Annotated in this window: 171 protein-coding genes and 5 tRNA genes; 117 read left to right on the top strand and 59 right to left on the bottom strand. The window is 71.7% G+C overall.

All coding sequences use genetic code 11. The features are described from left to right. Nucleotides 1-188 precede the first annotated feature (188 nt). The 5 genes from ACZ6K0_RS07740 to ACZ6K0_RS07760 all read left to right on the top strand — a co-directional run bounded on the left by ACZ6K0_RS07740 (nucleotide 189) and on the right by ACZ6K0_RS07760 (nucleotide 9135). Nucleotides 189-698: a hypothetical protein gene (locus ACZ6K0_RS07740; protein ID WP_376399565.1), complete on the top strand. Its 510-nt coding sequence runs from the start codon at nucleotides 189-191 to the stop codon at nucleotides 696-698. Between the two features lie 130 nt (nucleotides 699-828). Next, complete coding sequence (locus ACZ6K0_RS07745; protein ID WP_469227554.1) at nucleotides 829-4707, top strand: endo-alpha-N-acetylgalactosaminidase family protein; 3879 nt, start codon at nucleotides 829-831, stop codon at nucleotides 4705-4707. 131 nt (nucleotides 4708-4838) lie between these two features. Beyond that, nucleotides 4839-7178 carry a polysaccharide lyase 8 family protein gene (locus ACZ6K0_RS07750; RefSeq protein WP_376399560.1) on the top strand — a complete coding sequence of 780 codons (2340 nt, stop codon included), beginning with the start codon at nucleotides 4839-4841 and terminating at the stop codon, nucleotides 7176-7178. 164 nt (nucleotides 7179-7342) lie between these two features. After that, nucleotides 7343-8926 carry an acyl-CoA carboxylase subunit beta gene (locus ACZ6K0_RS07755; protein ID WP_376399557.1) on the top strand — a complete coding sequence of 528 codons (1584 nt, stop codon included), beginning with the start codon at nucleotides 7343-7345 and terminating at the stop codon, nucleotides 8924-8926. A 14-nt stretch (nucleotides 8927-8940) separates the two neighbouring features. Next, on the top strand, nucleotides 8941-9135 hold the full coding sequence (locus ACZ6K0_RS07760) for an acyl-CoA carboxylase subunit epsilon (protein WP_376399554.1): 195 nt from the start codon (nucleotides 8941-8943) through the stop codon (nucleotides 9133-9135). Nucleotides 9136-9286: 151 nt separating this feature from the next. Here ACZ6K0_RS07760 and ACZ6K0_RS07765 read toward each other — a convergent pair whose 3' ends face one another. From ACZ6K0_RS07765 to ACZ6K0_RS07800, 8 genes are all read right to left on the bottom strand, one after another. Then, nucleotides 9287-9868 (bottom strand): GTP-binding protein, encoded by a 582-nt coding sequence (locus ACZ6K0_RS07765; RefSeq protein ID WP_024756258.1) that lies wholly within the window; start codon nucleotides 9866-9868, stop codon nucleotides 9287-9289. Further along, nucleotides 9849-10397 carry a DUF742 domain-containing protein gene (locus ACZ6K0_RS07770; RefSeq protein WP_376409427.1) on the bottom strand — a complete coding sequence of 183 codons (549 nt, stop codon included), beginning with the start codon at nucleotides 10395-10397 and terminating at the stop codon, nucleotides 9849-9851. The genes ACZ6K0_RS07765 and ACZ6K0_RS07770 overlap by 20 nt, the downstream gene beginning before the upstream one ends. Nucleotides 10398-10489: 92 nt before the next feature. Beyond that, on the bottom strand, nucleotides 10490-10903 hold the full coding sequence (locus ACZ6K0_RS07775) for a roadblock/LC7 domain-containing protein (RefSeq protein ID WP_053725133.1): 414 nt from the start codon (nucleotides 10901-10903) through the stop codon (nucleotides 10490-10492). Nucleotides 10904-10910: 7 nt separating this feature from the next. Beyond that, nucleotides 10911-14219 carry a sensor histidine kinase gene (locus ACZ6K0_RS07780; RefSeq protein ID WP_469227553.1) on the bottom strand — a complete coding sequence of 1103 codons (3309 nt, stop codon included), beginning with the start codon at nucleotides 14217-14219 and terminating at the stop codon, nucleotides 10911-10913. Between the two features lie 371 nt (nucleotides 14220-14590). Next, nucleotides 14591-15181 (bottom strand): GTP-binding protein, encoded by a 591-nt coding sequence (locus ACZ6K0_RS07785; protein ID WP_024756255.1) that lies wholly within the window; start codon nucleotides 15179-15181, stop codon nucleotides 14591-14593. Beyond that, the gene (locus ACZ6K0_RS07790) at nucleotides 15162-15566 is read right to left on the bottom strand and encodes a DUF742 domain-containing protein (protein WP_024756254.1); all 405 of its coding nucleotides are present in this window, start codon (nucleotides 15564-15566) and stop codon (nucleotides 15162-15164) included. Before ACZ6K0_RS07790 ends, ACZ6K0_RS07785 begins: the two co-directional genes overlap by 20 nt. 132 nt (nucleotides 15567-15698) lie before the next feature. Beyond that, complete coding sequence (locus tag ACZ6K0_RS07795; protein WP_015036421.1) at nucleotides 15699-16112, bottom strand: roadblock/LC7 domain-containing protein; 414 nt, start codon at nucleotides 16110-16112, stop codon at nucleotides 15699-15701. 9 nt (nucleotides 16113-16121) lie between these two features. Further along, nucleotides 16122-20000 carry a sensor histidine kinase gene (locus ACZ6K0_RS07800; protein ID WP_469227552.1) on the bottom strand — a complete coding sequence of 1293 codons (3879 nt, stop codon included), beginning with the start codon at nucleotides 19998-20000 and terminating at the stop codon, nucleotides 16122-16124. A gap of 573 nt (nucleotides 20001-20573) precedes the next feature. On the opposite strand from ACZ6K0_RS07800, the gene ACZ6K0_RS07805 reads away from it, so the two are divergent. The 9 genes from ACZ6K0_RS07805 to ACZ6K0_RS07845 all read left to right on the top strand — a co-directional run bounded on the left by ACZ6K0_RS07805 (nucleotide 20574) and on the right by ACZ6K0_RS07845 (nucleotide 24609). Beyond that, complete coding sequence (locus tag ACZ6K0_RS07805; RefSeq protein ID WP_376409438.1) at nucleotides 20574-20786, top strand: hypothetical protein; 213 nt, start codon at nucleotides 20574-20576, stop codon at nucleotides 20784-20786. Nucleotides 20787-20877: 91 nt separating this feature from the next. Beyond that, nucleotides 20878-21663, top strand: a complete 786-nt coding sequence (locus ACZ6K0_RS07810; RefSeq protein ID WP_376409440.1) for a fumarylacetoacetate hydrolase family protein — start codon at nucleotides 20878-20880, stop codon at nucleotides 21661-21663. Next, nucleotides 21656-23131, top strand: coding sequence for a glutamate--tRNA ligase (gene gltX / locus ACZ6K0_RS07815; RefSeq protein ID WP_376409443.1), 1476 nt, complete (start codon nucleotides 21656-21658; stop codon nucleotides 23129-23131). The genes ACZ6K0_RS07810 and gltX overlap by 8 nt, the downstream gene beginning before the upstream one ends. A gap of 117 nt (nucleotides 23132-23248) precedes the next feature. Further along, nucleotides 23249-23971, top strand: a complete 723-nt coding sequence (locus tag ACZ6K0_RS07820) for an HAD family hydrolase (RefSeq protein WP_469227551.1) — start codon at nucleotides 23249-23251, stop codon at nucleotides 23969-23971. 93 nt (nucleotides 23972-24064) lie between these two features. After that, nucleotides 24065-24136 (top strand) — tRNA-Gln (locus tag ACZ6K0_RS07825). 42 nt (nucleotides 24137-24178) lie between these two features. Continuing rightward, a tRNA-Glu gene (locus tag ACZ6K0_RS07830) sits at nucleotides 24179-24251 on the top strand. A gap of 84 nt (nucleotides 24252-24335) precedes the next feature. Continuing rightward, nucleotides 24336-24408 (top strand) — tRNA-Glu (locus tag ACZ6K0_RS07835). A gap of 14 nt (nucleotides 24409-24422) precedes the next feature. After that, nucleotides 24423-24494 (top strand) — tRNA-Gln (locus ACZ6K0_RS07840). Between the two features lie 42 nt (nucleotides 24495-24536). Continuing rightward, nucleotides 24537-24609: transfer RNA gene (locus ACZ6K0_RS07845), tRNA-Glu, on the top strand. Nucleotides 24610-24745: 136 nt separating this feature from the next. Here the strand turns inward: ACZ6K0_RS07845 and ndgR are convergent. Further along, a complete protein-coding gene (gene ndgR / locus ACZ6K0_RS07850) occupies nucleotides 24746-25462 on the bottom strand; it encodes an IclR family transcriptional regulator NdgR (protein WP_017235973.1) in 717 nt (238 codons plus the stop codon). A gap of 140 nt (nucleotides 25463-25602) precedes the next feature. Between ndgR and leuC the strand changes: the two genes are divergently transcribed. From leuC to ACZ6K0_RS07870, 4 genes are all read left to right on the top strand, one after another. Further along, nucleotides 25603-27027, top strand: a complete 1425-nt coding sequence (gene leuC / locus ACZ6K0_RS07855; protein WP_376409448.1) for a 3-isopropylmalate dehydratase large subunit — start codon at nucleotides 25603-25605, stop codon at nucleotides 27025-27027. 6 nt (nucleotides 27028-27033) lie between these two features. Continuing rightward, nucleotides 27034-27627 (top strand): 3-isopropylmalate dehydratase small subunit, encoded by a 594-nt coding sequence (leuD, locus tag ACZ6K0_RS07860; protein ID WP_376409451.1) that lies wholly within the window; start codon nucleotides 27034-27036, stop codon nucleotides 27625-27627. A gap of 104 nt (nucleotides 27628-27731) precedes the next feature. Beyond that, nucleotides 27732-27959, top strand: coding sequence for an SCO5555 family protein (locus tag ACZ6K0_RS07865; protein WP_024755921.1), 228 nt, complete (start codon nucleotides 27732-27734; stop codon nucleotides 27957-27959). 143 nt (nucleotides 27960-28102) lie between these two features. Beyond that, nucleotides 28103-28807: an HU family DNA-binding protein gene (locus ACZ6K0_RS07870; RefSeq protein WP_376409455.1), complete on the top strand. Its 705-nt coding sequence runs from the start codon at nucleotides 28103-28105 to the stop codon at nucleotides 28805-28807. A gap of 204 nt (nucleotides 28808-29011) precedes the next feature. Here ACZ6K0_RS07870 and ACZ6K0_RS07875 read toward each other — a convergent pair whose 3' ends face one another. After that, nucleotides 29012-29221 (bottom strand): hypothetical protein, encoded by a 210-nt coding sequence (locus ACZ6K0_RS07875; RefSeq protein WP_024755919.1) that lies wholly within the window; start codon nucleotides 29219-29221, stop codon nucleotides 29012-29014. Nucleotides 29222-29231: 10 nt separating this feature from the next. Next, complete coding sequence (gene cofC / locus ACZ6K0_RS07880) at nucleotides 29232-29888, bottom strand: 2-phospho-L-lactate guanylyltransferase (RefSeq protein WP_376409460.1); 657 nt, start codon at nucleotides 29886-29888, stop codon at nucleotides 29232-29234. Between the two features lie 116 nt (nucleotides 29889-30004). On the opposite strand from cofC, the gene ACZ6K0_RS07885 reads away from it, so the two are divergent. The 3 genes from ACZ6K0_RS07885 (at nucleotide 30005) to ACZ6K0_RS07895 (ending at nucleotide 33059) form a co-directional block, all read left to right on the top strand. After that, nucleotides 30005-30766 carry a lysophospholipid acyltransferase family protein gene (locus ACZ6K0_RS07885; RefSeq protein WP_469227550.1) on the top strand — a complete coding sequence of 254 codons (762 nt, stop codon included), beginning with the start codon at nucleotides 30005-30007 and terminating at the stop codon, nucleotides 30764-30766. Continuing rightward, the gene (locus ACZ6K0_RS07890; RefSeq protein ID WP_376409466.1) at nucleotides 30763-31764 is read left to right on the top strand and encodes an NAD(P)H-dependent glycerol-3-phosphate dehydrogenase; all 1002 of its coding nucleotides are present in this window, start codon (nucleotides 30763-30765) and stop codon (nucleotides 31762-31764) included. The genes ACZ6K0_RS07885 and ACZ6K0_RS07890 overlap by 4 nt, the downstream gene beginning before the upstream one ends. A 155-nt stretch (nucleotides 31765-31919) precedes the next feature. Beyond that, nucleotides 31920-33059: a D-alanine--D-alanine ligase family protein gene (locus tag ACZ6K0_RS07895; RefSeq protein WP_376409468.1), complete on the top strand. Its 1140-nt coding sequence runs from the start codon at nucleotides 31920-31922 to the stop codon at nucleotides 33057-33059. 30 nt (nucleotides 33060-33089) lie between these two features. Here ACZ6K0_RS07895 and ACZ6K0_RS07900 read toward each other — a convergent pair whose 3' ends face one another. Both ACZ6K0_RS07900 and ACZ6K0_RS07905 read right to left on the bottom strand, forming a co-directional pair. After that, nucleotides 33090-33584, bottom strand: a complete 495-nt coding sequence (locus ACZ6K0_RS07900) for a DUF3515 domain-containing protein (RefSeq protein ID WP_376409805.1) — start codon at nucleotides 33582-33584, stop codon at nucleotides 33090-33092. A 23-nt stretch (nucleotides 33585-33607) separates the two neighbouring features. Beyond that, entirely contained in the window at nucleotides 33608-33841 is a 234-nt protein-coding gene (locus ACZ6K0_RS07905) for an Lrp/AsnC family transcriptional regulator (RefSeq protein WP_015036438.1), read from the bottom strand. A gap of 233 nt (nucleotides 33842-34074) precedes the next feature. Between ACZ6K0_RS07905 and ACZ6K0_RS07910 the strand changes: the two genes are divergently transcribed. Both ACZ6K0_RS07910 and thiD read left to right on the top strand, forming a co-directional pair. Next, on the top strand, nucleotides 34075-35037 hold the full coding sequence (locus tag ACZ6K0_RS07910; RefSeq protein ID WP_056644467.1) for a thiamine-phosphate kinase: 963 nt from the start codon (nucleotides 34075-34077) through the stop codon (nucleotides 35035-35037). After that, on the top strand, nucleotides 35034-35834 hold the full coding sequence (thiD, locus tag ACZ6K0_RS07915; RefSeq protein WP_376409471.1) for a bifunctional hydroxymethylpyrimidine kinase/phosphomethylpyrimidine kinase: 801 nt from the start codon (nucleotides 35034-35036) through the stop codon (nucleotides 35832-35834). The genes ACZ6K0_RS07910 and thiD overlap by 4 nt, the downstream gene beginning before the upstream one ends. 112 nt (nucleotides 35835-35946) lie before the next feature. Here the strand turns inward: thiD and rpmB are convergent, their stop codons facing one another. Further along, nucleotides 35947-36132, bottom strand: a complete 186-nt coding sequence (gene rpmB / locus ACZ6K0_RS07920; protein WP_376409474.1) for a 50S ribosomal protein L28 — start codon at nucleotides 36130-36132, stop codon at nucleotides 35947-35949. A 235-nt stretch (nucleotides 36133-36367) separates the two neighbouring features. Between rpmB and ACZ6K0_RS07925 the strand changes: the two genes are divergently transcribed. The 9 genes from ACZ6K0_RS07925 to mutM all read left to right on the top strand — a co-directional run bounded on the left by ACZ6K0_RS07925 (nucleotide 36368) and on the right by mutM (nucleotide 45372). Continuing rightward, on the top strand, nucleotides 36368-37996 hold the full coding sequence (locus tag ACZ6K0_RS07925) for a DAK2 domain-containing protein (protein WP_469227549.1): 1629 nt from the start codon (nucleotides 36368-36370) through the stop codon (nucleotides 37994-37996). Between the two features lie 40 nt (nucleotides 37997-38036). After that, nucleotides 38037-40256 carry an ATP-dependent DNA helicase RecG gene (recG, locus tag ACZ6K0_RS07930; protein WP_469227548.1) on the top strand — a complete coding sequence of 740 codons (2220 nt, stop codon included), beginning with the start codon at nucleotides 38037-38039 and terminating at the stop codon, nucleotides 40254-40256. Between the two features lie 67 nt (nucleotides 40257-40323). Continuing rightward, the gene (gene rsmD, locus ACZ6K0_RS07935) at nucleotides 40324-40908 is read left to right on the top strand and encodes a 16S rRNA (guanine(966)-N(2))-methyltransferase RsmD (RefSeq protein ID WP_376409483.1); all 585 of its coding nucleotides are present in this window, start codon (nucleotides 40324-40326) and stop codon (nucleotides 40906-40908) included. A 26-nt stretch (nucleotides 40909-40934) separates the two neighbouring features. Beyond that, a complete protein-coding gene (gene coaD / locus ACZ6K0_RS07940; protein WP_185909416.1) occupies nucleotides 40935-41414 on the top strand; it encodes a pantetheine-phosphate adenylyltransferase in 480 nt (159 codons plus the stop codon). A gap of 110 nt (nucleotides 41415-41524) precedes the next feature. Then, the gene (locus ACZ6K0_RS07945) at nucleotides 41525-42574 is read left to right on the top strand and encodes an ATP synthase F0 subunit B (protein WP_376409486.1); all 1050 of its coding nucleotides are present in this window, start codon (nucleotides 41525-41527) and stop codon (nucleotides 42572-42574) included. A gap of 127 nt (nucleotides 42575-42701) precedes the next feature. Further along, the gene (locus ACZ6K0_RS07950; protein WP_037642041.1) at nucleotides 42702-43355 is read left to right on the top strand and encodes a YceD family protein; all 654 of its coding nucleotides are present in this window, start codon (nucleotides 42702-42704) and stop codon (nucleotides 43353-43355) included. A gap of 2 nt (nucleotides 43356-43357) precedes the next feature. Then, nucleotides 43358-43531 carry a 50S ribosomal protein L32 gene (gene rpmF, locus ACZ6K0_RS07955; RefSeq protein ID WP_015036448.1) on the top strand — a complete coding sequence of 58 codons (174 nt, stop codon included), beginning with the start codon at nucleotides 43358-43360 and terminating at the stop codon, nucleotides 43529-43531. 20 nt (nucleotides 43532-43551) lie between these two features. After that, complete coding sequence (rnc, locus tag ACZ6K0_RS07960) at nucleotides 43552-44364, top strand: ribonuclease III (RefSeq protein ID WP_376409489.1); 813 nt, start codon at nucleotides 43552-43554, stop codon at nucleotides 44362-44364. Nucleotides 44365-44517: 153 nt separating this feature from the next. Next, on the top strand, nucleotides 44518-45372 hold the full coding sequence (gene mutM / locus ACZ6K0_RS07965) for a bifunctional DNA-formamidopyrimidine glycosylase/DNA-(apurinic or apyrimidinic site) lyase (RefSeq protein ID WP_376409492.1): 855 nt from the start codon (nucleotides 44518-44520) through the stop codon (nucleotides 45370-45372). Nucleotides 45373-45396: 24 nt separating this feature from the next. Here mutM and ACZ6K0_RS07970 read toward each other — a convergent pair whose 3' ends face one another. Continuing rightward, nucleotides 45397-45783, bottom strand: a complete 387-nt coding sequence (locus ACZ6K0_RS07970; RefSeq protein WP_376409495.1) for a winged helix-turn-helix transcriptional regulator — start codon at nucleotides 45781-45783, stop codon at nucleotides 45397-45399. Nucleotides 45784-45908: 125 nt separating this feature from the next. Between ACZ6K0_RS07970 and ACZ6K0_RS07975 the strand changes: the two genes are divergently transcribed. Further along, nucleotides 45909-46493, top strand: coding sequence for a flavodoxin family protein (locus tag ACZ6K0_RS07975; RefSeq protein WP_376409498.1), 585 nt, complete (start codon nucleotides 45909-45911; stop codon nucleotides 46491-46493). Nucleotides 46494-46590: 97 nt separating this feature from the next. On the opposite strand, the gene ACZ6K0_RS07980 is transcribed toward ACZ6K0_RS07975, so the two are convergent. Further along, entirely contained in the window at nucleotides 46591-47556 is a 966-nt protein-coding gene (locus ACZ6K0_RS07980) for a CAP domain-containing protein (RefSeq protein ID WP_469227547.1), read from the bottom strand. A gap of 204 nt (nucleotides 47557-47760) precedes the next feature. Between ACZ6K0_RS07980 and ACZ6K0_RS07985 the strand changes: the two genes are divergently transcribed. From ACZ6K0_RS07985 to ACZ6K0_RS08000, 4 genes are all read left to right on the top strand, one after another. Further along, nucleotides 47761-48042 carry an acylphosphatase gene (locus ACZ6K0_RS07985; protein WP_376409504.1) on the top strand — a complete coding sequence of 94 codons (282 nt, stop codon included), beginning with the start codon at nucleotides 47761-47763 and terminating at the stop codon, nucleotides 48040-48042. A 387-nt stretch (nucleotides 48043-48429) separates the two neighbouring features. Beyond that, nucleotides 48430-48648, top strand: a complete 219-nt coding sequence (locus tag ACZ6K0_RS07990) for a hypothetical protein (RefSeq protein WP_055641131.1) — start codon at nucleotides 48430-48432, stop codon at nucleotides 48646-48648. Nucleotides 48649-48894: 246 nt separating this feature from the next. Beyond that, nucleotides 48895-52479, top strand: coding sequence for a chromosome segregation protein SMC (smc, locus tag ACZ6K0_RS07995; protein WP_469227546.1), 3585 nt, complete (start codon nucleotides 48895-48897; stop codon nucleotides 52477-52479). A gap of 181 nt (nucleotides 52480-52660) precedes the next feature. Further along, complete coding sequence (locus ACZ6K0_RS08000; protein WP_376409511.1) at nucleotides 52661-54094, top strand: sugar porter family MFS transporter; 1434 nt, start codon at nucleotides 52661-52663, stop codon at nucleotides 54092-54094. 87 nt (nucleotides 54095-54181) lie between these two features. Here the strand turns inward: ACZ6K0_RS08000 and ACZ6K0_RS08005 are convergent, their stop codons facing one another. After that, nucleotides 54182-55153: an LLM class flavin-dependent oxidoreductase gene (locus ACZ6K0_RS08005; RefSeq protein ID WP_469227545.1), complete on the bottom strand. Its 972-nt coding sequence runs from the start codon at nucleotides 55151-55153 to the stop codon at nucleotides 54182-54184. 57 nt (nucleotides 55154-55210) lie between these two features. Continuing rightward, the gene (locus ACZ6K0_RS08010; RefSeq protein WP_376409516.1) at nucleotides 55211-56674 is read right to left on the bottom strand and encodes a cytosine permease; all 1464 of its coding nucleotides are present in this window, start codon (nucleotides 56672-56674) and stop codon (nucleotides 55211-55213) included. A 274-nt stretch (nucleotides 56675-56948) separates the two neighbouring features. On the opposite strand from ACZ6K0_RS08010, the gene ftsY reads away from it, so the two are divergent. Then, nucleotides 56949-58157 carry a signal recognition particle-docking protein FtsY gene (gene ftsY / locus ACZ6K0_RS08015; protein WP_469227544.1) on the top strand — a complete coding sequence of 403 codons (1209 nt, stop codon included), beginning with the start codon at nucleotides 56949-56951 and terminating at the stop codon, nucleotides 58155-58157. An 83-nt stretch (nucleotides 58158-58240) separates the two neighbouring features. Here the strand turns inward: ftsY and ACZ6K0_RS08020 are convergent, their stop codons facing one another. Next, nucleotides 58241-58894, bottom strand: coding sequence for a bifunctional DNA primase/polymerase (locus ACZ6K0_RS08020; RefSeq protein ID WP_376409522.1), 654 nt, complete (start codon nucleotides 58892-58894; stop codon nucleotides 58241-58243). 427 nt (nucleotides 58895-59321) lie between these two features. On the opposite strand from ACZ6K0_RS08020, the gene nsdA reads away from it, so the two are divergent. The 6 genes from nsdA to ftsH all read left to right on the top strand — a co-directional run bounded on the left by nsdA (nucleotide 59322) and on the right by ftsH (nucleotide 69304). After that, nucleotides 59322-60797, top strand: coding sequence for a transcriptional repressor NsdA (nsdA, locus tag ACZ6K0_RS08025; protein WP_376409809.1), 1476 nt, complete (start codon nucleotides 59322-59324; stop codon nucleotides 60795-60797). Between the two features lie 390 nt (nucleotides 60798-61187). Next, nucleotides 61188-62531 carry an ammonium transporter gene (locus ACZ6K0_RS08030; protein WP_376409525.1) on the top strand — a complete coding sequence of 448 codons (1344 nt, stop codon included), beginning with the start codon at nucleotides 61188-61190 and terminating at the stop codon, nucleotides 62529-62531. After that, nucleotides 62528-62866 carry a P-II family nitrogen regulator gene (locus ACZ6K0_RS08035; protein WP_015036464.1) on the top strand — a complete coding sequence of 113 codons (339 nt, stop codon included), beginning with the start codon at nucleotides 62528-62530 and terminating at the stop codon, nucleotides 62864-62866. The genes ACZ6K0_RS08030 and ACZ6K0_RS08035 overlap by 4 nt, the downstream gene beginning before the upstream one ends. Nucleotides 62867-62886: 20 nt before the next feature. Next, the gene (locus ACZ6K0_RS08040; protein ID WP_469227543.1) at nucleotides 62887-65487 is read left to right on the top strand and encodes a [protein-PII] uridylyltransferase; all 2601 of its coding nucleotides are present in this window, start codon (nucleotides 62887-62889) and stop codon (nucleotides 65485-65487) included. Nucleotides 65488-65630: 143 nt separating this feature from the next. Then, nucleotides 65631-67184 carry a signal recognition particle protein gene (ffh, locus tag ACZ6K0_RS08045; protein WP_376409531.1) on the top strand — a complete coding sequence of 518 codons (1554 nt, stop codon included), beginning with the start codon at nucleotides 65631-65633 and terminating at the stop codon, nucleotides 67182-67184. Nucleotides 67185-67378: 194 nt separating this feature from the next. Continuing rightward, nucleotides 67379-69304, top strand: a complete 1926-nt coding sequence (gene ftsH, locus ACZ6K0_RS08050) for an ATP-dependent zinc metalloprotease FtsH (RefSeq protein WP_469227542.1) — start codon at nucleotides 67379-67381, stop codon at nucleotides 69302-69304. Between the two features lie 65 nt (nucleotides 69305-69369). Here the strand turns inward: ftsH and ACZ6K0_RS08055 are convergent, their stop codons facing one another. After that, on the bottom strand, nucleotides 69370-70107 hold the full coding sequence (locus ACZ6K0_RS08055) for a class I SAM-dependent methyltransferase (RefSeq protein WP_469227541.1): 738 nt from the start codon (nucleotides 70105-70107) through the stop codon (nucleotides 69370-69372). Nucleotides 70108-70498: 391 nt separating this feature from the next. Here ACZ6K0_RS08055 and ACZ6K0_RS08060 point away from each other — a divergent pair, with 391 nt between their 5' ends. From ACZ6K0_RS08060 to ACZ6K0_RS08140, 17 genes are all read left to right on the top strand, one after another. Beyond that, a complete protein-coding gene (locus tag ACZ6K0_RS08060) occupies nucleotides 70499-71092 on the top strand; it encodes a hypothetical protein (protein ID WP_073912906.1) in 594 nt (197 codons plus the stop codon). Nucleotides 71093-71293: 201 nt separating this feature from the next. Then, a complete protein-coding gene (rpsP, locus tag ACZ6K0_RS08065) occupies nucleotides 71294-71737 on the top strand; it encodes a 30S ribosomal protein S16 (RefSeq protein ID WP_376409539.1) in 444 nt (147 codons plus the stop codon). Nucleotides 71738-71739: 2 nt separating this feature from the next. Further along, the gene (locus tag ACZ6K0_RS08070; RefSeq protein ID WP_005311361.1) at nucleotides 71740-71979 is read left to right on the top strand and encodes an RNA-binding protein; all 240 of its coding nucleotides are present in this window, start codon (nucleotides 71740-71742) and stop codon (nucleotides 71977-71979) included. A 118-nt stretch (nucleotides 71980-72097) separates the two neighbouring features. Next, on the top strand, nucleotides 72098-72673 hold the full coding sequence (rimM, locus tag ACZ6K0_RS08075; RefSeq protein ID WP_469227540.1) for a ribosome maturation factor RimM: 576 nt from the start codon (nucleotides 72098-72100) through the stop codon (nucleotides 72671-72673). Further along, complete coding sequence (gene trmD, locus ACZ6K0_RS08080) at nucleotides 72670-73491, top strand: tRNA (guanosine(37)-N1)-methyltransferase TrmD (RefSeq protein ID WP_024755883.1); 822 nt, start codon at nucleotides 72670-72672, stop codon at nucleotides 73489-73491. Before rimM ends, trmD begins: the two co-directional genes overlap by 4 nt. 127 nt (nucleotides 73492-73618) lie before the next feature. Next, nucleotides 73619-73969, top strand: coding sequence for a 50S ribosomal protein L19 (rplS, locus tag ACZ6K0_RS08085; RefSeq protein ID WP_189510914.1), 351 nt, complete (start codon nucleotides 73619-73621; stop codon nucleotides 73967-73969). 68 nt (nucleotides 73970-74037) lie between these two features. Beyond that, a complete protein-coding gene (lepB, locus tag ACZ6K0_RS08090) occupies nucleotides 74038-74796 on the top strand; it encodes a signal peptidase I (RefSeq protein WP_376409546.1) in 759 nt (252 codons plus the stop codon). Then, nucleotides 74789-75727 carry a signal peptidase I gene (lepB, locus tag ACZ6K0_RS08095; protein ID WP_469227539.1) on the top strand — a complete coding sequence of 313 codons (939 nt, stop codon included), beginning with the start codon at nucleotides 74789-74791 and terminating at the stop codon, nucleotides 75725-75727. The genes lepB (ACZ6K0_RS08090) and lepB (ACZ6K0_RS08095) overlap by 8 nt, the downstream gene beginning before the upstream one ends. A gap of 10 nt (nucleotides 75728-75737) precedes the next feature. Next, nucleotides 75738-76661 (top strand): signal peptidase I, encoded by a 924-nt coding sequence (gene lepB, locus ACZ6K0_RS08100; RefSeq protein WP_376409812.1) that lies wholly within the window; start codon nucleotides 75738-75740, stop codon nucleotides 76659-76661. 53 nt (nucleotides 76662-76714) lie between these two features. Beyond that, nucleotides 76715-77545 carry a signal peptidase I gene (lepB, locus tag ACZ6K0_RS08105; protein WP_469227538.1) on the top strand — a complete coding sequence of 277 codons (831 nt, stop codon included), beginning with the start codon at nucleotides 76715-76717 and terminating at the stop codon, nucleotides 77543-77545. Then, nucleotides 77542-78063, top strand: coding sequence for an NUDIX hydrolase (locus tag ACZ6K0_RS08110; RefSeq protein ID WP_376409554.1), 522 nt, complete (start codon nucleotides 77542-77544; stop codon nucleotides 78061-78063). Before lepB (ACZ6K0_RS08105) ends, ACZ6K0_RS08110 begins: the two co-directional genes overlap by 4 nt. Before the next feature lie 55 nt (nucleotides 78064-78118). Next, complete coding sequence (locus tag ACZ6K0_RS08115) at nucleotides 78119-78427, top strand: DUF2469 domain-containing protein (RefSeq protein WP_005311352.1); 309 nt, start codon at nucleotides 78119-78121, stop codon at nucleotides 78425-78427. 141 nt (nucleotides 78428-78568) lie between these two features. After that, entirely contained in the window at nucleotides 78569-78934 is a 366-nt protein-coding gene (locus ACZ6K0_RS08120) for a YraN family protein (protein ID WP_469227537.1), read from the top strand. Further along, on the top strand, nucleotides 78934-80547 hold the full coding sequence (locus ACZ6K0_RS08125; protein WP_469227536.1) for a YifB family Mg chelatase-like AAA ATPase: 1614 nt from the start codon (nucleotides 78934-78936) through the stop codon (nucleotides 80545-80547). The genes ACZ6K0_RS08120 and ACZ6K0_RS08125 overlap by 1 nt, the downstream gene beginning before the upstream one ends. Then, nucleotides 80544-81755 carry a DNA-processing protein DprA gene (dprA, locus tag ACZ6K0_RS08130; protein ID WP_469227535.1) on the top strand — a complete coding sequence of 404 codons (1212 nt, stop codon included), beginning with the start codon at nucleotides 80544-80546 and terminating at the stop codon, nucleotides 81753-81755. The genes ACZ6K0_RS08125 and dprA overlap by 4 nt, the downstream gene beginning before the upstream one ends. A gap of 239 nt (nucleotides 81756-81994) precedes the next feature. Continuing rightward, nucleotides 81995-82831 (top strand): RNA polymerase sigma factor WhiG, encoded by an 837-nt coding sequence (gene whiG, locus ACZ6K0_RS08135; RefSeq protein ID WP_376409563.1) that lies wholly within the window; start codon nucleotides 81995-81997, stop codon nucleotides 82829-82831. A 54-nt stretch (nucleotides 82832-82885) separates the two neighbouring features. Further along, nucleotides 82886-83452 carry a TetR/AcrR family transcriptional regulator gene (locus ACZ6K0_RS08140; RefSeq protein WP_376409814.1) on the top strand — a complete coding sequence of 189 codons (567 nt, stop codon included), beginning with the start codon at nucleotides 82886-82888 and terminating at the stop codon, nucleotides 83450-83452. 64 nt (nucleotides 83453-83516) lie between these two features. On the opposite strand, the gene ACZ6K0_RS08145 is transcribed toward ACZ6K0_RS08140, so the two are convergent. Further along, the gene (locus ACZ6K0_RS08145; RefSeq protein ID WP_469227534.1) at nucleotides 83517-83966 is read right to left on the bottom strand and encodes a murein hydrolase activator EnvC family protein; all 450 of its coding nucleotides are present in this window, start codon (nucleotides 83964-83966) and stop codon (nucleotides 83517-83519) included. Nucleotides 83967-84221: 255 nt separating this feature from the next. Here ACZ6K0_RS08145 and rpsB point away from each other — a divergent pair, with 255 nt between their 5' ends. The 9 genes from rpsB (at nucleotide 84222) to ACZ6K0_RS08190 (ending at nucleotide 94136) form a co-directional block, all read left to right on the top strand. After that, nucleotides 84222-85160, top strand: coding sequence for a 30S ribosomal protein S2 (gene rpsB, locus ACZ6K0_RS08150; protein ID WP_376409569.1), 939 nt, complete (start codon nucleotides 84222-84224; stop codon nucleotides 85158-85160). 102 nt (nucleotides 85161-85262) lie between these two features. Beyond that, nucleotides 85263-86099: a translation elongation factor Ts gene (tsf, locus tag ACZ6K0_RS08155; RefSeq protein WP_376409572.1), complete on the top strand. Its 837-nt coding sequence runs from the start codon at nucleotides 85263-85265 to the stop codon at nucleotides 86097-86099. A 163-nt stretch (nucleotides 86100-86262) separates the two neighbouring features. Continuing rightward, a complete protein-coding gene (pyrH, locus tag ACZ6K0_RS08160) occupies nucleotides 86263-87027 on the top strand; it encodes a UMP kinase (RefSeq protein WP_356677385.1) in 765 nt (254 codons plus the stop codon). Nucleotides 87028-87125: 98 nt separating this feature from the next. Continuing rightward, the gene (gene frr / locus ACZ6K0_RS08165; RefSeq protein WP_024755672.1) at nucleotides 87126-87683 is read left to right on the top strand and encodes a ribosome recycling factor; all 558 of its coding nucleotides are present in this window, start codon (nucleotides 87126-87128) and stop codon (nucleotides 87681-87683) included. Beyond that, nucleotides 87683-88786, top strand: a complete 1104-nt coding sequence (locus tag ACZ6K0_RS08170; RefSeq protein ID WP_376409576.1) for a phosphatidate cytidylyltransferase — start codon at nucleotides 87683-87685, stop codon at nucleotides 88784-88786. Before frr ends, ACZ6K0_RS08170 begins: the two co-directional genes overlap by 1 nt. A gap of 208 nt (nucleotides 88787-88994) precedes the next feature. Then, nucleotides 88995-90107 (top strand): dual-specificity RNA methyltransferase RlmN, encoded by a 1113-nt coding sequence (rlmN, locus tag ACZ6K0_RS08175; protein ID WP_376409578.1) that lies wholly within the window; start codon nucleotides 88995-88997, stop codon nucleotides 90105-90107. Nucleotides 90108-90361: 254 nt separating this feature from the next. Beyond that, the gene (locus ACZ6K0_RS08180) at nucleotides 90362-91441 is read left to right on the top strand and encodes a thiamine ABC transporter substrate-binding protein (protein ID WP_469227982.1); all 1080 of its coding nucleotides are present in this window, start codon (nucleotides 90362-90364) and stop codon (nucleotides 91439-91441) included. Nucleotides 91442-91488: 47 nt separating this feature from the next. Then, nucleotides 91489-93102, top strand: coding sequence for an ABC transporter permease (locus ACZ6K0_RS08185; protein WP_469227980.1), 1614 nt, complete (start codon nucleotides 91489-91491; stop codon nucleotides 93100-93102). Next, on the top strand, nucleotides 93102-94136 hold the full coding sequence (locus ACZ6K0_RS08190) for an ABC transporter ATP-binding protein (protein ID WP_469227533.1): 1035 nt from the start codon (nucleotides 93102-93104) through the stop codon (nucleotides 94134-94136). Before ACZ6K0_RS08185 ends, ACZ6K0_RS08190 begins: the two co-directional genes overlap by 1 nt. Nucleotides 94137-94142: 6 nt before the next feature. On the opposite strand, the gene ACZ6K0_RS08195 is transcribed toward ACZ6K0_RS08190, so the two are convergent. From ACZ6K0_RS08195 to ACZ6K0_RS08220, 6 genes are all read right to left on the bottom strand, one after another. Continuing rightward, on the bottom strand, nucleotides 94143-95195 hold the full coding sequence (locus ACZ6K0_RS08195; RefSeq protein WP_376409582.1) for a hypothetical protein: 1053 nt from the start codon (nucleotides 95193-95195) through the stop codon (nucleotides 94143-94145). Nucleotides 95196-95313: 118 nt separating this feature from the next. Continuing rightward, complete coding sequence (locus tag ACZ6K0_RS08200; RefSeq protein WP_469227532.1) at nucleotides 95314-96453, bottom strand: LOG family protein; 1140 nt, start codon at nucleotides 96451-96453, stop codon at nucleotides 95314-95316. Nucleotides 96454-96561: 108 nt separating this feature from the next. Next, on the bottom strand, nucleotides 96562-97713 hold the full coding sequence (locus ACZ6K0_RS08205) for a hypothetical protein (protein ID WP_376409587.1): 1152 nt from the start codon (nucleotides 97711-97713) through the stop codon (nucleotides 96562-96564). After that, nucleotides 97695-98423 carry an ABC transporter ATP-binding protein gene (locus tag ACZ6K0_RS08210; protein ID WP_376409590.1) on the bottom strand — a complete coding sequence of 243 codons (729 nt, stop codon included), beginning with the start codon at nucleotides 98421-98423 and terminating at the stop codon, nucleotides 97695-97697. The genes ACZ6K0_RS08205 and ACZ6K0_RS08210 overlap by 19 nt, the downstream gene beginning before the upstream one ends. A gap of 272 nt (nucleotides 98424-98695) precedes the next feature. After that, nucleotides 98696-100075, bottom strand: a complete 1380-nt coding sequence (locus ACZ6K0_RS08215; RefSeq protein ID WP_376409593.1) for an aspartate aminotransferase family protein — start codon at nucleotides 100073-100075, stop codon at nucleotides 98696-98698. Further along, nucleotides 100060-100566, bottom strand: a complete 507-nt coding sequence (locus ACZ6K0_RS08220; protein ID WP_037641878.1) for an Lrp/AsnC family transcriptional regulator — start codon at nucleotides 100564-100566, stop codon at nucleotides 100060-100062. Before ACZ6K0_RS08220 ends, ACZ6K0_RS08215 begins: the two co-directional genes overlap by 16 nt. Nucleotides 100567-100756: 190 nt before the next feature. Here ACZ6K0_RS08220 and ACZ6K0_RS08225 point away from each other — a divergent pair, with 190 nt between their 5' ends. The 3 genes from ACZ6K0_RS08225 (at nucleotide 100757) to ACZ6K0_RS08235 (ending at nucleotide 104151) form a co-directional block, all read left to right on the top strand. Then, nucleotides 100757-102193 (top strand): gamma-aminobutyraldehyde dehydrogenase, encoded by a 1437-nt coding sequence (locus ACZ6K0_RS08225; RefSeq protein WP_376409598.1) that lies wholly within the window; start codon nucleotides 100757-100759, stop codon nucleotides 102191-102193. A gap of 145 nt (nucleotides 102194-102338) precedes the next feature. Then, nucleotides 102339-103502 (top strand): polyamine ABC transporter substrate-binding protein, encoded by a 1164-nt coding sequence (locus ACZ6K0_RS08230; protein WP_469227531.1) that lies wholly within the window; start codon nucleotides 102339-102341, stop codon nucleotides 103500-103502. A 109-nt stretch (nucleotides 103503-103611) separates the two neighbouring features. Then, nucleotides 103612-104151, top strand: coding sequence for a hypothetical protein (locus tag ACZ6K0_RS08235; protein WP_469227530.1), 540 nt, complete (start codon nucleotides 103612-103614; stop codon nucleotides 104149-104151). On the opposite strand, the gene ACZ6K0_RS08240 is transcribed toward ACZ6K0_RS08235, so the two are convergent. Further along, nucleotides 104096-104809: an IclR family transcriptional regulator gene (locus tag ACZ6K0_RS08240; protein WP_469227529.1), complete on the bottom strand. Its 714-nt coding sequence runs from the start codon at nucleotides 104807-104809 to the stop codon at nucleotides 104096-104098. The two genes, ACZ6K0_RS08235 and ACZ6K0_RS08240, sit on opposite strands and share 56 nt — an antisense overlap. Before the next feature lie 73 nt (nucleotides 104810-104882). Here ACZ6K0_RS08240 and ACZ6K0_RS08245 point away from each other — a divergent pair, with 73 nt between their 5' ends. Next, entirely contained in the window at nucleotides 104883-105533 is a 651-nt protein-coding gene (locus ACZ6K0_RS08245) for a nitroreductase family protein (protein ID WP_469227528.1), read from the top strand. Here the strand turns inward: ACZ6K0_RS08245 and ACZ6K0_RS08250 are convergent, their stop codons facing one another. The 6 genes from ACZ6K0_RS08250 to ACZ6K0_RS08275 all read right to left on the bottom strand — a co-directional run bounded on the left by ACZ6K0_RS08250 (nucleotide 105534) and on the right by ACZ6K0_RS08275 (nucleotide 111225). Beyond that, nucleotides 105534-106724, bottom strand: a complete 1191-nt coding sequence (locus ACZ6K0_RS08250) for a serine hydrolase domain-containing protein (RefSeq protein WP_469227527.1) — start codon at nucleotides 106722-106724, stop codon at nucleotides 105534-105536. A gap of 96 nt (nucleotides 106725-106820) precedes the next feature. Beyond that, nucleotides 106821-107531 carry a response regulator transcription factor gene (locus ACZ6K0_RS08255; protein WP_469227526.1) on the bottom strand — a complete coding sequence of 237 codons (711 nt, stop codon included), beginning with the start codon at nucleotides 107529-107531 and terminating at the stop codon, nucleotides 106821-106823. Next, nucleotides 107528-108709 (bottom strand): sensor histidine kinase, encoded by a 1182-nt coding sequence (locus ACZ6K0_RS08260; RefSeq protein ID WP_376409619.1) that lies wholly within the window; start codon nucleotides 108707-108709, stop codon nucleotides 107528-107530. The genes ACZ6K0_RS08255 and ACZ6K0_RS08260 overlap by 4 nt, the downstream gene beginning before the upstream one ends. Continuing rightward, entirely contained in the window at nucleotides 108709-109488 is a 780-nt protein-coding gene (locus tag ACZ6K0_RS08265) for an SAM-dependent methyltransferase (RefSeq protein ID WP_376409621.1), read from the bottom strand. The genes ACZ6K0_RS08260 and ACZ6K0_RS08265 overlap by 1 nt, the downstream gene beginning before the upstream one ends. Further along, nucleotides 109485-110174, bottom strand: a complete 690-nt coding sequence (locus ACZ6K0_RS08270; protein WP_469227525.1) for a glycerophosphodiester phosphodiesterase — start codon at nucleotides 110172-110174, stop codon at nucleotides 109485-109487. Before ACZ6K0_RS08270 ends, ACZ6K0_RS08265 begins: the two co-directional genes overlap by 4 nt. Before the next feature lie 19 nt (nucleotides 110175-110193). Beyond that, the gene (locus ACZ6K0_RS08275) at nucleotides 110194-111225 is read right to left on the bottom strand and encodes an adenosine deaminase (RefSeq protein WP_469227524.1); all 1032 of its coding nucleotides are present in this window, start codon (nucleotides 111223-111225) and stop codon (nucleotides 110194-110196) included. A gap of 75 nt (nucleotides 111226-111300) precedes the next feature. Here ACZ6K0_RS08275 and ACZ6K0_RS08280 point away from each other — a divergent pair, with 75 nt between their 5' ends. Further along, the gene (locus tag ACZ6K0_RS08280; protein ID WP_469227523.1) at nucleotides 111301-111978 is read left to right on the top strand and encodes a DUF4190 domain-containing protein; all 678 of its coding nucleotides are present in this window, start codon (nucleotides 111301-111303) and stop codon (nucleotides 111976-111978) included. 58 nt (nucleotides 111979-112036) lie between these two features. Here ACZ6K0_RS08280 and ACZ6K0_RS08285 read toward each other — a convergent pair whose 3' ends face one another. Beyond that, nucleotides 112037-112585 (bottom strand): NADAR family protein, encoded by a 549-nt coding sequence (locus ACZ6K0_RS08285; RefSeq protein WP_376409632.1) that lies wholly within the window; start codon nucleotides 112583-112585, stop codon nucleotides 112037-112039. A gap of 175 nt (nucleotides 112586-112760) precedes the next feature. Here ACZ6K0_RS08285 and ACZ6K0_RS08290 point away from each other — a divergent pair, with 175 nt between their 5' ends. From ACZ6K0_RS08290 to ACZ6K0_RS08315, 6 genes are read left to right on the top strand one after another with little or no spacing between them, the layout of a single operon-like run. Beyond that, nucleotides 112761-114290: a gamma-aminobutyraldehyde dehydrogenase gene (locus ACZ6K0_RS08290; RefSeq protein ID WP_469227522.1), complete on the top strand. Its 1530-nt coding sequence runs from the start codon at nucleotides 112761-112763 to the stop codon at nucleotides 114288-114290. A gap of 49 nt (nucleotides 114291-114339) precedes the next feature. Further along, the gene (locus ACZ6K0_RS08295) at nucleotides 114340-115587 is read left to right on the top strand and encodes an ABC transporter substrate-binding protein (protein ID WP_376409639.1); all 1248 of its coding nucleotides are present in this window, start codon (nucleotides 114340-114342) and stop codon (nucleotides 115585-115587) included. 44 nt (nucleotides 115588-115631) lie between these two features. Continuing rightward, nucleotides 115632-116810, top strand: a complete 1179-nt coding sequence (locus tag ACZ6K0_RS08300) for an ABC transporter ATP-binding protein (protein WP_376409642.1) — start codon at nucleotides 115632-115634, stop codon at nucleotides 116808-116810. Next, a complete protein-coding gene (locus ACZ6K0_RS08305; RefSeq protein WP_376409645.1) occupies nucleotides 116807-117742 on the top strand; it encodes an ABC transporter permease in 936 nt (311 codons plus the stop codon). The genes ACZ6K0_RS08300 and ACZ6K0_RS08305 overlap by 4 nt, the downstream gene beginning before the upstream one ends. Next, on the top strand, nucleotides 117742-118536 hold the full coding sequence (locus tag ACZ6K0_RS08310; protein ID WP_024755644.1) for an ABC transporter permease: 795 nt from the start codon (nucleotides 117742-117744) through the stop codon (nucleotides 118534-118536). Before ACZ6K0_RS08305 ends, ACZ6K0_RS08310 begins: the two co-directional genes overlap by 1 nt. Before the next feature lie 37 nt (nucleotides 118537-118573). Continuing rightward, nucleotides 118574-119992, top strand: coding sequence for an NAD(P)/FAD-dependent oxidoreductase (locus tag ACZ6K0_RS08315; protein ID WP_469227521.1), 1419 nt, complete (start codon nucleotides 118574-118576; stop codon nucleotides 119990-119992). Between the two features lie 22 nt (nucleotides 119993-120014). Here the strand turns inward: ACZ6K0_RS08315 and ACZ6K0_RS08320 are convergent, their stop codons facing one another. Then, nucleotides 120015-122393: an MMPL family transporter gene (locus ACZ6K0_RS08320; RefSeq protein WP_469227520.1), complete on the bottom strand. Its 2379-nt coding sequence runs from the start codon at nucleotides 122391-122393 to the stop codon at nucleotides 120015-120017. A gap of 240 nt (nucleotides 122394-122633) precedes the next feature. Between ACZ6K0_RS08320 and ACZ6K0_RS08325 the strand changes: the two genes are divergently transcribed. Continuing rightward, a complete protein-coding gene (locus tag ACZ6K0_RS08325; RefSeq protein WP_469227519.1) occupies nucleotides 122634-123107 on the top strand; it encodes a bifunctional DNA primase/polymerase in 474 nt (157 codons plus the stop codon). Nucleotides 123108-123275: 168 nt separating this feature from the next. Beyond that, nucleotides 123276-125021 carry a chitinase gene (locus ACZ6K0_RS08330; protein ID WP_469227978.1) on the top strand — a complete coding sequence of 582 codons (1746 nt, stop codon included), beginning with the start codon at nucleotides 123276-123278 and terminating at the stop codon, nucleotides 125019-125021. 12 nt (nucleotides 125022-125033) lie between these two features. Here the strand turns inward: ACZ6K0_RS08330 and ACZ6K0_RS08335 are convergent, their stop codons facing one another. The 4 genes from ACZ6K0_RS08335 to gabT all read right to left on the bottom strand — a co-directional run bounded on the left by ACZ6K0_RS08335 (nucleotide 125034) and on the right by gabT (nucleotide 131052). Further along, nucleotides 125034-126344, bottom strand: a complete 1311-nt coding sequence (locus ACZ6K0_RS08335; protein ID WP_469227518.1) for an McrC family protein — start codon at nucleotides 126342-126344, stop codon at nucleotides 125034-125036. 13 nt (nucleotides 126345-126357) lie between these two features. After that, nucleotides 126358-128835: an McrB family protein gene (locus ACZ6K0_RS08340; RefSeq protein WP_469227517.1), complete on the bottom strand. Its 2478-nt coding sequence runs from the start codon at nucleotides 128833-128835 to the stop codon at nucleotides 126358-126360. Further along, complete coding sequence (locus ACZ6K0_RS08345; RefSeq protein WP_469227516.1) at nucleotides 128778-129599, bottom strand: phosphatase PAP2 family protein; 822 nt, start codon at nucleotides 129597-129599, stop codon at nucleotides 128778-128780. Before ACZ6K0_RS08345 ends, ACZ6K0_RS08340 begins: the two co-directional genes overlap by 58 nt. Before the next feature lie 118 nt (nucleotides 129600-129717). Further along, on the bottom strand, nucleotides 129718-131052 hold the full coding sequence (gabT, locus tag ACZ6K0_RS08350; RefSeq protein WP_376409667.1) for a 4-aminobutyrate--2-oxoglutarate transaminase: 1335 nt from the start codon (nucleotides 131050-131052) through the stop codon (nucleotides 129718-129720). A 518-nt stretch (nucleotides 131053-131570) separates the two neighbouring features. Between gabT and ACZ6K0_RS08355 the strand changes: the two genes are divergently transcribed. After that, a complete protein-coding gene (locus ACZ6K0_RS08355) occupies nucleotides 131571-133844 on the top strand; it encodes a type IV secretory system conjugative DNA transfer family protein (RefSeq protein ID WP_469227515.1) in 2274 nt (757 codons plus the stop codon). An 83-nt stretch (nucleotides 133845-133927) separates the two neighbouring features. Then, entirely contained in the window at nucleotides 133928-135481 is a 1554-nt protein-coding gene (locus tag ACZ6K0_RS08360) for a PucR family transcriptional regulator (RefSeq protein ID WP_376409673.1), read from the top strand. A gap of 22 nt (nucleotides 135482-135503) precedes the next feature. Here the strand turns inward: ACZ6K0_RS08360 and ACZ6K0_RS08365 are convergent, their stop codons facing one another. Continuing rightward, on the bottom strand, nucleotides 135504-135704 hold the full coding sequence (locus ACZ6K0_RS08365) for a hypothetical protein (protein WP_469227514.1): 201 nt from the start codon (nucleotides 135702-135704) through the stop codon (nucleotides 135504-135506). A gap of 155 nt (nucleotides 135705-135859) precedes the next feature. Here ACZ6K0_RS08365 and ACZ6K0_RS08370 point away from each other — a divergent pair, with 155 nt between their 5' ends. Both ACZ6K0_RS08370 and ACZ6K0_RS08375 read left to right on the top strand, forming a co-directional pair. Further along, nucleotides 135860-136837, top strand: a complete 978-nt coding sequence (locus ACZ6K0_RS08370) for an EamA family transporter (RefSeq protein ID WP_376409679.1) — start codon at nucleotides 135860-135862, stop codon at nucleotides 136835-136837. Between the two features lie 196 nt (nucleotides 136838-137033). After that, nucleotides 137034-138479: an aldehyde dehydrogenase family protein gene (locus ACZ6K0_RS08375; protein ID WP_469227513.1), complete on the top strand. Its 1446-nt coding sequence runs from the start codon at nucleotides 137034-137036 to the stop codon at nucleotides 138477-138479. A gap of 122 nt (nucleotides 138480-138601) precedes the next feature. Here the strand turns inward: ACZ6K0_RS08375 and ACZ6K0_RS08380 are convergent, their stop codons facing one another. Then, nucleotides 138602-138904, bottom strand: coding sequence for a putative quinol monooxygenase (locus tag ACZ6K0_RS08380; protein ID WP_469227512.1), 303 nt, complete (start codon nucleotides 138902-138904; stop codon nucleotides 138602-138604). Between the two features lie 141 nt (nucleotides 138905-139045). On the opposite strand from ACZ6K0_RS08380, the gene ACZ6K0_RS08385 reads away from it, so the two are divergent. The 8 genes from ACZ6K0_RS08385 to ACZ6K0_RS08420 all read left to right on the top strand — a co-directional run bounded on the left by ACZ6K0_RS08385 (nucleotide 139046) and on the right by ACZ6K0_RS08420 (nucleotide 149728). Further along, nucleotides 139046-140974, top strand: a complete 1929-nt coding sequence (locus ACZ6K0_RS08385; protein ID WP_469227511.1) for an acyl-CoA dehydrogenase family protein — start codon at nucleotides 139046-139048, stop codon at nucleotides 140972-140974. A gap of 173 nt (nucleotides 140975-141147) precedes the next feature. Further along, nucleotides 141148-142383 carry a 3-phosphoshikimate 1-carboxyvinyltransferase gene (aroA, locus tag ACZ6K0_RS08390; RefSeq protein ID WP_469227510.1) on the top strand — a complete coding sequence of 412 codons (1236 nt, stop codon included), beginning with the start codon at nucleotides 141148-141150 and terminating at the stop codon, nucleotides 142381-142383. A gap of 34 nt (nucleotides 142384-142417) precedes the next feature. After that, complete coding sequence (gene dxr, locus ACZ6K0_RS08395) at nucleotides 142418-143668, top strand: 1-deoxy-D-xylulose-5-phosphate reductoisomerase (protein ID WP_469227509.1); 1251 nt, start codon at nucleotides 142418-142420, stop codon at nucleotides 143666-143668. Beyond that, a complete protein-coding gene (locus tag ACZ6K0_RS08400) occupies nucleotides 143665-144972 on the top strand; it encodes a M50 family metallopeptidase (protein WP_469227508.1) in 1308 nt (435 codons plus the stop codon). The genes dxr and ACZ6K0_RS08400 overlap by 4 nt, the downstream gene beginning before the upstream one ends. A gap of 141 nt (nucleotides 144973-145113) precedes the next feature. Next, on the top strand, nucleotides 145114-146271 hold the full coding sequence (ispG, locus tag ACZ6K0_RS08405; RefSeq protein ID WP_024755628.1) for a flavodoxin-dependent (E)-4-hydroxy-3-methylbut-2-enyl-diphosphate synthase: 1158 nt from the start codon (nucleotides 145114-145116) through the stop codon (nucleotides 146269-146271). 267 nt (nucleotides 146272-146538) lie between these two features. Then, entirely contained in the window at nucleotides 146539-147384 is an 846-nt protein-coding gene (locus tag ACZ6K0_RS08410; protein WP_376409698.1) for a GNAT family N-acetyltransferase, read from the top strand. A 28-nt stretch (nucleotides 147385-147412) separates the two neighbouring features. Continuing rightward, complete coding sequence (locus ACZ6K0_RS08415) at nucleotides 147413-147958, top strand: GNAT family N-acetyltransferase (protein WP_469227507.1); 546 nt, start codon at nucleotides 147413-147415, stop codon at nucleotides 147956-147958. A gap of 69 nt (nucleotides 147959-148027) precedes the next feature. Next, nucleotides 148028-149728, top strand: a complete 1701-nt coding sequence (locus ACZ6K0_RS08420) for a proline--tRNA ligase (RefSeq protein WP_376409704.1) — start codon at nucleotides 148028-148030, stop codon at nucleotides 149726-149728. 64 nt (nucleotides 149729-149792) lie between these two features. On the opposite strand, the gene ACZ6K0_RS08425 is transcribed toward ACZ6K0_RS08420, so the two are convergent. From ACZ6K0_RS08425 to ACZ6K0_RS08440, 4 genes are read right to left on the bottom strand one after another with little or no spacing between them, the layout of a single operon-like run. Continuing rightward, nucleotides 149793-150812: a slipin family protein gene (locus tag ACZ6K0_RS08425; RefSeq protein WP_469227506.1), complete on the bottom strand. Its 1020-nt coding sequence runs from the start codon at nucleotides 150810-150812 to the stop codon at nucleotides 149793-149795. Between the two features lie 46 nt (nucleotides 150813-150858). Next, a complete protein-coding gene (locus ACZ6K0_RS08430; protein WP_376409710.1) occupies nucleotides 150859-151758 on the bottom strand; it encodes an aminoglycoside phosphotransferase family protein in 900 nt (299 codons plus the stop codon). A 49-nt stretch (nucleotides 151759-151807) separates the two neighbouring features. Continuing rightward, the gene (locus tag ACZ6K0_RS08435) at nucleotides 151808-152224 is read right to left on the bottom strand and encodes a ferritin-like domain-containing protein (protein WP_376409713.1); all 417 of its coding nucleotides are present in this window, start codon (nucleotides 152222-152224) and stop codon (nucleotides 151808-151810) included. After that, nucleotides 152221-152841, bottom strand: a complete 621-nt coding sequence (locus ACZ6K0_RS08440) for a hypothetical protein (RefSeq protein ID WP_469227505.1) — start codon at nucleotides 152839-152841, stop codon at nucleotides 152221-152223. Before ACZ6K0_RS08440 ends, ACZ6K0_RS08435 begins: the two co-directional genes overlap by 4 nt. 178 nt (nucleotides 152842-153019) lie before the next feature. On the opposite strand from ACZ6K0_RS08440, the gene rimP reads away from it, so the two are divergent. From rimP to ACZ6K0_RS08485, 9 genes are all read left to right on the top strand, one after another. After that, the gene (gene rimP / locus ACZ6K0_RS08445; protein WP_376409718.1) at nucleotides 153020-153517 is read left to right on the top strand and encodes a ribosome maturation factor RimP; all 498 of its coding nucleotides are present in this window, start codon (nucleotides 153020-153022) and stop codon (nucleotides 153515-153517) included. Nucleotides 153518-153519: 2 nt separating this feature from the next. Then, the gene (gene nusA / locus ACZ6K0_RS08450) at nucleotides 153520-154515 is read left to right on the top strand and encodes a transcription termination factor NusA (RefSeq protein WP_376409721.1); all 996 of its coding nucleotides are present in this window, start codon (nucleotides 153520-153522) and stop codon (nucleotides 154513-154515) included. A 74-nt stretch (nucleotides 154516-154589) separates the two neighbouring features. Beyond that, nucleotides 154590-154871: a YlxR family protein gene (locus ACZ6K0_RS08455; protein WP_376409724.1), complete on the top strand. Its 282-nt coding sequence runs from the start codon at nucleotides 154590-154592 to the stop codon at nucleotides 154869-154871. Nucleotides 154872-155016: 145 nt separating this feature from the next. Continuing rightward, nucleotides 155017-158115: a translation initiation factor IF-2 gene (gene infB, locus ACZ6K0_RS08460; protein ID WP_469227504.1), complete on the top strand. Its 3099-nt coding sequence runs from the start codon at nucleotides 155017-155019 to the stop codon at nucleotides 158113-158115. 150 nt (nucleotides 158116-158265) lie between these two features. Further along, nucleotides 158266-158559: a DUF503 domain-containing protein gene (locus tag ACZ6K0_RS08465; protein WP_125746257.1), complete on the top strand. Its 294-nt coding sequence runs from the start codon at nucleotides 158266-158268 to the stop codon at nucleotides 158557-158559. A gap of 29 nt (nucleotides 158560-158588) precedes the next feature. Then, nucleotides 158589-159029 carry a 30S ribosome-binding factor RbfA gene (gene rbfA, locus ACZ6K0_RS08470; RefSeq protein WP_267046149.1) on the top strand — a complete coding sequence of 147 codons (441 nt, stop codon included), beginning with the start codon at nucleotides 158589-158591 and terminating at the stop codon, nucleotides 159027-159029. After that, the gene (gene truB / locus ACZ6K0_RS08475) at nucleotides 159026-159925 is read left to right on the top strand and encodes a tRNA pseudouridine(55) synthase TruB (protein WP_376409730.1); all 900 of its coding nucleotides are present in this window, start codon (nucleotides 159026-159028) and stop codon (nucleotides 159923-159925) included. Before rbfA ends, truB begins: the two co-directional genes overlap by 4 nt. Before the next feature lie 182 nt (nucleotides 159926-160107). Continuing rightward, complete coding sequence (locus ACZ6K0_RS08480; protein WP_469227503.1) at nucleotides 160108-164079, top strand: trypsin-like peptidase domain-containing protein; 3972 nt, start codon at nucleotides 160108-160110, stop codon at nucleotides 164077-164079. A gap of 31 nt (nucleotides 164080-164110) precedes the next feature. Continuing rightward, on the top strand, nucleotides 164111-165076 hold the full coding sequence (locus ACZ6K0_RS08485; RefSeq protein ID WP_376409735.1) for a bifunctional riboflavin kinase/FAD synthetase: 966 nt from the start codon (nucleotides 164111-164113) through the stop codon (nucleotides 165074-165076). A 129-nt stretch (nucleotides 165077-165205) separates the two neighbouring features. Here ACZ6K0_RS08485 and ACZ6K0_RS08490 read toward each other — a convergent pair whose 3' ends face one another. The 8 genes from ACZ6K0_RS08490 to eccE form a co-directional block, all read right to left on the bottom strand. Continuing rightward, nucleotides 165206-166186, bottom strand: coding sequence for an ABC transporter ATP-binding protein (locus ACZ6K0_RS08490; RefSeq protein WP_376409737.1), 981 nt, complete (start codon nucleotides 166184-166186; stop codon nucleotides 165206-165208). After that, nucleotides 166183-167148 carry an ABC transporter ATP-binding protein gene (locus ACZ6K0_RS08495; protein ID WP_376409739.1) on the bottom strand — a complete coding sequence of 322 codons (966 nt, stop codon included), beginning with the start codon at nucleotides 167146-167148 and terminating at the stop codon, nucleotides 166183-166185. The genes ACZ6K0_RS08490 and ACZ6K0_RS08495 overlap by 4 nt, the downstream gene beginning before the upstream one ends. After that, entirely contained in the window at nucleotides 167145-168182 is a 1038-nt protein-coding gene (locus ACZ6K0_RS08500; protein WP_469227502.1) for an ABC transporter permease, read from the bottom strand. Before ACZ6K0_RS08500 ends, ACZ6K0_RS08495 begins: the two co-directional genes overlap by 4 nt. Further along, nucleotides 168179-169240: an ABC transporter permease gene (locus ACZ6K0_RS08505; RefSeq protein WP_469227501.1), complete on the bottom strand. Its 1062-nt coding sequence runs from the start codon at nucleotides 169238-169240 to the stop codon at nucleotides 168179-168181. The genes ACZ6K0_RS08500 and ACZ6K0_RS08505 overlap by 4 nt, the downstream gene beginning before the upstream one ends. A 3-nt stretch (nucleotides 169241-169243) precedes the next feature. Continuing rightward, complete coding sequence (locus ACZ6K0_RS08510) at nucleotides 169244-171100, bottom strand: ABC transporter substrate-binding protein (protein WP_469227500.1); 1857 nt, start codon at nucleotides 171098-171100, stop codon at nucleotides 169244-169246. 180 nt (nucleotides 171101-171280) lie between these two features. Next, the gene (locus tag ACZ6K0_RS08515) at nucleotides 171281-174544 is read right to left on the bottom strand and encodes an SCO5717 family growth-regulating ATPase (RefSeq protein WP_469227499.1); all 3264 of its coding nucleotides are present in this window, start codon (nucleotides 174542-174544) and stop codon (nucleotides 171281-171283) included. A gap of 216 nt (nucleotides 174545-174760) precedes the next feature. Next, nucleotides 174761-175576: a hypothetical protein gene (locus tag ACZ6K0_RS08520; protein ID WP_469227498.1), complete on the bottom strand. Its 816-nt coding sequence runs from the start codon at nucleotides 175574-175576 to the stop codon at nucleotides 174761-174763. Beyond that, nucleotides 175576-176880 carry a type VII secretion protein EccE gene (gene eccE, locus ACZ6K0_RS08525; RefSeq protein WP_469227497.1) on the bottom strand — a complete coding sequence of 435 codons (1305 nt, stop codon included), beginning with the start codon at nucleotides 176878-176880 and terminating at the stop codon, nucleotides 175576-175578. The genes ACZ6K0_RS08520 and eccE overlap by 1 nt, the downstream gene beginning before the upstream one ends. Nucleotides 176881-177070: 190 nt before the next feature. Here eccE and eccB point away from each other — a divergent pair, with 190 nt between their 5' ends. The 4 genes from eccB to ACZ6K0_RS08545 all read left to right on the top strand — a co-directional run bounded on the left by eccB (nucleotide 177071) and on the right by ACZ6K0_RS08545 (nucleotide 180816). Beyond that, entirely contained in the window at nucleotides 177071-178630 is a 1560-nt protein-coding gene (gene eccB, locus ACZ6K0_RS08530; RefSeq protein ID WP_469227496.1) for a type VII secretion protein EccB, read from the top strand. Between the two features lie 12 nt (nucleotides 178631-178642). Then, entirely contained in the window at nucleotides 178643-179932 is a 1290-nt protein-coding gene (gene mycP, locus ACZ6K0_RS08535; RefSeq protein WP_376409759.1) for a type VII secretion-associated serine protease mycosin, read from the top strand. A gap of 190 nt (nucleotides 179933-180122) precedes the next feature. Then, nucleotides 180123-180473: a WXG100 family type VII secretion target gene (locus ACZ6K0_RS08540; RefSeq protein WP_376409761.1), complete on the top strand. Its 351-nt coding sequence runs from the start codon at nucleotides 180123-180125 to the stop codon at nucleotides 180471-180473. Nucleotides 180474-180528: 55 nt separating this feature from the next. Then, nucleotides 180529-180816: a WXG100 family type VII secretion target gene (locus tag ACZ6K0_RS08545; RefSeq protein ID WP_376409764.1), complete on the top strand. Its 288-nt coding sequence runs from the start codon at nucleotides 180529-180531 to the stop codon at nucleotides 180814-180816. Between the two features lie 66 nt (nucleotides 180817-180882). On the opposite strand, the gene ACZ6K0_RS08550 is transcribed toward ACZ6K0_RS08545, so the two are convergent. Beyond that, nucleotides 180883-181158, bottom strand: a complete 276-nt coding sequence (locus ACZ6K0_RS08550) for a DUF397 domain-containing protein (protein WP_376409767.1) — start codon at nucleotides 181156-181158, stop codon at nucleotides 180883-180885. Between the two features lie 100 nt (nucleotides 181159-181258). Then, complete coding sequence (gene eccCa, locus ACZ6K0_RS08555) at nucleotides 181259-185212, bottom strand: type VII secretion protein EccCa (RefSeq protein WP_376409770.1); 3954 nt, start codon at nucleotides 185210-185212, stop codon at nucleotides 181259-181261. A gap of 184 nt (nucleotides 185213-185396) precedes the next feature. On the opposite strand from eccCa, the gene eccD reads away from it, so the two are divergent. From eccD to ACZ6K0_RS08585, 6 genes are all read left to right on the top strand, one after another. Then, nucleotides 185397-186878, top strand: coding sequence for a type VII secretion integral membrane protein EccD (gene eccD / locus ACZ6K0_RS08560; RefSeq protein WP_376409773.1), 1482 nt, complete (start codon nucleotides 185397-185399; stop codon nucleotides 186876-186878). 211 nt (nucleotides 186879-187089) lie between these two features. Further along, on the top strand, nucleotides 187090-187380 hold the full coding sequence (rpsO, locus tag ACZ6K0_RS08565) for a 30S ribosomal protein S15 (RefSeq protein WP_024758243.1): 291 nt from the start codon (nucleotides 187090-187092) through the stop codon (nucleotides 187378-187380). 281 nt (nucleotides 187381-187661) lie between these two features. Then, nucleotides 187662-189878 (top strand): polyribonucleotide nucleotidyltransferase, encoded by a 2217-nt coding sequence (locus tag ACZ6K0_RS08570; RefSeq protein ID WP_376409777.1) that lies wholly within the window; start codon nucleotides 187662-187664, stop codon nucleotides 189876-189878. Beyond that, entirely contained in the window at nucleotides 189875-191254 is a 1380-nt protein-coding gene (locus tag ACZ6K0_RS08575) for a M16 family metallopeptidase (RefSeq protein WP_376409780.1), read from the top strand. Before ACZ6K0_RS08570 ends, ACZ6K0_RS08575 begins: the two co-directional genes overlap by 4 nt. Before the next feature lie 25 nt (nucleotides 191255-191279). Further along, complete coding sequence (gene dapB / locus ACZ6K0_RS08580; protein WP_469227495.1) at nucleotides 191280-192032, top strand: 4-hydroxy-tetrahydrodipicolinate reductase; 753 nt, start codon at nucleotides 191280-191282, stop codon at nucleotides 192030-192032. Nucleotides 192033-192037: 5 nt separating this feature from the next. Then, nucleotides 192038-192490 (top strand): hypothetical protein, encoded by a 453-nt coding sequence (locus ACZ6K0_RS08585; RefSeq protein WP_376409786.1) that lies wholly within the window; start codon nucleotides 192038-192040, stop codon nucleotides 192488-192490. On the opposite strand, the gene ACZ6K0_RS08590 is transcribed toward ACZ6K0_RS08585, so the two are convergent. Beyond that, a complete protein-coding gene (locus tag ACZ6K0_RS08590; RefSeq protein ID WP_376409789.1) occupies nucleotides 192480-193040 on the bottom strand; it encodes a hypothetical protein in 561 nt (186 codons plus the stop codon). The two genes, ACZ6K0_RS08585 and ACZ6K0_RS08590, sit on opposite strands and share 11 nt — an antisense overlap. 54 nt (nucleotides 193041-193094) lie before the next feature. Next, the gene (locus ACZ6K0_RS08595) at nucleotides 193095-193334 is read right to left on the bottom strand and encodes a hypothetical protein (RefSeq protein ID WP_150265503.1); all 240 of its coding nucleotides are present in this window, start codon (nucleotides 193332-193334) and stop codon (nucleotides 193095-193097) included. A 187-nt stretch (nucleotides 193335-193521) separates the two neighbouring features. Here ACZ6K0_RS08595 and thyX point away from each other — a divergent pair, with 187 nt between their 5' ends. From thyX to ACZ6K0_RS08610, 3 genes are all read left to right on the top strand, one after another. Next, nucleotides 193522-194262: an FAD-dependent thymidylate synthase gene (gene thyX, locus ACZ6K0_RS08600; RefSeq protein WP_376409792.1), complete on the top strand. Its 741-nt coding sequence runs from the start codon at nucleotides 193522-193524 to the stop codon at nucleotides 194260-194262. A 179-nt stretch (nucleotides 194263-194441) separates the two neighbouring features. Further along, nucleotides 194442-195341 (top strand): 4-hydroxy-tetrahydrodipicolinate synthase, encoded by a 900-nt coding sequence (gene dapA, locus ACZ6K0_RS08605; RefSeq protein WP_376409795.1) that lies wholly within the window; start codon nucleotides 194442-194444, stop codon nucleotides 195339-195341. 100 nt (nucleotides 195342-195441) lie between these two features. Further along, nucleotides 195442-197127 (top strand): ribonuclease J, encoded by a 1686-nt coding sequence (locus ACZ6K0_RS08610; RefSeq protein ID WP_376409798.1) that lies wholly within the window; start codon nucleotides 195442-195444, stop codon nucleotides 197125-197127. Between the two features lie 142 nt (nucleotides 197128-197269). On the opposite strand, the gene ACZ6K0_RS08615 is transcribed toward ACZ6K0_RS08610, so the two are convergent. After that, a partial coding sequence (locus ACZ6K0_RS08615) for a hypothetical protein (RefSeq protein WP_469227494.1) occupies nucleotides 197270-197482 on the bottom strand: 213 nt, incomplete at its 5' end.

Raw genomic sequence — 197482 nt, forward strand, 5'->3', positions numbered from 1 at the left:
AAGTTTCAACATCTGCGCGAGATGTTCACCCGTACGGCGCCGAAAGACGTCCGACGCCCTCTTTCGGACGCGCGTAGAACTGCGGCACCATCTCCCTGCGCCACCGGATCCACCGGCTCCCTCGCGCCACCGGCACCACCTGCACCGCCGTCCCCAACCGTCACGGTCACCAGCAGGAGGCACTCCCGATGAAGCTCCGCTCCGTCCTCACCGCCCTCGCGCTCGTCCTGGGGGCGCTCTTCGCCCCCGGCGTCGGCGTCCTCACCGCCGCAGGCGAGGCCCACGCGGTCACCAAGATCAGCCACGCCACCGCGACCTCGATGTTCCGGTCCTCCGGCATCACCTGGTCGTCGTCCGGCAACTGTTCCGACCGGAACGTCTCCACCTGCACGTCGTTCGACCAGCTCAACCTGGCCACCGCCCAGGGCGCCCAGACCCTCAGGAGCGCCAGCGGCTGCGCCCTCAACATCACCGGCGGCACCGAGACGGGCCACGCGAGCGGCACGTACTCCCACTGGAACGGCTACAAGCTCGACTTCGGCAAGGCCACCTGCGTCACCAACTACGTGAAGAACACCTTCACGTACATCGGGTTGCGCGGTGACGGAGCCCCGCAGTGGAAGTCCGGCGCGGGCAACGTCTACGCCGACGAGGGCAACCACTGGGACGTGACCTTCTACAACTGCGGCGGCTGCTGACCCGTCCTCGGTACCCGAGAAGCCCCCTTCGGCGGTCACTTGGACTAACCGGAGGGGGTTCTTGGACTTGAGGGGTCCGCGGGGCGCGATCTCGTTGACGGTGCCGCGGGGGCGGGGCCAACTAGTGCGCATGTCCCTCCCCCCTTCGCGAAGAATCCGTGCGGCCTGCGCGCTCGCCGCCGCTTCATCCGCCGTGTTCGCCCTCGCAGGGCCCGCCGTGGCCGAGCCCCGGGCGCGACTCGCCGAGGACGCCGCCACGGCCACGGCCGACACCGCCTCGGCCGTCATCTCCTCCGCCCAGCTCTCCGTCGCCGTCGCCGAGGACTTCCCCCGTGTCCTCTCGTACACCGACCGGGCCGGCGGCGCCCGCCTCCTCGGCAGTACGGCCCCGGTCACGCAGGTCGTCCTCAACGGCACCCGCTACGCCGTCCAGGCCAAGGGCGCCCCCGTCCTGACGGCCGCCTCCGCCGCGTACACCCTCGCCTTCCCGGCCCTGCCCGGTGTCGAGATCGACGCGCGCCTGAGCGTCGAGGGCCGGACCACGACCTTCCGGGTCACCGCCGTCCGCGACACCGACACCTTCCGCGTCGGCACCCTCGACATCCCCGGCCACGACCTCGTCTCCGTGGGCTCGTCGGACGGCGGCGCCGCCACCGCCTTCACCCGCCTCGACCCGGACTCCACCCGCACCGCCGACGTCTTCTCCCAGGTCACCGCGGCCACCCCGGCGGAGAGCGCGGCGGTCGGCGCGAGCTACGCGATCGTCAACACCGGACAGCTGGCCGCCGCCGTCGAGTCCAACTCCAGCTACGACAAGCCCACCGGCGCCTCCGCCCGCGACGGCGCCCGCTTCTGGCACCAGGCCAGGACGACCGCGACCGAGACCCGCGTCGGCGTCTGGTCCGGCCAGTGGACCTACCGGGGCGCCGGCGCCCCGCGGCCCGAGAGCGGCGACGACCTGCCCTGGGCCAAGGTCGTCGTCACCCCCGACGCCAACGCCGACGGCGCCACCGACTGGCAGGACGGCGCCCTCGCCTTCCGTACGATCGGGATCAAGGCCCCCGGCAGCGAGCAGACCCCCGACCGGGTCGTCGCCCACATCCCGTTCAACTTCGCCTCACAGGCCACCCACCCCTTCCTGCGCACCCTCGACGACGTCAAGCGGATCTCGCTCGCCACCGACGGACTCGGCCAGTTCGCCCTGCTCAAGGGCTACGGCTCCGAGGGCCACGACTCCGCCCACCCCGACTACGGCGGCAACTACAACAAGCGCGCCGGCGGCCTCGCCGACCTCAACACCCTCCTCAAGGAGGGCGGGAAGTGGGGCGCGGACTTCGGCGTCCACGTCAACGCCACCGAGTCGTACCCCGAGGCGAAGAACTTCAGCGAGACCCTCGTCGACAAGACCAAGCCCGGCTGGAACTGGCTCAACCAGAGCTACTACATCGACCAGCGCAGGGACATCAACAGCGGCGACCTCGCCCGCCGCTTCCAGCAGCTCCGCGACGAGACCGACCCCCGCCTCTCCACCCTCTACATCGACGTCTACTACACGCACGGCTGGATCGCCGACAAGACGATGCAGGCCGTCCAGGCGCAGGGCTGGAACGTCGCCACCGAGTGGTCCGAGAAGTTCGAGCGCTCCTCGCTCTGGTCCCACTGGGCCAACGACCTCGACTACGGCGGCGCCACCAACAAGGGCCTCAACTCGCAGATCATCCGGTTCATCCGCAACGGCGAGAAGGACGTCTGGAACAACCACCCCGTCCTCGGCCAGACCGCGCTCGTCGACTTCGAGGGCTGGACCGGCGAGACCGACTGGAACGACTTCACCGCCAACATCTGGCAGCGGAACCTCCCCGCCAAGTACCTCCAGCAGCAGACGATCACCCGCTGGAACGGCAACGACATCACCTTCACCGGCGGCGTCCGCGGCACCGTCGAGAACGGCCGGCGCACCTTCTACCAGGACGGCCGCAAGGTCCTCGACGGCGAGACCTACCTCCTCCCCTGGGACACCGACGGCGGAGCCGGGAAGCTCTACCACTACAACAAGGCCGGGGGCACCACGAGTTGGGCCGTCCCCGCCGGGACCCGCTCGTACACCGTGTACCGGCTCACCGACAACGGCCGCGTGAAGACCGCGACCGTGCGGCCCGTCGACGGGAAGATCACCCTCGACGCCGTCGCCGGGCAGCCGTACGTCCTCCACCCCGACCGCGCACCCGCGCAACCCGCCCCGCAGTGGGGCCAGGGCACCCCGGTGAAGGACCCCGGCTTCAACGACACCAAGCTCCGCGGCTGGTCCAAGGCGGGCACCGTCGCCCGTGACACCGACGCCCAGGGCCGCAACAGCGCGAAGCTCAGCGGCTCGGCCACCGCGTCCGTACAGCAGCGGATCACCGGGCTCACCCCCGGCGCGCGGTACACCGCCTCCGCCCTCGTCGAGGTCGAACCCGGCGCGACGCGCCCCACCACCCTCTCCATCGGCGGGCGGACCGTCACCGTCGAGCGCTCGACCCTCGACGACCGGGTCGCCGCCTCCGACTGGAACGGCACCCGCTTCCAGCGCGCCAAGGTCACCTTCACCGCACCGGCGCGCGGCGCCACCACACTGAGGATCCAGGCCGCCGGCGGCAGCCCGGCAGCCGTCCGCATCGACGACGTCCGGATCGTGGCCAACGACCCCGCCGTCAAGGCCGGATCGGCAGCGTACGAGGACTTCGAGGCCGTCGACCAGGGCTGGGGCCCCTTCCTCAAGGGCGACTCCGGCGGGACGACCGACCCGCGCACCCACATCGCCCAGCTGCACGCCCCGTACACCCAGGCCGGCTGGAACGGAAAACTGATCGACGACGTCATCGGCGGCGCCGAGTCCCTCAAGTCGCACGACGAGAACAGCGGCCTGGTCTACCGGACCGCGCCCTGGACCGTCCCGATGAAGGACGGCCACACCTACCGCGTGGAGTACGACTACCAGTCCAGCCACGCGGGCGCCTACGAGTGGGTCACCGGCTACGACCGCACGACCGGCACCGGACCGGCCGTCGAGACCCGCCGCACCCCGATCGGGCAGCAGCGGACCACCGGGCACTTCTCCGAGACCGTGACGGCCGGCTGCGGCGACACCTGGACCGGGCTCCGCAAGCGCGGCGACGCCCCCGACGGCGCCGACTTCGTCCTCGACTCCTTCACCGCCACCGACCTCGGCCCGGCCGCCGAGCGGGCCGCCTGCGGCACCCTCGCCGTCACCGCCCCGGAGACCCTGGAGCCCGGCCACGCCAACGAGGTCACGGCGACCCTCACCAACGACGAGGCCGCCGCGATCACCGGCGCCCGGGCCGCGCTCACCCTCCCCGAGGGCTGGACCGCCGAACCGGCCGCGCCCGTCGCCCTCGACCCGGTCGCGGCGGGCGGCAGCGCCACCGTCACCTGGCGGGTCACCCCGCCCGTGGACGCCCCCTACCGGCCGTACACGCTCGGCGCCGAGGTCGCGTACACCCTCGGGGACGGCGCGCGGAAGCTCACCGCCGCCACCACCGTCCGCACCCTGCCGCCGCCGCCCACCGCCGACAGCTGGGCGAGCGACCTCGACTGGACCTCGTCCACCAACGGCTGGGGACCCGTCGAGCGCGACCTCTCCAACGGCGAGACCGGCACCGGCGACGGCTCCCCGCTGCGGATCGGGGGAGTGACGTACGCCAAGGGGCTCGGCAGCCACGCCCCCGCCACGGTCCGCTACTACCTGGGCGGTCGCTGCACCTCCCTCACCGCCGACGTCGGCGTCGACGACGTCCAGACCAGCCGCGGCACCGTCCGGTTCAGCGTGCTCGCGGACGGCACGGAGAAGGTGACGTCCCCGGTCCTCAAGGCCACGGACGCCGCCTGGTCGCTGACCGCCGACGTCACCGGCGCCTCCTATGTCGACCTGGTGGTCGGCGACGGCGGCGACGGCAACGGCAACGACCACGCGGACTGGGGGAACGCCCGCTTCCACTGCGGAGGCTGAGCAGCCGTCACAAGGCGGTAAGCGCTTTCGGCGAACCGGTGCCCACCCGTGCCGTGCTCATTGATTGCGTCGGAAAACCGGTGTTACACCAGGCGCCGAACGGTCTCCACCACTTCCCCCGGGAGGCTCCTGTGCCCGTCCCCGCCTGGTCCCGCCGCACGTTCCTGATCACCGCCTCCGCCGCGGCCGCGGCCCTCGGACTCCCGTCGTCCCCCGCCCACGCGGCGGACGGCGAGTTCGAGGCGCTGCGGCTCCGCTGGCTCGACCTCGCGCTCGGCTCCGGCTTCGACGCCGGGGCCGAGCCGTACGCCTCCAAGCTCGCCGAGACGGGCACGCTCGCCCGGGCGTTCCGCGCCTCCATGGCCCCGGCGCCCGCCTCCCTCTGGCCCGGGGTCGCCTTCGACCCGCCGGCCGGCATCACCCAGAGCTACAGCCGCCTGTGGACCATGACGCAGGCGTACGCGCAGCCCGGCACCGGCCTCACCGGCGACCCGACGCTGCTCGCCGACGTCCTGACCGGCCTCGACCACCTCTCCGCCACGGTCTACCGCGCGGGCGCCCCGCGCTACGGCAACTGGTGGGAGTGGCAGATCGGCAGCCCCCGCCTCCTCATGGACATCGTCGCCGCGCTCCACCCGCACCTCGGCGCCGAGCGGATCGCCGCCGCCTGCGCCGCCGTCGACCACTTCGTCCCCGACGCGGTGCTCGCGGACTACAGCGGCACCTCCACCGGCGCCAACCGCGTCGACCTGTGCCGCTCGGTCGCGCTGCGCGGGGTCCTCGGCGCGAACCCCGCCAAGATCGCCCTCGCCCGCGACGCCCTCTCGCCCGTCTTCCCGTACGTGACCCAGGGCGACGGCCTCTACGCCGACGGCTCCTTCGTCCAGCACACCTGGGTGGCCTACTCCGGCACCTACGGCCAGGTCATGCTCGACGGACTCGGCCGTCTCTTCTCTCTCCTCGCCGGATCCACCTGGGCCGTCACCGACCCGAACCGGCAGATCGTCCTCGACAGCGTCGAGAAGGCCTACGCGCCCCTCATCCTCGACGGCCTGATGATGGACAGCGTCAACGGCCGCGCGATCAGCCGCGGGTACCTCAAGAACGACGACCGGCAGATCATGCGCTCCGACCACTTCCACGGCCAGGGCGTCATCGCGGCCATCGCCCTCCTCGCCGGCGGGGCCTCCGCCGCCGAGCGCGACCGCTGGCACGCGCGCGTGAAGGGATGGATCCAGCGCGACACCGTCTCCCCGATCCTCGCCGCCCGCCAGTTCGGCGTCGCCGACCTCGCCCGGCTGCACGCCGTGGCCGCCGCCCCCGTCCCCGCCGCCCCCGAACCCACCGGACACCGGCTCTTCGCCGCCATGGACCGGGCCGTGCACCGCCGCCCCGGCTGGGCCGCCAACATCGCCATGGCCTCGCAGCGGATCTCGTACTACGAGTGCGGCAACGGCGAGAACCCGCGCGGCTGGCACACCGGCGCCGGCATGCTGTCCTGGTGGACCCCGGACCTCGGCGACCAGTACACCGACTGGTTCTGGCCCACCGTCGACCCGTACCGCCTCCCCGGCACCACCGTCTCCACCAAGCGCCTCGCCGACCGCGCCGGCGGCGAGTGGGGCGCGCCCAAGCCGGCCGTACGGTGGGTCGGCGGGGCCACCGACGGCGCGTACGCGGCCGTCGGCCAGCACCTGAAGGGCCTCGGCTCCACCCTGGAGGCCCGCAAGTCCTGGTTCTGCGCGGCGGACGCCGTCATCTGCCTCGGCGCGGGGATCACCGCGACCGACGGAGTGCCCGTCGAGACGGTCGTCGACAACCGCCTCCTCGGCGAGGCCGGCACCCAGGCCTTCACCACCGGCGACCGCTGGGCGCACCTGGAGGGGCACGGCGGCTGGGTCTTCCCCGAGGGGGCCGCACCGCAGGGCACGGGGAACCTCCACACCCTCCTCGACGACCGCACCGGGGCCTGGAGCGACATCAACACCACCAGTTCGACCGAGCGCCGCACCCGCCGGTACCGGACGCTCTGGCTCGACCACGGCACCGACCCGGTCGCCGCCTCGTACGCGTACGTCCTGATGCCCGGCGCCTCGCGGGGCCGGATCGCCGCCCGCGCCGCCGACCCGGACTGGCTGCACGTTCTCGACAACGGTGCCGAGCGGCAGGCGGTCGCCGTCCCGTCCCTCGGACTGACCGCGGCGAACTTCTGGCAGGCCGGTACGGTGGGCCCGCTCACGGTCACCGCCCCGGCGAGCGTCCTCGTCCGCAGGCGCCGCTCGGTGCTCGATCTCCGGGTCGCCGAACCGCCCCGCACGGGGCAGCCGCTGGAGCTGGTCTGGGACCACCCGGTGCGCCGGGTCCTCGCCCACGACCCCTCCGTGGAGGTGCTCGGCACCGGCCGCTCGCTCCGGCTGCGGATCACCCCCGGTACGGCGGGCGCCACCCACCGTTGCGAGGTCCTCGTCTGAGCCCCGCCCATGGCTATGTGAGAACCCCACAAACACGAGGGGTGTCTGGCTGTTGACTCGGGCTGGACAGGCCACGGTTCTGTCCAGCCCCACCAGGAATCGACACGGGAGACTGTACGGAGTCGACGGCAGGGTTTTCTTGTCCGACTTCGTAGGGTCGGTACATGACCGTTGTGGACCAGATCCCGAGCGAGCCCGCTGACGCCCGTGGCCGAGTGGCCGAGCTGCACGTCCTGCGCGAGCAGGCGCTCCGCGGCCCGAGTGACCGCGCCACCGAGGCCCAGCACGCGAAGGGCAAGCTGACCGCTCGCGAGCGCATCGAGCTGCTCCTCGACGCCGGTTCCTTCAGCGAGGTCGAGCAGCTGCGCCGCCACCGGGCGACGGGCTTCGGCCTGGAGGCGAAGAAGCCGTACACCGACGGTGTGATCACCGGCTGGGGCACGGTCGAGGGCCGCACGGTCTTCGTCTACGCGCACGACTTCCGGATCTTCGGCGGCGCGCTGGGCGAGGCCCACGCGACGAAGATCCACAAGATCATGGACATGGCCATCGCGGCCGGTGCTCCGCTGGTCTCCCTGAACGACGGCGCCGGCGCCCGTATCCAGGAGGGCGTCTCGGCGCTCGCCGGCTACGGCGGCATCTTCCAGCGCAACACCAAGGCCTCGGGCGTCATCCCGCAGATCTCGGTGATGCTCGGCCCGTGCGCCGGCGGCGCGGCCTACAGCCCCGCCCTGACCGACTTCGTGTTCATGGTCCGCGAGACCTCGCAGATGTTCATCACCGGCCCGGACGTCGTCAAGGCGGTCACCGGCGAGGAGATCACCCAGAACGGCCTCGGCGGCGCCGACGTGCACGCCGAGACCTCGGGCGTCGCGCACTTCGCGTACGACGACGAGGAGACCTGCATCGCGGAGGTCCGCTACCTCCTGTCGATGCTCCCGCAGAACAACCGCGAGAACCCGCCCACCGTCGCCTCCGAGGACCCGGCCGACCGCCGCTCCGACGTGCTGCTCGACCTGGTGCCCGCCGACGGCAACCGTCCGTACGACATGCACAAGGTCATCGAGGAGCTCGTCGACGAGGGCGACTACCTGGAGATCCACGAGCGCTGGGCGCGCAACATCATCTGCGCCCTGGCCCGGCTCGACGGCCAGGTCGTCGGCATCGTCGCCAACCAGCCCCAGTCGCTGGCCGGTGTCCTCGACATCGAGGCCTCCGAGAAGGCCGCCCGCTTCGTGCAGATGTGCGACGCCTTCAACATCCCGATCATCACCCTTCTGGACGTACCCGGCTTCCTGCCGGGCGTCGATCAGGAGCACGGTGGAATCATCCGCCACGGCGCGAAGCTGCTCTACGCGTACTGCAACGCGACCGTGCCCCGGATCAGCCTGATCCTGCGCAAGGCGTACGGCGGCGCATACATCGTCATGGACTCGCAGTCCATCGGCGCCGACCTGACGTACGCCTGGCCCACCAACGAAATCGCGGTCATGGGCGCCGAAGGCGCCGCCAACGTGATCTTCCGCAAGCAGATCGCCGAGGCCGAGGACTCCGACGCCATGCGCGCCCGCATGGTCAAGGAGTACAAGGCCGAGCTGATGCACCCGTACTACGCGGCGGAGCGCGGCCTGGTCGACGACGTCATCGACCCCGCCGAGACCCGCCAGGTGCTCGCCCGGTCCCTCGCGATGCTCCGCACCAAGCACGCCGACCTGCCGTCCCGCAAGCACGGCAACCCGCCTCAGTAAGAGGAGCCACACCAGTGACCACCCCTGCCAATCTTCTCCGTGTAGAGAAGGGCCACGCCGACCCCGAGGAGCTCGCCGCCATCACGGCGGTCCTGCTCGCCCGCGCGTCCGCCCAGCCCACCCAGACGCACGACGGCCGCTCCACGGCCGGCTGGCGCCGCCTGGAGCGCCAGTCGGGCTTCCGCCCCTCCCACTCCTGGCAGGGCTGACCCCCCGCCGCACCCGAAGGCCCCCGCTCCCACCCGGAGCGGGGGCCTTCGGCGTACCCCTCGCGCCCCGACCGGGAAACGACGGAGGCCCCGCGCACCGGTCCGGTGCGCGGGGCCTCCGCGGGAAGATCCGTACGGACGTCCGCAGGGACTACCGCAGGCGGGCCATGAGGGCGTGCTCGACGAGGGTGATGAGCGCGCTCTTGGCGTCCGCGCGGTGGCGGGCGTCGGTGATGATGATCGGGGTGTCGGGGCCGATCTGGAGGGCTTCGCGGACTTCTTCGGGCTGGTAGGGCTGGTGTCCGTCGAAGCCGTTGAGGGCGATGACGAACGGCAGGCCGCTGTTCTCGAAGTAGTCGACGGCGGGGAAGCAGTCGGCGAGGCGGCGGGTGTCGACGAGGACGACGGCGCCGATGGCGCCGCGGACCAGGTCGTCCCACATGAACCAGAAGCGGTCCTGGCCCGGGGTACCGAAGAGGTACAGGATCAGGTCCTGGTCCAGGGTGATGCGGCCGAAGTCCATGGCGACAGTCGTCGTCGTCTTGTCGCCGGTGTGCGTGAGGTCGTCGATGCCCGCGGACGCAGACGTCATGACGGCCTCGGTACGCAGCGGGTTGATCTCCGAGACGGCGCCGACGAACGTGGTCTTGCCCACGCCGAAGCCGCCCGCCACCACGATCTTCGCGCTGGTGGTTGAGCGGGCTGCACCGCCGCTAGAGCTTGCGAAGTCCACTGAGCACCCTTTCGAGCAGTGTCACGGCTGGCTGGCCGCCGGCGGCCTCGTCGCCGCCTGGCTGGTGAATGGCGACAAGTCCGGCCTCTGCCAGGTCGGCGACGAGGATCCGGGCAACGCCGAGAGGAATGGAGAGCAGGGCCGAGATCTCGGCGATCGACTTGATCTCGATGCACAGCCGGCAGATCCGCTGGTGCTCGGGCAACTGCCCCTGGAGCCTTGACGGATCGGCCGTGGTGCTGACCAGCGCCTCGATGGCGAGCTGGTAGCGCGGCCGGGTCCGGCCGCCGGTCATGGCGTACGGACGCACGAGCGGGTTGTGCCCGCCCGAACCGCCCGAGGACGAAGAGTGCGGGGCGCTCGGCGAACCCGCGGGGGTGTGCTGGGCCTGAGGCTGCCGGTAGGACTGCGACGCGCCCTGTCTGCTGGGGGCGGAGGGAAAGTTGAACCGGTTCTGCGCGGTGTCGCCCAGCGGCGCCTGGTGCGCGTCGTATCCGTTGTAATGGCTTGCGCCCGGGGGTGTTCCCACGTCTCCTCCTCCGACTGCCTCGCGGTCCATGTCCCTTGGAACCGCGCCACCGCACCTTACGGTGCGGTGGCGAGATACGCACTGTCTGTCTGTTAGTTGAGAAGACTTCCCTGAAGCTCCGCCCGGAGGTCAGGAGTCAGGACGCTGCCCGCCCGGTCGACCAGCAGGGCCATCTCGTAACCCACGAGACCGATGTCGGCCTCGGGGTGCGCGAGTACGGCCAGCGAGGAGCCGTCCGAGACGGACATGATGAAGAGGAAGCCGCGCTCCATCTCCACGACGGTCTGGTTGACGGCACCGCCCTCGAAGATGCGGGACGCGCCCGCGGTCAGCGAGGTCAGTCCGGAGGCGACGGCCGCCAGCTGGTCGGCTCGGTCACGAGGGAAGCCCTCGGACATCGCCAGCAGGAGTCCGTCGGCGGAGACCACCACGGTGTGGGACACCCCAGGGGTGTTGTCCACGAAGTTGGTGATCAACCAGTTCAGATTCTGCGCCGCCTGGCTCATGCTCACACTAACGCTCCTGGTTGTAGGTACTGCCCGGGCCGAGGCCCGATCCGTTCGTGTCCGTTCCCGCGTTGCGTCCCTGCTGGACGCCGCGGCGCAGGTTGCTCAACCTGCCCCGCACGTCCTCGGGTGCGCGGGAGACCTGGGGGCCGCCCTGCGGCGTCTGCTCCGCGGTGCCCTCGACCAGGTTGGCCTTCGGGACCCGTCGGGGAAGACCGGACGAGGTGACCCCGCCCGCCTTCGGGTCCTTCAGCTTCCCGGCCCGCTGCCAGCGCTCGTCGTTGGCCGAGCGCCAGGCCTCGGGGCCTTCGGCGGCGTCCTGCTGCTCTACCGACCCCGCCGGCTGCTCGGCCTGAGCCGGCTGCTGCGCCGGCGCGGGCTGCTGGGCCTGCGCGGGCGGTGCCTGTCGCTGCGCCTGCTGCGTCTGCGGGGCGACGCTGCCGCGGCGCGGCAGACCTGCGTCGGTCAGCGCGTGGCCGGCGTCCGGGGCGGGGTTCGGAGTGGGACCCGGACGGTCGAAGCCTACGCGGTCGCGGGCCTGTTCGGGAGCGGCCGGAGCAGATTCCGCTTCTGCTCCGTACTGCTGCCCGTAGCCGCCCTGGTAGGCGCTCTGCGCCGGCCACTCACCCTGCTGGGCCTGGGGATCGAACGCATTGCCGTACTGCTGGTGTTCGACTGCCGGGGCCTCGTACGAGGCTTCCGCATAGCCGGCCTGAGGGTACGCCTCGTAACCCTGCTGCGGGTACTCGCCGGCGTACTCCTGACCCTGGCCGTACTGCTGCTGCGGGTACTCCTGGTGCTGCGCGTACTCCTGCGCCTGCTCCTGGGGCTGCGCGTACTCCTGGCCCTGGCCGTACTCCTGGCCGTACGCCTCGGTCTGCGCGTACTCCTGGCCCTGGCCGAAGTCCTGCTGCCCCTGGCCGTACTCCTGCGCCGCGGGCTCCGACTCGTCGCGGAAGAGCGGACGGTCGCCGCCCTGCGCCTGGGCTTCGAGGTTCGCACGCCGGCCCTCGCGCATCAGGGAGCGGTTGACCGGGTCGAGCTCGCGCTCGCCGTCGCCCTGCTCCTCGTAGCGCGAGTCGTCGAAGCCCAGATCGGCGGCGGTCAGCATCGCCTGCGGTGCCGGAGCCTCGAAGGCGGTCTGCTGCTGCTGGGGAATGATCTGCGAGACGGTGAAGTCGTCGTGGACCGGCTGCTCGCCGCCACCACCGTGCGTGATCGCGTCCGGCAGCATGACGAGCGAGGTCGTCCCGGCCTGCTCGCCCGAGGGGCGCAGCTGGACCCGGATGCCGTGCCGGTCGGCGAGGCGGCCGACCACGAAGAGGCCCATGCGCTGCGAGACGGCGGCGTCCACGGTCGGCGGGTCGGCCAGCTTGTGGTTGATGTCCGCGAAGTCCTCGGCGGTGAGGCCGATGCCCTTGTCGTGGATCTCGACCATCACGCGGCCGTCGGGGAGACGGGTCGCGGTGACGCGGACCTTGGTCTGCGGGGAGGAGAACGTGGTGGCGTTCTCCAGGAGCTCGGCGAGCAGGTGGACGAGGTCGGTCACGGCCTGGCCGTGGATCTCGGCCTCGGGCACGCCGGCCAGTTCGATGCGCTCGTACTGCTCCACCTCGGAGGAGGCGGCGCGCATGACGTCGACCAGCGGCACCGGCTGGTCCCAGCGGCGGCCCGGCTCCTCGCCGGCGAGGACGAGGAGGTTCTCGCCGTTGCGGCGCATACGGGTCGCCAGGTGGTCCAGCTTGAAGAGGTTCTCCAGCTGGTCCGGGTCGGCCTCGTTGTTCTCCAGCTCGGTGATGAGGGTCAGCTGGCCCTCGATCAGCGACTGGTTGCGGCGCGAGAGGTTGGTGAAGATCGCGTTGACGTTGCCCCGGAGCATGGCCTGCTCGGCGGCGAGCCGGACGGCCTCGCGGTGGACCTGGTCGAAGGCGCGGGCGACCTCGCCGATCTCGTCCTGCGAGTCGATCGGGATCGGCTGGACGCGGGTGTCGACCCGGCCGGGCTCGGTACGGGACAGCTGGTCGACCAGCATCGGCAGGCGCTGCTCGGCGATGCCGAAGGCCGCGGTGCGCAGCTCGCGCATCGAGCGGCTCATCTGGCGGGCCATCATCCCGGCGAGGATGAAGGCGGCGAGCAGGGCGATGACGACGGTGGCGCCGATGACCCAGGCGTCCGTCTTGGCCTCGTCGGAGATCTTGGCGGCCTCGGCCACGGCCTTGTCGACGAGTGCCTTCTCGACCTCGGTGTAGCCCTCGAACTTGGCGGTGGCGACGGCCATCCAGCTCTCGGCCGTGATGCCCTTCGACTTCAGGGCCGCCAGGGCCTCGGGGCTCTTGGCGGTGCCGATCGCGGAGGCGACGCCGGAGTAGACGGAGCCGTCCTTGCCCTTGGGCAGCTCGACGTCGGCGGCCTGCATCTGCTTCGCGCCCTCGGCGGCCTTGCCGGCCATGACCTTCTTGAGGAGCTCGACGTCCTCGGGCATGCCGCCGGAGCTGTACTCGCCGAGGGCGATCTGCTCCAGGTAGTTGTACGAGTTGAAGGCCACCGACTGCTGCGCGAAGACCTCCTCCGTCCGGCTGGGCCGGACCAGGAGCTGGGTGCCGATGGAGCGCTGGAGCGACTCGGCGCCCTTCGCGAGCTGGACGGCGTAGACGCTGCGGCCGTAGGTGGTGACGTTGCCGGTGCCGAGACCGAGCTCGTTGGAGAACTCGGTGAGGTAGTGCTGGACGCCGGTGTACCCGAGCTGGGTGTTCACCGGGTCGAGGGAGCGGCTGTACGCGACCTTGCGGAGCGCGTCGAGCTTCGGCTCCTCGTCCTTGAAGAGCCGCAGACGGCGCTCCAGGCCCTGGCCCGAGGGGAGGTTCTTGGCCGCCTCGTCGAACTTCAGACGGGCGGCGTCGGTCGCGGCGTACGCCTGCTCGACCTCGTCGGCCTTGCGGTCCTCGGGGGTCTTCGCGGCGAGCAGGGGACCGGCGGTGAGGTCGCGCTCGTTGAGGAGCGCGGTGCTGTACTCCGAGGCGGCCCGCACGATGAGGGCCGTCTTCTCGGCGTCCTGCGCCTCCTGCCAGGTGTCGATCGCTCCCTTGACCTGGAAGCCGCCCATGACGAGGCCGACGAGCACGGGTATGAGCAGGATCGCGTTCAGACGGGTGGGCACCCGCCAGTTGCGCGGCGACAGCTTGCTGGAACTGCCCGGGGCGGCCGCCGTCGGCGGCGGTGTCACGGGCACGTCCGCGGGCGACACCGCTGTGCGCGACGGCGGGGTGAAGTTGCCCCGCGTCTCCTGCTCCGCGGAGCTTTCCTTGCTGCGCCTCACTCGACCAACAACCTCTCGGCGTCGGCACCTACGTTGTGCCGGTGTTTCGTTCAGGGCCGTACTACTCGGGAGTTCATGAATTGCAGCACGTGAAGGGGGTCCGTTCCAAACAGTGGGAAGCGACCGCTTTCAGTGGTCCAGGCCTGACATAAAACGGGCATAAAGAGCGAGCCCCGCCAAATGGCGGGGCTCATGTGAGCGCAGTGACACCGATCGGATGCGTCGGGTGTCCGAGGCGCCCCAATTCTCTGTCGAAACGTTATGAACGCGGGGGCGGCCGTGTCGAAGGACACAGGTCCCCCCTCGCGGAGGCATATGACAAACGTACGGGCCCGTCCATCGTCCGACGGGCCGTCCGGTCCTGCGGCCCGCTACTTCAGGCGGGCCATGAGGGCGTGCTCGACGAGGGTGATGAGCGCGCTCTTGGCGTCCGCGCGGTGGCGGGCGTCGGTGATGATGATCGGGGTGTCGGGGCCGATCTGGAGGGCTTCGCGGACTTCTTCGGGCTGGTAGGGCTGGTGTCCGTCGAAGCCGTTGAGGGCGATGACGAAGGGGAGGCCGCTGTTCTCGAAGTAGTCGACGGCGGGGAAGCAGTCGGCGAGGCGGCGGGTGTCGACGAGGACGACGGCGCCGATGGCGCCGCGGACCAGGTCGTCCCACATGAACCAGAAGCGGTCCTGGCCCGGGGTACCGAAGAGGTACAGGATCAGGTCCTGGTCCAGGGTGATGCGGCCGAAGTCCATGGCCACCGTGGTGGTGGTCTTGCCCCCGGTGTGGGTCAGGTCGTCGATCCCCGCCGAGGCGGAGGTCATGACGGCCTCGGTACGCAGCGGGTTGATCTCCGAGACGGCGCCCACGAACGTGGTCTTGCCCACGCCGAAGCCGCCCGCCACGACGATCTTCGCGCTGGTGGTCGACCGGCCGGCAGAGCCGGCGCCGCCGCTAGAGCTTGCGAAGTCCACTGAGCACCCTTTCGAGCAGTGTCACGTCCGGCGTGCCGCCGGTCTCTCCGTTGCCCGGCTGGTGGATCGCCACCATGCCGGCCTCTGCCAGGTCGGCGACGAGGATCCTGGCGACACCGAGCGGCATCGAAAGCAGCGCCGACACCTCGGCCACCGACTTGACCTCACGGCACAGGTGGCAGATGCGCTGGTGCTCCGGCAGCAGTGTGGCGAGGTGCGCCGGGTCGGCCGTGGTGCTGACCAGCGCCTCGATGGCGAGCTGGTAGCGCGGCCGGGTCCGGCCGCCGGTCATCGCGTAAGGACGCACCAGCGGCTGGTCGCCCTCGTATCCGTACTCGTCGACTGAGGCGCCGTACGGATCGTGAGAGGCGGGGGGCGGGGTCATGAATCCTCCGGGCGTGACAGCGAACTTCCGCCGTCTGATGGGGCCGGTGGGGGGCCGGATGGGGCGGCCGGACGATGAACATGTCGAGGGCGGTACGGAGGGGCGTACCGCCCTTTCGGTGTGACGGGTCTGCTAGTGGAGCAGGCTGCCCTGGAGCTCCGCGCGGAGATCCGGGGTGAGGACGCTGCCGGCCCGGTCGACCAGCAGCGCCATCTCGTAGCCCACGAGGCCGATGTCGCACTCGGGGTGGGCGAGCACGGCCAGCGAGGAGCCGTCGGAGACCTGCATGAGGAAGAGGAAGCCGCGCTCCATCTCCACCACGGTCTGTGCGACGGGGCCCCCCTCGAAGATCCGGGACGCACCCGCGGTCAGCGAGGTCAGTCCGGATGCGACCGCCGCGAGCTGGTCGGCGCGGTCGCGGGGGAATCCTTCGGACATGGCCAGCAGGAGTCCGTCGGCGGAGACCACCACTGTGTGGGACACCCCGGGGGTGTTGTCCACGAAGTTGGTGATCAACCAGTTCAGATTCTGCGCCGCCTGGCTCATCGCGTTCAACTAACGCTCCTGCTGATGGTTCGGACCGAGGTGGTGGTTACCCGTGGTCGAGTTACCGGCCTGTCGGCCCTGCTGGATGCCGCGGCGCAGATTGGTGAGCCTGCCGCGGACGTCGTCGGGTGCACGCGAGACCTGGGGGCCGGCCGTGTGCGCCTGCTCCTGTGCGGTCCCGGGTACGAGGTTGGCCTTCGGCACGCGCCGGGGAAGACCGGAGGTGGTGACGCCGCCGGCCGCGGGCTTGCGCACCCGCTCGGCCTGACGCACCAACTCGTCGTTGGGCGAGGTCCGCCAGGCGGCCCCGCCGTTCTGCCGGCCGTCACCGGCACCGGCGCCGGCCGGGCCTCCGGCCGGACGCTGTGCGGCCGGAGCCTGACCCTGCGGGGCGGCCGGGGCCTGACCCTGCTGCGCGGCCTGCTGCTGACCCTGCTCCTGGTGGAACCAGTTGGTCTCCAGCGTGTCGTACAGCGGGGTACGACCGTCGCCCGCACCGGCCGGCGGCAGCGCCTCCGGACGGCGGGGCTGCTGGAGCTGCGGCTGACGCGGCTGCTCGGCCTGCTCGTTCGCCGGACGCGGGGCACCGAAGTCGGCGCCGCCGGTCCGCTGCCGCGGGGCCGGAGCCTGCTGGGCCTGCTGGACGTACGGCTGCTGGCCGAACTGCTGCTGCTGGCCGCCCTGGTAGCCCTGCTGCTGCTGTGCGTGCTGGGGCTGCTGGGGCGCCTGCTGCGGTGCGCCGAAGTCCGGGCGCGGGAACTGACCGGTGGAGCCGGGACCCTGCGCCGCACCGAAGTCGGGACGCGGGAACTGGCCCGTGGAGCCGGGACCCTGCGCCGCACCGAAGTCGGGGCGCGGGAACTGCGCCGTCGACGCCGGGTCCTGCACACCGCCCTGGTACGCCTGGATCTGCGGGGCCTGAGGCGCCTGCTGACCCTGCGGGGCCTGCTGCGGCGCGCCGAAGTCGGGACGCGGGAACTGGCCCGTGGAACCGGGACCCTGGGGGGCCGCCGGAGCCGCGTACCGGCCCGTCGTCTCCGGGTCCTCGTGACCGCGCGGGGCGTCCAGCGGGCTCATCTCCTGCTGCGGGCGCCGGACCGGCTGCTGCGCCGGGTCGTTGCCCCAGCTCGCGGCCTGCGGGCGCTGCGGCTGCGGGTTGCCGCCCGGCAGCTCGGCGCGCGGGGCGCCGTAGGCGGCGGCCTGCTCGCCCTGCGGAGCCTGCTGCTGAGCACCCGGTCCGGCCTGCCGGCCGCCCTGGTTGCCCCACACGTCCGTACGGGACGGGATGGCGCTCGCGGCACCGCCGATGAGACCGCCCGCGCCGGGGGCCGGACGCAGCGGGTCCTGCTGCGGGGCCTGCGGAGCCTGGGGGACCTGCGGCAGCTGCCCGGTCTGGTCCAGCTGCGCGTGCTGCGGCTGCTGGGTACGGGACGGCTGGGGGCCACCCGTGAGCGGCGCGCCGTCACGGCCGGGCAGCGCGGCGCGCGGAGCGCCCGTACCGACCTGACCGCGGGCGGCACCGGCACCGAGCCGGCCGGCCGCCGACGAGGGCGCACCGCCGGGAGCACCGGGACCGCCGGGGCGTCCGCCGCCGGGGCCGCCGGCCGGGCCGGGGCCGCCGGGGAGCCTGCCGCCGGGAGCCGAGGCGCCCGGGGGCATCGCGCCCTGGCCGCCGCCGCCCGGCTTGGGCATGGGCTTCCTGCCACCCTGGGCGACGTCGACGGGAAGCATGACGAGCGCGGTGGTGCCGCCCGAGTCGGAGGGCCGCAGCTGGATCCGGATGCCGTGTCGCAGGGACAGGCGGCCGACCACGAAGAGACCCATGCGGCGGGAGACCGAGACGTCCACGGTGGGCGGCGACGCGAGCCGCTCGTTGATCGCGGCGAGGTCCTCGGGGGAGAGGCCGATGCCGGTGTCGTGGATCTCGACGAGCACGCGGCCGTCGGGCAGCGCGTGACCGGTGACGCGGACCTTGGTCTGCGGGGAGGAGAACGAGGTGGCGTTCTCCAGCAGCTCGGCGAGGAGGTGCACGAGGTCGTTGACGACCCGGCCGGCGACCTCGGTCGCCGGGACCGCGGCCAGCTCGATGCGCTCGTACTGCTCCACCTCGGAGGCGGCGGCGCGGAGCACGTCGACCAGCGGGACGGGGCGGGTCCAGCGTCGGCCCGGCTCCTCGCCGGCGAGGACGAGGAGGTTCTCGCCGTTCCGGCGCATACGGGTCGCGAGGTGGTCCAGCTTGAACAGCGAGGACAGCTGGTCCGGGTCGGCCTCGCGGGACTCCAGCTCGGAGATGAGCGAGAGCTGACGCTGGATGAGGCCCTGGGAGCGGCGCGAGAGGTTGGTGAACATCGCGTTGACGTTGCCCCGGAGGAGGGCCTGCTCGGCGGCGAGACGGACGGCCTCGCGGTGCACGTCGTCGAAGGCCGCGGCCACCTGGCCGATCTCGTCCCGGGAGTGCACACCGACGGACTCGACGGAGGTGTCGACGTCCTGCGGGTCCGACTCGGAGAGCTGCTTGACGAGCTCGGGCAGTCGGTCCTGGGCGACCTTGGTCGCGGTGTCCTGGAGCCGGCGCAGCGAGCGGATCATGGACCGGGCCACGATGAAGGCGCCGATGAGCGAGACACCGAGGACGAGGAGGATCAGGGCACCGTTGATGACGGCGTCGCGCTGGGCTTCCTGCCGCAGCTGACGCGCCATGGTCTCCATCTCACCGAGCAGGATGAGCTCGATGCGGTTCATGGCGGTGATCTTGGTGCCGTACTCGTCGGTGAAGTTCAGGTGACCGCGCGGAGTGCCGCCGGGCATCGCCTCGTCCGACTTCAGCACGCGCTCGGCGTACTTCTCGGCGGCGGTGATCGACGGGTCGCCGGTGTTGAGGACGGCGGTCAGCTCCTCGGCGTCGCCGCCGGTGTTCTCGTAGATCGCCCGGAAGGACTTGAGCTCGACGCCCTCGGAGTTGAAGGCGGCCTCGCCGTAGAGGCGGTCACCCTGCTGGATCTTGCCGCGGGTTTTGTCGCTCGGGGGGAGCGCGCCGGCGATGATCGCCTGCTGGATGGAGGCGTACTCCTTGGCGGACGAGAAGGCGGCGAGCGCCCGGGTCCGCTTGATCATCTCGGGGTTGCTGGTCGCCTGCGCCATGTCCTGGGACAGGCTGAGCAGCGAACGGATGAGACGGCTGTACGCCTCGACCGTCACCGAGTGGGAGACGCCCTTCTCGTAGGCGTTGCCGCGGATCGTGTGGAGCCCGATGACCTGAGAGGCGATCTGGTTGACGTTCTGGCGGATGCTCCGCAGCGCGTCGTCGTTCTCGGCGTTCGGGATCTCGTTGGTGGCGTCGAGGAAGTCCTTGTACTCGCGGTCCGTCCGCTTGCGCGGGGTCGCGATCTGGTAGTCGCTGGTGGGCCTGCCGTTGGCCAGCGGGCCGGCGGAGAGGTCGCGCTCGGCCTGGAGGGCCTGGGCGAGACCGGTCGCCTCACGGGTCAGCTTGGTCAGCAGCTGCATGTGGTCGAGCTGCTCGATGTCCTTGAGCGACTCGCTGATGCGGATACCGCCCAGGGAGGTGGCCGCGACCACGGGCAGGGTCAGCAGGGCGACGAGACGCGTCGAGATGCGCCAGTTGCGCAGGGCTATTCGCGGCCCGACCTCGTTCTCGGACCTGGTCTTGGGCGTGGCGGGAGCCGCGGCGGACTCGGTCGGTGCGGCCTTGGCGCTCGTGCGCCTGCCCTCACCGCCGTCGCCGGTCGGTCCCTGACCCTGGTTGGGGGTGTGCGAGGCCGAGGGACCGCGGTCGGTCCCGGCACGCGGTTCCTGCTCCGCCGGAGCTTCGGCTCGGCCCTGACGGGCCTGGGGAGACCCCGAGCCATCCCTCTTGAAACGTCCCTGCACTAGCGTCGCAACCTCTGGACCAGGCGTCCTTCCGGGTGAACGGAGAGGACGGTGTCGGCGTCGTGGGGACGCAGGATGCGCCCCATGGTGGTCGTCGGTGACCGGCGCAGTTCCCCCTTCCCCGCCACTCGGAACCGGCGCTGCGTTGCGCCCCCTGCGCGCCGGCTTGAAACCCGCGACGGTGCGTGGAATTCCAGCACAGTGCCGGATCTCCAACAAGGGCCCCGTGTCGTGCGCGTAGGGGGATGACAACCCGTACTCGACGTGTCACCCCATGTAGAAGATGATCACGGAGGTTTCGGACTTTTCCCCTCCAATGTCTCCGCGTACCCGTGTGTCCCAGTCGCCATGATCAGGAGCGGAATAGAGCATTCAGTGCCGTAATGCCCGTTTCCGTGACGGCTCATGGCAGTCCGTAATGCCCGAAATGTGGAGTGATTGGTGAGCAAACTCACACGATGATCGATGTCTTAGCCATGCATTCGAAGGGAATCGCATGTTTAGCCTGACGCTTTACACGATGCTCGCGCGCCCGCAAGGGCGCCCCTCCCGGGACAGGGTCTGAACACCGCCATGAACGACACGAAGACCGCGACGCTCCACAAGACGGCCAACCCGCGCCGCTCCACCCTCGCCCACCTCGAGGACGCCGCGCAGCTCGGCCGGGCCTTCCTGCCGGAGTACGCCGCCGAACTCCCCGGGCAGACGGCCAACCCGCGCCGCACCGTCCTCATGACGGCCCCCGCCCCCTACGAGCCGGCCCCGTACGCCTCCGCCTCCCGCTGACACCGCCGACACCGCCGGTCGGCCGCCCCCTCGCCGCGTTAGCCTGGAGCGTCAGACTCCAGCCAGTACCAAGTGAGGGGCGACAGCACTCGTGCGCATCGCCAGATTCTCCATCGACGGCAATGTGGCCTTCGGCGCCGTCGAGGGCGAGGGAACCGTCGAGTCCGGCGGCCTCGTCCTCGACATCATCAAGGGCATCCCGTACACCGACTTCGAGCTCAGCGGCACCAAGGTCCCGCTCAGCAAGGTACGGCTCCTGCCGCCCGTGCTCCCCAACAAGGTCGTGGGCATCGGCCGCAACTACGCGGAGCACGCCGCCGAACTCGGCAACGAGGTCCCCGACGTACCCGTCGCCTTCTTCAAGCCCACCACCTCGGTGATCGGCTCCGGCGACGCCATCGAGTACCCCTCCTTCTCCAACGAGCTGCACCACGAGGCCGAGCTGGCCGTGGTCATCGGCCGCATGTGCCGTGAGGTGCCCCGCGAGCGCGTGAAGGACGTCATCTTCGGCTACACCTGCGCCAATGACGTCACCGCCCGCGACGCCCAGCAGCGCGAGAAGCAGTGGGCCCGCGCCAAGGGCTTCGACACCTCCTGCCCCCTGGGCCCCTGGGTGGAGACGGACCTCGACCCGAGCGACCTGACCATCCAGGCCACGGTCAACGGCGAACAGCGCCAGCTGGGTCGGACGAGCGACATGATCCGCTCCATCGAGGACCTGGTCGTCCACATCAGCGAGGCCATGACGCTGCTCCCGGGCGACGTCATCCTCACCGGTACCCCCGCCGGGGTCGGCCCCCTCAACGTCGGCGACGAGGTCGCCGTCACCATCGAAGGCATCGGCACTCTCACCAATAAGGTGATCAAGCGTGGCTAACGCGAACATCCGCGTCCGTTTCTGTCCCTCGCCGACCGGCAACCCCCACGTGGGCCTGGTCCGCACCGCTCTCTTCAACTGGGCCTTCGCCCGGCACAACGAGGGCACCATGGTCTTCCGCATCGAGGACACCGACGCGGCCCGCGACTCCGAGGAGTCGTACGACCAGCTGCTCGACTCGCTGCGCTGGCTCGGGCTCGACTGGGACGAGGGCCCGGAGATCGGCGGCCCGCACGCGCCGTACCGCCAGTCGCAGCGGATGGACATCTACAAGGACGTCGCCGAGAAGCTGCTCGCCGGTGGCTACGCGTACCCCTGCTACTGCACCACCGAGGAGCTCGACGAGCGCCGCGCCGCCGCCCGCGCCGCCGGCCGCCCCTCCGGCTACGACGGCCACTGCCGCGACCTCACCGCCGAGCAGAAGGCCGCGTACGAGGCCGAGGGCCGCGTGTCGATCGTCCGCTTCCGGATGCCCGACGAGCCGATCACCTTCACCGACCTGGTCCGCGGCGAGCTCACCTTCACCCCGGACAACGTCCCGGACTACGGCATCGTGCGCGCCAACGGCGCCCCGCTGTACACCCTGGTCAACCCGGTCGACGACGCCCTGATGGCGATCACCCACGTCCTGCGCGGCGAGGACCTGCTCTCCTCCACCCCGCGCCAGATCGCGCTCTACAAGGCGCTGATCGAGCTGGGCGTCGCCCAGGAGATCCCCGCCTTCGGCCACCTGCCGTACGTCATGGGCGAGGGCAACAAGAAGCTCTCCAAGCGCGACCCGGAGGCCTCCCTCAACCTCTACCGGGAGCGCGGCTTCCTCCCCGAGGGCCTCCTGAACTACCTCTCCCTGCTCGGCTGGTCCTTCTCCGCCGACCAGGACATCTTCACCATCCCCGAGATGGTGGCGAAGTTCGACATCGCCGACGTCAACGCCAACCCGGCGCGCTTCGACCTCAAGAAGGCCGAGTCGATCAACGCGGACCACATCCGCATGCTCGACGTGAAGGCCTTCGCCGAGGCCTGCGAGCCCTGGCTCAAGGCCCCGCACGCCAACTGGGCGCCCGAGGACTTCGACCGCGCCGCCTGGGAGGCCATCGCGCCGCACGCCCAGACCCGGATGACGGTCCTCTCGGAGATCACGGCCAACGTCGACTTCCTCTTCCTCCCCGAGCCGGTCTTCGACCAGCCCTCGTGGGACAAGGCGATGAAGGGCGAGCCGGCCGCGCTGCTCACGACCGCCCGCGAGAAGCTCGTGGACGCCGACTGGAGCGACCCCGAGTCCCTCAAGAACGCGGTCCTGGCCGCCGGCGAGGCCCACGGCCTCAAGCTCGGCAAGGCCCAGGCCCCCGTCCGCGTCGCCGTCACCGGCCGCACGGTCGGCCTGCCCCTCTTCGAGTCCCTGGAGATCCTGGGCAAGGAGAAGTCCCTGGCGCGCATCGACGCCGCGCTGGCGAAGCTCGCCGGCTGAGCCTCGTACGCCCGTCCCCGGGGGCGACGACCGGAACCTCCGGTCGTCGCCCCCGAGGCGTTCCCGGGCCGGGCGAAACCCCCGCGCGGGGCGGGGGAGCGGCGGTACGGTCGTGGCATGAGCATCCGCGCCGTCCTGTGGGACGTGGACGACACGATCTTCGACTACGAGGGCGCCGACCGCGCCGGCATGCGCGGGCACCTGACGGCCGAAGGCCTCCTCGACGGGTACGACTCCGTCGACCAGGCCCTGGAACGCTGGAAGGAGCTCACGGAGCTGCACTGGCGCCGCTTCGAGATCGAGGGCGGCGACTTCCAGGACCAGCGGCGGGCCCGCGTCCGGGACTTCCTCGGGGCGCCGGAGCTCACCGCCGCCGGGGCCGACGACTGGTTCGACCGGTACGTCGTCCACTACCAGGCCGCCTGGGAGCTCTTCCCCGACGCGCTGCCCGTCCTCGACCTGCTCGCGGACGACTACCGCCACGCGGTCCTCTCGAACTCCAGCATCCACGCCCAGGAGCCCAAGCTCCGCGCCCTGGGCGTGCGCGACCGCTTCGAGGCCGTTCTCTGCGCCGCCGAGCTCGGGGTCGCCAAGCCGGCGCCCGAGGCCTTCCACGCCGCCTGCACGGCCCTCGGCCTGGCCCCGGAGGAGATCGCGTACGTCGGGGACCAGCCCGACATCGACGCGCGGGGCGCGGTCGAGGCGGGGCTCCTGGGCATCTGGCTGGACCGCGCGGACACCGGCGGCAGGCCCGAGCTGCGACGGATCACGGACCTCGGCCAGCTCCCCGCCCTGCTCCGCGGGGATACCCGTTTTGGAGCACCGTCCACCTTCAGGTAATGTTCTTTCTGCGCCGAGGGGAACAAGCCGAAAGGCAAGAGCCCGGAAAGCGCAAGCCGAGCAAGGTTCTCCCTGGTGGGGACGTTGCCACGGTGGCCTATGGTGTAATTGGCAGCACGACGGTTTCTGGTTCCGTTAGTCTTGGTTCGAGTCCAGGTAGGCCAGCTCGCAGAGCTTAATCTGCAACTCGTGGATGGCATCCACAAAGCCCCCGTTGTGTAGCGGCCTAGCACGCCGCCCTCTCAAGGCGGTAGCGCCGGTTCGAATCCGGTCGGGGGTACAGATCCATCCCGTGGATCACTTGGGTAGCTCCCGGTGAATCCGCGGTGACATCACCCGGCGCATGCCGGGTGGGATCGCTAGGGCCCCCGTTGTGTAGCGGCCTAGCACGCCGCCCTCTCAAGGCGGTAGCGCCGGTTCGAATCCGGTCGGGGGTACGGTGTAACCACCATGGCCTATGGTGTAATTGGCAACACTACGGTTTCTGGTACCGTCATTCTTGGTTCGAGTCCAGGTAGGCCAGCTCGCAGAGCTTCATCTGCACCTGCGGATCTGATCCGCAAAGGCCCCCGTTGTGTAGCGGCCTAGCACGCCGCCCTCTCAAGGCGGTAGCGCCGGTTCGAATCCGGTCGGGGGTACAGAACGAAGAAGCCCTTCCCTTCGGGGGAGGGCTTCTTCGCTGTTCGGCATCGGCTGTCGCGCAGGAGGAGCACGTACAACTCCGGCCCACCGCTGCGGCGTTGAAGCGGTGGGCCGGGACGAACGGGAGGGGCGTCAGCCGTTGCGCCGGAGCGCCTCGGAGAGACGGGCGGCGGCGTCGATGACCGCCTGGGCGTGCATGCGGCCCGGGTGGCGCGTCAGACGCTCGATCGGACCCGAGACCGAGACGGCGGCCACGACGCGGTTCGAAGGGCCGCGTACGGGCGCGGAGACGGACGCGACGCCCGGCTCCCGCTCACCGATGGACTGGGCCCAGCCACGGCGCCGTACGCCCGACAGGGCCGTCGCCGTGAAGCGGGCGCCCTGGAGGCCGCGGTGCAGCCGCTCGGGCTCCTCCCAGGCCATCAGGATCTGAGCGGAGGAGCCGGCCTTCATGGTCAGCGTCGAGCCGACCGGGACGGTGTCCCGCAGGCCCGACAGCCGCTCGGCCGCCGCCACGCAGATGCGCATGTCGCCCTGCCGGCGGTAGAGCTGCGCGCTCTCGCCGGTGACGTCGCGCAGATGCGTCAGCACGGGGCCGGCGGTCGCGAGCAGACGGTCCTCGCCGGCCGCGGCCGCGAGCTCCGAGAGGCGCGGTCCGAGAATGAACCGGCCCTGCATGTCACGCGCCACCATCCGGTGGTGTTCCAGTGCCACGGCGAGACGATGTGCCGTGGGTCGTGCGAGTCCCGTCGCCGCGACCAGTCCTGCGAGGGTGGCCGGACCGGACTCCAGGGCGCTCAGGACAAGGGCTGCCTTGTCGAGAACGCCTACGCCGCTAGAGTTGTCCATGCAACGATATTCGCGTCTCACTCTGTGAAACGCAAGTTCAATTTTCCGAGGACCTTGGCACTCTGGTGATGCGGCCGCACAACGGCCCGCGAAACGGGTCTCTAGTTGTGCCGACGCAGACGTCGGCCGGAGGGAAAGCGATGGGTAGGACACTCGCGGAGAAGGTCTGGGACGACCACGTCGTCCGGCGCGCCGAGGGCGAGCCCGACCTCCTCTTCATCGATCTGCACCTGCTGCACGAGGTGACCAGCCCCCAGGCCTTCGACGGCCTGCGCCAGAACGGCCGGCAGGTGCGGCGCCTCGACCTCACCATCGCCACCGAGGATCACAACACCCCGACCCTCGACATCGACAAGCCCATCGCGGACCCCGTCTCCCGCGCGCAGCTGGAGACCCTGCGGAAGAACTGCGCCGAGTTCGGCGTCCGGCTGCACCCGCTGGGCGACGTCGAGCAGGGCGTCGTCCACGTCGTCGGACCGCAGCTGGGCCTGACCCAGCCCGGCACCACCGTGGTCTGCGGCGACTCGCACACCTCCACGCACGGCGCCTTCGGCGCGCTGGCGTTCGGCATCGGCACCAGCCAGGTCGAGCACGTGCTCGCCACCCAGACGCTGCCCCTGGCCCGCCCGAAGACCATGGCCATCACGGTCGACGGCGACCTGCCCGAGGACGTCACCGCCAAGGACCTGATCCTCGCGATCATCGCGAAGATCGGCACCGGCGGCGGCCAGGGCTACATCCTGGAGTACCGCGGCTCCGCCATCGAGAAGCTCTCGATGGAGGCCCGGATGACCATCTGCAACATGTCGATCGAGGCCGGCGCCCGCGCGGGCATGATCGCCCCCGACGAGACCACCTTCGCCTACCTGGAGGGCCGCGCCCACGCCCCCGAGGGCGAGGACTGGGACGCCGCCGTCGCGTACTGGAAGACGCTGAAGTCCGACGAGGACGCCGTCTTCGACGCCGAGGTCGTCATCGACGCCGCCTCCCTGGCGCCGTTCGTCACCTGGGGCACCAACCCCGGCCAGGGCGCGCCGCTTTCGGCGAACGTCCCCGACCCGGCTTCGTACGAAGACGCTTCGGAGCGCCTCGCCGCCGAAAAGGCCCTGGAGTACATGGGGTTGACCGCCGGCCAGCCGCTGCGCGACATCAAGGTCGACACCGTCTTCGTAGGCTCCTGCACCAACGGCCGCATCGAGGACCTGCGCAACGCCGCCTCCCTCCTGGAGGGCCGCCAGGTCGCCGACGGCGTCCGCATGCTGGTCGTCCCCGGCTCCGTCCGGGTCGCCCTGCAGGCCGTCGAAGAGGGCCTGGACAAGGTCTTCAAGGAGGCCGGCGCCGAATGGCGGCACGCGGGCTGTTCGATGTGTCTGGGCATGAACCCCGACCAACTGGCTCCCGGTGAGCGCTCCGCGTCCACCTCCAACCGCAACTTCGAGGGCCGGCAGGGCAAGGGCGGCCGGACCCACCTGGTCTCGCCCCAGGTCGCCGCCGCCACCGCCGTCCTGGGCCATCTGGCCTCCCCGGCCGATCTGTCCGACGTCGCCACCACCGCGGGGGTCTGAGGAACCATGGAAGCTTTCACCACGCACACCGGCCGGGCCGTCCCGCTGCGCCGCAGCAACGTCGACACCGACCAGATCATTCCGGCGCACTGGCTCAAGAAGGTCACCCGCGACGGCTTCGAGGACGGGCTCTTCGAGGCCTGGCGCAAGGACCCCGAGTTCATCCTCAACCGCCCGGAGCGGCAGGGTGCCTCGGTCCTGGTCGCCGGCCCCGACTTCGGCACCGGCTCCTCCCGTGAGCACGCCGTCTGGGCGCTCCAGAACTACGGCTTCCAGACGGTCATCTCCGCCCGGTTCGCCGACATCTTCCGCGGCAACTCGCTGAAGAACGGCCTGCTGACCGTCGTCCTGCCGCAGGAGACGGTGGACGCGCTCTGGGAGCTGATCGAGGCCGACCCGACCGCCGAGATCACCGTCGACCTGGAGCAGCGCAAGGTCCTGGCCGCCGGGATCGACGCGGACTTCGAGCTCGACGAGAACGCCCGCTGGCGTCTCCTGAACGGACTCGACGACATCAGCCTCACCCTTCAGAACGAAGCCGACATCGCGACCTACGAGGCGGCACGACCGGCCTTCAAGCCCCGTACAATTACGGTCTGAGCAGCGCTTTTCCAAGACTGCGCCCCCCACCGCCAGGTGGGGGGCGCAGTCGCTTGTTGGGACCCTGTCGGGCGACAACTCGCCCTAGATGGCACAATCGGTGCATGGAACGCGACAGCCAACTCGAGCTCTACGAGTCAGTCGCCGCCCGATTGAAGGAAGCGCACACAAGAGTGCGCTCACTGCAAGTCCCGGAGGGCGTAAGGATGGCGCTGTCCCGGAAGCTGCTGGTCGTGACGGCCGCGGCGAAGCACGATCTCAAGGACGCGGCAGCGCGTCTGGACCGGTTGATGAAGGACCTCGACGAGGGCCGATTCCCAGAGGACGACTGACACCAGGAACTCCGCAGCGGGTCTTTTGCGTTGCGGCACTAGGGTGATTAGCCCGTTTCGTGTTTGATTTGCGGTATATACATGCCTAACGTGCGAAAAAGCTTGAACACTTTCGTTCTGGCAATGTCTCCGAAGGGGAAGACGTGAACAAGGCGCAGCTCGTAGAAGCGATTGCCGACAAGATGGGCGGTCGCCAGCAGGCCGCCGAAGCCGTCGACCACGTGCTCGACGCCATCGTGCGTGCCGTGGTCGGGGGCGACCGGGTCTCGGTGACGGGCTTCGGCTCGTTCGAGAAGGTCGACCGTCCGGCCCGCTACGCCCGCAACCCCCAGACGGGCGAGCGCGTGCGGGTCAAGAAGACCTCGGTCCCGCGCTTCCGTGCGGGTCAGGGCTTCAAGGACCTGGTCAGCGGCTCGAAGAAGCTCCCCAAGGGCGGCGAGGTCTCCGTCAAGAAGGCCCCCAAGGGCAGCCTCACCGGTGGCGCCTCCGCGACCGTGAAGAAGGCCGCGGCCAAGAAGGCCACCACCGCCAAGAAGGCCGCCGCGAAGAAGGCGACCCCGGCGAAGAAGGCCACGACGGCCGCCGCGAAGAAGGCGACCCCGGCCAAGAAGACCACCACCGCGGCGGCGAAGAAGACCACCGTCGCGGCGAAGAAGGCCTCGACGGCGGCGAAGAAGACCACGACCGCCGCCGCGAAGAAGACCACCACGACGGCGGCGAAGAAGGCCGTCAAGGCCACGGCCAAGAAGACCGCGCCGGCCGCGAAGAAGGCCACGGCGACGAAGGCGCCCGCGAAGAAGACCACGGCGCGCAAGACGACCGCCAAGAAGGCCGCCGCCAAGAAGTAGGACGAGCGGTACCACCCGCCGGGCCGGGCTCCCCACCCAGGAGCCCGGCCCGCGGCGCGTTCGCGTCGCGGAGGGCTCGAAGGGCGCGGAGTGCTCGAAGCGCTCGACGTGCTCGAACCGCTCGACGTGCTCGAACCGCTCGACGTGCTCGAACGGCTCGACGTGCTCGACGTGCTCGACGTGCTCGAAAGGATCAGGCGGGGATCAGAAGGTCTGGAGCGTCACCAGGGTGATCCGCAGGCCGGCCCCGGACGTCCCCGGCTCCGCCTCGATCCGCACCCGCTGGCCCGGCCGCAGCAGCCGCAGCCCGCCCGCGTCGAAGGCCTCCGCCCCGAAGTCCACCGGGGTGCCGTCGTCGAGCAGCACACTTCCGCTGCGGGTCTCGGAGTCGTACGTGAACGCGGTCGCCTGCATGGACCGCAGCCTATCCGGCCGCCGGCACCCACCGGGCGGCCGTCCGCGGGCCGAGCCCCAGAGCCATGGCCTCCGCCAGATCCTCGCCGGTGTCCACGTCCCGGCGTACGGAATCCACCCCGGTCAGCCGGATTTCCACCGCGCCCGACGACAAATGGCGCAGCCTCGACGGCCCCCCGAATGCCGGTTCCAATTCCACCCCCGGACCCGCCGAGAGGAATGTCGTACCTATTTCGGCGGCATCCGCGAGAAATGCCCTCGGAAATTTCCGGGCGGTGTCCAGGACCCGGGCCAGCTCCGTGGTCCGCAGCGCGGGCAGATCGGCGTTGAGCGCCGCCACGCGCGCGTGCGGCAGCCGCTCCCGTATCGAAGCGACCCCGTGCGCCAGCGCCGCGTTGAGTCCCGCCGCCGGGAGGTCCGGCACGATCCGCGCCCCCAGGGCCGCGAGCGCGGTCCCGGCCGTCGGGTCGTCCGTGACGACCACCACATCCCGTACGCGCGGACAGTTCAGCACGGCACCGACGGTGTCCTCGGCGAACGCGAGGGCGAGCCGGGGGCGCAGCAGGGCTCCCGTGGCCGCGGCCAGTCTGCTCTTCGCCAGGGCAAGGGGTTTCAGGGGTACGACCAGGTACCAGCCGTCTTCCGCGTCGCTGTTCACCGGGCCCATTCTGTCCCGCCCGCGCGGTCCGGTGGGGGCCTCGGGGCGTACCGTGTCCTCGACAGACCCGGAGCATGGGGCGACACTTGACCCCCTGCCAGCCAGTCCCGGAGAAAGGTGTCCGAGTGCCCCGCCGCAGAATCGGCTTCTGGTACCGCCTCGCGGCGGTCATCGCCAAACCCCCCCTGGTGGTTCTGTTCAAGCGGGACTGGCGCGGTATGGAGCACATTCCGGCCGACGGCGGATTCATCACCGTGGTCAACCACAACTCGTACCTGGACCCGCTGTCCTACGCGCACTACCAGTACAACACCGGTCGTGTGCCGCGCCTCCTCGCCAAGGCGGGCCTCTTCAAGAGCCCCTTCGTCGGCATGATGCTGCGCAACACCGGACAGATCCCCGTCTACCGCGAGACCACCAACGCGCTGGACGCCTTCCGGGCCGCCGTCGACGCCATCGAGCGCGGCGAGTGCGTCGCCTTCTACCCCGAGGGCACCCTGACCCGGGACCCCGACATGTGGCCCATGGCGGGCAAGACCGGCGCCGCCCGCGTCGCGCTCCTCACCAAGGTCCCGGTCATCCCGGTGGCCCAGTGGGGCGCCAACCTCGCGATGCCGCCGTACGCCAAGGACAGGAAGCTCAGCCTCTTCCCCCGCAAGACGCTGACCGTGCAGGCCGGCCCGCCGGTCGACCTGTCCCGCTTCGACGGCCTGGAGCCGACGCCCGAGGTGCTCCGCGAGGTCACCGAGGTCATCATGGCCGCGGTCACCGCCCTCCTGGAGGAGATCCGCGGCGAGAAGGCGCCCGCCGAACCGTACGACCACCGCAAGGCCCGTCTGGAACAGCGTCGCAAGGCCGCCGAGGCCGCCGAGGAGAGCACCAAGTGACCAAGGCAGCCGTCTTCGGCAACGGATCCTGGGGCACCGCCTTCGCCATGGTGCTCGCCGACGCGGGCTGCGAGGTGAGCCTCTGGGGCCGCCGCGCGGAGCTCGCGAAGGAGATCAACGCCACCCGGGTCAACCCCGACTACCTCCCGGGCATCGAACTCCCGCGGGCGATCACGGCCACCGCGGACCCGGCCGAGGCCGCCCACGACGCCGACTTCACCGTCCTCGTCGTCCCCTCGCAGACCCTCCGCGGCAACCTCGCCGCCTGGAAGCCGCTGCTCGCCCCCGGCACCGTCCTCGTCTCCCTCATGAAGGGCGTCGAACTCGGCACCGCCGAGCGGATGAGCGAGGTCGTCATGGAGGTCGCGGACGTGCCCGCCGAGCGCGTGGCCGTCCTCACCGGACCCAACCTGGCCCTGGAGATCGCCGCCCGGCAGCCCGCCGCCGCCGTCGTCGCCTGCGTCGACGAGTCGGTCGCGCAGCGGTTCCAGTCGGCCTGCATGACCCCGTACTTCCGCCCGTACACGCACACCGACGTCGTCGGCTGCGAGCTCGGCGGCGCGGTGAAGAACGTCATCGGGCTCGCCGTCGGCATCGCCAACGGCATGGGACTCGGCGACAACTCGAAGGCCACGCTCATCACCCGCGGCCTCGCCGAGACCACCCGCCTCGGCCTCGCCATGGGAGCCGACCCGCTCACCTTCTCCGGCCTCGCGGGCCTCGGCGACCTGGTCGCCACCTGCTCGTCGCCGCTCTCCCGGAACAACACCTTCGGCACCAACCTGGGCCGCGGGATGACCCTCCAGGAGACCATCGCGGCCACCAAGCAGACCGCCGAGGGCGTCAAGTCCTGCGAGTCCGTGCTCGATCTGGCCCGCCGCCACGGTGTCGACATGCCGATCACCGAGACGGTCGTCTCGATCGTCCACGAGGGCAAGCCGCCGGTCGTCGCCCTCAAGGAGCTGATGTCCCGCAGCGCGAAGTCCGAGCGCCGCTGACGTTCGCGACACGGACACGCGCCGTACGCGCGACGGACGCCTGACGGACGCATGACGCACGCGTCGGGCGCGGCGGCACGGCCGCTGCTCCGGACGCGCGCGGGGGGAGCGGGGCGCTCAGCTGTTCGGGAGCCGCAAGGTACGCTCATCGCGATATGAGCGAGAACACCCAGAGCCCCCGCAAGCCGCGCGTGGCCGTCGTCTTCGGCGGTCGCAGCTCCGAGCACGCCATCTCCGTCGTCACGGCGGGCGCCGTCCTGAGCGCCATCGACCGGGACAAGTACGACGTGCTGCCCATCGGCATCACGACGGACGGGCGCTGGGCGCTCACCGCCGACGCCCCCGAGCGCATGGCCATCGCCGACCGCGCCCTGCCGAACGTCACCGACCTGGCCGAGTCCCAGGAAGGCGGTGTCGTCCTCTCCGTCGACCCCGCCAACCGCGAGGTCGTCCTCACCGAGCCCGGCGCCGTGCCGAAGGCCCTCGGCGAGGTCGACGTGGTCTTCCCCATGCTGCACGGCCCGTACGGCGAGGACGGCACCCTCCAGGGCCTCCTGGAGCTCTCCGGCGTCCCCTACGTCGGCGCGGGCGTCCTCGCCTCCGCCGTCGGCCAGGACAAGGAGTACATGAAGCGCGTCTTCGTCTCCTTCGGCCTCCCGGTCGGCCCGTACGAGGTCATCCGGCCGCGCGAGTGGGACCAGAACCCGGCCGCCGCCCGCAAGAAGATCGTCGAGTTCGCCGCCGACCACGGCTGGCCGCTCTTCGTGAAGCCGGCCCGCGGCGGCTCGTCCATGGGCATCACCAAGGTCGACGACCTCTCCGGCCTGGACGAGGCCATCGAGGAGGCCCGCCGCCACGACCCCAAGATCCTCGTCGAGTCGCTCCTGCGCGGCCGCGAGATCGAGTGCGGCGTCCTGGAGTTCGAGGACGGCCCGCGCGCCAGCGTGCCGGCCGAGATCCCGCCCGTCACCGACCACGACTTCTACGACTTCGAGGCCAAGTACATCGACTCGGCCTCCGGCATCGTGCCCGCGCCGATCGGCGACGAGGCCACCGCCGAGATCCAGCGCCTGGCCGTCGCCGCGTACGAGGCGGTCTCCTGCGAGGGCCTGGTCCGTGCCGACTTCTTCCTCACGGAGGACGGCGACTTCGTCATCAACGAGATCAACACGATGCCCGGCTTCACGCCCATCTCCATGTACCCGCGCATGTGGCAGGAGAGCGGCGTCGGCTACCCCGAGCTCGTCGACCGGCTGATCCAGGCCGCGCTGACCCGCTCCACGGGCCTGCGCTAGCCGGACCTGACGGTGCGATCCGGAGTGCGCCTAGACGCACTCCGGATCGATGCCGCAGGGGATCGTCCTCGCCACGGAGGCCGCGAGGTCCGCGAGGGGCGTCGCGTCGTGCGCGTACCGCTCGTCGAGCGTCACCTCGACGTACGTCTTCCGGTACACCGAGGTGAAACGGGGCCCGCTGCCCTCCGGGCGCTCCAGCATCCAGTTCACGCCGTTCGCCTCGACGGCCTGAGAGTTCGGATCGCTCATCTTTTCGGGCCGGGGGACCCCGCAGCGCAGTACGATCGCACCGTCACCCCACCCGGCGGTCAGCTCGGAGTCCGGCTCCGGATCACTCCGCTCGAGATCCGCCACGGTGTCCGGCAGCTCCTTCTCCAGAGCCTGGCAGAGGGCCGCCTCCGCCGCCGTCGGGCGGGGAACCGCCACGGACGCCCCGGCGTCCGTCCAGGAGCAGCCGGTGGCGGCCAGCAGGAGGACGGCTGCCGTGACGGCGGCGGGCAGGCCGAAGGGCCGGTGGGATGACATCACCGGCCAAGCGTAGACGGGGGCTACAGATGAACGACCGGGCAGGTGAGGGTACGCGTGATGCCGTCCACTTGCTGGACCTTGGCGACCACCATGCGACCCAACTCGTCGACGGTGTCCGCCTGTGCGCGCACGATCACGTCGTAGGGACCGGTCACGTCTTCGGCCTGGAGCACCCCCGGGATCTTGGAGATGGTGTCGGCGACGGTCGACGCCTTGCCCACCTCGGTCTGGATGAGGATGTACGCCTGAACCACGGAACCTCCAGGGCGACCACGAGGATCTTGTGGGAGAAAGGGACGCCACGGTACCGCGTCACCGCGGGCCACGGGGAGACCCGCGCGCCCGGGGGCACTCGCGTGGTGGCCTACGCACGACAGAAGTTGACGGTCTACTTGACGGTACCCAGCACGGTGACGGCCCGCGACCCGCGGCGCGCCCAGACGCGCCCCCGCCCGTCGGCCGGCACGAAGACACGAGGTGAGGCGCGGTGAAGGGCACAGTCGGAGAGCTGGGCGAGTTCGGGCTCATCAGAGAGCTCACGTCCCGGCTCACCTCCACCCCGGCGGTACGGATCGGGCCCGGCGACGACGCCGCGGTCGTCTCCGCACCCGACCGGCGCGTGGTGGCCAGCACGGACATCCTCCTCGAAGGACGTCACTTCCGCCGCGACTGGTCGACGGCGTACGACGTCGGCCGCAAGGCCGCCGCGCAGAACCTCGCCGACATCGCCGCCATGGGCGCGGTCCCCACCGCGCTCCTCCTCGGCCTCGTCGTCCCCGCCGAGCTGCCCGTCACCTGGCCCACCGAACTGATGGACGGGCTCCGCGACGAATGTCAGGTCGCGGGCGCCGCCGTCGTCGGCGGCGACGTCGTCCGCGGCGACACCATCACCATCGCCATCACCGCCCTCGGCGACCTCCGCAACCACGACCCGGTGACCCGGGGCGGGGCCCAGCCCGGCGACGTCGTCGCCTACACCGGCTGGCTCGGCTGGTCCGCCGCCGGGTACGCGGTCCTCTCCCGCGGCTTCCGCTCGCCCCGCGCCTTCGTCGAGGCCCACCGCAGGCCCGAGCCGCCGTACCACGCGGGCCCCGCCGCCGCCGGACTCGGCGCCACCGCCATGTGCGACGTCAGCGACGGCCTCATCGCCGACCTCGGCCACATCGCCGAGGCCAGCAAGGTCCGCATCGACCTGCGCTCCGGGCTCATCGACATCCCCACGCAGATGAACGACATCGGCCAGGCCGTCGGCGTCGACCCCATGCAGTGGGTGCTCACCGGGGGAGAGGACCACGCCATCGTGGCCACCTTCCCGCCGGACGTGAAGCTCCCCGCCCGCTGGAAGGTCATCGGCGAGGTCCTGAACCCCTCGGCGCTGCCGCAGGTCACCGTGGACGGCGCCCCCTGGCACAGCGCGGGCGGCTGGGACCACTTCGGGGAGACGGAGTGACCGCTCGGCCCCCGCTGGTGCTCACCGTCGCCGGATCCGACTCCGGCGGCGGCGCCGGCATCCAGGCCGACCTGAAGACCATGCTCGCGCTCGGCGTCCACGGCATGAGCGTGCTCACCGCCGTCACCGCCCAGAACTCGCGGGGAGTCCAGGGCGCGTGGGAGCTGCCCGAGGAGGCCGTACGGGCCCAGTACCGGGCCGTCGTCGACGACATCGGCGTCCAGGCCGTGAAGACGGGCATGCTGGCCTCCGCCCGGCTCGTCGAGACGGTCGCCGAACTGCTCGCCGGGACCGAGGCCCCGGTGGTCGTGGACCCCGTCGGCGTCTCCAAGCACGGGGACTCGCTGCTCGCGGCCTCGGCCCTCGCCTCCGTACGGACGAAGCTGCTGCCGGTCGCGACCGTCGCCACGCCCAACCTGGACGAGGTGGCGCAGCTCACAGGCGTCCACGTCGTGTACGAGAGCGACATGCGGGTGGCGGCCGAGGCGATCCTGTCGTACGGGGCGGACTGGGCCCTGATCAAGGGCGGGCACCTGCCCACCGGCCAGGAGGCCGTGGACCTGCTCACGGACGGCACAGAGGAGCACTGGCTGCGCGCGCCCCGGCACGACAACCGGCACACGCACGGCACGGGCTGCACGCTCGCCTCGGCGGTGGCCTCGGGGCTCGCCAAGGGCCTGGCGGTGCCGGAGGCGGTACACCGGGCCAAGGAGTACGTGACCGGGGCCATCGCCGCCGGATTCGCCCTGGGCTCGGGCATCGGCCCGGTCGACCACGGCTGGCGGTTCAGGGCCTGAGACGCCCGGGGGCCCGGCCGTTTCCGGGCATGGCAAAAGGCCGGTTCACCTAGGTGAACCGGCCTTTCAAGGCAACCGCAGGGGCTGCGCTACGACAGAACTCGCGTCGCAATTAGCGCGAGACCTTGCCGGCCTTGATGCACGAGGTGCAGGCGTTGAGCCGCTTCGGCGTCCGACCGACCACGGCACGCACGCGCTGGATGTTCGGGTTCCAGCGACGGGACGTACGGCGGTGCGAGTGCGAAATGCTGTTGCCGAAGCCCGGCCCCTTGCCGCAGACGTCGCAGTTGGCAGCCACGGGTCACTCCAAAGACTTCAGAATTACAGTGAAATCCGGCGCACCGGAATCAGGAGTCTGAAGTGGCTTGCCGGAGGATGGCCCGGAGGAACCGGGCAACCGAAGCAGCATACAACGCCTGCTTCGGTGGAACGAAACTACCATGGTCTCCGCCGACCTCGCCCCCGGCCCAGGTCACGAGCAGGACACCCCGGGTCTACCCTGCGGTGAGCTCACCGCCGAAGGAGGCCCCCTGTTGTCGCGAGCCCTTCAGCCTTCAGAGGAGCTCGTCGAGCTCGACGCCGAAGCGCTCCGGACCTGGTCCGGGCGGGTGCTCGACGCCCTCGGGCGGGAGCGCCGGGAGATCGACGCGATCAACGTCTACCCGGTCGCGGACGGGGACACCGGCACCAACCTGTACCTGACGGCGGAAGCCGCCCACCAGGCCGTCGAAGCCGTCTTCGCCGCCGCCGAACCCGACGCCGCCGAGACCGTACGGGCCATGGCCCACGGGGCCCTGCTCGGGGCCCGAGGGAACTCCGGGACCATCCTCGCCCAGCTGCTGCGCGGCATGGCGGCCGTCCTCGCCGAGGGACGTGACGGTGATCACCTCGCCCGCGCCCTCGCGGAGGCCGCCGACGCCGCCCGCCGGGCCGTCGCCCACCCCGTCGAGGGCACGATCCTCACGGTCGCCTCCGCCGCCGCGGAGGCCTGCGCCGGGGGCGGCCGACTCGTGGACGTGGCGGGAAACGCCTACGACGGGGCCAGGACCGCCCTGGCGACCACCACGGCCCAGCTGGACGTCCTCACCCGCGCCGGGGTCGTGGACGCCGGCGGACAGGGCCTGGTGACCGTCCTCGGGGCACTCGTCGAGACCGTGACCGGCCGGGCACCGCTCCGCCCGGAGACACCGGCCCACGGCGTCGTCGCGCCCGCCGCGCCCCTCGCACCCGAGGACTGCGGCACCGAGGACGGCCCCGCGTACGAGGTGATCTACCTCCTGGAGGCCGAGGACGCGGCCGTGGACCTGCTGAGGTCCCGCCTCGACGCGCTGGGGGAGTCCCTGGTCGTCGTCGGCGGCGACGGGCTCTGGAACGTCCACGTGCACGTCGACGACGCCGGAGCCGCCGTCGAGGCCGGCATCGAGGCCGGACGGCCCCACCGGATCCGCGTCACCCACTTCGCGAGCAGCCCGGCAGGACCGGACGCCCGCGGAGCGCGGGCCCAGCGCGCGGTGGTCGCCGTCGTCCCCGGCGAGGGCCTGGCCGGCCTCTGCGCCGAGGCGGGCGCCACCACCGTCCGGACCCGGCCCGGCGAACAGCCCGCGGGGGACGAACTCCTCGACGCGATCCGGCGGGCGCACGCCCGCGAGGTCGTCCTGCTGCCCAACGACACCGACCTGCGCCAGACGGCCGCGGCCGCCGCCGAACGCGCCAGGGCCGAGGGCATCCGCGTCGCCCTCATCCCGACCCGGGCCGCCGTCCAGGGCATCGCCGCCCTCGCCGTCCACGAACCGGACCGCCGCTTCGACGAGGACGTCGTCGCCATGACGGCCGCCGCCGGCGCCACCCGCTACGCCGAACTCGCCGTCGCCGAGCGCCAGTCCTTCACCTCGGCCGGCGTCTGCCAGGCCGGCGACGTCCTCGGCCTCATCGAGGGCGACGTCGCCGTCATCGGCGAGGACCTCACCGAGACGGCCCGCACGGTCCTCGACCGCATGCTCTCCGCGGGCGGCGAACTCGTCACCCTGATCGTCGCCGACGACACCCCGCCCGACCTGGCCGCCGCCCTCGAACGCCACGTCCGCCGCGGTTATCTGGCCGTCGACACGACCACTTACCACGCGGGCGCGGGAGCCCCTCCGCTGCTCATCGGAGTGGAATGACCCGAGGGGAACACCCCGACTGTCGGTCCCGTGGTGTGCAATGGAACGCGTGCCCGCGCTCGACGAACCACTCAAGAAGTCCCTCGGCCCCGCCACCGCCAAGGTCATGGCCGAGGCACTCGACCTGCACACGGTCGGTGACCTGCTCCACCACTACCCCCGGCGGTACGCCGAGCGGGGCGAGCTGACGACGCTCGCCGACCTCCCGCTCGACGAGCACGTCACGGTCGTCGCGCAGGTCGCGGACGCCCGCGTGCTGACCTTCAACGGCTCCAAGGGACGCGGCCAGCGCCTCGAAGTGACCATCACGGACGGCAGCGGCCGCCTCCAACTGGTCTTCTTCGGCAAGGGCGTGCACAAGCCGCACAAGGACCTGCTGCCCGGCACCCGCGCGATGTTCTCCGGCAAGGTCTCGCTCTTCAACCGCCGCCTCCAGCTCGCCCACCCCGCGTACGAGCTCCTCCGCGACGGCGGCGACGAGACCGACGGGACCGCCGCGAGCGCCGACAACGTGGCCGGCTGGGCCGGGGCCCTCATCCCGATCTACCCGGCCACCACCAAACTGGAGTCCTGGAAGATCGCCAAGGCCGTCGACGCCGTCCTGCCGCACGCCGAGGACGCCGTCGACCCCCTGCCGCCCGCCCTGCGCGAGGGCCGCGGCCTCCCCGAGCTGCCCGACGCCCTGCGGAAGATCCACCGCCCCCGTACCAAGGCGGACATCGCCGACGCCCGCGACCGGCTCAAGTGGGACGAGGCCTTCGTCCTCCAGGTCGCCCTCGCCCGCCGCCGGCACGCCGACACCCAACTCCCCGCCGTCGCCCGGCGCCCCGTCCCCGGCGCCATCCTCGACGCCTTCGACGCCAAGCTCCCCTTCACCCTCACCGAAGGCCAGCAGAAGGTCTCCCGCGAGATCTTCGACGACCTCGCCACCGAACACCCCATGCACCGCCTCCTCCAGGGCGAGGTCGGATCCGGGAAGACCATGGTCGCCCTGCGCGCCATGCTCGCCGTCGTCGACGCCGGGGGACAGGCCGCGATGCTCGCGCCCACCGAGGTCCTCGCCCAGCAGCACCACCGCTCCGTCACCGAGATGATGGGCGAGCTCGCCCAGGGCGGGATGCTCGGCGGCGCCGAGCGCGCCACCAAGGTCGTCCTGCTCACCGGCTCCATGGGCACCGCGGCCCGCCGGCAGGCCCTGCTCGACCTCGTCACCGGCGAGGCCGGGATCGTCATCGGCACGCACGCGCTGATCGAGGACAAGGTCCGGTTCCACGACCTCGGCCTGGTCGTCGTCGACGAACAGCACCGCTTCGGCGTCGAGCAGCGCGACGCCCTGCGCGGCAAGGGCAAGCAACCGCCCCACCTGCTCGTCATGACCGCCACCCCCATCCCGCGCACCGTCGCCATGACCGTCTTCGGCGACCTGGAGACCTCCGTCCTCGACCAGCTGCCCGCCGGCCGCTCCCCGATCGCCACCCATGTCGTCCCCGCCGCCGACAAGCCGCACTTCCTCGCGCGCGCCTGGGAGCGGGTGCGCGAGGAGGTGGAGAACGGCCACCAGGCGTACGTCGTCTGCCCCCGCATCGGCGACGAGGAGGACCAGAAGAAGAAGTCCAAGGCGTCCCCCGAGGACGAGGCCGAGAAGCGCCCGCCGCTCGCCGTCGTCGAGGTCGCGGAGAAGCTCCGTACGGGCCCCCTCACGGGCCTGCGGATCGCCGTCCTGCACGGGCGCATGCACCCCGACGACAAGGACGACGTCATGCGCCGCTTCGCCGCCGGCGAGCTCGACGTCCTCGTCGCCACCACCGTCATCGAGGTCGGCGTCAACGTCCCCAACGCCACCGCCATGGTGATCATGGACGGCGACCGCTTCGGCGTCTCCCAGCTCCACCAGCTCCGCGGCCGCGTCGGACGAGGATCCGCCCCCGGCCTCTGCCTCCTCGTCACCGAGATGCCCGAGGCCAGCCCCGCCCGGCAGCGCCTCGGCGCCGTCGCCGCCACCCTCGACGGCTTCGAGCTCTCCCGCATCGACCTCGAACAGCGCCGCGAGGGCGACGTCCTCGGCCAGGCCCAGTCCGGCGTCCGCTCCTCCCTGAAGGTGCTCACCGTCATCGACGACGAGGAGGTCATCGCCGCCGCCCGCGAGGAGGCCACCACCCTCGTCCTCGCCGACCCGGACCTCACCGCCCACCCGGGACTGCGCACCGCCCTCGAAGCCCTGCTCGACAAGGACCGGGAGGAGTACCTGGAGAAGGGCTGACCGCAGCCACGCGCCGACCGCCATAAGCTGATGCGTACGCACTGGCTCATGGAGAACGAGGACACCGATGACCCGCGTGATCGCCGGCACCGCCGGCGGACGCCGACTGGCCGTGCCCCCCGGCACCGGCACCCGCCCCACCTCCGACCGGGCGCGCGAAGGCCTCTTCTCCACCTGGGAGGCGTTCCTCGGCACCCTCGACGGGACCCGGGTCGCCGACCTGTACGCGGGCTCCGGCGCCGTCGGACTCGAAGCGCTCTCCCGGGGAGCGGTCCACGCGCTCCTCGTCGAGGCGGAACCCCGCGCCGCGAAGACGATCCGCGACAACATCCGGACGCTCGGCCTGCCCGGCGCCGAGCTCCGGACCGGCAAGGCGGAGCAGATCGTGACGGGACCGGCCCCCGCCGAGCCGTTCGACCTGGTCTTCCTCGACCCGCCGTACGCCGTCGCGGACGACGATCTTCGGGAGATCCTCCTCACACTCCGCTCGGAGGGCTGGCTCACGGACGATGCCCTCGTCACCGTGGAGCGCAGCACCCGAGGCGGGGAGTTCGGCTGGCCGGCCGGATTCGAGCCACTACGGGCCCGTCGTTACGGCGAGGGAACGTTTTGGTACGGTCGCGCCGCCTCTACGTGCGAAGACGCACCATGACCGGACCGGAGAGCGAGGGACTCACGTTGCGCCGCGCCGTCTGTCCGGGGTCATTCGACCCCATCACCAACGGACATCTCGACATCATCGCCCGCGCCTCCAAGCTGTACGACGTCGTACACGTCGCGGTGATGATCAACCAGTCCAAGCAGGGACTGTTCACCGTCGACGAGCGGATCGAGCTGATCCGCGAGGTCACCGCCGACTTCGGCAACGTCGAGGTGGAGTCCTTCCACGGACTCCTCGTCGACTTCTGCAAGCAGCGGGACATCCCCGCCATCGTCAAGGGCCTGCGCGCGGTCAGCGACTTCGACTACGAGTTGCAGATGGCGCAGATGAACATCGGCCTCTCGGGCGTGGAGACCCTCTTCGTCCCCACCAACCCGACGTACAGCTTCCTCTCCTCCTCGCTGGTCAAGGAGGTTGCGGCTTGGGGCGGCGACGTCTCCCACCTCGTCCCGCCGCAGGTCCTCGGCAGGCTGACCGAGCGCCTCGCGCAGAAGTGACGCCCGGCCACCGCCGCTGACGCTCCGTCACCTGGTGTCGGACGGGAGCCGACTGCCCTTACAGTCGTCCCGTCCGTCTCCATCCAGCTGTAGAGAGTGGCGAGCACCCGGTGGACGTGCAGAAGAAGCTCGACGAGATCGTCGCGACCGTTCAGGGCGCCCGTTCCATGCCCATGTCGGCATCCTGCGTGGTCAACCGCGCCGAGCTGCTCTCCCTGCTCGAAGAGGTACGGGACGCCCTGCCCGGCTCCCTCGCCCAGGCCCAGGAGCTGATCGGCGGCCGCGAGCAGCTGGTCGAGCACGCCCGCCAGGAGGCCGAGCGGATCATCGAGGCCGCCCACGCCGAGCGCGGCTCGATCGTCTCCGACACCCAGGTCGCCCGGGAGTCGCAGGGCGAGGCCGACCGGATCCTCGCCGAGGCCCGCCGCGAGGCCGAGGAGGTCCGCGCCGAGGCCGACGACTACGTCGACTCCAAGCTCGCCAACTTCGAGGTCGTCCTCAACAAGACCATCGGCTCCGTCGACCGGGGCCGCGAGAAGCTCCTCGGCCGCGGCCCGGGCCTCGACCGGGACGGTTACGCGGACGAGGACGCCCCCGAGTACAGCGCGGACCCGCAGACCCTGATCAGCCGGGCCGACGAGTACGTGGACGCCAAGCTGGGCGCCTTCGAGGCCGTCCTCAGCAAGACCCTGGAGGCCGTCGGGCGCGGCCGGCAGAAGCTGCACGGCCGGATCGCCACCGACGACCTCGGCGAGCACATGGCCGCGCAGGACGGCCTCGCCGGCACGGTGCACACGAGCGACGCCGACTACCTCGCCGGGCTCGCGGAGCTCGCCGACCCCCAGCCGGCCCCGGTCGCCGCGCAGGCCCCCGCGCAGATCCCGGCCCAGCAGCCCGACCCGTACGGGTACCCGCAGCAGCCGCAGCAGGACCCCGGGTACGGCTACCAGCAGCAGCCGGACCCGTACGGGTACCAGCAGCAGCCCGACCCGTACGCGTACCAGGGTCAGTACGGCTACGAGCAGCAGCCCCAGTACCAGCCCCAGGCCCCGCAGCAGCCGCACCAGCAGCAGCCGGCCGCCGCGCTCGACGAGACCAGTTTCTTCGACACGAGCATGATCGACCTGGAGCAGTTGCGCCGGTACGAACAGGGGCAGTAAAGGGCCCGGGGCCCGGATTGGGCCCTGAGCGAAGCGTCCAGTATCCTGGCTCTTCGGTCGCGCGTATTCCGCGACGCTTGCTGCCCATTTCTGGCAGCCCCCTCACGATTCGAAAGCAGGAAGAGCCCTGAGCACGCGCCTCGACCACCGCAATCCCCTCGTGTTCGACACACACGAGCTGGGGCGGCGTCCTGGTGCCCTCCAGCGGCTCTCGCGCTCCGTCGAGGCCCCCACGGTCCTCGGCGTCGAAGGGGTCATCGGAGTGCCCGAGGGCGCTCCCGTGGAAATCGATCTCCGTCTTGAGTCGGTCATGGAAGGGGTGCTTGTCACAGGCACCGCCCGTGCATCGGCCGAGGGGGAGTGCGTAAGGTGTCTGGAGCCCGTCGAGCTGGAGCTCGACGTGGACTTCCAGGAGATGTTCTCGTACCCCGACTCCGACGACCGGGGCCGCTCCAAGGCGGCCGCGGACGACGAAGCCGAGGAAGACGAGAGCATGACCCCCCTCGAGGACGGCATGTTCGACCTCGAACCCATGCTGCGTGATGCGGTGGTGCTCGCACTGCCGATGCAGCCGGTGTGCCGGGAGGACTGTGCGGGTCTGTGCTCCGAATGTGGAGCCGACCTGAACGAGAACCCGGGCCACCACCATGATGCCGTCGACGCCCGTTGGGCGGCATTGCAGGGACTCGCCGGTTCGCTGGGAACCGATGAGAAGGACAACATGAGCGGCAAAGCCTCTGACGGGGACGTCCGAAGCGCCGCCGAGAAGCAGGAGAAGTAGCCGTGGCTGTTCCGAAGCGGAAGATGTCGCGCAGCAACACGCGCCACCGCCGGTCGCAGTGGAAGGCTGCGGTCCCCACCCTGGTTTCGTGTGAGCGTTGCCAGGAGCCGAAGCTGCAGCACATCGCGTGCCCGAGCTGCGGCACCTACAACAAGCGCCAGGTCCTCTCGGTCTGATTGGGCTGGTGAGAGGCGCAATGTCTGAGTCCCGCAAGACGGACGACAAGACGGACCATGCCTCGTCCCACACGCTTCTGGAAGGGCGGCTCGGCTATCGGCTCGAGTCCGCCCTTCTGGTGCGTGCACTGACCCACCGTTCGTTCGCGTACGAGAACGGCGGCCTGCCCACCAACGAGCGTCTCGAGTTCCTCGGGGACTCCGTGCTCGGCCTGGTGGTCACGGACACGCTGTACCGCACCCACCCCGACCTGCCCGAAGGCCAGCTGGCCAAACTGCGGGCCGCGGTGGTCAACTCACGTGCACTTGCGGAGGTCGGTCGCGGCCTCGAACTCGGCTCCTTCATCCGGCTCGGCCGGGGCGAAGAGGGCACGGGTGGCCGGGACAAGGCGTCCATCCTCGCCGACACCCTTGAAGCGGTGATCGGCGCGGTCTATCTCGACCAGGGCCTCGAAGTGGCGTCCGAGCTGGTTCACCGGCTCTTCGACCCGCTGATCGAGAAGTCCTCGAACCTCGGTGCGGGCCTGGACTGGAAGACCAGTCTCCAGGAGCTCACCGCGGCTGAGGGCCTGGGTGTGCCGGAATACCTCGTCACCGAAGAGGGCCCGGACCACGAGAAGGTCTTCACTGCTGCCGCCCGCGTCGGTGGTGTCTCGTACGGCACCGGCACCGGCCGCAGCAAGAAGGAAGCGGAACAGCAGGCCGCGGAGGCCGCGTGGGGCGAGATTCGCGCCGCCGCGGACGAGCGCGTGGCGGCGGCCAAGGTCGCTGCCGAAGCCGGCACGGGAGAGGTCGCCGACCCCTCTCCGTCCACCAACGGGGCGACGGCCTGAGGGCCATCACCCGCCGCTTCCCCGAGAACCCCGCCCCAGGGCGGGGTTCTCGTCTTTTCCCCGCCCTCTCCTTCGCTTCCCTCCCCACTCCTCCGCCCTCCTTGGGCCGGTAGGGTGGAAGCGCTGTCGATCGACGTCGTCCGGAGGAGTCCCGTGCCCGAGCTGCCCGAGGTCGAGGTCGTACGGCGCGGACTGGAGCGCTGGGTCGCCGGGCGGACCGTGACCGAGGTCGAGGTGCTGCACCCGAGGGCCGTACGGCGCCATCCGGCGGGCGGCGCGGACTTCGCGGCGCGGCTGAAGGGGCAGCGGTTCGCGGTGGCGCGGCGGCGCGGCAAGTACCTCTGGCTGCCGCTGGACGGCACCGGCACCTCCGTGCTCGGCCACCTCGGCATGAGCGGCCAGCTGCTCGTCCAGCCGGAGGACGCCGCCGACGAGAAGCACCTCCGCATCCGGATCCGCTTCGACGATGCCGCCGGCACCGAGCTCCGCTTCGTCGACCAGCGCACCTTCGGCGGGCTCTCGCTCCACGACCAGACCGCCGACGGGCTGCCGGACGTCATCGCGCACATCGCCCGGGACCCGCTGGACCCCGACTTCGACGAGGACGCGTTCCACCGCGCGCTGCGACAGCGCCGTACGACCGTCAAGCGGGCCCTGCTCGACCAGTCGCTGATCAGCGGCGTCGGCAACATCTACGCGGACGAGGCGCTCTGGCGGTCCCGGCTGCACTACGAGCGGCCCACCGCCACGCTCACCCGGCCCCGCTCGGCGGAGCTCCTCGGGCACGCCCGGGACGTGATGAACGAGGCCCTCGCGGTCGGCGGCACCAGCTTCGACAGCCTGTACGTGAACGTCAACGGCGAGTCCGGCTACTTCGACCGCTCGCTCGACGCCTACGGGCGCGAGGACGAGCCGTGCCACCGTTGCGGCACGCCGATGCGCAGGCGCCCCTGGATGAACCGCTCCAGCTACTTCTGCCCGCGCTGCCAGCGCCCGCCGCGCCCCTAGGGGGCGTCCCCTCGGGCCGGGCGGTCAGCTCGTGACGGGGGCCGGGCGCTCCGCGTCGTAACTCTCGCGGGCCGCCTCGACCTGCGGCATGCGGCCCTCCACCAGCGCGATCAGGCCGATGAGCCGCTCCGCGATCTCGCGGCCGAGCGGGGTGAGCCGGTAGTCGACCCGCGGCGGGTTCGTGGGCTGCGCGTCGCGGTGGACGAGGCCGTCGCGCTCCAGGGCGTGGAGCGTCTGCGACAGCATCTTCTCGCTCACGCCGTCGACCCGGCGCCGCAGCTCGTTGAAGCGGAACGTGCCGTCGTACAGGGCGCCGAGGGTCAGGCTGCCCCAGCGGCCCGTCACGTGCTCCAGCGTGCCGCGCGAGGGACAGGCCCGCGCGAAGACGTCGTAGGCGAGGTCGTCAGTCATGCCCTCCACCGTACTCGCGCACAGCGCTTACCGTCACGGCTGCGCTATCGAGCTGCTTGCGCTTTCGAAAAGTTAGTGCTCTACTTCTGGTCATCCCCTCCGCAGACCTTTTCGAGGAGCTCCTTGTGACCACCCCCGTCGTCTCCATCGCCTACCACTCCGGCTACGGCCACACCGCCGTCCTCGCCGAAGCCGTCCGTGCCGGGGCCGCCGACGCGGGTGCCACCGTCCACCTGATCAAGGTCGACGGGATCACCGACGCCGAGTGGGAGCTGCTCGACTCCTCCGACGCGATCGTCTTCGGCTCCCCGACCTACATGGGCACCGCCTCCGGCGCCTTCCACCAGTTCGCCGAGGCCACTTCGAAGCGCTGGTTCTCCGACGCCTGGCTGGACAAGCTCGCCGCCGGATTCACCAACTCCGGCTCCAAGAGCGGCGACAAGCTGCACACCCTGCAGTTCTTCCAGACCCTCGCCGGCCAGCACGGCATGACCTGGGTCAACCTCGGCCTGAAGCCCGGCTGGAACAGCAGCGAGGCCTCCGAGAACGACCTCAACCGCCTCGGCTTCTTCTCCGGCGCCGGGGCCCAGACCCACACCGACCTGGGCCCCGACGGCGTCCACAAGGCGGATGTCGCCACCGCCGAGCACCTCGGCCGCCGCGTCGCCGTGACCGCCCGCACCTTCGCGGCCGGCAAGGCCGCCGCCTGATCCCACGTACGAGAAAGGGCCCCGTCACCGGAGTGGTGACGGGGCCCTTCTCTTGCGTACGGGACCGGCTCGGCGGAATCGGCTCAGCGGAATCGGCTCAGCGGCCGAAGTCCTGGGTCCACCAGGGGCCGCTGTCGCCGAACTGCACGCCGACGCCCAGCGTCGTGAAGTCGCAATTCAATATGTTGGCGCGATGGCCGTCGCTGTTCATCCAGGAGTCCATCACGGCCGCCGCGTCCGCCTGGCCGCGCGCGATGTTCTCGCCGCCCAGGCCCGTGACGCCGGCCTGCTCCGCACGCGCCCACGGCGTGGCCCCGTCCGGGTCCGTGTGGTCGAAGAAGCCGCGCTCCGCCATGTCCGCGCTGAACGCCCCGGCCAGTGCCGCGAGCTGCGCGTCCGCCCTCACCGGGGTGCAGCCCACCTTGCCGCGCTCGACGTTGACCAGCCGGAGGACCTCCGCCTCGGCCGCCTCGCCCCGGTCGGCCGTCGACGGAGCGGCCGGCGTCTCGACCGGTGCCTCGGTCGTCGGGGCCGGCTTCGGCGCGGCCGGCCGCGCCGTGGGCGGGGTCCGGACCTTCTTCGGGGCGACGGGCTTGGTGCTGGTCGCCGCCTTCGACGGGGTCGGCTTCGGGCTCGGCTTCGCGGATGTGGACGGAGCGGCCGAGGGGGAGGCCGTCCTGCTCGGGGTCGCACTCGCGCTGGCGCGCGGACTCGGGCTCTTGCCCGATCCCGCCCGGGTCGCCGTGCCGCTGCCCGAGCCGCCCGACTCGCCGCCGGCCGGGGTCTGGGTCGACCCGCCCTGCGTGTTCAGCTCCGGGGCATGCCGGGACTGGACCTGGCGCTCGCCCGTACCGGCGCTGCCGACGGTGAAGGTGTCCCCGCCGGGCAGCAGACCCGAGGCGACGGCCACGGCTCCCACCGCGACCGCCGCGGAGGCGCCGAGGAGTCCGGTGCGCACGGGAGTGCTCCGCCGCTTGCGGCGGTCACCCCGGTGCCGGCGGTCCGTACCGGCCGCGTAGTCTTCTGCGGCGGGTGCGGCGCCGGAGCGACGGTGGCGTCCCATCTGCTGCCCTGCCTTCCTCTGCGGAGCTCCGCCGGTGGCTGCGGATCTTTGCTGGTCTTTGCTGATCTTTGCTGTCGGCACGGTTTCGGACCGACCGCCGAACGGCGCGCGCCCGAACGGGTGAGGCGCATTCCGACGGGACTGTACGCGATGGGAAGCGGGGGTGACGTGCTCATCCGGCAATCCGTTGGTTAGCGTGCAGCCATGAGCGACGACGTACGGATGACCGCCTGGGTGCGCGGCCGGGTACAGGGAGTGGGCTTCCGCTGGTTCACCAGGGCAAACGCACTGGAGATCGGCGGCCTCGCGGGCTTCGCCCTGAACCTCGACGACGGCCGGGTCCAAGTGGTGGCCGAGGGGCCGAGTGAGAATTGCCACCGTCTTCTCGACTGGCTCCGCACGGGCGACACGCCCGGCCGCGTGGACGGCGTCACGGAGATATGGGGCGCTCCGCGCGGAGGCTACGACGGCTTCGCGATCCGCTGACGTTCGCGACGGCGCCCCCTCTCCGGTGACCTGGAGGGGTCCCGGAGGGACACGCGGTGACGGGGGTGTGGCGGGAGAACTCCCTGGTGGTTGCCAAGAAGTGCGCGCCGTGGAAGGCTGCCCGTAAAGGATGATCGCCACGCCCCGAGGCACCGGGTCGAGAGGCGCCGCCGCGCGTCGAGCGGCCGCCCACTCCCCTGTCGCCCCTTCAAACGGGGCGTGATCGTGTTGACCGTCAAACTTTTTGGTGAGACGCTGGAATCCCCGCGCACCTTAGCTGTTTGGCAGTAAAGAACCGGCACGACGCACTGCCGAGCACCGCGGGTGCGAATCCCTCACGACCCACACCGCAATCGGTCGGTCACTCAGTGTGGAGGACCATCCATCATGGCAAAGGCGCTTCTCGGTTACGTCGGCGGCTCCGACCCGCGACTCCTCGCCGAGATGCGACGGCTTCAGCAGCGTGTCCAGGACCTGGAATCCGAGCTGGTTCGGATCCAGTCCGAGAACGACACGCTCGCGGCTGCCGCCGCTCAGCACCAGGGAGAGTCGCTGCTCGACAGCATCGACCTCGACGTACCCCAGGCGGAGCCTGCGCTCACCTGACAACCCAGCCCTCAGGGGCCAGGTGGGAAACACTCCGTCGGCACCGCCGACTCACGATCCACGTCGACGTAGCCGGGCACACAGCACAGCTGGATATGCAAGGGGCGCTTCGGCGTCCCTTCTTTCTTTCACCCGCCGTTTCCCCCACGGCCCGCCCCCGGCCCCTACCTGGCCACCCCTCCTCACCCGATGATCTGCCCTACACCTTCGCGGGTGAAACGCGCCTGCCCCGGTAGAGTCCCCGGGGTGCACCTCAAGGCCCTGACCCTCCGCGGATTCAAGTCGTTCGCCTCGGCCACGACCCTGCGGTTCGAACCCGGGATCACCTGTGTCGTGGGGCCCAACGGATCGGGCAAGTCCAATGTCGTGGACGCCCTGTCCTGGGTCATGGGCGAACAGGGTGCCAAGTCGCTGCGCGGCGGCAAGATGGAGGACGTCATCTTCGCCGGCACGACCGGGCGCCCGCCGCTCGGCCGCGCCGAGGTCTCGCTGACCATCGACAACTCCGACGGCGCGCTGCCCATCGACTACGCCGAGGTCACCATCACCCGGATCATGTTCCGGGGCGGCAGCAGCGAGTACCAGATCAACGGCGACACCTGCCGCCTGCTCGACATCCAGGACCTGCTCTCCGACTCCGGCATCGGACGCGAGATGCACGTCATCGTCGGCCAGGGACAGCTCGACTCCGTCCTGCACGCCGACCCGATGGGCCGCCGCGCCTTCATCGAGGAGGCCTCCGGAGTCCTCAAGCACCGCAAGCGGAAAGAGAAGGCGCTGCGGAAGCTGGACGCGATGCAGGCCAACCTCGCGCGCGTCCAGGACCTCACCGACGAACTGCGCCGCCAGCTCAAGCCCCTCGGCCGCCAGGCCGCCGTCGCCCGCCGCGCCGTCGTCATCCAGGCCGACCTCCGCGACGCCCGCCTCCGCCTCCTCGCCGACGACCTGGCCCGGCTCCAGCGTGCGCTCACCGCCGAGGTCGCCGACGAGGCGGCGCTCCTCGCCCGCAAGGAGGCCACCGAGACCGCGCTGCGCACCGCGCTCGCCCGCGAGACGGAACTCGAAGCCGAGGTCGGCGCCCTCGCGCCCCGGCTCGAACGAGCCCAGCAGAGCTGGTACGCCCTCTCGCAGCTCGCCGAACGGGTCCGGAGCACGATCTCCCTCGCCGACGCGCGCGTGAAGAGCGCCGACGACGCCCCCGCCGAGGAGCGGCGCGGCCGCGACCCCGAGGACCTGGAGCGGGAGGCCGCCCGCGTCCGCGAGCAGGAGGCCGAGCTCGAAGCCGCTCTGGACGCGGCCGAGCGCGCCCTGGAGGACACCGTCGCCCACCGGGCGGAGCTCGAACGCGCCCTGACGGCGGAGGAACGCCGCCTCAAGGACGCGGCCCGGTCCATCGCCGACCGGCGCGAGGGCCTCGCCCGGCTCCACGGCCAGGTGAACGCGGCCCGCTCTCGCGCCGCCGCCGCCCAGGCCGAGATCGACCGGCTGGCCGCCGCCCGCGACGAGGCGGCGGAGCGGGCGGTCGCCGCCCAGGAGGAGTACGAGCAGCTCACGGCCGAGGTCGAGGGCCTCGACGCCGCGGACGGCGAGCACGGCGAGCGGTATGAGGCGGCCCGCCGCGAACGGGCCGACGCCGAGGCCGAACTGGGCGCCGCCCGCGACGCGCTCGGCACCGCCGAACGGACCCGGGCCGCGACCCGCGCCCGGCACGACACCCTCGCCCTCGGCCTGCGCCGCAAGGACGGCACGGGCGCCCTGCTCTCCGCGGGCGTCACCGGACTCCTCGGCCCCGCCGCCGAACTCCTCACCGTCACCCCGGGATACGAGATCCCCGTGGCCGCCGCGCTCGGCGCCGCCGCCGACGCGGTCGCCGCCACCGGACCGGCCGCCGCGGCCGAGGCCCTCCGCCTCCTCCGCAAGCAGGACGCGGGCCGCGCCTCCCTCCTCCTGACCGGCGCCCCGGAACCGTCCCCCGCCGCCGGCGCCGAGGGCTGCCGGAGCGCCGCCGACCTGGTGCGCGGCCCCGCCGAACTCCTGCCCGCCGTCCGCCGCCTGCTGGCCGGAGTGGTCGTCGTCGACGGCCTCGACGAGGCCGAGGAGCTGGTCAGGTCCCGGCCCGGCCTGACCGCCGTCACCGCCGAAGGGGACCTGCTCGGCGGGCACTTCGCCCACGGCGGCTCCGCCGGCGCGCCCAGCCTGCTGGAAGTCCGGGCCTCGGTGGCCGAAGCCGCCGCCGAGCTCGACGAACTGACCGTACGGTGCGAGGCGTTGACCACCGCACATCGCGAGGCCGACGAGCGGCGCCGTACCGCGGGGGCGCTCGTCGAGGAGCTGGACGCGAGCCGCCGGGCCGCCGAGCGGGAGAAGTCGGCCGTCGCCAAGGAGCTGGGACGGCTCGCCGGGCAGGCCAGGGGAGCGGCGGGGGAGGCCGAGCGGACCGCGGCGGCCGTCGCCCGCGCCCAGGAGGCCCTGGAGAAGGCCGTCGGCGAGGCGGAGGAACTGGCCGAACGGCTCCTCGTCGCCCAGGAGGCCACCGCCTACGGGGACGGGGAGGACGAGCCCGACACCTCCGTCCGCGACCGGCTCTCCGTCGACGGCTCCAACGCGCGCCAGACCGAGATGGAGGCGCGGCTCCAGGCCCGTACCCACGAGGAGCGGGTCAAGGCACTCGCCGGCCGGGCCGACTCCCTCGACCGGGCCGCCCGCGCCGAACGCGAGGCACGCGCGCGTGCCGAGCAGCGCCGGGCCCGCCTCCGGCACGAGCGACGGGTCGCGGGCGCGGTCGCCGCCGGAGCCCGCGGGCTCCTGGCCCACGTCGAGGTCTCGCTCGTCCGCGCCGAGCGGGAACGGGTGGCGGCCCAAGCGGCGAGGGGGGATCGTGAGCAGGGGCTCACGGTGGCCCGCGCCCGCGCCCGGGACCTCAAGGCCGAGCTCGACAAGCTGACCGACTCGGTCCACCGGGGCGAGGTGCTCGGTGCGGAGAAGCGGCTGCGGATCGAACAGCTGGAGGCGAAGGCCCTGGAGGAGTTCGGGGTGGAGGCGACCGCGCTGGTCGCCGAGTACGGCCCCGACCAGCCCGTACCCCCGTCACCGTCCGTGGACGCCGAGGCCGGCTCCGGCTCCGGCGCCGAGGGCGGCTCCGACGATGGCTCCGACGACCCGCAGGCCCGGCCGCGCCCGTTCGTCCGTTCGGAGCAGGAGAAGCGGCTCAAAGCCGCCGAACGGGCGTACCACCAGCTCGGCAAGGTCAATCCGCTGGCCCTGGAGGAGTTCGCGGCCCTGGAGGAGCGGCACCGGTTCCTCTCCGAGCAGCTGGAGGACCTGAAGAAGACCCGGACCGACCTCCTTCAGGTCGTGAAGGAGGTCGACGTACGGGTCGAGCAGGTCTTCACGGAGGCGTACCGGGACACGGCCAGGGAGTTCGAGGGCGTCTTCTCGCGACTCTTCCCGGGCGGCGAGGGCCGTCTCGTCCTCACCGACCCGGGCAACATGCTCACCACCGGCGTCGACGTGGAGGCCCGTCCGCCGGGCAAGAAGGTCAAGCGGCTCTCGCTGCTCTCCGGCGGCGAGCGGTCGCTCACGGCCGTGGCGCTGCTCGTCTCGATCTTCAAGGCCAGGCCCAGCCCGTTCTACGTGATGGACGAGGTCGAGGCGGCGCTCGACGACACCAACCTCCAGCGGCTGATCCGGATCATGGAGGAGCTCCAGGAGTCCTCGCAGCTGATCGTGATCACGCACCAGAAGCGGACGATGGAGGTCGCGGACGCGCTGTACGGCGTGTCCATGCAGGGCGACGGCGTCTCGAAGGTGATCAGCCAGCGACTCCGCTGACGTTCGTCACTTCAAGTCTTGAACCTAAGTAACCTCGTCGCGTCTATAAAGTCATACGACATCGACTATTGACTTCGAAACTTGAAGGCATAGTCTCTGCAACGTTGCTTTTACCTTCACGTGGTGAGCGGCGTGAAGTTGTGCGCCACTGGAAGGGCTTGCCCCCCACCCAGGAGTCCATGTGACCAGTACCGCGCAGGCGCCCACGCCGCCGCCGTCCGAAGGCCGAGCGGCCCATCCTGACCACCTCGGCCACGTCATCTTCATCACGGCCTCCGCCGCGATGGGCGGCTTCCTCTTCGGCTACGACAGCTCCGTCATCAACGGCGCCGTCGAGGCGATCCGCGACCGCTACGACATCGGCTCCGGCACGCTCGCCCAGGTCATCGCCATCGCGCTGATCGGCTGCGCCATCGGCGCCGCGACCGCCGGCCGGATCGCCGACCGCATCGGCCGCATCCGCTGCATGCAGATCTCCGCGGTCCTCTTCGCCGTCAGCGCCGTCGGCTCCGCCCTGCCCTTCGCCCTCTGGGACCTGGCCTTCTGGCGCGTCATCGGCGGCTTCGCCATCGGCATGGCCTCGGTCATCGGCCCCGCGTACATCGCCGAGGTCGCCCCCGCCGCCTACCGCGGCCGCCTCGGCTCCTTCCAGCAGGCCGCGATCGTCATCGGCATCGCCATCTCCCAGCTGGTCAACTACGGCATCCTCCAGCTCGCCGACGGGGACCAACGCGGCGAGATCGGCGGGCTCGAGGCCTGGCAGTGGATGCTCGGCGTGATGGTCGTCCCCGCGCTCCTCTACGGCATGCTGTCCTTCGCCATCCCCGAGTCCCCGCGCTTCCTCATCTCCGTCGGCAAGACCGACCGGGCCAAGGAGGTCCTCGCCGAGGTCGAGGGGCACGGCGTCGACCTCGACGCGCGCGTCGAGGAGATCGACCGGGCCATGCGCAGCGAGCACAAGTCCACCTTCAAGGACCTGATGGTCGCCGGCCGCCGCTTCAAGCTGCTGCCCATCGTCTGGGTCGGCATCGGACTCTCCGTCTTCCAGCAGCTCGTCGGCATCAACGTCGCCTTCTACTACTCCTCGACGCTGTGGCAGTCCGTCGGCATCGACCCGTCCAGCTCGTTCTTCTACTCGTTCACCACGTCGATCATCAACATCATCGGCACCGTGATCGCGATGGTCCTGGTCGACCGCGTCGGCCGCAAGCCGCTCGCCCTCGTCGGCTCCGTCGGCATGGCGATCGCCCTCGCCTTCGAGGCCTGGGCCTTCTCCGCCGACCTCGTCGACGGCAAGCTCCCCGAGACCCAGGGCGTCGTGGCGCTCGTCGCCGCCCACGTCTTCGTCCTCTTCTTCGCCCTCTCCTGGGGCGTCGTGGTCTGGGTCTTCCTCGGCGAGATGTTCCCCAACCGGATCCGCGCCGCCGCCCTGGGCGTCGCCGCCTCCGCCCAGTGGATCGCCAACTGGGCCATCACCGCGAGCTTCCCGTCGCTCGCGGACTGGAACCTCTCCGCTACCTACATGATCTACACGTTCTTCGCCGTGCTCTCGATCCCCTTCGTGCTCCGGTACGTCAAGGAGACCAAGGGCAAGGCGTTGGAGGAGATGGGCTAACCCCCCGCTGCCCCTCTCCTCACCCACGGAACTGCCCCGGCCCGAGGCCTCACGCCTTGAGCCGGGGCAGTACGCCGTGAGGCGTCGTCACGCCTTGAGCCCGGGCAGTACGCCGTCGCAGAACAGCCGCAGGCTCCGCCACCCCTCCTCGACCGGCATCCCGCCGCACAGCGGATGCAGCACCAGGCTCTCCAGGCCGAGCGCCACGCACTCCTCCGGGGTCACCACCCGGTACACCCCCTCCGCGCGCAGCTCCTCCACCGTCGTCGCCGCCGACCGCACCGCCGACCGGATGTCCTTCGACTGCCAGGAGGCGTACGTCCGCGCCTCGTGCAGGAAGTGCTCCCCGTACTCCGCCCAGGTCCGGTCCGGATCCTCCGACAGGTGCAGCAGCGGCGTCTCCTCGGCCGGCATCATCGTCCAGCCCTCCGTGCCGTACTCGGCGCACCGCTCCCGGTAGTACGCGTCGAGCTCCGGCAGGTGCGCGCTCGGGAAGAACGGCAGCCCGATCCGGGCCGCCCGCCGTGCCGCCGCCCGCGACGAGCCCCCGACCAGGAGCATCGGATGCGGCTGGGTGAGCGGCCGCGGGGTGACCCGTACCGTACGGCCCTGATACGTGAAGGGCTCGCCCTTCCAGGCCGTCAGCAGGGTCTCCAGGAGCAGGTCCTGGAGCTTCCCGCGCCGGCCCCAGTCGACCCCGCGCTCCTCGTACTCCTCCGGCCGGTAGCCGATCCCCGCCACCGTCACCAGCCGGCCCCCGCTGAGCAGGTCCAGGACCGCGATGTCCTCGGCCAGCCGCAGCGGGTCGTGCAGCGGCCCGATGATCGCCGAGACGGTGACCGCGATCCTCTTCGTCGCCCCGAAGACCGCGCCCGCGAAGGCGAAGGGCGAGGGCAGCCAGTTGTTCGCGACGCCGTGGTGCTCCTCGGTCTGGACGGTGTCGACCCCGTGCGCGTCGGCGTGGGCGGCCATCTCGACGGCGGCCCGGTAGCGGGCCGCGAGGGAGACGGGGGTCGCGTGCGGGTCGACGAGGTTGAACCGTACGACTGTGAAGGGCATGGGAAGTCCCCCTCCGCTCGTGGGATCCGGCGAAGGGGGACGTTATCTGACGTAGCGTCAGATGGATACGGTCTCGCGCGCCTCGGCGGGCTCCGCCGAAGCCTTCCCAGGAGCGGGAGTCCGCGGCAGCACGGCGTACAGCGCGCCCGCCACCACGATCGTCGCCGCCCAGCCGAGGCCGTTCTCACCGATCCACGACGAGGCCAGCGGACCCGAGAACCAGTCGACCTTCGTGAACAGCAGGCCCACGAGCAGCGCCACGGCCCACGCCGTCATCGCCTGCCACGCGAAGCCGCCCCGGTACCAGTAGGCACTGGTCCTGGTGGTGTCCATCAGCGCCACCGCGTCGTACGACGTCCGGCGCAGCATGTCCACGCCGAAGACCCCGATCCAGGCCGAGAACGCCACCGCGAGCAGGGTGAGGAAGGAGATGAACGAACCGATGAAGCTGGTCGCCACCACCATCAGCAGGAAGCCGAAGACCAGGCTGATCACGGCGTTCACGCTGACCGCCGCGGCGCGCGACACCTTGATGCCCAGCGTCTGCGCCGTGAACCCGGCCGAGTACATCGACATCGAGTTGATCAGCAGCATCCCGAGCAGGGCGACCACCAGGTACGGCACGGAGATCCACATCGGGAGCAGCTCGCCGATGAAGGAGACCGGGTCCTGCGCCGAGGCCAGGTCCGGCGTGGACACCGCCATCACCGCGCCCATCAGCACCATCGGCAGGACCACGATCCCGGCGCCGCCGATCGTCGAGCCGACCATGGCCTTCGAGGAGGCCGTACGGGGCAGGTAGCGGGTGAAGTCGGGGCCCGAGGGGACCCAGCTGATGCCGCCGGCCGCGATCGTGCCGATGCCCGCGACCATCATCGCGGTCGAACCGGCCGGCTTGTCGAAGACCGCGGACCAGTCGGTGTTCGCCACCAGATAGACCAGGACGAGGACGGAGAACGCGCCGAAGACGTACGTGGACCACTTGCTGCACACCCGCAGCGCGTTGATCCCGAGACCCGAGACCAGGAAGGTGCAGGTGACGAAGAGCAGCAGCGTCACCACGATGAGGAGCGTGTTCGACTTCACGCCGAAGAGCAGGTCGAGCACGGTCAGCACCGCGTAGGCGCCGGTCACCGCGTTGATGGTCTCCCAGCCCCAGCGGGCGACCCAGATCAGCGCACCAGGAAAAAGGTTTCCGCGCTGACCGAACACGGCCCGCGACAGCGCCATGCCGGGCGCGCCGCCGCGCTTCCCCGCGATCGAGATCAGCCCGACGATCCCGTACGAGAGCACGGGCGCGGCGATCGCCACGGTCAGGACCTGCCAGAAGTTCAGGCCGTTGAAGACGATCAGACCGGCACCCATCGTGAGCAGCAGCACACTGATGTTGGCCGCGACCCAGGTCGGGAACAGCTCGCGGACCCGACCGGTCCGCTCGGCGTCGGGGACGGGCTCGAGACCGCGGGTCTCCATCGCGCCGTCGTGCGTCGCGCCTGCGCCTTCGGAGGCGTCGTGGGACATGGGGGTACTCCGTACGAATGTGTGGGGGGTTCGAACATCGTACATTCGCGGCCTAACAAGCAAAGGGTGCGTCAGCCCACAGAATGGGCTGACGCACCCCTTGGGTGCGCCTCGCGCACCTGGACGGGATCCGATACTGGTCCCGTTGTGACTCCGCCCCTAGGGGCTTCTCGTCGGCGCTCGGCCGAACGGCGGACCAGCCCGGCCCGGAGGGGCAGGCCCTCGCCGGGAGAACGAGGGGGCACGGGCGAGGTCACGCCATACTGGTTGAGTTATGGAACTCATCCTTGCTGTAGTCATCGCTCTGGTCGTCGCGGTCGCCGTGACGAGCGGGCTCGTGATCAGCGGCCGCAAGAAGAAGCAGCTGCCGCCGGCCGAGCCGCCGTCCACCACGCCGACCATCACCGCTCCGCCCGCCGAACCGCACGTCGGCGAGGAGGCGGAGACGCCGCGGGAGGAACCACGCCGCACGGTCGAGGAGGTCGAGCTCCCCGAGGAGGCCCCGGTCGCCGAGGCCCCGGTCGTCGAGGAGCCCGAGGCTCCCGCGATCGAGGTGCCCGAGCCGACCGCCGGCCGTCTCGTACGGCTCCGTGCCCGGCTCGCCCGCTCCCAGAACTCGCTCGGCAAGGGGCTCCTGACGCTCCTGTCCCGCGAGCACCTCGACGAGGACACCTGGGAGGAGATCGAGGAGACCCTTCTCACCGCCGACGTCGGCGTCGCCCCCACGCAGGAGCTCGTCGAGCGGCTGCGCGAGCGGGTCAGGGTGCTCGGCACCCGCACCCCGGACGAACTGCGCGGCCTGCTCCGCGAGGAGCTGATCGCCCTCCTCGGCCCCGACCTCGACCGCACGGTGCACACCGAGAGCCCGTCGGACGTCCCGGGCGTGGTCATGGTCGTCGGCGTCAACGGCACCGGCAAGACCACCACCACCGGCAAGCTGGCCCGCGTCCTGGTCGCCGACGGCAAGTCGGTCGTGCTCGGCGCCGCCGACACCTTCCGGGCCGCCGCGGCCGACCAGCTCCAGACCTGGGGCGAGCGCGTCGGCGCCCGCACCGTGCGCGGACCCGAGGGCGGCGACCCGGCGTCGATCGCCTTCGACGCGGTCAAGGAGGGCATCGCCGAGGGCGCGGACGTCGTCCTCATCGACACCGCCGGCCGCCTCCACACCAAGACCGGCCTCATGGACGAGCTCGGCAAGGTCAAGCGCGTCGTCGAGAAGCACGGCCCGCTCGACGAGATCCTCCTCGTCCTCGACGCCACCACCGGCCAGAACGGCCTCATCCAGGCCCGCGTCTTCGCCGAGGTCGTCGACATCACCGGCATCGTCCTGACCAAGCTCGACGGCACCGCCAAGGGCGGCATCGTCGTCGCCGTCCAGCGCGAGCTGGGCGTCCCGGTCAAGCTGATCGGCCTGGGCGAGGGCCCGGACGACCTGGCCCCGTTCGAGCCGGGTGCCTTCGTCGACGCCCTGATCGGCGACTGACCGCCGTACGGGAACACACGTGAGGGCCCCCGCCACGAACCGGCGGGGGCCCTCACGCGTGTCCGAGGGTCAGAAGTGCGTCCTCAGAAGTGCGTCCGGTGACAGATGTACGCCAGCGTCCCGAGCAGCAGCCGCGCCTCCGGCGGGGCGCCCGCCGTGTCCAGGGTCGGCGGCCGCAGCCAGCGCACCGGCCCGAGCCCGCCCAGATCCGACGGGGGAGCGGTGATGTGGGCGCCGGGCCCCAGACAGTGCAGGTCCAGATCGGCGTCGTCCCAGCCCATCCGGTAGAGGAGCCGCGGCAGCTCGGCCGCCGCGCCCGGCGCCACGAAGAACCGCGCCCGGCCCGTCGGCGTCGCGCACACCGGACCCAGCGGCAGCCCCATGCGCTCCAGCCGGACGAGCGCCCGGCGGCCCGCCGCCTCCGCGACCTCGATCACGTCGAAGGCCCGGCCCACCGGAAGCATCAGCGCCGCCCCCGGGTACTCCGCCCAGGCCTTCGTCGCGTCGTCGAGGCCGGCGCCCGCCGGGACCGGCGCGGCGAAGGAGAGTGGATGCGCCCCCGGAGCCGTACACGCCGGATCCCCGCAGGAGCACCGGCCGGACGCCGCCCGTGCCCCGGGGACCACGTCCCAGCCCCACAGTCCCGTGTACTCGGCCACCGCTGTGCACTCCGTGGTGCGTACGCGGCGGCGCGCGCCGGACCGCATCTCACGAATGCCGCCGATCGTGAAGCCCATGCCCCCTCCAACGGGTCGAACGCGCCGGTGGTTACGACCCGGAGCGTCGTCGTCACCTTTGGTCACGATCCGTCGCCGTATGTGGCGTGCGGTCGCGGGCGGGGTGGTGCGGGCCGTCGCGCACGCCTCTCCGCGCATCCGTCCGCCGACTCCGGTTCGTCGCATGTCAAGTGAATCGCGTCCGACGCGTGGCGAGTTCATTCGAAGGGGTGGCGAATGGTGGCGTTTCTTGAATCGCCCTCACGGGAGAGGTGATCGTAGGGTTACTTTCGGTACTCGAACCCCGGGGCCGCTTGCGCGCACGGGTATGCCGGAGGCAACCCGGTTTCCAGTTCGAAGGAGTCAGAACCCCGGACGAGCGGCCGTGCGAGGCGGCATTCTGATAGGGGTTCGCATGACAGGCAATCAGGTGGATGGGGGCGTTCCAGTGGGCGGCAACGGCGCAGACGGTACGACTGCCGGCAAGCGCCCGAACGAGCAGCTGGGCTCGTGGTTCGTGCGCAGCGGCTGGTCCAAGGGCGAACTGGCACGTCAGGTGAACCGCAGGGCGCGCCAGATGGGCGCGCACCACATCTCCACCGACACCTCGCGCGTCCGCCGCTGGCTCGACGGCGAGCAGCCCCGCGAGCCCATCCCGCGGATCCTCGCCGAGCTGTTCTCCGAGCGCTTCGGCTCCGTCGTCGCCGTCGAGGACCTCGGCCTGCGCACCGCCCACCAGTCCCCGTCGGTCTCCGGCGTGGACCTGCCCTGGGCCGGGCCGCAGACCGTCGCCCTGCTCAGCGAGTTCTCCCGCAGCGACCTCATGCTCGCCCGGCGCGGCTTCCTCGGCTCCTCGCTCTCCCTCGCCGCCGGACCCGCTCTCATCGAGCCCATGCAGCGCTGGCTCGTCCCCACCCCGGTCACCGACATCGAGCGCCCCGAGTCCCTCGCCGACAGCCGCCGCCCCAACCGGCTCTCCGACATCGAGCTCGACCTCCTCGAATCCACCACCGCCATGTTCCGCAAGTGGGACGCCCAGTGCGGCGGGGGACTGCGCCGCAAGGCCGTCGTCGGACAGCTCCACGAGGTCACCGACCTCCTTCAGGAGCCCCAGCCCGCCGCCACCGCCAAGCGCCTCTTCACCTGCGCAGCCGAACTCGCCGAACTCGCCGGCTGGATGAGCTACGACGTGGGCCTCCAGCCCACCGCCCAGAAGTACTTCGTGCTCGCGCTGCACGCCGCCAAGGAGGCCGGCGACAAGCCCCTCGGCTCGTACATCCTGTCCTCCATGAGCCGCCAGATGATCCACCTCGGCCGGCCCGACGACGCCCTCGAACTCATCCACCTCGCCCAGTACGGCAGTCGCGACTGCGCCACCTCCCGCACCCAGGCGATGCTGTATGCGATGGAGGCCCGCGCCTACGCCAACATGGGCCAGCCCTCCAAGTGCAAGCGGGCCGTGCGGATGGCCGAGGACACCTTCTCCGACGTCGGCCTCGACGGCGAGCCCGAGCCCGACTGGATCGGCTTCTTCTCCGAGGCCGAGCTCAACGGCGAGAACTCCCACTCCTACCGCGACCTCGCCTACGTCGCCGGTCGCTCACCGACCTACGCCTCCCTCGCCGAACCCGTCATGGAGCGGGCCGTCGAGCTCTTCGAGAAGGACCCCGACCACCAGCGGTCGTACGCGCTCAACCTGATCGGCATGGCCACGGTCCACCTGCTCAAGCGCGAGCCCGAGCAGTCCGTCGTCCTCGCGGAGAAGGCCCTCGGCGTCGCCCGCAGCATCCGCTCCGAGCGCGTCAACACCCGGCTCCGCAAGACCGTCGACCACGCCGCCCGCAACTACAGCGACGTCGCCGAGGTCGTCCAGCTCACCGACCGGCTCACCCAGCTCCTGCCCGAGGCCGCCGAAGCGGTCTGACCCCCTCCCGCGCCCCGCCCGAGGTGCTTCCCGCGCCCCTCCCGGAGCCCCTCGCACGGCCCCGCCCCGCACCGGGCGGCCCCTCCAGACCCCGGCCGCGCCGGACGTCCCGTACTGCCCGACTCGGCTCCCCCGCCGCAAGGTCACACGGACGCCGGCGCGGCCGGTTTGATTTCCGCGGGGAGAGAACGAGGCCGTTACATCCCCGTGACCCGGCCGTTCACGGTCGCGTAACACGCCCCACCCCTTCGTCACTGCGCCGAAACATCGAGCGGCATCGGCGGAAACCGCGCTGCGCGAATCTCTGGCCCATAACCGGCCACGCCCCTCACGGCCGACCGCTCCCCGGCCCCGCCCCGCACAGGCCGCATTGACGACGAGGAGACGCCGATGGCACCAGCCATCACGACCCTGGCAGCAGACGCCCCCGAGCTGTCTGCCGCCAACACCGGGTTCATGCTCATCTGCTCAGCCCTGGTCATGCTGATGACCCCGGCTCTCGCCTTCTTCTACGGAGGCATGGTCCGCGTCAAGTCCACCCTGAACATGCTGATGATGAGCTTCATCAGCCTCGGGATCGTCACGATCCTCTGGGTGCTCTTCGGCTTCAGCCTCGCCTTCGGCACCGACATCGGATCGATCATCGGCTGGTCCTCCGAGTACGTCGGCCTCAGCGGCATCGGCGTCACCGAGCTCTGGGACGGCTACACCATCCCGGTCTACGTCTTCGCCGTCTTCCAGCTGATGTTCGCGATCCTCACGCCCGCCCTGATCAGCGGCGCCCTCGCCGACCGCGTCAAGTTCACCGCCTGGGCCCTCTTCATCACCCTCTGGGTCACCGTCGTCTACTTCCCCGTCGCCCACTGGGTCTGGGGCGCCGGCGGCTGGCTCTTCGAGCTGGGCGTCATCGACTTCGCCGGCGGTACGGCGGTCCACATCAACGCCGGTGCCGCGGCCCTCGGCGTGATCCTCGTCATCGGCAAGCGCGTCGGCTTCAAGAAGGACCCGATGCGCCCGCACAGCCTCCCGCTGGTCATGCTGGGCGCCGGTCTTCTCTGGTTCGGCTGGTTCGGCTTCAACGCCGGCTCGTGGCTCGGCAACGACGACGGCGTCGGCGCCGTGATGTTCGTCAACACCCAGGTCGCCACCGCCGCCGCCATGCTCGCCTGGCTCGCGTACGAGAAGGTCCGCCACGGCTCCTTCACCACCCTCGGTGCCGCCTCCGGCGCCGTCGCCGGCCTCGTCGCCATCACCCCGTCCGGCGGCGCCGTCAGCCCGCTCGGCGCGATCGCCGTCGGCGCCATCGCCGGCCTGCTCTGCGCCATGGCCGTCGGCCTCAAGTACAAGTTCGGCTACGACGACTCCCTCGACGTCATCGGCGTCCACCTCGTCGGCGGTGTCATCGGCTCCCTCCTCGTCGGCCTCTTCGCCACCGGCGGCGTCCAGTCCGAGGCCAAGGGCCTCTTCTACGGCGGCGGCCTCGACCAGCTCGGCAAGCAGGCCGTCGGAGTCCTCGCCGTCCTCGCCTACTCTCTGATCGCCTCCGCGGTCCTCGCCCTGATCATCGACAAGACGATGGGGATGCGGGTCAGCGAGGACGACGAGGTCTCCGGCATCGACCAGGTCGAGCACGCCGAGACCGCGTACGACTTCAGCGGAGCCGGTGGCGGCGCGTCCTCGCGCTCCACCGCCCCCGCCCCGGCCGTCACGGCGAACAAGAAGGTGGACGCATGAAGCTCATCACCGCGGTCGTCAAGCCGCACCGGCTCGACGAGATCAAGGAGGCCCTCCAGGCCTTCGGCGTCCACGGCCTCACCGTCACCGAGGCCAGCGGATACGGACGCCAGCGCGGCCACACCGAGGTCTACCGGGGCGCCGAGTACACCGTCGACCTCGTCCCCAAGATCCGCATCGAGGTCCTCGTCGAGGACGAGGACGCCGAACAGCTCATCGACGTCGTCGTGAAAGCCGCCCGAACCGGCAAGATCGGAGACGGCAAGGTGTGGAGCGTGCCGGTCGAGACCGCCGTACGGGTCCGCACCGGCGAACGCGGTCCGGACGCACTGTAAGCACACGAAGGAGCCGCCGGGTGACGAGCCTCGAAGCGCGTACGCAGAACGACGATGCGGGACCCGGCGGTTACGCGGCGGCCCGGCTGCTCCTTCTCCACGAGAAGGAGCGGTCCGGGCCGCCGCGCCGTGCCGCCCTCGCCCGCCTCACCGACGACTGGCTGGCCGCCCTCTTCGCCGCCGCCGCACCGCCCCGCGGGACCGCCCTCGTCGCCGTCGGCGGCTACGGCCGCGCCGAACTCTCCCCCCGCAGCGACCTCGACCTCCTCCTGCTCCACGACGGCAGCGCCGACAAGGCCGCCGTCGCCGCCCTCGCCGACCGGATCTGGTACCCCGTCTGGGACCTGGGCATGGCCCTCGACCACTCCGTCCGCACCCCAGCCGAGGCCCGCACCACCGCCGGCGAGGACCTCAAGGTCCACCTCGGCCTCCTCGACGCCCGGCACGTCGCCGGCGACGTCGGCCTCGTCGCCGCCCTGCGCACCACCGTCCTCGCCGACTGGCGCAACCAGGCACCCCGGCGCCTCCCCGAACTCGACGAACTCTGCCGCGAGCGCGCCGACCGCATGGGGGAGCTCCAGTTCCTCCTCGAACCCGACCTCAAAGAGGCCAGAGGCGGCCTGCGCGACGCCCAGGTACTCCGCGCGGTCGCCGCCTCCTGGCTCGCCGACGCCCCCCGCGAAGGGCTCGACGGCGCCCGCCGCCGCCTCCTCGACGCCCGCGACGCCCTGCACCTCGCGACCGGCCGGGCCACCGACCGGCTCGCCCTCCAGGAACAGGACGCGGTCGCACGGGAACTCGGCATCCTCGACGCCGACACCCTGCTCCGCGAGGTGTACGAGGCCGCCCGGACCATCTCGTACGCCACCGACGTCACCTGGCGCGAGGTCAACCGCGTCCTCAAGGCCCGCTCGGCCAGACCCCGGCTGCGCACCCTCCTCGGCGGCCGCTCGGGCGGCGCCAAGGCCGGCGGCCGGGTGGGTGGCGCTCGGGTCGGTGGCGCGAAGGCGCCCGTCGAACGCACCCCCCTCGCCGAAGGCGTCGTCGAGATGGACGGCGAAGTCGTCCTCGCCCTCGCCGCCAAACCCGAACGCGACCCCGTCCTGCCCCTGCGGGCCGCCGCGGCAGCCGCCCAGTCCGGCCTGCCGATCTCCCTGCACGCCGTACGCCGCCTCGCGGCCGCCGCCCGCCCCCTGCCCGTACCGTGGCCCGCCGAGGCCCGCGAGGAACTCGTCACCCTCCTCGGCGCGGGCGAGGCGACCGTGCCCGTCTGGGAGGCCCTGGAGGCGGAGGGGCTCGTCACCCGGCTGCTCCCCGACTGGGAGCGCGTGCGCTGCCGCCCCCAGCGCAACCCCGTCCACACCTGGACCGTCGACCGCCACCTCGTCGAGACCGCCGTACGCGCCGCCTCCCTCACCCGCCGCGTCGGCCGCCCCGACCTCCTCCTCGTCGCCGCCCTCCTCCACGACATCGGCAAGGGCTGGCCCGGCGACCACTCCGTCGCCGGCGAGACCATCGCCCGCGACCTCGCCACCCGCATCGGCTTCGACCGCACCGACACCGGCATCATCGCCACCGCCGTCCGCCACCACCTGCTCCTCGTCGAGACCGCCACCCGCCGCGACCTCGACGACCCCGCCACCGTCCAGTCCGTCGCCGACGCCGTCGGCACCCTCGGCACCCTCGAACTGCTGCACGCCCTCACCGAGGCCGACGCACTCGCCACCGGCCCCGCCGCCTGGTCCTCCTGGCGTGCCTCCCTCGTCGCCGACCTGGTCAAGCGGGTCGCAGGCGTCCTCGCGGGCGAACCCCTCCCCGACCCCGAGGCCGCCGCCCCCAGCGCCGAACAGGAACGCCTCGCGATCGAGGCCCTGCGCACCGGCGAACCCGTCCTCACCCTCCACACCCGCACCGAGCAGCCCGTCACCCCCGACGCTCCCGATGCCTCGGACGCCTCCGGCGCCTCCGGCGCCGACACCCCCGAACCCGTCGGCGTCGAACTCCTCATCGCCCTGCCCGACCAGCCCGGGGTCCTCCCCGCCGTCGCCGGAGTCCTCGCCCTCCACCGGCTCACCGTCCGCGCCGCCGACCTCCGCGCCGTCGACCTCCCCGCCGGAATCGGCGACGGCCCTGGAACCGGATCCGGCGACGGCCCTGGATCCGGATCCGGCGACGGCTCCGGCGACGGCTCCGGCGCCGTCCTCGTACTCGACTGGCGCGTCGCCGCCGAGTACGGCTCCCTGCCCGAGGCCGCCCGCCTCCGCGCCGACCTCGTCCGCGCCCTCGACGGCTCCCTCGACATCCCCGCCCGCCTCGCCGAACGCGAGGCCGCCTACCCGCGCCGGCGCGGCCTCACCGCCCCGCCGCCCCGCGTCACCGTCGCCGCCGCCCACTCCCGCCTCGCCACCGTCATCGAAGTCCGCGCCCAGGACGCCCCCGGCCTCCTCCACCGCATCGGCCGCGCCCTGGAAGGAGCCGACGTCCGCGTCCGCAGCGCCCACGTCTCCACCCTGGGCGCGAACGCCGTCGACACCCTGTACGTGACCCGTCCGGACGGCTCCCTCCTCCCCGACGAGGAGGCCGTGGACCTGGCCCGCGCACTGGAATCGGCGCTGCGCTGACCCCCTGGTCCGCCGCCCGCCCGACCCGCCCGCCGACCCGCCCCCGCCCACCGGATCCGGTGGGCGGGGGCACATCCTCCGAGCGGCCCGATACCCTGGAGGGCAATCCGACCGCCCCCGACACCTGAGGATCCGCGACCGCCGTGTTCGATACCCTCTCCGACCGCCTTGCAGCGACCTTCAAGAACCTCCGCGGCAAGGGCCGTCTGTCCGAGGCGGACATCGACGCCACCGCGCGCGAGATCCGTATCGCGCTGCTCGAAGCGGATGTCGCCCTGCCGGTCGTCCGGTCCTTCATCAAGCAGGTCAAGGAGCGCGCCCTCGGGATCGAGGTCTCGCAGGCCCTGAACCCGGCCCAGCAGGTCATCAAGATCGTCAACGAGGAGCTCGTCGCCATCCTCGGCGGCGAGACCCGGCGCCTGCGGTTCGCGAAGACCGCCCCGACCGTGATCATGCTCGCCGGTCTCCAGGGTGCCGGTAAGACGACCCTCGCCGGAAAGCTCGGCGTCTGGCTCAAGAGCCAGGGCCACTCCCCGCTGCTCGTCGCCTGCGACCTCCAGCGCCCCAACGCCGTCACCCAGCTCGGCGTCGTCGCCGAGCGCGCGGGCGTGGCGTTCTACGGCCCGCAGCCGGGCAACGGCGTCGGCGACCCGGTCCAGGTCGCCAAGGACTCCATCGAGTTCGCGCGCACCAAGATGTACGACGTCGTCATCGTCGACACCGCCGGCCGCCTCGGCATCGACCAGGAGCTGATGCAGCAGGCCGCGGACATCCGCGACGCCGTCAGCCCCGACGAGGTCCTCTTCGTCGTCGACGCCATGATCGGCCAGGACGCGGTCAACACCGCCGAGGCCTTCCGCGACGGCGTCGGCTTCGACGGCGTCGTGCTCTCCAAGCTCGACGGCGACGCCCGCGGTGGTGCCGCGCTCTCCATCGCGCACGTCACCGGCAAGCAGATCATGTTCGCCTCCAACGGCGAGAAGCTCGACGACTTCGACGCGTTCCACCCGGACCGCATGGCGTCGCGCATCCTCGGCATGGGCGACATGCTCTCCCTCATCGAGAAGGCCCAGCAGACCTTCGACGAGGACGAGGCCGCCAAGATGGCCTCGAAGCTCGCGTCGAAGAAGGGCCAGGACTTCACGCTCGACGACTTCCTGGCGCAGATGGAGCAGGTCCGCAAGATGGGCTCCATCTCCAAGCTGCTCGGCATGCTGCCCGGCATGGGCCAGATGAAGGAGCAGATCGCCAACATCGACGAGCGGGAAGTCGACCGTGTCGGCGCCATCATCAAGTCGATGACCCCGGCCGAGCGCCACGACCCGACCATCATCAACGGCTCCCGCCGCGCCCGTATCGCCAAGGGCTCCGGCGTCGAGGTCAGCGCGGTGAAGGGCCTCGTCGAGCGGTTCTTCGACGCCCGCAAGATGATGTCCCGCATGGCCCAGGGCGGCGGCATGCCGGGGATGCCCGGCATGCCCGGCATGGGTGGCGGCCCCGGCCGGCAGAAGAAGCAGATCAAGCAGGCCAAGGGCAAGCGCAAGAGCGGCAACCCGATGAAGCGGAAGGCCGAGGAGCAGGCCGAGGCCGAGCGCCGCGAGCAGGCGCAGCAGGGCGGCGCCTTCGGTCTCCCGGCCGCGGGCCAGAGCCCGAAGGACTTCGAGCTCCCCGACGAGTTCAAGAAGTTCATGAACTGATCCAGGAACGTCCCGGGCCGACGGGCCCGGTGAGGTTCGGGCTGAGCGAGGCCTCATGAGGGGCCCGGAGCGGTGTGAAACCGCTCCGGGCCCCTTTTCACTCTCCCTTTCACCCCTCCGGCCCGCCCGCGATGCCGGGTTCCTCCCGCTCTTCGATACTGGGGCCACTGCCGCCGCGCCCCGAGGAGAGTCACGTGGCCAACCCCGTACCCCCGCGCGACCGGACGGACCAGCCGTGGCGCTCGGAAGGGGCCCCGCCGCCCCCGCCGCCGCAGAGGAAGAAGATGCCGGGCGGCTGGGGCGGGCTCATCCTCACCGCACTCGTCGTCTACCTGCTCGCCAACATCGTCCTGTCGTTCTTCAACGAGGGCGACGGGCCGACGATCTCGTACACCGAGTTCGACAAGCAGGTCGCCGCCGGGAACGTCACGAAGATCTACTCCAAGGGCGACGCGATCCAGGGGCAGCTGAAGGACAAGCAGCCCGTCCCCGACGGCAAGGGCGACTACACCAAGTTCACCACCCAGCGCCCCGCCTTCGCCGACGACGACCTGTGGGCGCAGCTGACCAAGCAGAACGTCGTCGTCACCGCCGAGCCGGTCGTCAAGGAACGCAGCTTCCTCGCCAACCTCCTCATCTCGCTCGCCCCGATGCTGCTGCTCATCGTGCTGTGGGTGTTCATCGCCCGCCGCATGAGCTCGGGCATGGGCGGCGCGGGCGGCGGCATGCTCGGCCGCAAGACCCCGCCCAAACCCGTCGAGCTGGAGGGCGGCAAGCGCACCACCTTCGCCGACGTCGCCGGCATCGACGAGGTCGAGGGCGAGCTCAACGACGTCGTCGACTTCCTCAAGAACCCGCAGGCCTACCGCGAGATGGGCGCCAAGATGCCCCGGGGCGTGCTCCTCGCTGGCCCTCCCGGCACCGGCAAGACCCTCCTCGCCCGCGCCGTCGCCGGCGAGGCCGGAGTGCCCTTCTTCTCCGCCTCCGCCTCCGAGTTCATCGAGATGATCGTGGGCGTCGGCGCCTCCCGGGTCCGCGAGCTCTTCGCCGAGGCCCGCAAGGTCGCCCCGGCGATCATCTTCATCGACGAGATCGACACCATCGGCCGCGCCCGGGGCGGCGGTTCGGGCATGGGCGGTCACGACGAACGCGAACAGACCCTCAACCAGATCCTCACCGAGATGGACGGCTTCACCGGCTCCGAGGGCGTCATCGTCCTCGCCGCCACCAACCGCGCCGACGTCCTCGACCCCGCCCTCACCCGGCCGGGCCGCTTCGACCGGATCGTCCACGTCAACCCGCCCGACCGGGGCGGACGCGAGGCCATCCTGAGGATCCACACCCGGGAGATCCCGCTCGCCAAGGGCGTCGACCTGGAGCACGTCGCCCGTACGACCCCGGGCATGACCGGCGCCGAACTCGCCAACCTCGCCAACGAGGCCGCCCTCCTCGCGGTCAAGCGCGACCAGAAGGCCGTCACCCAGTCCGACCTCTCCGACGCCCTGGAGAAGGTCCAGCTCGGCGCCGAACGTCCCCTGGTGATGCCGGAGGAGGAGCGGCGCCGCACCGCGTACCACGAGAGCGGGCACGCCCTGCTCGGCATGCTCCAGCCGGGCGCGGACCCGGTCCGCAAGATCACCATCGTGCCGCGCGGCCGGGCCCTCGGCGTCACCCTCTCGACGCCCGACGTCGACAAGTACGCCTACACGGAGGAGTACCTGCGCGGCCGGATCATCGGCGCCCTCGGCGGCATGGCGGCCGAGCAGGTCGTCTTCGGCGTCGTCACGACCGGCGCCGAGAGCGACCTGGAACAGGTCACCAGCATCGCCCGGGGCATGGCGGGACGCTGGGGCATGAGCGAGCGCGTCGGCCGCCTCACCGCCATCCCGAGCGACGCCCAGCAGGCGTACGGCCTGTCGGCGGCCCCCGCGACGCTCGACGCCGTCGACGCCGAGATGCGCCGCATCGTCGACGAGTGCTACGAGGGCGCCGTACGCCAGCTCCGCGACCACCGCTCCCAGCTGGACGCCCTGGCCGCCGCCCTCCTCGCGAACGAGACCCTGGAGGAGGACGCGGCCTACCGCGCGGCCGGCGTCGTCCGGCCCGGCAAGGACGACTGACCCCGGCGGGGGCCGCGGCAGGGGCCTCGCCGCCGGGCCTCGCCCCCGGGTCTCAGCGCCGGGTCTCAGCGCACCCGGGCGAGCACGTACCGGAAGACGTTCGGCATCCACACCGTCCCGTCCGCCCGGACGTACGGCGCGAGCGCCTCCTCGATCTCCTTCTCCACCTGCGAGAGCTCCGTCGCCCGGACGGCCTCGTCGAACGCGCCCGTCGACAGCAGGCCGCGCACCGCGCTCGTCCCGTCCGCGTACCCGAAGGGGCACGCGACCCGCCCCGAACCCGCGGGCCGGAGCCCCGCCCCGGCCACCAGGCCGTCCAGATCGGCCCGCACCGAAGGCGGCCGGTCCGCGAGCCGGTCCGCGACCCGCAGCACCGGCTCCGTGGCACACCGCTCCGGCGGCCCCCACCCCGCGAGGACGACCACCGCGTCCGATTGCGCCGAACGGGTGAGCGCCGCGAGCGCGGGGAGCAGCCCGTCCGTCGCGTGGAACGCCGTGATCACGTCGTACGGACCGTCGCCCCGCGGTACGCCCTCCACGTCCTCCGCGACCACCACGTCCTGCGGGAGACGCTCCCGGGCCAGCTCCACGCGCGCGTGGTCCCGGTCCACGCCGGCCACCCGCGCGCCCCGCGCCGCCGCCATCAGCAGGGCCAGACCGGTGCCCGAGCCGAGGCCGAGCACCCGGGACCGCGCACCCACGCCGACGCGGTCGTACACCGCCTCGTACAGCGGGACGAGCATGCGTTCCTGGATCTCGGCCCAGTCACGCGCGGGGTGGTGCGGGACGAGCGTAGGTGTCATGGAAAGAGCCCCAATCCGTGCCTGGACGACAGCCCCCCCGTAGTCAGGGAACTGCGCAACCCCGGCCGCGTCCAGTGCTCGCGCCGCACCGATTCACCCCGGGGGAGGGGTGGTGCGCGCTCCCACGCGCCGACCCGGTAATGTCCCTGCAACGCTTCCCGCGTCCGTCCCGGAACGCAACGGGAGCCCCTCCAGGGGGCGTGAGCACCACGGCTGTGCGCCGGGGCGTATGCGTCACTACGCACCGGCTTGACGCCCACTGCGCGGCTTCTCCGCAGATCGGCGCACTGGCCCTCGTCAGGACGCATCAACGGCAACTGACGGGTAAGTGCAAAATATTTGGGATGCCCCGGAATGGAACCCGGGGGCACATCGGCTCGTTGTACACGACGTGAGCACGACACCACCTGTTCTCGCCGCAGAGCTGGCACAGGCGTGGGCCGACATTCAGCGGCACCACCCCGAGCTGCCCGATCTTGCCGCGCCCGAGTCCCTGATCGGAGAGTCCTCGTCCGCCTGCGGCGCCGAGCTCTCCTTCGAGCGACTGCTCCACGAGGCAGTCCACGGCATCGCCGCCGCCCGAGGTGTCCGTGACACCTCCCGCGCCGGCCGGTACCACAACCGCAGATTCCTCGCGATCGCCGAGGAGATGGGGCTCGACCACCCCGAGGAGCCACACGCCAGCAGTGGCTTCTCCCTGGTCACGCTCAACCCGGAGGCGCGGCGGCGGTACCGCCCCACCATGGAGCGGCTCCAGCGGGCCCTCAAGGCCCACACGGTCGCGACCGCGGCCGACACGAAGCGCTCCTTCCGGGGACCGGCCGCCCGGCACGGCTCCTCCGGCGGCGGCGTCCGCGTCAAGGCCGTCTGCGACTGCGGGCGGAACGTCCGCGTGGTGCCGTCCGTCCTGGCTCAGGCCCCGATCGTCTGCGGCGGCTGCGGCAAGCCCTTCCGCATCCCGGAGACGGTGGGCGCCGCCAGCTGACCCGGCGCCCTTCCCTGTCCCGCGGACAGTGGGCGCCGCCAGCCGACCCGGCGGCGTGTGGCACAATGGACAGCTGTACTCGACAGTCGCACAGGACCCCTCTCTCCTCCGGCTGACGCGTCCATCGGGCATCCGAGTACCGCAACCCCACGTGGCATCTCAAAGTGCCCAACCACGTCAAGACCAGGAGACACCACTCCAGTGGCAGTCAAGATTAAGCTCAAGCGCCTCGGCAAGATCCGCCAGCCGCACTACCGCATCGTCGTCGCCGACTCCCGCACCCGCCGGGACGGTCGCGCGATCGAGGAGATCGGCCTCTACCACCCGACGTACAACCCGTCGCGTATCGAGGTCGACTCGGAGCGTGCGCAGTACTGGCTTTCCGTCGGCGCCCAGCCGACCGAGCCCGTCCTCGCCATCCTGAAGCTCACGGGCGACTGGCAGAAGGCCAAGGGCCTCCCGGCCCCCGAGAAGGCGCTGCTCGTCCCCGCCACCAAGGAGGCGAAGCGCGCCACGTTCGACGAGTTCGCGAAGGCCCTCGAGGGCGGCGACGACAAGGGTGAGGCCATCACCCCGAAGGCCAAGAAGGCCGACAAGAAGGCTGACGAGGCCGAGGCCGCGTCGACCGAGTCGACCGAGGCCTGAGCATGCTCGAGGAGGCTCTCGAGCACCTCGTGAAGGGCATCGTCGACAACCCCGACGATGTGCAGGTCGCCTCGCGCAACCTGCGCCGTGGCCGCGTGCTGGAGGTCCGGGTGCACCCCGACGACCTCGGCAAGGTGATCGGCCGTAACGGCCGCACCGCGCGTGCGCTGCGTACCGTCGTGGGCGCCATCGGCGGCCGTGGGATCCGAGTCGACCTCGTCGACGTGGACCAGGTCCGCTGAACAAGTCGGCCGCATCGGTTGAATGATGTGCCGGCACGGGCCGGGGAGGGCTTACGAGCCCACCCCGGCCCGTTGTCGTTTGTGTCGTACGAGCTGTGTGACAGGAGAGTGTGGAGCAGTGCAGTTGGTAGTCGCGCGGATCGGCCGCGCCCACGGCATCAAGGGCGAGGTCACCGTCGAGGTGCGCACCGACGAGCCCGAGCTCAGGCTCGGCCCCGGCGCCGTCCTGCTCACCGACCCGGCCTCCGCCGGGCCGCTGACCATCGAGTCCGGCAAGGTCCACAGCGGCAAGCTGCTGCTGCGCTTCGAGGGCGTCCGCGACCGCAACGCCGCCGAGGCCCTGCGCAACACCCTCCTCATCGCCGAGGTCGACCCCGAGGAGATGCCGGAGGAGGAGGACGAGTACTACGACCACCAGCTCATGGACCTCGACGTCGTCCTCGCCGACGGCACCGAGATCGGCCGGATCACCGAGATCTCCCACCTGCCGTCCCAGGACCTCTTCATCGTCGAGCGGCCCGACGGCACCGAGCTGATGATCCCGTTCGTCGAGTCGATCGTCATCGAGATCGACCTGGAGGAGCAGCGGGCCGTCATCGACCCGCCGCCCGGCCTGATCGACGACCGCGCCGAGATCGCCTCCTCTCGCGAGGAGATCGAGGAGTCCGAGGAGTCCGAGGAGGCAGGGGAATGAGGCTCGACGTCGTCACGATCTTCCCCGAGTACCTCGAACCGCTGAACGTCTCCCTCGTGGGCAAGGCGCGCGCCCGGGGCCAGCTCGACGTCCACGTCCACCACCTGCGCGACTGGACGTACGACCGGCACAACACGGTCGACGACACCCCGTACGGCGGCGGACCCGGCATGGTCATGAAGACCGAGCCCTGGGGCGACGCCCTCGACCAGACGCTCGCCGACGGCTACGAGGCCGGCGCCCACGGTCCGGTCCTCGTCGTCCCGACCCCCAGCGGCCGGCCCTTCACCCAGGAACTCGCCGTCGAGCTCTCCGAGCGGCCCTGGCTGATCTTCACCCCGGCCCGCTACGAGGGCATCGACCGTCGCGTCATGGACGAGTACGCGACCCGCATGCCCGTCTACGAGGTCTCCATCGGCGACTACGTCCTCGCCGGCGGAGAGGCCGCCGTCCTCGTCGTCACCGAGGCAGTCGCCCGCCTCCTCCCCGGTGTCCTCGGCAACGCCGAGTCCCACCGCGACGACTCCTTCGCCCCCGGCGCCATGGCCAACCTCCTGGAGGGGCCCGTCTACACGAAGCCCCCCGAGTGGCGCGGCCGGGGCATCCCCGACGTCCTCCTCAGCGGGCACCACGGCAAGATCGCGCGCTGGCGGCGGGACGAGGCCTTCCGGCGTACCGTCGCCAACCGGCCCGACCTCATCGAGCGCTGCGATCCGGCCGCCTTCGACAAGAAGGACCGCGAGATCCTCTCGATGATGGGATGGGCGCCCGAGCCAGGTGGCCGATTTTGGCGCAGGCTCCCCGACGTGGAAGAATAGGCCGCTGTCGTCCGTCCGGCGCGCGCCCCTGCCACAGGGGGAACGACGCCCGCCAGGCACGAACGGCACCCCAGACATCCGAACGTACCGCTGATGACCTGTGGCATCAGCGAGGAAAGAGACCTCCATGGCCTCCCTGCTCGACCAGGTCAACGCGGCTTCCATCCGCTCCGACCTCCCCGCCTTCCGCGCCGGCGACACCGTGAACGTCCACGTGCGTGTCATCGAAGGCAACCGCTCCCGTATCCAGCAGTTCAAGGGCGTCGTCATCCGTCGCCAGGGCGCGGGCGTCAGCGAGTCCTTCACGGTCCGCAAGGTCTCGTTCTCCGTCGGCGTCGAGCGCACCTTCCCGGTGAACAGCCCGATCTTCGAGAAGATCGAGCTCGTCACCCGCGGTGACGTCCGTCGCGCCAAGCTCTACTACCTGCGCGAGCTGCGCGGCAAGGCTGCCAAGATCAAGGAGAAGCGCGACCGCTGAGCCCCGGCTCACCGCTCACGCGACGCTTGAGGTCCTCGCACAGACGGGCCGGATAGGCTCTGTCCCCGATGGACACCGAAGCACAGCACACGGAGCGCGACCCCTCCACCGACACGGAGGACGGGTCGCGCTCCGCGCGCGTTTCCTGGCGGCGTACGGGCTTCCTCGGCGCCGCCTGTGTGGTCTTCCTGCTGCTCCTGAGCCACTTCGTGATCCAGCCGTTCCTGATCCCCAGCAGCTCGATGGAGCCGACGCTCCGGGTCGGCGACCGGATCCTCGTGAACAAGCTGGCGTACCGTTTCGGCAGCGAGCCGCAGCGGGGTGACGTCGTCGTCTTCGACGGCACCGGCTCCTTCGTACGGGAGGACCTCGGCGGCAATCCGCTCACCGGGCTCCTGCACGACGCCGCGGCCGCCCTCGGCTTCGCCGAACCCGACGAGACCGACTTCGTGAAGCGGGTCGTCGGCGTCGGCGGCGACCGGGTCGTCTGCTGCGACAAGGACGGGCGGCTCACCGTCAACGGCGTCCCCGTCGAGGAGCGGTACGTGATGCTCGGCGACCGGCCGTCCAGCGTCCCCTTCGACATCGTCGTCCCCGACGGCAGGCTCTGGGTGATGGGCGACCACCGGAGCCAGTCCAGCGACTCCCGCGACCACCTCGGCAGCCCCGGCGGCGGCATGGTCCCCGTCGACAAGGTCATCGGACGCGCCGACTGGATCGCCTGGCCCTTCGGCCGCTGGTCCACCGTGCCCGGGACGGAAGCCTTCGACGCCGTACCGGCCCCGGCCGCAGCCGCCGGCGGGCACGGCACGGGCCCCCATGGGTAGCCGCGGCCGCCCGCCGGGCGGACCCGTCCACGGCCCCGGCGTCGCACCGCTGCCCGGACGGGCCGAGCGGCGCAGACTCGCCCGCAAGGTCAAGCGGCGCCGACAGCGCTCCGCGATCCGCGAGATCCCCATCCTCGTCACCGTCGCCGTGCTCATCGCGCTCGTCCTCAAGACCTTCCTGGTCCAGGCGTTCGTCATCCCCTCCGGCTCCATGGAGCAGACGATCCGCATCGACGACCGGGTCCTCGTCGACAAGCTCACCCCCTGGTTCGGCTCCCGCCCGCAGCGCGGCGACGTCGTCGTCTTCAAGGACCCCGGCAACTGGCTCCAGCACGAGGCCGCGCCGGCCTCCGAGGACCCGATCGGGGTCAAGCAGGTCAAGCAGGCCCTGACCTTCATCGGACTGCTGCCCTCCGCCGACGACCGCGACCTCATCAAGCGCGTCGTTGCCGTCGGAGGGGACACCGTCCGCTGCTGCGACAAGGACGGCCGGCTCACCGTCAACGGCGTACCCCTGGACGAGCCGTACCTGCACCCCGGGAACAAGCCGTCCACGATCCCCTTCGAGGTGAAGGTCCCGGAAGGCCGCATCTTCGTCCTCGGCGACCACCGCTCCAACTCGGCCGACTCCCGCTTCCACCTCGACGAGAAGGACCACGGCACCGTCTCCGAGGAGCAGATCGTGGGGCGCGCCGTCGTGATCGCCTGGCCCGTCGGGAACTGGCGGAGCCTGGAGGAGCGGGAGACTTTCGCCGCCGTACCGGACGCGCGTACGAGTGCCGACCCCGCGCTCGGTCTGTCGCATAGTGTGTCCCCGCGCAATCTGAACGGATTGCCCGGGCTCCCGACCCCTGCGGAACTTCTGCTCGTTATGGGAGTGGTGGGCCTGTCCCTGTTCCGGGGCAGGCGATCGCACGGAGTGAGGAGTTGATGTGGGGGATTTGGCCGTCGGCGCACGATCCGGACACGATGAGCCCGAGAAGAGGGCCGACGAGGCCATCGGCGACGACGTGACGGGTGACGATGTGACGGATGACGAGCGGGCGCACGACGAGGGGGCGCACGACGACGAGGCGGCGGCGGGCAGGTCGGGCACGAGTCCGAAGAAGCCGCGCTCCTTCTGGAAGGAGCTGCCCCTTCTCATCGGCATCGCCCTGGTGCTCGCGCTCCTGATCAAGACCTTCCTGGTGCAGGCGTTCTCGATTCCCTCGGAATCCATGATGAACACGCTCCAGCGCGGTGACCGGGTCCTCGTCGACAAGCTCACCCCGTGGTTCGGCTCCGAGCCGGAGCGCGGCGAGGTCGTTGTCTTCCACGACCCGGGCGGCTGGCTGGAAGGCCAGGAGACCCCCGAGCCGAACGTCGTCCAGAAGTTCCTCAGCTTCATCGGCCTCATGCCGTCCGCCGAGGAGAAGGACCTCATCAAGCGTGTCATCGCCGTCGGCGGCGACACGGTCTCCTGCAAGGAGGGCGGCAAGGTCGTCCTCAACGGCGTGGCCCTGGACGAGACCTCGTACCTCTACCCCGGCTCCGTGCCCTGCCAGGACTCCTTCGGCCCGATCAAGGTCCCCAAGGACCGCATCTGGGTCATGGGCGACAACCGGCAGAACTCGCTGGACTCCCGCTTCCACCAGCAGCTCCCCGGCGGTGGCACCGTCGCCAACGACCAGGTCGTCGGCCGGGCCGTCGTGATCGCCTGGCCCGTCACCCGCTGGGCCACCCTCCCCGTGCCCGACATCTTCGACCAGCCCGGCCTCAACCAGGCCGTGGCCGCCGCCCCGCTGGGCGCGGCCGGTCTGGCCGGAGCGCTCCCGCTGGTGCTGTGGCGCCGGAAGAAGCGCACGGCAGGGCATACCGCCGAGTAGTGACCCGCGGGTAGATTGCCGTCCCGGACCGTCGACAGACCTCTGGGGTGCGCATGAGCGGAAACAAAAGAGCAGACAGCGGCCACGGCCGCCTCGGCAGCTTGCTGTCGGGGCTGACCGTGGCCGTCGGCTGTGTGCTCTTCCTCGGCGGCTTCGTCTGGGGCGCGCTCGTCTACCAGCCGTACACCGTCCCCTCCGACTCCATGACCCCCACCATCGCCGTCGGCTCCCGCGTCCTCGCCGAGCGCATCGACGGCGACGAGGTGCGGCGCGGCGACATCGTCGTCTTCACCGACGCCCTGTGGGGCTCCTCGCCCATGGTCAAGCGGGTCGTCGCGGTCGGCGGCGACACCGTCGCCTGCTGCGACCGGGACGGCCGGCTCACCGTCAACGGCCAGGCCGTCCACGAGCCCTACCTGCGCCCGGGACCCGGCGGCACCGTCGTCGCCTCCGGCCAGGAATTCTCCGTGACCGTTCCCGAAGGGAACCTCTTCCTCCTCGGCGACGACCGCCACACCTCGCTCGACTCCCGCTCGCACCTGGAGGACGTCGGGCAGGGGACCGTACCCCGCTCCGCGGTCGTCGGCAGGGTCGACGCCGTCGCCTGGCCCGCCGATGGCCTCCTGGAGCCCGCGACGGGCTTCGCCGCCCTCCCCGGCGGGATCTCGACGCCAGGGCCCTTCACGGCCCTCTTCACGGCGATCGTGGCCGGGTGCGTCCTGGTCATGGCGGGGGCCGCTTACGGGCCCGTGGCGCGCCTTCTGACGCGACGTCCGGGCGGGACGGGCCCGGGGGCGGGCTCGGGGGCGCGGTCGGGGGCCGGCGCCGGGGCTGGGTCCGGGTCAGGGTCCGGGTCCGGGTCCGGGGAGAAGGTGGGGACATGACGGAAAGCCGTTCCTCCGAGGCGCCTCCGCCCGCCGCGCGCCAGGTGGCCCGGGTCGTCCTCCTCGACCCCGACGACCGCATCCTGCTCATGCACGGGTACGAACCGGACGACCCCGCCGACACCTGGTGGTTCACCCCCGGCGGAGGCCTGGAGGGCGACGAGACCCGGGCCGAGGCAGCGCTGCGCGAACTCGCCGAGGAGACCGGCATCACCGACGCCGAGCTCGGACCGGTCCTGTGGAAGCGGTACTGCTCCTTCCCCTTCGACGGACGCCGCTGGGACCAGGACGAGTGGTACTACCTGGCCCGCATCCGCCGCACCGGCACCGAGCCCCGCCCCCAGGCCCTCACGGAGCTGGAGACCCGCAGCCTCGCGGGCCTCAGATGGTGGACCTCCGCCGAACTGTCGGCGGCCCGTGAGACGGTGTACCCGACCAGACTCGCCGAGCTGCTGCGCACGCTGCTCGACGAGGGACCTCCGAGTGCACCGGTGGTTCTCGCCCCGGAAATCGTTTAGGGGTGCGGCCCGCTGGCGCACAATGGGTGGACGCACGGCTGAAGGGGAACATGCCATGAGCGCCGAGGACCTCGAGAAGTACGAGACCGAGATGGAGCTGAAGCTCTACCGGGAGTACCGCGACGTCGTCGGGCTGTTCAAATACGTGATCGAGACCGAGCGACGGTTCTATCTCACCAATGACTACGAGATGCAGGTGCACTCGGTTCAGGGTGAGGTCTTCTTCGAAGTCAGCATGGCTGACGCCTGGGTCTGGGACATGTACAGGCCGGCCAGGTTCGTCAAGCAGGTCCGCGTCCTCACGTTCAAGGACGTGAATATCGAGGAGCTCAACAAGAGCGACCTCGAACTCCCCGGCAGCTGACCCACCCCCTGACGCACCGCCCCGCCCGCCCCCCTGAATCACCCTCAGGGGTGAGGGAGTTCTCCACAGCGCCCCGGCCCTCCACAGGGCCGCACACGGTCCCGCCCGCTCCGTCACAGTCGGTGACGGAGGTGGTACCGCATGAACAAGACCCAAGCCCTCGGACGGTACGGAGAACAGCTGGCGACCCGCCGGCTCACCGCGACCGGCATGCACATCCTCGCCCGCAACTGGCGCTGCGGCCGGGCCGGAGAGATCGACATCGTCGCCCGCGACGGCGACACCCTCGTCATCTGCGAGGTCAAAACCCGACGCCACGGCGGCTACGAACACCCGATGGCCGCCGTCACCCCGACCAAGGCCGAGCGCCTCCGCCGCCTCGCCGCCTGCTGGCTCGACCGCAGCGGCACCCCCGCCCCGGCGGGCGGCGTCCGCATCGACCTCGTCGGCATCGTCCTCCCTCGCAAGGGCGCCCCCGTCCTCACCCACGCACAAGGGGTGGCCTGATGGGATTCGCCCGCACCTGCTCCGTCGCCCTCGTCGGCGTCGAAGGCGTCGTCGTCGAAGTCCAGGCCGACCTCGAACCCGGCGTCGCCGCCTTCACCCTCGTCGGCCTCCCCGACAAGAGCCTCAGCGAAAGCCGCGACCGCGTCCGCGCCGCCGTCGTCAACTCCGGCGCCGAATGGCCCCAGAAGAAACTCACCGTCGGACTCAGCCCCGCATCCGTCCCCAAGAGCGGGAGCGGCTTCGACCTGGCGGTCGCGGCCGCCGTACTCGGCGCCGCCGAGCGCATCGACCCCCGCGCCATCGCCGACCTCGTCCTCATCGGCGAACTCGGACTCGACGGGCGCGTCCGCCCCGTCCGAGGCGTCCTGCCCGCCGTCCTCGCCGCCGCCGACGCGGGATACCGCCAGGTCGTCGTCCCCGAACAGACCGCCGGCGAAGCCGCGCTCGTCCCCGGCGTCTCCGTCCTCGGCGTCCGCACCCTCCGCCAGCTCATCGCCGTCCTCACCGACGAACCCGTCCCCGACGAGGAACCCACCGAGGAAGGGCGACCCGACGCCATGCTCGCCGGCCTCCTCGTCCCCGGCGCCGGCATCGGCACCGGACTCGCCGCCGACCCCACCGAAGGACCCGACCTCGCCGACGTCGCCGGCCAGCGCCGGGCCCGCCACGCCCTGGAGATCGCCGCCGCCGGCAGCCACCACCTCCTGCTCTCCGGCCCACCCGGCGCCGGAAAGACCATGCTCGCCGAACGACTCCCCGGCATCCTCCCGCCCCTCACCCGACAGGAATCCCTCGAAGTCACCGCCGTCCACTCCGTCGCCGGCATCCTCCCGCCGGGCGAACCCCTCGTCCGCCGCGCCCCCTACTGCGCACCCCACCACTCCGCGACCATGCAGTCCCTCGTCGGCGGCGGCAACGGCCTCCCCAGGCCCGGCGCCGTCTCCCTCGCACACCGCGGCATCCTCTTCCTCGACGAAGCCCCCGAGTTCTCCGGCAAGGTCCTCGACGCACTCCGCCAGCCCCTCGAATCCGGACACGTCGTCATCGCCCGCGCCGCCGGCGTCGTCCGCCTCCCCGCCCGCTTCCTCCTCGCGCTCGCCGCCAACCCCTGCCCCTGCGGACGGCACACCCTCCACGGCGCCGGCTGCGAATGCCCCGCCTCCCTCATCCGCCGCTACCAGGCCCGCCTCTCCGGCCCCCTCCTCGACCGCGTCGACCTCCGCGTCGAGGCCGAACCCGTCACCCGCGCCGACCTCCTGGGACGCGGCGGGCGGGGCGAGACCACCGCCACCGTCGCCGCCCGCGTCCACGAGGCCAGAGCCCGCGCCACCGCCCGCCTCGCCGACACCCCCTGGAGCGTCAACAGCGAGATCCCCGGACACGAACTCCGTACGCGCTACCTCGCCGCACCCGGCGCCCTCGCCGCCGCCGAACGCGACATCGACCGCGGACTCCTCACCGCCCGCGGCCTCGACCGCGTCCTCCGCGTCGCCTGGACCGTCGCCGACCTCGCCGGACACGACCGGCCCGACAGCGAGGACATCGCCCTCGCCCTCGAAATGCGCACCGGCATCGCCCGCGGCGTGCCCGTCGGAGCGGGGGAGCGCCCATGACCGGCGGCCGCAACACACCGGACAACAACCCCGACACCCCGTGGACCGCACACACCACCGACACCACGGACGAGCGAATCGCCCGCGCCGCCCTCACCCGAGCCGTCGAACCCGGCGACGAGCACGCCGGCCGCTGGCTCCGCCACTTCGGAGCCATCGGCTTCCTCGACCGCCTCCTCCACCCCGGCGACGACCCCTTCCCCGGCACCGGAGCGCGACGCGTCGACGGCTGGCGACGACGCGCCACCACCGCCGACCCCGCCCGCGACCTCGACACCGTCCACCGGCTCGGCGGACGCTTCCTCGTCCCCGGCGACACCGAATGGCCCCGTCAACTCGACGACCTCGGCCACGCCCGCCCCCTCGGCCTCTGGATCAGAGGCCCCGCCGACCTGCGCACCTGGGCCCTGCGCTCCGTCGCCCTCGTCGGAGCCCGCGCCTGCACCCCCTACGGCGCCCACATCGCCGCCGACCTCGCCACCGGCCTCGCCCGACAGGGCTGGGTCGTCGTCTCCGGAGCCGCCTACGGCATCGACGGCGCCGCCCACCGCGGCGCCCTCGCCGCCGGCGGAGCCACCGTCGCCGTCCTCGCCTGCGGCGTCGACACCCCGTACCCCCGAGGCCACGCCGGGCTCATCGGCCGCATCGCCGAACAAGGACTCGTCGTCGGAGAACTCCCACCCGACAGCCACCCCACACCCAGCCGGTTCATCCTCCGCAACCGCGTGATCGCCGCCCTCACCCGCGGCACCGTCGTCGTCGAGGCCCAGCACCGCAGCGGCTCCCTCGTCACCGCCCGGGCCGCCACCCGCCTCGGCCGCCACACCATGGGCGTCCCCGGGCCCGCCACCAGCGCACTCTCCGCCGGCGTCCACGAACTCCTCCGCGGCGACGCCACCCTCGTCACCGACGCCCAGGAGATCATCGAACTCGTCGGCGACATGGGCGAACTCGCCCCCGCCCGCCGCGGCCCCGTCCTCCCGCGCGACCTCCTCGCACCCGCCACCGCGCACATCCTCGAAGCCGTCCCCGCCCGCGGCCCCACCCCCACCACCGTCATCGCCCGCCGAGCCGGAACCACCCCCGACGACACCCTCGCGAAGCTGTACGAACTGCACTCCCTCGGCTTCGTCGAACGACACGGAGAAGGCTGGCAGTTGACGAACACGGCCACACAGGGTTCGAACGCGCGGCGAGGCGATACTTGACCTGGAGCATTCGGGTGACAGGGTGAAGCCGATGAGCAACCGAGTTCTCTCGGCCGGATCCGAGGGGTCGACACGCGCCACGGCCCGGGTTCGAAGATGTGGCCGAGGGTGTCCACCCCGACCGGCGCGATCCACCGATGTTCGCGCACCGCGACAGCGCACTCACGCTACGCTCACCAGGATTCCCCACAGGACACCCCCGACGACACCCCCGACAGCAGAACGGCTCAAGGCAACGCATGCCCCAGCACACCTCCGGGTCTGACCGCGCTGCGGTGCCCCCAGCAGCCCGGGGCGCCGTGCGACCACCCGCACCGACCTCCCTCGACGAGCTGTGGCGGTCGTACAAGGACACGGGCGACGAGCGGCTGCGGGAGCAGCTGATCCTGCACTACTCGCCCCTCGTCAAGTACGTGGCCGGACGGGTCAGCGTGGGGCTGCCGTCCAACGTGGAACAGGCCGACTTCGTCTCCTCCGGGGTCTTCGGCCTCATCGACGCCATCGAGAAGTTCGACGTCGAGCGCGCCATCAAGTTCGAGACCTACGCGATCACCCGCATCCGCGGCGCCATGATCGACGAACTCCGCGCCCTGGACTGGATCCCGCGCTCCGTCCGCCAGAAGGCCCGCAACGTCGAACGCGCCTACGCGACCCTCGAAGCCCAGCTCAGGCGCACCCCCTCCGAGAGCGAAGTCGCCGCGGAGATGGACGTCACGCTGGAGGAACTGCACGCGGTTTTCAGCCAGTTGTCCCTGGCGAACGTAGTCGCCCTGGAAGAGCTGCTGCACGTCGGCGGCGAGGGCGGCGACCGCCTCTCCCTGATGGACACCCTGGAGGACACGGCGGCGGACAACCCCGTCGAGGTCGCCGAGGGCCGCGAGCTGCGCCGACTGCTCGCCCGGGCGATCAACACCCTCCCCGAGCGGGAGAAGACCGTCGTCACGCTCTACTACTACGAGGGCCTCACGCTCGCCGAGATCGGCAACGTCCTCGGCGTCACCGAGAGCCGCGTCAGCCAGATCCACACCAAGTCGGTCCTCCAGCTCCGCGCCAAGCTGGCCGACGTCGGACGCTGAGCCACTCGGGGCCGGTCGTACAGTGGAGCCGTGCCCAGGATTCGAGCGGCCTCCGTGGCCGAGCACCGGACGATGCAGCGAGGCGCCCTGCTGGACGCCGCGCGTTCCCTGCTGTCCGAGGGCGGTACGGAGGCGTTGACCTTCCCCGCACTCGCCGAGCGCACGGGCCTGGCCCGGTCCTCGGTGTACGAGTACTTCCGATCGCGCGCGGCCGTCGTCGAAGAGCTGTGCGCCGTCGACTTCCCCGTCTGGGCCGCCGAGGTCGAGACCGCCATGGCCGGCGCCGATACGCCCGAGGGCAAGGTCGAGGCGTACGTCCGCACCCAGCTGACCCTGGTCGGGGACCGGCGCCACCGGGCGGTCGTCGCCATCTCGGCGAGCGAACTGGACGACGGCGCCCGCGAGAAGATCCGCGCGGCCCACGGCGGCCTCGTCGCCATGATCGTCGAAGCCCTCGCCGCCCTGGGCCAGCCCGAGCCCCGCCTGGGCGCCATGCTGCTCCAGGGCGTCGTCGACGCGGCCGTCCGCCGCATCGAACTCGGCGCCGCGGAGGAACCCACGGCCATCGCGGAAGCCGCGGTCACCATGGCCCTCCACGGAGTGGCCGGCCCCCGCACCTGACCTTTAGGGCCCCCTCCCCCCTCCCCCCCCGCCCTCCCGCCCCCGTGCCCTTGTGCCGCGTGTGTCAGCCGCCTGGGGGCAGCAGGCGGGACGGGGGCCTTCTCGTCAGGGTGAGCGGGTTCAGGTAGGTGGTGCCGCGGAGCAGGCCCCAGTGGAGGCAGGTCCGTGGGCAGTGGGTGTTCGGGGCGACCCGGGCCACGGGGGTTCCGGGGGTGACCCGGGTGCCCGCCTTCACCAGGGGGGTCACGGGGGAGAAGGTCGTGCGCAGTGGGGGAGTGCCCGTGCCCGGGAGGGTGAGGGTGAGGACTCCTCGGCCGCCGACCGGGCCCGCGAAGGTGACCGTGCCCGCGGCCGGGGCGAGGACGGGGGTGTCGGGTGGCGCCGCCAGGTCGATGCCGCGGTGGCCGGGGCCGTACGGGCCTGCCGGGGGTTGCCAGCCGCGGAGGATGTCCGGCGGGGGCGGGCCCACCGGCCACAGCAGGCCGAGGGCCAGGAACAGGGTCATGAGGTGCATGGGGGAAGACTCCCCCGGGTGACCGGTTCGCGGGGGTCGGAGACGGTATCTGTGGAGTACCCGCCGGTTGTGGACAGTGCCGTCACCCGTGGCTCTCCGGGTCCCGTACACTTCCTATGGCGACTCGGGTCACCGGGTCGACTTCGCACGCCCCGCCATAACCCTCACGGGTCATGGCAGCGCCTTTCGGTCCCTTGTGGGCATGGCGCGTCGGGGCGTCAGGAATACAACCGAGAAACCCAAGGAGATACGGCCATGGCCGTCGTCACGATGCGGGAGCTGCTGGAAAGCGGCGTCCACTTCGGTCACCAGACCCGTCGTTGGAACCCGAAGATGCGTCGCTTCATCTTCACGGAGCGCAACGGCATCTACATCATCGACCTGCTCCAGTCGCTGTCGTACATCGACCGCGCCTACGAGTTCGTCAAGGAGACCGTCGCGCACGGCGGCTCCATCATGTTCGTCGGTACGAAGAAGCAGGCCCAGGAGGCCATCGCCGAGCAGGCGACGCGTGTCGGCATGCCGTACGTCAACCAGCGTTGGCTCGGTGGCATGCTCACCAACTTCTCCACCGTCTACAAGCGTCTGCAGCGCCTCAAGGAGCTTGAGCAGATCGACTTCGAGGATGTGGCCGCGTCCGGCCTCACCAAGAAGGAGCTCCTGGTCCTCTCCCGCGAGAAGGGCAAGCTGGAGAAGACCCTTGGCGGTATCCGCGAGATGTCCAAGGTGCCCAGCGCCGTCTGGATCGTGGACACCAAGAAGGAGCACATCGCCGTCGGCGAGGCTCGCAAGCTCAAGATCCCGGTCGTCGCGATCCTCGACACCAACTGCGACCCCGACGAGGTCGACTACAAGATCCCGGGCAACGACGACGCGATCCGCTCCGTCACCCTGCTCACCCGCGTGATCGCCGACGCTGTCGCCGAGGGCCTCATCGCCCGCTCCGGCGCCGCGACCGGCGACTCGAAGCCGGGCGAGAAGGCCGCCGGCGAGCCCCTCGCCGAGTGGGAGCGCGACCTGCTCGAGGGTGAGAAGAAGGCCGACGACGCCGCCGAGGTCCAGACCTCCGCCGAGACCGAGAAGGTCGCGGACGCCGAGGCTGCCGACACCGCCGAGGTCGTCGCCGAGGCCGAGGCCGAGGTCGTCGCCGAGGTCGTCGCCGAGGCTCCGGCCGCGGACGCCGAGCAGGCCTGACCCTTCAGGACCTTCGGGTGACGACGGCGGGGGCCCACGAAGCCCCCGCCGTCCACCCGTGGACCCGCCCGATCTTTCAGACTTCGAGAGAGAAACAGACTCATGGCGAACTACACCGCCGCTGACGTCAAGAAGCTCCGCGAGCTCACCGGCGCCGGCATGATGGACTGCAAGAAGGCCCTGGACGAGGCCGACGGCGATGTCGACAAGGCCGTAGAGGCCCTGCGCATCAAGGGCCAGAAGGGTGTCGCCAAGCGCGAGGGCCGCTCCGCCGAGAACGGCGCCGTGGTCTCCCTCATCGCCGACGACAACACCTCCGGTGTCCTCGTCGAGCTGAAGTGCGAGACGGACTTCGTCGCCAAGAGCGAGAAGTTCCAGGTCGTCGCCGACCAGCTCGCCGCCCACGTCGCCGCCACCTCCCCGGCCGACCTCGCCGCGCTGCTCGCGTCCGAGATCGAGGCCGGCAAGACCGTGCAGGCGTTCGTCGACGAGGCCAACGCCAACCTCGGCGAGAAGATCGTCCTGGACCGCTTCGCGCAGTACACCGACGGCTTCGTCTTCTCGTACATGCACCGCACGATGCCGGACCTCCCGCCGCAGATCGGTGTCCTCGTCGAGTTCGACAAGGCCGACGCCGCCGTCGCCAAGGGTGTCGCCCAGCACATCGCCGCCTTCGCGCCGAAGTACCTCACCCGTGAGGACGTTCCGGCCGAGGTCGTCGAGACCGAGCGTCGCGTCGCCGAGGAGACCACCCGCGCCGAGGGCAAGCCCGAGGCCGCGCTCCCGAAGATCGTCGAGGGTCGCGTCAACGGCTTCTTCAAGGACGCGACGCTGCTCGGTCAGCCGTACGCCCTTGACAACAAGAAGTCCGTCCAGCAGGTCCTGGACGAGGCCGGTGTCACCCTGAAGCGCTTCACGCGCATCAAGGTCGGCATCTGAGTCCGTCCGCGAACGCGACGGACACCGGACCCCGGTAGGGTCTGAGGCAGTCGTCCGCCCCCGCGCAGGACGACCGCAGATCTGACGAGGAGGCCATTGCCGTACGGGATACCGCGAGGACCCAAGGCAATGGCCTCCTTCGTATGTGCACGAGGAGATCTCCATGAACCAGGGCGCCGTACAGGGCGACGACAACAACGGCAAAAAGGCCGGCCGCTACATGCTGAAGCTGTCCGGAGAAGCCTTCTCCGGCGGTACCGGCCTGGGCGTCGACCCCAACGTCGTGCACGCCATCGCGCGTGAGATCGCGGCGGTCGTACGCGACGGCGCGGAGATCGCGGTGGTGATCGGCGGCGGCAACTTCTTCCGTGGCGCCGAGCTCCAGCAGCGCGGCATGGACCGGGCCCGCTCCGACTACATGGGCATGCTCGGCACCGTGATGAACTGCCTCGCCCTCCAGGACTTCCTGGAGAAGGAAGGCATCGACTCGCGCGTCCAGACCGCCATCACCATGGGCCAGGTCGCCGAGCCGTACATTCCGCTGCGCGCCGTGCGCCACCTGGAGAAGGGCCGCGTGGTCATCTTCGGCGCGGGCATGGGCATGCCCTACTTCTCCACCGACACCACCGCGGCCCAGCGGGCCCTGGAGATCGACGCCGAGGCCCTGCTCATGGGCAAGAACGGCGTCGACGGGGTCTACGACTCCGACCCGAAGGCCAACCCCCACGCGGTCAAGTTCGACGCGCTGGAGTACGGCGAGGTGCTCTCCCGCGACCTCAAGGTCGCCGACGCCACCGCCATCACCCTGTGCCGGGACAACAAGCTCCCGATCCTCGTCTTCGAACTGCTCACCGAGGGCAATATCGCTCGCGCGGTGAAGGGTGAGAAGATCGGCACGCTCGTGAGCGACCAGGGCACCCGGGCCTGACACCCGAACCGGGAACCGCCCCGCAAGGGGATGGGACAGAGCCCTGCCGGTCGTACCCACCGTGCAGGACACAACGCGACGACACGCAGGAGCATGTGGTGATCGAAGAGACCCTCCTCGAGGCCGAGGAGAAGATGGAGAAGGCCGTCGTGGTCGCCAAGGAGGACTTCGCCGCGATCCGCACCGGCCGTGCGCACCCGGCGATGTTCAACAAGATCGTGGCGGACTACTACGGCGCCATCACCCCCATCAACCAGCTTGCGTCGTTCTCCGTTCCGGAGCCGCGCATGGCCGTGGTGACCCCGTTCGACAAGAGCGCGCTGCGCAACATCGAGCAGGCGATCCGTGACTCGGACCTCGGCGTCAACCCGAGCAACGACGGCAACATCATCCGGGTGGTGTTCCCCGAGCTGACCGAGGAGCGCCGCCGGGAGTACATCAAGGTGGCCAAGGGCAAGGCCGAGGACTCGAAGATCTCGATCCGCGCCGTGCGCCGCAAGGCCAAGGAGTCCATCGACAAGCTCGTCAAGGACGGCGAGGTCGGCGAGGACGACGGCCGTCGCGCGGAGAAGGAGCTCGACGACACCACCGCGAAGTACGTCGCGCAGGTGGACGAGCTGCTCAAGCACAAGGAAGCCGAGCTGCTCGAGGTCTGATGAACGACTCTTCCTGGGGGGCCCCGGGCGGCATCGGCCGCCGGGGACCCGACCAGGGGCCTGCCCCGGCGGGTCCCGCAGACGATCGGCATCAGGCGGCGCAGACTCGGCCCATGCCCATCGTGCCCGACGTTCCCGCCGGCGGATTCCAGGACGGTCACAGCCGGGGGGCCGCTCACCAGAGCGGTCCCCTGTTCCGTGACGAGACGCCGCACGAGCACCCGCAGGAGCCCATGTCCAGCCCCACCCCGCCTCCGCCGCCCGCGCCGACGGCGCCACGGCAGAAGAAGAGCGCGGGGCGTGACCTGGGCGCGGCCATAGGGGTCGGAGTCGGTCTCGGCGCCGTCATCGCCGCCTCGCTGTTCATCTGGAAGCCGGCGTTCGTCGGGGTGATCGCGGTCGCCGTGGTCGTCGGGCTGTGGGAGCTCACGTCCCGCCTCCAGGAGCGCAAGGCCATCAAGGCTCCGCTGGTGCCGCTCGCGGTCGGCGGTGCGGCGATGGTCGTCGCCGGCTACGTCCGGGGCCCGGAGGGCGCCTGGGTGGCGATGGCGCTGACGGCGCTCGCGGTACTCGTCTGGCGGATGACGGAGCCCCCCGAGGGCTACCTGAAGGACGTCACGGCGGGTGTCTTCGCCGCGTTCTACGTGCCGTTCCTGGCGACGTTCGTGGCGATGCTGCTGACCGCGGACGACGGTCCGCAGCGGGTGCTGACCTTCCTGATCCTGACGGTGGTCAGCGACACCGGGGCGTACGCGGTCGGCTGGCGCTTCGGCAAGCACAAGCTGGCGCCGAGGATCAGCCCCGGCAAGACCCGTGAGGGTCTCGGCGGGGCGGTGGCGTTCGCGATGGCGGCGGGCGCGCTGTGCATGGAGTTCATGATCGACGACGGGACCTGGTGGCAGGGTCTGCTCCTGGGTCTGGCGGTGGCGGCGAGCGCGACGCTCGGTGACCTCGGCGAGTCGATGATCAAGCGCGATCTCGGCATCAAGGACATGGGCACGCTGCTCCCGGGCCACGGCGGGATCATGGACCGGCTGGACTCGTTGCTGCCGACGGCGCCGGTGGTGTGGTTGCTGCTCGCGCTGTTCGTGGGGACGGGCTGACCGGCCGGTCGGTTTCCTCCGTCGACAGGTGTTGACGGACAGCGGGTACTCTGGAAGGGCTCGTGGCGCGTGCGCTGCGGGCCCTTCCGCCGTCCTCGCCGCCGTGAGGACGCTCCAGTGAGGTCTCCTGGCTTCGGCATCGTCATGCCGCGCTTCCCGCCGACGCGGGGCTGTCCGGACCTCGTGCCGTCTGAGGAGACACCCGATCGTGGCCCGTCCTGTGCCCGGAGAACTCACTTTCATCGCCCCCAAGGGAGCCAAGAAGCCGCCGCGGCACCTGGCGGACCTCACGCCCGCCGAGCGGAAGGAAGCCGTCGCCGCGACCGGCGAGAAGCCCTTCCGCGCCAAGCAGCTGTCGCAGCACTACTTCGCTCGGTACGCGCACGACCCCGCGCAGTGGACCGACATCCCGGCGGCCTCGCGGGAGAAGCTTGCCGAGGCGCTGCTGCCCGACCTGATGTCCGTGGTGCGGCACATCTCGTGCGACGACGACACCACCCGTAAGACCCTGTGGCGGCTGCACGACGGCACGCTCGTCGAGTCGGTGCTCATGCGCTACCCGGAGCGGGTGACCATGTGCATCTCCTCGCAGGCCGGCTGCGGCATGAACTGCCCGTTCTGCGCGACCGGGCAGGCGGGGCTCGACCGGAACCTGTCGACCGCCGAGATCGTGCACCAGATCGTGGACGGCATGCGGTCCCTGCGGGACGGGGAGGTGCCCGGGGGACCGGCGCGCCTTTCGAACATCGTGTTCATGGGCATGGGCGAGCCGCTCGCCAACTACAAGCGGGTCGTCGGCGCGATCCGCCGGCTCACCGACCCCGAGCCGGACGGCCTGGGGCTCTCGCAGCGCGGGATCACCGTGTCCACGGTCGGTCTCGTGCCGGCGATGCAGCGCTTCGCCGACGAGGGCTTCAAGTGCCGTCTCGCGGTCTCGCTGCACGCCCCGGACGACGAGCTGCGCGACACCCTGGTGCCGGTGAACACGCGCTGGAAGGTGCGCGAGGTCCTCGACGCCGCCTGGGAGTACGCGGAGAAGTCGGGGCGCCGGATCTCCATCGAGTACGCGCTCATCCGCGACATCAACGACCAGGCGTGGCGCGGCGACCTCCTCGGCAGGCTGCTGAAGAACAAGCGGGTCCACGTCAACCTGATCCCGCTGAACCCGACGCCCGGTTCGAAGTGGACGGCGTCCCGTCCGGAGGACGAGCGGGCGTTCGTCGACGCCATCGCCCGCCACGGCGTTCCGGTGACCGTCCGGGACACCCGCGGTCAGGAGATCGACGGTGCCTGTGGACAGCTGGCGGCCTCCGAACGCTGACCTTGTACTCTGAGCTCGAACACATCTTCATATTCCGACAGGGGAGCGCCACAGCGCTGAGAGTGCGGTGACCGTAGACCGCAGACCCTCTGAACCTTGCCCAGGTCATTCTGGGTAGGAAGTTCGGTCGTTAACTCAAGCTGTTGCGCCCTGCCCGCGTCCGGTTCCGCCGGACGTGGGCAGGGCCGCGTCTCTTCCTGGTCAACCCAGGAGGAATCTCAGTGAGCACCACCATTTCGGCGAGCACGAAGAGAATGGCCGCTGCCGCGCTCGTCGCGGCGCTGGGCGTCACCACGCTCGCCGCCTGCGGCGCGGAGGACGTCCGCGACGCCGCGGGCAAGACCGGCGCGCCCGCACCGAAGACCGTGACCCTCGTGAGCCACGACTCCTTCAACGCCTCCAAGGAGGTCCTGAAGGAGTTCACGGCGCAGACCGGTTTCACGGTCAAGGTCCTCAAGGCCGGCGACGCGGGCGAGGCCGTCAACAAGGAGATCCTGACCAAGGGCTCCCCGCAGGGTGACGTCTTCTTCGGCGTCGACAACACCCTGCTGTCCCGCGCCCTCGACAACGGGATCTTCGTCCCGTACGAGGCGAAGGGCGTGGACCGGATCCCGGCCGCGTACCGCCTCGACAAGGAGCAGCGGGTCACGCCCGTCGACTCCGGCGACATCTGCGTCAACTACGACAAGAAGTACTTCGCCGACAAGAAGCTGGCGCCGCCGCAGACCTTCGACGACCTGGCGAAGCCGGCGTACAAGGACCTGCTCGTCGTCGAGAACCCCGAGCGGTCCTCCCCGGGTCTTGGCTTCCTCCTCGGTACGGCCGCGAAGTTCGGCGACGAGGGCTGGCAGGACTACTGGAAGAAGCTGAAGGCCAACGGCGTGAAGACCGTCGACAGCTGGGAGCTCGCCTACAACCAGGAGTTCTCCGGTTCGGCAGGCGGCAAGCAGGCCAAGGGCGACCGGCCGCTCGTCGTGTCGTACGCCTCCAGCCCGCCGGTCGAGGTGCTGTACGGCGAGCCGCAGCCGAAGGTGGCGCCGACCGGCGTCTCCACCGGTACCTGCTTCCGGCAGATCGAGTTCGCGGGCCTGCTGAACGGGGCGAAGAACCCCGAGGGCGGCAAGGCGCTGATCGACTTCCTGATCTCGAAGAAGTTCCAGGACGACATGCCGCTCCAGATGTTCGTCAACCCGGTCGCCAAGGACGCGACGCTGCCGGAGCTCTTCACGAAGCACGGTGTGGTCGTCGACGAGCCGGAGACCATGGCGCCCGAGAAGATCGCCGAGAAGCGTGACCCGTGGATCCAGCAGTGGTCGTCGCTCGTCCTGAAGTAGTGCGGGGCCGGGGCGACCTCCGGAGGAGCGCGGCGCGGCTGGGGCTGATGGCCCTGCCCGTCGCGTTCTTCGGGATCTTCTTCGCCTGGCCCGTCGTGTCGATCGTCGACCGGGGGCTGCGGCCCGACGGCGCCTGGCGGTTCGGTCGCATCGGCGAGACGCTGAGCCGGCCGGAGATCCTCGACGTGCTCGGCTTCACCGTGTGGCAGGCGGCGGCCTCCACCGGTCTGACCTTGCTCGTGGCGCTGCCGGGGGCGTACGTCTTCGCGCGTTTCGCGTTCCCGGGCAAGGGTGTGCTGCGGGCCGTGGTCACGGTGCCGTTCGTGCTGCCGACGGTCCTCGTCGGCACGGCCTTCCTGGCGGTCGTCGGCCGGGGCGGTCTGACGGACGAGCTGTGGGGGCTGCGGCTCGACACCAGCGTGTGGGCGATCCTCCTCGCGCACGTGTTCTTCAACTACGCGGTCGTCGTGCGGACCGTCGGCGGCCTCTGGTCGCAGCTCGACCCGCGCCAGGAGGAGGCCGCGCGGGTCCTCGGCGCCTCGCGCTGGACGGCCTGGCGGACGGTGACCCTGCCCGCGCTCGTGCCGGCGGTGTCGGCGGCCGCCCTGATGGTCTTCCTCTTCACCTTCACCTCCTTCGGTGTCGTACAGATCCTCGGCGGGGACGCGTACTCGACGCTTGAGGCCGAGATCTACCGGCAGACCGCCCGGCTGCTCGACCTGCCGACGGCCGCCGTCCTCACCCTCGTGCAGTTCGCCGCGGTCGGGGCGATCCTGGCCGTGCACGCCCGGACGGTACGGCGGCGGGAGACGGCGCTGCGGCTCGTACCGCCGGAGACGACCGCGCGCCGGCCGCGCGGCATCGGGCAGTGGGCGCTGCTCGCGGGCGTCCTCGTCTCGGTGGCGGTGCTGATCCTGCTGCCGCTCGGCGTGCTCGTGGAGCGCTCCTTCGCGGGGCCGCACGGCTACGGGCTCGGCTACTACCGGGCGCTCGGCTCGCTCGACGAGTCCGGCACCTTCCTCGTGCCGCCGCTGGAGGCGATCGGGAACTCGCTGCGGTACGCGGTGGCCGCCACGGCCATCGCGGTGCTGATCGGCGGGCTCGCGGCGGCGGCCCTCACCCGGCGGGCCGGCCGGCTCGTGCGGGGCTTCGACGCGCTGCTGATGCTGCCGCTCGGGGTGTCGGCGGTCACCGTCGGCTTCGGGTTCCTCATCACGCTCGACGAGCCGCCGTTCGACCTGCGGGCCAGCTGGATCCTCGTGCCGCTCGCGCAGGCCCTGGTCGGCGTCCCCTTCGTCGTACGGACGATGCTGCCGGTGCTGCGGGCGGTCGACGAGCGGCTGCGGGAGGCGGCGGCCGTGCTCGGCGCGTCGCCGTGGCGGGCCTGGCGGGAGGTGGACCTGCCGCTGGTGCGGCGGGCGCTGCTCATCGCCGCCGGGTTCGCCTTCGCCGTCTCGCTCGGCGAGTTCGGCGCGACCGTCTTCATCGCCCGGCCCGACAGTCCGACGCTGCCGGTGGCGGTGGCCCGGCTGCTCGGGCGGCCCGGTGAGCTCAACTACGGCCAGGCGATGGCCCTCTCGACGATTCTGATGGTGGTGTGCGCGGTGTCCCTGCTCCTGCTGGAACGGCTGCGCACCGAGCGGACCTCCGGGGAGTTCTGATGCTTTCGATCCAGGACGCGACCGTACGGTTCGGGGAGCGGGCCGCGCTCGATGCCGTGGACCTGGAGGTCGCGGAGCACGAGATCGTGTGCGTCCTCGGCCCCAGCGGCAGCGGCAAGTCGACGCTGCTCCGGGCCGTCGCGGGGCTCCAGCCGCTCGACGGCGGCCGGGTGCTGCTCGGCGGCGCCGACCAGACGGGGGTGCCGGTGCACCGGCGGGGCGTCGGGCTGATGTTCCAGGACCACCAGCTGTTCCCGCAGCGGGACGTCGGCGGCAACATCGCCTTCGGGCCCCGGATGCGCGGGGCGGCCAAGGCCGAACAGACGGAGCGCGTACGGGAGCTGCTCGACCTCGTCGGGCTGCCGGGGGCCGAGCGGCGCTCGGTGGCCGCGCTCTCCGGCGGCGAGCAGCAGCGGGTGGCGCTGGCCAGGGCGCTGGCGCCGCGGCCCCGGCTCCTCATGCTGGACGAGCCTCTCGGGCAGCTCGACCGGGGACTGCGGGAGCGGCTCGTCGTCGAGCTGCGGCAGCTGTTCGGGCGGCTCGGGACGACGGTCCTGGCCGTCACCCACGACCAGGGCGAGGCCTTCGCGCTCGCCGACCGGGTCGTGGTGATGCGGGACGGGCGGATCGCCCAGTCGGGTGGGCCCGTCGAGGTGTGGTCGCGGCCGGCCTCGGAGTTCGTGGCCCGCTTCCTCGGCTTCGACAACGTGGTGGCGGCGCGGGTCGTCGGCACGGTCGCGGAGACCGTGTGGGGGAAGGTCCCGGTGCCGGAGGGCTCGCCGCAGGGGGAGCGGCGGCTCCTCGTCCGGCCGGGCGGGGTGCGTCTCGTCCCGCGGGAGTCGCCGGGGTCGGGGGAGTCGGACGCGTGGACCGTCGAGTCGCGGACCTTCCGGGGCGACCGTGTCGTCGTACGGCTCCGGCCGGTGGACGGGCCGCCGCTGGAGGCGGAGTTCCCGCTGAGCGAGGCGCCGGCGCTGGGGGCCGGGGTGGGCGTGGGGTTCGCGGTGGAGGACGTCGTGGTGCTCGGCGACTGACCCGTGTCAGGGTGTGGTGCGCCCGTCGTAGAGCGCGCGCAGCCAGGGCTGCCGGACGGCGGGCAGCCGCGCCAGCGTATGGCGGAACACCTTCTGGTCCGGCTCGAACAGTCTCCACGGATGGTCGGGCAGGGGGTAGTCGTCGCGGAGGACACCGTCCGGGAGCCTGCCCGACATCGGACGCGGTGACGTCTCGCGGGGGAGGGCGAGATGGGCCCAGACCTCGATGGCCAGCGGCACGGCCACCGTGGCGTCGGACGGCGGCTGCCAGGGCTCGCCCGTGCGCGGATGCCGGGGTACGAGGGCGATGTCGGGGACCGGTACGGCAGTGCCGGGGGCGCGCGGGCCGGGACCCGCCAGGGCCACGGACTTCGCGGCGGGCCCCGGGGGCAGCAGCCTGGCGACCGCGCGGCCGAACAGATCCATGACGGGGCCCTCGGGCAGCGTCAGCGGGCCGCCGTCGGAGGCCACCAGGAGATGGGCGAGCGCCGATCCGGCCGCCGCCTGCCACCGGTAGTGCCAGGTGTCCTCCGGAGCGAAGGGGGGTGTGCTGTACGAGTGCCACGTCATGCCCTCCCAGCCGAGCGGCGGGGGAGCCGGCTCTCCGGCGGGCTCGGGGCGCACGGCGTCCGGTTCGAGCCACACCGCCTGCCAGAGAGAGCAGTCGTCGATGCGGGTCGCGACCGGGAGCCCGCACCGCTCGCACGCGAGATTGGGGCCGTCCCGGCCGTCCGGGCCGAAGCAGTCGCCGTCGCACTTCTCGGGAATCAGGACGGTGCCCCGTGTGTCGCCCGGTGCGACGACGGTCCGGCCCCGGGCTCCGAAGGAGACCGAGCCCACCGGAGCGAAGACGCCTTGGGCCTCGGCCTCGGCCTCTCCGATCCCCTCCCACCGCCACGGAGCCCCGGAAGGCGCCGGATCGACGGCGTACGTCCCGGGCTCCATCAGCGGCGGGAGCATCACGTGCCCGACGGACTGATGGGCGTGGGCGGGGAGCGCGACCGGGGACAACGGCGCGGTCAGCGCGGAGCCGCACCCCCTGCACACGAACACGTCCACGTACTCTCCCCCCGACCCCGTACCCCGCGGATTCTCTCCGTGCGGGGTACCGGCGGCCAAAGGGTTTTCGCCCGGACCGGCCCTGTCCCGCGCGCCCGGACCGTCCCCGCCCCGCGGGCTACGCCTTCGCGAGCCGTTCCAGCGCCTCCGGGGCCTCGTCGATCGAGTCGACCAGGGCGAGGCGGGGCGCCATCGGGCGGTCGGCGGCGAGGGCTTGCAGGAGGGGCCAGGCCGGGAGGCGGTCCGTCCAGTGGGCGCGGTCGACGAGGACCATCGGGGTGGGGGCGCCCAGGGAGCCGTAGTAGTTCGGGGTGGCGTTCGTGAAGATCTCCTGGACCGTGCCCGCGGCGCCCGGCAGGAAGACGACGCCCGCCGTGGAGCGGGCGAGCAGGCCGTCCTCGCGGAGGGCGTTGGCGAAGTACTTGGCGATGCGGCCCGCGAAGGCGTTCGGCGGCTCGTGGCCGTAGAACCAGGTGGGGATGCCGACCGAGTCGCCGCCGTGCGGCCACCGGGCCCGTACCGCGAAGGCCGCGCGGGCCCACTCCGTCACGGAGGGGGTGAAGGACGGGGCGGCGGAGAGGAGGGCGAGGGCCGCCGGCAGGGCCTCGTCGGGGAACGGGGCCAGGTACGCGCCGAGGTTCGCCGCCTCCATCGCCCCCGGTCCGCCGCCGGTCGCCACGGTGAGGCCGGAGCGGGCCAGCGACCTGCCGAGCCGGGCGGCGCCCGCGTACGCCTCCGTGCCCCGGCCCATCGCGTGACCGCCCATCACGCCGACGACCCGGGCCCCTTCGAGGAGTTCGTCGAGGGCGTCGGAGACGGCGTCGTCGTGGAGCGAGCGGAGCATCGACGAGAAGATGTCGCCGTCGGCCCTGGTCCGTCCGAACCAGGCGTACGCGAGGGCGTCGGGCGTCGACGCGTAGTCGGCGTCCGCGATGCCGTCGTACAGCTCCTCGGGGGAGTAGAGCCCCGCCCGGTACGGGGCGAACGGCAGATCGGGGACGGGCGGGAAGACGAGGGCCCCGTCGGCGCGCACCTTCGCCGCGGCCTCCGGCTCCATGGGGCAGCCGAGGAAGACGGCGCCGGCGGCGGAGGCGGAGAGCAGGGCGAAGGTGCGGTCGGTCAGGTCGACGGACTGGACGCGGAGCCCGGCGAGCGCGCCGGGCCGGGCGAGCGCCGCGTCGAACTCGTCGAGCGTGTGGATCTCGCGTCCGTGCCCGCGCGGACCGGGCGGCCTGTGTGCAGGAGGAGGCGTCGCCATGGGCCCACGATAGGGGCCGCCTGTCGATCGGGCGCGCGGGCGGCCCGTCGGCCGGTCAGGGCCCGGCCTGTCGGCCAGTCAGGTCCCGGCCGGTCGGCGGGCGGCTCGTCAGCCCGTCAGGGGGAGGGCCGCCAGTTCCGCCACGAACCAGGTCAGCGGCAGGAAGACGGCGACGAGCGCGCCCGCCCGCATGAGGGCCGCCGAGCGCAGGACCGTGGGCGGGGCGCCGAGGCGGAGGAGTGCCTCGGTGGTGTGGGCGCGGCACTGCTTGGACTCCAGCGCCGCCGTGAGGAGCGTGGCCGTGGTGCAGGCCATGACCAGGGCGGCGCCGAGACCGGTGAGCGGACCGAACGCGGACGGGCCGGTGCCCGAGGCGTACAGCGCGGCCGCCGCGAGCGTCCCGGAGAGCACCGCGCAGAGCACCCCGAGCGGGCGGCCGATACGGCGGGACTCGTCCATGAGGACGCGGCCCGCGAGCAGCCGGGTGGCGCCCGGCCGGACGGCCTGGAGGAGCCGGCCGCAGCCGTACGTGAGTCCGGGGCCCGCGAGTGCGAGGCCGAAGGCGGTGAGCACCCAGCCGGCCAGGACGCCCGCCGGGCTGCCGTCGAAGCGGCCCGGCAGCGGGAGGTCGTTCCCGGCGCCGCTGCGGCCCGCGTACGTCTCGATGGCCAGGCCGACCGCGACCAGGGCGACGCCCCACGGCAGCCCGGACGGCACCGGCTTCTCGACGCCCTCCGGCTCCGCGGGCGCGGAGCGGGGCCGCAGCGCGAGACCCGCGGCCGTGGCGGCGACGACCGGCAGGATCGCGAGGAGCGTGAGGGCGGCGGCGAGCGGCATCGGCTGGTCGGCGGCGAGGAGCTCGGCCGCCGCCCCGTCGAACGGCAGCCCCGTGATGTCGCCGCGCAGGTGCAGGTAGAAGAGGAGCGCGACCATCGAGCCGAGCGTGCAGGCGACGGCCGTCGACGCCGCCGCGACGGCCGTGAGCCGGACGGGGCCGAGTCCGACCGCCGAGAGTCCGGGGCGCGGCCGGGTGCTGGGGTCGGTGCGGGCCACGGCCACGGCGAACTGGACCGTGGCGGCGAGCGGCAGGGCGCACCAGAGCAGGCGCAGCACGGAGGCCGAGGACTGGGCCGGGTGCCCGACGGCGTATCCGAGGGTGCAGAGCAGCAGGAAGCCCACCCCCGCGGCCGCGGCGGCGACGAGGAGCCGGCGCGTCAGGACGAGCGGGTGGGTCCCGCGGGCTAGACGGAGAGCGAGCACGCGGTGACGCCCTCCGCCCCTGACGCCGGGGGTACGGTGCCGACGCGGCGGCCGTCGAGGAGGGCGACCGTGCGGTCGGCGAGCGCCGCCACCTCGACGTCGTGGGTGGCGAGGAGCACCGTGATGCCGTGCGAGCGGGCCGCCGCGGTCAGGGTGCGCAGGACCTGCGCCCCGTCGGCGCGGTGCAGCGCGGCGGTCGGTTCGTCGGCGAAGAGGACCGACGGGGTGGTGACGAGGGCGCGGGCGATCGCGATCCGCTGGCGCTGGGAGTGGGTGAGCGCGTGCGGGCGCTTGCGGGTGCAGACGCCGATGTCGAGGCGCTCCAGCCATTCGACGGCGGCGGTCTTCGCGGCCCGGTGGGAGGCGCCGCGGAGCAGCAGGGGGAGGGCGACGTTCTCCCAGCCGGTGAGCTCGGGGACGAGGCCGGGCTCGGGGTCGATCCAGCCGAAGCGGTCGCGGCGGAGCCGTTCGCGCTGGGCCGGGCTCAGGGTGTGCACGGGGCTGCTGTTGAACCAGATCTCGCCCTGCTGGGCGACGAGCTGGCCGGACAGGCAGCGCATGAGGGTGGTCTTGCCGCTTCCGCGCGGGCCGACGAGGGCGAGGATCTCGCCTTCGCGGACGCCGAGGGAGACGCCGCTGAGGGCGTCCGAGCCGCCCAGGGTGCAGTGCAGGGAACGCGCCCAGAGCACGTCGTTGTCCGGTGGGGCCATCGCGTACACCTCGATGTCGGATCCGATCTGTGTTCCCCCGTCCGGGGGAACGAAGAGACGGGCCTTTCGGTCACTGGCGCCGTGCGAATTCCGGGGGCGGCCAGGGGAGCCACCGGGAAGGCGACCAGGGATGAACCGTAAGGATTCAGATCGGTTTGTACGGACAGCACGCGGCCCGGGCACGCCGCCATCCACTCGGATGGCCGCATGCCCGGGCCGTTGTCACGCCGTGAGGGCGGCGTGAGGTCCTGTGCCTCGCGGGGAGGTGAGGATCAGAGCTTGGTCCACGCCTCCGTCAGCACCGAGCGCAGGATGCCTTCGATCTCGTCGAAGGTGCCCTGGTCGGCGATGAGCGGCGGGGCCAGCTGGATGACCGGGTCGCCACGGTCGTCGGCCCGGCAGTACAGGCCGTTCTCGAAGAGCGCCTTGGAGAGGAAGCCGTAGAGCACGCGCTCCGTCTCCTCGTCCGTGAAGGACTCCTTGGTGACCTTGTCCTTGACGAGCTCGATGCCGTAGAAGAAGCCGTTGCCGCGGACGTCGCCGACGATCGGCAGGTCGTGCAGCTTCTTCAGGGTGTTGAAGAAGTTGCCCTCCTGGTCCAGCACGTGCTGGTTCAGGCCTTCCTTGTCGAAGATGTCGAGGTTGGCGATCGCGACCGCCGACGACACCGGGTGGCCACCGAAGGTGTAGCCGTGGAGGAAGGTGTTGTCGCCCTTGTAGAACGGCTCCGCGATGCGGTCCGAGACGATGCAGGCGCCGATCGGGGAGTAGCCCGAGGTCATGCCCTTGGCGCAGGTGATCATGTCCGGCACGTAGCCGAACTTGTCACAGGCGAACATCGTGCCGAGGCGGCCGAAGGCGCAGATCGTCTCGTCGGAGACGAGGAGCACGTCGTACTGGTCGCAGATCTCGCGGACGCGCTGGAAGTACCCGGGCGGCGGCGGGAAGCAGCCGCCGGCGTTCTGCACCGGCTCCAGGAAGACGGCCGCGACGGTGTCGGCGCCCTCGAAGAGGATCTCCTGCTCGATCTGGTCGGCGGCCCAGCGGCCGAAGGCCTCGGGGTCGTCGCCGTGGATCGGGGCGCGGTAGATGTTGGTGTTCGGCACCTTGTGCGCGCCGGGGACCAGCGGCTCGAAGGGGGCCTTCAGGGCCGGCAGACCCGTGATGGACAGGGCGCCCTGAGGGGTGCCGTGGTAGGCGACCGCACGCGAGATGACCTTGTACTTGGTGTGCTTGCCCTGCAGCTTGAAGTACTGCTTGGCGAGCTTCCACGCGGTCTCGACGGCCTCGCCGCCACCGGTGGTGAAGAACACCTTGTTCAGGTCGCCGGGGGCGTAGTCGGCCAGGCGCTCGGCGAGCTCGACGGCCTTGGGGTGCGCGTACGACCAGACGGGGAAGAACGCGAGTTCCTTGGCCTGCTTGTACGCGACCTCGGCGAGCTCCTCGCGGCCGTGTCCGGCGTTGACGACGAACAGACCCGCGAGACCGTCGAGGTAGCGCTTGCCCTTGTCGTCGAAGATGTAGGTGCCCTCACCACGCACGATGGTGGGAACGGGCGAGTTCTCGTACGACGACATGCGGGTGAAGTGCATCCACAAGTGGTCGTAGGCGGTCTTGCTGAGGTCCTGGCTCACGGCTATCGGGTTCCCCACATATAGGTCTGCTTCTTGAGCTTGAGGTAGACGAAGCTCTCGGTGGAGCGCACGCCGGGGAGAGTGCGGATGCGCTTGTTGATCACATCCAGCAGGTGGTCGTCGTCCTCGCAGACGACTTCCACCATGAGGTCGAAGGAGCCCGCGGTCATCACCACGTACTCGCATTCGGCCATGGCCGTCAGTGCCTCCGCAACCGGATCGAGGTCACCCTCGACGTTGATGCCGACCATCGCCTGGCGCCGGAATCCCACGGTGAGCGGGTCGGTGACGGCGACGATCTGCATGACGCCCTGGTCGAGCAGCTTCTGCACGCGTTGGCGCACCGCGGCCTCGGAGAGGCCGACGGCCTTGCCTATCGCCGCGTAGGGACGGCGACCGTCCTGCTGGAGCTGTTCGATGATTGCCAGGGAGACGGCATCGATCGTCGGGGACGAACCGGTTCCGGTTCTGGAGTCTGTGCTTCGACTGGCCACGGCTTCACTGTGCACCGAGATTGTCCGTCGTGCAAGCCCGAAGTGATGAAATTCGTTGTGAGCGGGTCTGGATCTCACTGAATCCGAAGTTGCGGAGGGTCGGGGCTGTTGAAAGCGTCAGTCGAGCGACTAGGCTGGGGTGTCTCACCCATCGGGACGCCGCACAGGGACGTGCGACGTCAGAACGTGACAGGAGGGGTGGCAAGTGACCACCGAGCTGCGCCGGCTGCGTAACTACATCAACGGGGAGTTCCGCGACGCGGCCGACGGCCGCACCATCGAGGTGGTCAACCCGGCCACCGGCGAGGTGTACGCCACCTCCCCGCTCTCCGGCCAGGCCGACGTCGACGCCGCCATGGAGGCCGCCGCGGCCGCCTTCCCCGCCTGGCGCGACAGCACCCCGGCCGACCGCCAGAAGGTGCTCCTCAAGATCGCCGACGCCTTCGAGGAGCGCGCCGAGGACCTCATCGCCGCCGAGGTCCTGAACACCGGCAAGCCCACCGCCCTCGTCGGGAGCGAGGAGGTGCCGCCGATGGTGGACCAGATCCGCTTCTTCGCCGGCGCCGCCCGCATGCTCGAGGGCCGTTCGGCCGGCGAGTACATGGAGGGCATGACCTCCATCGTCCGCCGCGAGCCCGTGGGCGTCTGTGCCCAGGTCGCGCCGTGGAACTACCCGATGATGATGGCCGTCTGGAAGTTCGCCCCGGCGCTCGCCGCGGGCAACACCGTCGTCCTCAAGCCCTCGGACACGACCCCCGCGTCGACCGTCCTGATGGCCGAGATCATCGGGCAGATCGTCCCCAAGGGCGTCTTCAACGTCATCTGCGGCGACCGCGAGACCGGCAAGGCCATGGTCGAGCACCCGACCCCGGCGATGGCCTCCATCACCGGCTCGGTCCGCGCCGGCATGCAGGTCGCCGAGTCGGCCGCCAAGGACGTCAAGCGCGTCCACCTGGAGCTGGGCGGCAAGGCCCCCGTCGTCGTCTTCGAGGACACCGACATCGAGTCGGCCGTCGGGGACATCGCGGTCGCGGGCTTCTTCAACGCCGGCCAGGACTGCACGGCCGCCACCCGCGTCCTCGTCCACGAGTCGATCCACGACGAGTTCGTCGCCGCCCTCGCCAAGGCCGCCGCCGAGACGAAGACCGGCCAGCCGGACGACGAGGACGTGCTCTACGGCCCGCTCAACAACGCCAACCAGCTGAAGCAGGTCTCCGGCTTCATCGAGCGCCTCCCGGCCCACGCCAAGGTCGAGGCCGGCGGCCACCGCGTCGGCGACAAGGGCTACTTCTACGCCCCGACCGTCGTCTCCGGCCTCAAGCAGGACGACGAGATCGTCCAGAACGAGGTCTTCGGCCCGGTCATCACCGTCCAGTCCTTCACGGACGAGGCCCAGGCCCTCTCGTACGCCAACGACGTCGAGTACGCCCTCGCCTCCTCCGTCTGGACCAAGGACCACGCGCGCGCGATGCGCATGTCCAAGGCCCTCGACTTCGGTTGCGTGTGGATCAACACCCACATCCCGCTCGTCGCCGAGATGCCCCACGGCGGCTACAAGAAGTCCGGCTACGGCAAGGACCTCTCCGCGTACGGCTTCGAGGACTACACGCGCATCAAGCACGTCATGACCTCCCTGGGCTGATCCCACCCCGGCGCGTGGACCGCGGCCCCGGCATCCTGGTCGACAGGGTGTCGGGGCCGCGGTCCGTCGCTCGACGGACCGTCCATTGCCGCAGGTGGCCGCGGGTGGGGATGCTGGGGCGGTGAGAGCGATAGCCAGGAAGAGCATGTCCCGCAGGTCCCTGCTGCGCGGGATCGGCGGTGTCGGAGCGGCCGCGGCGCTCGCCGGGTGCGGGGTGCCCGCCGCCTACGTCGACGAGCGGGACCGGGCGGGCCGCGACCTGTCCGCCCGCGACCGGACCCTCGACTTCGCCAACTGGCCGCTCTACATCGACACCGATGACGACGACACGTCGAAGCGCCCGACCCTGGACGCCTTCCGCGCCCGCACCGGGATCTCCGTCCGCTACACGGAGGAGATCAACGACAACGACGAGTTCTTCGGCAAGATCGGCCCCTCCCTGATGAACCATCAGGATCCCGGCCGCGACATCGTCGTCGTCAGCGACTGGATGGCCGCCCGCTTCGTCCGCCTCGGCTGGGTCCAGGAGATGGACCGCGTCGCCCAGCCCCACGTCGCGCAGCACCTCAACCCGCAGCTCCGCTCGCCCGCCTTCGACGCGGGCCGGCTGCACACCGTGCCCTGGCAGTCCGGGATCACCGGCATCGCGTACAACCGGAAGAAGCTCGGCCGGGAACTCCGCTCCACCAAGGAACTGTGGGCCGACGACCTGCGCGGCAAGGTCACCCTGCTCTCCGGCCTCGACGAGTCGATGTCCCTGCTCCTCCAGGGCAACGGCGTCGACGTGACCCGGTGGACCCGCGACGACTTCCACGCCCTGTGCGAGCAGATCGAGGGGCTCGTCCGGAAGAAGCACATCCGCCGCTTCACCGGCAACGACTACATCAAGGACCTGTCCACCGGCGACGTGCTCGCCTGCCAGGCGTACTCCGGCGACGTCATCCAGCTCCAGGCCGACAACCCGGACATCGAGTTCGTCGTCCCCGAGGAGGGCGCCGAACTGTGGGCCGAGTCCCTCATGATCCCCAACCGGGCCCAGCACAAGTCCAACGCCGAGAAGCTGATCGACTACTACTACGAGCCCGAGGTCGCCGCCGAACTGGCCGCCTGGGTCAACTACGTCTGCCCCGTGCCGGCCGCGCAGGCCGTCCTCGCGGACTCCGGCGACGAGGAACTCGTCGCCCTCGCCGAGGACCCGCTGATCTTCCCGGACGCCGACATGCAGAGCCGGCTCGCCATCGCCCGCGACATCCGCGCCGACGAGCGGCAGGAGTTCGCGAAGCGGTGGAACGGGATCGTGGGTCTGTGAGTCCGGGTTCGTGAGTCCGGGTTCGTGAGTCCGGGTTCGTGAGTGGGGGTCCGCGCGTGAGGCCGACCCCCATTTTTGAACACGTTCATGTGAGGCGTACGCTGCCGTCATGAGCGACTCGAACGGGCCGAGAGCCCTTCTCACGCGCATCCGTGGCTGGCTGGTCGTCTTCGTCGTCTGCCTGGTCCTGAGCGGCGCCACCGCCTTCCCGCTCGTCACCGAACTCCGGCTGCTCGACGAGGCCTTGGCCTCGTGGGCGGCGCCCGTGGTCGAGCTGTTCCCCGGACTCGCGGACTGGATCGCCCGGGTGCGGGACGGGGTCCAGGCCGCAGACCGGCAGGCGCCGTACCTTCTCTACGGAACGGACTGGCTCGCCTTCGCGCACCTCGTCATCGCGGTCGCCTTCTACGGCGTGTACCGCGACCCCGTCCGCAACATCTGGGTCGTCGAGTTCGGGATGATCGCCTGCGCGGGCATCGTCCCGCTCGCCCTGATCTGCGGGCCGATCCGGGACATCCCCTTCTGGTGGTCGGTCATCGACATGTCCTTCGGCGTCATCGGGATCCTGCCGCTGCTCGTCGTACGCCGGATGATCAAGCGCCTTGAGGCCGCGACGACGGCTCCGGCGCCGGAGGCCGTACCCGCGTAGCGGCCTCCCGGACCGCCGCCGTCACCCGGTCCAGGGGTACGCCGGTGGGGACGGTCACGCCCAGGGCGGCGACCGTCCCGGCCGGGCCCCGGACCGGAGCGGCCACCGTGATCTCGCCCAGGCGGTACTCCTCGGCGCAGACCGCGAGGCCCTCCGCGCGGACCCGGGCCAGCTGCGCGGCCAGGATGCCCGGCGAGACCACCGTGTGGCGGGTGTGACGAGCGGGCCGGGGGAGGTCCGTCGGGGGAGCGGTGAGCAGGATCTTCCCGTACGCCGTCGCATGGCCCGGCAGCCGCTCTCCGCTCACCAGGCACAGCACGCCGTCGGCAGCGGGACCGGTGAGCACCGCCACGTCCGCGTGACCGCCCGTCCTGGCGCCCAGCACCCGCAGCGCGGGCAGCGCCGCGTCGAGGAGCCCGCGCGGGCAGGGCGCCGCCGCGCCGAGCGACCGCAGCCGCAGGCCCAGCCGGTACGTGCCGTCCGCGCCCCGCTCCAGACCGCCCCAGGCCACCAGCTCCCGCACCATGCGCAGCGCCGTCGGCGCCGGGAGTCCCGTCCGCGCCGCGATGTCGGTGAGCCGCAGCGCCACCGGGCCGCCCGGCGGCCCGTCGAAGGCGTCCAGTACCGAGAAGAGCCGTCCCGCCACGCTCTCGCCCATGTCCCCGACCGTGCCTTTCACTCAGTGGAAGCCCGGACTTCCCGCCCCGCCCGGCCCGTACGAGGCTCAACACATGAACCTCGGTCTCGCTTCCGACGCCCTGCTCTCCACCACCCGCGCCGTCCGTCACCGCCTCGATCTCACCCGGCCCGTGCCCCGCGCGCTCCTGGAGGAGTGCGTGGACCTCGCAGTCCAGGCGCCCACCGGCCGCAACCGGCAGCGCTGGCACTTCGTGATCGTCACCGACCCGGCCCGCCGCGCCGTCCTCGCCGACCTGTGGCGGGCCTCCCTCGCCGCGCCCGGCGCCCACCAGCCGCTGCCCGACCGGGACGTGCGCCGGGCCGAGGTCGCGCCCGGCGTGATGAACAGGGTCTACTCCGGAGTCGGGCATCTCCACCGGCACCTGCACGAGGTCCCGGCCTATGTCATCCCCTGTGTCGAGGGACGGACCGAAGACGCCTCCGTCACCCATCAGGCCGGTACCTGGGGGTCGATCCTGCCCGCCGCCTGGAGCTTCATGCTCGCCGCCCGCGAGCGCGGGCTCGGCACGGTGTGGACGACGGGGAACCTGCCGATGGAGCGGGAGTTCGCGCGTTTCCTCGGCATCCCGTACGAGCACGTGATGCAGGCCGCCTTCATCCCCGTCGCGTACACGATCGGCACCGACTTCCGGCCCGCCCGGCGGATCCCGCGCGAGCAGGTCCTCCACTGGGACGCGTGGTGATCAGTCCGGGAGGCCGTACGCCGACACCATGAGCGTCAGCGCCGTCCGGTTCATGTCCTGGCCCTTGGCGTCGGTGGAGTTGACGCTGTAGACGAGGGTGCGCGCGCCGTCGCGGGTCGAGGCGACGGCCGCGTTGTAGCCCCAGCGACCGCCCGTCTTGCCCCACACCTCGCGCCCGCCGAGCCGCTTCATCGACAGACCGGAGGCGTACGCGGCCGGGTCGCCCGTCTTCATGTCCGGGACCTTCGGCAGCGTGAACATCTCCTCCAGGAGCGGTCCGCGCACCACCCGGCCCGCGAACAGCGCCTTGATGAACCGCTCCAGGTCGGCGGTGGTCGAGACGATGTCGCCGGCCGCCCAGCCGTCCGTCGACCCCCAGACGGAGACGTCCCGCAGCCCGGTCGTGCCGTCGTCGAGCCGCATCGTCTGGTAGCCGTGGTTGTACGGACCGGTGATCTCGGAGTCCGTACCCGGGAAGGACGTGCCGTGGAGGCCGAGCGGGCGCAGGATCCGGCGCTCCACCTGCCGCTCGTACGTGTCGCCCGTGACCCGCTCCACGATCAGACCGGCGATCGTGTAGCCGATGTTGAGGTAGTGCTGCTTCGTGCCCGGCCGGAACTCGCGCGGCTTCGCCGTCGCCGAGCGGACCATCGCCTCCGGGGTGTGGACGGTGAACCGGTTCGCGTACCACTCCTCCACGGTCGTGCCCGGGAAGTCGGGGGCCGGGATGCCGTGGGTGTGGTTGAGGAGCTGTCGGACGGTCACCGTGGCGTACCGGCCGGGGATCAGCTCCGGGAGGTACGAGCGGGCCGACCGGTCCAGGTCGATCCGGCCCTCGGCGGCGAGCTGGAGGACGGTCGCCGCCGTGAAGACCTTCGTCACCGAACCGGCCCGGAAGCGGGCGGCCGGGTCGGCCGGGGCGCCGCTCTCCAGGTCGTGGACGCCCGAACTGCCCTGCCAGGAACCCTCGGTGCCGCCGACCCGGACCAGCGCGGCCGTCGCGTCGGCGCGGGGGAGACCGGCGATCGCGGCCGACATCGCCGCCTCCAGGGAGGGAGTCTCCTGAGAGGAGGTCGCCTGCGCGGCGGCCGGCGCGGTCGCGGTCGCGGCCGTGGCCGGGACGATCGCCGGCCCCGTCGCCACCCCCAGGACCAGGGCGGCGGCGAGCAGGGTGCGGGTGGACTTCTTCATGGTCAACTCCCGTGGTGTGAGCCGTTGTTCTCGATGGCTCCATCCTGCTGACCTGGGAGGATCCGCGGATCGCCCGCACCGGCGGTCTTGAAGGGGTCAGTTCCTCGCCGACGCGGGGGAGGAGCCGGGGCCCGGGCCTCCCCCGGCCGGGGGAGAACCCGCCGCGACCAGGCCCGTCTCGTACGCGCAGATCACCGCCTGGATCCGGTCGCGCAGCCCCAGCTTGGCCAGCACGTTCCCCACATGGGTCTTCACCGTGTGGTCGCTCACCACCAGTTCCGCCGCGATCTCCGCGTTCGACAGGCCGCGCGCGAGCAGCAGCAGCGTCTCCCGCTCCCGGCCGGTCAGGACGTCGAGCCGCGGGTCGGGGGCCGTCCTGCGCGGCCCGCCCGCGGTGTACTGCTCCACGAGGCGCCGTGCCACGGACGGCGCGAGGAGCGAGTCGCCCGCCGCCACCACCCGGACCGCGTGCACGAGGTCGTCCCTGCGCACGTCCTTGAGGAGGAAGCCGCTCGCCCCCGCGTGCAGCGCCTCGTACACGTACGCGTCGGTGTCGAAGGTCGTCAGGATCACCGTCCGGCAGTCCGACTCCGCGCTGATCGTCCGGCAGGCCTCGATGCCGTCCGTCCGGGGCATGCGGATGTCGAGCAGCGCCACGTCGGGCGCCAGCCGGCGCACCGCCTCGACGGCCTCCGTCCCGTCCCCGGCCTCCGCGACCACCTCGATGTCCGGCTGCGCGTCCAGGATCATCGCGAACCCGCTGCGGACCAGCTCCTGGTCGTCGGCGACCACCACCCGGATCGTCATGCCCTCGCCCCCGTCGTCTCCGTCGTGGAGGGTACGGGGAGCAGGACCCGCACCTCGAAGCCCCGGCCGCCGGGGCCCGGGCCCATCGCCGCCGTGCCGCCGTGCGCGGCCGCCCGCTCCCGGATGCCGACGAGGCCGTGGCCGCCGGAGCCCGCCTGCGGGCCGCGCCCGTCGTCGGTCACCGTCACCCGCAACACGCCCTCCGCATGGGCCAGCCGGACCTCGGCCGTACGGGCCCGAGCGTGCTTGACCACGTTCGTCAGGGCCTCCTGGACGATCCGGTAGGCGCTCGCGCCGGTCGCCGAGGGCAGGGAACGGACCCCGCCCTCCGTCGCGTACGTCACGGTCAGGCCGCCGACCCGGACCCGCTCCACCAGCTCGGGGATGCCCGCGAGGCCGGGCTGCGGCTCGCGCGGGGCGGCCCCGCTCTCGGAGCCCTCGCGCAACACCCCGAGCATCTGCCGCAGTTGGACCATCGCGTCGCGGCCGGTCGACGAGATCGCCTCGAAGGCGGCCTCCGCGCGCTCCGGGGCCGCCCGCACCGCCACGGGTCCCGCCTCCGCCTGCACGACCATCAGGCTCACCGCGTGCGACAGGATGTCGTGCATCTCCCGCGCGATCCGGGCCCGTTCACGGGCGGCGGCCCGCTCGGCCTCGATCCGGTGCTCCCGCTGCCGCGCGTCCTGGAGCCGGCCGAAGACGTACGCAGCGCCGAACACGAAGAGGGAGAAGGTCAGTTCCCGCATCGACTGGGTGTTGAGCCACACCGAGGCCGGTACCGCGACCACGAGCAGGGCCGCCGTCGCCAGCCGCTTCCACGGCGGGGAGAGCACGGCGATCGTGTAGACGCTGACGAGCCCCGTGTACGGCAGCGGCTGCCCCGGCCCCTCCAGGGCCACCTTGTACAGCGCGCTCGCCGCGAGGATCGCGAGCAGGACGGCGAGCGGCGCGCGCCGCCGCCAGACCAGCGGCAGCACCGTGAGCGACGTCAGCCCGTACGCCGGCCAGGTCGCCGGCTCCAGCTCGGGCCCGCGCGGCACCACGAACGGCATCGTCATCGCCGCCTGCACGAGGAGCGCGATCCCGATGTCCACCGCCCACGGGTTCGCCGCGCCCCAGCGCCGCGCCCGCTCCCACCCGCCGCGTACCGCCCCCGGTATCTCCCCCCGCCCGGCCATTACGGCTTGCGGCCCACCGCGCCGAACTGTGCGACCTCGGCCGTCCCTTCGGAGCGCCAGCGCGCGCAGGACACGATGCCCGGCTCCAGCAGGTCGAGCCCGTCGAGGAAGGAGGTGAACTCGGCCCGGCTGCGGGCGGTGATCGGCGGGGTCGCGTTCTCGTTCCAGAACGCCATCGCGGCCTTGTTGCCCTCGCCGCCGAGCTCCGGCTCCAGCGTCGGGTGGGTCAGCACCAGGTAACTGCCGGAGGGGACGGCGTCCATCAGGGTCCGCACGATCTTCCGGGCCTCGCCGGTGTCCAGGACGAAGTTGAGGATGCCGAGCATCAGCACCGCGACCGGCCGGGACAGGTCGAGCGTCGCGGCGGCGGCCGCCAGGATCTTCTCCGGGTCCTGCGCGTCCGCGTCCACGTACTCGGTGACCCCCTCCGGCGCGCTCGTCAGGAGCGCCCGGGCGTGGGTGAGGACGATCGGGTCGTTGTCGACGTAGACGATCCGGGAGTCGGCGGCGACCCGCTGCGCCACCTCGTGGGTGTTGTCGGCGGTCGGCAGGCCCGTACCGATGTCGAGGAACTGGCGCACGCCCGCGTCGGCGGTCAGGTGCGTCACCGCCCGGCCGAGGAACGCCCGGTCGGCGCGGGCGACTTCGCCGATGCTGGGGTAGAAGGAGGTGACCTGGTCGCCGACCGCGCGGTCCACCGGGTAGTTGTCCTTGCCGCCCAGCCAGTAGTTCCACACCCGGGCGTTGTGGGCGATGTCGGTGCGGATCCGGTCGTTCATGCGCGAGCCTTTCGCAGGACGGCGGCGAGTGCGTCGACCCGGTTCGTGGTGATCGAGTCGACCCCGTTGAAGATCAGCTTACGCATGGTGCGGGCGGTGTCCGCCGTCCAGGCCGACACGAGCAGACCGTCCCGGTGCACCCGCTCGGTCAGCTCCCGACTCACGAGACCGAAGCGGTAGTTGAGCCACCTCGGCCGCACCGCGTCGAGCAGGACCCGCCGGGGCGGGGCGAGCGAGGTCCAGGTCAGGGCGATCTCGGCGGACGGGTCGGCGGCCCGCACCTGGAGCATGGCCACGGACCCCGCGCAGTAGTACACGCGCTCCCCGGCGCCGCACTCGCGGACCGTGCCGACGATCCTGCGGACCGAGTCCTCGTTCCCGCCGGGCAGGTCCAGCATCAGCCGGTGCGCCCCCGCCGTGATCAGCGCCTGGCGCAGGGTCGGCACGCCGTCGTGCGTCAGCTCGCGCAGCAGCTCGTACGAGAGCCGGGAAAGCGGCTGGTCGTGGCCCCACAGCCGCTTGAGGGTGTCGTCGTGGAGGAGGACGGGCACGCCGTCCTCGGTGAGCCGGACGTCGACCTCGACCGCGTCCGCCCCCCGCTCGATCGCCGAGGCGATCGAGGGGAGGGTGTTCTCACGGACGCGGTACGGGTCGCCGCGATGACCTACGACAGTGACAGGGCGCATGGCCCCATTCTCACCGTCGTCAGCGGGCCAGCCAGCCGTCCGTGTACGTGTCGATCTCGGCGGCGATCCGCGCCTTGCCGGCCGTGTCGAGGAACGAGGCCTCCACCGCGTTCTTCGCGAGGGCGGCGATCCCGCGCTCGTCGAGGCCGAGGAGCCGGGCGGCGACGGCGTACTCGTTGTTGAGGTCCGTGCCGAACATCGGCGGGTCGTCGCTGTTGATCGTGACGAGGACCCCGGCGTCCACCATCTGCCGGATCGGGTGCTCGTCGAGCGTGGCGACGGCCCGCGTGGCGATGTTGGAGGTCGGGCAGACCTCCAGGGCGATGCGGTGCTCGGCCAGATGGGCGAGGAGCGCCGGGTCCTGGACCGAGCTGGTGCCGTGGCCGATGCGCTCGGCGCCCAGGTCGTTGATCGCGTCCCAGATCGTCTGCGGGCCGGTCGTCTCGCCCGCGTGCGGGACGGAGCGCAGACCGGCGGCGCGCGCCAGGTCGAAGTACGGCTTGAACTGCGGGCGCGGGACCCCGATCTCGGGGCCGCCGAGACCGAAGGAGACCAGGCCCTCGGGGCGGATCCCGTCGGTCGTGGCGAGCCTCGCGGTCTCCTCGGCGGAGGCGAGGCCGGCCTCGCCGGGGATGTCGAAGCACCAGCGCAGGATCGTGCCGAACTCGGCCTCGGCCGCCTTGCGGGCGTCCTCGATCGCCGCCATGAAGGCGCGCTCGTCGATGCCGCGGCGGGTGGAGGAGTAGGGCGTGATGGTCAGCTCGGCGTACCGGATGTTCTGCCGGGCCATGTCCCGGGCGACCTCGAAGGTCAGCAGCCGGACGTCCTCGGGGGTGCGGACCAGGTCGACGACCGACAGGTAGACGTCGATGAAGTGCGCGAAGTCCGTGAACGTGAAGTAGTCGGTCAGGGCCTCGGGGTCCGTGGGGACCTTGGAGTCCGGGTGCCGGGCCGCGAGCTCGGCGACGATGCGGGGCGAGGCGGAGCCGACGTGGTGGACGTGCAGCTCGGCCTTGGGCAGGCCCGCGATGAAGGGATGGAGGTCGGTCATCAGGTCATCGTAGGCCGGGCGGTTCCCCCTCAGGGGTGAGGTCGTAGCATGGCGTGACCACGATGGGGGAGGCCCATGTCTGACAACCGAGACCAGCCGCAGGGCGGGTACGACCCGGCGGACCCGTGGGCTCCGCCGAACCGTGACGGGGTGGAACTGAGCAAGCCGACGCCGGCGACGCCGCCGGTGCACGACCAGATGACCGTCACGTCCATGCCGGCCGCGACCGGCCCCGGTGGCGAGGTACCGCCGCCCCCGGTCGCCCCCGGCGGCCCGGCGGCCACGCCCGGCTACGGCTACCCGGCGGCCACACCGCCCGCCGGCGCCTACGGCTACCCGCCCGCCGCGAGCACGCCGCCCGGCGCGCCGACGGCTTCGGGGTACGCGTACCCCTCCTACGGCGCCGGGTACGGCGCCCAGCCGCCCGGCTGGCAGCAGCCGCCGTCCAACGGCATGGGCACCACGGCGATGGTGCTCGGCATCGTCGCCGTGGCCGGATTCTGTCTGTACGGCCTGGGCGTGATCCTCGGCATCCTGGCGCTGATCTTCGGCATCATCGGCATGAAGAAGGCCGGCCGGGGCGAGGCGACCAACCGGGGCATGGCGCTCGCCGGCGTCATCCTCGGCTCGATCGGCATCGTCGTCAGCGCCGTCTTCCTGGGATTCATGATCTGGGCGATCGCCCAGGACTCGACGTCCTACGAGGACGGCGGCGACCCGTACGGCAGCCTGACCGTCCAGAGCACCCGCTAGCCGGACCCGTATGTGACAGGGCCCCGCACCTCACGAGGTGCGGGGCCCTGTGCCGTGCTCACCCGCCGCGCAGCCGCTCCCGTGCCTCCATCAGGGCGAAGCCCAGGAGGTTCAGGCCGCGCCAGCGGGCCGGGTCGTGGGCGCGGGGGTCGTCGGCCGCGAGGCCGATGCCCCAGATGCGGTCCATGGGACTGGCCTCCACGAGGACACGGGTGCCCGTGCCGAGGAGGTACGCGCGCAGGGCCTCGTCCGAGGCGAACTTGTGGACGCTGCCCTCGACGACGATGCCGAGGCGCTCCCGCTCCCACACCGTGTCGTCGAAGTCCCGCACCAGCCGGCCGGCCTTCTTCGCCTCCGCGGGGGTACGGGCGGACAGCGCGGCCCGCTCGGCCTCGGCGTCTCCGAAGAGGCGGGCCTTGGCCGCCATCATCCAGTGCTCGGCGGTCGCGTACGGCACCCCGTCGACCACGAAGCGTGCCGGCCACCACTGGCTCAGGCAGCTGGCCGAGAGCCGTCCGTCGGGGTGCGGGCGGTGGCCCCAGAAATGCAGCCATTTGACGTGCTCACCGGCGTTGACCTGCTGTGTCAGCTCGTCGATCTTCTTCATGCACGCGAGTCTGGCATCCGCCACGGACACTCCGTACGGAGATTTTCCGGCCACCTCGACACATGGTCGACCGATTCCGTTGCGTAACCAAAAGGCAACAACGGAATCACTTGTTGGGGTGGCATCCTCATGTCAGGATCGGCACTCAATTCGAGCTGGGACAACGGAGAGCGTCATGGGCAACCGCTTCCAGGTGACGGACCGCTTCGCGGACGGCGCACAGTACATCGGCGGACGGCTCCGGGCCGGGACCTCCGATCGGGAACACACGATCATCAACCCCGCGACCGGCGAGGGCATCTACACCTACCGGCTCGCCTCCACCGCGGACGTGGACGAGGCCGTGGCCGCCGCCAAGGCCGCCTTCCCCGGCTGGTCGGGCGCCACGCCGGGCGAGCGCTCCGACGCCCTCCACCGCTTCGCCGGCGTCCTCGCCGACTGGGCCGAGGACATCGCGCGGGTCGAGTCGCTCCAGGCGGGCAAGCCGCTCCGGCTCACCACCGAGTTCGACGTACCGGGCACGATCGACAACACCGCCTTCTTCGCGGGAGCGGCCCGGCACCTCCAGGGCCAGGCCGCCGCCGAGTACAGCGGCGACCACACCTCGTACATCCGGCGCGAGGCGATCGGCGTCATCGGCTCCATCGCCCCCTGGAACTACCCGCTCCAGATGGCGGCCTGGAAGATCCTCCCGGCGATCGCCGCCGGCAACACGATCGTCCTGAAGCCCGCCGAGATCACCCCGCTGACCTCGCTGATGTTCGCGCAGGCGGCGACCGAGGCCGGTATCCCCGACGGTGTCATCAACATCGTCAGCGGCTCCGGGCGGGTCGTCGGCGAGCACCTCGTCGGCCACCCCGACGTCGTCATGACCTCCTTCACCGGCTCCACCCCGGTCGGCAAGCGCGTCGCCGAGGTCGCCACCTCCACCGTCAAGCGCCTCCACCTGGAGCTCGGCGGCAAGGCCCCCTTCGTCGTCTTCGACGACGCCGACCTGGAGGCCGCCGCCAACGGCGCCGTCGCCGCCTCCCTCATCAACTCCGGCCAGGACTGCACCGCCGCCACCCGCGCGTACGTCCAGCGCCCGCTCTTCGACGCCTTCGTCGCCCGCGTCGCCGAGCTGATGGAGACGGTCCGCGTCGGCGACCCCTTCGAGCCCGGCACCGACCTCGGCCCGCTGGTCAGCCACGCCCACCGCGACAGCGTCGCCGGCTTCGTCGAGCGCGCCCGCGGCTACGCCACCGTCGTGACGGGCGGCGAGATCCCGGGGGCCGGAGAAAATGAAGACAGCCTGAAGGACGGCGCGTACTATCGTCCGACCCTGATCACCGGTGCCGCGCAGGACAGCGAGGTCGTGCAGTCGGAGATCTTCGGACCGGTCCTGGTGGCCCTGCCCTTCGACAGCGACGACGAGGGCATCCGGCTCGCCAACGACACCCCCTACGGCCTCGCCGCCTCCGCCTGGAGCCGGGACGTCTTCCGGGCGAACCGCGCCACGCGAGAGCTGCGGGCCGGCTGCGTCTGGGTCAACGACCACATCCCGATCATCAGCGAGATGCCGCACGGCGGCACCAAGGCATCGGGATACGGAAAGGACATGTCGATGTACTCCTTCGAGGAGTACACGCAGGTCAAGCACGTGATGTTCGACAACACCGCGGTGGCCGCGAAGGACTGGCACCGCACGATCTTCGGGGACCGATAGCCCGTTGCCGCCTGACCAGCGGCGAACCCATCCCGAAAGGGCACAGCGCATGGAGCAGTACGAGCCCGAAAGCCTGTCCGCCGCGCAGCTCGCGGCGGTACGGCGCAGCATGACGAGCGGCCGGGGTGCCCTCAGCCGTCGTTCGATGCTGCGCGCGGGCGGCGTGGGCGCGCTCACGGTCGGCGGTCTCGCCGGCCTGAGCGCCTGTGGCATCCCGCCGGCCAAGCGGGAGGGACAGGGCCCCGCCTCCACGGACGTCTCGGCCAAGGAGAAGAGCGTCGCCTTCTCCAACTGGACCGAGTACATGGACATCAGCGAGGACGAGAAGTCCCGTCCGACGCTGGAGGCGTTCGCGAAACGCACCGGGATCAAGGTCAAGTACACCGAGGACATCAACGACAACGTCGAGTTCTTCGGCAAGATCAAGCCGCAGCTCGCGGCCGGCCAGGACACCGGCCGCGACCTGATCTGCGTCACCGACTGGCTCGCCGCCCGGATGATCCGGCTCGGCTGGGTGCAGAAGCTCGACCCCGCGAACCTGCCCAACGCCTACGCGAACCTCTCCGCGCAGTTCCGGCGCCCCGACTGGGACCCGGGCCGCTCCTACTCGTACCCGTGGACGGGCATCTCCACCGTCATCGCGTACAACTCCAAGGCGACCGGCGGCAAGAAGGTCGACTCGGTCACCCAGCTCCTGGACGACCCCGCGCTCAAGGGCCGCGTCGGCTTCCTCACCGAGATGCGCGACACCGTCGGCATGACCCTGCTCGACATGGGCAAGGACCCGGGCGACTTCACCGACGCCGAGTACGACCAGGCGATAGGCCGGCTCCAGAAGGCCGTCGACAAGAAGCAGATACGCCGCTTCACCGGCAACGACTACACCTCCGACCTGGACAAGGGCGACCTGGCGGCCTGCCTCGCCTGGGCCGGTGACGTCATCCAGCTCCAGGCGGACAACCCGGACATCAAGTTCGCCGTCCCGTCCGCCGGATACATCACCTCCAGCGACAACCTGCTGGTCCCCGCGCAGTCCAAGCACAAGACCAACGCCGAGAAGCTCATCGACTACTACTACGAGCTTCCCGTCGCCGCGCAGCTCGCCGCGTACATCAACTACGTCTGCCCCGTCGACGGGGTGAAGGACGAGCTCTCCAAGATCGACCCCGAGCTCGCGAACAACACGCTGATCCTCCCGGACAAGGCCATGGCCAAGAAGTCGCGCGCCTTCCGCTCGCTCACCAGCGCGGAGGAGACGGCGTACGAGGAGAAGTTCGCCAAGCTCATCGGCGCCTGAGCCCGACGTCGTCCACCTCCCTCACTCCCCTGGGACAGCAACCCATGACTGACAAGACTGCTCATACCGGAAAGAACACTGGCGGCGGCGACGTCCGTCTCACCGGGATCAGCAAGGCGTACGGCTCCTTCACCGCCGTCCACCCGCTCGACCTGACCGTCCCGCAGGGCTCCTTCTTCGCCCTGCTCGGCGCCTCCGGCTGCGGAAAGACCACCACGCTGCGCATGATCGCCGGCCTGGAGGACCCGAGCACCGGCACCATCTTCCTCGGCGACAAGGACGTCACGGACCTCCCGCCCTACAAGCGGCCGGTCAACACCGTCTTCCAGTCCTACGCGCTCTTCCCGCACATGGACATCACCGAGAACATCGCCTTCGGTCTGCGCCGGCGCGGCGTCAAGTCGGTGAAGAAGCAGGTCGACGACATGCTGGAGCTCGTCCAGCTCGGCGACAAGGCCCACCACAAGCCGCACCAGCTCTCCGGTGGCCAGCAGCAGCGCGTCGCCGTGGCCCGCGCGCTCATCAACCACCCGCAGGTCCTGCTCCTCGACGAGCCGCTCGGCGCGCTCGACCTCAAGCTGCGCCGCCAGATGCAGCTGGAGCTCAAGCGGATCCAGACCGAGGTCGGCATCACCTTCGTGCACGTCACGCACGACCAGGAGGAGGCCATGACCATGGCCGACCAGGTCGCGGTGATGAACGGCGGCCGTGTCGAGCAGCTCGGCGCCCCCGCCGACCTGTACGAGAACCCGCAGACCACCTTCGTCGCCAACTTCCTCGGCACCTCGAACCTCATCGAGGCCGAGGTCCTGGAGACCGGCTCCGCCGGCGGCGACGTGCTCGCCACGGCCGGCGGCGGCAAGCTCCGGATACCCGGCGACCGCTGTACCTCCGCCGTCCGCCAGGGCGGCAAGGTGCTCGTCGGCGTCCGCCCCGAGAAGATCTCGCTCGCGCACGCGGACGACGCCGGTTCGATCGCCGACGGCCGCAACCGGGTCACCGGCCGGATCGTCGACTCCTCCTTCATCGGCGTCTCCACCCAGTACGTGGTGAACAGCCCGGCGGGCGCGGAGCTCCAGGTGTACGAGCAGAACGTCGACAGGCGTACGGGACTCCTTCCCGGCGCCGAGGTCGTCCTGCACTGGAACCCGGCGCACACCTTCGGGCTCGACGCGGCGCAGGACATCGACGCGGGCGTGGAGACGGTGGAGGACGCCGGATGAGCACATCGACCCTCACGAAGGAGGAGGCACCGCAGCCGGTCGCCGAACCGGTGCTGCGCAAGCCCTCCACCCGCAAGCGGCTCGTCCCGTACTGGCTGCTGCTGCCCGGCATCATCTGGCTGCTCGTCTTCTTCGCGCTGCCGCTGGTCTACCAGGCGTCGACCTCGATCCAGACCGGCTCCCTGGAGCAGGGCTTCCAGGTCACCTGGCACTTCCAGACCTACTGGGACGCCTTCACCGAGTACTGGCCGCAGTTCGTCCGCTCCCTGCTGTACGCCGGGACCGCGACCCTGCTGTGCCTGCTGCTCGGCTACCCGCTGGCGTACCTGATCGCCTTCAAGGCCGGCCGCTGGCGCAACCTGCTCCTGGTCCTCGTCATCGCCCCGTTCTTCACCAGCTTCCTCATCCGGACGCTCGCGTGGAAGACGATCCTGGCCGACGACAGCGTCGTCGTCGACGTGCTGAACGCGCTGCACGTCCTCGACGTGACCAGCTGGCTCGGCTGGACCGAGGGCGAGCGCGTGCTCGCCACGCCGATGGCCGTGGTCTGCGGTCTCACGTACAACTTCCTGCCGTTCATGATCCTGCCCCTCTACACCTCCCTGGAGCGGATCGACGGCCGGCTGCACGAGGCCGCGCAGGACCTGTACGCCTCCCCGGCGACGACCTTCCGCAAGGTGACCTTCCCGCTGTCGATGCCCGGCGTCGTCTCCGGCACCCTGCTCACCTTCATCCCGGCCAGCGGCGACTACGTCAACGCCGAACTGCTCGGCTCGACCGACACCAAGATGGTCGGCAACGTCATCCAGTCGCAGTTCCTGCGGGTCCTCGACTACCCGACGGCCGCCGCGCTCTCCTTCATCCTCATGGCGATCGTGCTGGTCATGGTCACCGTCTACATCCGCAAGGCCGGAACGGAGGACTTGGTCTGATGCGTTGGATCCGCCGGAACCTCGTCGTCATCGCGGGCCTGCTCACGCTCGCGTACATGATCCTGCCGAACATCGTCGTGATGGTGTTCTCGTTCAACAAGCCGAACGGGCGCTTCAACTACTCCTGGCAGCGCTTCTCCCTGGACGCCTGGAAGGACCCCTGCGGCGTCGCCGACATGTGCGAGTCGCTCTCCCTCTCGCTCCAGCTCGCCGCCTGGGCCACCGTCGGCGCCCTGATCCTCGGCACGATGATCGCCTTCGCGCTCGTCCGCTACCGCTTCCGGGCGCGCGGCGCGATCAACTCGCTCATCTTCCTGCCGATGGCGATGCCCGAGGTCGTCATGGCCGCCTCGCTGCTCACGCTCTTCCTCAACATGGGGATCGAGCTGGGCTTCTGGACGGTCCTGATCGCCCACATCATGTTCTGTCTGTCGTTCGTCGTCACGGCGGTCAAGGCCCGGGTCATGTCCATGGACCCGCGTTTGGAGGAGGCCGCGCGCGACCTCTACGCGGGCCCCGTGCAGACCTTCCTGCGCGTGACCCTGCCGATTGCCGCGCCCGGCATCGCCGCCGGCGCGCTGCTCGCCTTCGCGCTCTCGTTCGACGACTTCATCATCACCAACTTCAACGCGGGCTCCACCGTCACCTTCCCCATGTTCGTCTGGGGCTCGGCGCAGCGCGGAACCCCCGTTCAGATCAACGTCATCGGCACCGCGATGTTCGTCCTCGCGGTACTGATGGTGGTGGCCGGGCAAATCATTACGAACCGGCGCAAGAAAACAGCAACAGCCTGAGCAATAGGCAGCTCAGGCACCGAAGGAGTTGGAAACCATGGCCCCCGTCGCCATGCGTCTCGCTGCACAATCTCTCTCCGACGCCCAGCCCGTCCCCTTCTGGCTGGAAGACCCCGGCAAGCCCGGAGCCCTGCCCGCCCTCACCGGCACCGAGAAGTGCGATCTCCTCGTCGTCGGCGGCGGTTACAGCGGACTGTGGACCGCGCTCCTCGCCAAGGAGCGCGAACCCTCCAGGGATGTCGTCCTGATCGAAGGCCGCGAGGTGGGCTGGGCCGCCTCGGGCCGCAACGGAGGCTTCTGCGCCGCCTCCCTCACGCACGGCTTCGGCAACGGGCTCGCCCGCTGGCCGGGCGAGCTGCCGAAGCTGGAGGAGCTCGGCGAGCGCAACCTCGACGGAATCGAGGAGGCGGTCGCCCGCTACTCGCTGGACTGCGACTTCGAGCGCACCGGCGAGATCGACGTGGCCACCGAGCCGTACCAGGTCGAGGAACTGACCGAGATGTACGAGGAGATCGAGCGGCTCGGTCTCGCGGACGGCCTCGAACTCCTCGACCGGGACGCCGTCCGGGCCGAGGTCGACTCGCCGACCTTCCTCGGCGGCCTCTGGGACCGCCGCGGCGTCGCCATGCTCAACCCGGCCAAGCTGGCCTGGGGTCTGAAGAAGGCCTGCCTCGACCTGGGCGTCCGGATCTTCGAGAACACCCCCGGTCTGGAGCTGGTCTCCGTCGGCGCCGGCATGGGCGTGCGCACGCCGTACGGGAAGGTCGTCGCCCGCCGGGTCGCGCTCGGCACCAACGTCTTCCCGTCGCTGGTCAAGCGGGTCCGGGCGTACACCGTCCCGGTGTACGACTACGCCCTGATGACCGAGCCGCTCAGCCCCGAGCAGCTCGCCTCCGTCGGCTGGAAGAACCGGCAGGGCCTCGGGGACTCCGCCAACCAGTTCCACTACTTCCGGATCACGGCCGACAACCGGATCCTGTGGGGCGGCTACGACGCGATCTACCCCTTCGGCGGGAAGCTCGACGCCGAGATGGACCACCGCCCGGAGACCTACCTCAAGCTCGCCGAGCACTTCTTCCGCTGCTTCCCGCAGCTGGAGGGCCTGCGCTTCAGCCACGCCTGGGGCGGCGCGATCGACACCTGCTCGCGCTTCTCGGCCTTCTTCGGTACGGCGTACCAGGGCAAGGTCGCGTACGCGGCCGGGTTCACCGGCCTCGGCGTCGGCGCCACCCGATTCGGCGGCGACGTCATGCTCGACCTGCTCGCGGGGGAGCGCACCGAGCGCACCGAGCTGGACATGGTCCGCTCGAAGCCGCTGCCGTTCCCGCCGGAGCCGATCGCCTGGGCCGGCATCGGCATCACCAAGTGGTCGATGGCCCGCGCCGACGAGAACGGCGGCCGGCGGAACCTGTGGCTGAAGACCATGGACAAGCTGGGCCTGGGCTTCGACAGCTAGGCGGTGGATTCACGTGGCGGGGTCACGGTGTCTTCCGTGGCCCCGCCGCGCCGTTCCCGTCCGCCGCGGCCAGCTCGCCCTCGCCCTCCGTGTCGACGTGCGGCAGGATCCTGTCCAGCCAGCGCGGGGTCCACCAGGCCCACTTCCCGAGCAGGGTCATCACCGCGGGCACGAGCAGCAGCCGCGCGACGGTCGCGTCGATGAGCACGCTCGCGGCCAGACCGAGCCCCATCATCTTCACCACGATGCTGTCGTTGAGGATGAAGGCCGCGAAGACGCTCACCATGATGAGCGCCGCGCAGGTGATGACGCGCGCGGTGATCTCCAGGGCGTGCGCCACGCTCGCCTTCGCGTCGCCGGTGCGCAGCCACGCCTCGTGGACCCGGGACAGCAGGAAGATCTCGTAGTCCATGCTCAGGCCGAAGACGATGGCGAACATCATCATCGGCACGTAGCTCTCGATGGGGACGTCGCCGGAGACGCCCAGCGCCGGGCCGCCCCAGCCCCACTGGAAGACGGCGACGACGACGCCGTACGAGGCGGCGATCGACAGCAGGTTGAGCACCGCCGCCTTGAGGGCCACGAGCGGGCCGCGGAAGACGATCAGGATGACGAGGAACGCCAGGAAGACGACCACGGCGATGATGAGCACCAGCCGGCTGGAGACGATGTCGAGGAAGTCCACCTGCGCGGCGGTGGTGCCGGTGATGTACGTGGCGGCGGTGGTGCCGTCGACGGCCTGCGGGAGGACGTCGTCGGCCAGGTGGTTGACCAGCGACGTCGTCTTCTCGTCCTGCGGCGCGGCCGTCGAGTAGGCCGTGGCGATCAGGACGTCGCCGTCCGAGGTCGGGGTGAGCGGGGTGATCAGGAGGGCGTCGGGGACCCCGGTGAGCGCCTTCTGGGCCTGGCTCGCCAGGGAGGAGCGGTCGGCCGAGGGGACCGAGGTCTGGTCGATCACCAGGGTCAGCGGCCCGTTGGAGCCGGGGCCGAAGGCCGTGGACATCAGGTCGAACGCGCGCCGGTCGGTGAAGGACTCGGGGTCCGCGCCGTCGCCGATGTGGCCGAGCTGGATGGAGAACAGGGGGATGGCGAGCACCGCGAGGACGACGACGCCCGCGGTCAGGAACCACCACGGGCGGCGCTCCACGCGCAGGGCGTAGCGGTGCCAGGTGCCGTGGGCCTCCTCACCGGCCTCCTCACCTGCCGTGTCACCGGCCGTCTCACCGGTCCCGCCGGTCGACGGCTCGGTCTCGGCGACCGGCGTGCGCAGATGCAGCCGGTCGATGTGGCGGCCGATGAGCCCGAGCATCGCCGGGACGAGCGTGAGGGCTCCGGCGACGGCGGTGACGACGGTGGAGGTCGCGGCCAGGCCGAGCAGTCCGATGAAGCTCAGTCCGGAGACCCACAGTCCGCCGAGGGCGATGACGACGGTGCAGCCCGAGACGAGGACGGCCCGCCCGCTGGTCGCGGTGGCGAGGCCCGCCGCCGTGACCGGATCCCGGCCGTTCATCAGCAGCTGCCGGTGCCGGGTGATCAGGAAGAGCGCGTAGTCGATGCCGACGCCGATGCCGATCATCGTGGCGAGGGTGGGAGAGACGGTCGCGAAGGTCCACACGGAGGCGAGGAGCCCCAGCACTGCGAGGCCGCAGACGGCCGCCACCAGGGCGGTGATCAGCGGAAGCACGGCGGCGATCAGGCTGCCGAAGCCGATGATCAGCACGATGATCGCGACGCTGAACCCGATCGCCTCGCTCGTCCGGTCGTCGGCCTCGGGCCGGGCCAGTTCACCCAGCGACCCGCCGTACTCGACCTGGACCCCGGCCGCGCGCAGGGGCTGCACGGCGCTGTCCACCCCGGTCAGATAGCCGTCGCCCAGGGTGCCGGGCTGGACGTCGAAGCGGACGGTGATGTAGCCGGTCTTCCCGTCGGTGGACAGCGGGCCGACGTTGGGGGTGCCCGCGGGAGGGGGAGTCGGCTGCGTGCCGGACGCCGGCAGCGGGCTCGTGGCGTTCAGGACGTGCGGGAGCTTCTTCAGCGCGTCCACGGCGGACGAGACCTGGTCACCGGCGTCCGTGAGCGGCTTGGCCCCGTCGTACAGCACCACCTGGGCGCTGTAGCCGCCGGCGGCGGGCTCGTGCGCACGCAGCACGTCGAGCCCCTCCTGGGACTGGGTGCCCGGCAGCGAGTAGTTGTCGGAGTACTCGCCTCCGTACGCGTGGTTCAGCCCCACCAGGGCGCCCAGGGCCACGACCCAGGCGGCCAGTACGACGACGAAGTGACGGGCGCACCATTCGCCCGTTCTCCGCAGCAGGCCCTTGCCGGAGTGCCGGCCGGCCGGCACGGGACCGCCCGGCGCCGAACCGTCCGGTGCGGGACCACCCGGCGACTGCGGAAACGGCATGGCTACTCCCGTGGCGAGGGCGATGTGACCGGGCTGGCGGAGGCCCATACGACCACGTGGGGACGGGCGAGCGAGGGAGGCCGCCGACCAGGCCGCCCGCCGTCCACCCGATCGGGCGCGCTCGCCCTGTGATGCAGGTCACGGTGAATCAGTGGCCCGAACCCGCGTAATGATCGGCGCCGACCCCGCTCTCTGCGGGTGGACAAGGTGTCCGCACGCAGGAGAAGGAGGCCGTTGGCCGTGACTGGTTCGGGGGCGGCCAAGGCCGCAGTGGAATGGCTGGCGTCGGTGGCACCGGATCCCGAGGCCTGCCGGTGGGAGTGGGAGCGCAACCCGCACGGGGTCGCGCTGCTGCCCGCCGGCAGGCGCTGGGACGTGCTGATCCTGCCGGGGGAGCTCGGCTACCCCACGCTCGACGTGCTGAGCCGCCTGGTCGACCGGCCGGGGCCGGTCCTCGCCGACTTCGGCGACGCGCGGATCGGCTTCTTCGTCCCGCCGGGCACCGCCGCCCGCTGGCTCGGCACCGGGGTGCGCGGCGCGGGCTCCGGCACCTGGATCGTCGTCCCGTACCCGGGTCGCGCGACCGGTGGCGTCCGCTGGCTGGTGGCGCCGGACGGGATGGGCACCCTCAACGACACCTCGCTCCTGGAGCTGGCGATGCACGAGGCGGCGGGCCGACTGGCCAGGGGAGAAGAGGGGGCGGCCGAGGTCTGACGCGAGCCGCGGGCAAGCTCCGCACGAGACAGAGGTCTTGACCACTTGATTGGTCTGGACCATGCTGTGGCGCGCTCCACCTCGATTCCCCCACCCCCGGAGGCAGTTGTGGACCGCACCAGACCCCTCACCCTGCTGTTGGCGGGCGCCCTCGCCGCCGGCGGGCTCATGGCGCTCACCCCCGTGGCCGCCCAGGCCGCCGACGCCGAACTCGCCCGCAACGGCGGCTTCGAGGCCGGCCTCGACGGCTGGACCTGCACGGCGGGCAGCGGCGCCGCCGTCTCGTCGCCCGTACACGGCGGGACCAAGGCGCTCCAGGCCACCCCGGCCGGCAGCGACAACGCCAAGTGCTCGCAGACCGTCACCGTCAAGCCCAACTCCTCGTACGAGCTGAGCGGCTGGGTCCGCGGCAGCTACGTCTACCTCGGCGCCTCCGGCACCGGCACCACCGACGTCTCCACCTGGACGGGCTCCGCCCCCGACTGGCAGCGCCTCTCGACCCGGTTCACCACCGGCGCCTCGACCACCTCGGTGACCATCTACACCCACGGCTGGTACGGCACCCCCGCCTACCAGGCCGACGACCTCTCCCTCTTCGGCCCCGGCGGCGACCCGGTCCAGCTCCCGGCCGCCCCCACCGGCCTCGCCGCCGGCTCCCCGACCTCCACCACCGTGCCGCTCACCTGGACCGCGGTCTCCGGCGCCACCTCGTACAACCTCTACCGGGGCACCACGAAGATCCAGACGGTCACCGGCACCTCGGCCACCGCGACCGGGCTCACGGCCTCCACCCCGTACACCTTCCAGGTCACCGCCGTGAACAGCGCCGGCGAGTCCCCGAAGTCGGCCGCCGTGACCGCCACCACGACCAGCGGCGGCGGAGGCGGCACCCCCGGCCTGCCCGCGCACGCCCTCGTCGGCTACCTCCACGCCAGCTTCGCCAACGGCTCCGGCTACACCCGCATGGCCGACGTCCCCGACTCCTGGGACGTCATCAACCTCGCCTTCGGCGAACCGACCTCCGTCACCTCCGGCGACATCCGCTTCAGCCTCTGCCCCGCCACCGAATGCCCGAACGTCGAATCCGCCGCGGACTTCAAGGCGGCGATCAAGGCCAAGCAGGCCGCGGGCAAGAAGGTCCTCATCTCCATCGGCGGCCAGAACGGCCAGGTCCAGCTCGCCACCACCGCCGCCCGCGACACCTTCGTCTCCTCCGTCTCGAAGATCATCGACGAGTACGGCCTCGACGGCCTCGACATCGACTTCGAGGGCCACTCCCTCTCGCTCCAGACCGGCGACACCGACTTCCGCAGCCCGACCAGCCCGGTCATCGTCAACCTGATCCAGGCGGTCAAGACCCTCAAGGCCAAGTACGGACAGAACTTCGTCCTGACGATGGCCCCGGAGACCTTCTTCGTCCAGCTCGGCTACCAGTACTACGGCTCCGGCCCCTGGGGCGGCCAGGACCCCCGCGCGGGCGCCTACCTCCCGGTCATCCACGCCCTGCGCGACGACCTCACCCTGCTCCACGTCCAGGACTACAACTCCGGCTCCATCATGGGCCTGGACAACCAGTACCACTCGATGGGCGGCGCCGACTTCCACATCGCCATGACCGACATGCTGCTCACCGGCTTCCCGGTCGCGGGCAACACCGAACGCTTCTTCCCGGCGCTCCGCCCCGAACAGGTCGCCATCGGCCTCCCGGCCTCCACCCAGGCGGGCAACGGCCACACGGCCCCGGCCGAGGTGAACAAGGCCCTCAACTGCCTCACGAAGAAGACCGACTGCGGCACCTACCAGACCCACGGCACCTGGCCCGCGCTGCGCGGCCTGATGACCTGGTCGATCAACTGGGACCGCTACAACCAGTGGCAGTTCAGCCAGAACTTCGACGCGTACAACTGGAGCTGAACCGGCCGAGGATCAACCGAGCAGCTCGGTGAACAGCCTGGCCGCGGCCCGCGACGGCCCCGGCCCGGCGAGCTCACCGAGCACCGCCCGCAGATCCACCGGCACCGCCCGCACCCGCCCCGCCACCGACCCGTCGAGCTCGCGCACGGCCACCCGGACCCGCCCCGCCGGCCGGTCGCCGGGATGCAGCAGCACACAGACGGGCGGCTTCCCCCCAGGGCTCCTGCCGAGCGTCCGCGCGTACAGGAACGCCTGGTAGAGATCCGCTGGAGAGAGCTTCTTCGCGTCGTACAGCTTGTACTTCACGTCCACCGGCAGCCGGAACACCTCACCGTCCCGCCGCCCCGAGACCAGCAGATCCGGCCGCACCTCCCCGTGACTCCGCCCCGCCCGCTCGTCGAACAGCACCCGCCGCTGCCCGGCCTGCGGGGTCACGAGCAGCCCGGAGCCGGCCGCGCCCCACTCGACGAGCCGGGTCACGAACGACTCGAACAGGCTGTTCATGTCGACGAGGAAGGCCCGCGCCGCGAGCGGCCCCGAGGCGAACAGCCCGTCGAGACCGCCCCCGCACAGCAGCAGCCGGGCCCAGCGGTGCGCGGGCCGGTAGTGCTCGTTGTGCCGGTGGTACACCAGCCCGGACAGCAGCGCCCCGACGTCCCCCGGCGGAGTCGGGGCGTGCGCCGCGAACGCGGCGGCGGCGCGTCGCGCGCGGGCCCGCACCCCGGGCGCGCGGGCCGTACGGGCCGCGAGCGCGAGAGCGGCGGCGCACAGCCGGTTGTCGGCGATGTCGGCCTCGTGCTCATCGAAACGGCAGGCCAGCCGGTCGATCCGGCCGTGGTGCCTCAGCAGCTGCCGGTCCGGCAGCAGCCGGCCCCGTACCACCCGCAGGTCGTCCTCGACGGTCAGATAGTCGCGGCGCACCCCGTGCCGCAGCAGCCGCTCGCCGTGCTCGACGACCATCAGACAGACCAGATCGCGGAGGTTCGGCGGCCCCTCCCGGAACTCCTGGACGGTGGGCAGCGGGTCGCGGGCCGCGCCCCATGCCAGATCGATCATCCGCAGCACGTCGAGCTCGGTGCCGAGGTACTTCGGCCGGACCCGGATCTCGCAGCCGTCGAGCCGCAGCGTCCCCACGTACTGGGTGGCCGTCACCTCCACCTTTCCGCCGGCGAGTTCGCGCACCCGCAGCCGCGAGGCCAGGGCGCCGTCGGCGAGGAGCCGTCGGTCGGCGTCCGTCAGGCGCACCCCGCCGAAGACCTTCGTCCCGTACTCGCACAGCTCGTGCGCCGGACCGCCGCCCACCCGCGCCGGACCGCTACTCACCCGCGCCGGACCGCTACTCACCCGCGCCGACCTGGAGCTCCTCGTACAGCAGGGTGACGAGCCGCTCGTCGGCGACGTCCCTCAGGGTGTGCGTCACCGGGTCGACGAGCTCCTCGCCCAGGAAGCCCGCGAGCAGGGTGTAGTCGTCGTACGCGTACTCCTGGAGCAGCGGCAGGATCTCGCCCCGGATCACCGCCGCGAACTCCGCCGGGTCGGCGATCGGCACGCCCTCGGGCAGGAAGAAGGCGTGTCCGATCTGCTTCTCGCGGTCGAGGGTGCTCCGGATGCGCCGGTTCAGCTCGTCGAGGAAGGCCGCGAGATGCAGCTCCCCGACCCGCCGGTCGAGCAACGGGCCGGAATCGGGGAGGAGTTCGATGAAGGTGAAGCGGCGGCGGATCGCCGCGTCGAGCATCCGGATCGAGCGGTCGGCGGTGTTCATCGTGCCGAGGATCCGGACGTTGGACGGCACCCTGAAGGGCTCGCCGGTCAGCGGCAGGGTGACGGGCAGTCCGCGCTTGTCCTTCTCCAGTACGGTGACCAACTCGCCCAGGATGCGCGGCAGATTGCCCCGGTTGAGCTCGTCGACGACGACGAGGTGCAGGCGTCCGGGGTTCGCCGCGGCGGTCTCGCAGACCCGCTTGAAGACGCCCGGGGCCGGCTCCAGGGCGAGCCCGGCGGCGCCCTTGACGGGGCGCAGCCCCTCGACGAAGTCCTCGTACCCGTAACTCGGATGGAAGGTGACCATGGTCAGCCGCTGTGACGCGGTGAGTGCGTCGAGGGTCGCCCGGAAGGCGGGCGTGCCGGGTTCGGCGAGCGGATCCACCCCGGGCAGGTCGTCGGAGAGCTCGCCGAGCCGCCGTACGGCGTACCGCAGCGCGTGGTACGTCTTGCCGGTGCCGGGCGGCCCGAACAGGACGGCCTGCCCGCGCCGTTCGAGGGCGTCGTCGATCCGCTGAAGGTCGTCCTCCAGCGGAGGGATCTCCACCGGGTCGGCGCCGTTCTCCGCCTCGGCCGACTCCGGTCCGGCCCCGGTGACGCCCGGAGCGGTTGCCGGCGGGGCGGTGGCCGGCTTCTGGATCCGGCGCCACAGCGCGGACGGCACCTCCGTGACGGTCCGGCCCGCCCACTCGGCGACCGGCTGGTCGAGACTCCTCGCGGACGACTCGTCCCACTCCACGCCGACCGTGTGCCGGTGGTCGGGCAGCTCTCCCCGCCACTGGTACCCGTCCCCGACGACCCGGCCGACGGCGAGGACGTCGCTGCGGCCGGTGGCCGCCACGACGCGGTCGCCGACGCGCAGTTCGAGCAGCTGCCACAGGTCGGCCGCCCGCCCGGCGGCCCGCTCCGCCGGAACCCCGCTGTCGGCGACGGCCTCGGCGTACGCGGCCTTGAACTCGTCCAGGTCGGCGTACCCGTGCAGGTCACCGGCCTCCTCGGCGTCGACGCCGATGCGCCCCTCCGCGCGGAACCGCTCCCAGTGCGCGGGGTCCGACAGACCGATCCGGACGACCCGGGCCGCGGTCCTGCGGACCGGCGCCCACCAGTCGAGGAAGTACCAGACGAGCTGCGGCTCCCAGCCGGCGAACCGGGGATCCTTGTCCAGCAGGGACTTCAGGACTTCCTTGCGGGTGAACGGCTGAAGCACCGCCGAGGCGCCGGGGAACGCCAGCCGGTCGAGGTAGTGCTGCGTGAAACTGTCCGCGTAGATCGGCAGGATCGCCTCGGGGGCGTACACGCGCAGCGTCTTCGCGACGACGGTGATGCCGGAGCGCACGGCCGGAAGGTCGTCGATGTCCCGGACGCGGCCCTCGCGCGCGGCGGTGACCGCCTCCACGATCCCGGAACGGACCGCCGTCCAGGCCTCGTCGAGGCTGCCGTGGCCCTTGTCGTACCACCAGCCGTGGTCGCGGCGGCTGTAATAGACCAGGTGTTTCATCGCCGAGCCGCCGGTGATGCTGCCGAGCGCCTTGCTGCCGTACTCCAGGGCGTGGCTGTAGACCTGACCGTCGGCGTCCGGCTGCCCGAGGGCGTAGCGCTCGACCGGCAGCGTGGGCCACTCCTCCCAGGGGAAGGCCGCCCGGATCGCCGCCGCGTCCCGGTCCGCCGCCTCGACCGCGGCCTGGTGACGGCGGCGGTCGAAGACCTTCAGGGCGTCGTCGACCGGCCAGTACGCGAGGGTCTCGGCGTGCGTCTCGGTCACGGGGCGCAGCGCGCAGGAGCAGACTCCCGTGACCGGCCGGCCCTTGCCGTTGAACAGCCCGGTCTCCGCGGCGAAGGCCGCCGGATCTTCCGCGTCGAGCACGCGGCGCCAGAGCAGGCCGTCGGGGTCGGGGTGCCTCGGGAGCGCCGCGGAATCGGTGAGGTGGCCGCAGCCCGGGTCGTGGTGGAGCTTGCTTCCGTGGCCGGGGAGGATGACCTCGCCGCCCGACGGGATCAGCTCGTGGGCCCGTCCTCCGACCGTGACGGCGTACCGCTGGTCCGCGTCCCCCATGTCCCCTCCTCCTGCTGCCGGGTGCCCGGCGCGGCACGACCGTACCGCGCGGCGTACACCGGCCACCGGAGAAGAGGGAGACAGAGCGCGACGCTCGCGAGGACGTCCAGGGGCCAGTGGTAGCCGCGCAGGATCAGGCCGGTGCCCGTGATCGCCGTCAGGGCGACGGCGACGGGGATCAGCCGGTTCGAGACGAGGAAGGCAGCGCCGACGTAGGCGACCATGGCGGTCGTCGTGTGACCCGAGGGGTAGTAGCCGGCGGCCCAGGGCTCCAGGGGGCCGGGCCGGGCCGTCCACTCCTTCAACGGAACCACCAGCAGCGGTACGAGGGCCATGGCCAGCCCCGCGCACAGGGCGGCGGCCCGCCGGCCGCGCCACACCGCGTACGCCATCGCGCAGCCGAGGACCGGAAGGGCGACCGTCATGTTGCCGAGGTCGGCGGCGAGTTCGCTCAGGGGGCGGGGGACCGAGTCGACCAGGGAGCGGGACACCCGCTCGTCGAGCCTGGCCAAGGGGCCGTGGACGAGCACCTGCCAGGTCACGACGGCGAGGGCGACGAGCGCCGAGAAGAGAGCCGGCCGCCCTGGAACAGGGGGGGTGGTTCCAGGGCGGCCGAGGGGATCGGGCTGCCGCGCGCCCCGGGGGGTGTGGGGCGGGCGGCCATCCGATCGGTGAGGAGTCCCGGAGCGTGAAGCTCCAGCGGTGTGCGCCAAGGCACGGTGTGGGCGGGGCTGGGGAGGCTCCGCCCGGGGTGTTTCTCTCATCTGCAGAAACCGTACGCCAGAGAAGAGGGGGCCGACAGCGGGAAAGGCATCCCGCCATCGGCCCCCCACAGAGTCTTCACACGGTGTGTGAGAACCGGGCCCTTCGGACCCGCTCCGCTCAGATCTGGGCGAACGCGTTCTCGATGACGTCGAGGCCCTCGTTCAGGAGGTCCTCGCCGATGACCAGCGGCGGCAGGAAGCGCAGCACGTTGCCGTAGGTGCCACAGGTCAGGACCAGCACACCCTCGGCATGGCAGGCCTTCGCCAGGGCGCCCGCGGCCTCCGCGAACGGCTCCTTGGTCGCCGGGTCCTTCACGAGCTCGATGGCGATCATGGCGCCGCGGCCGCGGATGTCGCCGATGATCGGGAACTTCTCCTGCATGGCGGTGAGGCGGGCCTTCATGACCTCCTCGATGCGCTGCGCCTTGCCGTTGAGGTCGAGCTCCTTCATCGTCTCGATGGAGCCGAGCGCACCGGCGCAGGCGACCGGGTTGCCGCCGTAGGTGCCGCCGAGGCCGCCGCCGTGGACGGAGTCCATGATCTCGGCGCGACCGGTGACGGCGGCGAGCGGCAGACCGCCCGCGATGCCCTTGGCGGTGGTGATGAGGTCCGGGACGATGCCCTCGTCCTCACACGCGAACCACTGGCCCGTGCGGCAGAAGCCGGACTGGATCTCGTCGGCGACGAAGACGATGCCGTTGTCGTTGGCGAACTTCACGATCGCCGGCAGGAAGCCCTTGGCCGGCTCGATGAAGCCGCCCTCGCCGAGGACCGGCTCGATGATGATCGCGGCGACGTTGTCGGCGCCGATCTGCTTGCTGATCTGGTCGATCGCCTGGGCGGCGGCCTCGGGGCCGCAGTTCTCGGCACCGGTCAGCCAGCGGTAGCCGTAGGCCACCGGCACGCGGTAGACCTCGGGGGCGAACGGACCGAAGCCCTGCTTGTACGGCATGTTCTTCGAGGTCAGCGCCATCGTCAGGTTCGTACGGCCGTGGTAGCCGTGGTCGAAGACGACGACGGCCTGGCGCTTGGTGTACGAGCGGGCGATCTTCACCGCGTTCTCGACGGCCTCGGCGCCCGAGTTGAAGAGCGCGGACTTCTTGGCGTGGTCGCCCGGGGTCAGCTCGGCGAGCGCCTCGCAGACCTCCACGTAACCCTCGTACGGCGTCACCATGAAGCAGGTGTGCGTGAAGTCCTGGAGCTGCGCGGCGGCGCGGCGGACGACGGCCTCGGCGGAGGCGCCGACGGAGGTCACGGCGATGCCGGAGCCGAAGTCGATCAGACGGTTGCCGTCGACGTCCTCGATGATGCCGCCGCCGGCCCGCTTCGTGAAGACGGGGAGCGTCGAGCCGACGCCACCGGCGACCGTGTCGAGACGGCGGGCCTGAAGCTCCAGCGACTTCGGACCGGGGATGGCGGTGACGACGCGCCGCTCCTGCGGGACAGCGTTCATGCGGGGCTCCTGGGGGTGTTCTGGACGCACTTGCGGGTTTCCTCCGCAGGCTAGGCGCGGGGGAGGGGGTGCGGCATGCGCCGATCGGGAGTGGTGGTGGGTGTGCCGTTGTCCGGGTTGGACATGGCGACTCCGTTTCCACCCCCCAGGGTGACCGTTTCCGCCACTCGGCGGCGATCGGCCGTACGGGTGCGCGAAACCCCTCCGGGGCGCGCCGGGCCCACTAGATTGACGAGGGCACAGAGGCGGCGACCTGGCTGGTCAGGGGGCAGGGGTAGATGGAGACCGACGGCACGTACGAGTCACGCGACACCAAGGGGGGCGCGGTCCCCCGCCCGGCGGGCCCGCCACCCGCCTCGGCACCGGTGGTTCCCCCGACGCCCCCGACACCCCCGGCCTACCGTGTCCACCCCGCCGCGCCCGCGTCCCCGCCGGGCGTCCCGTCCCCGCCGGGCGTCCCGTCCCCGGCGAGCGTTCCGCCCCCGCCGAGCGTCCCGCCGTCCCGGGCTCCCGGGGCCGTGGGAGCACCGGCCTCCGCGGCCGTCGTCGAGTGGCTGGACGCGCCGCGCCCCAAGGCCGGACTCGGCATCTGGCGGTTCCGGCACGTGCCGCCGCCGCAGGCGACCGCGCGACTCGCACCGGTCACCTTCGTCGGCATGCTGATCCCCATGGCCGTCGGACTGGTCATCTGGTCGGCCTGGCGGAACAACACCCTCCCGTACGCGGACGTCCTGCTGCGGACCCTCACCCCGAACGACTGGTGGTACGCCCTCACCACCTCGCCGAAGGACTGGCAGGGCGTCGCGGCCCACAGCGTCTTCGACGGCGCCCTCTTCCTCGTCCTCGTGTGGGCGATCGGCGCCCTCGGCTCCTGGGGCAAGGTCACCCGCCACTACCTCGGCCGCTGCCGCCCGCCCGTGCGCGCCGCGCTCGCGGCAGCGGGAGCCCTGATCGTCCTGGGGTTCGTCTTCTCCGAGACCCTCGGCCTCGGCTGGCCCCCGCTGCCCCTCGTCGACCCGCTCGCCTGCCTCGCCGCCCTGGTCACCGGCGGCTGGGACATCCCCGGTTCGCCCTTCTTCGTCTACCCCATGCGCCTGCTGGTCACGGCGGCGGTCCTCTGGCCGTTCGCCCGGATCGGGGAATGGGCGGTCCTCTTCCGGCAGGCGCGCGCCCGGTCGGCCTCCGGCCCGACCCCGGCGCCGGCCGGCCCGGCCCCCACCGAGACCCCCCGCTCCCAATGGCCCGAGCTCAGGGACGCCGGCGAGCACCGCGCCGCCGACCTGCTCGCCGGCGAACTGGTCACCGGCCGGATGAACGACGTCGACTGCGCACGGGTGCGCCGCACCTGGCAGAACAGCGGCCGGGACGCCACCCGCCGCACCGCCCTCGTCGACGCCCTCCTCCGCCAGGGCGCCGCGGCGGGCGCGCATCCGTCCGGCGACCGCGACCTGCCCGGCCGCTCGGCCACCCACGACCTGCTCCTAGGGCAGGTCCGCGTGGGGCGCTTCACGGCCGCCGAGCGCACCCCGCACGCCTACCACGGCGCCGGTCTCGCGCTCGACCCCGGACTCCTCGGCACCTCCCTCCTCGCCGTGGGCCCCTCCGGCGCGGGCAAGACCCGCTCGCTCGTCGCGCCCGTCGTCGAGTCGCTCACCCTCCAGGCGCTCACCGGAGCCTGCGCCGTCGTCGCCGTCGGCGCGGCCGGGGCACCGCTCGGCCCCGACGAGGCGTACGACGTCGTGGTCCGCCTCGGCGACCCCTCCTCCCGGTACGACCTCGACCTGTACGCGGGGGCCACCGACCCCGACGAGGCCGCCGCCTTCCTCGCCGAAGGGCTCGTCGGCGACATGGAAGGAGGGGAGACCCGGCGCGCCGCCACCGTGCTCGCCCAGCTCATCGGCCCGTACCGGGCCGCGTACGGGCGCTTCCCGACCGTGCCGGTCCTGCGGGAACTGCTCGAAGCCCGCTCCGAGGTCCTGGCGGCGCTGCTCGACCTGCTGCCGGCCGACGGCGCGCAGGCCATGCGCCGCGAGCTGGAGTCCCGGATGCGTCAGGTCGGCACCGCGACCGACGTGGGCCCCGTCCTCGCCGACCGGCTCACCGCCCTCGACCGGCCCGTCTTCGCCGAGTTCTTCGGCGGCGGCCGCGACGCGCGGCCCTTCTCCCTCCGGGCCGTCGCCCAGCACCCGATGCGGGTGCGTATCTGCCTGCTGGAAGGCGGCCACGAGGAGGCCGCGCGGCTGCTCAACCGGATGCTGCTCGCCCAGTTCCAGCAGGTCACCCGGGACCGCGCAGGGAGCGGGCACTTCGCCTGCCTGGTGCTCGACGACGCGGCGGGCGCGCTCACGCCGGGCACCGTCCGGGCCTTCCAGCGGCTGCGCCCGCAGAACGCGGGCGTCGTGCTGGCTCTCCGTACCCTCGCGGAGGTGCCCGCGGCCCTCCACGGACCGCTCCTCGCCGGCGTCGGCTGCCGGATGGCCTTCGCCGGGCTCCCCACCTGGGACGGCCGCGCCTTCGCCGAGGCGTGGGGCACCGAACGGGTGGAGACGACCGAGGTGGCCCACCACACCGTCTTCGCCGACCAGCCGATGACCCGGGCCTTCCACGCCCTGCGCAAGCTGGTGACCGGCAAGGCCGTGACCACCGAGGCCGTGACCGTACGGGAGGTCGAGCGCGAGCGGTGGTCCGCCTCCGACCTCGCGCACGCCGTGCCCCCCGGCCACGCCGTCCTCTCCCTCACCCATGTGCGCGGCGAACACACCCCACCGCTCCTCGTCGAGCTCCGCGGCTGAGCGAGGCTCTTGCCGCCCTGGCACAATCGGGGGCGCCGCTCGGCTGAGCGGCGCCCCCTCGCTCAAAGGTCCGACGGTCCCCAATGCCGCCCACCCTCGCCTCGCTCGTGCAGCACTCCGCCCTCAAGCTGGTCGTCCGCGCGGGTGAGGACCGCCTCGACACCCCCGTCCGCTGGGCCCACGTCAGCGAACTGGCCGACCCCGTCCCGTACATGGAGGGCGGCGAGCTCCTGCTCACCACCGCGCTCACGCTGGACGCGGAGGACCTGGAGGCGATGCGCCGCTACGTGCGGCGGCTGCTCGGCGCGGGTGTCGTCGGCCTCGGGTTCGCCGTCGGCGTCAACTACGAGTCCATTCCGACGGCCCTGCTCGACGCGGCGCGCGAGGAGCACCTGCCGCTCCTGGAGGTGCCGCGCAGGACCCCGTTCCTGGCGATCAGCAAGGCGGTCTCCGCGGCCATCTCCGCCGACCAGTACCGGGCCGTCACCGCCGGATTCGAGGCCCAGCGCGAGCTGACCCGCGCCGCCCTCGCCGAGGGCCCGGAGGCCGTCGTCGCCCGGCTCGCCGCGCACGTCGACGGCTGGGCCGCGCTGTACGACACCTCCGGCACGGTCGTCGCCGTCTCACCCGAGTGGGCGGCCCGCCGCGCCGCCCGGCTCACCCCCGACGTGGAGCGGCTCCGCGACCGGCCCGCGCCCGCGAGCGCCGTGGTGGGCGGTACGGACGACCGGGTCGAGCTCCAGTCGCTGGGGACCGGGCGGCGCGTGCGGGGCGCGCTCGCGGTCGGCACGGGCGCCCCCCTCGGGACGGCCGAGCGGTACGCGGTGCACTCGGCGATCGCCCTGCTCACCCTCACGACGGAGCGTTCGCGCGCGCTCCAGGCCGCGGAGCACCGGCTCGGCGCGGCCGTCCTGCGCATGCTGCTCGCGGGCCAGCCGGACCACGCCCGCGCGGTCGCGGGGGACGTGTACGGCGGGCTGCTCGACGCCCCCTTCCGCCTGGTCGTCGCCGAGCCCGCCGCCGGCGAGCCCGCGGGGGAGGCCCCGCTGCCGGTTCTCGCCGAGACCCTGGAGACGGCCGCCGCCCGGGCGGGCGAGGCGGTGCTCACCGTCCCGGAGAGCGAGGGGCGGCTCGTCGTCCTGGCCGGGGACGGGGGCGCGGTCGCCGCCGCCTGCCACGGGTACGCGGACCGGGAGGCGGACGAGGCCGGGGTCTTCGTCGGACTCTCGGCCCCGGCCGGTCCGGTCGCCGCGGCAGTCGCGTACAAGCAGGCGGAGCAGGCCCTCGCGGTGGCCCGGCGGCGGGGCCGCGCGCTCGTCGAGCACGAGGAGCTGGCCGCAGGTTCCGTGCTGCCGCTCCTCGCCGACGACGCCGTCCGCGCCTTCGCCGACGGCATGCTCCGCGCGCTGCGGGAGCACGACGCGACGGGCCGCGGTGACCTGGTCGCCTCCCTGCGCGCCTGGCTCTCGCGGCACGGTCAGTGGGACGCGGCGGCGGCGGACCTGGGCGTCCACCGGCACACCCTGCGCTACCGGATGCGGCGCGTGGAGGAGATCCTGGGCCGCTCGCTGGACGACGCGGACGTACGGATGGAGCTGTGGCTGGCGCTGAAGGCGACGGGCGAGGACACCCCGTAGGTCCTGCTCGCCGAGGGTGCCGTCACTCGCCGAGGGCGCCGTCGTCGCCGTTGCCCTGCCGCGTGCGGCTCCGCCGCTGGTGGTCGCGGACCAATTCCCCGCCGAGCAGGGTCGCCTTGGCCACCCCGCGCACCCAGCGCGGGCCGCCCCGCGACGCCCACACGACGCAGACGCACCCTCCGACGGCAAGCACCAGCACGCCGATCAGGACCATCAGGATCATGTTCTTCCCCCATTCGCGTACGCGGTCGGGATCATCCTGCCACCCCGGCACCGAAGGACCCTTACCCCGCCGCGACCGTCCGAATTCCCGGATTCCTGCCCGAATCCGGGCAGTTTTCTTGTCGATCACCTCCCGGACTCCCTACTCTCCTGCACATGACAAGCCCCGCCGTCGATCCGGCCCCCGAGACGCAGCAGGCCGCCCCCGAACCCCGTACCGCCAAGCCCGCCGCGGTGGTGTCCGCCCGCCGGATCACCGGCGCCGTCTGGGCCGCGCTCGGCATCGTGTACGTCGTCTGGGGATCGACCTACCTCGGCATCCGGATCGTCGTGGAGACCGTGCCGCCCTTCCTCTCCGGCGGCGCCCGCTTCGTCACCGCCGGACTGCTCCTCGTCGGGATCATCGCCTGGCGGCAGGGCCCCGCCGCCCTCAAGGTGACCCGCAGGGAGCTCGCCTCGGCCGTCCTCGTGGGCCTGCTCCTCATCCTCGGCGGCAACGGCCTGGTCGTCCTCGCCGAGACCTCCATCCCGTCCGGTCTCGCCGCGCTCCTCATCGCCGTCGTCCCCGCCTGGGTCGTCGTCCTCAAGGCCGTCTCCGGCGAGCGCCCCACCCTCGGCGGCACCGCCGGCGTCCTCCTCGGCCTCGCCGGCCTCGCGGTCCTGACCCTCCCCGGACTCAGCGGCGACGTGCGGATCGGCGGCGTCCTCCTCGTCGTCGCCGCGACCCTCTGCTGGTCCGTGGGCTCCTTCTCCTCCTCGCGCCTGCCGATGCCGGCCAACCCCTTCACCGCCAGCGCGTACGAGATGATCGCCGGCGGCATCGCGGGCCTCACCGTCGGCCTGGTCCGGGGCGAGCAGCACGGCTTCGCCCTCTCCGAGGTCTCCACCCGCTCCTGGGCCGCCCTCGCCTATCTGGTCGTCTTCGGCTCGCTGATCGCCTTCACCGCGTACGCCTGGCTCCTCCAGGCCGCCCCGATCTCCCTGGTGGCCACCTACGCGTACGTCAATCCCGTCGTCGCCGTCGCCCTGGGCGCCCTCGTCCTGAACGAGGCGCTGACCTGGCCCCTCCTCCTCGGCGGCGCGATCGTCGTGGCCGGCGTCTGTCTGATCGTCTCGACGGAACGGCGCAGGTAGCGGCGGGCGGCCGTGCGGGCGGCGGTGCGGGTGAGGACGGGCGCGGGTGCGGACGGGCCCGGCGGCTCTTCGGCCGAAGCGGACAGAGCCTCCACCCCACTACTCCATACCGGACAAGCCCGCGCCCGCCGCCCCGGCCCTAACGTGTGACGAGAGCGATCGCTCGCACCCCCGATACGGAAAGGGCCGGGACGCAATGACGACCACCCACGCCTTCTGGCTCGCCGGCCGCGAGGCCACCGGCGAGGCCACCTTCGACGTCACGAACTCCTTCGACGGACGTCTGGTCGGCAAGGTCAGCGTGCCCACCGAGGCCCAGGTCGAGGAGGCCGTCGCCGCCGCGCACGCCGTCGTCGACGAGTTCGCCGCGACCCCGGCGCACGTCCGCGCCGCCGCCCTCGACCACGTGTCGAAGCGGCTCGCCGAGCGCACCGAGGAGATCGCCCTCCTGATCTCGGCCGAGAACGGCAAGCCCGTCAAGTGGGCCCGCGGCGAGGTCGGCCGTGCCGTCTCCGTCTTCCGTTTCGCCGCCGAGGAGGCCCGCCGCTGGAACGCCGGCGAGGCCCAGCGCCTGGACACCGAGGCCGGCGGCGCGGGCCGCCTCGCCCTCACCCGCCGTATCCCCAAGGGCGTCGTCCTCGGCATCGCGCCGTTCAACTTCCCGCTGAACCTCAGCGCCCACAAGGTCGCCCCGGCCATCGCCGTCGGCGCCCCGATCATCCTCAAGCCGGCCCCGTCGACCCCGATCTCCTCCCTGATCCTGGGCGAGATCCTGGCCGAGACCGACCTGCCGGCCGGCTCCTGGTCGATCCTGACCGTGCCGAACGACCGCATGCCCGCCCTCGTCAAGGACGAGCGCCTCCCGGTCATCTCCTTCACCGGCTCGGACAAGGTCGGCTACGCCATCCAGGAGTCGGTGCCGCACAAGCACTGCACCCTGGAGCTCGGCGGCAACGCCGCGGCCGTGGTCCTGCCCGACTGGTCCTCCGAGGCCGACCTGGACTGGGCGGCGAGCCGTATCGCCACCTTCTCCAACTACCAGGGCGGCCAGTCCTGCATCTCCGTGCAGCGCGTGATCGCCGACGCCTCGGTCTACGACCGCCTGGTGCCGAAGATCGTCGCCGCCGTCGAGGCGCAGGTCACCGGTGACCCGTCCGACGCCGCCACCGACGTCGGCCCGCTCGTCGACGAGGCCGCCGCCCAGCGCGTCGAGTCCTGGGTCGACGAGGCCGTCGCGGCCGGCGCCAAGCTCCTCGCCGGCGGCAAGCGCGAGGGCGCCACGTACGCCCCGACCGTCCTCACCGACATCCCGGCCGGCGTCACCCTGGCCCGCGCCGAGGTCTTCGGCCCGGTCCTGACGATCGCCAAGGTCGACGGCGAGGCCGAGGCCTTCGCAGCGGTCAACGACTCCGACTTCGGCCTCCAGGCGGGCGTCTTCACGCACGACCTGCAGACCGCCTTCCGCGCCCACCGCGCGCTGGAGGTCGGCGGCGTGATCGTCGGCGACGTCCCGTCCTACCGCGCCGACCAGATGCCGTACGGCGGCGTCAAGCGCTCCGGCGTCGGCCGCGAGGGCGTCAAGTACGCGATGGACGACTACACCTACGAGCGCGTCCTGGTCCTGACGGGCCTCGCGCTGTAAGTCGTACGCCACGAGGCCAGACGGCCCGAGCCCACTGTGCGGGGGCTCGGGCCGTCTTTCGCGTGCGGGCGCCCTATTACAGGCGCCGTATTCAGGCGCCGTGTGCAGGCGACGGTGTTCCGTCAGGCGACCGGGGTGTCGACCAGCCGGACGACCTCGGCGGGCTTCGCGCGGAACGCCTTGTTCGCCGCGTCGGCGGCGGTCATGTGCGGGGCGGCGCCGTGCGCGGCGAGCGCCTCGGCCGAGGCCCAGCGCTCGATCAGGACGAAGCGGTCGGGGTCGTCCGCCACCCGGTGGAGGTCGTACTGCAGGCAGCCGTCCTCCGCCCGTACGAGCGGTGCGAGCGCCTCGAAGGCGGCGACCTGGTCCGCACCCCTGCCGGGCAGGACGGTGATGTGGATGACGAGCTTGATCGGCTGAGACATGGCGGGGACCCTACGCGGCCCTCTCCCCGGCGGTCAGGGGCGTCTCACCGGAAGGACGCCGAGGCCCCCGGGGCCGCTCCGCTCCTCTTTCCGAACCCGCGGAAATCGGGTACGACGGACAGGAAACCCGAGGAGGTGTCCATGTCCGCACCCACCCAGCGGCCCAAGGTCACCGAGCGCGAGGCCCGGCAGACCGCCGAGGCCGCGCGCGAGCAGGACTGGCACAAACCGAGCTTCGCCAAGGAACTCTTCCTCGGCCGGTTCCGCCTGGACCTCATCCACCCCCACCCGCTCCCCGCCGACGAGGACGTCCGGCGCGGGGAGGCCTTCCTCGCGACCCTCCGGACGTTCTGCGAGAACCGGATCGACGGCGCCCGCATCGAGCGCGAGGCCCGCATCCCCGACGAGACGATCACCGGACTCAAGGAGATCGGCGCGCTCGGGATGAAGATCGACCCGGCGTACGGCGGTCTCGGCCTCACCCAGCTGTACTACAACCGCGCCCTGGCCCTCGTCGGCTCCGCGAGCCCCGCCGTCGGCGCCCTGCTCTCCGCGCATCAGTCGATCGGCGTACCGCAGCCGCTGAAACTCTTCGGCACCCAGGAGCAGAAGGACGCGTTCCTGCCCCGCCTCGCCCGTACCGACCTCTCCGCCTTCCTCCTCACCGAGCCCGACGTCGGCTCCGACCCGGCCCGCCTCGCCACCACCGCCGTGCCGGAGGACGGGGGCGACACGTACGTCCTCGACGGCGTGAAGCTGTGGACCACCAACGGCGTCGTCGCCGACCTCCTCGTCGTCATGGCCCGCGTGCCCGTCTCCGAGGGCCACCGCGGCGGCATCACCGCCTTCGTCGTCGAGGCCGACTCGCCCGGCATCACCGTCGAGCACCGCAACGCCTTCATGGGGCTGCGCGGCCTGGAGAACGGCGTCACCCGCTTCCACCGCGTCCGCGTCCCGGCCGGAAACCGCATCGGCCCCGAGGGCAGCGGCCTGAAGATCGCCCTCACCACCCTCAACACCGGCCGCCTCTCGCTCCCCGCGGCCTGCGCGGGCGCCGGCAAGTGGTGTCTGAAGATCGCCCGCGAATGGTCGGGCGTCCGCGAGCAGTGGGGCAGGCCCGTCGCCCGCCACGAGGCCGTCGGCACCAAGATCTCCTTCATCGCGGCCACCACCTTCGCCCTGGAGGCCGTCGTCGACCTCGCCTCCCAGCTGGCCGACGAGGACCGCAACGACATCCGGATCGAGGCGGCCCTCGCCAAGCTGTACGGCTCCGAGATGGCCTGGCTCATCGCCGACGAACTGGTCCAGATCCGCGGCGGCCGGGGCTACGAGACCGCCGACTCCCTCGCCGCCCGCGGCGAGCGCGCGGTCCCCGCCGAGCAGCTCCTGCGCGACCTGAGGATCAACCGGATCTTCGAGGGCTCGACCGAGATCATGCACCTGCTGATCGCCCGCGAGGCGGTCGACGCCCACCTCTCCGTCGCCGGCGACCTCATCGACCCCGACACCTCCCTCGCCGACAAGGCCAGGGCCGGTGCGCGGGCCGGCGGCTTCTACGCCCGCTGGCTGCCCGGACTCGTCGCCGGGCCGGGACAACTGCCGGGGGCGTACGGGGAGTTCGGCGACCTCGCAGGACACCTCCGGTACGTCGAGCGGACCTCCCGCAAGCTCGCCCGCTCGACCTTCTACGCGATGTCCCGCTGGCAGGGCCGCATGGAGCTCAAGCAGGCCTTCCTCGGGCGGATCGTCGACATCGGCGCGGAGCTCTTCGCGATGAGCGCCGCCTGCGTACGGGCCGAACTCCTCCGTACCACCGGCGACCACGGCCGGGAGGCGCACGAGCTCGCGGACGCCTTCTGCCGGCAGGCCCGGCTGCGGACCGAGGAGCTCTTCGGCCGCCTCTGGTCCAACACCGACGACCTCGACCGGCGGATCGTCGACGGCGTCCTCGACGGCCGGTACACCTGGCTGGAGGCCGGCATCGTCGACCCCGGCGACGACGGCCCGTGGATCGCGGACGCCACCCCCGGCCCCGCGACGGGGGAGGACGTCCACCGCCGCATCCCCTGAGCGCGCTGCCCGCGCCGTCTCCGGCGTCCCCGCCGACGCCCTGCCCACGCCGTCTCCGGCGTCCCCGCCGACGCCCTGCCCGCGCCGTCTCCGGCGTCCCGCCGAGCCCCGCCCGCGTTCCGCCATGCGGAACGCGGGTCCGCCCGGCGGGGCGGAACGGCAGGATGAGGGGCGTGACCGTCATCGACATCCCCGGCTCCAAGTCCGTCACCGCCCGCGCGCTCTTCCTCGCCGCCGCGGCGGAGGGCACCACCACCCTCCTGCGGCCGCTCGTCTCCGACGACACCGAGGGCTTCGCCGAAGGCCTCATCGCCCTCGGGTACGCCGTCCGCCGCGAGCCCGACGCCTGGCACATCGAGGGCCGCCCCGCGGGCCCCGGCGCGGACACCGCCGAGGTCTACTGCCGCGACGGCGCCACCACCGCCCGCTTCCTGCCCACCCTCGCCGCCGCGGGCCGCGGCACGTACCGCTTCGACGCCTCCGCCCAGATGCGGCGGCGCCCCCTCGCCCCCCTGACGGAGGCCCTGCGGACCCTCGGCGTCGACCTCCGGCACGGCGAGCAGGAGGGCCACCACCCGCTCGACGTCCACGCCCGCGGCGTGAAGGGCGGCGCGCTCACCCTCGACGCCGGGCAGTCCTCCCAGTACCTGACGGCCCTGCTCATGCTGGGCCCGCTCACCGCGGAGGGCCTCGACATCACCGTCACCGACCTGGTCTCGGAGCCGTACGTCGAGATCACCCTCGCGATGATGCGGGCCTTCGGCGCCGACGTACGCCAGGACGGCCGTACGTACCGGGTCGCCCCCACCGGCTACCGGGCGAGGACGTACGGCATCGAGCCCGACGCCTCCACCGCCAGCTACTTCTTCGCCGCGGCCGCCCTCGAACCGGGCCGCTCCGTCACCGTCCCCGGCCTCGGCACCGGCGCCCTCCAGGGCGACCTGGCCTTCGTCGACGTCCTGCGCCGCATGGGCGCCGACGTCGAGGTCACCGACACCGGCACGACCGTCCGCTCCACCGGCACCCTGCGCGGACTCACCGTCAACATGCGGGACATCTCCGACACCATGCCGACCCTCGCCGCGCTCGCCCCCTTCGCCGACGGCCCCGTCCGCATCGAGGACGTCGCCAACACCCGGGTCAAGGAGTGCGACCGCCTCGACGCCTGCGCCGAGAACCTCCGCCGCCTCGGCATCACCGTCCACACCGGCCCCGACTGGATCGAGATCCACCCCGGCACCCCCACGGGACCCGTCGAGATCGCCACCCACGGCGACCACCGGATCGTCATGTCCTTCGCCGTCACCGCCCTGCGCACCCCCGGGATCACCTTCGACGACCCCGGCTGTGTGAAGAAGACGTTCCCCGACTTCCACCGGGTCTTCGACGCGTTTGTCCACACCCCGTGAAGTCCGCACAGCGTTTGGGGCAAGAATGGGGGGCATGAGCGACCGCCCCTCTCCTCTCGCCGATCCCCATATCGCCTTCGACGTGTCCGAAGGACGCCGGGACATCGTCGTCCTCGGCTCGACCGGGTCCATCGGCACGCAGGCCATCGACCTGGTGCTGCGCAACCCCGACCGTTTCCGGGTCACCGCCCTGGCCGCCTCCGGCGGCCGGGTCGGACTGCTCGCCGAGCAGGCGCACCGGTTGAAGGTCGCCGCGGTCGCGGTCGCCCGCGAGGAGGTGCTGCCCGAGCTGCGCGAGGCGCTGAAGGTGCTGTACGGCTCCGAGCCGCTGCCCGAGCTCCTGGCCGGGCCGGACGCGGCCACCCAGCTCGCCGCCTCCCCGTGCCACACCGTGCTCAACGGCATCACCGGCTCCATCGGCCTCGCGCCCACGCTCGCCGCGCTCGAAGCCGGCCGCACCCTCGCCCTCGCCAACAAGGAGTCGCTGATCGTCGGCGGCCCGCTGGTCAAGGCGCTCGCCAAGCCGGGTCAGATCATCCCGGTCGACTCCGAGCACGCGGCCCTCTTCCAGGCGCTCGCCGCCGGCACCCGCGCCGACGTCCGCAAGCTGGTCGTCACCGCCTCCGGCGGCCCCTTCCGCGGCCGTACGCGCGAGCAGCTGGCCCATGTCACCCGCGAGGACGCGCTGGCCCACCCGACCTGGGCCATGGGCCCGGTGATCACGGTGAACAGCGCCACCCTGGTGAACAAGGGCCTGGAGGTCATCGAGGCGCACCTGCTGTACGACATCCCCTTCGACCGCATCGAGGTCGTCGTGCACCCCCAGTCGTACGTGCACTCGATGGTGGAGTTCACGGACGGCTCGACGCTCGCCCAGGCGACCCCGCCCGACATGGGCGGCCCCATCGCCATCGGCATCGGCTGGCCCGAGCGCGTCCCGGACGCGGCGCCCGCCTTCGACTGGACCAAGGCCTCCACCTGGGAGTTCTTCCCGCTCGACACCGAGGCCTTCCCGTCGGTCGGCCTCGCCCGGCACGTCGGCACACTGGGCGGCACGGCCCCCGCCGTCTTCAACGCGGCGAACGAGGAGTGCGTCGAGGCGTTTCTCGCCGGTCGGCTGCCGTTCAACGGAATCATGGATACGGTCACAGCGGTCGTCGCGGAGCACGGTGTTCCCGGTACGGGAACCTCCCTCACCGTCCCGGACGTCCTCGAAGCGGAGACCTGGGCACGGGCCCGGGCCCGTGAACTCGCAGCGAAGGCAACGGCGGAGGCGCGCGCATGACCGAAGTGCTCTTGTACACGCTGGGCATCGTGCTGTTCGCCCTCGGCCTCCTCGTCTCCATCGCGTGGCACGAGCTGGGCCATCTCTCGACCGCCAAGCTCTTCGGCATCCGTGTGCCGCAGTACATGGTCGGCTTCGGCCCCACGATCTGGTCGAAGAAGCGGGGCGAGACCGAGTACGGCATCAAGGCCGTCCCGGCCGGCGGCTACATCCGCATGATCGGCATGTTCCCGCCGGGCGAGGACGGCAAGATCGAGGCCCGCTCCACCTCGCCCTGGCGCTCGATGATCGAGGACGCCCGGGAGGCCTCGTACGAGGAGCTCCAGCCGGGTGACGACTCGCGGCTCTTCTACACGCGCAAGCCGTGGAAGCGCGTGATCGTGATGTTCGCCGGACCGTTCATGAACCTGGTCCTGGCGGCGGCGCTCTTCTTCGGCTCGATGATGACGCTGGGCATCGAGGGCCAGACGACCAAGGTCGCCGGCGTCCAGAAGTGCGTCATCAAGCAGAGCGAGAAGCGCGAGACGTGCGTGGCGGGGGACCCCGTCTCCCCGGCCTTCCAGGCCGGCCTGAAGGAGGGCGACAAGATCGTCGCCTTCAACGGCGCGCCGGTGGCGGACTGGGACACGCTCTCGGACCGCATCCGCGACACCATCGGGGCGGCGACGATCACCGTCGAGCGGGGCGGCCAGCGCGTCGACCTGCACCCGACGCTCGTCTCCAACAAGGTGCCGATGAAGGACGAGGACGGCCAGGTCGTCCAGCCGCTCCAGTACATCGACGCCGGTTATCTCGGCTTCGCCTCGAAGACCGAGGTCGGCGCACTCACGTTCGGCGAGACCACCGAACGGATGTCCGACCTCCTGGAGAACGGCGTCCACTCGGTCGTCGCCCTTCCCGGCAAGATCCCCGGTCTCTGGGACGCCACCTTCGGCGACGGGGAGCGCGCCTCGGACTCCCCGGTCGGTGTCGTCGGCGCCGCCCGGCTCACCGGCGAGCTCATGACCGTCGACGCTCCGCCGGAGCGGATCCTCGTGATGTTCATGAACCTCCTGGTGTTCTTCAACGTCTCGTTGTTCCTGTTCAACATGCTCCCGCTGCTGCCGCTCGACGGCGGACACATCGCGGGCGCCCTGTGGGAGTCCGTCCGCCGGCACACGGCCCGGATCTTCAAGCGCCCCGACCCGGGCCCGTTCGACGTGGCCAAGCTGATGCCCGCCGCGTACGTGGTGGCCGGTGTCTTCGTCTGCTTCACGCTGCTCGTCCTCGCCGCCGACATCGTCAACCCGGTACGACTGACATAGCCGCGGACGGAGCTCCGCAGGCAGCTCCGCGAGCAGCTCCCCCGGGGGGCTCGGACCCGCTGGTGTCCGGCCCCCCACCCCAAGGGCGGTAACCTCGGAGACCTGAGACCGCCGACGCACAACCTTGAGGTTGCACAGAAGATGACCGCGATTGCTCTCGGTATCCCGACCGTCCCGACCCGGCTCGCCGAGCGGCGCAAGAGCCGGCAGATCCAGGTCGGCAGCGTGGCCGTCGGCGGTGACGCCCCCGTCTCCGTGCAGTCGATGACGACGACCCGCACGTCCGACATCGGCGCCACGCTCCAGCAGATCGCCGAGCTGACCGCCTCCGGCTGCCAGATCGTGCGCGTGGCCTGCCCCACGCAGGACGACGCGGACGCGCTCGCCACGATCGCCCGGAAGTCGTCGATCCCGGTCATCGCCGACATCCACTTCCAGCCGAAGTACGTGTTCGCCGCGATCGACGCGGGCTGTGCGGCCGTCCGCGTCAACCCGGGCAACATCAAGCAGTTCGACGACAAGGTCAAGGAGATCGCGAAGGCGGCCGGCGACGCCGGCACCCCGATCCGCATCGGCGTCAACGCCGGTTCGCTCGACGCGCGGCTCCTGAAGAAGTACGGCAAGGCCACTCCCGAGGCGCTCGTCGAGTCCGCCCTCTGGGAGGCGTCCCTCTTCGAGGAGCACGGCTTCCGCGACATCAAGATCTCGGTCAAGCACAACGACCCGGTCGTGATGGTCGAGGCCTACCGCCAGCTCGCCGCCCAGTCCGACTACCCGCTGCACCTCGGCGTCACCGAGGCGGGCCCGGCGTTCCAGGGCACGATCAAGTCGGCGGTCGCCTTCGGCGCCCTGCTCTCCCAGGGCATCGGCGACACGATCCGCGTCTCGCTCTCCGCGCCGCCGGTCGAGGAGATCAAGGTCGGCATCCAGATCCTGGAGTCGCTGAACCTGCGCCAGCGCCGCCTGGAGATCGTCTCCTGCCCGTCCTGCGGCCGCGCCCAGGTCGACGTCTACAAGCTCGCCGAGGAGGTCACCGCCGGCCTCGACGGCATGACCGTCCCGCTGCGCGTCGCCGTCATGGGCTGCGTCGTCAACGGCCCGGGCGAGGCCCGCGAGGCCGACCTCGGCGTCGCCTCCGGCAACGGCAAGGGCCAGATCTTCGTGAAGGGCGAGGTCATCAAGACCGTCCCCGAGTCGAAGATCGTCGAGACCCTCATCGAAGAGGCCCTCAAGATCGCCGAGCAGATGGAGAAGGACGGCGTCGCCAGCGGCGAGCCGACCGTCGCCATCGCGGGCTAGCACGCGGAACCATCCACGAAACCCCTCCGCCCCACCGGGCGGAGGGGTTTCGCGCGTCCGGGAGCCCGTCACCCCCGGGCCGGCGAGTGAGCCGAAGGGGCGCGCCGGGCTCACGGCCCCGAGCGCGCGGAGCCCCCGACGAAGGAGGGGGCGAGCACGGTCGGGGCCGTGAGCCCGGCTGAAGCGCCCTGGAGGCGAACCGAGCCCAAAGAATCGGTGCAGGGGTAAAGTGCGGAGACCAGCAGATCCGTACCGTGAGGCCCCCTCGTGTTGACAGAGACCACCACCCGGGTCCTCGAACCCGCCGATCTCGGTGCCGCCCTGGCCGTCCTGGAGAGCGCCCCCGTCGAGAACGCGTTCGTGACCGCCCGCGTCCAGGTCGCCGGGCTCGATCCCTGGCGGCTCGGCGGCGAGATGTGGGGCTGGTACCACGAGGGCCGACTCCGCTCGCTCTGCTACTCCGGCGCCAATCTCGTCCCCCTCTGCGCCACCCCCGAGGCCGTCCGCGCCTTCGCCGACCGGGCCCGCAGGATCGGCCGCCGCTGCTCGTCCATCGTCGGCCCCGTCGAGCCCACCGCCGAGCTGTGGCGGCTCCTGGAGCCCAGCTGGGGCCCGGCGCGGGACGTCCGTGCCCGTCAGCCCGTGATGGTCACCGAGGAGCCGTCCGTCACGGTCGCCCCCGATCCGCTGGTCCGCCGCGTCCGCAAGAACGAGATGGACGCGATCATGCCCGCCTGCGTGGCGATGTTCACCGAGGAGGTCGGCGTCTCGCCGCTCGCCAACGACGGGGGACTGCTCTACCAGGCCCGGGTCGCCGAGCTCGTCGGCGCGGGCCGCTCCTTCGCCCGCATCGAGGACGGCAAGGTCGTCTTCAAGGCCGAGATCGGCGCCGCGACCCGCCTGGCCTGCCAGATCCAGGGCGTCTGGGTCGCCCCCGAGCACCGCGGCAAGGGCCTGTCGGAGACGGGCATGGCCGCCGTCCTCCAGTACGCCCTCGCCGACGTCGCACCCGTGGTCAGCCTGTACGTCAACGACTACAACACCCCCGCCAGGGCCTCGTACCGCCGCGTCGGCTTCCGGGAGACCGGCGCCTTCATGAGCGTGCTGTTCTGAGCCCCCGGCCGCTTGTAAGGTGCGCCGCATGGATGACGCACAGGTCGTGATCGGACCGGTCAATCTCGCCGCCCGGGTGGACGAGGCCCTCGCCGTGCAGGCGGTCGCCTTCGGCCTGGACCAGGACGAGGTCGCCGTACGCCGCCACATCGTGCTGCGCCACCTCATGAGCCCCGGCGCCCGCGCCTACGGGGCCGTGACACCGGACGGCCGGCTCGTCGGCTTCGTGTACGGCATGCCCAACGACCGTACGCACTGGTGGTCCACCGTCGTGGAGCCGTACCTGCGCGCCACGGGCTCCGCCGACTGGCTCGACGGCTCGTTCGTCATCACCGAGCTCCACGTCCACCCCCACTTCCAGGGCCGCGGCGTGGGCCGCGAACTGATCACCACGATCACCGACACGGCCGCCGAGCCGCGCTCGATCCTCTCCGCGATCGACACCGACTCCCCGGCGCGCGGGCTCTACCGCGCCCTCGGGTACGACGACCTCGCCCGCCAGGTGCGCTTCCCGAGCGCCGCCCGCCCCTACGCGGTGATGGGCGCACCGCTCCCCCTCCTGCGACGGAACTGATTTCTCCGAGGCGGGGCGGCCCGGCTAACCTCGGGCCATCATCCTTACCCCGGCAGGAGTACGAGAACCATGGCCAACGCACCGGTCCAGCGCATGTCGAAGTTGATGGCGAAGACGCTGCGCGACGACCCGGCGGACGCCGAGGTCCTCAGCCACAAGCTCCTCGTCCGCGCCGGCTACGTGCGCCGCACCGCCGCCGGCATCTGGAGCTGGCTGCCCCTCGGCAAGAAGGTCCTCGCCAACGTCGAGCGCATCGTCCGCGAGGAGATGGACGCCATCGGCGCGCAGGAGGTCACGCTGCCGGCCCTGCTGCCCCGCGAGCCCTACGAGGCGACGGGCCGCTGGGACGAGTACGGCGCCGAGCTCTTCCGCCTCCAGGACCGCAAGGGCGGCGACTACCTCCTCGGACCGACGCACGAGGAGATCTTCACCCTGCTGGTGAAGGACCAGTGCTCGTCCTACAAGGACCTGCCGGTCATCCTGTACCAGATCCAGACCAAGTTCCGCGACGAGGCCCGTCCCCGTGCCGGCATCCTGCGCGGCCGCGAGTTCCTCATGAAGGACTCGTACTCCTTCGACACGGAGGACGAGGGCCTGGCCCAGTCCTACGCCCTGCACCGCCAGGCCTACCAGCGGGTGTTCGAGCGCCTCGGCCTCGACTACCGCATCGTCGCCGCCACCGCCGGCGCGATGGGCGGCTCGAAGTCCGAGGAGTTCCTCGCCCCGGCCGAGGCCGGCGAGGACACCTTCGCCGACTGCCCGAACTGCGACTTCGCGGCGAACACCGAGGCGATCTCGTACGAGCTCAAGCCGGTCGACGGCTCGGCCGTCGCGGCCGCCGAGGAGATCCCCACCCCGGACACCCCGACGATCGAGACCCTGGCCGCCTCCCTCGGCGTCCCGGCCTCCGCCACGCTGAAGAACCTCCTGGTGAAGGTCGACGGCGAGATCGTCGCCGTGGGCGTCCCCGGCGACCGCGAGGTCGACCTGGGCAAGGTCGAGGAGCACTTCGCGCCCGCGACCGTCGAGATGGTCACCGAGGCCGACTTCGCCGAGCGCGCGGACCTCGTGCGCGGCTACGTCGGCCCGCAGGGCCTGGAGAAGGTGACGTACATCGCCGACCCGCGCGTCGCGCCGGGCACGGCGTGGATCACCGGCGCCAACAAGGCCGGGACGCACGCGAAGAACGTCGTCGCGGGCCGTGACTTCGAGGTCGACGAGTACGTCGACGTCGTCGTCGTGCTGGAGGGCGACCCGTGCCCCAAGTGCGGCACCGGCCTGAAGCTGGACCGCGCCATCGAGATCGGCCACATCTTCCAGCTGGGCCGCAAGTACGCCGACGCCCTCAAGCTCGACGTCCTCGGCCAGCACGGCAAGCCGGTCCGCGTGACCATGGGCTCGTACGGCATCGGCGTCTCGCGCGCCGTGGCCGCGCTCGCCGAGCAGACCGCCGACGAGAAGGGCCTGTGCTGGTCCGCCGAGGTCGCCCCGGCCGACGTCCACGTCGTCGCCGCCGGCAAGGCCCTCCAGACCGAGCTGGCCCTGGAGGTCTCCGACAAGCTGGCCGCCGCCGGGCTGCGCGTCCTGGTCGACGACCGCGCGGGCGTCTCCCCGGGCGTCAAGTTCACCGACGCGGAGCTCATCGGCGTCCCGAAGATCCTGGTCGCGGGCCGCCGCTCCGGCGAGGGCGTCGTCGAGCTGAAGGACCGCCGCACGGGCGAGCGCGAGGAGCTCACGGTCGACGAGGCGATCGCCCGCCTCACCGCGTAGGACCCACGACGGAGCGGGGGGCGGAGCCTGGTCGGCCCCGCCCCCCGCTTCGCGTCGCCCGGGCTCAGACCGGGGTGTCGTCCGTCTTCGGAGACGGCTCCACCGACGCGCCGGTCAGATCCTCGACCGCCTCCGCCGCGTCCACCAGCCCCTTCAGGAACGCCTCGCCGAGCGGCAGCACGGGCTCCGCGTCCACCGGCTCCGCGTCCGCACCCGCGGCCACCGGCTCGGCGTCCGCCACCGGCTCCGGACCCGTGGCCGCCACCGGCTCCGTACCCGCGGTCACCGGCGGGGGAGCCGCCACCGCCCCGGCCGCCGGAGGCGCCGGCGCGGCGCGCTCCAGGAACCTCAGCAGTTCCACCGGGATCGGCAGCACCAGCGTCGAGTTCTTCTCCGCCGACACCGCCATCACCGTCTGCAGCAGCCTCAGCTGGAGCGCCGCCGGCTGCGCGGACATCACTCCCGCCGCCTCCGCCAGCTTCTTCGAGGCCTGGAGCTCCGCGTCCGCGTTGATCACCCGCGCCCGCCGCTCCCGGTCCGCCTCCGCCTGCCGCGCCATCGAGCGCTTCATCGTCTCCGGCAGAGACACGTCCTTGATCTCGACCCGGTCGATGGCGACGCCCCAGCCCATCGCCGGGCTGTCGAGCATCAGCTCAAGGCCCTGGTTGAGCTTCTCCCGGTTCGACAGCAGGTCGTCCAGATCGCTCTTGCCGATGATCGACCGCAGCGACGTCTGCGACATCTGCGAGACCGCGAACCGGTAGTCCTCCACCGCCACCAGCGCGTCCGCCGCGTCGACCACCTTGAAGTACACGACCGCGTCCACCCGCACCGTGACGTTGTCCCGGGTGATGCCCTCCTGCGCTGGCACCGGCATCGTGACGATCTGCATGTTGACCTTGTGGAGGCGCTCGGCGATCGGCAGGATCATCGTGAATCCGGGCGAGCGCACCTCGTCGCGCAGCCGGCCGAAGCGGAACACGACTCCGCGCTCGTACTGTTTCACCACCCGGGCCGCCGCGCCCGCGTACACCGCGACCGCCGCACACGCCCCGGCCGCCGCCACCAACAGCTCTTGGATCATCACGGCCCCCTGGAATCGAGCCGAACGCTACAAAAAGGGTATTCCCCTACAGCCAGCTCGCGAACTCCAGAAGCAGCTCGGCGTCCTGCCGCCGCCCCGCCGTGAGCGCCCGCGTCCCCGACTCGACCGCGCGGAACAGGGTCCAGCCGCGCAGCCGCTCCCGGTCCATGTCCAGGGAGTCCGCCAGCTTGTTCACCCGCCGCCGGGCCGTCGAGGCGCCCGCCGACGCGCCCACCAGGTCCTCCACCCGGTCGCGGACGAGCCGGGCCAGGTCGTACGCGCGCTCGCCGACGAGCGGCTCGGGCCCGACGGCCAGCCAGGGCGCCCGGTCGCCGGCCAGCACCTTGCCCTGGCGGAAGCAGCCGTGCAGCAGCAGCGCCTCCTCCGGGGCGGCCACCAGCTCCTCGCGCGCGGCGAGCGCCGCCGCCGTCAGCTCACCGGTCGCCGGGTCCGCCCGGTACGGCTCCATCGCCGCGGCCTGCCGCCCGGTCCGCTCGGCCACCGACTCGAAGCCGTGCCCGGCCGGCGGCTCCACCCACAGCTTCCGTACGGCCCCCGCCGCCTCCAGGAGCGCCTTGGCCTCCGGCAGGGAGCGCAGCGACACCTCGGGGTGCAGCCGTTCGAGGACGAGTCCGCCGTCGGCGGTCTCGTCGAGCAGCCGGACGGCGCCCCAGCCGTTCCAGTGCGCCAGCGCGTCCCGCTCCAGGTCGGGGCGGGCGAGCGGCGGCGCGATCTTGAGGGCGGCGGGGGAGTCGTCGGAGCGCCGTACGAGGAGGACCAGACTGCTCCGCCCACCGGGGGCCATCACCCGCTCGGCGCCGAGCGACGCCCGGTCGAGCGTGGTCCGCGCGTGCTCCGGCAGCGGACCGAGCCACTCGGTCGCCGCGGTGTCCCCGTACGTCTCGCCGAGCGCCCGTACGAGTCGCTCCGGCGGTTCGAAAGCCATGCGTGCGTTGTCCTTCTGACGTTCGGTGGGCCCCCGGTCGGGGATGGACTCACACCCGCTCGGCGAGCCCAGGAAAGGTTACGTCGCTGCCGCGCCAGCGGACCGCGCGTACCGCCGCCTCCCGCAGCGCGGCGGCCGCGTCGCGCCGCAGCGGGCCCTCGGAGGCCCTGACGAGGTCGGAGTAGACCCCGGCCACCCGGTCCTCCAGGACGGCCGCGAGGCGCACGGCGCCCGCCGCGTCGGCGACCCGGAACGGCAGCTCGTAGGCGGCCGCCGCGACCACCGGCGCGCCGCCGAGATCTCGCACGGTGCGGCGCAGGGCGTCCCGGCGGGCCCGGTGGGCCTCGTACGCGGCGGTGGCCTCCGCCTTGCGCTCCGTACCGATCCGGCCGCCGACGACCCCGTACCCGTAGACCGCCGCGTGTTCGGCGGCCAGGGCCGCCTGGGCGGCGTCGAGGGCGCTCATGCCGGTGCTCCTTCGGTCAGCAGGTAGGCGTGCGCGGCGCCCGCCGCCGCGACGGAGGCGAGCAGTCGCGCGTACTCGGGCGGGGCCGTGAGCAGGGCGTTCGTGTGCTGCTCGGAGGCCTTGCGCTCGGCCGCCGCGAGCTCCTTGAGCGCCGCGCGGGGGTCGGCCGCGACAGGTACAGCCGATACAGAAGCCGACGCGGACGCAGATGCCGATACAGAAGCCGGTGCCGATGCCGATGCCGGTGCCGATACAGATACAGACGCCGACGCCGACGGCGGTGTCGACGGGGCGGCCGTCGCGGGCTTCGCCGTCGTACCGTCCTCGCCCAGGGCCTTCGCGTGCGCCGCCACCGAGCGCCGCAGCGGCGTCAGCCGGGGCGCGAGGGCGGGATGCGCCGCGAGCGCCGCGTCGTAACGTTCCAGCAGGTCCCGCGCGGCGGTCACCGAGCGGAGTCGCAGCGCAGCCTCGGCGCGCGCCACCCGTTCGGCCTCCAGCTCGGCGGCGCTCGGCTTCCGCGGAGCCTCGCCGCCGCCGGAGGAGGTGCAGCCCACGAGAGCCGTCGCTCCCGCCGCCGCGCCCGCCCGGAGGAGTGCGCGCCTGCCCGTCGTCGTCACGCTCTCTCCCTCGTCCGTCGTCCGTCGTCGAAGATCGTCGAGATCACCGCAGGCGAGCGTACCCGCGGGCCCCGGGGCGGTGGACGGCAACACCCTCCGGGACCGGATACCCTTTGGTCTGACACGCGACGACACGCGACGAAACCACAACAGCACACGCGGCCGAGGAGTCACCCGGATGAGCACCACCCAGAGCGACAGGCTGCGCGGACTCCTTGAGCCGCTCGTCCACGCGAAGGACCTGGATCTGGAAGAGATCGAGGTGTCCCGGGCCGGCCGTCGTGGACTGGTGCGCGTGGTCGTCGATTCGGAAGAGGGCGTGGAGCTGGACGTCTGCGCCGAGCTGAGCCGTGAGATCTCCGAGAAGCTCGACGAGACCGACGTGATGGGCGAGGGCGAGTACGTCCTCGAAGTCAGCTCCCCCGGCGCCGACCGCCCCCTGACCGAGCACCGCCACTACGTGCGGGCGACCGGTCGGCTGGCCAAGCTCCAGCTCGTCGAGGGCGACGAACTCGTCGCCCGGATCCTCGCCGTGGACGAGGACGGCCTCGACCTCGAAGTGCCGGGTGTGAAGGGGCGCAAGCCCACCGCCCGCCGGGTCGAGTTCGCCGAGATCGCCAAGGCGCGTGTCGAGATCGAGTTCAACCGCAAGGACAAGAAGGAAGAGGAGGCGTAGCCGTGGACATCGACGTGAAGCTGCTCAAGGGCTTGGCGAATGAGAAGGAGATCTCCTTCGACCTGCTGGTCGAGGCGATCGAGTCGGCCCTCCTCATCGCGTACCACCGCACCCCCGACGCCCGCCGCCACGCGCGTGTGGAGCTGAACCGGCAGACCGGTCACGTGACGGTGTGGGCGAAGGAGGACCCCTCCGAGCTGGAGGAGGGCCAGGAGCCCAAGGACTTCGACGACACCCCGTCGGACTTCGGCCGGATCGCGGCGAGCACCGCCCGCCAGGTGATCCAGCAGCGACTGCGGGACGCCGAGAACGACGTGACGTTCGGCGAGTACGCGCGCCGCGAGGGCGACGTCGTCGCCGGTGTGGTGCAGCAGGGCAAGGACCCGAAGAACGTCCTCGTCCGTCTCGACGACAAGCTGGAGGCCATCCTCCCGGTGCAGGAGCAGGTGCCCGGCGAGGACTACGCGCACGGTCTGCGACTGCGCACGTACGTCGTCCGGGTGGCTCGTGGTGTCCGCGGTCCGTCCGTCACCCTCTCGCGCACGCACCCCAACCTGGTGAAGAAGCTCTTCGCGCTGGAGGTGCCGGAGATCGCCGACGGTTCCGTCGAGATCTCGGCCATCGCCCGTGAGGCGGGTCACCGCACCAAGATCGCCGTGCGGTCCACCCGTTCGGGCCTCAACGCCAAGGGCGCCTGCATCGGCCCGATGGGCAGCCGCGTCCGCAACGTGATGGCGGAGCTGCTCGGCGAGAAGATCGACATCGTCGACTGGTCGGACGACCCGGCCGACATGGTGGCGAACGCGCTCTCCCCGGCGCGGGTCTCCAGGGTCGAGATCGTCGACCTGGCCGCCCGGTCCGCGCGCGTGACGGTGCCCGACTACCAGCTGTCGCTGGCGATCGGCAAGGAGGGCCAGAACGCCCGCCTCGCCGCGCGCCTCACCGGCTGGCGGATCGACATCCGTCCGGACACGGAGCCGACCGGTCCGCAGGACTGAGACCGTTTTTGGCCAACAGCTGTTCGATTCTTGCCCCGAACGGGTGAGGTCGGTACGGGGAGGTAGACTTAATCGTGTCTGGCCGGACGCAAGCCCGCGTATGCCCTGAACGAACCTGTGTGGGATGTCGGGAGCGAGCGGCCAAGAGCGATCTACTGCGGATCGTGGTGAATAAGGACGAGTGTGTTCCGGATCATCGCGGTACGCTGCCCGGCCGGGGTGCGTACCTGCACCCCGCCGTGGTCTGTCTCGACCTGGCGGTCCGCCGCCGAGCGTTCCCGAGGGCCTTCAAGGTCCAGGGCCCGCTCGAAACCGCGGAACTCCGTCACCACGTCGAGCGGTCGGCACCGCAGTGAAGAAGTACGGCACGGATCACCGTGCGGTCAGGTACCTCGCGAGTTGGAAGTAGGTCGAGATTGCGATGAGCACTCGATGAGTACGCGATGAGTACGCCCATGAAGTAGCGACGGTCCGGCGGTAACCGGACCTAAAAGGAGCGATGTGGCTAAGGTCCGGGTATACGAACTCGCCAAGGAGTTCGGCGTAGAGAGCAAGGTCGTCATGGCCAAGCTCCAAGAACTCGGTGAATTCGTCCGTTCGGCGTCCTCGACTATCGAGGCGCCGGTCGTGCGCAAGTTGACTGACGCTTTGCAGGGTCCCGGCGGCAACGCCGGCAAGACCGCTGCCAAGCCCGGCGCGCCCCGCAAGGCAGCGCCCTCCCCCGCCGCGCCCAAGCCGGCGCCGGCATCCCCCGCGCCGTCCCCGGCGCAGGCTGTACGTCCCTCGGCCCCGAAGCCTGGAGCGCCCGCCCCGGCGGCGCCCAAGCCCGTGGTCGCGGAGAAGCCCGCCGCGGCGCCCACCTCGGGCTCGCGGCCCACCCCGGGTCCGAAGCCCCCGGCCCCGCAGAAGCCTGCGCCGGCCTCCCCGGCTCCGACGACTCCGGAGTTCACCGCGCCTCCGTCGGCTCCGGCCGCCGGTCAGCAGCGTCCCGCCGGCGCGACCCCGGGCCCGCGCCCGGCCGCCCGCCCCGCCCAGCAGGCCCCGCGCCCGCAGGGTCAGGGTCAGGGTGCCTCGCGTCCGCAGGGCCAGGGCGCCCCGCGTCCGGGCGGTGCCCGTCCGGCCGGCCCGCGTCCGGGCAACAACCCGTTCACCTCGGGTGGCTCCACCGGCATGGCGCGCCCGCAGGCGCCCCGCCCCGGTGGCGGCGCCCCGCGTCCGCAGGGCGGCCCCGGCGCCGCTCCGGGCGCTCCGCGTCCGCAGGGTGGCCCCGGTGGCGCCCCGCGTCCGCAGGGTCAGGGCGGCGCGCGTCCCACCCCCGGTGGCATGCCCCGCCCGCAGGCTCCCCGTCCGGGCGGCGCGCCCGGCGGTAACCGTCCGAACCCGGGCATGATGCCGCAGCGTCCCGCTGCCGGCCCGCGCCCCGGTCCTGGCGGTCGTGGTCCCGGTGGCCCCGGCGGCCGTCCGAGCGGTCCCGGCGGTGGCGGCGGCGGTCGTCCCGGCTTCGCCGGTCGTCCGGCCGGTCCCGGCGGCGGCGGTGGCGGCTTCGCCGGCCGTCCCGGTGGTCCCGGTGGTGGCGGCGGCGGTCGTCCGGGTGGTCCCGGTGGTGGCGGCGGCTTCGGCGGTCGTCCCGGCGGCTTCGCCGGTCGTCCCGGTGGCCCGGGTGGCCGTGGTGGCACGCAGGGCGCCTTCGGTCGCCCCGGCGGTCCCGCGCGTCGTGGTCGCAAGTCGAAGCGTCAGAGGCGCCAGGAGTACGAGGCCATGCAGGCCCCGTCCGTGGGCGGCGTGATGCTTCCCCGCGGTGGCGGCGAGGTCATTCGCCTGTCGCGCGGTGCGTCCCTCACCGACTTCGCCGAGAAGATCGGCGCCAACCCGGCGTCGCTCGTCGCGGTGATGATGAACCTCGGCGAGATGGTCACGGCGACGCAGTCCGTCTCCGACGACACGCTGACGATGCTCGGCGAGGAGATGAACTACACCGTTCAGATCGTCTCGCCGGAGGAAGAGGACCGCGAGCTCCTCGAGTCCTTCGACATCGAGTTCGGCGAGGACGAGGGCGGCGAAGAGGCTCTGGTCTCCCGTCCGCCGGTCGTCACCGTCATGGGTCACGTCGACCACGGTAAGACCCGACTTCTCGACGCGATCCGCAAGACGAACGTCGTCGCGGGCGAGGCCGGTGGCATCACCCAGCACATCGGTGCCTACCAGGTCGGTACCGAGGTCAACGGCGAAGAGCGTCGCATCACCTTCATCGACACCCCGGGTCACGAGGCGTTCACCGCCATGCGTGCCCGTGGTGCGAAGTCGACCGACATCGCGATCCTCGTGGTCGCGGCCAACGACGGCGTCATGCCGCAGACGATCGAGGCGCTCAACCACGCCAAGGCCGCCGGCGTCCCGATCGTCGTCGCGGTCAACAAGATCGACGTCGAGGGTGCCGACCCGACCAAGGTCCGCGGTCAGCTGACCGAGTTCGGTCTGGTGGCCGAGGAGTACGGCGGCGACACGATGTTCGTCGACATCTCCGCCAAGCAGGGTCTGCACATCGACTCCCTGCTGGAGGCCGTCGTCCTCACCGCCGACGCCTCGCTCGACCTCCGGGCCAACCCGGACCAGGACGCGCAGGGTATTGCGATCGAGTCCCACCTCGACCGTGGTCGTGGTGCCGTCTCCACCGTCCTCGTCCAGCGCGGAACGCTGCGCATCGGCGACACAGTGGTGGTCGGCGACGCGTACGGCCGCGTCCGGGCGATGCTCGACGACAAGGGCAACAACGTCGAGGAGGCGACCCCGTCGACTCCCGTCCTGGTGCTCGGTCTCACCAACGTGCCGGGTGCCGGCGACAACCTCCTGGTGGTCGACGAGGACCGTACGGCGCGTCAGATCGCCGAGAAGCGCGCTGCGCGTGAGCGCAACGCCGCCTTCGCCAAGCGCGTCCGCCGGGTGTCCCTCGAGGACCTCGACAAGGTGCTCAAGGCCGGTCTCGTCCAGGAACTCAACCTCATCATCAAGGGCGACGCGTCCGGTGCGGTCGAGGCCCTCGAAGCCTCGCTGCTCCAGCTCGACGTCGGCGAAGAGGTCGACATCCGTGTCCTGCACCGCGGTGTGGGTGCGGTCACCGAGTCGGACATCGACCTGGCCATGGGCTCCGACGCCATCGTCATCGGCTACAACGTCCGTGCGGCCGGCCGTGCCGCGCAGATGGCGGAGCGCGAAGGCGTCGACGTCCGGTACTACTCGGTGATCTACCAGGCCATCGAGGAGATCGAGGCGGCCCTGAAGGGTCTCCTCAAGCCGGAGTACGAAGAGGTCGAGCTCGGTACGGCGGAGATCCGCGAGGTCTTCCGCTCGTCCAAGCTGGGCAACATCGCCGGTGTTCTCATCCGCTCCGGCGAGGTCAAGCGCAACACCAAGGCGCGCCTCGTCCGCGACGGCAAGGTCATCGCCGAGGACCTCACGATCCACGGTCTGCGCCGCTTCAAGGACGACGTCACCGAGATCCGCGAAGGCTTCGAGGGTGGTATCAACCTCGGAAACTTCAACGACATCAAGATCGACGACGTCATCGCGACGTACGAGATGCGCGAGAAGCCCCGCGCCTGATCGCGTCCGATCGCAGCAGTGAGCCGGGGCCGGTCGGTGGAAGTAATTCCGTCGATCGGCTCCGGCCGTTGCGTGTACGGTTCTGGTGACCCTGCCGAGCGACGGCCCGGCAGGCCACCGAACCCGAACCGGCGGGACATCCGGCACCGCATGTACGTGGGGACTCTGTCCTTCGATCTGCTCCTCGGTGACGTTCACTCGCTGAAGGAGAAACGCTCCGTGGTCCGCCCCATCGTCGCCGAGCTCCAGCGAAAGTTCTCTGTGAGCGCGGCCGAGGTCGGCGACCAGGACCTCCACCGCAGAGCCCTGCTGGGCGTCGCGCTGGTGTCCGGGGACCCGGGGTTCGTATCGGACGTGCTCGACCGCTGTGAGCGGCTCGTCGCCGCGCGTCCCGAGGTGGAGCTGCTGTCGGTGCGCCGCAGGCTCCACACTGATGAAGACTGATTGAGCAAGGCAAAGAAGGAGAAGGACCAGTGGCCGACAACGCGCGGGCGAAGAAGCTGGCAGACCTCATTCGGGAGGTGGTCGCCGAGAAGCTGCAGCGTGGCGTCAAGGACCCCCGCCTGGGTACGCACGTGACCATCACCGACACCCGCGTCACCGGTGACCTGCGGGAGGCCACGGTCTTCTACACGGTCTACGGCGACGACGAGGAGCGGGCGAGCGCCGCGGCCGGCCTGGAGAGCGCCAAGGGCGTCCTCCGTTCGGCCGTGGGCCGTGCGGCGGGGACCAAGTTCACCCCGACCCTGACGTTCATCGCCGACGCCCTCCCGGAGAACGCCAAGACGATCGAGGACCTCCTCGACAAGGCGCGGGCCTCGGACGCGCAGGTGCGGGAGGCGTCCTCGGGCGCCGCCTTCGCCGGCGAGGCCGACCCCTACAAGAAGCCGGGCGAGGACGAAGCCGCCGAATGAGCAACGCAGCAAAGACGCCCGACGGCCTTGTCATCGTCGACAAGCCGTCGGGCTTCACTTCGCATGACGTCGTGGCCAAGATGCGCGGGATCGCCAAGACCCGCCGCGTGGGCCACGCGGGCACGCTCGACCCCATGGCCACGGGCGTCCTCGTCCTCGGCGTGGAGCGGGCGACCAAGCTTCTCGGTCACCTCGCGCTGACCGAGAAGGAGTACCTGGGCACCATCCGCCTGGGTCAGACCACGATCACCGATGACGCCGAGGGCGAGATCACGGCGTCGGTCGACGCTTCGAAGGTCACCCGGGAGCAGATCGACGCGGGCGTGGCCGAGCTGACCGGCGCCATCATGCAGGTGCCGTCGAAGGTCTCCGCGATCAAGATCGACGGCAAGCGGTCGTACGCGCGCGTGCGCGGCGGCGAGGAGTTCGAGATCCCGGCCCGCCCGGTCACCGTCTCCTCCTTCCAGGTGTACGACGTCCGCGAGGCGGAGGCCGAGGACGGCACGGCCGTCGTCGACCTCGTCGTCTCCGTCGTCGTCTCCTCCGGTACGTACGTCCGGGCCCTGGCCCGGGACCTCGGTGCCGGGCTCGGTGTGGGCGGTCATCTGACCGCGCTGCGCCGCACCCGCGTCGGCCCGTACAAGCTGGACGCGGCCAGGACCCTGGAACAGCTCCAGGAGGAGCTCACGGTCATGCCGGTCGCCGAGGCGGCCGAGGCCGCGTTCCCGCGCTGGGACGTCGACGAGAAGCGGGCCAAGCTGCTCCTGAACGGCGTCCGGCTGGAGATGCCGTCCTACCCGGCGGGTCCGGTCGCGGTCTTCGGACCCGAGGGGACGCTGCTCGCGCTGGTCGAGGACCAGCGGGGGAAGGCCAAGAGCCTCGCCGTCTTCGGCTGAGGCGGCCGAGGCGAGCGAAGCTCACCGCTGCGGGGCGGGCACGTGCTACGTGCCCGCCCCGCAGTGCTTTGCCTGAGATTCACCCCATCGGGGAGGCGCTCGGAGTGAAGCGGGGGAGCGCCGGGGGGCGCGTTTCCCGACTCGCTTCTCCGGGTGATCACCGGCGACCTACCGTCGACACCATGGGACGCGGGGACCTGGCGACGCTGGTGGAAATCTGTGATCCGGCAGGCCGGCCGCGCGGTACCGGATTCCTCGCCGACCATCACGGCACCGTCGTCACCAGTCATGAGGCAGTCGACGGGCTCGCGCGCATCGTCCTGCACGCCCCCGGCGACCTGAGCTGGCTCGCCGAGGCCGAGGCCGTCACCGCCCTGCCGGAGAGCGGCCTCGCGCTCGTACGGACCGAAGGGCTCGGCGTCCGCCCCGTCGCGCTCGCCACCCGCCCCGAGATCGAACCCGGTACGTACGTACGGATCGCCGCCCACGGCTGGCGCGAGGCGCGGGTCCTCGGCCCCGCCGCCGTCACGTACACCGCATCCGACCGCTTCCACGTCCTCGCGGACGCCCTCGAACTCGCCATCGGCACCGAGGGCGCCGAGGCGCTCCGCATCGGCGGCCGGGCGGCGGGCGGCCCCGTCCTCGACACCGCCACCGGCACGGTCGTCGCCGTCCTCGGCACCGCCCTGCACGGCGAGCGCCCCGCCGCCGGATACGCGGTGCCGCTGCGGCCCGACGGCCCGCTCGCCGCCCTCCTGCGGCGCAACGCCGCCACCGTCCCCGCCTACGGGCCCGACCTCAACCTCGCCGGAATCCTGGAGCTCACCGCCACCTCGACCGGACCCGTCAGGGAACCCGACCCCTGGCCCGAGCCCGTCGAACGCCCCGAGTGCGTCCGGGAGTTCGCACGCTTCGAGGCCGGGGAGTCGCTCGTCCTCGCCGTCGTCGGCGCCCCCGGCACCGGCCGCACCACCGCCCTCGCCGCACTCTGCGCCCGCCGCGCCCGGGGCGTCGCCCCCGCCCCCACGGTCCGGCTGCGCGGCGCCGACCTGCGCGCCGAGGACCACTCCCTCGCCGACGCCGTCGGCCGCGCCCTGCGCCAGGCGGGCCGGATCGTCGCCGCCTCCGGGGCGCTCGGCGACACCGCGACCGCCACCCCGGAGCGGGCCGCCTCGCTCGCCCGGGAGGCGGGCCGCCCGCTCCTCGTCGTCCTCGACGGCCCCGAGGAGATGCCGCCGCTCCTCGCCCACCGCCTCGCCGACTGGACGACGGCCACCGAGCAGTGGCTGCGCGCCCACGGGGCACGCCTGGTCACGGCCTGCCGCCCCGAGCACTGGGCCCTCGCCGGCGCCCTCTACGGCCCGTGGGCCCTGCACCGGCCGGCGACACCCACCGGGGACGGCCTGCCCGCGGCCCTCGTGCTCGGCCCGTACAACGAGACGGAGGCGCGGGCCGTCCGGCAGGGGTACGGGATCGGGGAGACCGACCTCGCCGAGGCGGACGCCCGCCATCCGCTCGCCCTGCGGCTGCTCGCCGAGGTGCGGGCGGCGCTCCCGGGCGAGGTGCCGGGGCGGCCGGGCCGGGAGGAGATCTTCACGGCCCATCTGGACCTGATGTGCCTGCGCGTCGCCGTCCGGGTCGCCGCGGGCTCCCGCCCCCTCGTCCGGGGGACCGCCGTACGGCTGCTCACCGCCCGGGTCGCCGGCCAGGTCCACGAGGCCGCCCGCCGCTGTCTCGGCCCGGGCCACGGCGTCCTCGACCGCGCCTCCTTCGAGGAGCTGTTCCCGTGGCGCGAGGGCTGGGCCTCGGCCGTCCTCACCGAGGGCCTCCTCGTCCCCGCGGGCTCCGGCTACCGCTTCGCCCACGAGGAACTCGCCGACTGGCTCCAGGCCGCCCACCTCGACCTGGACACGGCCCTGCACGCACTGGTCCACAGCCGGGCGGAGGACCCGAACCGGGCGGGGCGGGGGAGGGGTGCGGGGCCGGCTCCCGAGTACGGCGCCGGTCCGGGCGCCGACGCGGGTGCGGGGAGTGGGCTCCTCCCGGGGCCTGGTGCCGCTTGGGGGTCGGGTGCGGCTCCGGGGCCGGGTGGCGCTCTGGGGGCCGGTTCCGTTCCGGGGCACGGTTCCGTTTCGGGGTTCGGTGCGGTGCCCGGGGGTGATTCCGGCGCGTGGGCCGACTTCGGTCCCGGCTCCGGTGGTGCGACCGTGCGGGACGTCGCTCCCGGGGGCGGTTCCGTTTCGGGAAGCGGTGCGGATCCCTGGGACGGGGGCCCGCCGGACGGGGCGCTCGTGGCCCTGGGGGGCGCGCCCGTCGCCGTACCCGACCGGGTCGGGCGCGTGCCCGTGCCCGTGCCGCCCGCGCGCGCCGGCGGTCCGGGGGCTTCTCCGGGGAGCGCCCCGGCCTCCGTCGACGTGCCCCGGCAGCGGACCGCCGCAGTCGCCGAGTCCGCGGCCGATCACCTCCCCGTGCCCCGGCACCGCATCGGCCCCGTCCTCCAGGCGCTGCTGCGCCTCCACCGCGAGCACGGGCCGGCCGCGCTCGCCCCGCGCCTCGCCGCGCTCGTCGAGTCCCTCGACCGGTTCGTGGACGGTGACGGTGACGGGAGCGGGAGCGGGGGCGGGGACTGGGACGGGGGCGGGGCCGCGGTCGCCGACGCCGCCTGGTGGGCGGGCCGCCTGTTCGGGGAGACCGTGCGCCGGGTGGGCGACCCGCGGCCGTATCTGCCCGTCCTCCGGTTCCTTGCCGACCGGATCGGCGACCGGCGAGCACGGCACCCGGTCTTCGCCGGCTTCGGCACCGCGTTCTGGCAGGGGCTCCCGCTCTGCGAGGACGAGCGGATCGATCTGCTGCGGCGGCTCGTGCCCGCCGACCCGCCGCCGGGCGGGGCCGAGGACGGCGGCCGGTGCCTCGACACCGTCGCCGGGCTGCTCGTCGCCGACCCCCGGGGCGTCCAGCCGCTGCTGTGCCGCTGGTTCGGCGACGAACGCCCCCTGCCCGCCGCCCCGCACGCCACCGTCGCCACCGCCGCCCAGGCCCTCCTGCACACCCATCGGGGCCTCGCCGTCGACGACCTCTGCGAGGCGCTCGTGTCCACCGCCCACCCGCTCGCCGACGGGCTGCTCACCTCCCTCGCCGAGGACGAACCCTCCGCGCTCTGCCGGGCCGTCGACCGCTGGGCCCACGACGACGGCCGCCCCGAGCGCCGGGTCGCCGCCGCCGCGTACGGACACCTCGTCGCCGGGCGCCTCACCGCCCCCGCCGACCGCGAGCTCCTCCGCTACGCCGCCCTCGCCCTGCTCGCCCGCCCCGCCGACCAGGCCCTCCACGGCCCCGCCCTCGGCCTGCTCGTCCGCGACCCGCACACCCGCGCCCGCCATCTGCCCCGCGCCATCGCCGAGCCCCGGGTGCCCGCGTCCGCCCTCGCCGAGGCCCTCGCGACCCACCCGGGGCCGGTCCTCACCGCCTTCAGGTCCCGGCTGCACGGCACGGGCGAGGAGGCCGCCGCCGCGCTGCGCGCCCTCGCCGAGATCGACACGCCCGCCCTCACCCGCCGCGTCGCCGCCCTCGTCCGCGACTACGTCGCCCGCCTGCCCGAGGGCGCCGGGCACGTGGCCCGCTACGTCGACCGGCGGTTCGAGGACGGCCCGGCCGCCCGTGCCGTCCTCTTCCCCCTCGTGTCGGGGCTGATCCGGGGCCGCCCCGCCGTGGTCCGCCGCGCCCTCGCCCCCGTGCTCGCCGCCCCCGGCACGGGCGCCTCCCGCCATCTGCGGGCCGAGCTGCTCGACGTCCTCCTGGAACACGAGCGGTACGAGGCCGAGACCGGCGAGCTCTCCGTCCTGGACGCCCTCCTGACGGCCGCGGCCGAGGGCGCCGGACGGCTCAGCGAGCCCCGCACCAGGGAGCTCGTCCACCGGGCCGCCGCCCTGTACACCCGTACCCCCGAAGGCGCCGGACGGCTCGACCGGGCCCTGGCCGGGCTCTCCCGCGAGCACCCCGGCTTCGCCGCCCTCCTCATCGGCTGGACCGTCGCCGTACCGGGGGAGTGGGCCCCGCTGCTCGGTCCCGAGACCCTCCGAGTCCTGCGGAGCCCCGGCACTTCCATGCCGATGCGTACCGACGGGCGTGGGCATGGCAGTCTTAGACCTGCGTAATCGGCGAACAGGCGGACGAGGAGCGGTCACAGTGCAGCGCTGGCGTGGCTTGGAGGACATCCCCCAGGACTGGGGGCGCAGCATCGTCACCATCGGCTCCTATGACGGGGTGCACCGCGGGCACCAGCTGATCATCGGGCGCGCCGTCGAGCGCGCCCGGGAACTCGGCGTCCCCTCGGTCGTGGTCACCTTCGACCCGCACCCCTCCGAGGTCGTGCGGCCCGGCAGCCACCCGCCGCTGCTCGCCCCGCACCACCGGCGAGCCGAGCTGATCGCGGGCCTGGGTGTGGACGCGGTGCTCGTGCTGCCGTTCACCGCCGAGTTCTCGCAGCTCTCCCCGGCGGACTTCATCGTCAAGGTGCTCGTCGACAAGCTGCACGCCAGGGCCGTCATCGAGGGCCCCAACTTCCGCTTCGGGCACCGGGCCGCCGGGAACGTCGCGTTCCTCGCGGAGCTCGGCGAGACGTACGACTACGAGGTCGAGGTCATCGACCTGTACGTCAGCGGCACGGCCGGCGGCGGTCAGCCCTTCTCGTCCACCCTCACCCGCCGGCTCGTCGCCGAGGGCGACATGGCCGGAGCGGCCGAGATCCTGGGCCGCCCGCACCGCGTCGAGGGCATCGTGGTCCGCGGCGCGCAGCGCGGCCGCGAGCTGGGCTTCCCGACGGCCAACGTCGAGACCCTGCCGCACACGGCGATCCCGGCGGACGGCGTCTACGCGGGCTGGCTGACGGCCGCGGGCGAGCGCATGCCGGCGGCGATCTCCGTCGGCACGAACCCGCAGTTCGACGGCACGGAGCGGACCGTCGAGGCGTACGCGATCGACCGCGAGGGCCTCGACCTGTACGGACTGCACGTGGCCGTGGACTTCCTGACGTACGTGCGCGGCATGCTCAAGTTCGACACCCTGGACGACCTGCTCCAGGCGATGGCGGCGGACGTGAAGCGGAGCCGCGAGCTGACGGAGACGTACGACCGCGAGAACCCGGCCTCCTAGGGCCTGTCCGGCGGATCAGGGTCGGACAGGCCCTAGCCGCCACCGGGCGACGGGGAGTTCTCGTCGGAGGCGGCGCCGTCGGGCAGGCCCGAGGCGCCGTCCGCCACACCGTGAGGTGAGCCCGCGGGCTCAGACAGCCGCCTCCCGTGCCACCCAGTGGCACGCCACCGCCCGCGAACCGCCGCCGTCGAGGACCGGCAGGCTCTCGCCCCGGCAGCGGTCCGCGACGTGCGCGGCCTCGCCCGAGGCGAGGACCTGGCAGCGGGCGTGGAAGCGGCAGCCGGACGGGATGCGGGACGGGTCCGGGGGCTCGCCCGTCAGCACCACCGGAGCGCCGTCGGACTCGGGCAGCACCGACAACAGCGCCCGGGTGTACGGATGTTGCGGGGCCGTCAGGACGGACTCCACCGGACCCGTCTCCACGATCCGGCCCAGGTACATCACCGCCACCCGGTCCGCGATGTTCCACGCGAGCCCCAGGTCGTGGGTCACCACCAGCGCCGAGAGTCCGAGTTCGTCCCGCAGGCGCAGCAGCAGCGCCAGGATCTCGCCCCGCACCGACGCGTCGAGGGACGCCACCGGCTCGTCGGCGACGATCAGTTCGGGTTCCAGGACGAGGGCACCCGCGATGACCACGCGCTGCCGCTGACCGCCGGACAGTTCGTGCGGATAGCGCAGGAAGAAGCGCTCCGGCGGCCGCAGCCCGGCCCGCGCGAGCGCTCCGGCGACCGCCTCCCGCTCGTCGCCCGCGTACCCGTGGATCCGCAGCCCCTCCGCCACCGCGTCGTACACCGTGTGCCGGGGGTTCAGCGAACCGCTCGGGTCCTGGAGGACCAGCTGCGCCCGCTTCCGGTAGGCCCTGAGGGCCTTGGAGGTGTACGCGAGCGGCTTCCCGTCGAAGGAGACCGTGCCCGACGTGGGCCGCACCAGGCCCAGGAGCGAGCGGGCCAGCGTCGTCTTGCCGCACCCCGACTCGCCCACGAGCGCGACGATCTCGCCGGCGCCGATGTCCAGGTCCACGCCGTCCACCGCGCGGGCGGGCGCGCCGCCCCGCCGCCCGGGGAAGACGACGTGCAGCCCGTTCGCCGCCAGCAGTGGCCCCGTACTCATGATGTGCTCCCCACGTGTACGCAGGCGGCCCGGCGACCCGCGCCCGCCTCCCGCAGTTCCTGGTCCTCCGTCGCGCAGGCGTCCACCGCCACCGGACAGCGCGGACGGAACGCGCAGCCGCCCGGCAGGTCCGCCGGGTCCGGCGGGTCGCCCGGCAGGCCGCGCGGCGCCCGCCGGGACGCGAGGTCCCCGATCCGGGGGAACGCCGAGGACAGCGCCCGCCCGTACGGGTGCTCGGCGGCCTCGTACACGGCCCGTGCCGGGCCCTCCTCGACGACCCGCCCCGCGTACATCACGGCCAGCCGGTCGCAGGTGTCGGCGAGGACGGCCAGGTCGTGGCTGATCATCAGGAGGCTGATGGACTGCTCGGCGACGAGCCCCTCGATCAGCCGCAGGATCTGCGCCTGGATCATCACGTCGAGCGCGGTCGTCGGCTCGTCCGCGACGATCAGCCGGGGGTCGCAGGCGAGCGCCATCGCGATCATCACGCGCTGCCGCTGCCCGCCGGACAGCTCGTGCGGATACGCGGCCGCGCGGGCGGCGGGCAGCCCGACGTGTTCGAGGAGCTCGCCCACGCGCCTGCGGGCAGCCGCCGGGGTCGCCCTGCCGTGCACGAGCAGCGGCTCGGCGATCTGGTCCCCGATCCGGTGCACCGCGTTGAGCGAGTGCATCGCGCCCTGGAAGACGATCGACGCGCCCGCCCAGCGCACGGCCCGCAGCCGCCCCCACGACATGGCGAGGACGTCCTCGCCGTCGAGCAGGACCTCGCCCTCGATCCGCGCCGAGGCCGGGAGCAGCCGCAGCAGCGCGAGCGCGAGCGTCGACTTGCCGCAGCCTGACTCGCCCGCCACGCCCAGCTTGCTCCCCGCCTCCAGGGTCAGGTCGACCCCGCGTACGGCGGGCACGGCGGCGGCCCCGGAGCCGTACGTCACCCGCAGGTCCTTGATCTCCAGCAGGCTCAACGCCCCACCCCCAGCTTCGGGTTGAGAACGGCCTCGACGGCCCGGCCGCAGAGGGTGAACGCGAGCGCGACCAGCGCGATCGCGATGCCGGGCGGGGCCAGGTACCACCAGTGGCCGGAGGAGACCGCGCCCGCCTCCCGGGCGTCCTGGAGCATCCCGCCCCAGGAGACGACCGTCGGGTCGCCGAGTCCGAGGAAGGCGAGGGTCGCCTCGGTGAGGATGGCCGTCGAGATGCCGAGCGTGGTCTGCGCGAGCACCAGCGGCATCACGTTCGGCAGGACGTGCCGGCTCATGACGTGTCCGTGACCGCCGCCGAGCGCGGTCGCCCGCTCGATGTACGGGCGGGACTCGACCGCGATCGTCTGCGCCCGCACGAGCCGGGCCGTCGTCGGCCAGGAGGTCACTCCGATCGCCAGGACCACCGTCCACATCGACCGGGACATGACGGTGGCGAGCACGATCGCGAGGACCAGCGTTGGCATCACCAGGAACCAGTCGGTGATCCGCATGACGACCGTCGAGAACCAGCCGCCGTAGTGCCCGGCGATGATGCCCACGAGGGTGCCGATGGCGACGGAGAGGGCTGCCGCGAGCAGCCCCACGAGCAGCGAGATCCGCGCGCCCCAGATCAGCAGGCCGAGCAGCGAGCGCCCGAACTGGTCGGTGCCGAGCGGGAATTCGGCGCTCGGTGACTCCAGGGCCGTACCCGGCGCCTGGGTCACGGACTGGACGTCCGCGCCGACGGTCAGCGGGGCGGTGAGGGCGAGGAGCGCGATGAGGGCGAGTCCGGCGAGGCCGTAGAGCCCGGCGCGGTGGGTGCGGTACTGCTTCCAGAAGCGGGCCACGGAGGCCCGGCGGCGCTGCCACACCAGCGACGTCGTGGCGGAGGGCGCCTTGGCGGCCTTCCGCTCGGCCTTCTCCCCGGTCCGCTCGGTCTTGTCCCCGGTCCGCGCGGCCTTCTGTCCGGTGTCGTTCTCGGTGTCGTTCTCGGACGGGTTCTCGGACTCGTTCTCGGTCTTCTTCGCGGTCGTCATCGGCCCACCCGGGGATCGAGCAGCGGATAGAGCAGGTCGGCGATCAGGTTCATCAGGATCATCGCCCCGGCGAAGACCACGAACAGACCCTGGACGAGCGGCAGGTCGGGCACGCTGAGCGCCTGGTAGAAGAGCCCGCCGAGCCCCGGCCAGGAGAACACCGTCTCCACCAGGATCGAACCGGCCGCCACATGACCCAGGTTGATGAAGATCATGGTGACGGTCGGGAGCAGCGCGTTCGGCACGGCGTGCCGGCGCCGCACGACGTCGTCCCGCAGCCCCTTCGCCCGCGCCGTCGTCAGATAGTCGCCGCCCATCTCGTCGAGGAGCGAGGACCGCATCACGAGCAGGGTCTGGGCGTAGCCGACGGCCACCAGCGTGACGACGGGCAGGACCAGGTGATGGGCGACGTCGAGGACGTACCCGAAGCCGGTCTCGCCGGTCCCCGACTCCATGCCGCCGGTCGGGAAGAGCCCCGGGATCGGTCCGATGCCGACCGAGAACACGATGATGAGCAGCAGTCCGAGCCAGAACGACGGCACCGACCACAGGGTCAGCGCGAGCCCGGTGTTCAGCTTGTCGCCGAGACCGCCGTGGCGCCAGGCCGAGCGGGTGCCGAGCCAGAGCCCGAGGGCCGAGTAGATCACCACGGCGACCCCGGTGAGCAGCAGCGTCGCGGGCAGCTTCTCCGCGATCAGCTCCCCGACGGGGGCGCGGAACTGGAACGAGGTGCCGAGATCGCCGCTCAGCGCCTTCGCACAGTAGTCGGTGAACTGCTGCCAGAGCGGCAGGTCGAGCCCGAACTGACGGCGGAGCGTGGCGAGTTGCTCGGCCGAGGTGGGCACGCCGTGGGTCATCGCCTTCACCGGGTCACCGGGGATGATCCGGAAGAGGAAGAAGCTGGTGACCAGGACCGCGAAGAGCGAGACGAGCGCGCCGCCGACCTTCCCCGCCGCGTGGCGGAGATAGCCGAGGGAGGAACCGGTGCGGGGTGCGCCGTCCGTGGCGCGGGCCTTCTCGGCCCGCGCCACGTCGGCGGGGGTGCTTGCCGTCGTCACCGACTACTCGCGGTCGTCGGCGGTGGTGCGGCGACGCCGGGCGGCCCAGACGCCCGCGCCGACGAGGACGATCGCGGCGGCGCCGATCCCGATGATCAGGCCGGTGGACGAGCTGTCGTCCGCGTCACCGGACGCCGAGGCGGAGGCGGTGGGCACGGCAGACCACCAGCTCCAGTAGCCGTCCTGTCCCCACAGGTTGCCGGCGGCCTCCGGCATGGTCGTGATGGACTTGATCTGGTCCGTGCGGTACGCCTCCAGGGCGTTCGGATAGGCCATGACGTTCATGTACCCCGTGTCGTACAGCCGGGACTGCATCCGCTTGACCAGATCCGCCCGCTTGGCGGCGTCGTACTCCACCGCCTGCTGCGCGTAGAGCGTGTCGAATTGCTTGTCGCAGATGAAGTTGTCGGTGGCGCCGCTGTCCTTCGGCGTCGCCGGGAGGGTGCCGCAGGTGTGGATCGACAGGACGTAGTCCGGGTCGGGGTTGACCGACCAGCCGTCGAAGGCGAGGTCGTAGTCGCCCTTGACCCACGGGTCGGAGACGCTGTCCAGGCACTCGACCTTCAGCCCGATGCCGAGCTTGCCCCACCACTCCTGGAGGTACTTGCCGATCGCCTTGTCGTTCGGGTCGGTGGCGTGACACAGGATGCGGAAGTCCAGCGCCTTGCCGTCCTTGCCGACCCGCTTGCCGTCGGCGTTCTTCCTGTACCCGGCGGCGTCGAGGACCTTCTCCGCACCGGCCGGGTCGTAGGCCCGCTTCTGCGCGGTCTCCGGCTTCCAGAAGTACGAGCCGAAGCGCGGCGGGATGTACCCCTCGCCCTCGACGGCGTGGCCCTGGAAGACCTTGTCGACGATGGTCCTCCGGTCGACCGCGAGGAAGAGCGCCTTGCGCACCGCCGGGTCGAGCAGCGCCTTGTGGCCGTTGCCGAAGGTCTTGCCGTCCTGCGAGCGGGCGCCCGGGTTGGTGGCGATGGCGAAGAAGCGCCGGCCGGGAGCGTCGTTCACCTTGACGTTCTTCTGCGTCTTCAGCGCCGCGGCCTGGGCGGGCGTCAGATTCGGTACGAAGGACACCTCGCCCTTCTGGAGCGCGGCGACGGCGGCGTCACCGTCCTTGTAGTACTTGAACACCAGCTCGTCGAACTTGGGTGCGCCCCGCCAGAAGGTCTTGTTGGGCTTGAGCTTGATGTACTGGTCGACCTTGAAGTCGGTGATGACGAAGGGGCCGTTGCCCACGATCGGGAACTGCTGGTCGTTGTTGAACTTCGAGAAGTCGCCGACCTTCTCCCAGACGTGCTTCGGCACGATCGGCACGTCGAGCGCCGTCATCGTCGCCTGCGGCTTCTTGAGCTCGATGACGAGCGTCTGCGGGTCGGTGGCGGTGACCTTCTTGAAGTTGGACGTGAAGCTGCCGTTCGCGGTGGCGGCGTTCGGGTCCGTCATCATCTTGTTGAAGGTCCAGGCCGCGTCCTCGGCGGTGGCCGGCTGCCCGTCGGACCACTTCGAGTCCTTGCGGATCGTGTACGTCCAGGTCAGCTTGTCCGCCGAGGGCGCCCACGCGGTCGCCAGGCCCGGGATCGTCCGGGCGTCCTTGGCGTCGTAGTTGGTGAGGTACTCGTACGCCAGTCGGTGGATGCTGGTCGAGGTGAGCTTCTGGGCGAGGAACGGGCTCAGCGAGTCGATGCTCTGCGAGACGGCCACCGTGAGGGTGGTGCCGCCGCTCTTGGCGTCACCGTCCGCGGACGGCGCCGCCTGTGCGGCCTGGGGGACGGCCGCGAGCGAGGTCGCGGCGACGCCGGTGGCGAGAAGCAGCCGGAGGAGTCTTCGGGGGGCGGCCGGACGGGAAGGGACCTTCGTGACCATGACCATAGGACGTGACCTCGTGTCGTGGATCTTGGGGGCGCCAACTGGTGAAGCGAAGGTCTATCAGCGGCGGCCGACGGCGTCAACGATGCCTCAAACCCCTTGTGGACTGCGGGAATGCCACGAGGCCCCGTATCGGACGACCGATACGGGGCCTCATTGGTCTATGCCTGTGACGCCTTACTGCTGAGGGGCTGGCGGAGCCTGCGGAGGCCCCTGCGGGTCGGCCTGCGGGGGCAGCGGCTGCCCGGGCTGGGGCTGCGACGGATCCTGCGGCGGCTGCTGCTGCCAGGCCTGCGGCACACCCGGGACACCGGGCGCACCCGGCTGTCCCGGCTGCTGCGGATAGGGCTGCGGGGCCTGCCCCGGATACGGCTGACCGGGTGCCGGCTGCCCCGGCGCGTACGCCTCGGGCGCGTACTGCCCCGGCATCGGCTGACCCGGCTGGGGGTACGCCTGCGGGGGATACGGCTGCTGCGGCTGGGCCGGGTACGGCTGCCCCGCCTGCGGCGCCTGGGGCGCGTACGGCTGACCCGGCGCCGGCTGCCCGGGCGCGTACTGGCCGGGCGCGGGCTGACCCGGCAGGGGCTGGCCGGGCTGCTGCGGGTACGGCTGGGGGGCCTGGGCCGGGTAGGGCTGACCGGGCATCGGCTGCCCCGGGACCGGCTGCCCGGGCGCGTACTGCCCCGGCATCGGCTGCCCGGGAACGTACTGCTCCGGCATCGGCTGCCCGGGAGCGTACTGCTCCGGCGCGTACTGCTCGGGCATCGGGTGGCCCGGCATCGGCGGGGCCATGTGCGGCGGCAGCCCGCCCTGGCCGTCGCCGGTCCACAGCCCCTGCGCCTGCTGCGCGCGGGCGAAGTCCTCGGCCACCATCGCCGACAGGTGGAAGTACGCCTCGCGCGTCTTCGGCCGCATCATGTCGAGGTCCACCTCGGCGCCGGCCGAGAGGTGCTCGTCGAAGGGCACGACCACGACACCGCGGCAGCGGGTCTGGAAGTGCTGCACGATGTCCTCGACCTTGATCATCTTTCCGGTCTCGCGCACCCCCGAGATGACCGTGATGGAGCGCTGCACCAGATCCGCGTAACCGTGCGCGGAGAGCCAGTCCAGCGTCGTCGACGCGCTGGACGCGCCGTCCACGGAGGGCGTGGAGATGATGATCAGCTGATCGGCGAGGTCGAGCACGCCCCGCATGGCGCTGTACAGCAGACCCGTACCCGAGTCCGTGAGGATGATCGGGTACTGCTTGCCGAGGACGTCGATCGCACGCCGGTAGTCCTCGTCGTTGAACGTCGTCGAGACGGCCGGGTCCACGTCGTTGGCGAGGATCTCCAGACCGGAGGGCGCCTGCGAGGTGAACCGGCGGATGTCCATGTACGAGTTCAGGTACGGGATCGCCTGCACCAGGTCGCGGATGGTCGCCCCGGTCTCGCGCCGCACACGGCGGCCGAGGGTGCCGGCGTCCGGGTTGGCGTCGATCGCCAGGATCTTGTCCTGCCGCTCGGTCGCCAGCGTCGCCCCGAGCGCGGTCGTCGTCGTGGTCTTGCCGACGCCGCCCTTGAGCGAGATGACCGCGATCCGGTAGCAGGAGAGGACGGGCGTACGGATCAGCTCCAGCTTCCGCTGCCGCTCCGCCTCCTCCTTCTTGCCGCCGAGCTTGAAGCGGGCCGCGCTGCCGGGGTTCCGGCTCGACTTCGGCTTCTGCTTGTTGTTCCGGAGCAGCCGGTCGGAGGACAGCTCGACGGCCGCGTTGTAACCGAGCGGGGCGCCGGCCACGGACCGCTCGCGCTGGTCGTGCATCACGGGCGAGGGCCAGGCGGCCCCGGTCCGCGGGTCGACGGGCGGCTGCGCCTCCTGCGGAGGTACGGCGCCGGGGTGCGGGTAGCCGTACCCGTCGGAGCCCTGCGCCTGCGGCGGCACACCGCCGGGGCCGCCGGGCTGCTGCTGCGGGTAGCCGTAACCGCCCTGCGGCGGCTGCGGCTGCGCGGGCGTACCGGGGTGCGGGAAGCCGTAGCCACCCTGCTGCGGGGCCTGAGGGGCCTGCGGGACCTGCGGGGGGACGGCGCCGGGATGCGGGTATCCGTATGCACCGGGAGCCTGCGGCGGTACGGGCACGGGGGCGGCGGGCGCGGGTGCGGCGGGCGTCGCCTGGGAGGGCCAGGCCGCGGTGGGCGGCAGCGGCGCGGACTGGGGCGCCGGCTGCGCACCCGGAGCCGGCTGCGCGGGCCACTGCTGAGCGGGCGCGGGCGCGGCCGGCTGGAACGACGGCGGCAGCGGCGGCAGCCCGGCCCCACCCTGGGGGGCGACGGGCGGATAGGCCCCCGGGACGGGGGAGGGCTGGGGCGCGGCACCCGGGAACGGCCCCGGGGCCGCCGGGGCGAAGTCCGGCTGGACGGCGCCGGGGAGGGCCCCCGGAGCCGTGGTGTCGCCGGCCGCGGCGTCCTGGCCGTCCTGGGCGTCCTCGGCCGGAGCGGCGGCGACGCCGTGCTCCGTACCACTGTCCGCGTCGGCAAGGGCAACGGAATCGGTGTCGGAATCGGTGTCGCTGTCGGCCCCGGTGTCCGCCGCGGGAGCGGACGGGGTGTCCGCCGCCTCGCCGTCGGCCTCGGGCGCGGCCGTCTCCCCGTCGTCCGAGCCCGGCACGTCCGCCGTCACGTCCGCCGTCACGTCCGCGTCGGCCGCCGTCGCACCGGCGGAGGCGTCGCCCTCGACGGCGTCCGGCGTCTCGGCACCGTCCGTGGCGGACGCCTCCGCGCCGGCGGCCTCGTTCCGCGCGGCCTTCGCCGCGGCCGAGCGCTCGGCCATCTCGCGCTTGAGCGCGCCGGGGGAGAAGCGCATGGTCGCGCCGCTCTCCACGTCGCCGCCCCCGAACGGCTCGCCGCCCCCGGCGGTCGCCGACACGGGAGTCTCGGCCGCGGGCGCGGGAATCGGCAGAGGTGCGGGTACGGGCGCGGGCACCGGCACCTGCGGCGGCATCGGCGCGGGCGGCACGACACCGGCCGGCGCCTCCGGCCCGGGGACGTGCGCGACCGGAGCGACGGGCGCGACCGGAGCCGGCGCAACAGGCGCACCAGGAGCCACAGGAGTAAACGGAGCGACAGGAACAACAGGAGCCACAGGAGTAACCGGAGCGGCGGGAACAACAGGAGCCACCGGAGCAACAGGGCTCACCGGAGGCACCGGCGCGGCCGGCTGCTGCGCGCCCCAGCCGGGCTCGTAGCCGCTCCCCGCGGGAAGTCCGGGCACCGCGACCGGCGCCCCGCTCGGCGGCGGGGGAGTGGCACCGCCCGCCGTCGCACCGCCCGACGCGTTCTGCGTGTACCAGGCGGGCGGGGTGTAGTCGATGGTGAACTCACCCGTCATCTCGGCGGGATCCGCGTCGGACTGATCGTCGGCGGGCGGATTCCAACCCCCGTGGATCTCGTCGCGATCGCCGTTCACTTTGCCTCCTGGTGTGGTCGAGCACCCTTGTGCCGTTGTGGGCGGGGCTCTTCCAGCCTAATCGGCGCGGCATCCCGCGGGCAGGCCCGGCAGCCGCTCCGCGACCGCCGTTCCGACCGGGTCAAGCCCCCAAGTGACCCGGCCGCGCCGCAGAGTGAGAACCCCGACCGTTCAAAACAGTGCAAAAACGGACGTACTTGAACGACTTTGTGCCGCTCAGTCCATTCTGCGCGCGCCGCCCAACAATCCGGTCTCGGCGTCCGTCGCCTGGGTCATCACGAATTGCCGGTCGCTCTGGGTGCACCACAGGGTCACGCCGTCCGCGAGCGTCGACAGCGCCTCGTACTCGTGGCGCGGGAGGCCCATGATGCGGCCGATCTGCGCGGCCTCGTCCGGGGAGACCCGCTGGACGCCGACCAGCGAGGACTTCTCCAGGAGGCGGGGCGCGACCGGACTCAGATACGGGAGCAGCGTCACGACCGACTGCCAGGGCGCCGACACGACACGGCCGCGCGGCGGCCGCATGCCGCAGTCGCGCACCACGACCACCGGGCTGCCCGCCGAGGCGCCCTGCGGCGGCACCCGGCCCACGTCGTGCAGCGAGACGCACGGCTGTCCGCCGCCCGCCGCCTGCGCGAGCGGGGTCCACGCCTGCGCGCGGCCGGTCTCGACGGCCACCCGCGCGCCCGTGGCGGCCGCGCGCAGCGCGAGCACCTGGGCGGTCCACAGGCCGCCGATGAGCGTGACGTCGTACGGGACGGGCCGGTTGATGCCGAGCACGGCCGGCCGGTTCTCGGCGTCCACGCCGATCACCACGCCGTCGTCACCGACGGGCAGGGCCAGCGCGTCGAGCTGGTCCAGGGGTACGGAGTGCCGGTCGCGGCGCGGCCCGACGAGCCCGAAACCGAAACGCGGTCGCCCGTCCCGCCCCGTACGCGCGGAAGAGCGCGCCGAGCGGGAGTCGCGGCGGGAGGACGACGGACCGGTAGGCGCCCCGGAACCCGACGACGTACCGAAGGAGGCGTGGGACATCAGCGCGCACCTCCCAGCGGCAGCGTCGCGAGCATGCCCGGCACCTGTTCGCGGTCGAGCCGCACCAGACCCGTCCGCACCCCGCGCGCCGCGCGCTCCAGTTCGTGCCGCGCCGCCACGAGTTCCTCGTCGCTGCGTCCGGTGATCCGTACGTGTCCGGTCACCGTCACCTCCTGCCGGTCCCCGCCGCTCAGCGTCAGGCTGAACGTCGTCGCGAGCGCGGGCAGCGAGGTCAGCAGGGCCACCAGCTGCGGCATCGAGGCGCCCGCGCTGCCGCCGGGACCGCCCAACTGGGGCCAGCGCCCCACCCAGTACGTCGTGTGCCGCCGGTCGTCGACCCGCCAGGTCCGCGCGGTCTCCTGCGTCCGCCGGGCCTGCGCCTGCCCCCGGCCCGCCTGCGCGATCGCCATCGGGCTCGCACAGGTCGACGTCGCGATCGCCGAGGTCAGCTCCTGCTCGGTCAGCACGCTCGCCGAGAACCCGGCGCCCGCGAGGCGGCTCGCCAGCTGGTCCGCCGCCCGCACCACGCACTTCTGCGCGCCCGTCATGCCGCCGCCGCGCGCGGCGACCGCCTCCGGGCACAGCTCGGGGTCGAGCTTGAGCGCGATCCAGGTGATCCGCACCGCGGGCGAACCCGTCTGCGCCTGGAGCGGCCCGTAGTTGCGCGCGGCCATCGACTGCGCCGGCAGGTGCGGAGCGGGAGCGGGCTGCGTGTGCTGCACGATCTGCGCCGACTCCAGCCGGATGCCGTCCACGCTCAGGACGTCCCGCACGAGCCCGACGGGCAGCGGCCGCGCCCCGCGGTCCGGCCGCAGCGCCGAGCCGTCCGACTCGACCCGCAGCACCGCGGTCAGGAAGGTGCCGTCGCCGATCATCCCGACCGGCCGCCGGTCGCGGTCGCTGTACGCGTACGTCCGCAGCGCCGGGTCGCACTCCACGACCGGCGCGAACCCCGGCTCCGTGCCCTCCGGCACCGCGAAGGACGCCGCCCGGCGCGACCGGGCGCGCAGCGCGAGGAAGGTGCCGAGCCACTCGGGCAGCGACCGCCGGTGACGGCGTACGAGCGCCAACAGGACGAGCACGACGGCGACGACGCCCGCGGGCACCAGCATCAGCCGGTCGACGACCCAGGCGACGGCGAGCAACGCCGCCGCCACCTCTATCAGTACGAGCTGTTGCAATCGGAACGAACCGAAGTGTCCGGGACGTGCCTGAAGCCTCGGTGAGACCGAGGAAACGGATCCCGTGGAAGGGGGTGCTGAAGCGGTGGCCGCGCCGGGCCGCGTCCGCGTCGCGGAAGCCATGATGGAGAATCCCCCTCAATTCGTCCCGATCGCCCTGGCCCGCCAGGGCTTTGGCGGCCGGATCACCCTACCCGCCCCACGAACCCCACGGGACAGCAGGCATAGTAGGGGGCCGGTCCGACAGCCGGGGCCCGGGTGTCACCTCCCCCGGACCCCGCGCGAAGACTGCGCCTGACGAGAATGGGGACTCATGGCATCGCGCCGGGACGAGCTGAACGCGTACACCTTTGCGAAGAAGCGCACGGTGGCGGCATTCCTCCAACCCTCGCCCTCCGGCACGGAGGAGGGGGCGCCGCGGCCGCTGCGTGCCATCATCCCCGGCCTCATCGTCGGCGCGCTGGTGATGGCGGGTTTCGGCGCCTGGGGCATGTTCAGCCCGCAGGCCCCCAAGGGCTGGGACACCCCCGGCACCCGGGTCATCGTCGGCAAGCAGTCGACGACCCGGTACGTCGTCCTGGAGACCGGCACGGGCAAGGACGCGAAGACACTGCTCCACCCCGTCCTCAACCTCGCCTCCGCCCGTCTGCTGCTCAACCCCGACCAGTTCCAGGTCGTGCAGGTCAGCGACAAGAAGCTCGACGAGGACAAGCAGCGCGGCCCGATCCTCGGCATCCCGTACGCCCCCGACCGGCTGCCCACCGCCGACGACGCGGGCACGGAGAAGCGCTGGGCCGTCTGCGAACAGCCCGGCGGCGGCAAGGGCGCCAGCGTCCAGAAGGCGACGTTCCTCTTCGCCCAGCGCGACATCCCGCGGACCGAGGACAAGAACAGGCTCGACGACGGGGAGGTCCTCTACGTCAAGGGCCAGAAGGGCGCGGCCCAGTTCCTCGTCGACCACACCGGCACCAAGTACCCGGTGAAGGCCGACCGCGCCGGACTGGTCAACGCCCTCTTCGGCCGCAAGCAGCCGCAGGCCGTCACCGACGACTGGCTCGCCACCCTGAAGACCGGCGACGCGATCGACTTCCCGAGCCTCGCGGGCATCGGAGGCAAGATCGGCGACCCCGCCGGCGTCCCCGGCAGCACGCTCAACGGGACCGAGGACCGCGTCGGCCTGGTGCTCCTCGCCCAGACCGGCTCCGGGCCCCAGCACTACGTCGTGCTGCCCGGCCGGGTCCAGCCCGTCTCCGCGTTCACCGCCTGGCTGCTCATCAGCTCCCCGGAGACCGGCGTCCTCGACATGGACGGCAAGCCCACCACCGTCGACGCCTCCTCCTTCGTCCCGGACCCCAAGGTCTTCAACGAGGACGTGCGCTGGCCGCAGCGGCAGACCGCCGAGGTCGTCAACTCCGGCACCGGCGACGGCGCCCGCGACACCGTGTGCAGCGTCCTCAACGACGTCGACGAGAAGGGCGAGACCACCCTCACCACCTGGGCCGGCACCGAGTACCCCGCCGAGATCACGGCCGGCGGCACCAGCACGTACGTCACCCCGGGCAGCGGCCTGCTCTACACCCAGGTCCAGGGCCAGAGCGGGCAGAAGGCGCCCCCCGGCTCGCTCTTCCTCGTCACCGACACCGGACTGCGCTACGCCGTCCAGGCCAACGGCGACAGCGACTCCGACCACTCCGAGATCGGCACCGGGAACCAGGAGAAGCAGACCGACGGACGCCCGGAACCCTCCGAGGCCCAGAAGCGTCTGGGCTACGAGAAGGTCATGCCGGTCCTCGTCCCGATCGAATGGTCGGAGTTCCTGTCGAAGGGCCCGCGACTCGACACCAACAGCGCGCGTCAGCCGCAGGGTTCCTAGGGGGTGGCACCGGTGACGACGACGTACCGCACGGCGGCCGCCCTGCTCACCGCCGCCACCCTGACGGGCCTGCTCGCGGCGCCCGCCGCCGCGGCGGCGCCCGGACCGGAGACGCTCCGACCGCAGACGCCCCGGCCGGAGGCCTGGGCGCTCGACGGCAGCGGCGAATGCACCTTCCCCATGAAGAAGCAGATCGAGGGCATCCCCTGGCCGCTCCAGCGGGTCCTCCTCGACGAGCTCTGGCAGCACACCAAGGGCAAGGGCGTACGGGTCGCCGTCATCGACACCGGGGTCGACGACGTCAACCCGCAGCTGCGCAAGGCCGTCGACGCCAAGGCGGGCAAGGACTTCCTCAAGCCCGACAAGAACAACCCCGGCTTCGGCGACGAGAAGCGCGGCAAGACCGACGGCACCGTCGACGAGGTCGGCCACGGCACCAAGGTCGCCGGCATCATCGCGGCCCGCCCCGCCAAGGGCACCGGCTTCGTCGGTCTCGCCCCCGAGGCGACGATCATCCCGATCCGCCAGAACGACGAGAAGAACAGCGGCAAGTCCGACACCATGGCCAAGGCGATCGACTGGGCCGTGGCCAAGGGCGCGGGCGTCATCAACATCTCGCAGGACACGACCCAGCCACTCGCCGCGGACTCGCCCATGGCCGTCTCCATCGCCAAGGCCATCGAGAAGGACGTCGTCGTCGTCGCCTCCGCCGGCAACGACGGCATGGACGGCAAGCTCAAGAAGACCTACCCGGCCGCGTTCCCCGGGGTCCTCGCCGTCGCCTCCTCCGACCGGAACAACGAACGGGCCGCCTTCTCCCAGGCCGGCACCTTCGTGGGCGTGGCCGCCCCCGGCGTCGACATCGTCTCCACCGTCCCCGGCGGCGGCCAGTGCGTCGACAACGGGACGAGCTTCTCCGCCCCGTACGTCGCCGGCGTCGCCGCCCTGCTCAAGGCCAGGTACCCCGACTGGTCCTCGGCCCAGATCGTCGCCCGGATCGAGCAGACCGCCGTCCGCTCCGTCAACGGCCGTGACAACTTCGTGGGCTGGGGCGTGGTCGACCCGCTGCGGGCGCTCGCCGACGTGCCGCCGGGGACGCCGCCCGCCACGCCCACGCCCGACCCGGGCCCGCCCAAGCCGCCGGCGCCCGAGCCGGCCCGTCTGGCGCTGTCGGAGACGCCCCAGGAGCGCTCCGAACGGCTCGCCACCTACACGTTGGGGATCGGCGGTGTGCTGGTGGCCGTGGTCGCCGGAACCGCCGTCGTGATCCGCGACAGCCGCCGCAGGAGGAGGGTTCGTTGAACCTCGTACCGGTCAAGTATCCGGTCCCTCCTTTGCAGTTGGAACTGCCGCCGCCAATGGCTAAAGTGACCGCGGGGGGCACGGCAGTGCGAACCCAGCACGGGGGCGGCATCAGAAGATTCCCGTCCGCATCACAACCGGGAGGCCCGACGGCCCGGCCGTCGACGCCACCGAAGGAAGAAGGGGCAAGATGTCGAAAGACCTGAACGTAACCAGTGCCGAACAAGTTCGGCTCGCAGGCCGGATCCAGGACTTCTCCGACGAGCTCCAGTCCCGCATCACCTCGCTCAACGGCGTGGTCGACCGCGTCCAGGCGGGCTGGCAGGGTGCTGCGAGCAAGGAGTACGACCGGGTCCAGAACGACCTGAACCAGCGCCTGCGCAGCATGCGCAACGAGCTCTCCAAGCTCGAGGAGATCATGCGCATGAGCGCCGACGGGTTCTCGCGCGAGGAGGAGGACCGTCTGCGGTCCTTCCGCACGATGGACGGCGCCGGCGGCGCCGGCGGCGGCGGCAACCAGAGCGCCATCCTCGGCGTCTGAGCCACCACCGGCTCGACCAGTCCTCCGCGCCACTCTCACTCCAGGAGTCATCACCATGACCACTGCGGTCAATTACGACACCGTGACGCAGGCGGCGGCCGACACCCGCCTGACCTCCACCACCCTCACCCAGAAGCTGGACGACCTCATGGCCGAGGTCAACCGCGTCGCCTCCAACTGGGAGGGTGAGGCCAAGATCGCGTACCGCGAGAGCCAGGACCGCCTGACCCGCGACATGGCCGGCATGAACCAGGACCTGGCGCGCATCGCCCAGCTCCTCGACGAGTCGGTCCAGGGTTACCAGGACACGGACAAGGGCAACGCCGCCCGCTTCCGTATGTGACATCCCGCGAACGCACGTGAGGGGGTGGCCCGTTCCGACGGGCCACCCCCTCACGCGTACCACCGGCTACCGCAGGTCGAACTCGCCGTCCCGGGCACCCAGGACGAACGCGTCCCACTCGGCCTTCGTGTAGCGCAGCACCGTCTCCTTGTCGAGAGACGAACGCATCGCCACCGCCCCCTCGGGCAGGTGCGCGATCTCCACGCGCTCCTCGTCCGGGCTGGTGCCCGGAGCGCCCTGCCACTCGACGCCGGAGATGTCGAGCGCGTACAGCTCGTCCTTCTGCCGCTGCTTCTCGGCGGCCAGGTCGCTGTCGGCGGTGCTGGCGTGTGCGTCGGTCATCGGCGCCTTCCCTTCGCGGTGGTACGACGGTCCCCTCCACAGTAGTGGGACCGCCGTACCGGGACGGCGGAAAATCCAGCCTCCGCCGTCCCCGCTCCGCTCAGTGCTGTTCCGGCAGCCAGCCCAGCTGCACCAGCGGCGACCCCCGCTTGCGCGAGACGAACGTGCCGCGGCCCGGAGGCATCGGCCTCGCCCGGACGTTGCTGAGGATGTCGCCCTCCTGCGGATCGCCGGAGAGGATCACGCCCTGCGCGCCCAGCTCCCTCATGCGCTGCATGAACGGCTCGTACATCGCCCGCGAGGCACCGGCCTGGTTGCGCGCCACGATGAAGCGGATGCCGACGTCCCGCGCGAACGGCAGGTTCTCGACGAGAACCGCCAGCGGATTGCCCGAGTTGGTGGCCACCAGCTCGAAGTCGTCGATCAGCACGAACAGTTGCGGACCGGTCCACCAGCTCCGGTCCCGCAGCTGCTGCGGCGTGATGTCCGGCTTGGGCGCCCGCTTCGTCATCACCGTGTTGATGGCGTCCATGTGCATCTGCATGGCCGAGGCCATCGGCGCGTACTCCAGGAGGTGCGAGGGCGCGACCGCCTCCAGCATCGTCCGCCGGTAGTCACCCACCACGATCCGCGCCTGCTCCGGCGTGTACCGCTCGCACAGCTGCTTGGCGATCAGCCGGAGCAGCGCCGTCTTGCCGGACTCGCTCTCACCGAAGACCAGGAAGAACGGATCCGACTCGAAGTCGACGAACACCGGCTCCAGGTTCGTCTCGTCGATGCCGATCGCGATGCCGTGCTGCGGGTACTCGAAGCCCTTCGGCAGCTGCTCCGCCGGCAGCCTGCGCGGCAGGAGCCGCACCGCCGGGGCCGGAGCAGCGGTCCAGCTCGCCCGCACGGCCTGCACGAACGCCGCCGTGCCGTCCGACAGGTCGGCGCCCGAGCTCGACCCGTCGATCCGCGGCAGCGCGCCCATGAAGTGCAGCTTCTCCGCCACCTGGCCGCGCCCCGGAACCCCGGTCGGCACGTTCGCCGCGACCTTGCGGTCGAACTCGGAGTCCATGACGTCACCGAGCCGCAGTTCGAGCCGGCCCAGCATCTGGTCCTTGAGGGCCGCCCGCACCTCCATGTACCGGGAGGCGGTGATGACCACGTGGATGCCGTAGCCCAGACCGCGCGCCGCGATGTCGGAGACGATCGGCTCCAGCGTGTCGTAGTCGTTGCGGAAACCGCCCCAGCCGTCCACGACCAGGAACACGTCGCCCCAGGCCTCGCCCGGCAGTTCGCCCGCGGCCCGCTTGCGCCGGTAGGTCGTCATCGAGTCGATGGAGTGCGAACGGAAGAACTCCTCCCGCCGGTTGAGAACCCCCAGCACCTCCGCGACCGTCCGCCGCACCCGCTCCGGGTCGAGCCGCGACGCCACCCCGCCGACGTGCGGCAGATCGGCCAGCGAGATCAGACCGCCACCACCGAAGTCCAGGCAGTAGAACTGCACTTCCGCCGGCGTGTGGGTGAGCGCGAACGAGGAGACGAGCGTCCGCATCAGCGTCGACTTGCCGGACTGCGGACCGCCCACCACCATCATGTGACCGGCCGCGCCGGAGAAGTCCCGGTACAGCACCTCACGCCGCTGCTCGAACGGCTTGTCGATGAGCCCGAGCGGCACCGTGAGCCCGCCCTGCCGCGTGTACTCCGTGGCCGTGAGCCCCCGGTCCGCCGTCTGCGCGAGCCCCGGAAGCAACTGGTCCAGCGAGGGCGCCTGGTCGAGCGGCGGCAGCCACACCTGGTGCGCCGGCACGCCCTGACCCTCCAGACGCCGCACGATCACGTCGAGGACCGTGTCCGCGAGCGCGTCGTCCTCCTCGGCGCGCTGCGCCCTCAGGTACGCCGGGTCCGGCGCCGCGTACACCACGGGCACCGGCGACGCCGTGAACAGCGCGGGCCGCCGCTCCACCGGCATGTGCCCGATCTCCAGACGCGGCCCGCCCGTCCGGTGCGTCCCCGAGACGTACGCCGCCTTGAAGCGGGTCATCTCGTCCGTACCGAACTTCAGGTAGCCCGAACCGGGCACCGAGGGCAGGTGGTACGCGTCCGGCACACCGATCGCCGTCCGCGACTCCGCCGCCGAGAAGGTCCGCAGACCGATCCGGTACGAGAGGTACGTGTCGAGGCCCCGCAGCTTGCCCTCCTCCAGGCGCTGCGAGGCGAGGAGCAGGTGCACGCCCAGCGACCGGCCGATGCGGCCGATCTGGATGAACATGTCGATGAAGTCCGGCTTGGCGGTGAGGAGCTCGGAGAACTCGTCGATCACCAGGACCAGCGAGGCCAGCGGCTCCAGCGGAGCACCCGCCGCCCGCGCCTTCTCGTAGTCGTGGATGTTGGCGTAGTTGCCCGCGGAACGCAGCAGCTCCTGACGCCGCTGCAACTCGCCGCGGATCGCGTCGCCCATGCGGTCGACCAGCGTCAGGTCGTCCGACAGGTTGGTGATGACCGCCGCCACGTGCGGCATCTGCGACATGCCCGCGAAGGTCGCACCGCCCTTGAAGTCCGCGAGGACGAAGTTCAGCGTCTCCGACGAGTGCGTCACCGCGAGACCGAGCACGAGCGTCCGCAGCAGCTCCGACTTGCCGGAACCCGTCGCGCCCACGCACAGACCGTGCGGACCCATGCCCTCCTGCGCGGCCTCCTTCAGGTCCAGCATGACCGGCTGGCCGTCCTCGCCGACGCCGATCGGCACGCGCAGCCGCTCGGCGACCGTCCGCGGCCGCCACGTCCGCGCCACGTCCACCGACTCCGCGTCCCCGAGGTTCAGCAGATCCGTGAAGTCCAGATTGGCGAGCAGCGGCTCGTCGTCGTCCCCGCCGCCCATCCGCAGCGGCGCCAGCTGCCGGGCCAGAGCCTCGGCCGCCGGCAGCGAGATGCCGTCCGGCGCCCCCTCGTACGCGAAGCCGCCGCCGAACTCCAGACTCAGCCGCCCCGGCCGCACCACCACGGAGAGACCGCCGCGCGGCTCGTCGAGCTCGCCCGAGACGACCTCCACGATCGTCACGCCCTGGAGCCCCTCGGCCGCCGCGAGCAGCGAGTCCGGCGGCACCATCCCGCCGTCCAGGACCACGACCACGTGCGGCTGGTCCAGCACCGGCTGGTTGTCCCGGGAGAACCGAGGCCGCCCGTCGAGCTTCGAACGGATCAGGTTCTCCAGCTCGCCGAGGTCGTCACCGAACAGCCGCTTCGTACCGGCCCCGTCGACCTGTCCGGGCACCTGCGTGTGCGGCAGCCACTTCGTCCAGTCCCACCGCTCCTGCGAAGCCCGCGCCGCGACCACCGCGAGCATCAGGTCGTCGGGGGAGTGCAGCGTCACCAGCTGCGCCACGAGCGCCCGGGCCACCGCCTGCGCCGACTCCGCCTCACCCGACACCGTCACGTGGTAGAACGCCCGCATCGAGACCGCCATCGGCAGCCCGTCCAACGTGCCGTGCACCGCCAGGAACTGCTGCATCGCGCCCGCGCACAGCGGCTCCAGCTCGTCCACCGGAGCCGTGTCCGGCGCCACGAGCGCCGTCGCCAGCTGCTGCGACCCGAGCCCGATCCGCGCCTGACCGAAGTCGTGGTCGCCCACCCGGCGCTCCCACACCCGCGAGCCCTCGGCCACGACCGACCACAGCTGCTCGGGGGAGGGGTGCAGATACAGCTGCGCGTCCCGCTGCTTGCGCGCCGTGCGCCGGACCGTACGCCGCGTCTGCGCGAGGTATTTGAGGTAGTCGCGGCGGACATCGGACATTTGCCCCTGCGTACCGCGACGGAATCTGACGAACTGGGCGACGGCCATCGCGACCGTCGACGCCAGCATCAGCACACCCATGATCCGCATGATCGGCGACGGCGTCATGAAGAAGAAGACCACCGAGGAACCCATGCCGAGCATCGGCAGGAGCTGCATCAACGCCGACTCCTGCTGCCCCCGCGGAAGTTCCGGCGGAGACTCCAGGACCAGTTCCTCACCGGGCACTTCCGGCGGAAGCGCCCTCGGCGGGCGTTTGACGACGATCTGGCTCACCGGCGCATCAATCCCTCGTAGGAGGCGGGCTCGTGGCGGGAGTTTCCGCGCCGGCACCCCAGTCGGCAGCCGGGCGCGCGGACTTCCCCCATGGGACGGCGATCCTACTTGCAGCCCCCACCGGCCGTCCCCGGTAGGGTGGCGCGCGCATCGTGCGCAACCGCGAATCAGGGGGTCCAGACACGTGAGTACGACCGCAGCGACCGGCTTCTGCCGCGTCACCGTCGTGGCGCCGGACAGCCGCATCGACGTCGCGCTCCCGGAGGACATCGCCGTCGCCGACGTCTACCCGGAGATCCTGCGGCTCACCGGGCAGACGCAAACGGCGGGCACCCCGACCGGCTACCACCTCGTCCGCCGCGACGGGTCCGTCCTCGACGGCGCCCGCACACTCGCCGCCCAGCAGGTCCTCGACGGCGAGGTGCTCTCCCTGCGCCCCTTCGCGCAGTCCCTGCCGCCGGCGGTCTACGACGACGTCTCCGACGCCGTCGCCTCCGCCGTCACCCGCGACCGGCACCTGTGGGGCGACGAGCTGCTCCGCGGCGCCGGCCTCCTCGGCGGCGTCCTGCTGCTCGTGCTCATGGGCTTCGTGCTCTGGTTCGCGGACCCGGTCCGCCACGACATGCACAGCCTGCCCGGCATCATCGCGGGCGCCGCCGGCCTGCTCCTCACCGCCTTCGCGGGCGTCCGCGCCCGCGTCTACGGCGACCGGGCCACCGCCGTCGCCCTCGGCCTCGGCGCGCTGCCCCTGCTGCTCATCGCGGGCTCCGGCATCATCGCCGCCGACCCCGGCGCGGGCCCCGGCCGCCTCCAGTTCCTGCTGGGCTGCGTCACCGTCCTCGTCGCCTCCGTGGCCCTCGTCGCCCTCACCCCCAGCGGAGACGCCCCCTTCGTCGCGGCGACCTTCCTCGCGACCGTGGGCACCCTCGCCACCTTCGTGATGATCCTCACCGAGAGCTCCGCGACGGAGACCGCGGCGGTCTGCGCCCCCGTCGCCATCGGCGTGGTCGCCTTCCTCCCCGGCCTCTCCGCCCGCTTCGCCCGGCTCCCCATCGGCTACGCGGCCCCGCGCAGCGCCGCCGACGACGAGTTCCTCGGCGACCCGCAGCAGCACCCGACGGACGACGAGGACCGGGCCGTCGACGGCGAGCGCATCGCCCTCCAGGCCCGCCGCGGCCACGAGATGCTCCTCGGCCTCGTCGGCGGCTGCGCGGCCGTCGTCGTCGGCTCCGCCGCCGTCCTCGGCTTCGCCGGAAACCTCTGGGGCCAGCTCCTCGCCCTCGCCGCGGGCCTCGCGATGCTGCTCCGCGCCCGCCTCTTCCGCTACACCTCGCAGGTCGCCTGCGTCCTGGTCGCCGGCATCGCCGCCATCGCGCTGCTCGTCCTCGGCCTCTCCCTCAACCCGCCGGTCGACCTGGTCAAGGACCTCCTGATGTACGGGGACCGCGGCGGCCTCGACATCCGGACGATCTGGCTCACCGCCTCCGTCGCCGCCGGCGCCGCGCTGATCACCGCCATCGGCCTGATCATCCCGAAGAAGGGCCTCTCGCCCTTCTGGGGCCGCCTCCTCGACCTCGCCGAGGGCTTCGTCCTCCTCTCCCTCGTCCCCCTCTGCCTCGCCGTCCTCGACGTCTTCATGGCGGTCCGCTCCCTCACCAGCAAGTAGGGACGGGCGGTAAAGGCGACGGGCCCGCTCCGCCGAACTGGTACGCTGTGTGACGGCCGTTTGTGTACGCGCTCCCGGAAAGCCCCCGACCTGCTCGGGAAGCCTCTGGAAGCTGCGCCCATCGGACCTTCGCCCGCCGAGTCACGGAAGCTTCCCCTGAGATCTAGACCAGGGGCACTCGCGGGCGCACGAAGACTAAGAGGAGATCAGCGTGGCTCTCGACGCCGCTGTCAAGAAGCAGATCATGACCGAGTTCGGCCAGAAGGAGGGCGACACCGGCTCTCCCGAGGTCCAGGTCGCCATGCTCTCCCGTCGCATCTCGGACCTGACCGAGCACCTCAAGCAGCACAAGCACGACCACCACTCCCGTCGTGGTCTGCTGATCCTGGTCGGCCAGCGCCGCCGCCTGCTGCAGTACTTGGCCAAGAAGGACATCCAGCGCTTCCGTGCCCTGGTCGACCGCCTCGGCATCCGCCGCGGTGCGGCCGGCGGCGCCAAGTAAGGACGCCGTGAAGGGAGCGGTTCCCACTTTCAGGGGGCCGCTCCCTTTGCTGTACGTGCACAAAGTGCACACAGGCACTTAGTCTGGTCGCACAACCCCATACGACGGACGAGCGAGGAGCCGCCTGCTCGCCGCCGGTCCTCGGTAGTGGCCCCCGGAAGATGCCGGGTGCTTCGATCGAAGACCGGCCCGCACCCAAGGCGCGTCTCTCCGCCCCGTCGACACCGTCCCCGGCCACACGGGCCCCGGACGCAAAGACGAACACGTAGGAGAAACCACTAGTGGAGAACGAGACCCACTACGCCGAGGCCGTCATCGACAACGGCACCTTCGGTACCCGCACCATCCGCTTCGAGACGGGCCGTCTCGCCAAGCAGGCCGCCGGCTCCGCCGTCGCCTACCTGGACGACGAGACGATGGTCCTCTCCGCGACCACCGCCTCGAAGAAGCCCAAGGACCAGCTGGACTTCTTCCCCCTGACGGTGGACGTCGAGGAGCGGCAGTACGCCGCCGGCAAGATCCCCGGCTCCTTCTTCCGCCGTGAGGGCCGCCCCTCCGAGGACGCGATCCTCACCTGCCGTCTGATCGACCGGCCGCTGCGCCCCTCCTTCAAGAAGGGCCTGCGCAACGAGATCCAGATCGTCGAGACGATCATGGCGCTCAACCCCGACCACCTGTACGACGTGGTCGCGATCAACGCCGCCTCCGCCTCCACGATCCTGGCGGGCCTGCCCTTCTCCGGCCCCATCGGCGCCACCCGTGTCGCCCTGATCAAGGGCCAGTGGGTCGCGTTCCCGACGCACACCGAGCTCGAGGACGCCGTCTTCGACATGGTCGTCGCCGGTCGCGTCCTGGAGGACGGCGACGTCGCGATCATGATGGTCGAGGCCGAGGCCACCGAGAAGACGATCGAGCTCGTCAAGGGCGGCGCCGAGGCGCCGACCGAGGAGGTCGTCGCCGCCGGTCTCGAGGCCGCGAAGCCCTTCATCAAGGCTCTCTGCAAGGCCCAGTCGGACCTCGCCGCCAAGGCCGCCAAGCCCACCGGCGAGTTCCCGGTCTTCCTGGACTACCAGGACGACGTCCTGGAGGCGCTGACCGCCGCCGTCAAGGGTGAGCTCACCAAGGCGCTCACCATCGCCGGCAAGCAGGACCGCGAGGCCGAGCTCGACCGGATCAAGGAGCTCGCCGCCGAGAAGCTCCTCCCGGCCTTCGAGGGCCGCGAGAAGGAGATCGCCGGTGCCTACCGCGCGCTGACCAAGAAGCTGGTCCGCGAGCGCGTCATCAAGGACAAGGTCCGCATCGACGGCCGTGGCCTGACGGACATCCGTACGCTCGCGGCCGAGGTCGAGGCCATCCCGCGCGTGCACGGCTCGGCGCTGTTCGAGCGTGGCGAGACCCAGATCCTGGGCGTCACCACCCTCAACATGCTCCGCATGGAGCAGCAGCTGGACACCCTCTCCCCGGTGACCCGCAAGCGCTACATGCACAACTACAACTTCCCGCCGTACTCCGTCGGCGAGACCGGCCGCGTGGGCTCGCCCAAGCGCCGTGAGATCGGCCACGGCGCGCTCGCCGAGCGCGCCATCGTGCCGGTCCTCCCGACCCGCGAGGAGTTCCCCTACGCGATCCGTCAGGTGTCCGAGGCCCTCGGCTCCAACGGCTCGACGTCCATGGGCTCGGTCTGCGCCTCGACCATGTCGCTGCTGAACGCCGGTGTGCCCCTGAAGGCCGCCGTCGCCGGTATCGCCATGGGCCTGATCTCCGAGGAGATCGACGGCAAGACGCACTACGTCGCCCTCACGGACATCCTCGGCGCCGAGGACGCGTTCGGCGACATGGACTTCAAGGTCGCCGGTACGAAGACCTTCGTCACCGCGCTCCAGCTCGACACCAAGCTCGACGGCATCCCCGCCTCGGTCCTGGCCGCCGCGCTGAAGCAGGCCCGTGACGCGCGTCTGCACATCCTCGACGTGATGAACGAGGCGATCGACGTTCCGGACGAGATGTCCCCGAACGCGCCGCGCATCATCACCGTCAAGATCCCGGTGGACAAGATCGGTGAGGTCATCGGCCCCAAGGGCAAGATGATCAACCAGATCCAGGAGGACACCGGCGCCGACATCACGATCGAGGACGACGGCACCATCTACATCGGTGCCCAGCAGGGCTCGCAGGCCGAGGCCGCCCGCGCCACGATCAACGCGATCGCCAACCCGACCATGCCGGAGGTCGGCGAGCGCTACCTGGGTACGGTCGTCAAGACCACCACCTTCGGTGCGTTCGTCTCCCTGATGCCCGGCAAGGACGGTCTGCTGCACATCTCGCAGATCCGCAAGCTCGCCGGTGGCAAGCGCGTGGAGAACGTCGAGGACGTGCTCGCGATCGGCTCCAAGGTCCAGGTCGAGATCGCCGAGATCGACCAGCGCGGCAAGCTGTCCCTGATCCCCGTCATCGCGGACGAGGACGGCGCTGACGCGAAGGACGACACCGACCAGTGACGTCCCGTAGTTCCGTGACGACGGCCCGCCCCTCTTCGGAGGGGCGGGCCGTCGCCCGTACCCAAACGCTTCTCCCGGGCAAGGACGGCATCGGCACGGTCCGGCGCACGACCCTCCCCGGCGGCCTCCGGATCGTCACCGAGACCCTCCCCTCCGTGCGCTCCGCCACCTTCGGCATCTGGGCCCACGTCGGCTCGCGGGACGAGACCCCGAGTCTCAACGGCGCGACCCACTACCTGGAGCACCTCCTCTTCAAGGGCACCCACAAGCGGTCCGCCCTCGACATCTCCTCCGCGATCGACGCGGTCGGCGGCGAGATGAACGCCTTCACGGCGAAGGAGTACACCTGCTACTACGCCCGGGTCCTCGACACCGACCTGCCGCTGGCGATCGACGTCGTCTGCGACATGCTCACCGGCGCTCTCGTCCTCGAAGAGGACGTGGACGCCGAGCGGGGAGTCATCCTCGAAGAGATCGCGATGACCGAGGACGACCCCGGCGACGTCGTGCACGACCTGTTCGCGCAGACGATGTTCGGCGACACCCCGCTGGGCCGCCCGGTCCTCGGCACCGTCGACACGGTCAACGCCCTCACCCGCGGCCAGATCGCCCGCTTCTACAAGAAGCACTACGACCCGACCCACCTGGTCGTCGCCGCCGCGGGCAACGTCGACCACGCCACGGTGGTACGCCAGGTCCGCCGCGCCTTCGAGAAGGCCGGCGCCCTGACCCGTACCGACGCCGTGCCCGTCGCCCCCCGCGACGGCCGGCGCACCCTCCGCACGGCGGGCCGCGTCGAGCACCTGAACCGCAGGACCGAGCAGGCCCACGTGGTTCTCGGCATGCCGGGACTTGCCCGCACCGACGAGCGCCGCTGGGCCCTCGGCGTGCTGAACACCGCCCTCGGCGGCGGCATGTCCTCCCGGCTCTTCCAGGAGGTCCGCGAGAAGCGCGGCCTGGCCTACAGCGTGTACTCGTACACCTCGGGCTTCGCCGACTGCGGCCTCTTCGGGGTGTACGCGGGCTGCCGCCCCAACCAGGTCCACGACGTGCTGCGGATCTGCCGGGACGAGCTCGACAAGGTCGCCTCCGAGGGCCTCACGGACGAGGAGATCGTCCGCGCCGTCGGCCAGCTCCGCGGCTCGACCGTCCTCGGCCTCGAGGACACCGGCGCCCTCATGAACCGCATCGGCAAGAGCGAGCTCTGCTGGGGCACCCAGATGTCGGTCGACGACATGCTCACCCGGATCGCCGAGGTCACCCCGGACGACGTCCGGGCCGTCGCCCGCGATGTACTGGACCAGCGGCCCTCCCTGTCGGTGATAGGACCGCTGAAGGACAAGCAGGCGGACCGCCTCCATCAAGCGGTCTCCTGATACCGAGCCCTTTTAAGGAAGATCAATGAGCAAGCTGCGCGTGGCGGTCCTCGGAGCCCAGGGCCGTATCGGCTCCGAGGCGGTCAGGGCCGTCGAGGCCGCCGAGGACATGGAACTGGTCGCCGCCCTCGGCCGGGGCGACAAGCTGGAGACGCTCACCGAGGCGGGCACCCAGGTCGTCGTCGAGCTGACCACCCCCGGCTCGGTGATGGACAACCTCGACTTCTGCGTGCGCCACGGCATCCACGCGGTCGTCGGCACCACCGGCTGGACCGAGGAGCGCCTCGCGCAGCTGCGGACCTGGCTCGCGGCCTCTCCGGAGACCGGTGTCCTCATCGCGCCGAACTTCTCCATCGGCGCGGTCCTCACCATGAAGTTCGCCCAGATCGCGGCCCCGTACTTCGAGTCGGTCGAGGTCGTCGAGCTGCACCACCCGCACAAGGTGGACGCCCCCTCGGGCACCGCCACCCGTACCGCTCAGCTGATCGCCGCGGCCCGCGCCGGGGCCGGGCTCGGCGCCCAGCCGGACTCCACCGCGACGGGCCTCGAAGGGGCCCGCGGCGCCGACGTCGACGGCGTCCGCGTCCACTCCGTACGCCTGTCGGGTCTCCTCGCCCACCAGGAGGTCCTGCTGGGCGGCGAGGGCGAGACCCTCACGGTCCGCCACGACTCGCTGCACCACTCCAGCTTCATGCCGGGCATCCTCCTGGGCGCCCGCCGCGTGACCACCGCCCCGGGCCTCACCTTCGGCCTGGAACACTTCCTGGACCTGGGCTGACGGCGATGGGCGGAAAGATCACGTACGTCTTCCTCGCCACCGTCCTCGTCCTCGTCTTCGGCGTGGTGGCGATGGAGGGCGTGCTCCTGCTCCTGACGGGCGAGCCGGCGGCCATGGGCATGGGCGCGGTGGCGTTCCTGCTGCCGGCCGTGGGCGGCTGGTTCCTCTGGCAGAACACCCGGTTCGCCCGGCGGGCGGGCCGCCTCGCCACCGAGCTGGAGGCGGAGGGCGGCCTGCCCGTCGACGAGCTGAAGCGCACCGAGGGCGGCCGGATCGACCGCGACTCGGCCGACGAGGTCTTCGCCCGGCGCAAGGCCGAGACGGAGGACACCCCGGAGGACTGGCGCTGCTGGTTCCGGCTCGCGGTCGCCTACCACGACGCCCGCGACACCCCGAGGGCCCGCAAGGCGATGCAGCGGGCCATCGCCCTCCACGAGGGACGTACGGTCAGCGCGTAGCGGCCGGGACGACGCCGTACTCGGCGTTCCAGGCCTCGACCGTGTCGGCCGCGCGGTCGAAGGCCTCGACGCGGGAGAGGAAGTCGGCACTGTGGTCGGTGAGCAGCAGCAGCTGCTCACCACCCTGCCGGCCGAGCACCAGGGCCTGGCCCTGGACGGTGCGGGGGAGTCCCAGCCAGCGCACCGGCTGCTGCACGGTCCGTACGGACGTCACCTTCGCCCACGGCACGGTGACGGTCCGCAGGAAGCCCACGCGCCGCACCCCGGCCCGGCTCACCCAGGTGCCCACGCGGAGCATCCGCAGCGAGGCGAGGATCACGAGCACGGCGATCACGAGCGTCACCGCGGCGGCGCCGAAGCCCCCGGCGGCGACGATGATCACGGCGGCGAGCAGCACGAACGAGGCCAGCAGCAGCGCCAGCGCCGCGGCTCCGACACGCCACGACCCCGGCCTGTACGGACGACGCCACTGATCGTGGTCGTCGAACGGCAGGGCGACGTGGTCGGTCGTGTCAAAAGCACGGTCGGCCGTCAGGAAGGGCAGGGGCACGACAGTTCCTCACTCACAAGCACGCTCGAAGGGGCAGTGCCCGGTGAGGCTACCTCAGCGGTTGTCGGAGGCTTCGGACTGCTGCTGATGAGTGGCGGCGTCCCCCGACTGGAGCGAGGGCATCCCGAAGATCAGCGACCCGGCGAGCCCGGCCACGACGGTCAGTCCGATCAGGGTACGACCCACGATCTGCGAGGCGCTGAGGCGCTCCCGGGGTGGCGGAGTGACGTTACTGCGGAAGTGGTCGGCCTCCGCGACGAACGCGAACGGTACGGCCTCTCTCCGGCGGAACATCAGGGCCACTCTCCTCTGTCGTCGTGTCTGCCTTCGTGGTGCTTCACCGGTACAGACGAGAGAACCGACGCTTTGGTGCCCTATTTCACCAAAGCGGCCGAATCTCATCCTCGGGTAGGACGTCGTCGGGATGACGTGAGGACGTCGTTAGAGTGGGCGCTGCAACAGCCGACTGGAAGGACCGCTGGTGACCGACACCCCCACCGAGAACGTGAAGATCGACTTCCGGAGCGACGTCACCGTTGATCTGGTCAAGAACGCGGCGAGCGACTCCGACGTCCTCTGGGCGGCGCGTGTGTCCACGGCGGGGGAGCAGTCCCTCGAAGAGCTCCAGAAGGACCCGGAGCGCTCCAAGGGCCTGATCAACTACCTGATGCGGGACCGCCACGGCAGCCCGTTCGAGCACAACTCGATGACGTTCTTCATCAGCGCCCCGATCTTCGTGTTCCGTGAGTTCATGCGGCACCGCGTCGGCTGGTCGTACAACGAGGAATCGGGCCGCTACAGGGAGCTCCAGCCGGTCTTCTACGTCCCGGACACCTCCCGCAAGCTGGTCCAGGAGGGGCGCCCCGGCAAGTACGTCTTCGTCGAGGGCACCCAGGAGCAGCACGACGTGGTCAGCCGGACGATGGAGGAGTCGTACCGAACGGCCTACGCCACCTACCAGGAGATGCTGGCCGCCGGCGTCGCCCGCGAGGTCGCCCGTTCCGTCCTCCCCGTCGGCCTCTTCTCCTCGATGTACGCCACGTGCAACGCGCGCTCGCTCATGCACTTCCTGGGCCTGCGCACCCAGCACGAGCTGGCCGCGGTCCCGTCCTTCCCGCAGCGGGAGATCGAGATGGTCGGCGAGAAGATGGAGGAGCACTGGGCCCGGCTGATGCCGCTGACCCACGCCGCCTTCAACAAGAACGGCCGTGTGGCCCCGTAGGGCACACATGTCCGAGCCACTCGCACGAAGTGTCCGTATTGCGGCGTTTCACGAAGTTCATCTAGGCTGATCAAACGGACCCGGCACTGCCTGAACCCCCGAGCAGGCAGTGCCGGGCTCCTCTTCTTCCTGTCCCCCTCAGGGACACCCGGCGCTGAGCAGCGAGTAGCGTGTTACCCATGGCTCCGATCTCCACTCCGCAGACCCCCTTCGGGCGGGTCCTCACCGCCATGGTCACGCCCTTCACGGCGGACGGCGCACTCGACCTCGACGGTGCCCAGCGACTGGCCACCCATCTGGTGGACGCAGGCAACGACGGCCTCGTCGTCAACGGCACCACCGGCGAGTCCCCCACCACCAGCGACGCGGAGAAATCGGAGCTGGTACGAGCTGTGCTGGAGGCGGTCGGAGACCGCGCGCACATCGTGGCCGGCATCGGCACCAACGACACGCACCACTCCCTCGAACTGGCCCGTACCGCGGAGCGCGACGGCGCCCACGGCCTGCTCGCCGTGACGCCGTACTACAACAAGCCCTCGCAGGAGGGCCTCTACCGGCACTTCTCGGCCATCGCCGACGCCACCGAGCTCCCGGTCATGCTCTACGACATCCCCGGCCGCAGCGGCGTCCCGATCGACACCGAGACGATCGTCCGCCTCGCCGAGCACCCCCGGATCGTCGCCAACAAGGACGCCAAGGGCGACCTCGGCCGCGCCAGCTGGGCCATCGCCCGCTCCGGCCTCGCCTGGTACTCCGGCGACGACATGCTCAACCTGCCGCTGCTCTCCGTGGGCGCCTGCGGCTTCGTCTCGGTCGTCGGCCACATCGTCACCCCCGACCTCCGCGCCCTCCTCGACGCCCACCTGGGCGGCGAGGTCCAGAAGGCCATCGAGATCCACCAGAAGCTGCTCCCGGTCTACACCGGCATGTTCCGCACCCAGGGCGTCATGACCACCAAGGCCGCCCTCGCCCTCCAGGGCCTCCCGGCCGGCCCGCTGCGCCTCCCGCTCGTGGAGCTCTCCGCCGAGGAGACCGAGCAGCTCAAGGTCGACCTGGCCGCCGGCGGGGTAGAACTCTGACAACGGACTTCACAACTGAACACTGACAACAGCAAGTGCACGAATGTCATGCGCGCCACGTGCCCGAACGGCACGTGGCGCGCGTGGTGAGGAGAGTCTTTTGAGTCATCCGCATCCTGAACTCGGCGCTCCGCCGAAGCTCCCGAAGGGCGCCCTGCGCGTCACCCCGCTCGGCGGGCTCGGCGAGATCGGCCGGAACATGACGGTCTTCGAGTTCGACGGCCGTCTGCTCATCGTCGACTGCGGCGTCCTCTTCCCCGAAGAGGAGCAGCCGGGCGTCGACCTGATCCTGCCCGACTTCACCATCATCCGGGACCGCCTCGACGACATCGAGGGGATCGTGCTCACGCACGGCCACGAGGACCACATCGGTGCCGTCCCCTACCTGCTCCGGCTCAAGCCGGACATCCCGCTCATCGGCTCCAAGCTGACCCTCGCGCTGATCGAGGCCAAGCTCCAGGAGCACCGCATCCGCCCCTACACCCTTGAGGTGAAGGAGGGCGACCGGGAGATCCTGGGTTCGTTCGACTGCGAGTTCATCGCGGTCAACCACTCCATCCCGGACGCGCTCGCGGTGGCCATCCGCACCCCCGCGGGCATGGCCGTCGCCACGGGCGACTTCAAGATGGACCAGCTCCCGCTGGACGGCCGTCTCACCGACCTCCACGCGTTCGCGCGTCTGAGCGAGGAAGGCATCGACCTCCTTCTCTCGGACTCCACGAACGCCGAGGTCCCGGGCTTCGTCCCGCCGGAGAAGGACATCTCCAACGTCCTGCGCACGGTCTTCGCGAACGCCCAGAAGCGCATCATCGTGGCCAGCTTCGCCAGCCACGTGCACCGCATCCAGCAGATCCTCGACGCCGCCCACGAGTACGGCCGCCGGGTCGCCTTCGTCGGCCGCTCGATGGTCCGCAACATGGGCATCGCCCGTGACCTGGGCTACCTCCGCGTCCCGGCCGGCCTCGTCGTCGACGTGAAGACCCTCGACGACCTGCCGGACGACGAGGTCGTGCTGGTCTGCACGGGTTCGCAGGGCGAGCCGATGGCTGCCCTGTCCCGCATGGCCAACCGCGACCACCAGATCCGGATCGTCCCGGGCGACACGGTCATCCTGGCCTCGTCCCTCATCCCGGGCAACGAGAACGCGGTCTACCGCGTGATCAACGGCCTGACCCGCTGGGGCGCGAACGTCGTCCACAAGGGCAACGCCAAGGTCCACGTCTCGGGCCACGCCTCGGCCGGCGAGCTGCTGTACTTCTACAACATCTGCCGCCCGAAGAACCTCATGCCGGTCCACGGCGAATGGCGCCACCTGCGCGCCAACGCCGAGCTCGGCGCGATGACGGGTATCCCCAAGGACCACATCGTCATCGCCGAGGACGGCGTCGTCGTCGACCTCATCGACGGCAAGGCCAAGATCGTCGGCAAGGTCCAGGCGGGTTACGTGTACGTGGACGGCCTCTCGGTCGGCGACGTCACCGAGGCCCACCTCAAGGACCGCCGGATCCTCGGCGACGAGGGCATCATCTCGGTCTTCGTGGTCGTGGACTCCTCGACCGGCAAGATCGTGAGCGGCCCGAACATCCACGCCCGCGGCTCCGGCATCGAGGACTCGGCCTTCGACGCCGTGATCCCCAAGGTCGACCAGGTCCTGAACAAGTCGGCCCAGGACGGCGTCGTCGAACCCCACCAGCTCCAGCAGCTGATCCGCCGCACCGTCGGCAAGTGGGTCTCCGACACCTACCGCAGGCGCCCGATGATCCTCCCGGTCGTCGTCGAGGTCTGAGCCTGACCAGCGCCACACCGGAGCGGGGCCCCTCGATTTGCATCGGGGCGCCCCGCTCCAGTACGTTTACGGCTCCGCCAGACCGGGAAGCCCCGGCGCCGTCGTGCGCCAGAACGGGTGAACGGGAGGCGGAAATACCGACTCAGAACTTCTGATAAAGTCGGAACCGCCGAAAGGCCCCCGGAGTGAAAACAAAAGGGACCGGAAAGCGCCGAGGAAATCGGATCGAAAAGATCTGATAGGCTTCGGAACGAAGGGAAAAGCCCGGAGGAAAGCCCGAGAGGGTGAGTACAAAGGAAGCGTCCGTTCCTTGAGAACTCAACAGCGTGCCAAAAATCAACGCCAGATTAGTTGA

It is taken from the genome of Streptomyces sp. NPDC042346, from assembly GCF_055581845.1.

Bases quoted from the DNA above. Each gene is read 5' to 3' on its own strand.
- ACZ6K0_RS08245 (WP_469227528.1), top strand. From the start codon at position 104,883: ATGAACCTCGGTCTCGCTTCCGACGCCCTGCTCTCCACCACCCGCGCC.
- ACZ6K0_RS07745 (WP_469227554.1), top strand. From the start codon at position 829: ATGTCCCTCCCCCCTTCGCGAAGAATCCGTGCGGCCTGCGCGCTCGCC.
- ACZ6K0_RS08275 (WP_469227524.1), bottom strand. From the start codon at position 111,225: ATGACCGACCTCCATCCCTTCATCGCGGGCCTGCCCAAGGCCGAGCTG.
- ACZ6K0_RS08290 (WP_469227522.1), top strand. From the start codon at position 112,761: ATGGGCAACCGCTTCCAGGTGACGGACCGCTTCGCGGACGGCGCACAG.
- ACZ6K0_RS08180 (WP_469227982.1), top strand. From the start codon at position 90,362: ATGGCCGCTGCCGCGCTCGTCGCGGCGCTGGGCGTCACCACGCTCGCC.
- ACZ6K0_RS08190 (WP_469227533.1), top strand. From the start codon at position 93,102: ATGCTTTCGATCCAGGACGCGACCGTACGGTTCGGGGAGCGGGCCGCG.
- ACZ6K0_RS08500 (WP_469227502.1), bottom strand. From the start codon at position 168,182: ATGACGACCGCGAAGAAGACCGAGAACGAGTCCGAGAACCCGTCCGAG.
- truB (WP_376409730.1), top strand. From the start codon at position 159,026: ATGAGCAACGCAGCAAAGACGCCCGACGGCCTTGTCATCGTCGACAAG.
- ACZ6K0_RS07865 (WP_024755921.1), top strand. From the start codon at position 27,732: ATGGAACGCGACAGCCAACTCGAGCTCTACGAGTCAGTCGCCGCCCGA.
- ACZ6K0_RS08120 (WP_469227537.1), top strand. From the start codon at position 78,569: ATGAACAAGACCCAAGCCCTCGGACGGTACGGAGAACAGCTGGCGACC.
- ispG (WP_024755628.1), top strand. From the start codon at position 145,114: ATGACCGCGATTGCTCTCGGTATCCCGACCGTCCCGACCCGGCTCGCC.
- ACZ6K0_RS08545 (WP_376409764.1), top strand. From the start codon at position 180,529: ATGACCACTGCGGTCAATTACGACACCGTGACGCAGGCGGCGGCCGAC.
- ACZ6K0_RS08200 (WP_469227532.1), bottom strand. From the start codon at position 96,453: ATGGCGACGCCTCCTCCTGCACACAGGCCGCCCGGTCCGCGCGGGCAC.
- ACZ6K0_RS08370 (WP_376409679.1), top strand. From the start codon at position 135,860: ATGACAAGCCCCGCCGTCGATCCGGCCCCCGAGACGCAGCAGGCCGCC.
- ACZ6K0_RS07805 (WP_376409438.1), top strand. From the start codon at position 20,574: ATGAACGACACGAAGACCGCGACGCTCCACAAGACGGCCAACCCGCGC.
- leuD (WP_376409451.1), top strand. From the start codon at position 27,034: ATGGAAGCTTTCACCACGCACACCGGCCGGGCCGTCCCGCTGCGCCGC.
- ACZ6K0_RS08010 (WP_376409516.1), bottom strand. From the start codon at position 56,674: ATGTCCCACGACGCCTCCGAAGGCGCAGGCGCGACGCACGACGGCGCG.
- ACZ6K0_RS08345 (WP_469227516.1), bottom strand. From the start codon at position 129,599: ATGAGAGAAACACCCCGGGCGGAGCCTCCCCAGCCCCGCCCACACCGT.
- whiG (WP_376409563.1), top strand. From the start codon at position 81,995: ATGCCCCAGCACACCTCCGGGTCTGACCGCGCTGCGGTGCCCCCAGCA.
- ACZ6K0_RS08235 (WP_469227530.1), top strand. From the start codon at position 103,612: ATGAGCGACTCGAACGGGCCGAGAGCCCTTCTCACGCGCATCCGTGGC.
- ACZ6K0_RS08465 (WP_125746257.1), top strand. From the start codon at position 158,266: ATGTACGTGGGGACTCTGTCCTTCGATCTGCTCCTCGGTGACGTTCAC.
- cofC (WP_376409460.1), bottom strand. From the start codon at position 29,888: ATGGGCCCGGTGAACAGCGACGCGGAAGACGGCTGGTACCTGGTCGTA.
- ACZ6K0_RS08320 (WP_469227520.1), bottom strand. From the start codon at position 122,393: ATGCCGTTTCCGCAGTCGCCGGGTGGTCCCGCACCGGACGGTTCGGCG.
- gabT (WP_376409667.1), bottom strand. From the start codon at position 131,052: ATGAACGCTGTCCCGCAGGAGCGGCGCGTCGTCACCGCCATCCCCGGT.
- ACZ6K0_RS07755 (WP_376399557.1), top strand. From the start codon at position 7,343: ATGACCGTTGTGGACCAGATCCCGAGCGAGCCCGCTGACGCCCGTGGC.
- lepB (WP_469227538.1), top strand. From the start codon at position 76,715: ATGAGCGGAAACAAAAGAGCAGACAGCGGCCACGGCCGCCTCGGCAGC.
- ACZ6K0_RS08270 (WP_469227525.1), bottom strand. From the start codon at position 110,174: ATGCGCCCTGTCACTGTCGTAGGTCATCGCGGCGACCCGTACCGCGTC.
- ACZ6K0_RS08375 (WP_469227513.1), top strand. From the start codon at position 137,034: ATGACGACCACCCACGCCTTCTGGCTCGCCGGCCGCGAGGCCACCGGC.
- ACZ6K0_RS08035 (WP_015036464.1), top strand. From the start codon at position 62,528: ATGAAGCTCATCACCGCGGTCGTCAAGCCGCACCGGCTCGACGAGATC.
- ACZ6K0_RS07795 (WP_015036421.1), bottom strand. From the start codon at position 16,112: ATGAGCCAGGCGGCGCAGAATCTGAACTGGTTGATCACCAACTTCGTG.
- ACZ6K0_RS08540 (WP_376409761.1), top strand. From the start codon at position 180,123: ATGTCGAAAGACCTGAACGTAACCAGTGCCGAACAAGTTCGGCTCGCA.
- ACZ6K0_RS08595 (WP_150265503.1), bottom strand. From the start codon at position 193,334: ATGTTCCGCCGGAGAGAGGCCGTACCGTTCGCGTTCGTCGCGGAGGCC.
- ACZ6K0_RS08005 (WP_469227545.1), bottom strand. From the start codon at position 55,153: ATGCCCTTCACAGTCGTACGGTTCAACCTCGTCGACCCGCACGCGACC.
- rpsB (WP_376409569.1), top strand. From the start codon at position 84,222: ATGGCCGTCGTCACGATGCGGGAGCTGCTGGAAAGCGGCGTCCACTTC.
- ACZ6K0_RS08145 (WP_469227534.1), bottom strand. From the start codon at position 83,966: ATGCACCTCATGACCCTGTTCCTGGCCCTCGGCCTGCTGTGGCCGGTG.
- ACZ6K0_RS08420 (WP_376409704.1), top strand. From the start codon at position 148,028: ATGGCCAACGCACCGGTCCAGCGCATGTCGAAGTTGATGGCGAAGACG.
- ACZ6K0_RS08585 (WP_376409786.1), top strand. From the start codon at position 192,038: ATGGGCGGAAAGATCACGTACGTCTTCCTCGCCACCGTCCTCGTCCTC.
- ACZ6K0_RS08385 (WP_469227511.1), top strand. From the start codon at position 139,046: ATGTCCGCACCCACCCAGCGGCCCAAGGTCACCGAGCGCGAGGCCCGG.
- ACZ6K0_RS07970 (WP_376409495.1), bottom strand. From the start codon at position 45,783: ATGACTGACGACCTCGCCTACGACGTCTTCGCGCGGGCCTGTCCCTCG.
- ACZ6K0_RS08480 (WP_469227503.1), top strand. From the start codon at position 160,108: ATGGGACGCGGGGACCTGGCGACGCTGGTGGAAATCTGTGATCCGGCA.
- ACZ6K0_RS07900 (WP_376409805.1), bottom strand. From the start codon at position 33,584: ATGTCATCCCACCGGCCCTTCGGCCTGCCCGCCGCCGTCACGGCAGCC.
- ACZ6K0_RS08280 (WP_469227523.1), top strand. From the start codon at position 111,301: ATGTCTGACAACCGAGACCAGCCGCAGGGCGGGTACGACCCGGCGGAC.
- ACZ6K0_RS08250 (WP_469227527.1), bottom strand. From the start codon at position 106,724: ATGAAGAAGTCCACCCGCACCCTGCTCGCCGCCGCCCTGGTCCTGGGG.
- ACZ6K0_RS08230 (WP_469227531.1), top strand. From the start codon at position 102,339: ATGTCCCGCAGGTCCCTGCTGCGCGGGATCGGCGGTGTCGGAGCGGCC.
- ACZ6K0_RS08360 (WP_376409673.1), top strand. From the start codon at position 133,928: ATGCCGCCCACCCTCGCCTCGCTCGTGCAGCACTCCGCCCTCAAGCTG.
- dprA (WP_469227535.1), top strand. From the start codon at position 80,544: ATGACCGGCGGCCGCAACACACCGGACAACAACCCCGACACCCCGTGG.
- ACZ6K0_RS08425 (WP_469227506.1), bottom strand. From the start codon at position 150,812: ATGATCCAAGAGCTGTTGGTGGCGGCGGCCGGGGCGTGTGCGGCGGTC.
- ACZ6K0_RS08070 (WP_005311361.1), top strand. From the start codon at position 71,740: ATGCTCGAGGAGGCTCTCGAGCACCTCGTGAAGGGCATCGTCGACAAC.
- ACZ6K0_RS07985 (WP_376409504.1), top strand. From the start codon at position 47,761: ATGAGCGACGACGTACGGATGACCGCCTGGGTGCGCGGCCGGGTACAG.
- ACZ6K0_RS08115 (WP_005311352.1), top strand. From the start codon at position 78,119: ATGAGCGCCGAGGACCTCGAGAAGTACGAGACCGAGATGGAGCTGAAG.
- ACZ6K0_RS08300 (WP_376409642.1), top strand. From the start codon at position 115,632: ATGACTGACAAGACTGCTCATACCGGAAAGAACACTGGCGGCGGCGAC.
- ACZ6K0_RS08340 (WP_469227517.1), bottom strand. From the start codon at position 128,835: ATGGGGGACGCGGACCAGCGGTACGCCGTCACGGTCGGAGGACGGGCC.
- eccE (WP_469227497.1), bottom strand. From the start codon at position 176,880: ATGGCTTCCGCGACGCGGACGCGGCCCGGCGCGGCCACCGCTTCAGCA.
- ACZ6K0_RS08185 (WP_469227980.1), top strand. From the start codon at position 91,489: ATGGCCCTGCCCGTCGCGTTCTTCGGGATCTTCTTCGCCTGGCCCGTC.
- tsf (WP_376409572.1), top strand. From the start codon at position 85,263: ATGGCGAACTACACCGCCGCTGACGTCAAGAAGCTCCGCGAGCTCACC.
- ACZ6K0_RS07790 (WP_024756254.1), bottom strand. From the start codon at position 15,566: ATGACCCCGCCCCCCGCCTCTCACGATCCGTACGGCGCCTCAGTCGAC.
- ACZ6K0_RS07895 (WP_376409468.1), top strand. From the start codon at position 31,920: ATGAGCGAGAACACCCAGAGCCCCCGCAAGCCGCGCGTGGCCGTCGTC.
- ACZ6K0_RS08330 (WP_469227978.1), top strand. From the start codon at position 123,276: ATGGCGCTCACCCCCGTGGCCGCCCAGGCCGCCGACGCCGAACTCGCC.
- ACZ6K0_RS08365 (WP_469227514.1), bottom strand. From the start codon at position 135,704: ATGATCCTGATGGTCCTGATCGGCGTGCTGGTGCTTGCCGTCGGAGGG.
- ACZ6K0_RS08255 (WP_469227526.1), bottom strand. From the start codon at position 107,531: ATGACGATCCGGGTGGTGGTCGCCGACGACCAGGAGCTGGTCCGCAGC.
- ACZ6K0_RS08210 (WP_376409590.1), bottom strand. From the start codon at position 98,423: ATGGCCCCACCGGACAACGACGTGCTCTGGGCGCGTTCCCTGCACTGC.
- ACZ6K0_RS08295 (WP_376409639.1), top strand. From the start codon at position 114,340: ATGGAGCAGTACGAGCCCGAAAGCCTGTCCGCCGCGCAGCTCGCGGCG.
- recG (WP_469227548.1), top strand. From the start codon at position 38,037: ATGGAACGCGTGCCCGCGCTCGACGAACCACTCAAGAAGTCCCTCGGC.
- dxr (WP_469227509.1), top strand. From the start codon at position 142,418: ATGAGCGACCGCCCCTCTCCTCTCGCCGATCCCCATATCGCCTTCGAC.
- ACZ6K0_RS08435 (WP_376409713.1), bottom strand. From the start codon at position 152,224: ATGAGCGCCCTCGACGCCGCCCAGGCGGCCCTGGCCGCCGAACACGCG.
- rsmD (WP_376409483.1), top strand. From the start codon at position 40,324: ATGACCCGCGTGATCGCCGGCACCGCCGGCGGACGCCGACTGGCCGTG.
- ACZ6K0_RS08490 (WP_376409737.1), bottom strand. From the start codon at position 166,186: ATGAGTACGGGGCCACTGCTGGCGGCGAACGGGCTGCACGTCGTCTTC.
- lepB (WP_469227539.1), top strand. From the start codon at position 74,789: ATGGGTAGCCGCGGCCGCCCGCCGGGCGGACCCGTCCACGGCCCCGGC.
- lepB (WP_376409546.1), top strand. From the start codon at position 74,038: ATGGACACCGAAGCACAGCACACGGAGCGCGACCCCTCCACCGACACG.
- dapA (WP_376409795.1), top strand. From the start codon at position 194,442: ATGGCTCCGATCTCCACTCCGCAGACCCCCTTCGGGCGGGTCCTCACC.
- ACZ6K0_RS08110 (WP_376409554.1), top strand. From the start codon at position 77,542: ATGACGGAAAGCCGTTCCTCCGAGGCGCCTCCGCCCGCCGCGCGCCAG.
- ACZ6K0_RS08055 (WP_469227541.1), bottom strand. From the start codon at position 70,107: ATGACACCTACGCTCGTCCCGCACCACCCCGCGCGTGACTGGGCCGAG.
- ACZ6K0_RS08415 (WP_469227507.1), top strand. From the start codon at position 147,413: ATGGATGACGCACAGGTCGTGATCGGACCGGTCAATCTCGCCGCCCGG.
- ACZ6K0_RS08315 (WP_469227521.1), top strand. From the start codon at position 118,574: ATGGCCCCCGTCGCCATGCGTCTCGCTGCACAATCTCTCTCCGACGCC.
- pyrH (WP_356677385.1), top strand. From the start codon at position 86,263: ATGAACCAGGGCGCCGTACAGGGCGACGACAACAACGGCAAAAAGGCC.
- ACZ6K0_RS07775 (WP_053725133.1), bottom strand. From the start codon at position 10,903: ATGAGCCAGGCGGCGCAGAATCTGAACTGGTTGATCACCAACTTCGTG.
- ACZ6K0_RS08170 (WP_376409576.1), top strand. From the start codon at position 87,683: ATGAACGACTCTTCCTGGGGGGCCCCGGGCGGCATCGGCCGCCGGGGA.
- ACZ6K0_RS07980 (WP_469227547.1), bottom strand. From the start codon at position 47,556: ATGGGACGCCACCGTCGCTCCGGCGCCGCACCCGCCGCAGAAGACTAC.
- ACZ6K0_RS08260 (WP_376409619.1), bottom strand. From the start codon at position 108,709: ATGGCCGGGCGGGGGGAGATACCGGGGGCGGTACGCGGCGGGTGGGAG.
- rplS (WP_189510914.1), top strand. From the start codon at position 73,619: ATGGCCTCCCTGCTCGACCAGGTCAACGCGGCTTCCATCCGCTCCGAC.
- ACZ6K0_RS08510 (WP_469227500.1), bottom strand. From the start codon at position 171,100: ATGGTCACGAAGGTCCCTTCCCGTCCGGCCGCCCCCCGAAGACTCCTC.
- ftsY (WP_469227544.1), top strand. From the start codon at position 56,949: ATGGAACTCATCCTTGCTGTAGTCATCGCTCTGGTCGTCGCGGTCGCC.
- dapB (WP_469227495.1), top strand. From the start codon at position 191,280: ATGAGCAAGCTGCGCGTGGCGGTCCTCGGAGCCCAGGGCCGTATCGGC.
- ACZ6K0_RS08310 (WP_024755644.1), top strand. From the start codon at position 117,742: ATGCGTTGGATCCGCCGGAACCTCGTCGTCATCGCGGGCCTGCTCACG.
- ACZ6K0_RS08020 (WP_376409522.1), bottom strand. From the start codon at position 58,894: ATGGGCTTCACGATCGGCGGCATTCGTGAGATGCGGTCCGGCGCGCGC.
- trmD (WP_024755883.1), top strand. From the start codon at position 72,670: ATGAGGCTCGACGTCGTCACGATCTTCCCCGAGTACCTCGAACCGCTG.
- eccB (WP_469227496.1), top strand. From the start codon at position 177,071: ATGGCATCGCGCCGGGACGAGCTGAACGCGTACACCTTTGCGAAGAAG.
- ACZ6K0_RS08305 (WP_376409645.1), top strand. From the start codon at position 116,807: ATGAGCACATCGACCCTCACGAAGGAGGAGGCACCGCAGCCGGTCGCC.
- leuC (WP_376409448.1), top strand. From the start codon at position 25,603: ATGGGTAGGACACTCGCGGAGAAGGTCTGGGACGACCACGTCGTCCGG.
- ACZ6K0_RS08265 (WP_376409621.1), bottom strand. From the start codon at position 109,488: ATGAACGACCGGATCCGCACCGACATCGCCCACAACGCCCGGGTGTGG.
- ACZ6K0_RS08285 (WP_376409632.1), bottom strand. From the start codon at position 112,585: ATGAAGAAGATCGACGAGCTGACACAGCAGGTCAACGCCGGTGAGCAC.
- ACZ6K0_RS08400 (WP_469227508.1), top strand. From the start codon at position 143,665: ATGACCGAAGTGCTCTTGTACACGCTGGGCATCGTGCTGTTCGCCCTC.
- ACZ6K0_RS07990 (WP_055641131.1), top strand. From the start codon at position 48,430: ATGGCAAAGGCGCTTCTCGGTTACGTCGGCGGCTCCGACCCGCGACTC.
- ACZ6K0_RS08125 (WP_469227536.1), top strand. From the start codon at position 78,934: ATGGGATTCGCCCGCACCTGCTCCGTCGCCCTCGTCGGCGTCGAAGGC.
- ACZ6K0_RS08030 (WP_376409525.1), top strand. From the start codon at position 61,188: ATGGCACCAGCCATCACGACCCTGGCAGCAGACGCCCCCGAGCTGTCT.
- ACZ6K0_RS07820 (WP_469227551.1), top strand. From the start codon at position 23,249: ATGAGCATCCGCGCCGTCCTGTGGGACGTGGACGACACGATCTTCGAC.
- ACZ6K0_RS08520 (WP_469227498.1), bottom strand. From the start codon at position 175,576: ATGTCCCACGCCTCCTTCGGTACGTCGTCGGGTTCCGGGGCGCCTACC.
- ACZ6K0_RS07740 (WP_376399565.1), top strand. From the start codon at position 189: ATGAAGCTCCGCTCCGTCCTCACCGCCCTCGCGCTCGTCCTGGGGGCG.
- rnc (WP_376409489.1), top strand. From the start codon at position 43,552: ATGTCTGAGTCCCGCAAGACGGACGACAAGACGGACCATGCCTCGTCC.
- ACZ6K0_RS08240 (WP_469227529.1), bottom strand. From the start codon at position 104,809: ATGGGCGAGAGCGTGGCGGGACGGCTCTTCTCGGTACTGGACGCCTTC.
- ACZ6K0_RS08430 (WP_376409710.1), bottom strand. From the start codon at position 151,758: ATGGCTTTCGAACCGCCGGAGCGACTCGTACGGGCGCTCGGCGAGACG.
- ACZ6K0_RS07875 (WP_024755919.1), bottom strand. From the start codon at position 29,221: ATGCAGGCGACCGCGTTCACGTACGACTCCGAGACCCGCAGCGGAAGT.
- ACZ6K0_RS08550 (WP_376409767.1), bottom strand. From the start codon at position 181,158: ATGACCGACGCACACGCCAGCACCGCCGACAGCGACCTGGCCGCCGAG.
- rimP (WP_376409718.1), top strand. From the start codon at position 153,020: ATGAGCACCACCCAGAGCGACAGGCTGCGCGGACTCCTTGAGCCGCTC.
- ACZ6K0_RS08380 (WP_469227512.1), bottom strand. From the start codon at position 138,904: ATGTCTCAGCCGATCAAGCTCGTCATCCACATCACCGTCCTGCCCGGC.
- ndgR (WP_017235973.1), bottom strand. From the start codon at position 25,462: ATGGACAACTCTAGCGGCGTAGGCGTTCTCGACAAGGCAGCCCTTGTC.